At 62.1% G+C, this 230,686-nt stretch carries 202 protein-coding genes, 6 tRNA genes, 3 rRNA genes, 2 pseudogenes and 1 riboswitch (2 of these 214 only partly in view); of the genes and pseudogenes, 96 read left to right on the forward strand and 117 right to left on the reverse strand.

The window, feature by feature from the left end:
• Both mupP and KU43P_RS20170 read left to right on the forward strand, forming a co-directional pair.
• Positions 1–485: the 3' portion of an N-acetylmuramic acid 6-phosphate phosphatase MupP gene (mupP, locus tag KU43P_RS20165; protein WP_317659201.1), read on the forward strand. Its footprint begins 187 nt before the window's first position; 485 of the gene's 672 nt are visible here — the last part of the coding sequence; its start codon lies off the left edge, out of view; its stop codon occupies positions 483–485.
• A 43-nt stretch (positions 486–528) separates the two neighbouring features.
• Positions 529–1,269, forward strand: coding sequence for a YciK family oxidoreductase (locus KU43P_RS20170; RefSeq protein WP_176514228.1), 741 nt, complete (start codon positions 529–531; stop codon positions 1,267–1,269).
• A 358-nt stretch (positions 1,270–1,627) separates the two neighbouring features.
• Here the strand turns inward: KU43P_RS20170 and KU43P_RS20175 are convergent, their stop codons facing one another.
• From KU43P_RS20175 to KU43P_RS20205, 7 genes are all read right to left on the reverse strand, one after another.
• A complete protein-coding gene (locus tag KU43P_RS20175) occupies positions 1,628–2,413 on the reverse strand; it encodes a TenA family transcriptional regulator (protein ID WP_317659202.1) in 786 nt (261 codons plus the stop codon).
• A gap of 40 nt (positions 2,414–2,453) precedes the next feature.
• The gene (locus tag KU43P_RS20180) at positions 2,454–4,910 is read right to left on the reverse strand and encodes an EAL domain-containing protein (RefSeq protein WP_317659203.1); all 2,457 of its coding nucleotides are present in this window, start codon (positions 4,908–4,910) and stop codon (positions 2,454–2,456) included.
• A gap of 192 nt (positions 4,911–5,102) precedes the next feature.
• The gene (locus KU43P_RS20185; RefSeq protein ID WP_317659204.1) at positions 5,103–6,935 is read right to left on the reverse strand and encodes an ABC transporter ATP-binding protein; all 1,833 of its coding nucleotides are present in this window, start codon (positions 6,933–6,935) and stop codon (positions 5,103–5,105) included.
• Complete coding sequence (locus KU43P_RS20190; RefSeq protein WP_317659205.1) at positions 6,928–7,560, reverse strand: DsbA family protein; 633 nt, start codon at positions 7,558–7,560, stop codon at positions 6,928–6,930. Before KU43P_RS20190 ends, KU43P_RS20185 begins: the two co-directional genes overlap by 8 nt.
• A gap of 3 nt (positions 7,561–7,563) precedes the next feature.
• Positions 7,564–8,496, reverse strand: coding sequence for a rhodanese-related sulfurtransferase (locus tag KU43P_RS20195; protein ID WP_317659206.1), 933 nt, complete (start codon positions 8,494–8,496; stop codon positions 7,564–7,566).
• A gap of 192 nt (positions 8,497–8,688) precedes the next feature.
• Positions 8,689–8,985, reverse strand: a complete 297-nt coding sequence (locus KU43P_RS20200) for a BolA family protein (RefSeq protein ID WP_008096493.1) — start codon at positions 8,983–8,985, stop codon at positions 8,689–8,691.
• 10 nt (positions 8,986–8,995) lie between these two features.
• On the reverse strand, positions 8,996–9,520 hold the full coding sequence (locus tag KU43P_RS20205) for a DUF2059 domain-containing protein (protein WP_176517088.1): 525 nt from the start codon (positions 9,518–9,520) through the stop codon (positions 8,996–8,998).
• A gap of 155 nt (positions 9,521–9,675) precedes the next feature.
• Here KU43P_RS20205 and KU43P_RS20210 point away from each other — a divergent pair, with 155 nt between their 5' ends.
• Positions 9,676–11,070, forward strand: a complete 1,395-nt coding sequence (locus tag KU43P_RS20210; RefSeq protein ID WP_317659207.1) for a class II fumarate hydratase — start codon at positions 9,676–9,678, stop codon at positions 11,068–11,070.
• A gap of 108 nt (positions 11,071–11,178) precedes the next feature.
• Here KU43P_RS20210 and KU43P_RS20215 read toward each other — a convergent pair whose 3' ends face one another.
• Both KU43P_RS20215 and pap read right to left on the reverse strand, forming a co-directional pair.
• A complete protein-coding gene (locus KU43P_RS20215; protein ID WP_317659208.1) occupies positions 11,179–12,135 on the reverse strand; it encodes a DMT family transporter in 957 nt (318 codons plus the stop codon).
• 106 nt (positions 12,136–12,241) lie between these two features.
• A complete protein-coding gene (gene pap / locus KU43P_RS20220) occupies positions 12,242–13,735 on the reverse strand; it encodes a polyphosphate:AMP phosphotransferase (protein WP_317659209.1) in 1,494 nt (497 codons plus the stop codon).
• Positions 13,736–13,932: 197 nt separating this feature from the next.
• On the opposite strand from pap, the gene mnmC reads away from it, so the two are divergent.
• The 5 genes from mnmC (at position 13,933) to KU43P_RS20245 (ending at position 21,250) form a co-directional block, all read left to right on the forward strand.
• Complete coding sequence (gene mnmC, locus KU43P_RS20225) at positions 13,933–15,900, forward strand: bifunctional tRNA (5-methylaminomethyl-2-thiouridine)(34)-methyltransferase MnmD/FAD-dependent 5-carboxymethylaminomethyl-2-thiouridine(34) oxidoreductase MnmC (RefSeq protein WP_317659210.1); 1,968 nt, start codon at positions 13,933–13,935, stop codon at positions 15,898–15,900.
• A gap of 208 nt (positions 15,901–16,108) precedes the next feature.
• Complete coding sequence (locus tag KU43P_RS20230; protein ID WP_317659211.1) at positions 16,109–17,896, forward strand: N-acetylglutaminylglutamine amidotransferase; 1,788 nt, start codon at positions 16,109–16,111, stop codon at positions 17,894–17,896.
• A 3-nt stretch (positions 17,897–17,899) separates the two neighbouring features.
• Positions 17,900–19,645 (forward strand): N-acetylglutaminylglutamine synthetase, encoded by a 1,746-nt coding sequence (gene ngg / locus KU43P_RS20235; protein ID WP_317659212.1) that lies wholly within the window; start codon positions 17,900–17,902, stop codon positions 19,643–19,645.
• Positions 19,646–19,779: 134 nt separating this feature from the next.
• Complete coding sequence (locus tag KU43P_RS20240; protein ID WP_317659213.1) at positions 19,780–20,964, forward strand: osmoprotectant NAGGN system M42 family peptidase; 1,185 nt, start codon at positions 19,780–19,782, stop codon at positions 20,962–20,964.
• A 58-nt stretch (positions 20,965–21,022) separates the two neighbouring features.
• Entirely contained in the window at positions 21,023–21,250 is a 228-nt protein-coding gene (locus KU43P_RS20245) for a YheU family protein (RefSeq protein WP_003252629.1), read from the forward strand.
• A 51-nt stretch (positions 21,251–21,301) separates the two neighbouring features.
• Here KU43P_RS20245 and csrA read toward each other — a convergent pair whose 3' ends face one another.
• Together csrA and KU43P_RS20255 are read right to left on the reverse strand one after the other, a co-directional pair.
• The gene (csrA, locus tag KU43P_RS20250; RefSeq protein ID WP_317659214.1) at positions 21,302–21,484 is read right to left on the reverse strand and encodes a carbon storage regulator CsrA; all 183 of its coding nucleotides are present in this window, start codon (positions 21,482–21,484) and stop codon (positions 21,302–21,304) included.
• Between the two features lie 127 nt (positions 21,485–21,611).
• Positions 21,612–22,421, reverse strand: coding sequence for an SDR family oxidoreductase (locus KU43P_RS20255; protein WP_317659215.1), 810 nt, complete (start codon positions 22,419–22,421; stop codon positions 21,612–21,614).
• Positions 22,422–22,630: 209 nt separating this feature from the next.
• Between KU43P_RS20255 and KU43P_RS20260 the strand changes: the two genes are divergently transcribed.
• Positions 22,631–22,783: a DUF3309 family protein gene (locus KU43P_RS20260; RefSeq protein WP_012271016.1), complete on the forward strand. Its 153-nt coding sequence runs from the start codon at positions 22,631–22,633 to the stop codon at positions 22,781–22,783.
• Here the strand turns inward: KU43P_RS20260 and KU43P_RS20265 are convergent.
• The 9 genes from KU43P_RS20265 to KU43P_RS20305 form a co-directional block, all read right to left on the reverse strand.
• Entirely contained in the window at positions 22,711–25,968 is a 3,258-nt protein-coding gene (locus KU43P_RS20265; RefSeq protein WP_317659216.1) for an ATP-binding protein, read from the reverse strand. The genes KU43P_RS20260 and KU43P_RS20265 overlap by 73 nt on opposite strands.
• A 3-nt stretch (positions 25,969–25,971) precedes the next feature.
• Positions 25,972–26,598: a response regulator transcription factor gene (locus KU43P_RS20270; protein WP_317659217.1), complete on the reverse strand. Its 627-nt coding sequence runs from the start codon at positions 26,596–26,598 to the stop codon at positions 25,972–25,974.
• Between the two features lie 39 nt (positions 26,599–26,637).
• Positions 26,638–27,372, reverse strand: a complete 735-nt coding sequence (locus KU43P_RS20275; protein WP_317659218.1) for a molecular chaperone — start codon at positions 27,370–27,372, stop codon at positions 26,638–26,640.
• Between the two features lie 135 nt (positions 27,373–27,507).
• A complete protein-coding gene (locus KU43P_RS20280; protein ID WP_317659219.1) occupies positions 27,508–28,683 on the reverse strand; it encodes a hypothetical protein in 1,176 nt (391 codons plus the stop codon).
• The gene (locus KU43P_RS20285) at positions 28,680–31,169 is read right to left on the reverse strand and encodes a TcfC E-set like domain-containing protein (RefSeq protein ID WP_317659220.1); all 2,490 of its coding nucleotides are present in this window, start codon (positions 31,167–31,169) and stop codon (positions 28,680–28,682) included. Before KU43P_RS20285 ends, KU43P_RS20280 begins: the two co-directional genes overlap by 4 nt.
• Positions 31,170–31,268: 99 nt before the next feature.
• A complete protein-coding gene (locus KU43P_RS20290) occupies positions 31,269–31,745 on the reverse strand; it encodes a CS1 type fimbrial major subunit (RefSeq protein WP_317659221.1) in 477 nt (158 codons plus the stop codon).
• 292 nt (positions 31,746–32,037) lie between these two features.
• Positions 32,038–33,702, reverse strand: coding sequence for a cation acetate symporter (locus KU43P_RS20295; protein ID WP_317659222.1), 1,665 nt, complete (start codon positions 33,700–33,702; stop codon positions 32,038–32,040).
• Positions 33,699–34,010 carry a DUF485 domain-containing protein gene (locus tag KU43P_RS20300; RefSeq protein ID WP_176517221.1) on the reverse strand — a complete coding sequence of 104 codons (312 nt, stop codon included), beginning with the start codon at positions 34,008–34,010 and terminating at the stop codon, positions 33,699–33,701. The genes KU43P_RS20295 and KU43P_RS20300 overlap by 4 nt, the downstream gene beginning before the upstream one ends.
• A 222-nt stretch (positions 34,011–34,232) precedes the next feature.
• Positions 34,233–35,081: a glycine betaine ABC transporter substrate-binding protein gene (locus KU43P_RS20305; RefSeq protein ID WP_317659223.1), complete on the reverse strand. Its 849-nt coding sequence runs from the start codon at positions 35,079–35,081 to the stop codon at positions 34,233–34,235.
• A 209-nt stretch (positions 35,082–35,290) separates the two neighbouring features.
• Here KU43P_RS20305 and KU43P_RS20310 point away from each other — a divergent pair, with 209 nt between their 5' ends.
• Positions 35,291–36,844, forward strand: a complete 1,554-nt coding sequence (locus tag KU43P_RS20310) for a beta (1-6) glucans synthase (RefSeq protein ID WP_317659224.1) — start codon at positions 35,291–35,293, stop codon at positions 36,842–36,844.
• 393 nt (positions 36,845–37,237) lie between these two features.
• Here the strand turns inward: KU43P_RS20310 and KU43P_RS20315 are convergent, their stop codons facing one another.
• A complete protein-coding gene (locus KU43P_RS20315; RefSeq protein ID WP_317659225.1) occupies positions 37,238–37,606 on the reverse strand; it encodes a hypothetical protein in 369 nt (122 codons plus the stop codon).
• 189 nt (positions 37,607–37,795) lie between these two features.
• Here KU43P_RS20315 and KU43P_RS20320 point away from each other — a divergent pair, with 189 nt between their 5' ends.
• The gene (locus tag KU43P_RS20320) at positions 37,796–39,094 is read left to right on the forward strand and encodes a serine/threonine protein kinase (RefSeq protein ID WP_317659226.1); all 1,299 of its coding nucleotides are present in this window, start codon (positions 37,796–37,798) and stop codon (positions 39,092–39,094) included.
• A 43-nt stretch (positions 39,095–39,137) separates the two neighbouring features.
• Positions 39,138–39,911, forward strand: a complete 774-nt coding sequence (locus KU43P_RS20325; protein WP_317663874.1) for a VacJ family lipoprotein — start codon at positions 39,138–39,140, stop codon at positions 39,909–39,911.
• Positions 39,912–40,008: 97 nt separating this feature from the next.
• Here the strand turns inward: KU43P_RS20325 and KU43P_RS20330 are convergent, their stop codons facing one another.
• Together KU43P_RS20330 and KU43P_RS20335 are read right to left on the reverse strand one after the other, a co-directional pair.
• A complete protein-coding gene (locus tag KU43P_RS20330; RefSeq protein ID WP_317659227.1) occupies positions 40,009–41,151 on the reverse strand; it encodes a patatin-like phospholipase family protein in 1,143 nt (380 codons plus the stop codon).
• A 129-nt stretch (positions 41,152–41,280) separates the two neighbouring features.
• Positions 41,281–42,216 (reverse strand): lipid A biosynthesis lauroyl acyltransferase, encoded by a 936-nt coding sequence (locus tag KU43P_RS20335; RefSeq protein WP_317659228.1) that lies wholly within the window; start codon positions 42,214–42,216, stop codon positions 41,281–41,283.
• Positions 42,217–42,327: 111 nt separating this feature from the next.
• Between KU43P_RS20335 and minC the strand changes: the two genes are divergently transcribed.
• The 7 genes from minC (at position 42,328) to KU43P_RS20370 (ending at position 49,026) form a co-directional block, all read left to right on the forward strand.
• Entirely contained in the window at positions 42,328–43,086 is a 759-nt protein-coding gene (gene minC / locus KU43P_RS20340) for a septum site-determining protein MinC (RefSeq protein ID WP_317659229.1), read from the forward strand.
• Positions 43,087–43,185: 99 nt separating this feature from the next.
• The gene (minD, locus tag KU43P_RS20345) at positions 43,186–43,998 is read left to right on the forward strand and encodes a septum site-determining protein MinD (RefSeq protein ID WP_054893840.1); all 813 of its coding nucleotides are present in this window, start codon (positions 43,186–43,188) and stop codon (positions 43,996–43,998) included.
• Positions 43,999–44,001: 3 nt separating this feature from the next.
• Positions 44,002–44,256, forward strand: coding sequence for a cell division topological specificity factor MinE (minE, locus tag KU43P_RS20350; RefSeq protein WP_003252572.1), 255 nt, complete (start codon positions 44,002–44,004; stop codon positions 44,254–44,256).
• 143 nt (positions 44,257–44,399) lie between these two features.
• Positions 44,400–45,035 carry an RluA family pseudouridine synthase gene (locus KU43P_RS20355; RefSeq protein ID WP_317659230.1) on the forward strand — a complete coding sequence of 212 codons (636 nt, stop codon included), beginning with the start codon at positions 44,400–44,402 and terminating at the stop codon, positions 45,033–45,035.
• A gap of 158 nt (positions 45,036–45,193) precedes the next feature.
• Complete coding sequence (locus tag KU43P_RS20360) at positions 45,194–46,483, forward strand: M18 family aminopeptidase (RefSeq protein WP_317659231.1); 1,290 nt, start codon at positions 45,194–45,196, stop codon at positions 46,481–46,483.
• A 177-nt stretch (positions 46,484–46,660) separates the two neighbouring features.
• Positions 46,661–46,828 (forward strand): hypothetical protein, encoded by a 168-nt coding sequence (locus KU43P_RS20365; RefSeq protein WP_317659232.1) that lies wholly within the window; start codon positions 46,661–46,663, stop codon positions 46,826–46,828.
• A gap of 44 nt (positions 46,829–46,872) precedes the next feature.
• Positions 46,873–49,026 (forward strand): mechanosensitive ion channel family protein, encoded by a 2,154-nt coding sequence (locus KU43P_RS20370; protein ID WP_317659233.1) that lies wholly within the window; start codon positions 46,873–46,875, stop codon positions 49,024–49,026.
• A gap of 104 nt (positions 49,027–49,130) precedes the next feature.
• Here KU43P_RS20370 and KU43P_RS20375 read toward each other — a convergent pair whose 3' ends face one another.
• Positions 49,131–49,844: a UTRA domain-containing protein gene (locus tag KU43P_RS20375; RefSeq protein WP_317659234.1), complete on the reverse strand. Its 714-nt coding sequence runs from the start codon at positions 49,842–49,844 to the stop codon at positions 49,131–49,133.
• 328 nt (positions 49,845–50,172) lie between these two features.
• On the opposite strand from KU43P_RS20375, the gene KU43P_RS20380 reads away from it, so the two are divergent.
• The 6 genes from KU43P_RS20380 to KU43P_RS20405 all read left to right on the forward strand — a co-directional run bounded on the left by KU43P_RS20380 (position 50,173) and on the right by KU43P_RS20405 (position 55,460).
• Complete coding sequence (locus tag KU43P_RS20380) at positions 50,173–51,237, forward strand: ABC transporter substrate-binding protein (RefSeq protein WP_317659235.1); 1,065 nt, start codon at positions 50,173–50,175, stop codon at positions 51,235–51,237.
• A gap of 129 nt (positions 51,238–51,366) precedes the next feature.
• Positions 51,367–52,173, forward strand: a complete 807-nt coding sequence (locus KU43P_RS20385; RefSeq protein WP_317659236.1) for an alkaline phosphatase family protein — start codon at positions 51,367–51,369, stop codon at positions 52,171–52,173.
• Positions 52,170–53,018, forward strand: a complete 849-nt coding sequence (locus KU43P_RS20390; protein WP_411567224.1) for an ABC transporter permease — start codon at positions 52,170–52,172, stop codon at positions 53,016–53,018. Before KU43P_RS20385 ends, KU43P_RS20390 begins: the two co-directional genes overlap by 4 nt.
• Positions 53,008–53,802, forward strand: a complete 795-nt coding sequence (locus KU43P_RS20395) for an ABC transporter permease (RefSeq protein ID WP_317659238.1) — start codon at positions 53,008–53,010, stop codon at positions 53,800–53,802. Before KU43P_RS20390 ends, KU43P_RS20395 begins: the two co-directional genes overlap by 11 nt.
• A 1-nt stretch (position 53,803) precedes the next feature.
• Positions 53,804–54,793, forward strand: a complete 990-nt coding sequence (locus tag KU43P_RS20400; RefSeq protein WP_317659239.1) for an ABC transporter ATP-binding protein — start codon at positions 53,804–53,806, stop codon at positions 54,791–54,793.
• A 13-nt stretch (positions 54,794–54,806) separates the two neighbouring features.
• Positions 54,807–55,460, forward strand: a complete 654-nt coding sequence (locus tag KU43P_RS20405) for an HAD family hydrolase (RefSeq protein WP_317659240.1) — start codon at positions 54,807–54,809, stop codon at positions 55,458–55,460.
• Between the two features lie 120 nt (positions 55,461–55,580).
• Here KU43P_RS20405 and KU43P_RS20410 read toward each other — a convergent pair whose 3' ends face one another.
• A complete protein-coding gene (locus KU43P_RS20410; RefSeq protein ID WP_317659241.1) occupies positions 55,581–56,543 on the reverse strand; it encodes an NAD(P)H-quinone oxidoreductase in 963 nt (320 codons plus the stop codon).
• A gap of 140 nt (positions 56,544–56,683) precedes the next feature.
• Between KU43P_RS20410 and KU43P_RS20415 the strand changes: the two genes are divergently transcribed.
• A complete protein-coding gene (locus tag KU43P_RS20415; protein WP_317659242.1) occupies positions 56,684–58,765 on the forward strand; it encodes a carboxy terminal-processing peptidase in 2,082 nt (693 codons plus the stop codon).
• 353 nt (positions 58,766–59,118) lie between these two features.
• Here the strand turns inward: KU43P_RS20415 and KU43P_RS20420 are convergent, their stop codons facing one another.
• The 6 genes from KU43P_RS20420 to KU43P_RS20445 form a co-directional block, all read right to left on the reverse strand.
• Complete coding sequence (locus tag KU43P_RS20420; RefSeq protein WP_176517922.1) at positions 59,119–59,487, reverse strand: hypothetical protein; 369 nt, start codon at positions 59,485–59,487, stop codon at positions 59,119–59,121.
• Positions 59,484–59,828: a multiprotein-bridging factor 1 family protein gene (locus KU43P_RS20425; RefSeq protein WP_317659243.1), complete on the reverse strand. Its 345-nt coding sequence runs from the start codon at positions 59,826–59,828 to the stop codon at positions 59,484–59,486. The genes KU43P_RS20420 and KU43P_RS20425 overlap by 4 nt, the downstream gene beginning before the upstream one ends.
• A gap of 100 nt (positions 59,829–59,928) precedes the next feature.
• Positions 59,929–60,369, reverse strand: coding sequence for a YkvA family protein (locus KU43P_RS20430; RefSeq protein WP_317659244.1), 441 nt, complete (start codon positions 60,367–60,369; stop codon positions 59,929–59,931).
• 281 nt (positions 60,370–60,650) lie between these two features.
• Positions 60,651–61,403 (reverse strand): FKBP-type peptidyl-prolyl cis-trans isomerase, encoded by a 753-nt coding sequence (locus KU43P_RS20435; protein WP_317659245.1) that lies wholly within the window; start codon positions 61,401–61,403, stop codon positions 60,651–60,653.
• A gap of 231 nt (positions 61,404–61,634) precedes the next feature.
• Complete coding sequence (gene pcaQ / locus KU43P_RS20440; RefSeq protein ID WP_317659246.1) at positions 61,635–62,567, reverse strand: pca operon transcription factor PcaQ; 933 nt, start codon at positions 62,565–62,567, stop codon at positions 61,635–61,637.
• 10 nt (positions 62,568–62,577) lie between these two features.
• Positions 62,578–63,507: a helix-turn-helix transcriptional regulator gene (locus KU43P_RS20445; RefSeq protein ID WP_317659247.1), complete on the reverse strand. Its 930-nt coding sequence runs from the start codon at positions 63,505–63,507 to the stop codon at positions 62,578–62,580.
• 284 nt (positions 63,508–63,791) lie between these two features.
• On the opposite strand from KU43P_RS20445, the gene KU43P_RS20450 reads away from it, so the two are divergent.
• From KU43P_RS20450 to KU43P_RS20465, 4 genes are all read left to right on the forward strand, one after another.
• The gene (locus KU43P_RS20450; RefSeq protein WP_317659248.1) at positions 63,792–65,135 is read left to right on the forward strand and encodes an MFS transporter; all 1,344 of its coding nucleotides are present in this window, start codon (positions 63,792–63,794) and stop codon (positions 65,133–65,135) included.
• Between the two features lie 90 nt (positions 65,136–65,225).
• Positions 65,226–65,936: a fumarylacetoacetate hydrolase family protein gene (locus tag KU43P_RS20455; RefSeq protein ID WP_317659249.1), complete on the forward strand. Its 711-nt coding sequence runs from the start codon at positions 65,226–65,228 to the stop codon at positions 65,934–65,936.
• A 19-nt stretch (positions 65,937–65,955) separates the two neighbouring features.
• The gene (locus tag KU43P_RS20460; RefSeq protein WP_317659250.1) at positions 65,956–66,714 is read left to right on the forward strand and encodes an SDR family oxidoreductase; all 759 of its coding nucleotides are present in this window, start codon (positions 65,956–65,958) and stop codon (positions 66,712–66,714) included.
• A gap of 23 nt (positions 66,715–66,737) precedes the next feature.
• Positions 66,738–67,688, forward strand: a complete 951-nt coding sequence (locus tag KU43P_RS20465; RefSeq protein WP_317659251.1) for a 2-hydroxyacid dehydrogenase — start codon at positions 66,738–66,740, stop codon at positions 67,686–67,688.
• Positions 67,689–67,791: 103 nt separating this feature from the next.
• Here KU43P_RS20465 and nirD read toward each other — a convergent pair whose 3' ends face one another.
• The 3 genes from nirD to KU43P_RS20480 form a co-directional block, all read right to left on the reverse strand.
• On the reverse strand, positions 67,792–68,154 hold the full coding sequence (gene nirD / locus KU43P_RS20470) for a nitrite reductase small subunit NirD (RefSeq protein ID WP_317659252.1): 363 nt from the start codon (positions 68,152–68,154) through the stop codon (positions 67,792–67,794).
• Complete coding sequence (gene nirB / locus KU43P_RS20475; RefSeq protein ID WP_317659253.1) at positions 68,154–70,703, reverse strand: nitrite reductase large subunit NirB; 2,550 nt, start codon at positions 70,701–70,703, stop codon at positions 68,154–68,156. Before nirB ends, nirD begins: the two co-directional genes overlap by 1 nt.
• A gap of 300 nt (positions 70,704–71,003) precedes the next feature.
• Positions 71,004–74,741 (reverse strand): bifunctional nitrate reductase/sulfite reductase flavoprotein subunit alpha, encoded by a 3,738-nt coding sequence (locus tag KU43P_RS20480; protein ID WP_317659254.1) that lies wholly within the window; start codon positions 74,739–74,741, stop codon positions 71,004–71,006.
• 266 nt (positions 74,742–75,007) lie between these two features.
• On the opposite strand from KU43P_RS20480, the gene map reads away from it, so the two are divergent.
• Complete coding sequence (gene map, locus KU43P_RS20485) at positions 75,008–75,856, forward strand: type I methionyl aminopeptidase (RefSeq protein WP_317659255.1); 849 nt, start codon at positions 75,008–75,010, stop codon at positions 75,854–75,856.
• 137 nt (positions 75,857–75,993) lie between these two features.
• On the opposite strand, the gene KU43P_RS20490 is transcribed toward map, so the two are convergent.
• The 4 genes from KU43P_RS20490 to KU43P_RS20505 all read right to left on the reverse strand — a co-directional run bounded on the left by KU43P_RS20490 (position 75,994) and on the right by KU43P_RS20505 (position 76,493).
• Positions 75,994–76,070, reverse strand: a tRNA-Asp gene (locus tag KU43P_RS20490).
• 13 nt (positions 76,071–76,083) lie between these two features.
• Positions 76,084–76,159 (reverse strand) — tRNA-Val (locus KU43P_RS20495).
• 168 nt (positions 76,160–76,327) lie between these two features.
• A tRNA-Asp gene (locus KU43P_RS20500) sits at positions 76,328–76,404 on the reverse strand.
• 13 nt (positions 76,405–76,417) lie between these two features.
• Positions 76,418–76,493 (reverse strand) — tRNA-Val (locus KU43P_RS20505).
• 216 nt (positions 76,494–76,709) lie between these two features.
• Between KU43P_RS20505 and rdgC the strand changes: the two genes are divergently transcribed.
• From rdgC to sugE, 3 genes are all read left to right on the forward strand, one after another.
• The gene (rdgC, locus tag KU43P_RS20510; RefSeq protein ID WP_317659256.1) at positions 76,710–77,630 is read left to right on the forward strand and encodes a recombination-associated protein RdgC; all 921 of its coding nucleotides are present in this window, start codon (positions 76,710–76,712) and stop codon (positions 77,628–77,630) included.
• Between the two features lie 151 nt (positions 77,631–77,781).
• Positions 77,782–78,747, forward strand: coding sequence for a bile acid:sodium symporter family protein (locus tag KU43P_RS20515; protein WP_317659257.1), 966 nt, complete (start codon positions 77,782–77,784; stop codon positions 78,745–78,747).
• Between the two features lie 445 nt (positions 78,748–79,192).
• Positions 79,193–79,510: a quaternary ammonium compound efflux SMR transporter SugE gene (gene sugE / locus KU43P_RS20520; protein WP_153784979.1), complete on the forward strand. Its 318-nt coding sequence runs from the start codon at positions 79,193–79,195 to the stop codon at positions 79,508–79,510.
• Between the two features lie 10 nt (positions 79,511–79,520).
• Here sugE and KU43P_RS20525 read toward each other — a convergent pair whose 3' ends face one another.
• The gene (locus KU43P_RS20525) at positions 79,521–81,398 is read right to left on the reverse strand and encodes an MFS transporter (RefSeq protein WP_317659258.1); all 1,878 of its coding nucleotides are present in this window, start codon (positions 81,396–81,398) and stop codon (positions 79,521–79,523) included.
• A 235-nt stretch (positions 81,399–81,633) separates the two neighbouring features.
• Here KU43P_RS20525 and KU43P_RS27120 point away from each other — a divergent pair.
• Together KU43P_RS27120 and KU43P_RS27125 are read left to right on the forward strand one after the other, a co-directional pair.
• Positions 81,634–82,698, forward strand: a pseudogene (locus KU43P_RS27120) (methyl-accepting chemotaxis protein); the annotation flags it as partial.
• A complete protein-coding gene (locus KU43P_RS27125; protein WP_411567264.1) occupies positions 82,690–83,553 on the forward strand; it encodes a methyl-accepting chemotaxis protein in 864 nt (287 codons plus the stop codon). The pseudogene KU43P_RS27120 and the gene KU43P_RS27125, both read left to right, overlap by 9 nt.
• 62 nt (positions 83,554–83,615) lie before the next feature.
• Here the strand turns inward: KU43P_RS27125 and KU43P_RS20535 are convergent, their stop codons facing one another.
• The 3 genes from KU43P_RS20535 to KU43P_RS20545 all read right to left on the reverse strand — a co-directional run bounded on the left by KU43P_RS20535 (position 83,616) and on the right by KU43P_RS20545 (position 86,698).
• Complete coding sequence (locus KU43P_RS20535) at positions 83,616–84,917, reverse strand: SLC13 family permease (protein ID WP_317659260.1); 1,302 nt, start codon at positions 84,915–84,917, stop codon at positions 83,616–83,618.
• A gap of 32 nt (positions 84,918–84,949) precedes the next feature.
• Positions 84,950–85,783, reverse strand: coding sequence for an amidohydrolase family protein (locus tag KU43P_RS20540; protein WP_317659261.1), 834 nt, complete (start codon positions 85,781–85,783; stop codon positions 84,950–84,952).
• Between the two features lie 183 nt (positions 85,784–85,966).
• Positions 85,967–86,698 carry a GntR family transcriptional regulator gene (locus tag KU43P_RS20545; RefSeq protein ID WP_317659262.1) on the reverse strand — a complete coding sequence of 244 codons (732 nt, stop codon included), beginning with the start codon at positions 86,696–86,698 and terminating at the stop codon, positions 85,967–85,969.
• Positions 86,699–86,852: 154 nt separating this feature from the next.
• Here KU43P_RS20545 and KU43P_RS20550 point away from each other — a divergent pair, with 154 nt between their 5' ends.
• Together KU43P_RS20550 and KU43P_RS20555 are read left to right on the forward strand one after the other, a co-directional pair.
• Entirely contained in the window at positions 86,853–88,028 is a 1,176-nt protein-coding gene (locus KU43P_RS20550) for an MFS transporter (RefSeq protein ID WP_317659263.1), read from the forward strand.
• Between the two features lie 206 nt (positions 88,029–88,234).
• Complete coding sequence (locus KU43P_RS20555) at positions 88,235–91,711, forward strand: hybrid sensor histidine kinase/response regulator (RefSeq protein WP_317659264.1); 3,477 nt, start codon at positions 88,235–88,237, stop codon at positions 91,709–91,711.
• Here KU43P_RS20555 and rmuC read toward each other — a convergent pair.
• Positions 91,683–93,056 (reverse strand): DNA recombination protein RmuC, encoded by a 1,374-nt coding sequence (gene rmuC / locus KU43P_RS20560; RefSeq protein ID WP_317663876.1) that lies wholly within the window; start codon positions 93,054–93,056, stop codon positions 91,683–91,685. The two genes, KU43P_RS20555 and rmuC, sit on opposite strands and share 29 nt — an antisense overlap.
• 172 nt (positions 93,057–93,228) lie before the next feature.
• A pseudogene (locus KU43P_RS20565) lies at positions 93,229–93,570 on the reverse strand (sel1 repeat family protein); the annotation flags it as partial.
• 954 nt (positions 93,571–94,524) lie between these two features.
• Between KU43P_RS20565 and KU43P_RS20570 the strand changes: the two are divergent.
• From KU43P_RS20570 to KU43P_RS20580, 3 genes are all read left to right on the forward strand, one after another.
• Positions 94,525–94,749, forward strand: coding sequence for a hypothetical protein (locus KU43P_RS20570; RefSeq protein ID WP_012313162.1), 225 nt, complete (start codon positions 94,525–94,527; stop codon positions 94,747–94,749).
• Between the two features lie 248 nt (positions 94,750–94,997).
• Entirely contained in the window at positions 94,998–95,480 is a 483-nt protein-coding gene (locus KU43P_RS20575; RefSeq protein WP_317659265.1) for a hypothetical protein, read from the forward strand.
• A 146-nt stretch (positions 95,481–95,626) separates the two neighbouring features.
• Complete coding sequence (locus tag KU43P_RS20580) at positions 95,627–96,907, forward strand: OmpP1/FadL family transporter (RefSeq protein WP_317659266.1); 1,281 nt, start codon at positions 95,627–95,629, stop codon at positions 96,905–96,907.
• A gap of 42 nt (positions 96,908–96,949) precedes the next feature.
• Here KU43P_RS20580 and KU43P_RS20585 read toward each other — a convergent pair whose 3' ends face one another.
• Positions 96,950–97,879: a LysR family transcriptional regulator gene (locus KU43P_RS20585; protein WP_317659267.1), complete on the reverse strand. Its 930-nt coding sequence runs from the start codon at positions 97,877–97,879 to the stop codon at positions 96,950–96,952.
• Between the two features lie 114 nt (positions 97,880–97,993).
• On the opposite strand from KU43P_RS20585, the gene KU43P_RS20590 reads away from it, so the two are divergent.
• Positions 97,994–98,254, forward strand: coding sequence for a DUF2798 domain-containing protein (locus KU43P_RS20590; protein WP_317659268.1), 261 nt, complete (start codon positions 97,994–97,996; stop codon positions 98,252–98,254).
• A gap of 565 nt (positions 98,255–98,819) precedes the next feature.
• Positions 98,820–99,995, forward strand: a complete 1,176-nt coding sequence (locus KU43P_RS20595) for an IS481 family transposase (RefSeq protein WP_317658136.1) — start codon at positions 98,820–98,822, stop codon at positions 99,993–99,995.
• 289 nt (positions 99,996–100,284) lie between these two features.
• Here the strand turns inward: KU43P_RS20595 and KU43P_RS20600 are convergent, their stop codons facing one another.
• From KU43P_RS20600 to KU43P_RS20670, 15 genes are all read right to left on the reverse strand, one after another.
• Positions 100,285–100,836 carry a glutathione peroxidase gene (locus KU43P_RS20600; RefSeq protein ID WP_317663877.1) on the reverse strand — a complete coding sequence of 184 codons (552 nt, stop codon included), beginning with the start codon at positions 100,834–100,836 and terminating at the stop codon, positions 100,285–100,287.
• Between the two features lie 46 nt (positions 100,837–100,882).
• Entirely contained in the window at positions 100,883–101,005 is a 123-nt protein-coding gene (locus KU43P_RS20605) for a hypothetical protein (protein ID WP_317659269.1), read from the reverse strand.
• The gene (locus tag KU43P_RS20610) at positions 101,002–102,204 is read right to left on the reverse strand and encodes an MFS transporter (protein WP_411567225.1); all 1,203 of its coding nucleotides are present in this window, start codon (positions 102,202–102,204) and stop codon (positions 101,002–101,004) included. The genes KU43P_RS20605 and KU43P_RS20610 overlap by 4 nt, the downstream gene beginning before the upstream one ends.
• Before the next feature lie 63 nt (positions 102,205–102,267).
• On the reverse strand, positions 102,268–102,672 hold the full coding sequence (locus KU43P_RS20615) for a MarR family winged helix-turn-helix transcriptional regulator (RefSeq protein ID WP_317659270.1): 405 nt from the start codon (positions 102,670–102,672) through the stop codon (positions 102,268–102,270).
• A gap of 42 nt (positions 102,673–102,714) precedes the next feature.
• The gene (locus KU43P_RS20620) at positions 102,715–103,443 is read right to left on the reverse strand and encodes an adenosylcobinamide-GDP ribazoletransferase (protein WP_317659271.1); all 729 of its coding nucleotides are present in this window, start codon (positions 103,441–103,443) and stop codon (positions 102,715–102,717) included.
• 1 nt (position 103,444) lies between these two features.
• Positions 103,445–104,011, reverse strand: a complete 567-nt coding sequence (cobC, locus tag KU43P_RS20625; protein ID WP_317659272.1) for an alpha-ribazole phosphatase family protein — start codon at positions 104,009–104,011, stop codon at positions 103,445–103,447.
• Positions 104,008–105,063, reverse strand: coding sequence for a nicotinate-nucleotide--dimethylbenzimidazole phosphoribosyltransferase (gene cobT, locus KU43P_RS20630; protein ID WP_317659273.1), 1,056 nt, complete (start codon positions 105,061–105,063; stop codon positions 104,008–104,010). The genes cobC and cobT overlap by 4 nt, the downstream gene beginning before the upstream one ends.
• Positions 105,060–105,581: a bifunctional adenosylcobinamide kinase/adenosylcobinamide-phosphate guanylyltransferase gene (cobU, locus tag KU43P_RS20635; RefSeq protein WP_317659274.1), complete on the reverse strand. Its 522-nt coding sequence runs from the start codon at positions 105,579–105,581 to the stop codon at positions 105,060–105,062. The genes cobT and cobU overlap by 4 nt, the downstream gene beginning before the upstream one ends.
• 1 nt (position 105,582) lies before the next feature.
• Positions 105,583–107,037, reverse strand: a complete 1,455-nt coding sequence (locus KU43P_RS20640) for a cobyric acid synthase (RefSeq protein ID WP_317659275.1) — start codon at positions 107,035–107,037, stop codon at positions 105,583–105,585.
• Positions 107,034–108,026 (reverse strand): threonine-phosphate decarboxylase CobD, encoded by a 993-nt coding sequence (cobD, locus tag KU43P_RS20645; RefSeq protein ID WP_317659276.1) that lies wholly within the window; start codon positions 108,024–108,026, stop codon positions 107,034–107,036. The genes KU43P_RS20640 and cobD overlap by 4 nt, the downstream gene beginning before the upstream one ends.
• Complete coding sequence (gene cbiB / locus KU43P_RS20650; RefSeq protein WP_317659277.1) at positions 108,019–108,927, reverse strand: adenosylcobinamide-phosphate synthase CbiB; 909 nt, start codon at positions 108,925–108,927, stop codon at positions 108,019–108,021. Before cbiB ends, cobD begins: the two co-directional genes overlap by 8 nt.
• A complete protein-coding gene (gene bluB, locus KU43P_RS20655; protein WP_317659278.1) occupies positions 108,924–109,574 on the reverse strand; it encodes a 5,6-dimethylbenzimidazole synthase in 651 nt (216 codons plus the stop codon). Before bluB ends, cbiB begins: the two co-directional genes overlap by 4 nt.
• Positions 109,571–110,866 carry a cobyrinate a,c-diamide synthase gene (locus KU43P_RS20660; protein WP_317659279.1) on the reverse strand — a complete coding sequence of 432 codons (1,296 nt, stop codon included), beginning with the start codon at positions 110,864–110,866 and terminating at the stop codon, positions 109,571–109,573. The genes bluB and KU43P_RS20660 overlap by 4 nt, the downstream gene beginning before the upstream one ends.
• Complete coding sequence (gene cobO, locus KU43P_RS20665; protein ID WP_008092160.1) at positions 110,863–111,474, reverse strand: cob(I)yrinic acid a,c-diamide adenosyltransferase; 612 nt, start codon at positions 111,472–111,474, stop codon at positions 110,863–110,865. The genes KU43P_RS20660 and cobO overlap by 4 nt, the downstream gene beginning before the upstream one ends.
• Before the next feature lie 118 nt (positions 111,475–111,592).
• A riboswitch (cobalamin riboswitch) is annotated at positions 111,593–111,814 on the reverse strand.
• 185 nt (positions 111,815–111,999) lie between these two features.
• Positions 112,000–114,546 carry a dermonecrotic toxin domain-containing protein gene (locus KU43P_RS20670; protein ID WP_317659280.1) on the reverse strand — a complete coding sequence of 849 codons (2,547 nt, stop codon included), beginning with the start codon at positions 114,544–114,546 and terminating at the stop codon, positions 112,000–112,002.
• 148 nt (positions 114,547–114,694) lie between these two features.
• Between KU43P_RS20670 and KU43P_RS20675 the strand changes: the two genes are divergently transcribed.
• Positions 114,695–116,011, forward strand: coding sequence for a PQQ-dependent sugar dehydrogenase (locus tag KU43P_RS20675; RefSeq protein ID WP_317659281.1), 1,317 nt, complete (start codon positions 114,695–114,697; stop codon positions 116,009–116,011).
• Positions 116,012–116,042: 31 nt separating this feature from the next.
• Here KU43P_RS20675 and KU43P_RS20680 read toward each other — a convergent pair whose 3' ends face one another.
• The 5 genes from KU43P_RS20680 to KU43P_RS20700 all read right to left on the reverse strand — a co-directional run bounded on the left by KU43P_RS20680 (position 116,043) and on the right by KU43P_RS20700 (position 120,488).
• Positions 116,043–116,576 carry a C40 family peptidase gene (locus KU43P_RS20680; protein WP_317659282.1) on the reverse strand — a complete coding sequence of 178 codons (534 nt, stop codon included), beginning with the start codon at positions 116,574–116,576 and terminating at the stop codon, positions 116,043–116,045.
• A 135-nt stretch (positions 116,577–116,711) separates the two neighbouring features.
• Positions 116,712–117,347 carry a C40 family peptidase gene (locus tag KU43P_RS20685; protein ID WP_317659283.1) on the reverse strand — a complete coding sequence of 212 codons (636 nt, stop codon included), beginning with the start codon at positions 117,345–117,347 and terminating at the stop codon, positions 116,712–116,714.
• 127 nt (positions 117,348–117,474) lie between these two features.
• Positions 117,475–118,182 (reverse strand): DnaA regulatory inactivator Hda, encoded by a 708-nt coding sequence (gene hda / locus KU43P_RS20690; RefSeq protein WP_008092169.1) that lies wholly within the window; start codon positions 118,180–118,182, stop codon positions 117,475–117,477.
• Positions 118,183–118,334: 152 nt separating this feature from the next.
• The gene (locus tag KU43P_RS20695) at positions 118,335–119,408 is read right to left on the reverse strand and encodes an AI-2E family transporter (protein WP_317659284.1); all 1,074 of its coding nucleotides are present in this window, start codon (positions 119,406–119,408) and stop codon (positions 118,335–118,337) included.
• A 12-nt stretch (positions 119,409–119,420) separates the two neighbouring features.
• Positions 119,421–120,488, reverse strand: a complete 1,068-nt coding sequence (locus tag KU43P_RS20700) for a DUF2066 domain-containing protein (protein ID WP_317659285.1) — start codon at positions 120,486–120,488, stop codon at positions 119,421–119,423.
• Between the two features lie 403 nt (positions 120,489–120,891).
• Here KU43P_RS20700 and purM point away from each other — a divergent pair, with 403 nt between their 5' ends.
• From purM to KU43P_RS20720, 4 genes are all read left to right on the forward strand, one after another.
• Complete coding sequence (purM, locus tag KU43P_RS20705) at positions 120,892–121,950, forward strand: phosphoribosylformylglycinamidine cyclo-ligase (RefSeq protein WP_317659286.1); 1,059 nt, start codon at positions 120,892–120,894, stop codon at positions 121,948–121,950.
• Positions 121,950–122,603 (forward strand): phosphoribosylglycinamide formyltransferase, encoded by a 654-nt coding sequence (gene purN, locus KU43P_RS20710; protein ID WP_317659287.1) that lies wholly within the window; start codon positions 121,950–121,952, stop codon positions 122,601–122,603. The genes purM and purN overlap by 1 nt, the downstream gene beginning before the upstream one ends.
• An 8-nt stretch (positions 122,604–122,611) precedes the next feature.
• The gene (locus KU43P_RS20715; RefSeq protein ID WP_317659288.1) at positions 122,612–123,322 is read left to right on the forward strand and encodes a DUF3108 domain-containing protein; all 711 of its coding nucleotides are present in this window, start codon (positions 122,612–122,614) and stop codon (positions 123,320–123,322) included.
• Positions 123,323–123,498: 176 nt separating this feature from the next.
• Complete coding sequence (locus KU43P_RS20720) at positions 123,499–123,681, forward strand: hypothetical protein (protein WP_317659289.1); 183 nt, start codon at positions 123,499–123,501, stop codon at positions 123,679–123,681.
• A gap of 46 nt (positions 123,682–123,727) precedes the next feature.
• On the opposite strand, the gene KU43P_RS20725 is transcribed toward KU43P_RS20720, so the two are convergent.
• The 7 genes from KU43P_RS20725 to KU43P_RS20755 form a co-directional block, all read right to left on the reverse strand.
• The gene (locus tag KU43P_RS20725) at positions 123,728–124,267 is read right to left on the reverse strand and encodes a DUF2058 domain-containing protein (protein WP_317659290.1); all 540 of its coding nucleotides are present in this window, start codon (positions 124,265–124,267) and stop codon (positions 123,728–123,730) included.
• A gap of 26 nt (positions 124,268–124,293) precedes the next feature.
• Positions 124,294–125,127 (reverse strand): nucleoside triphosphate pyrophosphohydrolase, encoded by an 834-nt coding sequence (gene mazG / locus KU43P_RS20730; RefSeq protein ID WP_317659291.1) that lies wholly within the window; start codon positions 125,125–125,127, stop codon positions 124,294–124,296.
• Positions 125,128–125,272: 145 nt separating this feature from the next.
• Positions 125,273–127,513: a GTP diphosphokinase gene (relA, locus tag KU43P_RS20735; RefSeq protein ID WP_176515703.1), complete on the reverse strand. Its 2,241-nt coding sequence runs from the start codon at positions 127,511–127,513 to the stop codon at positions 125,273–125,275.
• 101 nt (positions 127,514–127,614) lie between these two features.
• Complete coding sequence (gene rlmD, locus KU43P_RS20740) at positions 127,615–128,973, reverse strand: 23S rRNA (uracil(1939)-C(5))-methyltransferase RlmD (RefSeq protein WP_317659292.1); 1,359 nt, start codon at positions 128,971–128,973, stop codon at positions 127,615–127,617.
• Positions 128,973–129,872, reverse strand: coding sequence for a cysteine synthase CysM (cysM, locus tag KU43P_RS20745; protein WP_317659293.1), 900 nt, complete (start codon positions 129,870–129,872; stop codon positions 128,973–128,975). The genes rlmD and cysM overlap by 1 nt, the downstream gene beginning before the upstream one ends.
• 87 nt (positions 129,873–129,959) lie before the next feature.
• Positions 129,960–131,336 (reverse strand): sensor histidine kinase, encoded by a 1,377-nt coding sequence (locus tag KU43P_RS20750; protein ID WP_317659294.1) that lies wholly within the window; start codon positions 131,334–131,336, stop codon positions 129,960–129,962.
• A gap of 3 nt (positions 131,337–131,339) precedes the next feature.
• Positions 131,340–132,056, reverse strand: coding sequence for a response regulator transcription factor (locus KU43P_RS20755; RefSeq protein ID WP_317659295.1), 717 nt, complete (start codon positions 132,054–132,056; stop codon positions 131,340–131,342).
• A gap of 196 nt (positions 132,057–132,252) precedes the next feature.
• On the opposite strand from KU43P_RS20755, the gene KU43P_RS20760 reads away from it, so the two are divergent.
• The 4 genes from KU43P_RS20760 (at position 132,253) to KU43P_RS20775 (ending at position 136,959) form a co-directional block, all read left to right on the forward strand.
• The gene (locus KU43P_RS20760; RefSeq protein WP_317659296.1) at positions 132,253–135,012 is read left to right on the forward strand and encodes a response regulator; all 2,760 of its coding nucleotides are present in this window, start codon (positions 132,253–132,255) and stop codon (positions 135,010–135,012) included.
• 87 nt (positions 135,013–135,099) lie between these two features.
• Entirely contained in the window at positions 135,100–136,089 is a 990-nt protein-coding gene (locus KU43P_RS20765) for a 2-hydroxyacid dehydrogenase (protein WP_317659297.1), read from the forward strand.
• A gap of 31 nt (positions 136,090–136,120) precedes the next feature.
• A complete protein-coding gene (locus KU43P_RS20770; RefSeq protein ID WP_317659298.1) occupies positions 136,121–136,558 on the forward strand; it encodes a hypothetical protein in 438 nt (145 codons plus the stop codon).
• On the forward strand, positions 136,555–136,959 hold the full coding sequence (locus tag KU43P_RS20775; RefSeq protein WP_317659299.1) for an META domain-containing protein: 405 nt from the start codon (positions 136,555–136,557) through the stop codon (positions 136,957–136,959). Before KU43P_RS20770 ends, KU43P_RS20775 begins: the two co-directional genes overlap by 4 nt.
• Positions 136,960–137,085: 126 nt before the next feature.
• Here KU43P_RS20775 and KU43P_RS20780 read toward each other — a convergent pair whose 3' ends face one another.
• A complete protein-coding gene (locus KU43P_RS20780; protein WP_317659300.1) occupies positions 137,086–137,550 on the reverse strand; it encodes a TlpA disulfide reductase family protein in 465 nt (154 codons plus the stop codon).
• 85 nt (positions 137,551–137,635) lie between these two features.
• Here KU43P_RS20780 and arsC point away from each other — a divergent pair, with 85 nt between their 5' ends.
• The 3 genes from arsC to KU43P_RS20795 are packed head-to-tail and all read left to right on the forward strand — an operon-like array spanning position 137,636 to position 138,997.
• Complete coding sequence (gene arsC / locus KU43P_RS20785; protein ID WP_317659301.1) at positions 137,636–137,989, forward strand: arsenate reductase (glutaredoxin); 354 nt, start codon at positions 137,636–137,638, stop codon at positions 137,987–137,989.
• Positions 137,986–138,582 carry an NAD(P)H:quinone oxidoreductase gene (gene wrbA, locus KU43P_RS20790; protein WP_317659302.1) on the forward strand — a complete coding sequence of 199 codons (597 nt, stop codon included), beginning with the start codon at positions 137,986–137,988 and terminating at the stop codon, positions 138,580–138,582. The genes arsC and wrbA overlap by 4 nt, the downstream gene beginning before the upstream one ends.
• Position 138,583: 1 nt before the next feature.
• A complete protein-coding gene (locus KU43P_RS20795) occupies positions 138,584–138,997 on the forward strand; it encodes a DUF2069 domain-containing protein (RefSeq protein ID WP_317659303.1) in 414 nt (137 codons plus the stop codon).
• A 132-nt stretch (positions 138,998–139,129) separates the two neighbouring features.
• On the opposite strand, the gene KU43P_RS20800 is transcribed toward KU43P_RS20795, so the two are convergent.
• Together KU43P_RS20800 and ttcA are read right to left on the reverse strand one after the other, a co-directional pair.
• Positions 139,130–139,801: a DNA-3-methyladenine glycosylase I gene (locus KU43P_RS20800; protein WP_317659304.1), complete on the reverse strand. Its 672-nt coding sequence runs from the start codon at positions 139,799–139,801 to the stop codon at positions 139,130–139,132.
• A 4-nt stretch (positions 139,802–139,805) separates the two neighbouring features.
• Positions 139,806–140,630, reverse strand: a complete 825-nt coding sequence (gene ttcA, locus KU43P_RS20805) for a tRNA 2-thiocytidine(32) synthetase TtcA (RefSeq protein WP_317659305.1) — start codon at positions 140,628–140,630, stop codon at positions 139,806–139,808.
• Positions 140,631–140,894: 264 nt separating this feature from the next.
• Between ttcA and KU43P_RS20810 the strand changes: the two genes are divergently transcribed.
• Complete coding sequence (locus tag KU43P_RS20810) at positions 140,895–141,494, forward strand: Yip1 family protein (protein ID WP_317659306.1); 600 nt, start codon at positions 140,895–140,897, stop codon at positions 141,492–141,494.
• A gap of 129 nt (positions 141,495–141,623) precedes the next feature.
• Positions 141,624–142,118, forward strand: a complete 495-nt coding sequence (locus KU43P_RS20815; RefSeq protein WP_317659307.1) for a SprT family zinc-dependent metalloprotease — start codon at positions 141,624–141,626, stop codon at positions 142,116–142,118.
• A 152-nt stretch (positions 142,119–142,270) separates the two neighbouring features.
• Here KU43P_RS20815 and KU43P_RS20820 read toward each other — a convergent pair whose 3' ends face one another.
• The 4 genes from KU43P_RS20820 to KU43P_RS20835 all read right to left on the reverse strand — a co-directional run bounded on the left by KU43P_RS20820 (position 142,271) and on the right by KU43P_RS20835 (position 146,698).
• The gene (locus KU43P_RS20820; protein ID WP_317659308.1) at positions 142,271–143,593 is read right to left on the reverse strand and encodes a dicarboxylate/amino acid:cation symporter; all 1,323 of its coding nucleotides are present in this window, start codon (positions 143,591–143,593) and stop codon (positions 142,271–142,273) included.
• 381 nt (positions 143,594–143,974) lie between these two features.
• The gene (locus KU43P_RS20825) at positions 143,975–145,321 is read right to left on the reverse strand and encodes an ATP-binding protein (RefSeq protein WP_317659309.1); all 1,347 of its coding nucleotides are present in this window, start codon (positions 145,319–145,321) and stop codon (positions 143,975–143,977) included.
• Positions 145,318–145,995: a response regulator transcription factor gene (locus KU43P_RS20830; protein WP_317659310.1), complete on the reverse strand. Its 678-nt coding sequence runs from the start codon at positions 145,993–145,995 to the stop codon at positions 145,318–145,320. Before KU43P_RS20830 ends, KU43P_RS20825 begins: the two co-directional genes overlap by 4 nt.
• A 100-nt stretch (positions 145,996–146,095) precedes the next feature.
• Entirely contained in the window at positions 146,096–146,698 is a 603-nt protein-coding gene (locus KU43P_RS20835) for an outer membrane beta-barrel protein (RefSeq protein WP_317659311.1), read from the reverse strand.
• Positions 146,699–146,828: 130 nt separating this feature from the next.
• Between KU43P_RS20835 and KU43P_RS20840 the strand changes: the two genes are divergently transcribed.
• Complete coding sequence (locus KU43P_RS20840; protein ID WP_317659312.1) at positions 146,829–147,632, forward strand: dienelactone hydrolase family protein; 804 nt, start codon at positions 146,829–146,831, stop codon at positions 147,630–147,632.
• A gap of 146 nt (positions 147,633–147,778) precedes the next feature.
• Positions 147,779–148,480: a 4'-phosphopantetheinyl transferase gene (locus KU43P_RS20845; RefSeq protein WP_317659313.1), complete on the forward strand. Its 702-nt coding sequence runs from the start codon at positions 147,779–147,781 to the stop codon at positions 148,478–148,480.
• Between the two features lie 3 nt (positions 148,481–148,483).
• Here the strand turns inward: KU43P_RS20845 and KU43P_RS20850 are convergent, their stop codons facing one another.
• The gene (locus KU43P_RS20850; RefSeq protein WP_317659314.1) at positions 148,484–150,091 is read right to left on the reverse strand and encodes an ATP-binding protein; all 1,608 of its coding nucleotides are present in this window, start codon (positions 150,089–150,091) and stop codon (positions 148,484–148,486) included.
• Positions 150,088–150,786, reverse strand: coding sequence for a response regulator transcription factor (locus tag KU43P_RS20855; protein ID WP_317659315.1), 699 nt, complete (start codon positions 150,784–150,786; stop codon positions 150,088–150,090). Before KU43P_RS20855 ends, KU43P_RS20850 begins: the two co-directional genes overlap by 4 nt.
• 765 nt (positions 150,787–151,551) lie before the next feature.
• On the opposite strand from KU43P_RS20855, the gene KU43P_RS20860 reads away from it, so the two are divergent.
• Together KU43P_RS20860 and KU43P_RS20865 are read left to right on the forward strand one after the other, a co-directional pair.
• On the forward strand, positions 151,552–154,431 hold the full coding sequence (locus KU43P_RS20860) for a ribonucleoside-diphosphate reductase subunit alpha (protein ID WP_317659316.1): 2,880 nt from the start codon (positions 151,552–151,554) through the stop codon (positions 154,429–154,431).
• A gap of 681 nt (positions 154,432–155,112) precedes the next feature.
• Positions 155,113–156,363, forward strand: coding sequence for a ribonucleotide-diphosphate reductase subunit beta (locus KU43P_RS20865; RefSeq protein WP_317663881.1), 1,251 nt, complete (start codon positions 155,113–155,115; stop codon positions 156,361–156,363).
• Between the two features lie 174 nt (positions 156,364–156,537).
• Here KU43P_RS20865 and KU43P_RS20870 read toward each other — a convergent pair whose 3' ends face one another.
• Complete coding sequence (locus KU43P_RS20870; protein WP_317659317.1) at positions 156,538–156,816, reverse strand: helix-turn-helix transcriptional regulator; 279 nt, start codon at positions 156,814–156,816, stop codon at positions 156,538–156,540.
• Between the two features lie 143 nt (positions 156,817–156,959).
• Here KU43P_RS20870 and KU43P_RS20875 point away from each other — a divergent pair, with 143 nt between their 5' ends.
• The 4 genes from KU43P_RS20875 (at position 156,960) to KU43P_RS20890 (ending at position 161,605) form a co-directional block, all read left to right on the forward strand.
• Positions 156,960–157,436 (forward strand): hypothetical protein, encoded by a 477-nt coding sequence (locus tag KU43P_RS20875; RefSeq protein ID WP_317659318.1) that lies wholly within the window; start codon positions 156,960–156,962, stop codon positions 157,434–157,436.
• 641 nt (positions 157,437–158,077) lie between these two features.
• Entirely contained in the window at positions 158,078–159,343 is a 1,266-nt protein-coding gene (locus tag KU43P_RS20880) for a nucleotidyltransferase (RefSeq protein ID WP_317659319.1), read from the forward strand.
• Complete coding sequence (locus KU43P_RS20885) at positions 159,327–161,114, forward strand: ThiF family adenylyltransferase (protein WP_317659320.1); 1,788 nt, start codon at positions 159,327–159,329, stop codon at positions 161,112–161,114. The genes KU43P_RS20880 and KU43P_RS20885 overlap by 17 nt, the downstream gene beginning before the upstream one ends.
• Positions 161,111–161,605: a Mov34/MPN/PAD-1 family protein gene (locus tag KU43P_RS20890; RefSeq protein ID WP_317659321.1), complete on the forward strand. Its 495-nt coding sequence runs from the start codon at positions 161,111–161,113 to the stop codon at positions 161,603–161,605. The genes KU43P_RS20885 and KU43P_RS20890 overlap by 4 nt, the downstream gene beginning before the upstream one ends.
• Here KU43P_RS20890 and KU43P_RS20895 read toward each other — a convergent pair.
• The 4 genes from KU43P_RS20895 to KU43P_RS20910 all read right to left on the reverse strand — a co-directional run bounded on the left by KU43P_RS20895 (position 161,596) and on the right by KU43P_RS20910 (position 164,094).
• On the reverse strand, positions 161,596–162,147 hold the full coding sequence (locus KU43P_RS20895; protein WP_317659322.1) for a 3'-5' exonuclease: 552 nt from the start codon (positions 162,145–162,147) through the stop codon (positions 161,596–161,598). The two genes, KU43P_RS20890 and KU43P_RS20895, sit on opposite strands and share 10 nt — an antisense overlap.
• Before the next feature lie 181 nt (positions 162,148–162,328).
• Positions 162,329–163,090 (reverse strand): hypothetical protein, encoded by a 762-nt coding sequence (locus KU43P_RS20900; protein ID WP_317659323.1) that lies wholly within the window; start codon positions 163,088–163,090, stop codon positions 162,329–162,331.
• An 85-nt stretch (positions 163,091–163,175) separates the two neighbouring features.
• Positions 163,176–163,379: an AbrB/MazE/SpoVT family DNA-binding domain-containing protein gene (locus tag KU43P_RS20905; protein ID WP_317663883.1), complete on the reverse strand. Its 204-nt coding sequence runs from the start codon at positions 163,377–163,379 to the stop codon at positions 163,176–163,178.
• 355 nt (positions 163,380–163,734) lie between these two features.
• Positions 163,735–164,094 (reverse strand): histone-like nucleoid-structuring protein, MvaT/MvaU family, encoded by a 360-nt coding sequence (locus KU43P_RS20910; RefSeq protein WP_317659324.1) that lies wholly within the window; start codon positions 164,092–164,094, stop codon positions 163,735–163,737.
• A gap of 274 nt (positions 164,095–164,368) precedes the next feature.
• Here KU43P_RS20910 and KU43P_RS20915 point away from each other — a divergent pair, with 274 nt between their 5' ends.
• Positions 164,369–165,472: an SAVED domain-containing protein gene (locus KU43P_RS20915; protein ID WP_317659325.1), complete on the forward strand. Its 1,104-nt coding sequence runs from the start codon at positions 164,369–164,371 to the stop codon at positions 165,470–165,472.
• A 218-nt stretch (positions 165,473–165,690) separates the two neighbouring features.
• On the opposite strand, the gene KU43P_RS20920 is transcribed toward KU43P_RS20915, so the two are convergent.
• On the reverse strand, positions 165,691–166,599 hold the full coding sequence (locus KU43P_RS20920; protein ID WP_317659326.1) for a hypothetical protein: 909 nt from the start codon (positions 166,597–166,599) through the stop codon (positions 165,691–165,693).
• Positions 166,600–166,885: 286 nt separating this feature from the next.
• Here KU43P_RS20920 and KU43P_RS20925 point away from each other — a divergent pair, with 286 nt between their 5' ends.
• From KU43P_RS20925 to KU43P_RS20940, 4 genes are read left to right on the forward strand one after another with little or no spacing between them, the layout of a single operon-like run.
• Positions 166,886–168,199 carry an HNH endonuclease gene (locus tag KU43P_RS20925; RefSeq protein ID WP_317659327.1) on the forward strand — a complete coding sequence of 438 codons (1,314 nt, stop codon included), beginning with the start codon at positions 166,886–166,888 and terminating at the stop codon, positions 168,197–168,199.
• A 2-nt stretch (positions 168,200–168,201) separates the two neighbouring features.
• Positions 168,202–169,761, forward strand: coding sequence for a nucleotidyltransferase (locus KU43P_RS20930; protein ID WP_317659328.1), 1,560 nt, complete (start codon positions 168,202–168,204; stop codon positions 169,759–169,761).
• A gap of 60 nt (positions 169,762–169,821) precedes the next feature.
• The gene (locus tag KU43P_RS20935) at positions 169,822–171,258 is read left to right on the forward strand and encodes an AAA family ATPase (RefSeq protein WP_317659329.1); all 1,437 of its coding nucleotides are present in this window, start codon (positions 169,822–169,824) and stop codon (positions 171,256–171,258) included.
• Entirely contained in the window at positions 171,245–171,874 is a 630-nt protein-coding gene (locus KU43P_RS20940; protein ID WP_317659330.1) for an HNH endonuclease, read from the forward strand. The genes KU43P_RS20935 and KU43P_RS20940 overlap by 14 nt, the downstream gene beginning before the upstream one ends.
• A gap of 355 nt (positions 171,875–172,229) precedes the next feature.
• On the opposite strand, the gene KU43P_RS20945 is transcribed toward KU43P_RS20940, so the two are convergent.
• The gene (locus tag KU43P_RS20945) at positions 172,230–173,396 is read right to left on the reverse strand and encodes a hypothetical protein (protein ID WP_317659331.1); all 1,167 of its coding nucleotides are present in this window, start codon (positions 173,394–173,396) and stop codon (positions 172,230–172,232) included.
• Between the two features lie 378 nt (positions 173,397–173,774).
• Here KU43P_RS20945 and KU43P_RS20950 point away from each other — a divergent pair, with 378 nt between their 5' ends.
• Positions 173,775–174,488 carry a TIGR02391 family protein gene (locus tag KU43P_RS20950; RefSeq protein WP_317659332.1) on the forward strand — a complete coding sequence of 238 codons (714 nt, stop codon included), beginning with the start codon at positions 173,775–173,777 and terminating at the stop codon, positions 174,486–174,488.
• Positions 174,489–174,545: 57 nt separating this feature from the next.
• Here KU43P_RS20950 and KU43P_RS20955 read toward each other — a convergent pair whose 3' ends face one another.
• A complete protein-coding gene (locus KU43P_RS20955; RefSeq protein ID WP_317663885.1) occupies positions 174,546–174,728 on the reverse strand; it encodes a tyrosine-type recombinase/integrase in 183 nt (60 codons plus the stop codon).
• 402 nt (positions 174,729–175,130) lie between these two features.
• On the opposite strand from KU43P_RS20955, the gene KU43P_RS20960 reads away from it, so the two are divergent.
• From KU43P_RS20960 to KU43P_RS20970, 3 genes are all read left to right on the forward strand, one after another.
• A complete protein-coding gene (locus KU43P_RS20960) occupies positions 175,131–175,667 on the forward strand; it encodes a Bro-N domain-containing protein (protein ID WP_317659333.1) in 537 nt (178 codons plus the stop codon).
• Positions 175,668–175,778: 111 nt separating this feature from the next.
• Positions 175,779–176,138, forward strand: a complete 360-nt coding sequence (locus KU43P_RS20965; RefSeq protein WP_317658071.1) for a transposase — start codon at positions 175,779–175,781, stop codon at positions 176,136–176,138.
• A gap of 8 nt (positions 176,139–176,146) precedes the next feature.
• Positions 176,147–176,980, forward strand: coding sequence for an IS3 family transposase (locus tag KU43P_RS20970; protein WP_317663719.1), 834 nt, complete (start codon positions 176,147–176,149; stop codon positions 176,978–176,980).
• Between the two features lie 200 nt (positions 176,981–177,180).
• Here the strand turns inward: KU43P_RS20970 and KU43P_RS20975 are convergent, their stop codons facing one another.
• A complete protein-coding gene (locus KU43P_RS20975) occupies positions 177,181–177,468 on the reverse strand; it encodes a type II toxin-antitoxin system RelE family toxin (RefSeq protein WP_317659334.1) in 288 nt (95 codons plus the stop codon).
• Positions 177,458–177,697, reverse strand: coding sequence for a type II toxin-antitoxin system RelB/DinJ family antitoxin (locus KU43P_RS20980; RefSeq protein WP_085272389.1), 240 nt, complete (start codon positions 177,695–177,697; stop codon positions 177,458–177,460). The genes KU43P_RS20975 and KU43P_RS20980 overlap by 11 nt, the downstream gene beginning before the upstream one ends.
• Before the next feature lie 592 nt (positions 177,698–178,289).
• Here KU43P_RS20980 and KU43P_RS20985 point away from each other — a divergent pair.
• The 8 genes from KU43P_RS20985 to KU43P_RS21020 all read left to right on the forward strand — a co-directional run bounded on the left by KU43P_RS20985 (position 178,290) and on the right by KU43P_RS21020 (position 186,135).
• A complete protein-coding gene (locus KU43P_RS20985; protein WP_317659335.1) occupies positions 178,290–179,528 on the forward strand; it encodes an OprD family porin in 1,239 nt (412 codons plus the stop codon).
• 119 nt (positions 179,529–179,647) lie between these two features.
• Positions 179,648–180,454: an NAD-dependent epimerase/dehydratase family protein gene (locus tag KU43P_RS20990; protein WP_317659336.1), complete on the forward strand. Its 807-nt coding sequence runs from the start codon at positions 179,648–179,650 to the stop codon at positions 180,452–180,454.
• 26 nt (positions 180,455–180,480) lie between these two features.
• Positions 180,481–181,356, forward strand: a complete 876-nt coding sequence (locus KU43P_RS20995; protein ID WP_317659337.1) for a glucurono-1,5-lactonase — start codon at positions 180,481–180,483, stop codon at positions 181,354–181,356.
• A gap of 67 nt (positions 181,357–181,423) precedes the next feature.
• Entirely contained in the window at positions 181,424–182,395 is a 972-nt protein-coding gene (locus tag KU43P_RS21000; protein ID WP_317659338.1) for a TRAP transporter substrate-binding protein, read from the forward strand.
• Positions 182,396–182,461: 66 nt separating this feature from the next.
• Positions 182,462–182,989 carry a TRAP transporter small permease gene (locus tag KU43P_RS21005; RefSeq protein ID WP_317659339.1) on the forward strand — a complete coding sequence of 176 codons (528 nt, stop codon included), beginning with the start codon at positions 182,462–182,464 and terminating at the stop codon, positions 182,987–182,989.
• On the forward strand, positions 182,990–184,270 hold the full coding sequence (locus tag KU43P_RS21010; RefSeq protein ID WP_317659340.1) for a TRAP transporter large permease: 1,281 nt from the start codon (positions 182,990–182,992) through the stop codon (positions 184,268–184,270). It begins immediately after the preceding gene.
• A 57-nt stretch (positions 184,271–184,327) separates the two neighbouring features.
• On the forward strand, positions 184,328–185,242 hold the full coding sequence (locus tag KU43P_RS21015; protein WP_317659341.1) for an EamA family transporter: 915 nt from the start codon (positions 184,328–184,330) through the stop codon (positions 185,240–185,242).
• 23 nt (positions 185,243–185,265) lie between these two features.
• The gene (locus KU43P_RS21020) at positions 185,266–186,135 is read left to right on the forward strand and encodes an aldose 1-epimerase (protein ID WP_317659342.1); all 870 of its coding nucleotides are present in this window, start codon (positions 185,266–185,268) and stop codon (positions 186,133–186,135) included.
• A 46-nt stretch (positions 186,136–186,181) separates the two neighbouring features.
• On the opposite strand, the gene KU43P_RS21025 is transcribed toward KU43P_RS21020, so the two are convergent.
• From KU43P_RS21025 to KU43P_RS21075, 11 genes are all read right to left on the reverse strand, one after another.
• A complete protein-coding gene (locus tag KU43P_RS21025) occupies positions 186,182–187,477 on the reverse strand; it encodes an MFS transporter (protein ID WP_317659343.1) in 1,296 nt (431 codons plus the stop codon).
• Between the two features lie 190 nt (positions 187,478–187,667).
• The gene (locus KU43P_RS21030) at positions 187,668–188,564 is read right to left on the reverse strand and encodes a LysR family transcriptional regulator (protein WP_317659344.1); all 897 of its coding nucleotides are present in this window, start codon (positions 188,562–188,564) and stop codon (positions 187,668–187,670) included.
• A 163-nt stretch (positions 188,565–188,727) separates the two neighbouring features.
• Entirely contained in the window at positions 188,728–190,758 is a 2,031-nt protein-coding gene (locus KU43P_RS21035; protein ID WP_317659345.1) for a pyridoxamine 5'-phosphate oxidase family protein, read from the reverse strand.
• Positions 190,759–190,785: 27 nt separating this feature from the next.
• Entirely contained in the window at positions 190,786–191,409 is a 624-nt protein-coding gene (locus KU43P_RS21040; protein WP_317659346.1) for a glutathione S-transferase family protein, read from the reverse strand.
• Between the two features lie 149 nt (positions 191,410–191,558).
• Positions 191,559–192,113, reverse strand: coding sequence for a UPF0149 family protein (locus tag KU43P_RS21045; protein WP_317659348.1), 555 nt, complete (start codon positions 192,111–192,113; stop codon positions 191,559–191,561).
• Positions 192,114–192,294: 181 nt separating this feature from the next.
• Entirely contained in the window at positions 192,295–193,938 is a 1,644-nt protein-coding gene (locus tag KU43P_RS21050) for an acetolactate synthase large subunit (RefSeq protein WP_317659349.1), read from the reverse strand.
• 276 nt (positions 193,939–194,214) lie between these two features.
• Positions 194,215–194,330: ribosomal RNA gene (gene rrf, locus KU43P_RS21055) — 5S ribosomal RNA — on the reverse strand.
• A gap of 136 nt (positions 194,331–194,466) precedes the next feature.
• Positions 194,467–197,358, reverse strand: a 23S ribosomal RNA gene (locus KU43P_RS21060).
• Between the two features lie 236 nt (positions 197,359–197,594).
• A tRNA-Ala gene (locus tag KU43P_RS21065) sits at positions 197,595–197,670 on the reverse strand.
• Between the two features lie 22 nt (positions 197,671–197,692).
• Positions 197,693–197,769 (reverse strand) — tRNA-Ile (locus KU43P_RS21070).
• Between the two features lie 85 nt (positions 197,770–197,854).
• Positions 197,855–199,391 (reverse strand): 16S ribosomal RNA (locus KU43P_RS21075).
• Together the 16S, 23S and 5S rRNA genes with 2 tRNA genes alongside form the textbook arrangement of a ribosomal RNA operon.
• Before the next feature lie 457 nt (positions 199,392–199,848).
• On the opposite strand from KU43P_RS21075, the gene KU43P_RS21080 reads away from it, so the two are divergent.
• The gene (locus KU43P_RS21080; protein WP_317659350.1) at positions 199,849–200,745 is read left to right on the forward strand and encodes a formate/nitrite transporter family protein; all 897 of its coding nucleotides are present in this window, start codon (positions 199,849–199,851) and stop codon (positions 200,743–200,745) included.
• 3 nt (positions 200,746–200,748) lie between these two features.
• On the opposite strand, the gene KU43P_RS21085 is transcribed toward KU43P_RS21080, so the two are convergent.
• Positions 200,749–201,843, reverse strand: a complete 1,095-nt coding sequence (locus tag KU43P_RS21085) for an MBL fold metallo-hydrolase (RefSeq protein WP_317659351.1) — start codon at positions 201,841–201,843, stop codon at positions 200,749–200,751.
• Between the two features lie 127 nt (positions 201,844–201,970).
• Between KU43P_RS21085 and KU43P_RS21090 the strand changes: the two genes are divergently transcribed.
• Positions 201,971–203,044, forward strand: coding sequence for a diguanylate cyclase (locus tag KU43P_RS21090; protein WP_317659352.1), 1,074 nt, complete (start codon positions 201,971–201,973; stop codon positions 203,042–203,044).
• Between the two features lie 56 nt (positions 203,045–203,100).
• Positions 203,101–205,701, forward strand: a complete 2,601-nt coding sequence (locus KU43P_RS21095; RefSeq protein WP_317659353.1) for an EAL domain-containing protein — start codon at positions 203,101–203,103, stop codon at positions 205,699–205,701.
• Between the two features lie 8 nt (positions 205,702–205,709).
• On the opposite strand, the gene KU43P_RS21100 is transcribed toward KU43P_RS21095, so the two are convergent.
• Complete coding sequence (locus KU43P_RS21100) at positions 205,710–206,030, reverse strand: DUF2025 family protein (RefSeq protein ID WP_317659354.1); 321 nt, start codon at positions 206,028–206,030, stop codon at positions 205,710–205,712.
• Between the two features lie 181 nt (positions 206,031–206,211).
• On the opposite strand from KU43P_RS21100, the gene KU43P_RS21105 reads away from it, so the two are divergent.
• Positions 206,212–207,438: a GAF domain-containing sensor histidine kinase gene (locus tag KU43P_RS21105; RefSeq protein ID WP_317659355.1), complete on the forward strand. Its 1,227-nt coding sequence runs from the start codon at positions 206,212–206,214 to the stop codon at positions 207,436–207,438.
• On the opposite strand, the gene KU43P_RS21110 is transcribed toward KU43P_RS21105, so the two are convergent.
• Complete coding sequence (locus KU43P_RS21110) at positions 207,377–208,294, reverse strand: LysR family transcriptional regulator (protein WP_317659356.1); 918 nt, start codon at positions 208,292–208,294, stop codon at positions 207,377–207,379. The genes KU43P_RS21105 and KU43P_RS21110 overlap by 62 nt on opposite strands.
• A 112-nt stretch (positions 208,295–208,406) precedes the next feature.
• Here KU43P_RS21110 and KU43P_RS21115 point away from each other — a divergent pair, with 112 nt between their 5' ends.
• On the forward strand, positions 208,407–209,165 hold the full coding sequence (locus KU43P_RS21115; protein WP_317659357.1) for an SDR family NAD(P)-dependent oxidoreductase: 759 nt from the start codon (positions 208,407–208,409) through the stop codon (positions 209,163–209,165).
• Positions 209,166–209,195: 30 nt separating this feature from the next.
• On the opposite strand, the gene KU43P_RS21120 is transcribed toward KU43P_RS21115, so the two are convergent.
• From KU43P_RS21120 to KU43P_RS21150, 7 genes are all read right to left on the reverse strand, one after another.
• Positions 209,196–210,065: an HlyD family secretion protein gene (locus KU43P_RS21120; RefSeq protein ID WP_317659358.1), complete on the reverse strand. Its 870-nt coding sequence runs from the start codon at positions 210,063–210,065 to the stop codon at positions 209,196–209,198.
• A gap of 11 nt (positions 210,066–210,076) precedes the next feature.
• Complete coding sequence (locus KU43P_RS21125) at positions 210,077–210,283, reverse strand: DUF1656 domain-containing protein (RefSeq protein WP_317659359.1); 207 nt, start codon at positions 210,281–210,283, stop codon at positions 210,077–210,079.
• Positions 210,270–212,258 (reverse strand): FUSC family protein, encoded by a 1,989-nt coding sequence (locus tag KU43P_RS21130; RefSeq protein WP_317659360.1) that lies wholly within the window; start codon positions 212,256–212,258, stop codon positions 210,270–210,272. The genes KU43P_RS21125 and KU43P_RS21130 overlap by 14 nt, the downstream gene beginning before the upstream one ends.
• A 184-nt stretch (positions 212,259–212,442) precedes the next feature.
• Entirely contained in the window at positions 212,443–212,559 is a 117-nt protein-coding gene (gene ccoM, locus KU43P_RS21135; RefSeq protein ID WP_008097462.1) for a cytochrome c oxidase subunit CcoM, read from the reverse strand.
• Positions 212,560–212,697: 138 nt separating this feature from the next.
• The gene (locus KU43P_RS21140; RefSeq protein ID WP_317659361.1) at positions 212,698–212,856 is read right to left on the reverse strand and encodes a hypothetical protein; all 159 of its coding nucleotides are present in this window, start codon (positions 212,854–212,856) and stop codon (positions 212,698–212,700) included.
• A gap of 67 nt (positions 212,857–212,923) precedes the next feature.
• A complete protein-coding gene (locus tag KU43P_RS21145) occupies positions 212,924–213,256 on the reverse strand; it encodes an aspartate-semialdehyde dehydrogenase (protein WP_317659362.1) in 333 nt (110 codons plus the stop codon).
• A 108-nt stretch (positions 213,257–213,364) separates the two neighbouring features.
• Positions 213,365–214,060, reverse strand: a complete 696-nt coding sequence (locus KU43P_RS21150) for a M949_RS01915 family surface polysaccharide biosynthesis protein (RefSeq protein WP_317659363.1) — start codon at positions 214,058–214,060, stop codon at positions 213,365–213,367.
• 132 nt (positions 214,061–214,192) lie between these two features.
• Between KU43P_RS21150 and rapA the strand changes: the two genes are divergently transcribed.
• Positions 214,193–217,039 carry an RNA polymerase-associated protein RapA gene (rapA, locus tag KU43P_RS21155; protein ID WP_317659364.1) on the forward strand — a complete coding sequence of 949 codons (2,847 nt, stop codon included), beginning with the start codon at positions 214,193–214,195 and terminating at the stop codon, positions 217,037–217,039.
• 164 nt (positions 217,040–217,203) lie between these two features.
• On the forward strand, positions 217,204–219,468 hold the full coding sequence (locus tag KU43P_RS21160) for a putative bifunctional diguanylate cyclase/phosphodiesterase (protein WP_317659365.1): 2,265 nt from the start codon (positions 217,204–217,206) through the stop codon (positions 219,466–219,468).
• Here the strand turns inward: KU43P_RS21160 and KU43P_RS21165 are convergent.
• Together KU43P_RS21165 and KU43P_RS21170 are read right to left on the reverse strand one after the other, a co-directional pair.
• On the reverse strand, positions 219,371–220,255 hold the full coding sequence (locus KU43P_RS21165) for an NAD(P)-dependent oxidoreductase (RefSeq protein WP_317659366.1): 885 nt from the start codon (positions 220,253–220,255) through the stop codon (positions 219,371–219,373). The two genes, KU43P_RS21160 and KU43P_RS21165, sit on opposite strands and share 98 nt — an antisense overlap.
• A gap of 168 nt (positions 220,256–220,423) precedes the next feature.
• Positions 220,424–220,729: a DUF2288 domain-containing protein gene (locus KU43P_RS21170; protein WP_317659367.1), complete on the reverse strand. Its 306-nt coding sequence runs from the start codon at positions 220,727–220,729 to the stop codon at positions 220,424–220,426.
• Between the two features lie 359 nt (positions 220,730–221,088).
• Between KU43P_RS21170 and KU43P_RS21175 the strand changes: the two genes are divergently transcribed.
• The 7 genes from KU43P_RS21175 to KU43P_RS21205 all read left to right on the forward strand — a co-directional run bounded on the left by KU43P_RS21175 (position 221,089) and on the right by KU43P_RS21205 (position 228,640).
• Positions 221,089–222,204, forward strand: coding sequence for a branched-chain amino acid ABC transporter substrate-binding protein (locus KU43P_RS21175; RefSeq protein WP_317659368.1), 1,116 nt, complete (start codon positions 221,089–221,091; stop codon positions 222,202–222,204).
• Between the two features lie 185 nt (positions 222,205–222,389).
• A complete protein-coding gene (gene livH, locus KU43P_RS21180) occupies positions 222,390–223,313 on the forward strand; it encodes a high-affinity branched-chain amino acid ABC transporter permease LivH (RefSeq protein ID WP_201177791.1) in 924 nt (307 codons plus the stop codon).
• Entirely contained in the window at positions 223,310–224,566 is a 1,257-nt protein-coding gene (locus KU43P_RS21185) for a high-affinity branched-chain amino acid ABC transporter permease LivM (protein ID WP_317659370.1), read from the forward strand. Before livH ends, KU43P_RS21185 begins: the two co-directional genes overlap by 4 nt.
• Positions 224,563–225,330 carry a high-affinity branched-chain amino acid ABC transporter ATP-binding protein LivG gene (livG, locus tag KU43P_RS21190; RefSeq protein WP_317659372.1) on the forward strand — a complete coding sequence of 256 codons (768 nt, stop codon included), beginning with the start codon at positions 224,563–224,565 and terminating at the stop codon, positions 225,328–225,330. Before KU43P_RS21185 ends, livG begins: the two co-directional genes overlap by 4 nt.
• Positions 225,331–226,032: an ABC transporter ATP-binding protein gene (locus KU43P_RS21195; RefSeq protein WP_003254879.1), complete on the forward strand. Its 702-nt coding sequence runs from the start codon at positions 225,331–225,333 to the stop codon at positions 226,030–226,032.
• 222 nt (positions 226,033–226,254) lie between these two features.
• Entirely contained in the window at positions 226,255–226,929 is a 675-nt protein-coding gene (locus KU43P_RS21200; RefSeq protein WP_317659375.1) for a COG3650 family protein, read from the forward strand.
• A 103-nt stretch (positions 226,930–227,032) separates the two neighbouring features.
• Complete coding sequence (locus KU43P_RS21205; protein WP_317659376.1) at positions 227,033–228,640, forward strand: NAD(P)/FAD-dependent oxidoreductase; 1,608 nt, start codon at positions 227,033–227,035, stop codon at positions 228,638–228,640.
• A 150-nt stretch (positions 228,641–228,790) separates the two neighbouring features.
• Here the strand turns inward: KU43P_RS21205 and KU43P_RS21210 are convergent, their stop codons facing one another.
• The 3 genes from KU43P_RS21210 to KU43P_RS21220 all read right to left on the reverse strand — a co-directional run.
• Positions 228,791–229,255: a glycine zipper 2TM domain-containing protein gene (locus tag KU43P_RS21210; protein WP_317659377.1), complete on the reverse strand. Its 465-nt coding sequence runs from the start codon at positions 229,253–229,255 to the stop codon at positions 228,791–228,793.
• Positions 229,256–229,489: 234 nt separating this feature from the next.
• The gene (gene pdxH / locus KU43P_RS21215; protein ID WP_317659378.1) at positions 229,490–230,137 is read right to left on the reverse strand and encodes a pyridoxamine 5'-phosphate oxidase; all 648 of its coding nucleotides are present in this window, start codon (positions 230,135–230,137) and stop codon (positions 229,490–229,492) included.
• A 19-nt stretch (positions 230,138–230,156) separates the two neighbouring features.
• Positions 230,157–230,686 carry the 3' portion of an OmpA family protein gene (locus KU43P_RS21220; RefSeq protein WP_317659379.1) on the reverse strand. It continues 457 nt past the right edge of the window, so 530 of the gene's 987 nt are visible here — the last part of the coding sequence; its start codon lies beyond the right edge, outside the window; it ends in the stop codon at positions 230,157–230,159.

Consider the following 230,686-nt stretch of genomic DNA (forward strand, 5'->3'; position numbering starts at 1 on the left):
ACGACGACGGCTTCGAGCCGCTGCGCCTGGAGTTCCTCGAGCGTTACCAGCGCGACTGCGCGGTACACAGCAAGCTGTTCGACGGCATGGGCGAACTCCTGGCCGACATCGAAAAAGGCAACCTGCTGTGGGGCGTGGTCACCAACAAGCCGGTGCGTTTTGCCGAGCCGATCATGCAGCGCCTGGGCCTGGCCGAGCGCTCGGCGCTGCTGATCTGCCCGGACCACGTGAAGAACAGCAAGCCCGACCCCGAGCCGCTGATCCTGGCCTGCAAGACTCTCGACCTGGACCCGGCCAGTGTCCTGTTCGTCGGCGACGACCTGCGCGACATCGAGTCCGGCCGAGATGCCGGCACCCGCACGGCAGCGGTGCGCTACGGCTATATTCACCCGCAAGACAACCCGAACAACTGGGGCGCCGATGTGGTGGTGGACCACCCGCTGGAGTTGCGCAAGGTGATCGACGGCGCCCTGTGCGGCTGCTGATACCTGCATCGATCGCGCACCCACCCATGTGAAGGACCTGAACATGTTCGACTACACCGCCCGCCCCGACCTGCTCAAGGGCCGGGTCATCCTGGTCACCGGTGCCGGCCGCGGCATCGGCGCTGCCGCCGCCAAGGCCTACGCCGCCCTGGGCGCCACCGTGCTGCTGCTGGGCAAGACCGAAGCCAACCTCAACGAGGTCTACGACCAGATCGAGGCTGCTGGCCACCCGCAGCCGGTGGTGATCCCGTTCAACCTGGAAACCGCCCTGCCCCACCAGTACGACGAACTGGCGGTGATGATCGAAGACCAGTTCGGCCGCCTCGACGGCCTGCTCAACAATGCCTCGATCATCGGCCCGCGCACGCCGCTGGAGCAGCTTTCCGGCGACAACTTCATGCGCGTGATGCACATCAACGTCGATGCCACCTTCATGCTCACCAGCACCCTGCTGCCGCTGCTCAAGCTGTCGGAGGACGCCTCGGTGGTATTCACCTCCAGCAGCGTCGGGCGCAAGGGCCGGGCCTACTGGGGGGCCTACGGCGTGTCGAAGTTCGCCACCGAAGGGCTGATGCAGACCCTGGCCGACGAGCTTGAAGGGGTGGCGCCGGTGCGCTCCAACAGCATCAACCCGGGCGCCACGCGCACGGCGATGCGGGCCCAGGCCTATCCGAGCGAGAACCCGCAGAACAACCCGCTGCCGGAAGAGATCATGCCGGTGTATCTGTACCTGATGGGGCCAGACAGCACCGGGGTGAATGGGCAGGCTTTCAACGCTCAGTGAGCCTTGTGCTGCTTTCACTGGCCCTATCGCCGGCAAGCCGGCTCCCACAACCTGCGCTCGAGAGCGGCTTGTACCTGATGGGGCCGGACAGCACCGGGGTGAATGGGCAGGCTTTCAACGCTCAGTGAGCCTTGTGCTGCTTTCACTGGCCGTATCGCCGGCAAGCCGGCTCCCACAACCTGCGCTCGAGAGCGGCTTGTACCTGATGGGGCCGGACAGCACCGGGGTGAATAACGCTCAGTGAGCCTTGTGCTGCTTTCACTGGCCCATCGCCGGCAAGCCGGCTCCCACAACCTGCACTCGAGAGCGGCGCTGAGCCTGTGGGAGCCGGCTTGCCGGCGATAGGGCGGGTACAGTCTCAGCCAGCGGCCAGCGCTGGGCGCATACGCCCCTGCTGTCGCCCTTCCAACTGCATGCACCGCTCCAGGAATAGGTACATGCAGTCATAACTCTTGCAGATCGCCTTGCGCAGTTCGTTGCGCAGCCCCTGGGTCGGGTTCTCGCCAGCCAGGGTACAGATGATCTCCAGCGCCTCCCACGGGTGGGCGTCGTCATACTGGGCATGCATCTTCAGCCACTTCATCGCGCGCTTGCGCTGATCCTCCGGGAAACCCATGGCATAGGTATCCTCGGCGCAGACCACCGCCGACCACTCCCCGGTCGCCCCTTCGATGGCGTAGTTGGTCGCCGCCATGGCAATCGCCAGCGACTCGGTGGTGCACACCCGCCAGCACCAGTCATTGAGCCCGTTGAGCTCTGCCGGCACTTCCTGGCCCTGCAGCTCGTGCAGGTGTATACCGTGTGCGTGACACCAGTGCACCCAGTAATCGGCATGGTTGAGCTCCACCCGGATGTTGCGCATCAGCCAGCGCCGCGCCATGTCCTCGCCGGGGTGGCGGGCATAGCGGGTCTTGGTCAGGTTGTGGGCCATGTACAGCGAGAACTGCTCGACCACCGGCCAGCCACCGATCAGGTACTGGCGAATGGTCGACTGGCGCAACTGGCCGTCGCGCAGGCGCTGGTAGAACGCGTGCTCGACCACCCGGCGCTTGCTTTCCCGGCAGTCTTCGATCAGTTGCTGAGCCCATTGGGGGTAACTGGCGGGGTCCATCAACGGCCCGATACGAACGAATGCATCAATCACTTTTCAGCTCCTTGATCCCTGTGATCTTGCCGACATGTATTCAGCGAAAGGTTCCAGGCGCCCGATGCAGCAGGGGCCGTGCAGCAATCCGTTGGCGCTGCAGACTGTCGCAGGTAAATACCTGCGGTCGTTCGATCAGATAGCCCTGGGCGTAGTCCACGCCGATCTCCTGCAAGGCCTGCTCGATCAACGGTGTTTCCACGAACTCAGCGATGGTCCGCTTGCCCATGACGTGGCCAATGTGGTTAATCACCTCGACCATGGCGCGGTTAACCGGATCATCCAGCATATCTTTGACAAAACTTCCGTCGATCTTCAAGAAGTCGACAGGTAAATGTTTCAAATAGGCGAATGACGACATTCCGGCGCAGAAGTCATCCAGGGAAAACTTGCAACCCAGCCCTTTCAATTCGTTGATGAATCGGATGGCACTACCGAGGTTGGCGATGGCACTGGTTTCGGTGATTTCGAAGCAGATCAGCCGCGGCGGAATGGCATATTCGACGAACAGCCGCTGCAGGTAGTCGAGGAACATGTCATCGCCGATGCTCGACCCCGACAGATTGATCGCGCACATCGCCAGCGGCCCTTCCCGGCCTTCGTCCAGGCTCTGGCGAATGACCTGGAAGACATTGCGCACCACCCAACGGTCGAGCGCAGTCATCAGGCCATATCGCTCGGCCGCCGGTATGAAGCTGTCCGGCAGGATGGTACGGCCGCTTTCGTCGTGCAGGCGCAGCAGGATTTCGATGTGGCCCGGGCCTTCGATCGCCATGAGCGGCGCGATTTCCTGCGCATAAAGGCAGAAGCGGTTTTCCTCCAGGGCCACGTGCAGGCGCTGGATCCAGGCCATCTCGCCGAAGCGCATGGACAACTCGCTGTCGTCGGCATGGTACACCTGCACCCGGTTGCGGCCCTTCTCCTTGGCCATGTAGCAGGCCATGTCGGCCGCGCGCAGGGACGCCTCCAGGGTGGTGGGCGCCTGCGCCATGTTGACCAGGCCGATACTCACGGTGGTCACGAACGGCCGCCCCTTCCACACGAAGTGCAGGCTCTGCACCGCCTGGCGGAGGTTCTCGGCAATTTTCTCGGCCTGCTCGGGCGGGCAATTTTCCAGCAGCACACCAAACTCGTCACCGCCCAGCCGGGCCAGGGTGTCGCCTTCACGCAGCCCCGACTGCAGCACGGCGCAGATGTGCCGCAGCAACTCGTCACCGGCAGCATGGCCGCAGGTATCGTTGACCAGCTTGAACTGGTCAAGGTCGAGGAACATCAACGCGTGACGCCCGGCCTGGCGTACCAGGCCATTGAGGGCCTGCTCCAGTCGGTATTCGAACTCGCGGCGGTTGGCCAGGCCGGTCAGCGCGTCATGAGTGGCCTGCCACGACAGGTTGGCGATGTACTGGCGCTCCTGGGTCATGTCGTGCAGCACCAGCACGACCCCGGCCACCTGCCCGTCATTGATGATCGGCGAGCCGACCAGGTTGATCGACACGGTGCTGCCGTCCAGGCGCTGGATCAGTCGAGCATGCTCGGCACCGCCCTTGAGATTGCCGCTGAGCACCTCATCGAGCAGCGTGCCGCCTTCGTTCTCGGGGTGTTCTTCGACCAGGCTGAACAGCGCCGTCAACGGCAGGCCCAGGGCCTGGCCGGCCTGCCAATGGGTCAGGTGCTCGGCGGCGGGGTTCATGTAGCCGATGCAGCCGTCGACATCGGTGGTGATCACCGCATCGCCAATCGCTTGCAAGGTGATCTGGGCCCGCTCTTTTTCTTCCTGCAGGGCGCTGGCGAAGGCCTGACGCTGAGCCAGCAGCTTGCTGGAACGGCGCCAGGCGATGGTGATGAGGAACAAAGCGGTCAACAGGTTGGTGATCAGCAGCACCCGCAACAGCATGCGCGAGCCTTCGCCCAGGGCATCGCTGAAGGCTTTGGCCGCCGGGGTCACGCCTTCATTGATGAACACGATGCGAGCGCGCCAGTCACTGACGCGAGCGGGCGTGGCCTGGCCGCTGGCAAAACCATCGCGCATTTCGTTGGCCAGCACGTCGAGCTTGTTCAGGTAGTCGTCGCCAATGTTCCAGTAGGCGATGGCCGTCTGCATGTAGCTGACCTGGCGGAAGTTGCGGTAGAACCAGATGATCCGATCGACGTCGTCGGGGTGGTTGCCACCCTGCAGCACGGCCCGGCGCGCAGCTTCAAGGTCAGGGTTGGCCTGGTCCAGCACTTCGCGCAGCACGTGGTCGCCCTGGGGGACGGCGATAACCTGGCGGTAACGCTCATAGGTGCGCTCGTCGCCGCTGTCGGCATACAGGTTCAGGTAGTAGATGGCGTCTTTCTGGGCCTTGGACCACAGGCTCTCGCCCGCGACATAGGCACGCACGGCAGACAATGCGTAAAGGCTGAGGCTGCCCAGCAGGACCTGGAAGACTACAACGGCGATGAAGGGCCAGATGATACCCAGCAACCTTGGCGCCTCTAGCGTGCGATTTCCCTTCATGAAGTCCCTGTCACAGAGCAGATAAGGCTCGATTCAACCCAGACAAGCACAGCGTAGGCCATTTGCCATCCGCGTGGCGGGGAATTTTATGACGAGAGATCGGTGCTGGATTCATCGCAGATGAATCCGCCCCTACAAAAACGGGGAGGCGCGGATTTATCCGTGAAAGGCAGAATCAAGCCCCACAAATCATCAGGTCTGCTGCAAATGCCCATACAACTTGGCATACAAGCCACCATCGGCAATCAGCTGCTGATGATCACCGTCCTCGGCCACATGCCCGCCATCGAACACCAGCACGCGGTCTGCCTGCTTCACCGCCGACAAGCGGTGAGCGATGATCAGCGTCGTGCGGCCACTGAGGAAACGCGCCAGGGCTTGGTGCAGGTTGTATTCGGTGGCGGCGTCCAGCGCCGAGGTGGCCTCATCGAGGATCACCACCTTGGGCTCGGCCAGGACCATGCGGGCAATCGCCAGGCGCTGACGCTGGCCGCCGGACAGACGCACCCCGGAGCGCCCCACCACACTGTCCAGGCCCAGCGGCAAGGCTGCGATGGTGGCGTCCAGTTGGGCGATGCGTAGCGCCTGCCAGCAGGCTTCATCCGTGCATTCGCGGCCCATGGTCAAATTGGCGCGCACGGTGTCGTTGAACAGTGATGGGTGCTGCAGCACCACCGCGACATTCTCGCGCAAGGTTTCCAGGCCGATTTCCTGCAGGCTCGCTCCGCCAAAGCGGACGGTCCCGGCCTGGGCGCTGTACAGACCAAGCAGCAACTGCACCAGAGTGCTCTTGCCGCCACCGCTGGCACCGACGATGGCCACCTTCTCGCCCGGCGCGATGGACAGGTCGAGGTGGTCGAGCACCGGTTCGTCAGCATAGGCGAAGCGCAGGTCGCGCACCTCGATGCCAACGGTTTCGCGGCCGGCAAACGGGTCGCTGGCTGCCGGGTATTGAGGCTCGTCATCCCGCGCCAGCAGTTCGTTGAGGCGGCTCAGTGCCCCACCTGCGGCGTAGTAGGCGTACTGCAGGTTGAGCAGTTGCTCGACCGGGCCGATCATGAACCAGAGGTAACTGAACACCGCCAGCATCTGGCCGATCGACAGGTCGGAGAACAGCACCGTGAGCATGGCCGCAGCGCGGAAGATATCGATGCCGAACTGGAACAGCAGGCCACTGGCGCGGCCGCTGGCATCGCTTTTCCATTGCGAATCCACGGCGTAGTCGCGCACTTCGCGGGCACGCAGGCCAAGGCGGCCAAGGAAGTAGCCCTGACGGTTGCTGGCACGGATTTCCTGGATGGCATCGAGGGTTTCCGCCAGCGCCTGGGTAAAGCGCGAGGTGCTGTCGTTCTCGAGCTTTTTCAGGTGCTTGACGCGTTTGCCCAGCTGTACGGTGAAATAGATCACCAGGGGGTTGAACAAGAGGATCAACAGCGCCAGCTTCCAGTGCATCCAGATCAGGATCGCCGCGGTACCGGTCAGCGTCAGCATGGCCACCAAAAAGCGGCTGAGGGTTTCGCCGACGAACTTGTCGAGGGTATCCAGGTCGGTGACCAGGTGGGTGGTCACGGTGCCGCTGCCCAGGCTTTCATATTCCTTGAGCGAGATGCGCTTGAGCCGCTCGATCAGGCGGATGCGCAGGCGGTAGACGATGTCCTTGGCCAGGCCCGCGAACAGCTTGGCCTGCACCACGTTGAATGCCAGCGCGGACAGGCGCAGGCCCAGTGTCACCACCAGCATCAGGCCGATGTAGCCAGCTGCCACCTGCCAACCGTCGGGCAGCAGGCGGTTCATGAACTTCAGGGCGGCATCGCCGTGGCCTAGCAACACCTCATCGACCAGCAATGGCAACAGCAGCGGGATCGGCACACTGCAGCAGGCCGCCAGAACGGCGACCAAGTTGGCGGTCCAGAGGTTTTTCTTGTGATGCAGGGCCAGGCGGCGGATTTCCGCCCAGCTCAGGCGATCGGGCACAGCAGCGGGCTTCCCTGGCACAGGGTCGGGCGACCCTGGCAGATCAAGCACAGACGGCCTGCTGTAGCCAGCGGCCGAGGAGAGGCTGCAGGCTCTGCAGTGGCTGGTAGCCGTTGGTCACCAGCGCCAATTGGCCATTGCGCTCGGCCAGCAGCGTCGGGAAACCGGCAATCCCCAGGTCTTGCACCCAACTGAAGTCGGCTGCGGTGGCAGCGCGCATGTCGGCACGGGTGAACACCTCAGCGAACGCGACGCGATCGAAGCCGGCCTGCTCGGCCAGCTCAACCAGCTGTGGCGCGGTGGTCACGTCCAAGCCCTGCTCATAGAACGACGCCTGGATAAGCGCCAACAGCGACCAAACCCGCTCGGCGTCCAGCTCGCGGGCGGTGACCAGGGCTCGGCAGGCCGGCTCGGTGTCGTAGACGAAGCCATCGGGCATGGCGCCCTCGAAACGGAACGGCTGCCCGGTGGCCTCGGCCACCGCCTGCCAATGCTCGAGGATGTAGCGCCGGGTCGACGCATCCAGGGCACTGCCACCGGTGCGCAGGCCACCCAGCACCAGCCGCGTCTGCACGCCTGCCTCACGCGCCTGGGCGATCAGGGCCGCAGCCACCGGCGCGAAACCCCAGCACCAGGAGCACATCGGGTCCATCACATAGAGCAGGCGTGCAGTCATGCATCAGGCCTCGGCTTTGTAGTTGTAACCGATCGGGTGTGGCAGGTTGCGGGCCTTGGCCAGCTCGATCTGCTTCTGCCGGTCGATGGCGCTGCGCCGGGTCTTTTCGCTCAGGCTGTCCCAGCAGTGCGGGCAGCTCACGCCTGGCGAATAGTGCTCCGACGCGCGATCGTCCACATTGATCGGATGGCGGCAGGCATGGCACTGGTCGTACTCGCCTTCGCTCAGGTCATGACGCACCGTGACGCGGTTGTCGAAGACGAAGCAGTCGCCGTCCCAGAGGCTTTCTTCCTGAGGCACCTCCTCGAAGTATTTCAGGATGCCGCCCTTAAGATGATAGACCGCCTCGAAGCCTTCACCGAGCATGTAGCTGGAGGCTTTTTCGCAACGGATGCCGCCGGTGCAGAACATCGCCACTTTCTTGTGCTTGCTCGGGTCGAAGTTGGCCTTGATGTACTCGGGGAACTCGCGGAAGGTCTCGGTCTTCGGGTCGATGGCGCCCTTGAAGGTGCCGATGGCCACTTCGTAGTCGTTGCGGGTGTCGATCAGCAGCACTTCCGGGTCGCTGATGAGCGCGTTCCAGTCCTTGGGCTCGACATAGGTGCCGACGGCCTGGTTCGGGTCGACGCCCGGCACACCCAGGGTGACGATCTCTTTCTTGAGCTTGACCTTGGTGCGGTAGAACGGCTGCTCGTCGCAGTAGGATTCCTTGTGGTCGACATCCACCAGGCGCGCGTCGTTGCGCAGCCAGGCGAGCAGCCCGTCGATGCCTTCACGGGTGGCCGAAACGGTGCCGTTGATGCCTTCATGGGCCAGCAACAGGGTGCCTTTGACGCCGTTGTCGGCCATGGCCTTGAGCAGCGGCTCGCGCAGTTCGACGTAGTCTTCCAGGGTGACGAACTTGTACAGCGCCGCCACGACGATCGGTTGGGACATTTGCGGTGTATCTCCAGGTAGGTGCCCTCGTAAGGGGCGGACCGGGTTTGACAAAAAACAGGGGGCTGCTGTGCAGCCCATCGCCGGCAAGCCGGCTCCCACGGGTAGTTGTGGGAGCTGGCTTGCCAGCGATGGGCCGCCTAGCGGCCCCCTTTGGGATGTTGCGGATTGTACCAGAACGACGGAAAGGATTCAGTGCCCGCCGCCTGCACACACCGGCGAGGCCGGTGCAGCGCCCACCTGGGCCCACTCCTCGGCGGTGTAGGTGTGGATCGCCAGGGCGTGAATCTCGCCCATCAGCTCACCCATGGTCGCGTAGACCTTCTGGTGGCGCTTGACGCTGTTGAGCCCGGCGAACTGCTCGCTGACGATAACCGCCTTGTAGTGAGTCTCCTGGCCACGGCTGTGCATGTGGCTTTCGTTGAGCACTTCAAGGTGTTGCGGGGCCAGCGCGGCCAGCTGCTGCTCGATGCGTTGCTGCATGCTCATCGCGTGCTACTCACTTCTTGGCCGGGGCGGCGGCCTTGCCAGCGTTGGGGTCCAGTTCCTTGGTCATGTCCTCCAGCAGCTTGTTCACTACCGGTACCGCAGGCTCCAGGCTCTGCTGGGTCAGCTGGGCCGACTGCTGGGTAACTTTGGGCATTTCACGCAACACTTTCTTGCCCAGCGGCGATTCGTAGAACTTGACCAGGTCCTTGAGCTCTTGCTCGGTGAAGGTCTGGGTGTACAGGTCGACCATCTTCGGCTTGAGCTTGTTCCAGCCGATGGCGTTGTCCAGCGCGGCGTTGGCCTTGGCCTGGTAGCTCTCCAGCACCGGTTGCTTGGAGGACGGCGCCTTGGTCTGGGCGAAACGTTGGGCAAACATCTGCTGGACCTGCATGTACACCGGGGTGCCCAGCTTGTCGGCGTTGGCCAGGGTCAGGAATTTCTCGGCGGCAGCGTTGTGGCTGGCGGTGGCAGCGAGTACCTGGCCGCTGGCACAGGCCAGGGCGACGGCAGCACAGAGGACACGAAGACGGGTCATTGCATTTCCTTCAGGGAGGGGGAGGCGATACCTCAGAGTAGAGCATTCTGCTCCCGCGAGGGCGCAGCGCTCAAGTGGCACGACGAGCGATTGAACCGCACGTTCGCATGAGGGCCTAAACTGCTGATTCTGACTGACAAAGGAGTGAACGCAGCATGAGCCGTATCGAGACAGACAGCCTGGGCCCGGTCGAAGTTCCGGAGGACGCCTACTGGGGCGCACAGACCCAGCGCTCGCTGATCAACTTTGCCATTGGCAAGGAACGCATGCCGCTCGCGGTGCTGCACGCCCTGGCATTGATCAAGAAAGCCGCGGCGCGGGTCAACGATCGCAATGGTGACCTGCCGGCCGAAATCGCCCGGTTGATCGAGCAGGCCGCCGACGAAGTGCTCGACGGCGAGCACAACGACCAGTTCCCGCTGGTGGTGTGGCAGACCGGCAGCGGCACTCAGAGCAACATGAACGTCAACGAGGTGATCGCCGGGCGCGCCAACGAGCTTGCCGGCAAGGGCCGCGGCGGCAAGGCGCCAGTGCACCCGAACGATCACGTAAACCGCTCGCAGAGTTCCAACGACTGCTTCCCCACCGCCATGCACATCGCGGCAGCGCAAGCGGTGCATGAGCAACTGCTGCCGGCGGTTGCTGAGCTGTCTTCCGGCCTGGCCGAGCTATCGGCCCGCCACCACAAGCTGGTAAAGACCGGCCGCACGCACATGATGGACGCAACGCCGATCACCTTCGGCCAGGAAGTGTCCGCGTTCGTCGCCCAGCTCGACTATGCCCAGCGCGCCATCCGCGCCACCTTGCCGGCGGTCTGCGAGCTGGCACAGGGTGGCACTGCGGTAGGTACCGGGCTGAATGCCCCGCACGGCTTCGCCGAAGCCATCGCTGCCGAGCTGGCCGCCCTCTCCGGCTTGCCGTTCGTCACCGCGCCGAACAAGTTCGCGGCCCTCGCCGGCCATGAACCGCTGACCAGCCTGGCAGGAGCCTTGAAGACCCTGGCGGTGGCCCTGATGAAGATCGCCAACGACCTGCGTCTGCTTGGCTCCGGCCCCCGCGCAGGGCTGGCTGAAGTGCGCCTGCCGGCCAACGAGCCGGGCAGTTCGATCATGCCCGGCAAGGTCAACCCCACCCAGTGCGAGGCACTGTCGATGCTGGCCTGCCAAGTGCTGGGCAACGACGCGGCGATCGGCTTTGCCGCCAGCCAGGGGCACCTGCAGTTGAACGTGTTCAAGCCGGTGATCATTCACAATCTGCTGCAGTCGATCGAACTGCTGGCCGATGGTTGCCGCAACTTCCAACTGCATTGCGTGGCAGGGATCGAGCCGGATGCCGAGCAGATGGCAGCGCACCTGGAGCGGGGGTTGATGCTGGTGACGGCGCTGAACCCGCATATCGGATATGACAAGGCAGCGGAAATTGCCAAGAAGGCCTACGCCGAAGGCAAGACTTTGCGCGAAGCGGCGCTGGAGTTGAAGTACCTCACCAATGAGCAGTTCGATCAGTGGGTACGGCCGGAGAACATGCTGGCGCCCGGCGGCAAGGGCTGATCTGTACTGGCCCTATCGCCGGCAAGCCGGCTCCCACAGGCACCCCACACTATTCAAGGTTGTGGAGATCCTGTGGGAGCCGGCTTGCCGGCGACAGGGCCAGTAGCGTCACCCCGCAACCCTGGCCACGCGCGCCCGCCACCCGGCCACCAGCGAAGGCCCCACCGCCACCAGCGTCGACCCCATCACCACGGTCACCGCCCCCACATACCCCAGGGCATTGATGTCCTCGGCATGCACATAGTCAGGCCAGACCCAGGCCGCCAGCGCCACCGCAACGAATGTCACCAGCGGCGTCATTGCCAACGTGGCGCTCACCCGCGACGCCTCCCAGTGCGCCAGCGCCTCGGCGAACGCACCATAGGCCACCAGGGTATTGAGGCAGCAGGCCAGCAACAGCCAACCCTGCACCGGCGTCAACTGCAACGCCTGCAGCGGATGCGCCCAGGGTGTCAGCAGCGCGGCGCAGCCCAGGTAGATCACCACCATCACCTGTTGCGAATGCCATACCGTCAGTAACTGCTTCTGGCTCAACGCGTAGAACACCCAGACGCTGGTAGCCAGCAGAACCGTCAGCACGCCGGTGGTATAGGTGCCAAGCGATGTCAGCAGCTCCTCGAGACGCTGGTTGAAGAACAGGCCGAAACCGCCCAGCAGAATCAGCAGTCCAAGCCCCTGCCCCAGGCTGAACCGCTCCCTGAACACGAACACGCTGGCCACCAGCAACAGCACCGGCCCCATCTGCACTACCAACTGCGTGGTACCAGGGCTGAGCATTTTCAAACCGATGAGGTACAGCACATAGTTGCCCAGCAAGCCGAACACGGCGACCACCAGCAGGCCTTTGCCTTTGCGCGGCAGCTTGCCCACGGCCGGCAGGCGCCGTTTCATCGCCAACCAGCAGAACAGCAGGCCACCGGATACCAGCAGGCGGTACCAGGTGACGGTCACCGGGTCCATCACCTGCAACACCTGCTTTAGTTTGATGGGCAGAATGCCCCAGAGCAGCGCGGTGAGCAGTGCCAGGAACAGGCCGTAGACCCAGCGGCCGGAAGTTGTGTGCATAAAGTCCTCAGTCGAGGCCGTGGTGGGGGTAGGCTGGATTCTAAGGGCTTCAGGGAAAACTGCCGGGAAAAGATTTCATCTGTTCATTCCCCGGCGGCATGCACGGTTACTTCTTGTGCTTGGCGAACGCCCTTTCCAGCGCTTCGTTGATGGTGCGAAGCACCTTCACCCGCGCCCAGCGCTTGTCATTGGCTTCCACCAGGGTCCACGGCGCGATCTCGCTGCTGGTACGGTCGACCATGTCGCCCACGGCATCGACGTACAGGTCCCACTTGTCGCGGTTGCGCCAGTCGTCCTCGGTGATCTTGTAGCGTTTGAAAGGGATCTGCTCGCGTTCCTCGAAACGTTCGAGCTGGGTCTGCTGGTCGATTGCCAGCCAGAACTTGACCACTACCACGCCGGCGTTGACCAACTGCTCCTCGAAGTCGTTGATCTCGCTGTAGGCACGCATCCAGTCGCTGGGGGTACAGAAGCCTTCAACCCGCTCCACCAGCACTCGCCCGTACCAGGAGCGGTCGAAGATGGTGAACTTGCCGCGGGCTGGAATATGCCGCCAGAAGCGCCACAGGTATGGCTGAGCACGTTCTTCTTCAGTGGGTGCGGCAATCGGCACGATACGGTACTGGCGCGGGTCGAGCGCGGCCGCCACGCGGCGGATCGCTCCGCCCTTGCCGGCAGCATCGTTGCCTTCGAAGGCGGCCACCAGGGCGTGCCGGCGCATGTGCTTGTGGCGCAACAGGCCGGCCAGGCGCGCCTGTTCGGTCACCAGTTGTTCCTGGTAGTCCTGCTTGTCCAGGCGCAGGGTCATGTCCAGTGCACCGAGCAGGTTGCGCTGGTCGATGCTGCGGCCCAGCGGGGCGATATTGCCCTGGTGCTTGCCTTTGGGGTTCACCGCTAGCGCCGCCTGCAGGCTCTCCAGCAGGATGCGCCCGACCGCCAGGCTGCGGTAGTGAGGGTCGGCGCCTTCGACGATGTGCCACGGCGCGTAGTCGCGGCTGGTACGGCGCAGCACGCGCTCACCGAAGCGCACGAAACGGTCGTAGGTTTCCGATTGCTGCCAGTCCAGCGGGCTGATCCGCCAACTGTGCAGCGGGTCGTCCTTGAGCGCCTTGAGGCGGGCCTTCATCTGCTTCTTGGACAGGTGGAACCAGAACTTGATGATCAACGCGCCTTCGTCGCAGAGCATCTGCTCCAGGCGCTCGGCACCGGCGATGGCCTGGTCGAGCACGGCGTCCTTGAACACTCCATGCACCCGGCCCTGGATCATCTGGCTGTACCAGTTGCCGAAGAACACGCCCATCCGCCCTTTCGGCGGCAGTGCCCGCCAGTAGCGCCAGGCCGGGGGGCGAGCCAGTTCTTCGTCGGTCTGCTGGTCGAAGGTGAGCACGTCGATCATGCGCGGGTCCATCCACTCGTTCAGCAGCTTGACCGTCTCGCCCTTGCCGGCGCCCTCGATGCCGTTGATCAGCACGATCACCGGAAAACGCGCCTGCTGCTTGAGTTCGTACTGGGCTTCGAGCAGCGCCTCGCGCAGGGCGGGCTCTTCGGCCTCGTAGGTTTCCTTGTCGATGCTGTGACCGATTTCCGCGGATTCGAACATGCTGGGCTCCTTCATTGGATAAGAAAGACTAGCGGATTTTTGTGCAGGCCTGAATGGCCCTATCGCCGGCAAGCCGGCTCCTACAGGGTTCGGAGGGGTAGCCGTGGGCGCTGGTTTGCCAGCGATAGGGCCTTTGCAACCAGCGCAAATCCGGCGGATGGCATAAAATCCGCACATCCGCTGCAACCGAGCCAACCATGTCCACCCTTCTCCAGCACGCCCAGATCGACTGGGACGACCAGGGCCGCCCCCATTCGCGGCAGTACGACGACGTCTACTTCTCGAAAAACGAAGGCACCGACGAAACCCGCTACGTGTTCCTCGAACAGACCCGACTGCACCAGCGCATTGTCGAGCTGGCGCCACATGCCTGCCTGGTGATCGGCGAAACCGGTTTTGGCACCGGCATGAACTTCTTCTGTGCCTGGCAGCTGTTCGCCGAACACGCGCCAAGCGATACCCGCCTGCATTTCGTCAGCGTCGAAAAATACCCCCTGGACGCCGCTGACATGGCCCGCGCCGTGCGCCTGTGGCCGGAACTGGCTGCCTTCACCGAGCCTTTCCTGGCGCAATATGCGGCGGTGCACTCAGGCTTCCAGCAGTTCACCTTCGACCAGGGCCGGGTCACTCTGACGCTGCTGATCGGCGATGTACTGGCGCAACTGCCGCAACTCGATGCCCGCATCGACGTGTGGTTCCTCGACGGCTTCGCCCCCGCGAAAAACCCCGACATGTGGACGCCTGCGCTGTTCGCGCAACTGGCGCGGCTGTCCCATGCCGGCACCGTGCTGGGCACCTTCACCACCACCGGCTGGGTCAGGCGCGGTCTGATCGAGGCCGGCTTCACCATGAAGAAGGTGCCCGGCATCGGCAAGAAATGGGAGGTGATGAGCGGCCAATACACCGGCCAGGCTTCGGCCGCCCTGGCCGCGCCCTGGTACGCCCGCCCTGCCCCGATACACGGCTCGCGCCAGGCCCTGGTGATCGGCGCCGGGCTGGCCGGCAGCGCCAGCGCCGCCAGCCTGGCCGCCCGCGGCTGGCAGGTGACGGTGCTGGAACGTCACGACGCGCCCGCCCGGGAGGCTTCGGGCAATCCCCAAGGCGTGCTGTACCTTAAACTGTCCGCCCACGGCACGGCGCTGTCGCAGATGATCCTGTCGGGTTTCGGCTACACGCGTCGCCAGCTCGAACGGTTGCACAAAGGCCAGGACTGGAGCGATTGCGGCGTGCTGCAACTGGCCTTCGACAGCAAGGAGGCCGAGCGCCAGGCCAAGCTTGCCGAAGCCTTCGACAGCAGCCTGCTGCGCAGGCTTGAACGGCCCGAAGCCGAGGCGCTTGCCGGCGTGGCGCTGCCTGCGGGAGGCCTGTTCTATCCGGAAGGTGGCTGGGTACACCCGCCCGCCTTGTGCCAGGCACAGTTGCAGCACCCGAACATTCAGGTACGGCTCCATCAGAACGTGGTCGAACTGCGCCAGGCCGATGGCCTATGGCAGGCTTGGGATGGCGAGCAGCTGCTGGCCAGTGCGCCGCTGGTGGTACTGGCCGGTGCCGCAGACGTACGTCGTTTCGAGCCTTGCGCACAATTGCCGCTCAAGCGCATCCGCGGGCAGATCACTCGCCTGCCCGCCACCGAGACAAGCCGTGAACTGCGCACCGTGGTCTGCGCCGAGGGCTACGTGGCACCGCTACGGGGCGATGAACACACCCTGGGGGCCAGTTTCGACTTCCATAGCGATGACCTGGCGCCGACCGTGGCCGAGCACCAGGGCAACCTGGCGCTGCTAGACGAGATCTCCCCTGATCTGGCTGGGCGCCTGGGCACTGCGGCGCTCGACCCTGAACAACTCCAGGGGCGTGCGGCGTTCCGCTGCACCAGCCCGGATTACCTGCCGATCGTTGGCCCGATGGCTGACCCTGCTGCCTTCGCCGAGGCCTATGCCGTGCTGGGCAAGGATGCGCGGCAGCTGCCCGAAGTGCCCTGTCCTTGGCTGCCAGGGTTGTATGTGAACAGCGGCCATGGCTCGCGGGGGCTGATCACGGCACCGCTGTCTGGCGAGCTGATCGCGGCGTGGGCCAGTGGTGAACCCTTGCCGTTGCCGCGAGCGGTGGCCGAAGCGTGCCATCCGAACCGGTTTGGCTTGCGCAAGCTGATTCGCGGGAAGTGATGCCTAATCGCCGGCAAGCCCGCTGCCACAAGGGCCTTAGAACGCCGCCGAACCCTGTAGGAGCCGGCTTGCCGGCGATTGGGCCGCAGCGCGGCCCCATTCGTTATAACAGATCGATCTAAAACTCTCGCAATTCACTCAGGTCAGTTCCTTACAGGTGCCCTAATCCGGGGCACTGATTCCCCAACGGAAAAACCGGTAAGGACCTATGTGCGGATTAGCAGGAGAGTTGCGTTTCACCCCCATCGACCAAGCCCCTCGCCCGGCGGACCTCGCCGCGGTAGAGCGCATCACCCATCACCTGGCGCCTCGTGGCCCCGACGCCTGGGGCTTCCATAGCCAAGGCCCGATCGCCCTCGGCCATCGGCGGCTGAAGATCATGGACCTGTCCGACGGCTCGGCCCAGCCCATGGTCGATAACCCCCTCGGCCTGGCGTTGGCCTTCAACGGCGCCATCTACAACTTCCCGGAACTGCGCCAGGAGCTGCAGGAACTGGGCTACACCTTCTGTTCCGACGGCGACACCGAGGTACTGCTCAAGGGCTACCACGCCTGGGGCGCGGCCTTGCTGCCCAAGCTCAACGGCATGTTCGCCCTGGCCATCTGGGAGCGCGACAACCAGCGCCTGTTCCTGGCCCGCGACCGCCTCGGCGTCAAGCCTTTGTACCTGTCGCGCAACGGTGAACGGCTGCGCTTTGCCTCGACCCTGCCCGCCTTGCTCAAGGGCGGTGACATCGACCCGATGATCGACCCGGTGGCACTCAACCACTACCTCAACTTCCACGCCGTGGTACCCGCGCCACGCACGTTGCTGGCCAATGTGCAGAAGCTTGAACCCGGCACCTGGATGCGCATCGACCGCCACGGTGAAGTCGAGCGCCAGACCTGGTGGCAGCTTCATTACGGCCCCAACCCAGACGAGCGCGACCTCGACCTGGAAGGCTGGACCACCCGCGTGCTCGACGCCACTCGCGATGCCGTAGCCATTCGCCAGCGGGCGGCCGTGGACGTCGGTGTGCTGCTGTCCGGTGGTGTCGATTCGAGCCTGCTGGTCGGCCTGCTGCGCGAGGTTGGCGTGGATGACCTGTCGACCTTCTCCATCGGCTTCGAAGACGCCGGCGGCGAGCGCGGCGACGAGTTCCAGTATTCCGACCTGATCGCTCGCCACTACGGCACCCGCCACCACAAGCTGCGTATCGCCGAAAGCGAAATCATCGAGCAGCTCCCGGCCGCCTTCCGCGCCATGAGCGAGCCGATGGTCAGCCACGACTGCATCGCCTTCTACCTGCTGTCGCGAGAAGTGGCCAAGCACTGCAAGGGCGTGCAGAGCGGCCAGGGCGCCGACGAGCTGTTCGCCGGCTATCACTGGTACCCGCAGGTGGATGGCGCCGAGGACGCTTTTGGCGCCTACCGCGCGGCGTTCTTCGACCGCAGCCACGACGAGTACCGCGACACGGTGCAAGCGCCCTGGTTGCTGGAAACCGACGCAGCCGGCGACTTCGTCCGCGAGCACTTCGCCCGCCCCGGCGCGCCGGACGCGGTGGACAAGGCCTTGCGCCTGGACAGCACGGTGATGCTGGTCGACGACCCGGTCAAACGGGTCGACAACATGACCATGGCCTGGGGCCTTGAGGCGCGCACGCCGTTCCTCGACTACCGCCTGGTCGAGCTGTCGGCGCGCATTCCGGCACGCTTCAAGCTGCCCGATGGCGGCAAGCAAGTGCTCAAACAGGCCGCACGGCGAGTGATCCCCCACGAGGTGATCGACCGCAAGAAAGGCTACTTCCCGGTCCCCGGCCTCAAGCACCTGCAAGGCGCCACGCTGGACTGGGTGCGCGAGCTGCTGACCGACCCGAGCCAGGATCGCGGGCTGTTCAACCCGGCCATGCTCGACCGCCTGCTGAGCAACCCGCACGGCCAACTCACCCCACTGCGCGGCTCCAAGCTGTGGCAGCTGGCGGCGCTGAACCTGTGGCTCAGCGAACAAGGAATCTGACCGATGAAAGCCCACGAAATCGCTTACGGCCAGCGCCTGCTGCGTGGCCAGGCGCCGTCCTACGAGCGTCTGCAGGCCCGCCTGGCCGGCGACGGCAGCGAGCCCCACGACCAGCCGCGTGCCCTGCACTGCGGCTGGGGCCGCCTACTGATCGGCCACACCTACCCGGATGCGGCAAGCCTCGCCGAGGCCCTGCAGCAGGAGCAGCCTGGCGAACGCGACATTGCCCTGTACGTGGCCGCTCCCCAGCAACTGCTGGCCCAGGCACCCCATCAACTGTTCCTCGACCCGTCCGACACCTTGCGCCTGTGGTTCACCGACTACCGCCAGGCGCAGCGGGTGTTTCGCGGCTTTCGCATCCGCCGGGCACAGACCGACGGCGACTGGCAGGCCATCAACACCCTGTACCAAGCGCGCGGGATGCTGCCGGTGCAACCCGAACTGCTCACCCCGCGCCACCTTGGTGGCCCGGTGTATTGGCTGGCCGAAGATGAAGACAGCGGTGCAGTGATCGGAAGCGTCATGGGCCTGAACCACAGCAAGGCGTTCGACGACCCGGAACACGGCAGCAGCCTGTGGTGCCTGGCCGTGGACCCGCAGTGCACGCGCCCCGGCGTCGGTGAAGTGCTGGTGCGTCACCTGATCGAACACTTCATGAGCCGGGGCTTGGCCTACCTCGACCTGTCGGTGCTGCACGACAACCGCCAGGCCAAGCGCCTGTACAAGAAGTTGGGGTTTCGCAACCTGCCGACCTTCGCGGTCAAGCGCAAGAACGGCATCAACCAGCAACTGTTCCTGGGCCCCGGCCCGGAGGCTGGGCTCAACCCCTATGCGCGGATCATCGTCGACGAAGCCTACCGGCGCGGCATTGAGGTGCAGGTCGACGATGCCGCAGGCGGGCTGTTCACACTCAGCCTCGGCGGGCGTCGGGTGCGCTGCCGCGAATCCTTGAGTGACCTGACCAGCGCGGTCAGCATGACCCTCTGCCAGGACAAGCGCCTGACCCAGCAAGCCCTGCATGCGGCAGGCCTGCAGGTGCCGGTGCAGCAGCTGGCCGGCAATGCCGACGACAACCTGGCGTTTCTCGATGAACACGGCGCAGTGGTGGTCAAGCCGGTGGATGGCGAGCAAGGCCAGGGCGTGGCGGTGAACCTGACCACTTATGAGGAAGTCAGCCAGGCCATCGACCAGGCCCGGCGCTTCGACAGCCGGGTGCTGCTGGAAAGCTTCCACCCAGGCCATGACTTGCGCATCGTGGTGATCGGCCATGAAGTGGTGGCCGCCGCCATCCGCCACCCGGCCCAGGTGGTGGGCGATGGCAAGCACAGCGTCAAGGCGCTGATCGAGGCCCAGAGCCGCCGTCGCCAGGCCGCTACCGGGGGTGAAAGCCGCATCCCACTGGACGACGAGACCGAGCGCACTTTGCGTGATGCAGGCCTCGACTACACCAGCGTGCTGCCGGCCGGCCAGCGCCTGGCCGTGCGCCGCACCGCCAACCTGCACACCGGCGGCACCCTGGAAGACGTGACCGAGCGCCTGCACCCGGTGCTGGCCGATGCTGCGGTACGGGCTGCGCGGGCGCTGGATATTCCGGTGGTGGGGCTCGACCTGATGGTGCGCGATGCCGAAAGCCCGGAATACGTGATCATCGAAGCCAATGAACGGGCCGGCCTGGCCAACCATGAACCGCAGCCGACCGCCGAGCGATTCATCGACTTGCTGTTTCCGCATAGCCGGCCGCTGGCGTGATTTTCACTGGCCCTATCGCTGGCAAGCCAGCGCCCACAGGTTCCCCAAAGGCCTCAAGTACTGTGGGTAACCTGTGGGAGCTGGCTTGCCAGCGATAGGGCCGGCGAGGACACAGCCACAACCAAGGAGTCCCCATGTCCAAACACTACCCCGAACCCGACCTCGACTACCTCAAGCGCGTCCTCCTGGAAATGCTCGCGATCCCCAGCCCCACCGGCTTCACCGACACCATCGTGCGCTACGTAGCCGAACGCCTGGACGAACTGGGCATCCCCTTCGAATTGACTCGCCGCGGCACCATCCGCGCCACCCTCAAGGGCCGGCAGAGCTCCCCCGACCGCGCTGTCTCGGCCCACCTCGACACCATCGGCGCCAGCGTGCGCCAGGTGCAGGACAACGGCCGCCTGGCCCTGGCCGCGGTCGGCTGCTGGTCGAGCCGCTTCGCCGAAGGCAGCCGCGTCAGCGTGTTCACCGACACCGGCGTGTACCGCGGCAGCGTGCTGCCGCTGATGGCCAGCGGGCACGCCTTCAACACCGCCATCGACCAGATGCCGGTCAGCTGGGAACACGTGGAGGTGCGCCTGGATGCCTACTGCACCACCCGTGCCGACTGCGAAGCCCTCGGCATAGCCGTCGGCGACTTCGTGGCCTTCGACCCGTTGCCGGAGTTCACCGAAAGCGGCCATATCAGCGCCCGCCACCTGGACGACAAGGCCGGCGTCGCGGCCTTGCTGGCCGCGCTCAAGGCCGTGGTGGAAAGCGGCCGCCAGCCGCTGATCGATTGCCACCCGCTGTTCACCATCACCGAGGAAACCGGCTCCGGCGCCGCAGCCGCCCTCCCCTGGGACGTCAGCGAGTTCGTCGGCATCGATATCGCCCCGGTGGCCCCCGGCCAGGCTTCCAGCGAACATGCCGTCAGCGTGGCGATGCAGGATTCTTCAGGCCCCTACGACTACCACCTGTCGCGCCACCTGCTGAAGCTGGCCGGCGACCAAGACCTGCCGGTGCGCCGCGACGTGTTCCGCTACTACTTCAGCGACGCCCATTCAGCGGTTACCGCCGGGCACGACATCCGCACCGCACTGGTGGCATTCGGCTGCGATGCCACCCACGGCTACGAGCGTACCCACATCGACAGCCTGGCCGCGCTCAGCCGCCTGCTATCGGGTTACCTGCTGAGCCCGCCGGTGTTCGCCAGCGATTCGAACCCGGCCAATGCCTCGCTCGAGCGCTTCAGCCATCAGCTTGAGCACGATGCGCAGATGGAGAGCGACACGCGGGTGCCGGCGGTGGACAGCCTAGTGGGGAACAAGGGATGAGCAAGGGGCATCGGGTTTGGCGTAGCATTGGCCGATTCTTCCATGAAGCCGAACTGCCATGCTGATTCCCTATGACCAATTGCAAGCCGAAACCCTGACCCGCCTGATCGAGGACTTCGTGACCCGTGACGGCACCGACAACGGCGACGACACACCGCTGGAAACCCGCGTGCTGCGGGTGCGGCAGGCATTGGCCAAGGGGCAGGCGTTCATCTTGTTCGACCTGGAGAGCCAGCAGTGCCAGTTGCTGGCCAAGCATGATGTACCGCGCGAGTTGCTCGACTGATATCACGGGCCCATCGCCGCCAAGCCGGTGCCAGGGCCCGCAATGACGAGTCTAGGCCGGCTTGCGCGCCTCCCCCGCCTTGATGCGCTTGTACACCTCGGCCCGATGCACCGGCACCTCCCGCGGCGCACTCACGCCAAAACGCACCGTGCCATCTCGCGTCTCGACGACCTTGATCTGAATATCATCACCGATGGTGATGACCTCTCCCACTTCGCGCCCGATGACCAACATGTTCCGCTCTCCGACAACAGGAAAAAACCGGAGATTGCATGGGGATATTCAGCAACTCAACGCTTGCACCAAAAAACAGAACATCCCTACACGAACAGGTAAAAATCCCTACATACCGTTCCTACAATCAGCGCGTCTGCGCCTTAGCGCGCATCTTTACGGCCATGTCCGCCATCTCGTCATACAGCCGCTCCGGCGCCTGCTGCTTGAGCTGCCAAGCCTGACGCCCAGCCTCGTGCGGCAGGATCAGGAACTCGCCGGCAGCCACTTGCTGGTAGATGTAATCGGCGATATCCGCTGCGCTGATGGGCGAGCCTTCGAGCAACTTGCCGACCTGGGCCTTCATCGCCGGGTTCGGGCCACGGAACGAGTCGAGCAGGTTGGTCTGGAAGAACGACGGGCACACCACATGCACCGCCACCTCGACCTGGCGCAGTTCCACCAGCAGGCTTTCAGACAGTGCCAGCACACCAGCCTTGGCCACGTTGTAGTTGCTCATGCCCGGCCCCTGCATCAGCGCGGCCATGGAGGCCACGTTGATGATGCGCCCCTTGCTGCGTTCGAGCGCCGGCAGGAAGGCCTTGCAGCCCTTGACCACGCCCATCAGGTTGATCGCGATCTGCCAGTCCCAGTCTTCCAGCGACAGCTCGGCGAAGAAACCACCGGAAGCGACCCCGGCGTTGTTGACGATCACATCGACGCCGCCGAACTTTTCCTCGCAGGCCTGGGCCAGGGCCGTGAGCTGGCTGTAGTCGCGCACGTCGCAGCGCTGCACGAAGCCCTCACCGCCTGCGGCCCGCACCAGGTCGAGGGTTTCCCGCAGGCCAGCTTCGTTGACATCGGCCAGCGCCAGGCGCCAGCCCTCGCGCGCCCAGCGCAGGGCGATCTCGCGGCCGAGGCCGGATCCGGCGCCGGTGATCATGATGCGGTTATGCATGGTGCAGGCCTTGTTCTGATGGGGTTCAGCGAAGTCTAAACAAGGCAGCGCGGGCTGGCAGGGTCGATCAGGTTAGTGAATGGGGGAGCATGACTCTGTTCCAGAACAGGCCACATGCCAATGGAATCTTTCACAAGCGGCGCCGGTCCCATTTAACAAGAGGCCAGCAGTCCGAGGCCCTTGACCCCTAACCACGCAAGGACTCCGTCATGACCACGATCCTCATCATCATCCTGATCCTGCTGTTGATTGGTGGCTTACCGGTCTTCCCTCACTCGCGCAGCTGGGGCTACGGCCCTTCCGGTATCGTCGGCGTGGTGCTGGTGATTCTGTTGGTGCTGTTGTTGCTCGGCATGATATGAGCTGACGCGTTCTGCCCGGCCTGGCGCTCCAGCTGCCGTTCCAGGCGACGCATGCCGTCGCCCATGGCACGGACGGCCAGGCCGAGCGCCAGCCGCTCCAGCGGCTCGGCGCGGCAGCAACGCTCGACCTGCTCGCACAAGGCAACCAGCGCTTCGGCACGGGCGATGCGCGCACCGCCTTTTACTCGGTGCGCCAGCTCGGCAATGGAGGTAGGGTCATCCCCTACCCCTTCCAGACGCTGCAGGTCTTCACGATTGCTGGCGCGCAGGTCGGCCAGCAAGGCCTTGAGTGCGGCTTCGTCATTGCCCACCAGATGCCTGAGGTGCGCCAGGCAAAGCATCGCCCCGTCTTCTTCCTGCGTCAGGGTGGGCTGGGCACTCATCAGCGCCCGGATCAGACTGTCGAGGTCCAACGGCTTGAACAGGCAGTCATCCATGCCTGCCTCGCAACTGCGCAGGCGCTCGCTTTCCTGGGCACTGGCGGTAAGCCCGATCAGTCGGCAGCGAGGGCGTGCGCTGCGGCGTTCGTGCTCACGGATGGCGCGGGCCAGGCCGTGGCCGTCGAGGCGCGGCATGTTGCAATCGCTGATGACCACATCGAAGTGTTCCTTGAGCCAAAGGCGCAAGGCCTGGGCGCCATCCTCCGCTACCCGCGCCTGATGCCCCAGGTAGTCCAGTTGCTGCGCCAGCAACAACCGGTTGGCCGGATAATCATCGACTACCAGCACCCGCAACCGCGGCCCGCCTTGAGCTGGCAGCAAGGGGAGCGATTCAGGTGCAGCTACCTCGGACGGCAGCAACGGCAACTTGAGCTGCACATGCGCTTCGGTGCCCTGCCCCAACGTACTGCGCAGACGCAGCTCGCCACCCATCAGTTGGCACAGGCTGCGGCTGATGCTCAGGCCCAGCCCGGCACTGGCCCGGGGTGACTGCCTGTGGTTGCTGGCCTGGCGAAACCTTTGGCCGAGGCTGGCCAGTTCGCTGGCGGCGATGCCCACGCCGCTGTCCTTGACCTGCAGCGCAACGTTCATCAAACCCTCGTCGGGCATGGCCTGCAGGCTGACCACGATCTGCCCGCGCGCGGTGAACTTGATGGCATTGCTCAGCAGGTTGGCCAGCACCTGTTTGAAGCGCAACGGGTCGAGCATTACCTCAGTATCCACCACGCCGCTCATCTGCATCTGCAGATCGAGCCCTTTGCCACGGGCCTGCTGCTCGAACAGCTGGACCACCCGCGACACCAGTTCGCGCAGGCGTACGCGCTGCGGCGCCAGCTGCAGGTGCCCGGTCTCGATGCGGGTGATGTCGAGGATGTCGCCGATCAGCTCTTTCAGCCCGCGCGCGGCATCGGTGGCCACTTCGAGGGCCAGCCGGTCGAGGATGCCCTGGGCGGCCTTGCGCTGAGCCAGTTCCAGCATGCCTAGCACGGCGTGCAACGGCGTGCGGATTTCGTGGCTGATGGTAGCGAGGAACTCGGTCTTGGCCTGGTTGGCTGCATCCGCCGCCCGCTTGGCCCGCCGCAATCGCACCTGCCGCCGGCGCAGGTAGCGGATCCACTGGAAGGCCAGCAGCAGCAAGCCGAACACGATGCCGAAGCCGAACAGGATCTTGCTCCGGTGACGCGACCAGACGCCGTCGGGGACGATCATCGGGTTGCGCCAGCGGCGCACCAGGGCGTCGGTCTCGCGTGGGGTCAGGCTCAGTAACACACTGTCGATGATGCCCAGCAGCTCACTAGCACCGCGGACGCCGGCCAAGGCGAAGTGCGCCGGCGGCAAGGCCAGGCTGGCACTGATCTGCAGCGTCCCGGGATACCACCGCGCGACCAGTGGCCGTGCATCGTCGAGGGTCAGCAGGGCAGCATCCACCTTGCCATCGGCGACCGCACGCAAGGCGTGCAGCGGACCGGGCAACAGAAGCTGGCGCACCTGCGGATAACGCTGTTGCAGCACCTCGACCATGGCGCTGCCCCAGACCAGCGCCACCCACCGTCCGTCCAGTTGTTCAAGGCTGTCCGGTGCCTTGGCGCCCTTGCGGCTGACCAACACCCGCGACGCGCTCAGGTAGGCTCGGCTGAAGCCCAGACGTTGCTCCAGCCGGGCGCTGTAGGGCAAGCCTGCGATCAATTGCGCCTTGCCATGGGTGACCTGTTCGATCATCTGCTCGACGCCCGCGCCAGCCTGCACATCGAATTCCAACCCCGTGCGCCGGGTAATCAGTTGCAGCACATCCAGTGTCAGGCCACGCAGTTCGCCCTTGCTGTCTCGGTAGCTCAAGGGCAGCACCTGGTCATCCACCAACACCCGCACACGGGGGTTGTCGTTCAGCCAGCGCTGCTGGGCATCGCTCAACTGCACCGATTGCGTCGCGCGCGCGCTACCTGCCAGTGGGCGCCAGCGCTCGCTGATGCGGGTGCGCTCGACGTCGCGGATGCCATCGAGAGCCGCGTCTACCAGCCGCGGCAGCGGCGAGCCGTTGTCGAGCATGGCAAAACCGATGCCCTGGCGCGGCAAGGCCGCGTGGCCGATCTCTTCCACCCCGCCCAGCTGGCTGCGCCCTTGTACGTAGCGCGCGACCAGCGCGTTGCCCAAGTACAGGTCGGCCTTGCCCAGGGTCAGGGCGGCCAGGGCGCTGAATGGCGTCGGGTGCACTTGTAACTGGGCCTGCGGATAGAACTGGCTGACCTGATCCACAGGGCGATAGCCATCGACCATCACCAGGCGCAACGATGTGCCACGCTGGATGCTGCTTTTCAGGTCCTGGGCGAGTAGCAGCGGGTGGTCCTCGGCGTACGCCGACGACAAGCGCAAGCCTGCTTGCAGCGCTTGCTGGGTGGTCACCGAACCGAGCAGGTCGATCGTCCCTTCACGCAATGCCGCAACCGCCGTTTCGAAGCCGTTGAACACCTGAACCTGCATGTCCAGATTCAGGTATTCGGCCACCAGGCCTGCATAGTCGGCGGTGATGCCTTCGTAGGCGCGGCCGGTACCGAGAATATCGAGCGGCGGCTGGTCATTGCCGAGCACACCCAGGCGCAGCACACGATGGCGCCACAGCCAGCGCAGATCGACGAGGCCAGGCTCGGCACGCGGCCCTTCGAACGCCGCACGGCCGTGGAACGTGGGCGTCGCCAGGCCCGGCAAGGGAAGCAGACAGCACAGCAACATCAGCCAGAGTGCACGCACGGGTCAGATCAGTTGGTTGCGACGAGCGAAATCCGCCATGTCGATGAGCGAATTGAGTCGCAGCTTCTCCAGCAGGCGCCCTTTGTAAGTGCTGACGGTCTTGTTGCTCAGCAACATGGCCTCGCCGATGGCCTTGTTGCTCAAGCCCCGGGACAGGTGTTGCAGGATCATCAGCTCACGGTGGCTCAGGCTGGCAATGCGCTGTGCGTCGGTGGCATGCAGCTCTTGGCTGTACACCGAGCTCAGCGCCACATCGGGGAAGTAGGTGAACCCCGACAGCACTGCGCGCACCGCCTTGTTCAGCTCGCTCAGGTCGTTGGTCTTGGACACGAAGCCGGCCGCCCCTGCCTGCATGCAGCGCAAGGAATACGCCTCGGCCAGGTGCGACGTCAGCACCAGGGTCTTGCTTGGGGGGTCATGTCGCTTGACCCGCGCGATCACCTCCATGCCGTCCATCCCGGGCAGGCTGATGTCGAGGATGATGATGTCCGGCGTCTGTTCGCGCGCCATGCGTACTGCATCGATGCCGTTGTCGGCCTCGCCGACGATCTGCAAGTGCTCCTGGCGCAGCAGCATGCACACCGTGGAACGGATGAAAGGGTGGTCGTCGACCACCAGTGCTCTATTCATGGTTGCCCTCGTTTGGCAGATCACCGGACGCCACAGGGCTCATCCTTCCAGTACCATGGCCTTGCGTTCGGCACCTTCATGCAACTCGAACTGGTGCACCTTGGCAGCATGCCCATCGAACTGCCGGGTGCGCCCAGGCAGCAAGTGGTGCTTGGTAGCCGGATCGCAGACCTGGTCCTGGGCCTGGCACTGGCGGAAATGGTCGAGCACCACGGTGGCGTTGCCCTGGTTGGTCACGGTCAGCGCGCCGGCCTGACGGCGAATCGGGGTCTGGTAGCGGGTTGCGTTCGGGCGCACAAACAACAGCGTGCCATAGCCGGCAAGCAGGTTGACGCCTGCCTTGAGGCTGTCACGGTATTGCTCGGCTTCTGTCTCGCTGACGGCAAAACCATCGCCCTGCTCCGGCAGCACCGGGATGAAACGCAAGCGGTAGTAACGCTCCTTGTCACGGCTACCGCGGTACAGCAGGCGTACCGCCTGCATGCCGCGCGCCGGCACGATCAGCCGCGCCGGGCTGACCACCAGCCCGCGCTGTTCGAGGGCCAGGCCTTCGAGGGCAACTTCACGGGGCGCACCGCTGCCTTCGTACACCAGTTCGACCACGCTGACCTTGACGAAGGCCGTGGAGTCGCCGCCATTTCGCACACGCTTGAGCAAGGTGCTCTTGCCTTCCTCCAAGTAATCGTAGAGCCCGCCGACATTCAGTTCGGGTGCCGCCTGGGCTGCGCAAGGCAGCATCGCCAGGGTCAGGCAGACATATCGAAACAGCCTCATGAATAACTCCTCATAGCAAAAACCGCTGATAGCGAATCAGTATCACTCCAGCCATAGTGGTCTTCTGCGCGCCCGCAAAATGCAGGAAATTTCCCTGCGGCTTGAGGAAATTTCCTAAAGACAGCTTTTTGCTTTTTACAACTGCGCCTCGAATACCACGGTCACCAACCCTTCATAGCGGCTACCCGGGTGGGCCAGCATGCTCGGCACATCACTGCCAGCCACCTCGAAATGCAGTTGGCCAGGCTGATTCCATACCGTGCTGATGGGTTCGACCTGAAGCGCTGCGGCCTCGTGGGTGGGGATCGCCACGCGGTTGATGGGTTTGCCGCCATGCTGCATGCCGGCGGGCAACGTCACCGCCACCTGCACCGGCACCATGTGGCCGCTGCTTTCGCGCAATCCACAGATACCGGCCAATTCGTACTGGCAACGTTTGTAGAGTTTGATCGGCCCGGTGCTCCAGATGCGCAGGGGTATGTCACGGAACAGTCGTGGAGGCGTACTCCGCCCGCTCAGCCAGGCCATCCAGCCGCCCGGCGGCTCCAGCACGGCGCGGTCGGAGCCAGGAGGAAACTGCAAATACAAGTCGTGCTGCACATCCAGTTCGAAGTTCACCGTGAGCCGGGTGCCGTTGAGGTTCGAAACCGCGTTGCCGAAATCGAAATCACCACCTGGTCCAATGGTGTAATCCACAGAACCTCGGTAGATGCCCTGGGGCATGCCGATCGGGCGCGGCATGATCAACTCGTAGCCGACGCCGAACTGCGTCACTTGTACGTCGGTGCGCAGGCCAACGTTGGTATTGCTAGCGTCATGGCAAGGTTGTGGGGCCGGTGGATTGAGAATGCCCCAACGGAAACGCACCGCGCTCCTGTTGCTGATCGCCGTGAAAAGCTCGCAGCCACCCCGGCCGTCCCCTTCCACCCTGTTAGGTTGCAGTAGCTTCAGGTGCTGGCTGAGCGAGCGAAACCTGAACGTCAGCTCATAGCTGCGACCGGTTTCACTGATGACTTGCACCCTTCGCTCTGCGGGCATCTGTATGTAGTGCCGATCACGCTGCTCGGACGCCTGGTTGACAATGGTCTTGTCGTAGGTGATGGGCAGGTCGGCGACGAAATTGAAGTTGTTCACCCGACATGACTCTGGCCACACCGCGCAGAATGCTGCCGGCGGGGTAATGTTTTCGAACCTCCCGGAAGCCTCCCCGCGGTAGCGCAAGCGCAGGTCCATCTCCAAGCCCATGCTCGGGTTTGGCACGAAACCGCCCAGCAAGGCGAGCACCAGTGCAAATAGACAAATCCGGCTCAACTCTTGTTCTCCATCGGTACGCCCTCGGCCTGGGCCATGCGCCCTGGCACACACTGCAGATCGCCCGCCAGCAGTACGTCCCCCTCGCGCTCCAGGCGATTGAAGTCCAGCTGCAGCAGGCACAACGACTCGCCGCCCTGGCGTACCTCCAGGGTCGGGGTCGACTCGCTCATTTCCACCGCGAAATGACCGCCCGGTTCACTGACACTGCGGCTGGCATGGTTGACCACCTGCACACCCTGCATCGGCTGCCCCTGGCGGTTCAGCAGGCGTCCAAGCACGGTGACCGTGCGCATCACCCGCAACTTGCGGTAGCCCACACCACCCCGGTTGAGGTGGTAGTCGAAGCTGGTGGGCTGGATCACTGCCGCCTCGTCGTCGCCTTCCAGGTCGAACTGCACATAGCCTGACTTGTAGGCCCCTACCGGAATCACGTTGCGCCCCGGCTGCAAGGAGGCGCTCAGGCCGTGCTGGTCATCGGCGCGCAGTACCAGGCCTTCGATGTCGCTTTCCACATCGACGATCAGCCCGGCGTCGTGGGGCAGGTACTGACCGGTCATGGCCAGCTTGCCCTCGCCCACGGCCACGATGCTCTGCAGGTTCAGGCCGGCACTGACTTCACCGTTGTAGGACGAACTCTGGGCGTAGGCATCGCCATGCAGCACCTGGTTCTGGAACTGGGCATTGCCGCCCAGGCCTGCGCCATAACGGTCGACCGTGGCGGTGGCGCCGAGGCTGCGTACCACGCCGAGATCGACATCGCGCTGGTACGACAGCGACGCGTTGTGGTCACGCCCGCCATCATGCGAAGTGCGGCTGCCGATGCTGGCGGCAATGCGCTCGCCGGGGCCACCGAGGCTCATGCTCACGGCCAGGTTGACGCCACGGCTACGGGCGTCGCCGCTGCTGCGGGTGCCTGGGCGATCGAACAGGGTCAGGCGCCAGTTGGCGTCGGAGCCGAGGAACTTGCCATAGTGCGACCAACCCAGGTCGATGCCCATGCCATCGGCGGCACCGGAGCTGTGGGCCAGGCGGATGGTCGCCGTGCTGCGGTTATCCAGGCGATGGGTGAGCAACAGCGAACTCTGGCTCTGCTCTTCGTAGCGTACGTATTGGCTGTGCGTCGAGCGGCTGGTGGTTTCCAGCCATGCGCGGCTGTGGCTGAGCACCAGTGAACCGAGGTCGTGGCTGTGGATCATCTGCAGGTCATAGCCATTGCCCTGGTCTTCGGTGCGATAGACGTTGCCATAGAGCTTCAGCCGGTCCAGCGCGTCCCAGTCCAGCGAGGTGCCGTACTGCATGGCTTCATCGACCTGCTGCACAGAAAGGCCCAGTACCGCCCGTGGGTGCAGCAGGTAGTTGGCGAGCACCCCGGCACTGAGGCTGTCGTCGTGCTGCTCATCCCAGTTGCTCAGCAGGCTGGTCTGCTGGCCCAGGTACAGGTTGTAGCGCCAGCGGCTGTCGGGGTTGCGCCAACTGCTGGGCTTGTAGACGAATTCGTCGGTGCGTGAGGTTTCCTGGCCGTCTTCGAGCAGGCGCACTTCGACCTGATAGATGCCGCCCGGCAGCACTCGGGTGTCCAGTGCTTGCAGGCCGGGCTGCACCGGCTGACTGTTGATCAGCACGCCGTTGCGGTAGATCTCCACCACGCCGGGGCGGTTGGGGGTGACATAGATCGGTGTGGAACTGGGCTGGCCGTTGTCGATCAGCAGGCTGTCGCTGCTGCCGAACATCAGGCCCAAGGTGGTGTCGGGGCTCTGGCCGAGCAGCCGGGGCTGGCGGGTCAGGCCCTGGGCGCCAGGGGTGAAGTAGCCCAGGCGGTAGAAATGTTCATCGTGCAGGCGCTCGGCATACAGCTGACTGACCCGGTGGCGGGTGTCCTGACCACTGATGCCGCCACGGTCGACCTGGGCATTGGCCAGTGTCGTCCAGTTGTCGAGACTGCCTTGACCCTGCAGCGAATACAGCCCGCTGGTCTCGCGCCCGTCACTGACCAGGTTGAGCTGGTTGCGCAGCAACAGACCGCTGCCGTGTTCGGGCAGCGTGTGAAAACGCGGGGCATCGCCGGCCAGCTCGGCAGCGTGGGTGAGCAGCGATAGCTGCGAGTTGACCAGGCTGTAGTGGATCGCACGCAGGCCGTCCGGGCAGTCCTTCTGGCAGTCACCGAGCGGCCGGCCGCTGGCCAGGCGCTCCTGCCAGCGGCGGCGCAGGCTTTCCGGCTCGCGGCTTTCCAGGTGGTCGGTGAATTCCAGCAACTGCACCCGCTCGTCGCGACTGAGCACGACCATGGCATCGCCCAGGTAGCGGCCATCCAGGTCGACCCGAACCGCCAACGGCACATCGAAGAAGTGCTCCTCGAATTCCCGTGGCAGGCCCTGGGCCTGGCTGACCACGCCCAGGGCGTTGCCTGTGGCAGTTGCAGTGGCTGGAAGCACGGCAAGGCATGCCGTGAGCAGCAAAGTCTTTGTAGTTAAGGAAAAGGCCATGACCCTGTCTGCGAGCAAACGTCGCCCTCACCCCCGGCGCGAACCAGGGGGCGAAGGAGAGCAACAACGGATGAAGGGAAAATGTGCGAGCAGGTCAGATCACGGTGCGGCAGTTTCGAACATCATGCTGACCAGGCCTTGGTAGTTGCCTGGCTGGTAGCCACCGGCCGGTACCTGCGGCGCGACTTCGAAGTCGACGATGGCGCCCGGTGCAGCCTGGGCTTCGGTGAGGATTTCGCTCGCGCTGGTGGTGAGCACGGTGTCGCCGATCTTGACATTCAGATCGATGGCATTCAGGCCGCTGCTGACCACCGCCGGCGACAGCAGATGGGCAGTGATCGGGCCGATGGTGCTCTTGGCCTGCAGTTGTTTGCGAACCGGGGTCAGGGTGCCTTGAAACGAGTTCCAGGCCATGTCTTGCGGGTCGTTCATCCAGTTGCCGCCAACCGGCTCGACGTAGAAGTTGGCAGTGGGCACGGTGGCGGTGATCAGCACCTGTTTCTCGATCGGATCCTCGGCCATGGCCGGGCCCGCAGCCAGAACTGCGAAGGGGAGCGCCAGAAGCAATGCTTTCACGAGTGTATCTCCTTGAAACCTGTAGTTAACATCTTCGAATGATTGCCAATCAGGCAAAGCGCCGTTGACAGGTGGATTATTCGGATTTGTCTGCAGGGGAAATACGGGATCGCTCCGAGCGATCTGTTGAAATTTCCGAAAGCCCAATCGCCGGCAAGCCGGCTCCCACAGAGGTCCCCATTGTTCTCAGGTTCAAGGGCGTACCTGTGGGAGCCGGCTTGCCGGCGATGGGCCCGCGGAAACGACAACGCCCCGACAGGCGGGGCGTTGTGTTCAAGCTACGGATGCAAGGTTAGTGCGAAACCGCCCCGCTGGCACCGAGGCCAGTCTGCGAACGGACGAACTGCGGGTAGAACAGCGCACGCTCGTCATCGGCCGCCTTGGACTTGTCGGTGACCGAGAAGAACCAGATACCGGCGAAGGCAATGATCATCGAGAACAGTGCCGGGTACTCGTACGGGTAGATGGCCTTCTCATGACCCAGGATCTGCACCCAGATGGTCGGGCCGAGGATCATCAGCGTCACCGCACTGATCAGGCCCAACCAGCCGCCAATCATGGCGCCGCGGGTGGTCAGCTTCTTCCAGTACATCGAAAGCAGCAGCACCGGGAAGTTGCAGCTGGCGGCGATGGAGAACGCCAGGCCGACCATGAAGGCGATGTTCTGCTTCTCGAACAGAATACCCAGGCCGATCGCCAGCACGCCCAGAGCGACGGTGGTGATCTTCGATACGCGAATCTCGTCCTTGTCGTTGGCCTTGCCCTTACGCCATACGCTGGCGTACAGGTCATGGGACACCGCCGAGGCACCGGCCAGGGTCAGGCCGGCGACCACCGCCAGGATGGTGGCGAAGGCCACCGCCGAGATGAAGCCGAGGAAGATGCTGCCACCCACAGCATCGGCCAGGTGCACCGCTGCCATGTTGTTGCCGCCCAGCAAGGCGCCGGCGGCATCCTTGAAGTCCGGGTTGGTGCTGACCAGCAGGATCGCGCCGAAGCCGATGATGAAGGTCAGGATGTAGAAGTAGCCGATGAAGCCGGTGGCGTAGAGCACGCTCTTGCGTGCTTCCTTGGCGTCACTGACGGTGAAGAAGCGCATCAGGATGTGCGGCAGGCCAGCGGTACCGAACATCAACGCCAGGCCCAGGGAGAACGCCGAGATCGGGTCCTTGACCAGGCCGCCCGGGCTCATGATCGCCTCGCCCTTGGCGTGTACCTTGATCGCCTCGGAGAACAGGGTGTTGAAGTCGAAGCCCACGTGCTTCATCACCATCAGTGCCATGAAGCTGGCACCGGAGAGCAGCAGCACGGCCTTGATGATCTGCACCCAGGTGGTGGCCAGCATGCCGCCGAACAGCACGTACAGGCACATCAGGATGCCCACCAGGATCACCGCGACGTGGTAGTCCAGGCCGAACAGCAGCTCGATGAGCTTGCCGGCACCGACCATCTGCGCGATCAGGTAGAAGGCCACCACCACCAGCGAGCCGGAGGCCGACAGGGTACGGATTTCCTTTTGCCCGAGGCGGTACGAGGCAACGTCGGCGAAGGTGTACTTGCCCAGGTTGCGCAGGCGTTCGGCGATCAGGAAGAGGATGATCGGCCAGCCGACCAGGAAGCCGATGGAGTAGATCAGGCCATCGTAACCGGAGGTGAACACCAGCGCGGAAATCCCCAGGAAAGACGCTGCCGACATGTAGTCGCCGGCAATCGCCAGGCCGTTCTGGAAACCGGTGATCTTGCCGCCGGCCGCGTAGTAGTCGGCCGCCGACTTGTTGCGCTTGGAGGCCCAGTAGGTGATGCCGAGGGTGAAGGCGACGAAGGCCACGAACATGGCGATCGCGGCGACGTTCAGCGGCTGTTTCTGCACCTCACCGGTGATGGCATCGGCGGCCCACACGGCGGGTGCGAAAACGCCGCAGGCCAGAACGGCCAGGGCTTTGGCGTGGCGAATCATTGTTGCGCCTCCTTCAGGATGGCCTTGTTCAGCTCATCGAACTCGCCGTTGGCGCGGCGCACGTAGATGGCGGTCAGGACGAATGCCGAAACGATCAGGCCGACGCCCAGGGGAATGCCCCAGGTAATCGACGACTCGGGGCTGAGCTTGGCGCCCAGCAGATGAGGACCGTAGGCGATCAGGAGGATGAAGGCGCAGTAGAGGCCGAGCATGATCGCCGAGAGCACCCAGGCGAACCGTTCGCGTTTGCTGACCAGCTCCTTGAAGCGGGGGCTGTTTTGAATCGAGAGGTAAATGCTGTCATTCATTGTTTTTGTCCTAGCAGCACAGATAGGGGATGGAACCCACACCGTCACTTTATGCTGCCGTTGGACGCCAACCAGACGACCTTAGTCTTAGATGCAACACTGTTTTGCAGGATCAGTAACAAAGTAGCGGCCAATGTGGCCTTATCGCCGGCAAGCCGGCTCCCACTCAGGTACTCCACTGAACCTGTGTGGGAGCCGGCTTGCCGGCGATTGGGCTATCAATTACTTGCCGGTCCACTCCTTGACCCGCTCCGGGTGCTTGGCCACCCAGTCTTTCGCCGCTGCTTCAGGCTTGGCCCCATCCTGAATCGCCAGCATCACCTCGCCGATCTCATCCTTGGACTGCCACTGGAACTTCTTCAGGAACTCGGCCACTTCCGGCGCCTTCTTGTCCAGTTCCTTGCTGCCGATGTTGTTGACCGTTTCCGCCGCGCCATACACCCCTTTCGGGTCATCCAGGAACCTGAGTTTCCACTTGGCGAACATCCAGTGCGGCACCCAGCCGGTCACGGCAATCGATTGCTGCTTGGGATAGGCACGCTGCAGTTCTGCCGTCATGCCCGCACCGGAGCTTGCCTGCAACTTGTAGCCGGTCAGGTCGTAATCCTTGATCGCCTGGTCGGTCTTGATCATCACACCCGAGCCTGCATCGATGCCGACGATCTTCTGCTTGAAGCTGTTGTCAGTCTTGAGGTCTTCAATGCTTTTTGCCTTGACGTATTCGGGGACGATCAGGCCAATCTTGGCGTCCTTGAAGTTGGGACCATAGTCGACCACCTTGTCCTTGTTCTTGGCCCAGTACTCACCGTGGGTGACCGGCAGCCACGCCGAAAGCATGGCATCGAGCTTGCCGGTGGCCACGCCCTGCCACATGATCCCTGCGGCAACCGCCTGCAGCTTCACGTCGTAGCCGAGCTTCTGCTTGATCACTTCGGCGGCCACGTTGGTGGTCGCCACACTGTCGGCCCAACCATCCACGTAGCCGATGCTTACCTCTTTAGCCATTGCCTGCGCAGCACTCATGGCCAATACCAGAGCGGTACCCACTCCCAGGAAACGTCGCATCTTCATCAAAGCATCCCCTCGTCAGGTCTTGGAGATTGCATCATGTGCCTGCAACCACTGTCGACCTGCTCCATCTGCGACCTGTACCCGAACCCATTGCGACAGCACTGTGCCATTAGCGGCAATGGCCCCTGCAGTTCTGCGCGATCCTTGCATGCCAAAGGTTTGGCGCCGGGCTACTATCTATCGTTTTGTGCCTGACGACGGACCGCCCGATGCCCAACCCTGCTCGCCTGCTGTTGCCGCTCTACCTGCTCGCCTGCCTGTTAGCCCTGCTTGGGCTCGGCGCGCTCTGGTATGGGCTGGGCAAGCCGCTGCAACTTCCCGATGCCGCCAGCCCCACGCACAAGTTGCAGTGCGCGTCGTACACCCCGTTCGACAAGGACCAGTCACCCTACGACCAGCCCTTCCGCCTGCGCCCGGCCCGCATGGATGCTGACCTGGCACTGCTGGCCGAGCGATTTCAGTGCATCCGCACCTATTCCATGACCGGCCTTGAAGCAATCCCGGCGCTGGCGCGCAAGCACGGCCTGAAGGTGATGCTCGGAGCCTGGGTGAACGCCAACCCGGTCGATACCGACAAGGAAGTGCAGTTGCTGATCGACGCTGCCAACGCCAACCCGGACGTGGTCAGCGCGGTGATCGTCGGCAACGAGGCGTTGCTGCGCAAGGAAGTCACCGGCGAGCGCCTGGCCGCGCTGATCGACCGGGTCAAGCGCCAGGTCAAGGTGCCGGTCACCTACGCCGATGTCTGGGAGTTCTGGCTGCAACATCCGCAGGTGGCGCCAGCGGTGGACTTCCTGACCATTCACCTGCTGCCCTATTGGGAAGACGACCCGCGCGGCATCGAAGATGCCCTGGCCCATGTCGCCGACGTGCACCAGGTGTTCGCCAACCGTTTCGCGCCCAAGGACATCTTCATCGGCGAAACCGGCTGGCCCAGCGAAGGCCGCCAGCGCGAAACCGCCCTGCCCAGCCGGGCCAACGAGGCGCGTTTCGTGCGCGGTTTCGTCGCCATGGCCGAGGCCAATGGCTGGCACTACAACCTGATCGAAGCCTTCGACCAGCCCTGGAAGCGCGCCAACGAAGGCGCGGTGGGCGGTTATTGGGGGCTGTACGATGCCGACCGACAAGACAAGGGCGTGCTCGAAGGCCCGGTGAGCAACCTGCACCTGTGGCCGCAGTGGTTGCTGGCCGGCGTGGTGCTGATGGCGGCCATGCTGGTGTTCGCCGGGCGCCCCGCCACCGCCGCCGGCGCCTTGCTGCTGCCGCTGCTGGTAGCGTTCGGTGCGGGTTGCCTGGGGTTATGGGGCGAGCTGATGCGCACCCATGCGCGGTTTGCCGGGGAATGGCTGTGGGCGGTGTTGCTGGCGGGGCTCAACCTGCTGGTGCTGGCCCACGCGGTGCTGGCACTGGGGCGCAGGGCCGGCTGGCGTGAGCGGGTATTCGCCTGGTTCGAGGCGCGGGCGGGGTGGTTGTTGCTGGCGGCAGGGTTTGCTGCGGCGGTGAGCATGCTGGCGATGGTATTCGACCCGCGGTATCGCAGCTTCCCGACGGCGGCGCTGGCCTTGCCGGCGGTGGTGTACCTGCTGCGACCGGTGGCGGCGGCGCGGGCTGAGGTGGCGTTGCTGGCATTTATCGTCGGGGCTGGGGTAATGCCGCAGCTTTACCGTGAAGGGCTGGGGAACCAGCAAGCTTGGGGCTGGGCGGTGGTTAGTGTGCTGATGACAGCCGCCTTGTGGCGCAGTTTGCGACTGCGCAGGGCTTAACCTCGCAGGCGAGGACTGCGTCCTCGATCGCCGGCAAGCCGGCTCCTACAGGGTATGCGGGGGCGCAGCTTGCGCCTGCGCAGGGCTTGATCTCGCAGGCGAGGACTGCGTCCTCGATCGCCGGCAAGCCGGCTCCAACGGGGTATGCGGGGGCGCAGTTTGCGCCTGCGCAGGGCTTGATCTTGCAGGCGAGGACTGCGTCCTCGATCGCCGGCAAGCCAACTCCTACAGGGTATGCGGGGGCGCAGTTTGCGCCTTCGCAGGGCTTGATCTTACAGGCGAGGACTGCGTCCTCGATCGCCGGCAAGCCGGCTCCTACGGGGTATGAGGGGGCGCAACTCAGATTCCTGTGGGAGCCGGCTTGCCGGCGATTGGGCTGCACAGCAGCCCCTGTCAGCAACCACGCGGTTGCCGCACCAAACGCAACCCCGCCAGCACCACCGCAAATACCGCAATACTGGCGGTATAAAGCACCAGCGCCGGCACGCTGAACACCAGCCCCAGCACCGCGAGCCACCACCCCGCTCGCCCGGCAACCACCTGCGCGACCAAGGCCGACCCCAACCCAGCCCAGGCCAGCACCTGGAAGTGAATGCCCAACCCGAGCACCGAACGCACTTGGCATTGCCAATACTCACCCGGCACCGTACACAGCCCGACCCACCGGGCATCTTCCATCAACCCATAGCGCACGCCATAACTGGCAGCGAGCCAAAGCGCCAGAAACAACAGCAGCAACGCGGCCGGCAGCGAACGAGACATCCAGTTCTCCCATTGCGGTCATCGAAAACAGGCATCATCGCCCAAGGCCTGAAGTAAGGCAAAATCGCCGCCGTGCAGCTATGTTGCAAATAACAAGCACACCAAAGGCCAGCACACCTGGCAACTTTGATGGCACACCCGTGGTCCTAGCCTGCGTATTGCACGACCTTGTTCCTTCTGGGGGATTACATGCTTCGATCTTGGCGCCTTGCCGCCCTTCTTGGCGGCCTGTTAATGGCTGCAACCGCATCGGCGCGGGACATCGATGCCGCAAGCTACGGCTTCCCCTTGACCAACCCGTTCGAGGCGACCATCGCTACCACGCCGCCCGACCAGCGCCCGACGCTGCCCAGCGACGATGAAATCGACCAGTCCGACTACAGCCTCAATCTGCGCCCGGAGCGTGAGTTCACCCTGCCCGACAACTTCTGGTCGGTGAAAAAACTCAAGTACCGCCTGGCCCGCCAGGACCACGAGGCGCCGCTGATCTTCCTCATCGCCGGCACCGGCGCACCCTATTCCAGCAGCATCAACGAATACCTGAAAAAGCTCTTCTACCAGGCCGGCTTCCACGTGGTGCAGCTGTCGTCACCGACCAGCTGGGACTTCATGAGCGCCGCCTCGCGTTTCGCCACCCCAGGGGTGAGCAAGGAAGACGCCGAAGACATGTACCGAGTGATGCAGGCCGTGCGTGCCCAGCACCCGCGCCTGCCGATCAGCGAGTTCTACCTCACCGGCTACAGCCTCGGCGCGCTGGATGCAGCGTTCGTCAGCCACCTGGACGAAACCCGCCGCAGCTTCAACTTCAAGCGTGTGCTGCTGCTCAACCCGCCGGTCAACCTGTACACCTCGATCAACAATCTCGACAAGCTGGTGCAGACCCAGGTCAAGGGCATCGACCGCAGCACCACCTTCTACGAGCTGATGCTCGACAAACTCACCCGCTACTTCCAGGACAAGGGCTACATCGACCTCAACGACGCCCTGCTGTACGACTTCCAGCAGTCGCGCCAGCACTTGTCCAATGAACAGATGGCCATGCTCATCGGCACTTCGTTCCGCTTCTCGGCGGCCGATATCGCCTTCACCTCCGACCTGATCAACCGACGCGGCCTGATCATTCCGCCGAAGTTTCCGATCACCGAAGGCAGTAGCCTGACACCGTTCTTCAAGCGTGCCCTGCAGTGCGACTTCGACTGCTACATGACCGAGCAAGTGATCCCGATGTGGCGCGCGCGCACCGACGGCAACAGCATCCTGCAACTGGTCAACCAGGTGAGCCTCTACGCGCTGGAAGACTACCTGCGCAACAGCCCGAAGATCGCGGTGATGCACAACGCCGATGACGTCATCCTCGGCCCCGGCGATATCGGCTTCCTGCGCAAGGTGTTCGGCGATCGCCTGACCCTCTACCCCCATGGCGGCCATTGCGGCAACCTCAACTATCGCGTCAACAGCGACGCCATGCTGGAGTTCTTCCGTGGTTAACAAATACTTCCTCGCCACCGCCCTGCTGGTTGCCGGCAATGCCATGGCCGCGGAAACCGCGCCACGCGCCAGTGTGATCGAAGCCGACCCACAAGTGACCGCGCAGCCCCTGGCACCGGAGGCCGATGGCTTCATCGACCCGCTGCGCGAACTGAAATTCAACCCCGGGCTCGACCAGCGCGAGTTCGAGCGCTCGACCCTGGAAGCCTTGAACGTGTATGACCCACTGGAGTCGATGAACCGGCGGATCTACCATTTCAACTACCGCCTCGACCAGTGGGTGCTGCTGCCGCTGGTAAGTGGCTATCAGTACGTCACCCCAAGCTTCGTGCGCACAGGCGTGAGCAACTTCTTCAACAACCTGGGCGACGTGCCGAACCTGTTCAACAGCGTGCTTCAGCTCAAGGCCAAGCGCTCGGCGGAAATCACCGCACGGCTGATGTTCAACACCATCATCGGTGTGGGCGGCTTGTGGGATCCGGCGACCAAGATGGGCCTGCCGCGCCAGAGCGAAGACTTTGGCCAGACGCTTGGCTTCTATGGCGTGCCGGAAGGGCCATACATCATGCTGCCGGTGTTGGGGCCGTCGAACCTGCGCGACACCACCGGGGTGGTGGTGGATTATGCCGGGGAGCAGGCGGTCAACTTCCTCAACGTGGCAGAGGTCAGTACCGATCACCCCGAGATCTTCCTGCTGCGGGCGGTGGACAAGCGCTATACCACCAAATTCCGCTATGGCCAGCTCAACTCGCCGTTCGAGTATGAGAAGGTGCGGTATGTGTATACCCAGGCGCGCAAGTTGCAGATTGCGGAGTGATGGCTGGCGGCCCTATCGCCGGCAAGCCGGCTTCCACAGGTACTGCATCGGATTCAAGTTCGACGACTTGTCAGCGATGGGGCCAGCCTGAACATCCTCATATTCCCAGAAACTGCTCCAGCTCCCGCCGCTTGGCCAACGCATCCCTGCGCCCCAGGTCGATCAGCTCGCTGCAATAACTGGCCTCGAACAGCAGATAACTCAACACCCCCGCCCCGCTGGTCCGCGTCGCCCCCGGCCCACGCAGGAACAACCGCAGCGCCGCCGGCAGCTCTCGCCGGTGCCGCGCAGCGATCTCGTCCAGCGGCTGGCTGGGCGCCACTACCAACACCTCGATCGGCGCCAGGCCCAGGCGCCGTGCATCCAGGTGCGCGGGCAGCAGGTGGCTGAGGTGGTTGAGCCGCTGCAGCAGCTCGATGTCATCCTCCAGGCTGTCGATGAAGGTGCTGTTGAGCATATGCCCGCCAATCTGCGCCAGGCTCGGCTGCTGGCCACTGAACACGCGCTGGGTAGGCGACGGTGGCGCGGGCCGCTGCGGGTTGCCGCTGACCCCGACCACCAGCACCCGGCTGGCCCCCAGATGCAGGGCCGGGCTGATCGGTGCCGACTGGCGCACCGCGCCGTCACCGTAATATTCATCGCCTAGCCGTACCGGCGCGAACAGCAGCGGAATCGCCGCGCTGGCAAGCAGGTGGTCGATGGTCAGCGGCGTAGGCACGCCGATGCGCCGGTGGCGCAGCCAGGCATCGATGGTGCCGCGCCCCTGGTAAAAGGTCACCGCCTGGCCGGACTCGTAGCCGAACGCAGTCACCGCCACTGCACGCAAATGCTCCGCGGCCAGGGCGTGGTCGATACCGTTCAGGTCGAGGTGCGATTCCAGCAACTGGCGCAACGGGCTGCTGTCGAGCAAGGCCACCGGTGCATGGCTGCCCAGGCCCAGCAGGCTGTGGCCGACGAAGCGACTGGCCTGGCGGATCACACCTGGCCAGTCGCTGCGCAGCACCAGGTGGCTGCGAAAGTTCTGCCAGAACTGGGTGAGCGCCTGCACCGATTCGCTGAAGCGCGTGGCGCCGCTGGCCAGGGCCACGGCGTTGATGGCGCCGGCCGAGGTGCCGACGATGACCGGGAACGGGTTGCTTGCGCCGGGGGGCAGCAGCTCGGCGATGCCGGCCAACACGCCGACCTGGTAGGCGGCGCGAGCACCGCCGCCGGAGAGGATCAGGCCGGTGGTTGGGGTCATCGAGCCCTTCCTGGATTTGATGGGTTGTCGGCATCGGCCCTATCGCCAGCAAACCGGCTCCCACAGGTACCCCACTGAACCTGTGGGAGCCGGCTTGCCGGCGATAGGGCCAGGCCTGAAAAAACAGAGTCAGCGTTTTTTCTTGTCATACAGCCGCGGCTCGCCCTCAGGCCGCGACTTGAAGCGCCGGTGCGCCCACAGGTACTGCTCGGGACACTCGCGCAACACACTTTCGATCCACTGATTGATACGCAGGCAGTCGGCCTCTTCGCTTTCACCAGGGAAGCCCTCCAGCGGCGGATGGATTACCAGACGATAGCCGCTGCCATCCTCCAGGCGCTTCTGGGTGAAGGGAATGACCTGTGCCTTGCCCAGGCGGGCGAATTTGGTGGTGGCGGTGACCGTCGCCGCCGGGATGCCGAACAACGGCACGAACAGGCTCTGCTTGGCGCCGTAGTCCTGGTCCGGCGCGTACCAGATCGCCCGGCCTGCTCGCAGCAGCTTGAGCATGCCACGCACATCCTCGCGCTCCACCGCCAGCGAGTCGAGGTTGTGCCGCTCGCGGCCGCTGCGCTGGATGAAGTCGAACAGCGGGTTGCCGTGCTCACGATACATGCCGTCGATGGTGTGGGCTTGGCCCAGCAGCGCGGCGCCGATCTCCAGGGTGGTGAAGTGCACCGCCATGAGGATCGCGCCCTGCCCGGCCTGTTGCGCCGCCTGCAGGTGCTCGAGGCCTTCGATGTGCGCCAGGCGTGCCAGCCTGGCCTTGGGCCACCACCAGCTCATGGCCATTTCGAAGAAGGCGATGCCAGTGGAGGCGAAATTCGCCTTCAACAACCGGCGCCGTTCGTCGTCGGACAGTTCAGGGAAGCACAGCTCCAGATTGCGCGCGGCGATGCGCCGACGTTCACCGGCCAGGCGGTACATCACTGCGCCCAGGGCACCGCCGAGCCACAGCAGGGCTCGGTACGGCAGCTGCACCACCAGCCACAGCAGGCCGAGGCCAAGCCACAGGCCCCAGAACCGTGGGTGCAGGAAATAGGGACGAAAACGCGGGCGTTCCATTGAAGCTTCCGTTGGGACAAAGGCCGAGCATTCTACATCGGATCTGCGCCGGTTGCGGCCAACCGGTCTTATCGTTATAAGTCAGGGCACTTTTTTCGCAACTTGCCGTCTATGCAGACCATGAGCCCAAACCACACACCCGACACCGCCTCCGTGTTCCAGCTCAAGGGCAGCATGCTCGCCATCACTGTGCTGGAACTGGGGCGCAACGACCTGCAAGCCCTTGATCGCCAACTGGCGGCGAAAGTGGCCCAGGCGCCGAACTTCTTCAGCAACACGCCGCTGGTGCTGGCCTTGGACAAGTTGCCGGCCGACGAAGGCGCCATCGACCTGCCCGGGCTGATGCGCATCTGCCGCCACCACGGCCTGCGCACCTTGGCCATCCGCGCCAACCGTATCGAGGACATCGCCGCGGCGATCGCCATCGACCTGCCGGTGCTGCCACCTTCGGGCGCCCGCGAGCGGCCGCTGGAACCCGAGCCTGAAGTGAAGAAACCCGAGCCGGCACCGGCTCCGGCGCCAGTTGCAGAACCAGAAATCCGCCCGACCCGAATCATCACCTCGCCGGTGCGCGGTGGCCAACAGATCTACGCTCAGGGTGGTGATCTGGTGGTCACAGGCTCCGTCAGCCCAGGTGCGGAACTTCTCGCCGATGGCAACATCCATGTGTACGGCGCCATGCGCGGCCGCGCCCTGGCCGGCATCAAGGGCAATACCAAGGCACGTATCTTCTGCCAGCAGATGACCGCCGAAATGGTCTCGATCGCTGGCCAGTACAAGGTCTGCGAAGACCTGCGCCGCGACCCGCTGTGGGGCTCCGGCGTGCAAGTCAGCCTGTCCGGTGACGTGTTGAACATCACCCGTCTTTAACGGATACTTGCCGTCATTTTTAGAGCAACTTTTTTACCTGTTGCCGTTTTTTGCATTTTGCTGGGACACGTGTCCCGACTTATTTAGGGGTGAAACACCTTGGCCAAGATTCTCGTCGTTACTTCCGGCAAGGGGGGTGTGGGCAAGACCACCACCAGCGCCGCCATCGGCACCGGCCTCGCACTGCGCGGCCACAAGACAGTCATCGTCGACTTCGACGTGGGCCTGCGTAACCTCGACCTGATCATGGGCTGCGAACGCCGCGTGGTGTACGACTTCGTCAACGTGGTCAACGGCGAAGCCAACCTGCAACAGGCCCTGATCAAGGACAAGCGCCTCGAGAACCTGTTCGTGCTGGCCGCCAGCCAGACCCGTGACAAGGACGCGCTGACCCAGGAAGGCGTGGAAAAGGTGCTGATGGAGCTGAAAGAACAGTTCGATTACGTCATCTGCGACTCGCCGGCCGGTATCGAAAAAGGCGCGCACCTGGCGATGTACTTCGCCGACGAAGCCATTGTCGTCACCAACCCTGAAGTGTCTTCGGTACGTGACTCCGACCGCATGCTGGGCATCCTGTCGAGCAAGTCGCGCCGCTCCGAGAACGGCGAAGAGCCGATCAAGGAACACCTGCTGATCACCCGTTACCACCCCGAGCGCGTCGAAAAGGGCGAAATGCTCAGCATCGCCGACGTCGAAGAGATCCTGGCGATCAAACTCAAGGGTGTGATCCCCGAGTCCCAGGCCGTGCTCAAGGCTTCCAACCAGGGTATCCCGGTCATCCTCGACGACCAGAGCGATGCTGGCCAGGCGTACAGCGACACCGTCGACCGCCTCCTGGGCAAAGAGAAACCCCTGCGTTTCATCGAAGTGCCGAAGCAAGGATTCTTCGCGCGCCTGTTTGGAGGCAAGTAAACCATGAACCTTTTTGACTTCTTTCGTGGCAGACAGAAACAGACCAGCGCGTCGGTAGCGAAAGAGCGTCTACAGATCATCGTGGCGCATGAGCGCGGCCAGCGCAGCGAACCGGACTACCTGCCGGCGCTGCAGAAAGAACTGCTCGAAGTGATCCGCAAGTATGTGAACATCGGCAACGATGACGTGCACATCGAGCTGGAAAACCAGGGTAGCTGCTCGATTCTGGAACTGAACATCACCTTGCCGGATCGCTGATTCAGCGACCTGGCCTTGATCATTGGGGCTGCTTCGCAGCCCATCGCTGGCAAGCCAGCTCCTACAGGTGTGGGAGCCGGCTTGCCGGCGATGGGGCGCGAAGCGGCCCCAATGGTTTTCCCCGATTTGACCGAGAACCCGCAATGCCGCTGTCGAACGTGCAGATCCTCCATGAAGACGCCGCCATCCTGGTGGTCAACAAGCCGACCCTGCTGCTGTCGGTGCCAGGCCGTGCCGACGACAACAAGGACTGCCTGATCACCCGCCTGCAGGAAAACGGCTACCCGGACGCACTGATCGTTCACCGCCTGGACTGGGAAACCTCCGGCATCATCCTGCTGGCCCGCGATGCCGACAGCCACCGTGAACTGTCGCGCCAGTTCCACGACCGCGAGACCGAGAAGGCCTACACCGCCCTGTGCTGGGGGCAACCGGCGCTGGACAGCGGCAGCATCGACCTGCCGCTGCGCTACGACCCGCCCACCAAGCCGCGCCATGTGGTGGACCATGAACTGGGCAAGCATGCCTTGACCTTCTGGCGCATCGTCGAACGCTGTGGCGACTACTGCCGCGTCGAACTGACGCCCATCACCGGGCGCTCGCACCAGTTGCGCGTGCACATGCTGTCGATCGGGCATCCGCTGCTGGGTGACCGGCTGTATGCCAACGCCGAGGCGCTGGCGGCCCATGACCGGTTGTGCCTGCATGCTTCGATGCTGAGCTTCACCCACCCGGTTTCCGGGGAACGGCTGAAGTTCGAGTGCCCGGCTCCGTTCTGACTGTTCGTCGGCTGTTCTGGCCTCATCGCCAGCAAGCTGGCTCCCACAGAGTCCTGAGGCGTCTCGGTTACTGTGGGGGACGGCTTGCCGGCGCTTGGGCCGACACAATTTGTGATCTATCTGCGCTAAACTCGCGCCACTGCTGTCTGGAGTGAGTTATGCGCGAAGCACTGAATACCGGCCTGATCGATTTCCTCAAGGCCTCCCCGACGCCCTTCCACGCCACCGCCAGCCTGGCCCAGCGCCTCGAAGCTGCCGGCTACCAGCGCCTGGACGAGCGTGACAGCTGGGCCACAGTGCCTGGCGGCCGCTACTACGTCACCCGCAACGATTCCTCGATCATCGCCATCAAGCTGGGCAAGCAAGCGCCACTGCTCGGCGGCATCCGCATGGTCGGCGCACACACCGACAGCCCGTGCCTGCGGGTCAAGCCGCAGCCCGAGCTGCAGCGCCAGGGCTTCCTGCAACTGGGCGTGGAAGTGTACGGCGGCGCCCTGCTGGCACCGTGGTTCGACCGCGATCTGTCGCTGGCCGGGCGAGTTACCTTCCGCCGTGACGGCAAGGTCGAAAGCCAGCTGATCGACTTCAAGCTACCGATCGCGATCATCCCCAACCTGGCGATCCACCTGAACCGCACCGCCAACGAAGGCTGGCAGATCAACCCGCAGAACGAACTGCCGCCGATCCTCGCCCAGGTCGCCGGCGACGAGCGCATCGACTTCCGCGCCTTGCTCACCGAGCAACTGGCCCGCGAGCACGAGCTCAACGCTGATGTGGTGCTGGACTACGAACTGAGCTTCTACGACACCCAGGATGCCGCGCTGATCGGCCTGAACGGCGACTTCATCGCCGGTGCCCGCCTGGATAACCTGCTGTCGTGCTATGCCGGCCTGCAGGCGCTGCTGGCAGCCGACAGCGACGAAACCTGCGTGCTGGTATGCAACGACCACGAAGAGGTCGGCAGCTGCTCGGCCTGTGGCGCCGACGGCCCGATGCTGGAACAGACCCTGCAGCGCCTGCTGCCGGACGGCGATGCCTATGTGCGGACCATCCAGCGCTCGCTGATGGTTTCGGCCGACAACGCCCACGGCGTGCACCCCAACTACGCCGACAGGCATGACGGCAACCACGGGCCCAAGCTCAACGCCGGGCCGGTGATCAAGGTCAACAACAACCAGCGTTACGCCACCAACAGCGAAACGGCCGGTTTCTTCCGCCACCTGTGCATGGCCGAGGAAGTACCGGTGCAAAGCTTCGTAGTGCGCAGCGACATGGGCTGTGGCTCGACCATCGGCCCAATCACCGCCAGCCACCTAGGCGTGCGCACCGTGGACATCGGCCTGCCGACCTTTGCCATGCACTCGATTCGCGAGCTGTGTGGCAGCCACGACCTGGCGCATCTGGTGAAGGTGCTGACCGCGTTCTATCGCAGCCGCGAATTGCCTTGAGCCTGTAGCGGCCCTGTCGCCGGCAAGCCGGCTCCCACAGGCACAGCACTGCCCTGTAGAACAGTGGGGTACCTGTGGGAGCCGGCTTGCCGGCGATAGAGCTGCCGCGGATCAATCCCGCTTCGCTTGCCACCCGCTATGCTTAAGACATGCCCCCACGCAAAAGGATTGCAGTCCATGTCCCCCTTCCTGTCCCTGTTCATACCGGTGTTCCTGTTCCTGATGCTGCTGACCATCGGCTTCAGCATGCGTGAGCGCAACATCGGCGTGCTGATGATGTGGATCGGCACCCTGGGCATCTTCGGCCTGACCTGCTGGAAGATCCTTGAGAAACTCCCCACATAAACCTCTACACTCGGTCAATCGTTTGACCTGAGGTAGATTTCCCGGTGCCTGCACTTCTGCGTTGCCTTGCCCTGCTGCTGTTCATCGCCTTTTCTCCGGCCCAGGCGGCGGGCCTGCCGAGCCTGCTCGGCTCCAGTACTCCCGCCCAGCCCGAGGCCACCGAGCCTCTGGGCAAATCGCTGGACGAAGTGATCAAGAACCTGGAAAACGACCAGCAACGGGCCAAGCTGCTGGCCGACCTGAAGAAGCTGCGCGACGCCACCAAGCAGTCACAACCGGCCGCTGAACAAGGCGTGCTGGGCCTGATCGGCGGCGCACTGCATGACCTTGAGAAGCAATTCAGCGGCGAGGCCAGCCCGTTCAATCGCTGGGCGCTGGAAATCGACCAGGCCCAGGCCGAACTCACCGATCTGATCGTGCCGGTGCACCAGTGGCCGGCGATCCTCTTCGGCTTTGCCGCCATCATCGCCGTCTGGAGCCTGCTGGCCTACGCCTTCAACTGGATCGGCCACCGCGTGCGGGTGCGTTTCGGCCTGACCGAGGAGCTGCCCCAGCACCCGCGCACCTGGGACTTGGTGCGCTTCGCTCTGCGCAAGCTCGGGCCGTGGCTGGTGGCACTGGTGTTCACCGTGTACCTGAGCTTTGCCCTGCCCTCCTCGCTGGGCAAGTCGATGGCCATGGTGCTGGCCTATGCGCTGGTGGTGGGCACCTGCTTCTCTGCCATCTGCGTGATCGCCTTCTCCCTGCTCGATGGCCCTCACCGCCACCGTGCCTTGTACATCCTTCGCCACCAGGCGTTCCGCCCGCTGTGGCTGATCGGCAGCTTCGCCGCCTTTGGCGAGGCGATGAGCGACCCGCGCATGACCGTCGCCCTGGGCACCCACCTGGCACATGCCCTGGCCACGCTGGCCAACGTCATCGCCGCGGTGTGCACGGGGCTGTTCATCCTGCGCTTTCGCCGCCCGATCGCCCACTTGATCCGCAACCAGCCCCTGGACCGGCGCCTGACCCGGCGTACCCTGAGCGACACGATCGAACTGCTCGGCAGCTTCTGGTTCGTGCCGCCACTGATCCTGGTGGCGATTTCACTTATCGCCACATTCATTTCCGCCGGCGACACCAGCACCGCCCTGCGCCAGTCGCTGATGTGCACGGTACTGGTGGTGGTGTGCATGGTGCTCAACGGCCTGGTACGCCGCCACGCCGCCAACCCCAAGCGCGCCAACAAGCGCCAGGCGGTGTATACCGAACGCCTGCGCAACTTCGCCTATGCCCTGGTTCACCTGGGCATCTGGCTGCTGTTCATCGAGCTGGGGCTGCGGGTGTGGGGCTTGTCGATGGTCGGCTTTGCCGAAGGCGACGGCCATGAAGTGAGCATGCGCCTGGCAGGCCTGGCCGGCACGCTGATTGTCGCCTGGCTGGTGTGGATCCTGGCCGACACGGCGGTGCACCATGCACTGGTGCGTTCACGCCGCGGCCTGGCCAACGCCCGTGCGCAAACCATGATGCCGCTGATTCGCAACGTGATGTTCGTGGCCATCTTCATCATCGCGGTGATCGTCGCCCTGGCCAACATGGGCATGAACGTCACGCCACTGCTGGCCGGTGCCGGTGTGATCGGCCTGGCCATTGGCTTCGGCGCGCAATCGCTGGTAGCCGACCTGATCACTGGCCTGTTCATCATCATCGAGGACTCGCTGGCCATCGACGACTACGTCGATGTCGGCGGCCACCTGGGCACGGTCGAGGGCCTGACCATCCGCACCGTGCGCCTGCGCGATATCGACGGCATCGTGCACACCATCCCGTTCAGCGAAATCAAGAGCATCAAGAACTACTCGCGCGAGTTCGGCTATGCGATCTTCCGCGTGGCGATCCCGCACAGCATGAACATCGATCAGGCCATCACGCTGATCCGTGAAGTGGGGCAGAAACTGCGCACCGATCCGCTGATGCGCCGCAATATCTGGTCGCCCTTGGAATTGCAGGGGGTGGAGAGTTTCGAGTCGGGGTCGGCGATCTTGCGAGCGCGGTTCAAGACCGCGCCGATCAAGCAGTGGGAAGTGTCGCGGGCGTTCAACCTGGCGCTGAAGCGCCAGCTCGACGAGGCTGGGCTCGATCTGGCGACGCCGCGGTTGTCGGTGCAGGTCGTGACGGCCGGGGGTGGGGGGATGAGCGAAGCCGGTACTTCCAGTTAGGGCCCTATCGCCGGCAAGCCGGCTCCCACAGGTAAAGCACAGGCCCTCAGAACGGTGGTGTACCTGTGGAGTGGGTTTGCCGGCGATAGGGCTGCAACGCAGCCCTACCCCGCCTGGGCACGAATACGAATCGCATCGTGCCGCCAGTACTCCAGGTCACAGTCGATCAGGTGCCCATGCTGGTCACTGTTGACCCGGGTGATATGCAGCCCAGGGCTGCCCGCAGACACCTTCAAGGCGGCTGCCGCGTCCACCGGCAAGGCCGTGGGCAGGATCTCGAAGCACACCTGCCCATACCGGATGCCATACACCCGCCCATAGATCTCGGTCAGAGACTGCGCCAGGTCCTGGTCAAGAATGCCCGGGAAGTAGCGCGGGTTGAGATAGTGCTCGGCATACAGCACCGCCCGCCCATCGATCCTGCGCAAGCGGCAGATCCTCACCACGCTGGACAACCCCGGCAGGCACAAACGCGCGCAGATGGCCGCCGGGGCGGGCTGCAGGCGCGCCGACAGCAGTTCGGTGGTGGGCTGACGGCCCTGGTCGCGCACCATCGCATGAAAGTGGCTGCGCTCGATCAAGTCGTAGGTCAGCCGCTGGGGCGCGACAAACCAGCCGCGCCGCTCCTCTCGATAGATCAGGCCCTGGGCCTCGAGCTGCACCAGCGCCTCGCGCAAGGTGATACGGGTGGTGTCGAACACCTCACTGAGCCTGCGCTCGGCCGGCAGCTTGCCTCCTGGCGCCAGCAAGCCGTGCTCGATCTGCTCCTGCAGGGCATGGCAGATGGCTGTTACCGCACGCGGTGGCGTCGACTGCATCAAAGGTTACCTATCTGGACTAGTCCAGCCCCAAAGCAGGGCATCTGGAGAATAGTGCAAGCCTAGGCACGGCTGATGAACATCCTGTGACAAAGGCCTTAGCCGAGCCCTGCCAGAAACGCGCCAAGCCCGCAAAATCAAGGATGCGAACTGGTCTACGCTGTACTTTCAGGTGATTGCGGCCAGCCGTTCAGGCCTTCCCCTACATCAAATTGTCACGCAAGCAGCCTACCTTGGCGCAAGGTTTGCTGACCTAGACCAACCATTTCCAAGCAACGCTTACATGCATGACAACGATCGCTAAAGGCACCCACCCAAGGAGCTTCGGATGAAAAAGTTCTTCATGGCGTCACTGCTCGGTTCCGCTATCGCTCTGTGCACCTCGGCCATGGCCGCAGGCACCGACCTCAAGGCCCTGGAAGACGCTGCCCGCAAGGAAGGCGCAGTCAACAGCGTAGGTATGCCAGACGCCTGGGCCAACTGGAAAGGCACCTGGGAAGACCTGGCCAGCAAGTACGGCCTCAAGCACACCGACACCGACATGAGCTCGGCACAGGAAATCGCCAAGTTCGAAGCAGAGAAGGACAACGCCAGTGCCGACATCGGCGACGTTGGCGCGGCTTTCGGCCCGATTGCCGTGACCAAGAGTGTGAGCCAGCCGTACAAGCCGAGCACCTGGGACCAGGTACCAGAGTGGGCCAAAGACAAGGATGGCCACTGGGCGCTGGCCTATACCGGCACCATCGCCTTCATCATCAACAAGGACCTGGTGAAGGAAGGTGACCGCCCCACCAGCTGGCATGATCTGGAAAAGGGCAAATACAAGGTCGCCATCGGTGACGTAGGCACTGCTGCCCAAGCCGCCAATGGTGTGCTGGCTGCCGCCATTGCCTACAAGGGCGACGAGAAGAACATCGAACCCGGCCTGCAGCTGTTCACCAAACTGGCCCAGCAAAAGCGCCTGTCGTTGGCCAACCCGACCATCCAGACCCTGGAAAAAGGTGAAGTGGAAGTCGGCGTGGTGTGGGACTTCAATGGCCTGAGCTACCGTGAACAGATCGACCCCAAGCGCTTCGAGGTGCTGATCCCGTCCGACGGCACGGTGATTTCCGGCTATACCACCATCATCAACAAGTACGCCAAACATCCGAATGCGGCCAAGCTGGCGCGTGAGTACATCTTCAGCGACGCCGGGCAGATCAACCTGGCCAAGGGGCATGCCCGGCCGATTCGCGCCGAGCACCTGAAGCTGCCGCAGGAGGTACAGGCCATGCTGCTGCCCAACGAGCAGTACAAGGCCGCGCAACCGATCAAGGATGCCGCAGCCTGGGAAGCGACGTCCAAGGCGCTGCCGCAGAAGTGGCAGGAGCAAGTGATCATCGAGATGGAATGAGGGCCTGGAATTTCTAGTGCCCGAACCGACCTCATCGCCGGCAAGCCGGCTCCCACGGGGTCATCACAGAACACCGTGGGAGCCGGCTTGCCGGCGATGAAGGCAACACGGTTATTGACTGGAGCCACCATGCAACACAACGTCATCCTGGTCCTGCTCGACGGCCTCAACCACCAAGTAGCCCACCACGCCATGGGCCACCTGCATGCCTATGTCGAAGCCGACCGCGCTGCACTGTATCGCGTGGAGTGCGAGCTGCCTTCCCTTTCGCGGCCACTCTACGAATGCATCCTCACCGGCGTGCCGCCGATCGACAGCGGCATCGTGCACAACAACGTCAACCGCCTGTCCAACCAGCGCAGCGTGTTCCACTACGCCCGCGAGGCCGGCCTGGGCACGGCGGCAGCGGCCTATCACTGGATGAGCGAGCTGTACAACCGCTCGCCCTTCGACCCGCTGCGCGACCGCCATACCCACGCGCCGAAGCTGCCGATCCAGCACGGGTTGTTCTACTGGGCCGACCACTACCCTGACTCGCACCTGCTGGCCGACGCAGAATACCTGCGCCGGCGCCATGCGCCGAACTTCCTGCTGGTGCACCCGATGAATATCGACGACGCCGGCCACCGCCACGGCCTGGACAGCAGCCAGTACCGCAACGCTGCACGCAGCGCCGACATTCTCCTGGCCGACTACCTGCCACGCTGGCTCGAAGAGGGTTACCAGGTGCTGGTGACCGCCGACCACGGCATGAACAACGACCGTTCGCACAACGGCCTGCTGGCCGAGGAGCGCGAAGTGCCGCTGTTCGTGTTCGGCGATGCCTTCAGCCTGGACCCGGCTGCCAAGCCGCTGCAGACCGAACTGTGCGGCACGATCTGCGAACTGCTCGGCGCAGCCCATGACAAGACCGTATGCCGGGAGCTGCTCAAGTGACCAGCCCTAACAGCAGCCACCGTGGCCGCTACCTGGCCCTGCTCTGCCTGCTGCCGTTCGCCGTGTTCTTCGTCATCTTCCAGATCGCCCCGCTGGCCTGGGTGGCGATCAACAGCGTGCAGTCGGACGCCGGTTGGGGGCTGGACAACTTCAGCAAGGTATTCGCCTCCAAATTCTACCTGCAGGCACTGCAGCGCAGCCTGGAGATCAGCTTCTGGTCGAGCCTGTTCGGCATCGTCATCGCCACCCTGGGCGCCTATTCGCTGCGCCAGGTGGATTCGCGACTACGCGACTTCGTCAGCGCCTTCGCCAACATGACCAGCAACTTCGCCGGCGTACCGCTGGCCTTCGCCTTCATCATTCTGCTCGGTTTCAACGGCGCGCTGACCCTGTTGCTCAAGCAGGCAGGCTTGCTGGAAGACTTCAGCATCTATTCCAAGAGCGGGCTGATCCTGGTGTACACCTATTTCCAGATCCCGCTGGGCGTGCTGCTGCTCTACCCGGCCTTCGACGCCCTGCGCGAAGACTGGCGCGAGTCCGCTGCGCTGCTCGGCGCCAGCCACTGGCAGTACTGGCGGCACATCGGCCTGCCGGTGCTGACCCCGGCATTGCTCGGCACCTTCGTCATCCTGCTGGCCAATGCCCTCGGCGCCTACGCCACGGTGTATGCGCTGACCACCGGTAACTTCAACGTGCTGCCGATCCGCATCGCCGGCCTGGTGGCTGGTGACATCAGCCTCGACCCAAACCTGGCCAGCGCCCTGGCCATGGTGCTGGTGGGATTGATGACGCTGGTCACGGTGGTCCATCAATGGCTGCTCAAGAGGAGCTACCATGCGCGCTGAAAACACTGCTGCCGGCCTCTACCATCGCGTGGTGGTGTACCTGCTGTTCATCATCCTGCTGCTGCCACTGGCCGGCACCCTGCTCTACTCGCTGGCCACCAGCTGGTCCGCGACCCTGCTGCCCAGCGGCCTGACCCTGAAGTGGTACCTGGCGCTATGGAGCGAGCCGCGCTTCCTCGCCGCCTTCGGCCAGTCGCTGCTGGTGTGCGTCGGTGCCCTGGTGCTGTCGGTAGTGCTGATCCTGCCGCTGCTGTTCGTGGTGCATTACCACTTCCCCAGGCTCGACGCGCTGATGAACATCCTCATCCTGCTGCCCTTCGCGGTGCCGCCGGTGGTGTCGTCGGTGGGCCTGCTGCAGCTCTATGGCAGTGGGCCGATGGCCATGGTCGGCACGCCATGGATCCTCATCGGCTGCTACTTCACCATCGCCCTGCCCTTCATGTACCGGGCGATCACCAACAACCTGCAGGCGATCAACCTGCGCGACCTGATGGACGCCGCCCAGTTACTGGGGGCCAGCACCTGGCAGGCGGCGTTGCTGGTGGTACTGCCGAACCTGCGCAAGGGCCTGATGGTCGCCCTGCTGCTGTCGTTCTCGTTCCTGTTCGGCGAATTCGTGTTCGCCAACCTGCTGGTGGGCACTCGCTACGAGACCCTGCAGGTGTACCTGAACAACATGCGCAACAGCAGCGGCCACTTCAACAGCGCCCTGGTGATCTCGTACTTCGCCTTCGTGCTGGTGCTGACCTGGGTCGCCAACCGCTTGAACAAGGACAAGACCTGACATGAGCTTCGTCAGCGTACAGAAACTGCACAAGAGCTATGGCGGCACGCCGGTATTCGAGAACATCGACTGCCAGATCGAACGCGGCGAATTCGTCACCCTGCTCGGCCCCTCCGGCTGCGGCAAATCCACCCTGCTGCGCTGCATCGCCGGCCTGACCCCGGTGGACGGCGGGCAGATCCTGCTCGACGGCCAGGACATCGTGCCGCTGACCCCGCAGAAGCGCGGGATCGGCATGGTGTTCCAGAGCTATGCGCTATTCCCCAACATGACCGTCGAGCAGAACGTCGCCTTCGGCCTGCGCATGCAGAAGGTCAAGGCCGACGAGAGCCAGGCGCGTGTGCGCGACGTGCTGGAGCTGGTGGAGTTGGGCAGTTTCGCCGGGCGCTACCCGCACCAGTTGTCGGGCGGCCAGTGCCAGCGCGTGGCCCTGGCCCGCTCGCTGGTCACAAGGCCGCGCCTGCTGCTGCTCGACGAGCCGCTGTCGGCGCTGGATGCACGTATCCGCAAGCACCTGCGCGAGCAGATTCGCGCGATCCAGCGCGAGCTGGGGCTGACCACTATCTTCGTCACCCACGACCAGGAAGAGGCGCTGACGATGTCGGACCGCATCTTCCTGATGAACCAGGGGCGCATCGTCCAGAGCGGCGATGCCGAAACCCTCTACACCGCCCCCGTCGACCTGTTCGCCGCGGGCTTCATCGGCAATTACAACCTGCTCGACGCCGACAGTGCCAGCCGACTCCTGCAGCGCCCGGTGGCCAGCCGCCTGGCGATCCGCCCGGAGTCGATCACCCTGGGCCTGAACGGTGAACTGGACGCCCAGGTGCACAGTCACAGCCTGCTCGGCAACGTGATTCGCTACCGCGTACGGGTGCGCGAGGTAGAGCTGGTGGTCGATGTGCTCAACCGCTCACCGGCTGACCTGCACGCCGACGGCCAGCGGGTATCCCTGTCGATCGACCCCACGGCGCTACGGGAAGTGGCCTAAGGAGACTCACTACATGGCACTGGCAATTTTCGATCTCGACGAAACCTTGATCCATGGCGACTGCGCGTCGTTGTGGAGCGAACAGATGGCCCGCCTGGGCTGGGTGGATGGTAAGGAATTCTTGCGCCGTGACCATGCGCTGATGGAGGCCTACGGCAAGGGCCACCTGCAGATGGAAGACTACATGGCCTTCAGCCTCGAACCGATTGCCGGGCGTACCCTGGAAGAGGTGGAACACCTGGTCGAGCCGTGGGTCGAGGAGGTGATCGAACCGATCATCTATGGCGACGCCTGCCGCTGCATCGCCGAGCACCGCGATCGGGGCGACCGCATCCTGATCATTTCCGCTTCGGGCACGCACCTGGTCGGGCCGATAGCGGCGCGCCTGGGGGTGGACGAGTACCTGGCGATCGAGCTGGAGGCGGTGAACGGGGTGTATACCGGCAAGACCCATGGGGTGCTGACCTACCGTGAAGGCAAGATCACCCGCTTGCTGGAGTGGCTGGACCAAGAGCAGGAGAACCTTGAGGGGGCAAGTTTCTATTCCGACTCGCGCAATGACCTGCCGCTGTTGCTTAAGGTGGATTTTCCGCATGTGGTGAACCCGGATGCGGTGCTGCGCGAACATGCCAAGCGCAATGGGTGGCCGATTTTGAGCTGGTCCTGAAGCATTGCACAGGCAGTTCCGGACCTATCGCCGGCAAGCCGGCTCCCACAGGCATGGCAGCGCTCGTAAGGCCTGCACCCTACCTGTGGAAGCCGGCTTGCCGGCGATGGGCTCTCAGGGCTACACCAGCGTCGGGTCGATGACCATCACCAGCTTGCCCGACACCTGGTTGCTCTCAAGCTCGGCATACGCCGCCTGGGCGAACTCGACCGGGTAGGTGTCCACCAGCTGCGGCGACAGGCGCCCTTCAGCGAACAGCGGCCACACCTGCTGCTGCAGCTCGCGCAGCAACTCGGCCTTGAACCCATCGTCACGGTTGCGTAACGTCGAGCCAGTGATCTCCAGGCGCTTGCCCAGCACCTGCGCCAGGTCCAGCTCGAACTTGCGCCCGCCCATCAGACCGATGATGACCCAACGCCCATCACGGCCCAGCAGCTTGAGGTTCAGCTGGCCATAGCTGGCGCCCACCGGGTCGAGAATCACATCGAACGGGCCGAGACCTTCGAGCGCGTCGAGATTCTCGTTGCGCACCACGCCACCGGCCGCACCCAGGGCCTGGCAGTAGGCCAGCCGATCCTGCGAGCCGACGCTGGCATACACCGGGTTGCCAAACGCCTTGCACAGCTGGATCGCAGCCGAACCCACGCCACTGGCACCGGCGTGCACCAGCACCTTCTCGCCCGCCTTCACCGCACCTAGCTGGAAGATGTTCAACCAGGCCGTGGCATACACCTCGGGCAGCGCCGCCGCTTCCTGCAAGCTCAGGCCCTCGGGCACCGGCAGCACATGGCGGGCATCGACCACCACTTCCTCGGCCATGGCACCGCTGGCCAACAGGGCGCACACCCGGTCGCCCACGCGCCAGTCGGCGCCCGCCCCCACTTCCTCGATAATGCCGGCGCACTCCAGGCCCATGTATGGGCTGGCGCCCGGAGGTGGCGGATAGAGGCCCTTCATTTGCAGCAGGTCGGCGCGGTTCAGGCCCGCAGCGGCCACTCGAATGCGTACTTGGCCGGCGTCACAAACCGGGCGTTCTGCCTCGACCCAGGCCACATGTCCGTCTTCGCCTTGCAATGCTTTCACAGTGCCTCCATAGTTGAATCATGACTGAGCCTGGGGAACGCTTGCCCCAGGCTTTTTGCAGTATTTGTCCGGCTCCATGGAACCGGCAACGGAAAAGACGGCCTACTATGCGTGATCAATTGCCTCCACGTCGAATCAGCATGAAGCATTTCCTACCAAGCACTGCCCTGGCCATGATGATCGGCCTGGGCAGCCTCACGCTCGGCGGCAATGCGGCGGCCGCCAACAAGTGGGACAGCCTGCAGCCCGACCGTGACGAAATCGTCGCCAGCCTCAATGTGGTGGAGCTGCTCAAGCGCCACCATTACAGCAAGCCACCGCTCGATGACGCCCGCTCGGCGATCATCTACGACAGCTACATCAAGCTGCTCGACCCTGCGCGCAGCTACTTCACCGCGACCGACATCGCCGAGTTCGACAAGTGGAAGACGCAGTTCGACGACTTCCTCAAGAGCGGCAACCTCGACCCCGGTTTCACCATCTACAAGCGCTACCTGGACCGCGTGAAGCAGCGCCTGGACTTTGCCCTGGCCGAGCTGAACAAAGGCGTCGACAAGATCGACTTCACCACCAAGGAAACCTTGCTGATCGACCGCAAGGACGCGCCGTGGCTGACCAGCCAAGCCGAACTCGACGACCTGTGGCGCAAGCGCGTGAAAGACGAAGTGCTGCGTCAGAAGATCGCTGGCAAAGAGCCCAAGCAGATCCAGGAGACCCTGACCAAGCGCTACAAGAACCAGCTTGCGCGCCTGGACCAGACCCGTGCCGAGGACATCTTCCAGGCTTACATCAATACCTTCGCGCAGTCCTACGACCCGCATACCAACTACCTGTCGCCGGATAACGCCGAGAACTTCGACATCAACATGAGCCTGTCGCTCGAAGGCATCGGCGCAGTGCTGCAGAGCGACAACGACCAGGTGAAGATCGTGCGCCTGGTGCCGGCTGGCCCTGCGGCCAAGACCAAGCAGGTGGCCCCGGCCGACAAGATCATCGGTGTTGCCCAGGGCAACAAGGAAATGGTCGACGTGGTGGGCTGGCGCCTGGATGAAGTGGTCAAGCTGATCCGCGGCCCGAAAGGCTCGGTGGTGCGCCTGGAGATCATCCCGGCAAGCAATGCGCCAAGCGACCAGACCAGCAAGATCGTTTCCATCACCCGCGAAGCGGTCAAGCTCGAAGAGCAGGCGGCGAAGAAGTCGGTACTCAAGCTCAAACAGGATGGCCGCGACTACAAGCTGGGCATCATCGAGATCCCGGCCTTCTACCTGGACTTCAAGGCCTACCGTGCCGGCGACCCCGAGTACAAGAGCACCACGCGTGACGTGAAGAAGCTGCTCACCGAGCTGCAGAAGGAAAAAGTCGACGGCGTGGTCATCGACCTGCGCAACAACGGCGGCGGCTCCCTGCAGGAAGCCACCGAGCTGACCAGCCTGTTCATCGAGAAAGGCCCGACCGTGCTGGTACGCAACAGCGACGGCCGTGTCGACGTGCTCGAAGACGAGAACCCCGGCGCCTTCTACAAAGGCCCGCTGGCATTGTTGGTCAACCGCCTCTCGGCCTCGGCTTCGGAGATCTTCGCCGGTGCCATGCAGGACTACCACCGCGCCCTGATCATCGGCGGCCAGACCTTCGGCAAAGGCACCGTGCAGACCATCCAGCCGCTCAACCATGGCGAGCTGAAGCTGACCCTGGCGAAGTTCTACCGGGTTTCCGGGCAGAGCACCCAGCATCAGGGCGTGCTGCCGGATATCGACTACCCGTCGATCATCGACACCAAGGAAATCGGCGAAAGCGCCCTGCCCGAAGCCATGCCGTGGGACACCATCCGCCCGGTGGTCAAGCCGGCGGCCGACCCGTTCAAGCCGTTCCTGGCCCAGCTCAAGGCGCAGCATGAGGCACGCAGCGACAAGGATGCGGAATTTACCTACATCCGTGACCGCCTGGCGCTGACCCAGAAGCTGATGAACGAGAAGACCGTCAGCCTTAACGAGCAGGAGCGCCGTGCCCGCCACGACGACATCGAGGCCAAGCAGCTGGCGCTGGAAAACACCCGCCGCAAGGCCAAGGGCGAGGAGCCGCTCAAGGAGCTGAAGAAAGAAGACGAAGACGCCCTGCCGGTCGAGGATGAGAACACCAAGCCGGAGGACGATGCGTACCTGTCGGAGACCGGTCGCATTTTGATCGACTACCTCAGCGCCAGCACCAAGGTGGCCAAGAAGTAAGGGTTGGTCATGAAACAAAGGCCAGGTATGCAGATGCCTGGCCTTTTTTTTTTGCGGGACGAGGGTGCTCGCCTTGGGTCTTGTAGCGCCGCGGACATCGAGCGCCGCCCGCGCGGCGCATCGCGGATAAATCCGCTCCTACATTTGTTGCAACGTGCCTATGCCTGATAGGCCATGGTTGTCAGCCTTGTTTGTACGACGTGGTTTTTCGGCGGGCGCTAAAAACGGCCAACTATGGCCTTACAGACTATGGCACGTTGCAACAAATGTAGGAGCGGATTCATCCGCGATGCGCCGCGCGGGCGGCGCTCGATCTCATGAGCGATAGAAAACCAAAGCCGGGCTCCAGGCCCTCAGGCAATTTCTGGATAACAGTATTCGAACACCCTGACCACCTCAGAGGCATGCCAGGACGCCGCCTCCATGCCATCCACCGGCCCGGAGAAGCGCCCCAGGCGCTCCACGCACTCGAAGAAGCCAGTGCGCGGCAGGCGGCTGGCGCCCTGGCTGATGACCAGCGAACTGCGCAGCGGCTGCTCGGCGCGAGCATCGAGCACGGCCAGGTACTCCAGCGCGGCGGTCAGCGTCTGCATGGCAGGGCTGGGCAACTGCAGGCGCTCGATGAGCGCTCGGTAGGTCAGCAAGTGGCGTTGTCGGCGGGCCAGGTCGAGCTCGTCCAGCAGGCTTTGCCAGTGCTGGCGGCTGATCCTGACCTGGCTCATGACGGCTCGCTCCAGCCGGCGACGCCCAGGTGCCAGGCCAGGGCCCGGCGAATCGCCGCATCCGGCTGGCGCTCGCCGGATTCGATCATGGCCAGGTAGGCCGGGCTGACGCCCACATTGCGCGCCAACTGTTCAGCGGCAATGCCTTTGGCCTGGCGTATCTGCGCCACCTCGCCGAACGCAGGCAAGCTGACACTCGGCGCAGGCTGCTCTTGCTCTGATGTTGCGCTAACCGCTTCGGCAGGTGCCTGACCAGCTGCCTTGAGCAGCGCCTGATACTGTTCCCAGGGAACGACGGCGTACTCGGGCTGACCGTCCCGGCTAATGACCTGAATACCCATTACAACCCCCTTACATAGGATTACGGCATGTAATCCGTAGGCATAACCCTTATGCCAATTATATTACCAAGTGCGGGAGTCTGTGGGGATCGGCGCGCTTTCAGTGGGTTTTGCGCTCCAGGCGCAACGCTTCGGGGGTGTCGGGAAGGCGCTCGACCACGCGCAGACGCTCCGGCGCCTGGCTGTCGCGCCATGCCTTGAAACGCGCCAGCTCATCGGCCACGGTCTTCAGCACCCAGCCGAGCACCGCGATGTCATCGAGAAACCCTACCCCGAGAATCCAGTCGGGGATGGCGTCGATGGGGCTGACGAAATAAAGCAGGCCCGCAACGATGGTCACCAGCGCCTTGGGGCTGATCGCTCGGTACTCGCCGCGCCACCACGCCAGGCACAACGCCTGCAACAACTTGACGTCGTCACGTAGCTGACCCAGGCGCGGCCCCTTGCGGGCCACGGCGAACAACAGGGCCGGCAAACGACCACGGCTGAGCAATCGCTCGGCCAGGGGCAGGAAGCGGGCGAAATTCCAGGGTGCGCTCATGAGGCCTCCAGCGGGGAAGAGGTTATCCACATTTATTGTGGATAACCTTGTGAACAGGGCGAAGTTTCTGACGTCAGGTGCCCATAAGGCAAGGGCCCCGGTCAGATCGGGCGTTTTTTACACAGCGGTTTCAGGCGCGCAAACGATTTGCGTCTTACGCCTGATGCTGCCTCACACTGTCCTTGCTCGGACAATAACTCTGCCCCGGGGTTCGTTCGATGCTACCTGCACAAACAAGAACGCCCCGTCGAGACGGGGCGTTCCTGTAATAGCTGCCGTGCTTACTTGGCAGGCTCTTCAGCCGGGGCTTCGCCTTCAGGCGCGTCGCCTTGCAGCTGGCTCGGGTCCTTGATGGCGATCAGTTCCAGATCGAACACCAGCACCGAGTTGGCCGGAATCTGCGGGCTCGGGCTCTGAGCACCGTAGGCCAGATCAGCCGGGATGAACAGCTTGTACTTCTCGCCCACGTGCATCAGTTGCAGGCCTTCGACCCAACCAGGGATCACGCCGCTGACCGGCAGATCGATCGGGCTGCCGCGCTCGACGGAGCTGTCGAACACCTTGCCATCGATCAGCTTGCCTTCGTAGTGGACAGTGACCACGTCGGTCGGCTTGGGCTGCGGGCCGTCTGCCTTCTTGACCACTTCGTATTGCAGGCCCGAGGCAGTGGTGACCACGCCTGGCTTCTTGGCGTTTTCTTCGAGGAATTTCTTGCCAGCAGTGGCCGCTTCTTCGCTGGCCTTGACCTGACGCTCTTCGGCGCGCTTCTGCAGCGCGGTGAAGGCTTCTACCAGCTCTTCATCCTTGATGCGCTGGTCTTTCTTGCCAACGGCGTCTTCGATGCCGAGGGCTACGGCTTTGGAATCAAGGTCTTCCATGCCTTCCTGGGCCATGCTCTTGCCGATGTTCAGGCCGATACCGTAGGAGGCTTTCTGTGCCGGAGTTTTCAGCTCGGGGCTGCTGGCTTGTTGGTCGCAGCCAGCCAGTACCAGGCCTACCAGGGCAACCGCAGCCGCCAAACGATGCTGTTTCATGCTATTTCCTTGTTCATGCGCCATGTGGGCAATCAGGGTAAAGCCGCGAGCTTATCAGGCGGCCATTACCCATGGCTACCGGCATAAGAGCGGGTTCTGGTGAGGAAGTTCAGTACTTAAAAGGTTATTCATCCATACACCGCAGCCAATGGCCAGTATTGACCCTTGATCGCGGTTTTGCTCGAAATTTATGGCGATTTATGTCTGCCAGTTCTGAGCCCCGGCAAGTGCTCAGGGATAGCGCCCGTCGCGATACAGTTCAGCCACTTCGCGCAGCACGTCGCACACCCACTGCCCTGGCACGCTCTGCGGCAACGCGGCATTGCGGCAGATACCCACCGAACCGCCAGGTTCGCGAACGCCCAGGTCGAGTTCGGCCAGTTCACTGCGGCGCAGGTCGAGCAATACCGCATCACGCGGTGCCACCCACACGCCATCGCTGCCTAACAGGTAACGCCGGCTCAACGCCAGCGACAAGGTCTCAAGGCGCTGCGCCGGCATCTGGATACCGCACTGCACGAACAGGCTGTCGGCGTGCTGGCGAATGGTGGTGCCCGAGGGTGGCAGCACCAGGGGATAGCGGCTGACCTGCGCCCGCTCCATCGGCACCTTTGCCAGCAAGGGATGCCCGGGGCGTACCACCAGGGCCATCGATTCGCTGTACAGGTGCTCGAACGACAAGCCCTGAATCTGCGGACTGTCGGTCATGCGCCCGACTACCAGCTCCAGCTCCCCCAGGTGCAACTGCCCCAGCAGCTGTGCGCTGACGCCGGTCACCACGCTGATCACCAGCGTTTCATGGCGTTGATGCAACCGGCACAGCACTTCGGGCATCAGCAGCCCTTCGACCGTCGACAGCACGCCAATGCGCACCTGCGACGGTACGCGCGCTTCGCCCCGCAGGCTGCTCACGCCATCGCGCAAGGCCTGCACACTGGGCCCGGCATAACGCATGAAGCGGCTACCGGCGGGGGTCAGCACTACTCCCTGGCGGCCGCGCTCGAACAGGCGCGCCTCGAGCAGGTCTTCGAGTTCCTTAAGGGTCTTGGAAATCGCCGGCTGGCTGATCGCCAGGATGTCGGCGGCCCTGGCCAGGCTGCCCTGCCGGGCAATCTCCAGGAAGCACAGCAGGTGGCGGTACTTGATGCGGGTGTCGAGGTTCATGCCGGCAAGCTTAACGCATCGCCACCTGCGGCGTATCCGGGTCGCGCTGCTGGCGGCGGAACTGCCCTGGCGGCAGTCCGTGGATCTGGCGAAAACGCCGGGAGAAGTAAGCTTCATCCGCAAAACCACACAGCCGCGCCACCTCCCCCACCGGCCGACTGCCGTTGAGCAGGTAGTTGCGCGCAGCATGCATACGCCGCTCCAGCACCAGCTCGCTGAAGGTCTTGCCGATTTCTTTGCGCAGCCAGTGGGTCAGGTAGGTGGGCGACAGGTAGGTAGCCGCCGCTACCTTGTGCAGGCTGAGGTCGGGGTCATCGATATGCCGGCGCAGGTAGTCGCTCATTCGCCCCAGCGCGGCACGGCGGCTGAGCTGGGCGGCATTGCTGTCGGCCAATTCGCGCAGCGGCTCGGCATACAAGCCGCAGACCTGGCCGATCAGCTGCAACAACAGGCCCTTGAGCATCTCGCGGCTGCCGAAGCGGCGGTTGGCATCGAGTGCACGCATTTGCCCAAGGATGCGCTGCACCTCGGCGAACTCGGTGTCATCCAGGCAGAAATCGAGGTGCTCCTGAAAGCGGAACGGAGACAGCTCGGGCGCCTGCAGGATCGATACCTCTTCCAGGTCCATCGGGTCGCAGGTCAGGTGCGGCAAAAGAAACGTCTGGGAGAAGTTGATCACCACGAAATCGCTGTCGGCCGGGTGCGGGATCACATGCACCCGGTGCGGCAGGATGAAGGCCAGGGTGTTGCGCCGAAAGGGGCGCTGCACGCTGCCGATGTGCTGCACGGTGTCGCCGCCGAGATTGACCTGGATCTGGAAGTACTCGTGGCGATGCGGCGCTGTTTCCGCGGGGCGCCCGCGCTGGTCGCGAATGTAGAAATCCATCAGCTCGCTGCGCTGCTGCATGAGGTAGGTGGGGACCTCGCGCTTAGGGGGCATGGGCAATCTCCGGTGTGCGGCCATAAGTTGTACGACATCATCGATTAAACCCCGTGTGCAAAAACCGACGCAACAGCAAATCGCTACACCCCTCTAAAAATGGGATTACAGGCACAAATCGAGATAAAACCCCGGGCTTTGATTTTTTTGGACAGCATGGCCGCGCCACGGCTTGTGTGAAAAAAACAGTCTAAAACCCCCGTTGCATTCAAGATGTTGTACGACCACTTTAGAAAAGGGACTGCAGCCCAACCTCTACCAACAACAACAAACGAGGTCGACTCATGTCGAGCACGCCTACCTCCCGCACCGCGGCGCCGTCGTTCGCGCTGGACGCGGCCACATCGCAACGCCTGCCCTCTCGTCGCCGCTGGTTCATGCTCTCGCTGCTACTGGTGGCGACCATCATCAACTACGTCGACCGGGTCAACATCTCCATCGCCGCGCCCTTCATGGCCAAGGACCTTGGCCTGGACAAGGTCGAGATGGGCCTGATCTTCTCCGCCTTCGCCTGGACCTATGCCTTGGCCCTGGTGCCCGCGGGTTTCATCGCCGACCGTTTCGGCTCGCGCCTGACCTATGGCGTGTCGCTGATCAGTTGGTCGGCAGTCACCGTGGCCCAGGGCCTGGCCAGCGGCTTTGCCTCGCTGTTCGGCTTGCGCCTGGCGGTCGGGGCCATGGAAGCGCCGGCCTTCCCCGCCAACAGCCGCGCGGTGACGGTGTGGTTCCCGGCCCGCGAGCGCGGCATGGCCAGCAGCATCTATGTCTGTGGCCAGTACCTGGGCACGGCACTGTTCACCGGAGCCTTGCTGTGGCTGGCCACCACCTATGACTGGCGCCATGTGTTCTACAGCACCGGCCTGGTCGGCATCCTGTTCGGCGCGGTGTGGCTGTGGCTGTACCGCGATCCGCTGAACTGCAAGAAGGTCAGCCCTGAAGAACTGGCCTATATCGAGCAAGGCGGCGGGCTGGTTAAAAGCAGCCAGGAGCGCACTCGTTTCGACTGGCGCCAGGTCGCCGAGTTGTTCCGCTACCGCCAGGTGTGGGCGATCTGCCTAGGCAAGTTCGCCAGTACCTCCGCGTTGTATTTCTTCCTCACCTGGTTCCCCACCTACCTGATCGAAGAGCGCCAACTGACCTTGATCAAGGTCGGCATCTTCGCCGTGATGCCGTTCATTGGCGCCACGGTCGGCATCCTGCTGGCGGGTATCGTCTCGGACCTGATGATCCGCCGGGGCTATTCGCTTTCGTTTGCACGCAAGCTGCCGCTGGTGGTGGGCTCGATGCTGGGCATGTCGATCGTGCTGGTGAACTTCACCGACTCCAACGTGCTGTGCATCGCGGTGCTGACCCTGGCGTTCTTCGCCCAGGGCATCGCCTCGTCATCGTGGGCGGCAGTGTCGGAGGTGGCCCCCAAGGAATTGATCGGCCTGACCGGCGGGATCACCAGCCTGGCGGCGAACATCGGCGGCATCGTCACGCCGATCGTGATTGGCGCCATCGTGCACGCCAGCGGCTCGTTCGCCATGGCTTTCTGGTTCATCGGCGCAGTGGCATTGATGGGCACCCTGTCGTACTCGCTGCTGCTCGGAAAGCTGTACCGGATCGAACTGAAGACCGCCGCATGACCCGGATAAGTCCAAGCCGACCCCGCTTTAGTCCAACTTTGCCCGCCAGCCGCTAGCTAGTCTGGCCACTCCCGTACGGAGGATCCACCCATGACCTACTTGTTCAACCCGCAGGCTACCGTCAGCCTGCCGATCCAGGGCAGCACCGCACGCTTTCCGGTCGGCCGGGTATTCTGCCTGGGCCGCAATTACCCCTGGCCCGAGGCCGCCGGCCCGGCGCCACGCGAGCCCGTGTTCTTCATGAAGCCCGCCAGCAACGTGGTCGAGGCGCAGGGCGAGCTGCCCTTCCCGCCGCAGACCGACGAGTTCTGCCACGAAATCGAGCTGGTGGCAGCAATTGCCAAAGGCGGTGTCGATATCGCTCCGGAACAGGCACTGGAGCATGTGTACGGGTTTGCCGTCGGCCTCGACATGACGCGCCGAGACCGTCAGCGCCAGGCCAAGAGCGAGGGCTTGCCCTGGGAAGGCGCCAAGGTCTTCGAAGCCTCGGCGCCGATGACCGCCATCACGCCCACCAGCCAGTTGCCCTGGCCGCTGGACGCATCGCTGTGGCTACAGGTCAACGGCCAGGAGCGCCAGCGCGCCCACCTGAGCACACAGACCTGGCCCCTGGCTGAAGTGATCAGCCGCCTGTCCCGCCAACTGCCGCTGCTGCCCGGCGATCTGATCATGACCGGCAGCCCACCCGGCGTAGCGCCATTGAGCCCGGGAGACCTCATCCACGCCGGCATCGATGGCATCGGCGAACTGCACCTGCGGGTCGGCCCGCGCCCCGCCGGGCAAACCGCGAATGCCGCCTGAACTTCACTGGAGCCTTGCCATGAACCCACACAAGAAAATCGCCCTGGTCACTGGCGCGGGCAGCGGGATAGGCCGCGCCGTTGCACTCGCCCTGTTGGAAGAGGGTTTCAGCCTGGTACTCGCCGGGCGCCGCGCCGAGCCGCTGCAGACACTGGTTGAACAGGTGCATGCAGCCGGCGGGGAAGCCCTGGCCGTGCCCACCGATGTGCGCAATGAACAGAGCGTCGCGCACCTGTTCGCTACCGTAGAGGAAGTCCATGGCCGCCTCGACGTGATCTTCAACAACGCCGGCATCAACGCCCCGGCCGTGCCGATCGACGAGCTGCCGCTGGAGAACTGGCGCAACGTCATCGCCACCAATGTCGACGGCGTATTCCTCTGCGCCCGCGCAGCCTTCGGGCTGATGCGCCGCCAGCAGCCGCAGGGAGGGCGAATCATCAACAACGGCTCGATCTCGGCCCACAGCCCACGCCCTTTCACCGCACCGTACACCGCCAGCAAGCACGCCGTGCTTGGCCTGACCAAGGCTCTGGCGCTGGATGGGCGCCCCTACGGCATCGTGTGCAGCCAGGTGGATATCGGCAATGCCCTGACCGAGCTTTCCGAACGCATGACCCGTGGCGTGCGCCAGGCCAATGGCGAGATCGCCGCCGAACCGATGCTCGACGTGCGTCATGTGGCCGAAGCGGTGCGCTATATCGCCGCCCTGCCGCTGCAGGCCAACGTGCTGAACATGACCGTGATGGCCAGCAACATGCCCTTTGTCGGCCGTGGCTGACCCCTGCTTTGATGGAGTGACCGATGAAACCTGAAGTTCTGCAACTGAGCCCGATCCTCATCCCGCACATTCGCGAGCGACTCGAAGCACTGTTCACCGTGCACCGTTACTACGAACAGGCCGACAAGGACGCCTGCCTCAACACGCATGGCGGCAACATCCGTGGCGTTATCACCGGCGGCCACACCGGCATCAGCCGGGCACTGATGGCGCGCCTGCCGAAACTGGAAGTGGTGGCCGTCAACGGCGTCGGCACCGATGCGGTGGACCTGGCCTATGCCCGCGATCGCGGCATCCAGGTTACCGCCACCCTCGGCGCCCTCACCGAGGACGTCGCCGACCTCGCCATCGGCCTGTTGATCGGCGTTTGCCGTGGGCTGTGCACGGGCGACCGTTTCGTCCGCGCCGGCCACTGGGCCACCAGCGCCACGCCATTGGCCCCGCTACCACTGGCGCGCCAGGTATCGGGCATGCGCGTGGGTATTGTCGGCATGGGCCGGGTCGGACGCGCAGTGGCACAGCGTGCGGCGGCATTCGGTTGCCCGATTCGCTACACCGACCTGCAGGCACTGGATGTGCCTTACGGGTTCGAGGCAGATCTTGCGCAACTGGCCCGCGATAGCGATGCGTTGATCCTGGCCGCTGCGGCAGACAAGGGGGAGGCGCTGGTCAATCGAGAGATCCTGCGGGCACTGGGGCCAGAGGGTTACCTGATCAACATTGCACGCGGCAAGCTGGTGGATGAACCGGCATTGATCGCCGCACTGCAAGCAGGCGAAATCGCAGGCGCTGCGCTGGATGTGTTTGCCGATGAACCGCGGGCGCCGCAAGCGCTATTCGAGCGTGAAGATGTGGTGCTGCAACCGCACCGTGCCAGTGCCACGGTACAGACCCGCACACGCATGGGGGAAATGGTGGTAGCCAGCCTGGTGGATGTCTTTGCCGGGCGCGAACCGCAAGGCCTGGTGATCTAGGTAGTCTGCGCGGGCCCTGTCGCCGGCAAGCCGGCTCCCACAGTGAAGCGGTCAAGATCTCTGTGGGAGCCGGCTTGCCGGCGATCAAGCCACCGCAGTCGCATCACCCCAGCGCCACTTCCACTGCCTCCCCATTCATCCGCACCGGCCACACCCGCAACCTTTGCCCGGCATCCTCCAGGCACACTCCGCTCTGCAAGCTGAAATGCTGCTTGTACAGCGGCGCCGCCACCACCAGTTCACCCTGCAGGCTGCCCACCAATCCGCGACCGATGATGTTGGCCCCTGAGCATGGGTCGCGGTTGTCCACCGCGTACAGGCGCTGCTCCAGACCCGGCAGGTAGAACACCGCCACCTGGGTACCGGCCAGCCACACCACCACGCCAGAGTCGGCTACCAGGTCATCGGCCAGGCACACCGCTTGCCAGTTTTCCTGAGTTTTCACTGCAGCATTGGACAGGTTCATCACACAGCCTCCTCGGTGGTTGGAATCAAGTGCAGGGGCGCAGCAGGCCGGCGCTGTTCGCGTTCGCGCACGAAGTGCACGTCCGGGTCGGCGCGCCGGTCGTTGACGAAGGTACGGAAGCGCTTGAGCTTCTCGGGGTCGTTGAGGGCGTTGGCCCACTCGCATTCGTACTGGTCGACCACATGCTGCATCTGCGACTCCAGCTCGGCGCCCAGGCCCAGGCTGTCCTCGAGGATCACCTGCTTGAGGTACTCCAGGCCACCGTCCAGGCTTTCGCGCCACACCGAAGTGCGCTGCAGTTTGTCGGCAGTGCGGATGTAGAACATCAGCACGCGGTCGATCAGGCGCACCAGGGTCTCGTCATCCAGGTCGGTGGCGAACAGCTCGGCGTGGCGCGGGCGCATGCCGCCGTTACCGCAGATGTACAGGTTCCAGCCCTTGTCGGTGGCGATCACGCCGATGTCCTTGCTCTGCGCCTCGGCGCATTCGCGGGTGCAGCCGGACACCGCGAACTTGAGCTTGTGCGGGCTGCGCAGGCCTTTGTAGCGGTCCTCCAGGCGCAGGGCCATGCCGACACTGTCCTGCACGCCGTAGCGGCACCAGGTGCTGCCCACACAGGATTTCACCGTGCGCGTCGACTTGCCATAGGCGTGGCCGGTCTCGAAGCCGGCTTCGATCAGCTCGCCCCAGATCAGCGGCAATTCGTGCAACTGGGCGCCGAACAGATCGATGCGCTGGCCGCCGGTGATCTTGGTGTAGAGATCGTACTTCTTCGCCACCTGGCCGATCACGATCAGCTTGTCCGGGGTGATTTCACCACCGGGGATGCGCGGCACCACCGAGTAAGTGCCGTTCTTCTGCATGTTGGCCATGAAGGTGTCGTTGGTGTCCTGCAGCGGCACCAGCGCCGGGTCCATGATCGGCTGGTTCCAGCACGAGGCGAGGATCGAGCCCACGGCCGGCTTGCAGATGTCGCAACCCACGTGCCCTTTGCCGTGGCGTTCGAGCAGGTCGTTGAAGGTGCGAATGCCCTCGACCCTTACCAGCCCGTAGAGCTCCTGGCGGGTGTAGGCGAAGTGCTCGCACAGGCTTTTGTCCACGGTCACGCCGCGGGCCGTCAGTTCATGCTCGAAGACCTGCTTGAGCAACGCTGCGCAACCACCGCAGCCGGTAGCCGCCTTGGTGCAGCCCTTGACCGCGGCGAGGTCGCCGCACCCCCCGTCGATGGCGGCGCACACTGCCCCTTTGCTGACGTTGTGGCACGAGCAGATGGTCGCGCTGTCGGGCAGCGCGTCGGCGCCCAGGGCCGGCGCACCGCCACTTTGCGGGAGAATCAAGGCGGCCGGGTCGGCCGGCAGGGCGATGCCGTTCTGGGCGTATTGCAGCAAGGTGTCGTAGTAGCTGTTGTCGCCGACCAGCACCGCGCCAAGCACACGCTTGCCGCTGGCATCCACCACCAAGCGGCGGTAGGCGCTGTTGGCCTCGTCGATGAAGCGATAGCTGCGTGCGCCCGGCGTGGCGCCGTGGGCGTCGCCGATGGAGCCGACGTCCACGCCCAGCAGCTTGAGCTTGGTCGACATGTCGGCGCCGTTGAATTCCCCGCAGGCCTCGCCCAGCAGCAGCGCCGCCAGGTTGCGCGCCATGCTGTAGCCAGGGGCGACCAAGCCGAACACGCTGCCGTTCCACGAGGCGCATTCGCCGATGGCGAAGATGCGCGGGTCGCTGGTGCGGCATTGGTCGTCGATCACCACGCCACCGCGCGCCGCGATTTCCAGGCCGCTGGCGCGCCCCAGTGCGTCCTGCGGGCGAATGCCGGCAGAGAACACGATCAGGTCGGTTTCCAGGTGTTCACCACCGTCGAAGTTCATGCGGTAGCGGTGCTGTTCGCCGGCGCTGATCGACTGCGTGGCCCGCGACAGGTGCACGCCTACGCCAAGGGCTTCGATCTGCGCCTTGAGCGCCGCCCCGCCCTCGCCATCGAGCTGCACCGGCATCAGCCGTGGGGCGAACTCCACCACATGGGCTTCCAGGCCCAGCGACTTGAGCGCGTTGGCCGCCTCCAGGCCCAGCAGGCCACCACCCACCACCACGCCACGGCGGGCAGCGCTGGCAGCGGCACGGATGGCGTCAAGGTCGTCGAGGGTGCGGTAGACCAGGCGGGCATTGCCGCTGGAGCCTTCGAACGGTGGTACGAACGGGTATGAGCCGGTGGCCAGGATCAGCTGGTCGTAGCCGTAGCGGCCTTCGGCGGTGATCACCTGGCAACGCTCGCGGTCGATTTCCAGCACCGCTTCACCCAGGTGCAGGTGTACGCCGCTGTCGCCGTAGAAGTCCGGCCCGCACAGGGCCAGGGTTTCGGCACAGCTGCCGCCGAAGTATTCGGACAGGTGCACACGGTCGTAGGCGCGCTGGCGCTCTTCGCCGAACACGCGCACTTCGAAGCGCGCCAGCGCGCTGCGTTCGACCAGTTGCTCGACGCAATGGTGGCCGACCATGCCGTTGCCGACGATGATCAGTCGCTCTCGTTGCCTGCTCGCTGTTGCCTTCATATGCCGATCCTCGATCAAAAAAAAAGCGCCTGGAGCCGAAGCTCCAGGCGCCTTTGCCTGTATTCATCACGGTGTGCCCGGGTTGATCGCCATTGACCAGGGGGCTAGTTGTAGGGGAGATGTAGCAGGGACTGTGCCAAATGGGTTGTCGGGGCTGGCCCTATCGCCGGCAAGCCGGCTCCCACAGGGGCGGCAGCGTTATCGGGGCCGGTGGTGTACCTGTGGGAGCCGCCTTGCCAGCGATGGGGCCAGCCCACCCAACGCACATTCAAGGTGCAACGCTCCCCATCCTGGGGCAGCTCAGTACACATCCCGCCGATAACGCTTGGCCTTGCCCAGCGCGTCCATGTAGGCATCGACATCCACGCCCCCATGCTCGGCAATGATCCCGCGCAGCGCCGCATCCACATCCTTGGCCATGCGCTCGGCATCACCACAGACATAGAAGCAGGCCCCCGCCTCCAGCCATTGCCACACCTGCGCCCCCTGCTCGCGCAGGCGCTGTTGCACATAGATCTTCTCGGCCTGGTCACGTGAAAATGCCGTGTCCAGGCGCAAGTGCCCGGTTGCCTGCCAGGCCTGCAACTGTTCTTGATAATAGAAATCGGTGGCTGCGTGCTGCTCGCCGAAGAACAACCAGTTGCCCCCCGTGCCTCCGCGCGCCTCGCGCTCTTCGAGGAAGGCCCGGAACGGCGCGATACCGGTACCGGGGCCGACCATGATCACCGGCACGCTGTCGTCCTCTGGCAAGCGAAAGTGCTTCGACACCTGCGGGAAGATCGCCACCTCCAGCGCCCGGTCGGCCAAGAATGTCGAACACACCCCTTTGCGCTCGCCGTAGCGCACCGTGGAAACGGTCAGGTGCACCTGCTGCGGGTGAGCCAATGGGCTGGAGCTGATCGAGTACAGACGCGGCTGCAACGGCTTGAGCAAGGCGAGCCAATCGGCCAATGGCCGTTGCTGGGGGAATGCGCGCAGGACATCGACCAGTTGCCGACCCCATAGCCACTGCTGCAGCTCTGCCTTGCATTCCGGTTGCAGCAGGCGTTGCAGGTCGGCGGACTGCGCGCCGAAGGCCTGCAGTTGCTGCGGTGTCACCTTGGCGATCTCCAGGTGCGCTTGCAGGGCGATCGCCAGGGGCATGGGCGGCTCGCCCTTGAGCTCGACCAGGGTCTGGCCGTCAAGCTGCATCAGGGTCAGCAGCTCCTCAACCAACGCCGGGCAGTTGCGCGGCCACACGCCAAGGGCGTCGCCGGCGGCATAGGTGAAATCGCTGCCGGACAAGTCGAACACCAGTTGCCGGGTTTCCTTGCTGGCGCCCGGCCCGTTGAGCAGACGGTTTTCCAGCAAGCGGGCCGTAAAGGGTTGCTGCCTGCTGTAGCCGGCGGTGGGCTCACTGACAGGCTGCGACGTAGCCTCCGCGCCCAGTGCGGGCAGCAAGGCGTCGAGCCAGCTGGCGAATGCGGCGTCGTAATCCGGCTCGCAGTCGACCCGTGGCAGCAGGCGCTGCCCGCCCAGTTCGGCCAGGCGCTGGTCGAGCTTGCGGCCGAAGCCGCAGAACTGGTCGTAGCTGGAGTCACCCAGGGCCAGCACGGCATAAGGCAAAGCCGTGCAAACGTCATCCTGCTCACTTTGCAGTGCCTGCCAGAACTTCGCGGCGCTGTCCGGTGCATCGCCGTCGCCAAAGGTACTGGCGATCAGCAACACGCTAGCGGCACCTTGCAGCTGTCGCGGACTGACCGCTTCCAGGCAACCGAGCTGGACCTCCAGGCCTGCGCCATGCAAACGTTCGGCACAGCGTTCGGCCAAGGCCTCGCCATTGCCGGTCTGCGAGGCCCACAGCACCTGGTGAGCAGCCGCCATGGCTGGCGTGGCAGGTGCCGTGGCGGCGCTCAGGTCGAGGGCGTCGATGCGCTCACCGGCAACGCGTTCCAGGGCCACGGCGCAGTGTTTGAACGCCGGCTGCAGCGATAACGGGTCGACCGCATCGCAGGTCACGGCATTGATTGCCAACTGCTCGCCGATCACATCGTTCCAGTGGAACGGCGCGAAGCAGTTGCCGGGCATGACTCGATCGCTGACCCGCGCGGGCAGCACTGCCTGGCCCCGGCGCGAACGGATGGCCACCTGGTCCTTGTCGTGGATGCCCAGGCGTTGGGCATCCTCGGGATGCAGTTCGACGAAAGGGCCGGGCTCCAGCCTGTTCAGCGCCGGCACCTTGCCAGTCTTGGTCAGGGTGTGCCATTGGTGCTGCACGCGGCCGGTGTTGAGCACCAGCGGGAAGTCGGCATCGGGCAGTTCGGGCGCAGGCAGCCAGGGCCGAGCGAAGAAGCGCGCCTTGCCACTGGGCGTGGGAAACGCCAGCCTTGAAGGCTGGTTTTCGCTGCGGTAGCGAACCGGACTGCGGGCGTCGAGCCGGCCGGGGCCGCTAGGCCACTGACGAGGCTGGTGGCGCAGCTGGGTGTAGCTGATACCGCGCAGGTCGTAGCCAGTCTGCGGGTTGTCGAAGCGACGGATTTCGTCGAACACCGCCTCGGCATCGGGGTAATCGAAGGCATCGGCATAACCCATGGCGCACGCCACCCTGGCGATGATCTGCCAGTCCGCCAGGCTCTGCCCGGGGGCCTGAACGGCCTGCGGCATCAGCGTCAGGTTGCGCTCGCTGTTGATCATCACACCCTCGCCTTCGGCCCACAGCGCCGCGGGCAGGAGGATATCGGCGAAGCGGTTGGTTTCAGTGTCGAGGAAGGCGTCCTGGGTAATCACCAGCTCGGCCTGGCGCAGGCCGTCGATCACCTGCCGGCGGTTGGCGACACTGGCCACCGGGTTGCTGCAGATGATCCAGCAGGCTTTCACTTCGCCGGTTTTCATCTGCTCGAACAACGCCACCGTGCCTTCGCCACCCTCGCCGCGCAGGCTGTCGGGCGCCAGGCCCCACTGCGCCTCGACGAAGCGACGGTCGGCCTCGACCAGGGCCGAGCGCTGGCCCGGCAAGCCTGGGCCCATGTAGCCCATTTCGCGACCGCCCATGGCATTGGGCTGGCCGGTCAACGAGAACGGGCCGCTGCCTGGGCGGCAAATGGCGCCGGTGGCCAGGTGCAGGTTGCAGATCGCATTGCTGAGCCAGGTGCCATGAACGCTCTGGTTCAGCCCCATGGTCCAGCAGCTCATCCATTCGCCTGCGGTGCCGATCCACTCGGCGGCCTGGCGGATGTCGGCTTCGCTCAGCCCGGTGATGGCGGCCACGCGCTCTGGGGCGTAGTCGTCGAGAAAGGCTGGCAGCTCACCCCACCCTTCAGTGTGCCGGGCGATGAAGTCGGGGGCAGTCTGGCCATTACGGTGCAACAGGTGCAGCAGACCGTTGAGCAGCGCCAGGTCGCTGCCAGGGCGCACCTGCAGGAAAAGGTCGGCCTTGTCGGCGGTGGCGGTGCGTCGCGGGTCGACGACGATCAGCTTCGCGCCGGCCTTTACCCGGTCGAGCAGACGCAGGAACAGGATCGGGTGACAGTCGGCCATGTTGGCGCCGATCACCAGAAACACGTCGGCGCGCTCGAAATCCTGGTAGCTGCCGGGTGGCCCATCGGCACCGAGCGACAGCTTGTAGCCGGCGCCGGCGCTGGCCATGCACAGGCGGGAGTTGCTTTCGATGTGGCGCGTGCGGATGAACCCTTTGGCCAGCTTGTTGGCCAGGTATTGCGCTTCCAGCGACATTTGCCCGGACACGTAGAGGGCCACGGCGTCAGGGCCGTGCTGGTCGATGATGCCGCGCAGGCGCTCGGCGGTCTGGGCGATGGCCTGGTCGAGGCTGCTGCGCACGGGTTCTTGGCCACGCTGCTGGCGGACGAACGCGGTTTCCATGCGGCCGGCTGCGGTCAACGGCACGTGGGCGGTGAGGCCTTTGGTGCACAGGCGGCCGAAGTTGCTCGGGTGCTGTTTGTCGCCGCTGATCTTGCTGACCTTGCCGTCGGCCACGTGCATGACGATGCCGCAACCGACGCCGCAATAGGGACAGACGCTGCGTACTTCGCTGGTGGCCATGGGGTGTCCTCTTCAGGCATGCAAAAAGGCGCCGGCTGCACCCGGCTTGCTGATGGCAAGCGGGGCAACACGGCGCCTTTGTCGTGAGATGTGCGGGCGATCGACGTTGACGGCCCAGATGGGAGTCATTCAGCAAATAATGGGCCATCTGCACGGGCCCTATCGCCGGCAAGCCGGCTCCCACAGCAATATCACGGTGTTTGAGGTTTGCGTTGTACCTGTGGGAGCCGGCTTGCCGGCGACAGGGCCACAAGCCTCTGCGCACCATGCGGTGGCAGGCCCGGTGCCCATGGCGCTATGCTGGAGCAATTTCCAGCAAGAGCCATTACCCCCACCCCATGTCCCAGGTGATCCTCAAGACCCCCGCCCAACTCGACCTCATGCGCAATGCCGGCCGGCTACTGGCCCAGGTATTCGCCGACCTCGACAGCTTCATCCGCCCCGGCGTGACCACGATGCAGATCAACGACCGCGCCGAGGCGTTCATCGTTGATACGCTCAAGGCCCGCCCGGCCAGCAAGGGCCAGTATGGCTTCCCGTATTCGCTCAACACCTCGGTAGACCATGTGGTGTGTCACGGCATGCCCAAGGTGGACGAAGTGCTGCAGGAAGGTTCGATCATCAACGTCGACATTACCCTGGAACAGGGCGGCTACATTGCCGACTCGTCGAAGATGTACAGCATTGGGCAGATCAGCGACGAGGCTCGGCGCCTGGTCGACACCACCTATGAAGCCTTGTGGAAAGGCATCGCCCAAGTACGCCCAGGCGCGACGCTGGGCGACATCGGCCACGCCATCCAGACCCATGCCGAAACGGCAGGCTACAGCGTGGTACGCGAATATTGCGGGCACGGCATCGGCCAGCAGATGCATGAAGGCCCCGAGGTGCTGCATTTCGGCCAGCGTGGGATGGGCATGAAGTTGAAACCAGGAATGGTCTTCACCATCGAGCCGATGATCAACCAGGGTGGCCGTGGGACGCGGGAGCTGCGCGATGGCTGGACGGTGATTACCCGCGACCACAGCCTGTCGGCGCAGTGGGAGCATACGGTGGCGGTGACCGAGGATGGGGTCGAAGTGCTGACCTTGCGCGAAGAAGAGCGTAACCGCTGAGATGGGCGGGGCTGCTTTGCAGCCCAATCGCCGGCAAGCCGACTCCTACAGGTACGCAGTGCAGAAACAAAAAAAGCGACCTTAGGGTCGCTTTCTTTGTTGCTTCCGGGTGTTCAGTGGGCCCTGGAAGCGGAATATGGCGCAGCGGACGGGACTCGAACCCGCGACCCCCGGCGTGACAGGCCGGTATTCTAACCGACTGAACTACCGCTGCGCTAATCAACGAGTGGTGGGTGATGACGGGATCGAACCGCCGACCCTCTGCTTGTAAGGCAGATGCTCTCCCGGCTGAGCTAATCACCCTTCGTCTCGGTGAGGCGCGCATTCTACGGAGGATTCAACATTCCCGCAAGCAGTCTGCGTAACTTTTTTCACGCTCGACGGACTTCAAAATGCAGAAACAAAAAAAGCGACCCTAAGGTCGCTTTCTCTGTTACTTCCGGGTGTTCAGTGGGCCCTGGAAGTGGAATATGGCGCAGCGGACGGGACTCGAACCCGCGACCCCCGGCGTGACAGGCCGGTATTCTAACCGACTGAACTACCGCTGCGCTATACATCGAGTGGTGGGTGATGACGGGATCGAACCGCCGACCCTCTGCTTGTAAGGCAGATGCTCTCCCGGCTGAGCTAATCACCCTTCGTCTCGGTGTGGCGCGCATTCTACGGAGGGCCCATTACCCTGGCAAGCACTTTTTTCAAATTTTTAAAAAAAAATCTTAGGCCTTTCAATAACCTAGCTTCGCCGTCGATTTCATTCCCTCTATTAAAGCTACTGGCCCTATGACAGGGCTGGCCTGGAGCGGCTGCTCGGAGAATAATGCCCGCCTTATGCCTTAAGGAGAGATTGCCCCCCATGTGGTTCAAGAACCTGCTGACCTACCGCCTGACCCAGGATGTCCCCTTCGAGGCTGAAGCACTGGAAGCCGCCCTGGCCAGCAAGCCGGCCCGCCCATGCGCCAGCCAGGAGCTGACCACCTACGGCTTCATCGCACCGTTCGGCAAGGGCGAAGACGCGCCCCTGGTGCACGTTAGCGGCGAGTTCCTGCTGATTGCAGCACGCAAGGAAGAACGCATCCTGCCCAGCAGCGTGGTCAACGACGCGGTGAAGGAAAAGGTCGAAGAGATCGAGACCGAGCAGATGCGCAAGGTCTACAAGAAGGAACGCGACCAGATCAAGGACGAGATCATCCAGGCCTTCCTGCCGCGTGCGTTCATCCGCCGCTCGATGATCTTCGCCGCCATCGCCCCGCGCCTGGGCATGATCCTGGTCAACTCGGCCAGCGCCAAGCGCGCCGAAGACCTGCTGTCGACCCTGCGCGAAGTCATGGGCTCGCTGCCGGTGCGCCCGGCCACCGTGAAGATCGCCCCGACCGCGACCATGACCGATTGGGTCAAGTCGCAACAGGCTGCCGAAGGCTTCTATGTACTGGACGAGTGCGAACTGCGTGACACCGCCGAAGACGGCGGCATCGTGCGTTGCAAGCGCCAGGACCTGACCGGCGAGGAAATCCAGCTGCACCTGAGCACCGGCAAGGTGGTCACCCAGCTGGCCTTGGCCTGGCAGGACAAGCTGTCGTTCGTGCTCGACGACAAGATGGTGATCAAGCGCCTGAAGTTCGAAGAGCTGCTGCAGGAGCAGGCCGAGCAGGATGGCGGCGATGAGGCCGCACAGCAGTTCGATGCCAGCTTCCTGCTGATGATGATGACCTTCAGCGAGTTCCTGCCGGTGCTGTTCGAGGCGCTGGGCGGCGAGGAGATTCCGCAAGGGGTCTGAAGCAATAGCTGATACAGGCCCTGTCGCCGGCAAGCCGGTTCCCACAGGGATAGCACTGCCCTTGAGGCTTGCACTTTACCTGTGGGAGCCGGCTTGCCGGCGACAGGGCCGCTGAAAGCCCCAGAGAAACAACTATAAAAGGACATTCTCCATGCGCGCCCTTGCCGCCCTCAGCCGCTTCGTCGGCAACACCTTCGCCCTCTGGGTGCTGGTGTTCGCCTGCCTGGCCTTCCTGCAACCGCAATGGTTCATCGCCCTCAAGGTGGCGATCGTGCCGCTGCTGGGCCTGGTGATGTTCGGCATGGGCCTGACCCTCAAGCTCGACGACTTCGCCGCCCTCGCCCGCCAACCCTGGCGCGTGGCGCTGGGGGTGGTGGCGCACTTCGTGATCATGCCAGGCGTGGCCTGGCTGCTCTGCCAGCTGTTCCACCTGCCGGCGGAAATCGCCGTGGGCGTGATCCTGGTCGGCTGCTGCCCGAGCGGTACGGCGTCGAACGTGATGGTCTGGTTGTCCAAGGGCGACCTGGCGCTGGCGGTGGCGATCGCTGCAGTGACCACCCTGCTGGCGCCACTGCTGACGCCGGCGCTGATCTGGTTCCTGGCTTCGGCCTGGTTGCCAGTGTCCTTCATGGACATGTTCTGGTCGATCCTGCAGTTGGTGATGCTGCCGATCGTGCTCGGCGTCGTGGCCCAGCGCCTGCTCGGCGCGCGGGTGCAGACGGCGGTGCAGGTGCTGCCGCTGGTGTCGGTGGTGAGCATCGTCATGATCGTCTGCGCGGTGGTGGCGGCCAGTCAGGCGAAGATCGCCGAATCGGGGTTGCTGATCATGGCCGTCGTGGTGCTGCACAACAGTTTCGGTTTCCTGCTGGGCTACCTCACCGGTAAGTTCTGCAAGCTGCCCCTGGCCCAGCGCAAGTCGCTGGCGCTGGAGGTGGGGATGCAGAATTCGGGGCTCGGGGCTGCCTTGGCTGCGGCGCATTTCTCGCCGCTGGCGGCGGTGCCCAGTGCGCTGTTCAGCGTTTGGCACAACATTTCCGGGGCACTGCTTTCGACCTGCTTCCGGCGGATGGAAGCGCCTTCGTCCGAGGCTGAGATCGGCGAAGTAGCTCGTCATTGAGTTGGCTGTTCGGGCCCTATCGCCGGCAAGCCGGCTCCCACAGGTAGCGTACAGGAGTCAGTGGCTGCGATGAGCCTGTGGGAGCCGGCTCCCGCAGGTAGCGCACAGGAGTCAATGGCTGCGATGAGCCTGTGGGAGCCGGCTCCCGCAGGTAGCGCACAGGAGTCAATGGCTGCGATGAGCCTGTGGGAGCCGGCTCCCGCAGGTAGCGCACAGGAGTCAATGGCTGCGATGAGCCTGTGGGAGCCGGCTCCCGCAGGTAGCGCACAGGAGTCAATGGCTGCGATGAGCCTGTGGGAGCCGGCTTGCCGGCGATGGGGCCGCTGAAACTTGCCGCAAAACCGGTAAATGTGCACTATAACGCCCACTGTGAGGACGACCTCACGACGCACCGCGTGACCATTTCCGGGGACGGCCCCATCATTCAAACGATGGAGACTCACACATGTCCTGGATCATCCTGTTCTTCGCCGGCCTGTTCGAGGTCGGTTGGGCGGTCGGCCTCAAGTACACCGACGGCTTCACCCGCCCGCTCCCGACTGTCCTCACCGTTGGCGCCATGGTCATCAGCTTGGGCCTGCTGGGGCTGGCCATGAAAGAGCTGCCGCTGGGCACCGCCTACGCCATCTGGACCGGTGTCGGTGCCGTCGGCACAGTAATCGCCGGCATCATCCTGTTCGGCGAATCCATGGCCCTGATACGCCTGGCCAGCGTGGCGCTGATCGTCACCGGCCTGGTCGGCCTGAAGGTCAGCGCCAGCTGACGGCCCTCGCTTAACGCAGGTCGCCGCGCAGGCGGCTGACCTGCTCACGCAACACCTCCGGTTGCGCCGCCTCAACCGCAATGGCGGTGCCTGCGACGATGGTCACCCGCGACCACAGCCGCTTGAAAAAGCCCTTGCCTGGGTCACGGCTGAAGAAGCTGCCCCACAGCCCCTGCAACGCCAGCGGAATCACCGGCACCGGGGTTTCTTCGAGAATGCGGCTCACGCCTCCCTTGAACACATCGATCTCACCGTCACCGGTCAGCTTGCCTTCCGGGAAGATACACACCACCTCCCCCGCCGCCAGGTACTCGGCGATGCGGGCGAAGGCACGCTCGTAGGTGGCCTGGTCTTCGTTGCGCCCGGCAATCGGGATGGCGCCAGCCGTACGGAACACGAAGTTGAGCACCGGCAGGTTGTAGATCTTGTAGTACATGACGAAACGGATCGGCCGACGAATCGCCCCACCCAGCAACAGCGCATCGACGAACGACACGTGGTTGCACACCAGCAACGCCGCGCCTTCGTCGGGGATGCGCTCCAGGTCGCGATGCTCCACGCGGTACATCGAATGGCTGAGCAGCCAGATCAGGAAGCGCATGGTGAATTCAGGCACGATCCTGAAGATGTAGGCGTTGACCAGCACATTGAGCAGCGACACCACCAGGAACAACTGCGGAATGCTCAACTCGGCCACACCCAGCAGGACGATGGTGATGATGGCGGAAACCACCATGAACAAGGCATTGAGGATGTTGTTGGCGGCGATTACGCGGGCACGCTCGTTTTCGGCCGTGCGTGCCTGGATCAGGGCGTACAGCGGCACGATATAGAAGCCGCCGAACACGCCCAGGCCAACGATCGACAGCAGAATCCACCAGGCGTGGCTCATGCCCAGCAGCGTCAGCCAGTCATGCGGGGTTGCAGCCGCCGGCACGTCGCCCGAGTGCCACCACCACAGCAGGCCGAACAGGGTCAGGCCGAACGAGCCGAACGGCACCAGGCCGATCTCCACCTTGCGCCCGCTCAAGCGTTCGCACAGCAGCGAACCCAGCGCGATACCCACCGAGAACAGGGTCAGCACCAGCGTCACCACGGTGCTGTCACCGTGCAACCAGTCCTTGGCGTAGGCCGGTATCTGGGTGAGGTAGATGGCACCGACGAACCAGAACCACGAGTTGCCGACGATCGAACGCGACACCGCAGGCGTCTGCCCCAGGCCCATGCGCAGGATGGTCCAGGACTGGGTGAAGATGTTCCAGTCCAGGCGCATCTCCGGCGACGCCGCCGCCGCACGCGGGATCCAGCGGCTGGCCAGGTAACCCAGCACCGCAGTACCGACCACGCCGCCGGCCACCACCGTGGCGTAGCTGCTGCTTGCCATCATCACCCCGGCACCAATGGTGCCGGCCAGGATGGCGAGGAAGGTGCCCATCTCCACCAGGCCGTTGCCGCCGACCAGCTCGTCTTCACGCAAGGCCTGGGGCAGGATCGAATACTTTACCGGGCCGAACAGCGCCGAATGGGTACCCATGCCGAACAGCGCCACCAGCATCAGCGCCAGGTGACCGGTGACGAAACCCAGCGCACCGACGGCCATGATGGCGATTTCGGCCAGCTTGATCACACGGATCAGCGCGTCCTTGGCGTATTTCTCGCCAAACTGCCCGCCCAGTGCCGAGAACAGGAAGAACGGCAGGATGAACAACAAGGCGCAGAGGTTGACCCAGATCGAACGGTCACCGTCGCCCAGGCTCAGCTTGAACAGGATCGCCAGGATCAGCGACTGCTTGAACAGGTTGTCGTTGAAGGCACCCAGCAACTGGGTGATGAAGAACGGCAGGAACCGCCGCTTGCCGAGCAAGGTGAATTGCGAGGGGTGACTCATCGTCCTTGTTCCTGAGTGACTTTTGTAATTGGAGGCGCGCAGGCCGCAACAAGCCACAAATCTGCATGGGAACGTCCAGCCTTGGCAAGTCGCAAACCCCCAGCCCTCAACCTCGTAGCGATTCTTCGTTCAGTTTTTCATGCCCCTGCCGATAATTCATATAGATGACTATATCTAATAAAAGGAACAGACCTTCGGTCTCCTCCAACGCACAAGAAAAGGAGCTCTGCAGTTTATGTCTACCTGGTTCGGCGACCTCAGGATCGCCCACAAGCTTTTCCTCGGTTTCGGCCTTGTGCTGGGCCTGACGCTGGCCCAATCGCTGATCGGCTGGAACGGGCTGGGCAGCCTGGTGCGGCGCAGCGAGGTGGTCAGCGAGGTGTCGCGCCTCAACGACGCCCTCGGCGACCTGCGCGAGGCGCGCTTGCGCCATGCCATGGCCAATGGCGGGGAGACCGAGGCCTCGGCGCTGCAGGTTGCCCTGGAAGCATTCCAGGCGCCGCTGGCCAGGCTGCGTGGTGTGCTGGTCAAGCCGCAGAGCCAGGCCCTGGTCGGCCAGGCCGAGCAGACCCTGCAGGCCTATGCCGGCAACCAGGCGCAGAGCTTCCAGGCCTATCAGAAGATGCGCACGGCACAAAAGGAAATGGGGATTCTGGCCACAAGGTCGTTCGCCAGCATCGACGAGATCCGCAAGCAGGTACGCGCCCTGCCCGATGCCGAGCAACGTTTCGTGCGCAGCGAAGCCATCAATCAGGTCCGCGAGAACCTCATCCTGCTGCGTTACCACGTGCGTGGCTACACCGGCAACACCAACGCCGACACCGAACAGCTGATGAACGCGCAGATCGCCACCACCGTGAACGACCTGCCTGCCCTGGTGGCCAGGTTCAATGGCAGCCACAGCGCACAGTTCGACGTCCTTGAACACCAGATTCGTGCCTACGCCGAGGCGGTCGAGACTTTCCGTCGCGAGGTCAGCAAGCTGGTGGGTTACCGCAATGCCATGGCCGGGGATATCGCTACCCTCAACGGCCTGATCGGCCAACTGCTCGATGCCCAGGCCGTGTCGGTGACCAACGACAGCCAGTTCGCCAGGAACCTGCAGATCATCACCACCTTGCTGGCATTGTTGCTGGGCATCCTTGCGGCCACCCTCATCGCCCGGCAGATCAGCGGCCCGCTGCACCAGGCCCTACGTGCCATGCAGCAGGTCGCCGATGGCGACCTCGGCGAACAACCCGCCAGCCCCCGCCGCGACGAAGTGGGCCAGTTGCAGAACGCCCTGCAAGGCATGACCCGAAACCTGCGTGAACTGATCGCCCAGGTGCGCGACGGCATTGCGCAGATTGCCAGCGCCACGGAGGAGCTGTCGGCGATTACCGAACAGACCAGCGCCGGTGCCAACAATCAGAAAGTGGAAACCGACCAGGTGGCCACCGCCATGCAGGAAATGGCCGCCACCGTGCATGAAGTGGCGCGCAATGCCGTTGAAGCCTCGCAAGCCGCCAGCGCCACCGACGATGAAGCCCGCGCAGGCGACAGCGTGGTCAACCGCGCCGTGGCGCAGATCGGCCGGCTGGCCAGCCAGGTGGACGCCACCGGTGAGGCGATGGACGCCCTGCGCAGCGAGAGCCAGCGCATCGGTAAGGTCATGGACGTGATCAAGGCGGTGGCCGAGCAGACCAACCTGCTGGCACTCAATGCCGCGATCGAAGCAGCCCGCGCCGGCGAAGCCGGGCGTGGTTTTGCCGTGGTGGCGGATGAAGTGCGCAGCCTGGCGCAACGTACCCAGGCATCGACGCTGGAAATCGAATCGGCGATTGGCAGCCTGGAGGACGGTACGCGTTCGGTGAGCGAACTGATGGAAGAAAGCCAGAGCCTGACCCAGAGCAGCGTGGCCCTGGTGCGAGAGGCGGGGGTCGCCCTGGAAGGCATTACTCAGCGTGTGTCGGCGATCGAATTGATGAACCAGCAGATTGCCGCGGCCTCGGAACAACAGAGCGCCGTGGCCGAGGAGATCAGCCGCAGCGTGGTGGCGGTGCGGGACATTTCCGAACAGACGGCCGAGGCCAGCCAGCAGACTTCGGCGTCCAGCGTTGAGCTGGCTCGACTGGGCGGGCAGTTGCAGCAGATGATCAGCCGGTTCCGCGTTTAACGGATAACGGGAACACAAAAAAACCGCAGCCAGGCTGCGGTTTTTTTGTGTTCAGCTCAGGTTCAGAGTACGAACGTCAGCACCACATTGAACGCCAGCGCCGCGACGAAGCCGATGGGCGCCGCCTTGAACAGCAACTGCGGGAACAGTGAAACCCGATGCTGTTCATTGCTGCAGGATCCCAGGATCAGGCTGCCTCCCGAGGAGAATGGCGAGATCGAGGTGGCTTGGGCACCAGCAACGATGGCAATGAACAGGATCATCGGTTCGATGCCCATGCTGTTGGCAATCGGCAACACCATCGGGAACAGTGCCGGCGTCACCACACCGAGGGTGCTGGAGAAGATCGACATGAACGCCGCAACGGCGCCGAACACCACGGGCACCAGGATGGGCGGAATGCTGCTGCCGATCCACGACGCGAGAATGTCGATGGTACCGGCCTTGATCGCCACGGAAATCAGCATGCCCACGCCGCAGATCATGATCAGCGTGCCCCAGGGCACGGTGGCCATGGCCTTGCGCTCGTCACCCAGCTTCAGCAGCAAGGCGATGACCGAGAAAATGCTGGCGATCAACCCGATGTCCATCTTCGCGTTGATGAATGCCGCAGTGGCGTTGCCCGGCAGGAGGATGCTCGCCACCGGTGCGGCCAACACGATGAGCATCATCGCCAAGGTCAGCCACAAGGTCGTTTTCTGCTGGCTGTTGAGCGGTGCCGGAGCGCTGGCGCTGAAAGCCGAGGCTTTCAGCGCACGGCCATGGCCGGTGAGGAAGACGAACACAGAAATCACCAGCAGCGGGATCAACAAGGTACTGACGAAGATGCCAGTGGCGTTGATGAAGGCCTGGTTGTCAGTCACGCCGGCATTGGTCATCAAACCACGGAAGATGATGCCGCTTTGGCTGGACATGAAGTTGGCGCCGCTCAGTGCGCCGTAGTTCACCGCCATGCCGCCGACGATCAGGCTCATGCCGGTACGCTCGCACAGCAGCAGGGTGATGGGCGCCATGAAGGCCAGCACGGTGTAGTAGCCCGCCCCCATGGCTGCGATGACAGTGGCCGCGAAGAACACCGCGAATGGCAGCAGTTGCGGTACCGCACGGCAACGGTAGATCAGGTGCTCTGCCAGTTTCTCCAAGGTGCCGTTGACGGTGGCGAAGCTGTAGAACAGGCAGACCGAGAAGATCACGAAGAAGATCTTCAAGGGCCACATGCCAACGACTTCCGACGGGCTCAGGCCCATGCCGAAACAGCCGATCAGGTAGGCAAAGGCAATGGCGAACAGGCCGATGTTGACCTTGGTCTTGTAGCCGAGGGCCACGGCGGCAACGATGGCCGCGACGACGAGCATGCTCATCATGGTGAAAGTGTCCTGTTGTTGTTATCGGATTATCAGCGGGAACGGTCGAAGCCGAACAGCTTTGCAGGGTTGTCGCGCAGCACCTGGGCGCGCTCGCCGGGGTCAGGCAGCAATGCCTCGAAGAAGGCGTACTGCTCGGCGTAGCCGGTCTGCTGCTCGTACTGGGTATGAGGCCAATCGCTGCCCCACAGGAAACGTTCGAGCCCACCGGCTGCCTCACGCAGCTGGGCCAGCAGCACTGAGCCCTTGGCCAGATCGGACTGGCTGCGATAGGCCGCGGACAACTTCAGCCACAGCTTTGGCTCGGCAAGCAAGTGAAGGAAGGTGCGGTGGCTGTCATTGCGTGGGTCGATGCCGCCGGCAGGTAGGCCGAAGTGGTCGACCACCACATCCACACCGCAAGCAAGAATGGCCGGTACGATCAGGGCCAGATCGTCGAAACCGCGTTGAATCTCCACCTGCCAACCGCGCACGGCCAGGCGTTTGAACAGTGCCGTCCACTCAGGGCCGGCATAGTCGGCAAGCTGCTTGCCCACCAGGTTCAGGCGAATGCCGACCACGCCGGCTTCGGCCAGCGCGTCCAGCGCCTGGTCGCTGATGCTGGCATCCACCACCACCACGGCGCGCAAGCGCTCGGGATGGCGGCGCAGGGCCTGGAGCATGTAGCGGTTGTCGGTACCCAGGAAGCTGGGCTGGATAAGCACGCCATGGGACAGCCCGAAACGGTCCAGATGAGCCAGGTACTGCTCGATCAGACCGTCATAGGCCGGACTGTAACGGCGGTTCGGGACCATCGGCAGGTCCTGGCGAAAGATATGGGCATGGGTATCGATGCCGGTAATGGCTGGCAGATGGGGGCTGGTCATGAAACGATCACCCTGGTCGATTGTTATGGCGGCGTCGTGCGTCGCGGTTTTTATCAAGACATTTAGTCATATATATGAATATATGACCTTATATTCAGCCGACCAGGGCTGTCAATCCACTGTTGATGAGGGGTACGAGATCACATGCGCCCCGTTCAACAGGGCGCACGCTGTCGGGAGGGGTTAGCGGATGTCGACGCGGTAGCGAAAGTGCTGGGCATGGCCGCGCGAACGACGCCATTCCAGCGGCTTGCCCGCGTAGTCGCGGGCCAGGCGCTCGATGACGACCACGGGGCTGTCGACAGGCAGTTGCAAGAGCTGCGCATGGGCTTCATCCGCCGCTTCGGCGGTAAGGACCTCTTCGGCAAAGGCAACTACCTGGCCGCACAGTTCTTCGTAGATGGGGTAAAGCAGCGGCCCTTTCTGGTTCAGCTCCACTTCCAGCAATGGCTGGAACAGGTGGCGCGGCAGCCAGATTTCTTCAGCCAACACTGGCTGCGCGCCGAGCAGGCGAATGCGCAGGATGCGGATGGCATCAGCGCCCACCGGCACGCCCAGCGCGTGGGCGGCTGCCGAGGGTGCAGGCACCGGCTCGACGCAGAGAATGCGGCTGTCGGGCATTACCCGCTCACCATTGGCGGTCTCGAAGCGGAAGAAACGGAACAACGAGGAATGGAACTGCGGCCGCCGAATGAACGTACCACGGCCCTGCTGACGCTCCAGCACGCCTTCGGCAACCAGCGCATCGACGGCCTTGCGGACAGTGCCGACGGACATTTCGAATTCGCTGGCCAGGGCGGCCTCGGTGGCGATGGCCTCGCCCGGGCGCCAGCGGTTGTTGGCGATCTGGGCGAGCAGGTGATCACGCAGCAATTGGTAGCGTGGAAGTCTGGCGTCACCGGACAGTTGGGGCATGGGCCGCTCTCGAGTTGTCATGCAAACATCTATATGTGAAGGTGCCCGAAAGCATTCCCGCTGGATCGCAGGCTGTCAATGCTGCACAGGCGACACCTGGCGCCGACTCTCCTATGCTTGCCCCCTGGCAACCGCCCATGACAAGGACGTGGCAATGCTCGCCGCCCTCAAGCACTACCCTGGCCCCGTGCGCCTACTGCTGCTGGCCACCTTCATCCTGACCCTCGCCCGCGCCCTCACCCTGCCCTACCTGGTGGTCTATCTGGCCGACAACTTCCAGCTCTCGGTCGGCCACATCGGCTTGCTGATCGGTGGCGCGCTGATCGTCGCCTCGCTGCTCAGCCTCTATGGCGGGCACCTGGTCGATACCTTGCACAACCACACCTTGATCAGCGCCAGTACGCTGCTGTTCGCCCTGGCTTTCATCGCCGCCATCGCCAGCCGTTCGGCGCTGCTGTTCTTCCTGTGCCTGGTACTGATCAACCTGACCCTGGCCGTGGTCGACATCGCCGCCAAGGCCGGCTTCTGTGCCCTGCTGCCGGTGGAGCGGCGCGCCGAGGTGTTCGCCATCAAGTACACCTTGAGCAATGTCGGCTATGCCGTTGGCCCGCTGCTGGGCGTTGCCATGCTGGAGCTGGACGACCACCTGCCCTTCGTCGCCTCCGCACTGATCGGCCTGGGCATGTGCCTGGCCTACTGGCGCCTGGGCGATCGCGCGTTACAGACTCTGCCAGCGCAAACGGGCGCGGGATTCGTCCAGGTGGCGCTGGGCCTGGCAGGCGACCGGCGGCTGGTGTGCTTCACCCTGGGCGGCGTGCTCAGCGCCGTGGTGTTCGGCCAGTTCACTGCCTACCTGTCGCAGTACCTGGTGGTGACCACCAGCGCCAGCGAGGCGGCGCGGCTGGTAGGCTACCTGGTGACCACCAATGCCGTGACGGTGATCGCCCTGCAGTACATGATCGGCAGGCGCATCAGTCGTCAGCGGCTGATGCCCTGGCTGCTGGCTGGCATGGCCCTGTTCATTGCCGGGTTGCTGGGCTTTTCGCTGGCGGGGTCGGTGCTGGCCTGGTGCCTGGCCATGCTGGTGTTCACCCTGGGCGAGATCATCGTGATCCCAGCGGAGTACATGTTCATCGACCTGATTGCGCCGGAACACCTGCGCGGGGTGTATTACGGGGCGCAGAACCTGTCCAACCTGGGCGCGGCGCTGGGGCCGGTGATGGTCGGGTTCGCCCTCGGGCAGTGGTGGCCGGGGGTGATCTTCTACCTGCTGGTGATGTCGGTGATCCTGGCGGGGGTGTTCTATTGGCTGGGTACCCGCAAGGACTGATGTCGACTGCACCGGCCCTATCGCCGGCAAGCCGGCTCCCACATTGAGTTGGAGTGGGGTACCTGTGGGAGCCGGCTTGCCGGCGATGAGGCCGGTACAGACTGCGACGACTCGCCACTGCTACCATCGTCGGCACTGACGAACCGGCGCCCGCGTGCCAGACTGACTGATCGGGACCGCGTTACCTTTTTTGCTCCGGAGTTTTCATGTCGTTGTCCAGCGGGCTGATCGCCGTGGTCGCCCTGGCCTATATGGCCATCATGTTCGCCATCGCCTTCTACGGCGACCGCCGCAGCACACCGTTGCCGCCGCGCCTGCGTGCGTGGGTGTACAGCCTGTCACTGGCGGTGTACTGCACCAGCTGGACCTTTTTCGGCGCGGTCGGCCAGGCCGCCGAACAGCTCTGGGCGTTCCTGCCGATCTACCTGGGCCCGATCCTGCTGCTGATCTTCGCGCCCTGGGTGCTGCAGAAGATGGTGCTGATCAGCAAGCAGCAGAACATCACCTCGATCGCCGACTTCATCGCCGCACGCTACGGCAAGTCGCAGACTCTGGCCGTGGTGGTGGCACTGATCTGCCTGGTCGGGGTACTGCCCTACATCGCCCTGCAGCTCAAAGGCATCGTGCTGGGCGTCAATCTGCTGATCGGCGCCAATGCCGATGCCACCGGCACCCGAGTACAGGACACCGCGCTGGTGGTGTCGCTGGTGCTGGCACTGTTCGCCATCGTCTTCGGTACGCGCAGCCTGGACGTCACCGAACACCACCGGGGCATGGTCCTGGCGATTGCCTTCGAATCGATGATCAAGCTGCTGGCGTTCCTCGCCGTCGGCGTGTTCGTGGTGTTCAACCTGTACGACGGCTTTGACGACCTGTTCACCCAGGCCCGCCAGTCGGTACAGCTCGACAGCTACTGGCAGGAGACCATCAACTGGCCGTCGATGGTGGTGCAGACCGCCGTGGCCATGATGGCGATCATCTGCTTGCCGCGGCAGTTCCACGTCACCGTGGTGGAGAACATCGAACCCCAGGACATGCGCCTGGCGCGCTGGGTATTCCCGATGTACCTGGCGCTGGCCGCGCTGTTCGTGGTGCCCATCGCCCTGGCCGGGCAGATGCTGCTGCCCGGCACGGTGATTTCCGACTCCTTCGTGATCAGCCTGCCGCTGGCCGAAGCGCACCCGAGCCTGGCGCTACTGGCCTTCATTGGCGGTGCCTCGGCTGCCACCGGCATGGTCATCGTCGAGGCCGTGGCGCTGTCGACCATGGTGTCCAACGACATGCTGTTGCCGTGGCTGCTGCGCCGCAACAATGCCGAACGACCGTTCGAGGCCTTCCGCCACTGGATGCTGTCGGTGCGCCGGGTGACCATCGTGGTCATCCTGCTACTGGCCTACGTCAGCTATCGCCTGCTCGGCTCCACGGCGAGCCTGGCGACCATCGGCCAGATCGCCTTCGCCGCCGTCACCCAGCTCACTCCGGCCATGCTCGGGGCGCTGTACTGGAAGCAAGCCAACCGCCGTGGCGTGTTCGCAGGCCTCGCGGCAGGCATCTTCCTCTGGTTCTATACACTGGTGCTGCCAATCACCGCGCACAGCCTGGGCTGGTCACTGCAGCTGTTCCCCGGCCTGGCCTGGCTGCACGGCAACCCGCTGAACCTGCCCATCACGCCCCTTACCCAAGGTGTGGTGCTGTCGCTGGCCGGCAACTTCACGCTGTTCGCCTGGGTTTCGATGCTGTCGCGCACCCGCGTGTCGGAGCACTGGCAGGCCGGCCGCTTCATTGGCCAGCAGACCAGCGCCCGGCCGAGCAGCAAACCGCTGCTGGCGGTGCAGATCGACGACCTGCTGACCCTCGCCTCGCGCTTCGTCGGTGAAGAGCGCGCACGCCAGAGCTTCATCCGCTTCGCCTACCGCCAGGGCAAGGGCTTCAACCCCAACCAGAACGCCGACGGCGACTGGATCGAGCACACCGAGCGGCTACTCGCCGGCGTGCTGGGCACCTCCTCGACCCGCGCCGTGGTCAAGGCGGCGATCGAAGGCCGCGACATGCAGCTTGAAGATGTGGTGCGCATCGCCGACGAGGCCAGCGAGGTGCTGCAGTTCAACCGCGCACTGCTGCAAGGGGCCATCGAGAACATCAACCAGGGCATCAGCGTGGTCGACCAGAACCTGCACCTGGTGGCCTGGAACCGCCGTTACCTGGAGCTGTTCAACTACCCTGACGGGCTGATCAGCGTCGGCCGGCCGATCGCTGACATCATCCGCTACAACGCCGAACGCGGCCTGTGCGGCCCAGGCGAAGCCCAGGTGCACGTGGCCCGGCGCCTGCATTGGATGCGTCAGGGCCGGGCGCACTCCTCGGAGCGGCTATTCCCCAATGGCCGGGTGATCGAGCTGATCGGCAACCCGATGCCCGGTGGCGGTTTCGTCATGAGCTTCACCGACATCACCCCGTTCCGCGAGGCCGAACAGGCCCTGCGCGATTCCAACGAAGGCTTGGAGCAGCGCGTGGCCGAACGTACCCACGAGCTGTCGCAGCTCAATCAGGCACTGTCGGAGGCCAAGAGCCAGGCCGAGGCTGTCAGCAAGTCCAAGACGCGCTTCCTGGCGGCGGTCAGCCACGACTTGATGCAACCGCTCAATGCCGCACGGCTGTTCTCCGCCGCCCTCTCGCAGCAGGCCGAAGGCATGAACGAAGAAGCCCAGCAACTGGTCCAGCACATGGACAGCTCGCTGCGCTCGGCCGAAGAGCTGATCAGCGACCTGCTCGATATCTCGCGCCTGGAAAACGGCAAGATCACTCCGGATGCCAAGCCATTCGCCCTCAACGACCTGTTCGACACGCTGGGCGCCGAGTTCAAAGTGCTGGCGGCGGAGAAAGGCCTGGAATTCCGCCTGCGTGGCAGCCGCCTGCGCATCGACAGCGACATGAAACTGCTGCGCCGAGTGCTGCAGAACTTCCTCACCAACGCCTTGCGCTACGGCAAGAGCCCGATCCTGCTGGGCGTGCGCCGCCAGGGCGAGCACCTGTGGCTGGAAGTCTGGGACCGTGGCCCGGGTATCGCCGACGACAAGCTGCAAGTGATCTTTCAGGAGTTCAAACGCCTGGACAGCCACCAGACCCGCGCCGAAAAGGGCCTGGGCCTGGGCCTGGCGATCGCCGACGGCTTGTGCCGGGTGCTGGGCCATCGTCTCGAAGTACGCTCATGGCCGGGCAAGGGTACGGTGTTTCGCGTCAACGTGCCGATCGCCCGCCAGGCCGCCGCGGTGCCAAGCGCGCCGGTCGAACAGGCCAGCCAGCCGCTGGCCGGCCTGCAGGTGCTGTGCATCGACAACGAAGACAGCATCCTGATCGGCATGAACAGCCTGCTCAGCCGCTGGGGTTGCCAGGTATGGACGGCGCGCAACCGCGCCGAATGCGAAGCGCTGCTGGCCAAGGGCATGCGCCCGCACCTGGCGCTGGTGGACTACCACCTGGATGACGGCGAAACCGGCACCGAGCTGATGGGCTGGCTACGGGCACGCCTGGGTGAACCGGTACCCGGCGTTGTGATCAGTGCCGACGGCAGCAAGGAAACCCTGGCCACAGTGCATGCCGCGGGCCTGGATTACCTGGCCAAGCCAGTCAAGCCGGCGGCCCTGCGCGCCCTGCTCAATCGCCATCTGAGCCTGGTGCAGTAAGCACTGCATCCGCCAGTGCGTCGTCGGACAACGCCCGCTCCAGCAAGTCGGCCGGCAGGCTCTTGCTGGCCCGGGCGCCGAGCAGCTTGAGCTGCTCGCTGCGGCTGACCAGGTTGCCACGCCCTTCGCACAACTTGTTGCGCGCTGCGGCGTAGGCCTTGTCGACCTGCTGCAGGCGGCTGCCCAGCTCGTCCAGGTCCTGGATGAACAGCACGAACTTGTCGTACAGCCAGCCGGCGCGCTCGGCGATCTCGCGGGCGTTCTGGCCCTGGCGCTCCTGCTTCCACAGGCTGTCGATCACCCGCAAGGTGGCCAGCAAGGTGGTCGGGCTGACGATGACGATCTGCCGGTCGAAGGCTTCCTGGAACAGGTTCGGCTCGGCCTGCAGGGCCGCCGAAAATGCTGCCTCGATGGGCACGAACAGCAGCACGAAATCCAGGCTGTGCAGGCCTTCGAGGCGGTTGTAGTCCTTGCTCGACAAGCCTTTGACGTGGCTGCGCAGCGACTGAACGTGCTGTTTGAGGGCATTCTCGTCATTGCTGCTGACAAATTGCTGGTAGGCGGTAAGGCTGACCTTGGCATCGACCACCACCTGCTTGTCGCCGGGCAGCATGATCAGCACGTCGGGCTGGAAACGCTCGCCGTCGGCGCTCTTCAGGCTGACCTGGGTCTGGTACTCGCGGCCCTTCTCAAGGCCCGCATGTTCCAGCACCCGCTCAAGGATCAGTTCGCCCCAGTTGCCCTGGGTCTTCTGGCCCTTGAGTGCCTGGGTGAGGTTGGTGGCTTCGTCGGACAGGCGCAGGTTGAGCTGCTGCAGGCGTTCCAGCTCCTTGCCCAGGGAGAACCGCTCGCGGGCCTCTTGCTGGTAGCTTTCCTCGACGCGCTTTTCAAAGGCCTGGATGCGTTCCTTGAGCGGGTCAAGCAACTGGCCAAGATGCTGCTGGCTGGTCTGGGCGAAACGCTGCTCGCGCTCATCGAAGATTTTCGTGGCCAGATCGGCGAACTGTGCGCGCAGGGTATCGCGGGCTTCCTGCAGGTCTTCCAGACGCTGCTGGTGGCTGTCTTGCTGCTCGCGCAGTTCGGCTTCCAGGCGCGCGGTCTGGGCCTCCAGGCGGCGCAGTTCGGTTTCGCGGCTGGCACGTTCCAGGTGCCAGGCGTGGGCGGCATCGCGGGCGTTGTCGCGGTCGATCTGCAGCAGTTCCAGCTCACGCCCCTGGGCGGCGAGCTGGGTCTGCTTGACGGTATTGGCTTCGCTCAGGTCGCTGACCTCGTCGCGGCATGCCTCAAGCTGCGCCTGCAGGCCTGCCTGGGCCAACAGGGCGCCATTGAGGCGCTCTTCGAGCAAGGCGCGTTCGCCTTGCCGGGTGCCCTGGCGGCGTTGCACATGCATGACCCACCCCAAGCACGGCAAGGCGCCTGCTACCAAGCCCAGCAGAATGCTGGTCAGATCCACTGCCATGCTTACCCCGATCGATCTGTTGCAAATTGAGTGCAGCTTATCAGCCTGCCTGGTCGGGTGCCTGCTCCGGCGCACTGGCCTGGCACAATCGTGCGTACTCCAGCTGCGCCCGACGGTCCCCGGCCCGCGCCGCCTGGCGCAGCAGGTCATGGCCGATGCGCCGGTCGCGGGCATTGCCGCAGTCTCGACACAGCATCTGCCCCAACCGGCTCTGAGCCTCCACCACACCCTGACGCGCCGGTTGCTTTAGCAAGCGGCCGGCCAGGTGCTTGACCTGAGGCTTGTCGCCCAGGCGCGGGCTGTCGAGCAGCCAAAGGGCCACTTTCAATGAAAAGCGTTTGGTCGTGAGAGCAGACGTCGAAACGTCAGGGCTGGCGAGGTGTTTACCGCGAAACTTCATGAGCAACAGAGAGGGCAACTCGAAAGGCGCGCCACTCTACCCTTTTTTTGGGTGCATGACCTTCCGATTTCTGGAGTATTGAAAAAAAAATTCACCGATCATTTCTTGACGTTTTCAAACAGCTGACTGAGGAGTCGACAGGTGCCCGACGATTGTCAGACAGTTCCCTGATTTGCTGGCACGCCCGTCCTAGAGCAAGCGCTCGGGACAATCCACAGTTCCTGTGGATAACTCGGTGGACAACCCCCTAAAGGACCCTGCAAACCCCTATGAAATGGGGCTTGCGCTCAAACTGACGATTTTTTCACCAGTAAAAATTAGTGTTTTTTTTCATTGACTTAAGTGGCCAGTCAAGGCATTGGCGAGTGTCTTCAGGGCTGTTGCCAGGCTGTTACAAGTCATGCCTCGAATGTGCACAAGTGCACCAAAAACCCGCAATCGGATGCACGAAATCGGCACATCAGGCCATTTGCGGGCGATTTTCCCCTCTTCCCACGACGCCAAAGAAGCGCCATACTGCGCGGCTCGCCTGAAGAAACCTGGAAAGGCTTGCAAAGCCCCAAACGTTCCGGTAAGGTGCGCCTCGTTAGTACCAAGCTGAAAGTCAATTCTGGCCAGAAGCGTCCTTGCAGCCCTTGCTCCCCCCAAGAGCATCACTGCTGAAACCAGGACCGGCCCTTTCGATGATTCACTCGCCAGCCCAGCGCTGTTCAAGCACGAATCACGTGACAGATTGATCAGGATTCCATTCCGAACGGCCTAGAACCTTGGCCCCGGAATGCTGCCTGCCCTCTGAAGTACCTACCAGTCAGCCCAAGCGCCCACATTTGATTGCGCTCTCTCTGGCTGCCCTGTTCCAGTCAGGTTCGTTCGTCCCTTAATAAAGGCGTCACTGGAACGTTTCTATCATGCACGGATCATAAGCCCGTGTTTAAAGCAGGAACCTCCAACAATATGCAAACTCATCATCAGATTCAGGCTGCCATTGGCACCCTCTCCCAGGCCTTCTCCCCGTTGAAGTGCCTTATCACTGCCCCACGCAAGGGCAACTTCAGCTTCACCTTGGTAGACGAACACGGCGTCGCCTGCCACACCGAACGCCTGTACCCCGAGCAGTACAGCCGTTCGGAGCCACTGCAAGCGGTGATCGCCCGGACGCGCCAGTCGCTCACCGCGTGAGCGGCGAATACGCTGGCATTCATGAGCTGAATGCCGCGCCAGGCAAGCTGCCTGATCGTTCTTGGCCTAATTGCCGCAAGGCATATGGGTTAGAACCTCAGGCAGCAATCGATTTAAAAACAGCTCTTTACATCACGCTTATCACACTACACTTCAACTCGAGCGGTCCGAACCGCTTCCGGCGGGCCTGATCATTCACCAGCTGCCAAGCTCCAGCGCCCGTCGGCCCTTTACTGCTCGAGGGCATCATGGGTATCGCGGCGAATGAATTGTGTCAGTATGTGATCCGACCAACCCTGGTCTACCTGAATCGTCATTGCGCCAGTGCCGAAGCCCTTTTATTGGGCATTGCGGCCAGCCAGTCGGCGCTCGGCTCGGCCTTGCACGACCGCCGCGGCCACGGCCTTTATCGCATTGGCGAAAGCCGACACCAGGCGGTATGGGACGATTTCCTCGCCCGTGACCCCGAGCTGGCAAGCCTGGTACGCGGCCTGGCCAGCCAGCACGCCTTCCTCGGGGGCCCGCACCTGGAACTCACGGTCAACCTGCGCTACTCCACCGCTATTGCCTGGATGCTCATCGAAGCCCAGGCTACCGAGCTGCCTGCCGCCGATGACCTCTTGGGCCAGGCGCGCATCTGGCGTCAGATCTTTCATCCGCAAGGTCGCCTACGCGACTTCACCCAGGCCTGGCATATGTGCATTACTCGGAAATTGCCAGAGGCATCTTGAGACGTGTCCTACAGTTTTACCGGAAAAAAAGGAATTTTGGTCGGATTGTCCTACAAAACCGCTCTATCTCCTGTGATTCAGGCTATAGCGCGGCGCGTGATTTGTTGGTAGCTTTTCGCCCCGGAGATCCCAAGGAGTTTCTAATAATGAAAAAAGCAATGCTCAAAACCTCCCTCGGCGTAGCCGTTGCCCTCGCTTCCAGCCAACTGTTCGCTGCCGGCTTTGCCCTCAACGAACAGAGCATCAGCGGCATGGGTACCGGTTTTGCGGGTCGTTCATCTTCTGCCGAAGACGCCAGCACCGTGTATGGCAACCCTGCCGGCATGTCGCGCCTGAAGCGCGAACAGGTCACCGTGGGTGGCGCAGCCGTCATCGCGAAAACCGATATCTCGGGTCCCGGTAGCAATTTCGGGGGGGAAACCGACGGAGATATGGTGCCGAACGTTGGCGTGCCGATGGGCTACTACGTGAAGCCGATCGACGACCACTGGAGTGTAGGTTTCGGCGTTTACGTGCCATACGGCCTGATTACCGACTACGGCAGCGATGACGCCGCACGCTACTGGGGCAAGAAGAGCAAGGTCGAGGTTGTGACCTTCCAGCCAACCATCAGCTACGCATTCAACGACAAGGTATCGATCGGTTTCGGCCCCACCATCAACCGTATCAAGGGTGAACTGGGCTCGAACCTGGCCAGCAAGGCCTTCCTGGGCCCTAACGGCCCGGATGGTGAAGTCAAGATCAAAGGCGACGACACTGCTATCGGTTACAACATCGGTGTTCTGGTTCAAGCCACCGACCGTACCCGCCTTGGTCTGACTTACCACTCCATGGTCGACTACAAGCTCGAAGGCGATACACGAGTTTCCTACCCGATTCCGGCGCTCGGCCTGAGCGGCAAATTTGACGCCAGCCTGAAGATCAAGACGCCGGAGTCCGTGGACCTCTCGGTCACTCACGAGCTCGATGACAACTGGACGCTGTATGCGGGTAGCACCTGGACCCGTTGGAGCCGCCTGGAAAACATCACCGTCAAGAACGATGCGCCGGCAGGTTACCCGCTGCAGACCATCACCGAAGAGCAGAACTGGCATGACACCTGGGCTCACGCCATTGGTGCCGCCTATAAGGTGAACAAGGAGTGGACACTGCGCGCAGGCTTCTCCGTCGACCAGTCGCCTACCAACAACCACGACCGTTCGCCGCGCATTCCTACCGGCGACCGCAAAGCGGTCAGCTTTGGTGCCGGCTGGAGCCCGAACGACGACATGACCATTGATGTTGCCTATTCCTACCTGTGGGAAGAAGACACCAAGGTCAACAACCAGCCAAGCTCGCCGACCGAAGGTGCCTTGAAAGGCAGCTACCAGGCCAAGTACGAGAACAGCGCTCACGGTATTGGTGCTTCCCTCACCTACCGCTTCTGATTCGTACCAGCTTCGTGAAAAACCGCCCTCGTGGCGGTTTTTTCACGCCTGGACCTGCCAGGTGTCGCCCAGTGCGTCACGCAGGTAGTCCATGAAGGCGCGGACCTTTGGTGTCAGGGCAAAACGGTCTGCCAGGCACAGGTAGATATCCATCGGTTCGGTCTGGGCGTAGGCCTGCCCATGCTCGCTGTACTCGAACAAGGGTACCAATGCGCCTGTAGCCAAGTGGGGCTTCACCACGAACTCGGCAAGGCGGGTGATGCCGCCATCGTTGAGCGCCATCTGGGTCAGGGCATCGATGTCGTCGCTGATCAGTACCGTGCCGAATTCCGCATCGAATCGCAGGCCATCACGCATGAAGCCCCAGCGCAGGAATCGACCATCCACCGGGTAGCGGAACACCAGGCAGCGGTGCTCGCGCAATGCCTCGGGGGTGGCTGGCAGGCCCGCCTGTGCGAGGTAGCCTGGGGATGCGCAGCAGATGAACGGGATGCGTGCGATGTGTCGCGCCAGCAGGTGATCTTCGAGTTGCGGGGTGATACGCAGGCTGATGTCGACGTCTTCACGGGCGTGATTGACGCGTCGATCAGTCGTTACCAATTCTATCGAAACCAATGGGTAGCGGGCGCTGAAGGCCGGTATCAATGGCGCCAGCACGTGGCGGCCGAAGGCGGAGGTCGAGGCGATGCACAAGCGGCCTTGTGGTTCGCTGTCAGGCGTGGTGATGGCTTGCTCGGCGTGGAGCAGGTCACGTTCTACATGCCGGACACGTTCGTAGTACAGCGCACCGGCTGGGGTCAGGGCCATGCTTCGGGTGGTGCGGCTGAGCAGGCGTACCTGCAGGTGGCTTTCGAGCCGTGCGAGGTTCTGGCTGACTGCTGCCGGGCTGAGGCCGAGGTTACGGGCTCCTGCGGCGATGCTGCCGGCTTCTACCACCTTGATGAAGCTGCGAATGGCGTTGAGCAGGTCCATGGCGAGGCCTTCGATTCGTAAGAATCTCTTTATAAAGAACTCACCTTTACCGGTCTACAGGCATCGGCCATTGCGTTGCTAACCTGCGCCTCCGGTCATTTTTCAGGAGTTCGCATGAGCAACCTCTCCCACTCGCCTAGCCGGCGCAAGTTACGGCACAGCGCCACGCCTTACGTTTTTGCGTTCTACATGTCGTCGATCATGGCATTGCTGATGTGCTTCGTGATCACAGCCGCCAATGCTGGCGTGGACGCACACTATTTGAGCAATGTGATCAAGGCGTACCAATTGGCGATGCCCGTGGCGTTCGTTTGTGTGCTGATGGTCAGGCCCGTCGTGGTTCGACTGGTGGCGTTAACAGTGCACCCTCACTAAAAAACCAACTCCCACTTTCGACTGTTGCCTTTGCCTTTGCTTTTGATCTTAGTGCGCGCAAGTTCAGACACCACAGATCGCGACTTCAGGAGGCCAAGCGGAGGCCTTGCGGAGGGAGGCGACGGGCATGGATGCCCGTCGAGCGCTGAGGCCCCATGGATGGGGCCTGCAGCGCGTACTCCCGGGAGCAAGGCCGTAACGAGGGAACCCCGGAGCGAAGCGCAGGGGCCGGATGATGGGAGCAGGCCCATGGTTACTTTTTGCCAAGACAAAAAGTAACCCGCCGTAAGGGCGGAAAGGTGAGTATGAGTCGCTATTGATTTCGGATATGTACGCGTACATCAGAACCACCGCGCGAAGCTTTTGGCTTTTAAAACGAGTGAATATCCATTTGCCAAGGTGGCGCACAATCACCCTTCCGCCCTTACGGCGGCTTACTTTTTGTCTTGGCAAAAAGTAAGCAAAAACCGCCCGCTGGTATGACTCACCCACATGGGTTACAAATCAGTTCACTCACATAGGTGACAGTTTTTAACTGGCAAGGTCGGTTTTCGAGGATCTGACCATGCCTTGGCGAGAGCTAACACCTATGGACCTGAAATTGCTTTTCATCGCTGACTATCTCAAGGGGCCGCCCAGCTTCAGCGCCCTGTGCCAGGCTTATGAAATAAGCCGGAAGACCGGCTACAAGTGGATCGAGCGGTATGAAAAGGAAGGCCCGGCAGGGCTGGAGGAGCACAGCCGTCGCCGATTGACTCAAGACGGCGGCATCCCTCATACCGTCCGTGAGGCAATCATTGAGCTGCGTGGCCGGGGTGAGACAGAACCTGGGCCCAAGAAAATCCAGGCTGCTTTACAGGTACGATTTCCAGATCAGGTGCCCCCGTCGAAGACGACGATCTACAACGTCCTGAAGCAAGCAGAACTCGTAAAGCCGCGCCGCCTGCGTCAGCGAGTGGCGGTTTACCCCAAGCCCCTTGAGAAAGCAGAGACGCCCAACCAGCTCTTTAGCGCCGACTACAAGGGGCAATATCTGACGGGTGCTGGAGTGTGGTGCTATCCGCTGACGATCATGGACCACGCCAGCCGCTTCTTGCTCGCGTGCCACAGCATGCCCAACACCAACTTTCAGGAAACTCAGGCGGTATTTACCAAGGTGTTCCGTGAAAATGGCTTACCCGAGCGTATTCGAACCGACAATGGCGTACCGTTTGCCAGCAAAGGGCGTGCAGGCCTTTCCCAGTTATCTATCTGGTGGCTGCGCCTAGGCATCATTCCTGAACGAATCGCACCCGGCAGGCCTGAGCAAAATGGTCGGCATGAACGTATGCATCGAACTCTTAAGAGCACTCTTCCAGCGCCACCAGCGGTAGCATGGGAAGCTCAACAGCAGCACTTTGATCGATTCGTGCAGCATTACAATCACGAGCGTTTGCACGAAGCGCTGAAACAGAAAACGCCTGCATCCTGCTATATGCCCTCACCGCGCCCGTATCCTGAAAAATTGCCTGAAATGGCCTATCCAAGTCACATTGAATGCTACCCAGCGGACAGCTGTGGCATCTTGAATCGGCGGGGTTTGAGGATTTATGTTGGCTATGTGCTCAAGCATCAGCTCATTGGGCTGGAGCTGATCGGCGATGGGGCGTGGGATGTCATTTTCGGTCCAATCATCCTCGGTCGTATCGATGAGCGAGATGCTATCGACGGCTATGTGACACTCAAGGTGTTACCTATGTGAGTGTACTTTTCTGTAACCCATGAGGGTGACCCGTACACGCTCCCATCATCCGGCCCCTACGCTTCGCTTCGGGGTCCCCTCTCTCCGGTCATGCTCCCGGGAGTACGCGCTGCAGGCCCCATCCATGGGGCCTCAGCGCTCGACGGGCATCCATGCCCGTCGCCTCCCTCCGCATGACCTCCGTTCGGCCTCCTGAAGTCGCAATCTGCTGCGTCTGAACTTGCGCGCACTAGGAGCAAGAGCAAGAGCCAAGAGCCAAGAGCAAAAACAGCAAAAGCCGCCTGGGGGCTCAAGGGTGGGAGGCGATGGCCTTTTCGATGGCTGACCGGAAAGCCGGATCATCAGGCTTTGTGAGGCTGGAGAAGTTGCCGATCACCTTGCCCTTGCGATCGACCACATACTTGTAGAAGTTCCACTTCGGCGCGCTGCTCTGATGTGCCAGCTCCACGAACAGCGGAATAGCATCCTTGCCCCGCACAGCCTGTGCCTTGGTCATCGTGAAGGTCACACCATAATTGGCGTAGCAGACCTTCGCAGTCTTCTGCGCGTCGGCATCTTCCTGCTTGAAATCATTCGAAGGCACCCCAAGCATTTCCAGCCCCTGCGCGTGATATTCCTTATAGGTCGCCTCAAGCCCCTCGAACTGCGGCGCAAAACCGCAATAGCTGGCCGTGTTGACCACCACCAACGGCTTGCCCGCAAAGCGCTGGCACAGGTCGACCTGCTCCTTGCCACGCAACTCGGGCAAGCTACCCTCCAACAGCGCCGGGCACTCGGCAGCCCAACTCGAAGAGGCCGCCAGCAACGCCAGCAACGGTATCGTCAACCAATGTGCACGCATCGTCAGTTTCTCCCGCAAGACAATCCTTGAACTTGCAGGGTAGCGCTTAACAAACACCCATGCCCAGTTGCATCAACGCCAACCCACCCCGGTGCCAACCCCACCACACCAGCGCCAGGGCCAACCCCCCGGCCACCAGCAGCAGGCTGCGGGCCAGGTAACGGTTCATGCGGCTTGCACCTGCAGGCGCGCTACCGGGCGTTCACGTACCGTCCAGTTGAGTGCAGCCGCCAGCAAGCTGAGCAGAATCGAGATCTGCCAGACCAGGTCATAGTTCCCGGTCTGATCGTACACCACACCACCCAGCCAGCCGCCCAGGAACGCGCCCAACTGGTGGAAAAGAAACACGATGCCACCGAGCATCGACAAGTTGCGCACACCGAATACCGTGGCCACGGTACCGTTGGTCAACGGCACGGTAGACAGCCACAGCAGCCCCATGGCGATACCGAACAGGTAAGCACTCACCGTACTCACCGGCATCCACAGGAACAAGCCGATCACCACCGCCCGCAGCAAGTACAAGGCAGTCAGCAGGCGTGGTTTCGACATGCGCCCCCCAAGCCAGCCAGCCGTGTAGGTGCCCACGATATTGAACAGCCCAACCAGCGCCAGCACCGTGGTGCCAGTGGTCGCCGGCAGATGCTGGTCGACCAGGTAGGCCGGCAGGTGCACGCCAATGAATACCACCTGGAAACCACAGACGAAAAAGCCCAGCGCCAGCAGCCAGAAGCCCGAATGCGAGCACGCCTCGCGCAGGGCCTGCCCCAGCGTCTGTTCCCCACCGTGGCTGGGCAGTGGACGGTCTCGCAACAGGCCAACGAAGGGCACGATCAATGCGACCAGCAGGCCCAGCACCAGCAACGCGGCCGACCAACCCAACCATTCGATCAGGCCGAGGGTGCCAGGCAGCATGGCGAACTGGCCAAACGAGCCGGCAGCGCTGGCGATCCCCATGGCCATGCTGCGTTTCTCTGGCGGGACGGCGCGGCCGACCACACCCAGAATCACCGAGAACGAGGTGCCCGACAGGCCGATACCAATCAACAGGCCGGCGCTGAGCGACAGCGACCAGGCCGAATCGGCCGTGCTCATCAACAACAGGCCCGCGGCATAGAGGATGCCGCCGATGACCACCACCCGCGCAGCACCCAGGCGATCAGCCAGGGCACCGGCAAAGGGTTGGGCCAGGCCCCAGATCAGGTTCTGCAGGGCAATGGCGAAAGCGAATACCTCGCGCCCCCAGCCAAAATCGGCACTCATCGGCGCCAGGAACAGGCCGAAGCCGTGCCGGACACCCAGTGACAGCGCGAGGATCAATGCCGCCCCCGCCAGAACCCACCCGCTGGTTCGCCACACCGAAGTCATTGTCGTTATCTCCAGCACATCGCAAGTTTGTACGGGTATATACCCGCGTTTGATCAAGGTTGATCAGGCCAACCGCTCCAGCAAGCGCACCAGTTCATCACGTTGCCCTTCGCCCAATTGCTCCACCAGCGTCTGTTGCGCATGCTCCCACGCCGGATGGGCAAGCCGAAGGCGCGCCTCCCCTGCTCCGGTCAACAGGACCACGCGGTTGCGCTGGTCGTCACCGTCGGCCAAGGCCACCAGGCCATCAGCCTCCAGCACCCGCAAATTACGGCCCAGGGTGCTGCGCTCCAGGCCCATGGCTTCAGCCAGGGTGGTAATGCTGGGTCGATCGAGCCGCTGCAGATGGCGCAGCAAGGAAAACTGGGCGACATTGATGCCGAAGCCGGCAAGGGCCTCGTCGTAATGCCGGCTCACCCCGCGGGCGGCACGACGCAGATGGGTACAGATGCATTCACTGGTCAACATGGATACGTGTATATACCCGCAATGTGGATGTTGCAAGAAGTTTCAGATCGCGAGCCCCAGCAGTACCGTCAGTTCCAGCAACTCCAGCAACGCTCCAGCCGTGTCGCCGGTGGTACCGCCCAGGCGCTGGCACATCAGCCGTCGCAACCCGCAGAACGCGCCAAGCGCCGCCAGCATTGCCCAGCCTGCGCCCCAACCACCCAGCATCAGGCACCCCGCCAGGCTGGCCAGCAGCACCCAAGCCGCGGCTTGCCGTGGGAGGTGCTCGGACAAGGCTTGCCCCAGGCCACCCTTGCGCACGTAGGGGGTGCTCAGGAACAACCCAAGCATCGCCGCTCGCCCCACCACCGGCGCCAGCACCAGCCATGCACCTGCGCCACGCTCGACCAGTGCCCACAAGGCGCAGAACTTCAGCAACAACACCAACACCAAGGTCACCACAGCAATCGGCCCGCTGCGCGGGTCTTTCATGATCTGCAGCGTGCGCTCGCGGTCGCCGAACCCGCCCAGCCAGGCATCGGCGCTGTCTGCCAGGCCGTCCAGGTGCAAGGCGCCACTGAGCAGGACCCACAGCGACAGCAGCAAGGCTGCGTGCAAAGGCGCCGGTGTGCCCTGCAGCAGATTGCTGGCGAGCCACAACAGTAAGCCGAACAGCAACCCCACCAAGGGGTAAAAGAGCAACGAGCACCCCATCTCCCGAGGCGCGGGCATGCCCGGCAAACGTACCGGCAGGCTGCTCAGGAACTGCAAGGCGATCCAGAAGGGCAACATCTCAGCGCACCTCCTGCAGCAGCTCGCCGCTTAAATCCAATTGCACCAACGCGCCATGGCCCACTTCGACCTGGAGCAACTGCTCCCTGGGCAAACCACGGGCCCGTGCCAGCAGCAGACGCATGACGCCGCCATGGGTGACCAGCAACACTCGCTTGCCTGCATGTTGCACGCGCAAGCGCTCGATGCCGGCCAGGACGCGTTCGGCAAAGGTACTGACGGGCTCGCCAGCAGGCGGCGTATAGGCATAAGGGTCAGCCCAGAAGCGCCCGAGCTCGTCTGCCTGGGTTTCCATGATCTGCAGGGCACTGCGCCCTTCCCACTCGCCGAAATGCAGCTCCTGCAAGTCAGCTTCACGCTGCACCGGCAGGCCAAGGTGCGCCCCCAGTTCGTCGGCAAACCGCGCGCAGCGCTGCAATGGCGAGCTGACCAGCACCTGCCAAGGCCCGCCAGCGAACACGGCTTCGCGCATCTGCGCCCAGCCTTTTTCGGTCAGGGCGTCGTCGAGGCTGCCACGCAGGCCACCGCCGTGCTCGGTTTCACCGTGGCGCAGCAGGTCCAGGATCATGCCGGGCGGTCCGCCACCGCCGCTTCAGCGAAGGTCGCCATCTGCCCGTGCAGGGCACAAGCCAGCCGCAGCAACGGCACGGCCAGCGCCGCCCCGCTACCCTCACCCAGGCGCAGGCCCAGTGCCAACAGCGGTTCGGCGTCAAGGGCAGCCAGCAAGGCATTGTGGCCAGGCTCTGCGCCCTGATGGGCGAACAGCAGCCAGTCACGGCATTGCGGGTTGAGGCGCACGGCTACCAGCGCAGCGACAGTGCAGATGAAGCCGTCCACCAGCACAGCGATGCCCTGCTGTGCACAGGCCAGGTAGGCACCCGCCAATGCCGCGATCTCGAACCCACCCACGCAAGCCAGTGCCTGTTCGGGCTGGTCGGCACGCAGGCCGTGCAGCACCAGAGCACGCTCGATCACCTCAGCCTTGTGCCGTACTCCCGCCGCGTCCAGGCCAGTGCCAGGGCCACTGAGGTCGCGGGCCGGGCAGCCCAGCAAGGTGCTGGCCAGGGCTGCGGCAGCCGTGGTGTTGCCAATGCCCATCTCGCCACCGATAAACAGTTGCGCACCGCGTTGCGCTGCACGCAATACGCTGTCTCGGCCCGCTTGCAGAGCCGCCTGCAGCTGCTCACCGGTCATCGCTGGCTGGCGGGCGAAGTTGGCCGTGCCGGCGCCCAGGCGCAAGTGGCGCACGCCTGCCAATTGCAAATGCGGGTCGACAGTACCGAGGTCGACCACTTCGAGGCTGGCTTGCAGCTGACGCGCCAGCACGCTGATCGCCGCACCGCCACTCACAAAGTTGCGCAGCATCTGCCCGGTCACCGACTGCGGGTAGGCCGAGATGCCCTCCTCGACCACCCCATGGTCACCGGCAAAAATGGTGATGGCGACCTGGTCCAAGGCCGGCCGTTCACACCCTTGCAGCCCGGCCAGTGTCACCGCCAGGCTCTCGAGCTGACCGAGCGAACCGGCGGGTTTGGTCAGCTGCTGCTGACGGGCGCGGGCCTGGTCCATGGCGGCGTTGTCGAGCGGTTGGCAGGCGTCACGCCACCAGGGTTGGTTCATAGTGCAGGTCCTTTGAGCATGAGAGGCAGGCCAGCGACGGTCAGGACCACGCGCTGGCAACGTTCGGCCACGGCCTGGTGCAGCCAGCCGGCCAGGTCGACGTAACGGCGGGTAAGTTCGCCCATGGGCACCACGCCCAGGCCGGTTTCGTTGCTGACCAGGATGACCGTGCCGGGCAACTGCGCCAGGCAGTCCAGCAGCGCATCGCGCTCTTCGGCCAGGCGCTGCGCGTCTTCGAGCATCAGCAGGTTGGTCAGCCACAGGGTCAGGCAATCCACCAGCAGGCAGCGGCCTTCGGCGGCTTCGGCGCGCAGCACGGCGGCCAGCGCCAGGGGCTCTTCGATCAGCCCCCAGTCGGCCGGCCGGCGTTGCCGGTGCAGGCGCACGCGATCGCTCATTTCACCGTCCAGGGGCTGGCTGGTGGCGACGTAGGTGACCGGCAGGCCGCTGTCGCTGGCCAGTTTTTCGGCCAGACGGCTCTTGCCCGAACGAGCGCCGCCGAGAATCAGGTTGAGCATGTCAGGCGACTCCACACAGTCGGCGCAGGAGGTCGGTATCCAGGTGTTGCTCCACCAGATCGGCCAGGCGTTCGATGTCTCGCTCGCGCAGGGCTTCGTAATCGACGGCCTGCACGTCTTCCAGGCCTGCCCAGCGCAGCAGCGCGGCGCATGATTGGCTGCCTTCGAACAGGCCGTGCAGGTAGGTGGCGAGGATCTGGCCATCAGCGCTGATCGCGCCGTCGGCGCGGCCGTCGGCAAGTTGCACGGCAGGATGCTCCAGTGCGGCGCCAGTGGTGACGCCGGCATGAATTTCATAGCCGGCCACGGGCGAACGCTCCAGGCTCAGGGTGCCGGTGACATTGCGCAGTTGCTTGTCGGCTTCGAGCACCGTGGCGTAATCGAGCAGCCCCAGCCCCGGGCTGGAGCCGGCCGGACCTTCCAGGCCGAGCGGGTCGTGCACGTCGCGGCCAAGCATCTGCAGCCCCCCGCAGATGCCGATCAGTTTGCCGCCGTAGCGCAGGTGCCGGGCAATGGCCGTGTCCCAACCACGCTCGCGCAGTTGCGCCAGATCGCCGCGCACGCTCTTGGAACCGGGCAGGATGATCAGGTCGGCCGGCGGAATCGGCTGGCCGGGGCCGATGAACTGCAGGTCCACCTGCGGGTGCAGGCGCAGGGGGTCGAAATCGGTGTGGTTGCTGATACGTGGCAGCACGGGGACGATCACCTTGAGCACGCGTGCATGTTTGCTGCCTTGGCGCACGTCGATGCCGTCTTCGGCCTCCAGATGCAGGTCGGTGACATAGGGCAACACACCGAGCACCGGTTTGCCGGTGCGCGCCTCCAGCCAGTCCAGGCCGGGCTGCAACAGGGCGATGTCGCCGCGAAAGCGATTGATGACGAAGCCCTTGACCCGCGCCTGCTCGCTCGGCGACAGCAGCTCCAGGGTGCCGACCAGGTGAGCGAACACGCCACCACGGTTGATATCGGCAACCAGGATCACCGGGCAGTCGACCGCCTCGGCAAAGCCCATGTTGGCGATATCGCCTGCGCGCAGGTTGATCTCGGCCGGCGAGCCCGCCCCTTCGACCATCACCACTGGGTAGGCAGCACACAGCCGCTGGTGCGAGGCCAGCACCGCCTGCATGGCGATCACCTTGTAGTCGTGATAAGCCACCGCATTCATGCTGGTGACCGCGCGGCCATGGATGATCACCTGGGCACCAGTGTCACTGTTGGGTTTGAGCAGCACCGGGTTCATGTCGGTATGGGGCGCCAGCCGGCAAGCCTGGGCCTGCACCGCCTGGGCCCGGCCGATTTCACCCCCGTCGGCGGTCACCGCGCTGTTGAGCGCCATGTTCTGAGGTTTGAACGGCACCACGCCGATACGCTGGCGCAGCAGCCAGCGGCACAGGGCGGTGACCAGCGTGCTCTTGCCGGCATCGGAGGTGGTGCCTTGCACCATGAGGGTGGTCATGCCGTTTCCTTGTGATAAGCAGCCAGAGCGTCAGCCAGGCGCTGTTCGCCTGCTTCGCAGGCAGGCAGGCCCAGGCGCACGGCAGCAGGCTGCTCGAACAGGCGGACCAGGATGCCGCGACGGGCGAGAAAGTCGTGCAGGTGCGCAGCCTGTTCGCTACGCACGTACTGGAACAGGTCGCAACCGCCGCTGAGCGCCAGGCCGTTGTCGACCAACAGCGAGGCCAAGCGTTGGCTGGCCTGGGCGCAGCGGGCGATCTGCGCCCGATGGGCGGGCTCATCGGCGAAGCACGCCTGGGCCACAGCCCGCGCAGGGCCACTGACAGTCCACGGCCCGAGCCTGTCGGCCAGGCGCTGCAACAGCGGCAGCTCCGCTGCCACGCAGCCCAGCCGCACACCGGCCAGGCCAAAGAACTTGCCGAACGAGCGCAGCACGATCAGGCCGGGGCGATCGGCGCAGTCGACCACGCTGTGTTCGGGGGTGTTGTCCACGAACGCTTCGTCGACCAACAGCCAGCCGCCCCGTGCAGCCAGGCGAGCATGCCAGTGCAGCAGCTGCTCGCGGGATATGCGCAGGCCCGTGGGATTGTTGGGGTTGACCAGAACCAGTACGTCGAGGCTGTCGAGGGCGGCCTCCACGTCGGTGTCCTGCAGTTCGATCAGGCTGTGTCCTGCGCGTCGCCAGGCTTGCGGATGCTCGGCATAGCACGGAGACAGCACGCCGACCCGCCCGCTCGGGCGCAAGTGCGGCAAGGCCTGAATCGCCGCCTGGGAGCCGGCCACCGCCAGCACCTGGTGGGCGCCGTAATAACGGCATGCCGCAGCTTCCAGGCCGTCGTCCGTTTCTGGCAACCGCGCCCAGGCGTCGACGGGAATTGCAGGGATCTGGAAGGGCCAGGGCGCGATGCCACTGGACAGGTCGAGCCAGTCTTCACGGGCAATGCCGTATTGCCGTATCGCCCGCAGCAGGCGGCCACCGTGTTCAAGCATTGAGGTACGCTCCTAGGCAAATCAGCAGCAGCCAAAGCCACACGCCGCGCTGCACCAGGCTCCAGCCGCGCTCGATGGCATCGGCATCGGCCATCGGGCCTTCGCCCAGGCGCGGCCGCTCGTGCAGCTCGCCGTGGTACACCGCCGGGCCACCGAGTTCGACCGCCAGCGCACCGGCGCCTGCTGCCATGACCGGGCCGGCATTGGGGCTGTCCCACAAGGGCGCCTGTTTGCGCCAGCAGGCCAGCGCCAGGCGGGTCTTGCCGAGCAGTGCATAGGTCAGGGCCACCAGCCTGGCAGGCATATAGTTGAGCACATCATCGATGCGTGCCGCGCACCAGCCAAAGCGCTCGAAACGCTCGTTGCGGTAACCCCACATGGCATCCAGCGTATTGCTCAGGCGATACAGCACCACGCCAGGCGCGCCGGCGACAATGAACCAGAACAAAGCGGCGAACACCGCATCGCTGCCGTTCTCCAGCACCGATTCCGTGGCCGCCCTGGCCACGGCAGGCTCATCCAGCTCACGGGTTTCGCGGCTGACCAGGTAGCCGACTCGCCGCCGAGCTTCTTCCAGGTCGCCCTGACGCAAGGCGGTGGCCACTGGCAGCACGTGTTCGCCGAGGCTGCGCAGGCCCAGCGCGCAATACAGCGCCAGCACGTCCACCAGCCAGCCGATATAGGGCAGCCAGGACAGGATCAAGGCCACCAGGGTCAAGGGCACCACGGCCAGGAACCAGGCGCTCACGCCATGGCTGCGCCAGCCGCGGCCGCCGGCATTCAACCGCCGCTCCAGGCTCGATGCCAGGTTACCGAAAGCCACCAGCGGGTGGCGCCGTTGCGGCTCGCCCAGCAAGGCATCCAGGGCCACTCCGGCTGCGGTCAGCAAAGCCACGCTCATGGGCGATCCCCCCATTGGTTTTCGTACAGCATTTCACTCAGGGGTCGCTCTTCGGCCCAGTGTTCCAACGCCAGCATGGGCGCTGGGTAGAACGCGGTCACCGGCCCCAGGCACAGCACCGCCACCGGCTTGGCCCCGGCAGGCATGCCGAGCAGTTCGGCCAGCGCCAGGGGGTCGAACAGCGATACCCAGCCCATGCCCAACCCTTCGGCCCGCGCTGCCAGCCACAGGTTCTGGATGGCGCAGGCGAGTGAAGCGAGGTCCATCTCGGGCAGGGTGCGGCGGCCGAAAATGTGCGGCTCGCGGTTGTCCATCAAAGCCGCCACCAGCACTTCGGCGCAGTCGTTAATGCCTTCGACTTTGAGTTTCATGAAGTCGTCGGAGCGCTCGCCGAGGGCTTGGGCCGTGCGCGCCCGCTCCTGCTCGACCAGCGCCTGGATGCGCTGGCGCAGGTCACGCTGGGTGATTCGGATGAAGCGCCAGGGCTGCATCAGGCCGACACTGGGCGCCTGGTGTGCAGCGGCGAGCAAGCGGCCCAGCAACTCGGGGGCTACCGTGCCGCCGGCGAAGTGGCGCATGTCGCGGCGCTCGCCGATCGCCCTGTAGATCGCGGCGCGCTCGGCGGCGCTGAAAGCGTGTTCGCTCATGGTTGCAGCAGCGCCGCCGTCGCATCGGGGTTGGAAGGGAAATAGAAGTGCACATAGGACGCCGTCAGCCGACCCAGGCGATACACCGCCTCGTTGCCACGCCCACCGTTGGGGCTCAGGCCACGGGCGATCGGCTCCAGTTCGGTGCTGGTCAAGGAGTGATGGTAGGTGTGGCCACGCAGGGTCCCTTCCGGCAACTCCACCGCTTGCAGGGCGAGGGCCGCCAGGCGCTTCTGCATGGTCGCCTCCCCTTTCAGCAAGCCAAGCAGTTCGGCGCGTTCGCCGGCCACATCGGTCAACCCATCGAGCAGGTAAAGCATGCCGCCACATTCGGCGAGCAAGGGTTTGCCGGCGTCATGGTGGGCACGAATCGCCTCGCACATCGGCAGGTTGGCGGCCAGCGCATGGTGGTGCAGCTCCGGGTAACCGCCAGGCAGATACAGGCTGTCCACCTGCGGCAGTGCCCGATCATGAATGGGCGAGAAGAACTCAAGCTGCGCGCCGAGCTTGCGCAGCAGGTCGAGGTTGGCGCCATAGGTGAAGGCGAACGCTTCGTCTCGCGCCACGCCGATGCGCACACCGGCCAGCGATACAGCGCCGGCTTGCGGCTCGGGTTCGGCAAAGCTCACCGGCGGTGGCAAGGCCGCGTCGCAACTGGCGCCCAAGGCATCGGCCGCAGCGTCCAGGCGCGCATCCAGGTCATTCAGCTCGCTGGCCTGCACCAGGCCCAGATGGCGGCTGGGCAACTCGATGCCGCGCTCGCGGGACAGGCCGCCATACCAGCGCAGGCCCTCGGTCAGGCTGCCTTCCAGCAGTTGCGCATGACGCAAGCTGCCAACACGATTGGCCAGCACGCCGGCGAACGGCAGGTCAGCCTGGTAGCGCGCCAGGCCCAGGGCCAGGGCGCCAAAGGTCTGGGCCATGGCCGTGCCATCGATTACCGCCAGCACAGGAACGCCGAAGTGGCGTGCCAGGTCGGCGCTCGAGGGCGTACCGTCGAACAGGCCCATCACCCCTTCGATGAGGATCAGGTCGGCCTCGCCTGCCGCTTCCCACAGCAGGCGCCGGCTTTCCTGCGCGCCGATCATCCACAGGTCAAGCTGATACACCGGCGCACCGCTGGCCCGCTCGAGGATCATGGGGTCGAGAAAGTCAGGCCCGCACTTGAACACCCGCACCTTGCGCCCGAGGTTGCGGTGCAGCCGCGCGAGGGCTGCGGTGACGGTGGTCTTGCCCTGGCCGGAGGCTGGCGCCGCGATCAATACGGCCGGGCATTGGCGGGGCTGGCTCACAGTTCCACGCCTTTCTGAGCGCGGATACCGGCCTGGAAGGCATGCTTGAGCATGCCCATCTCGGTGACGGTATCGGCCAGCTCGATCATCTCGGGCTTGGCCGCGCGGCCTGTGACGATCACATGCTGCATCGGCGGCCGAGCCTGGATGTCACCTAGCACCTGATCGAGATCCAGGTAGCCATGCTTGAGGGCGATGTTCAGTTCATCGAGCACCACGAACTGCACCGACGGGTCCTGCAGCAACTGGCGCGAGACGGCCCAGGCCGCTTCGGCGGCAGCGATGTCGCGCTGGCGGTCCTGGGTTTCCCAAGTGAAGCCCTCGCCCATCACGTGGTAGCGCACCTGCTCGGGGAAACGCCGGAAGAACAGCTCCTCGCCGGTGCTGTTGCGGCCCTTGATGAACTGCACCACGCCGCACTGCATGCCATGGCCCAGGGCGCGGGCGAGCATACCGAAAGCCGAGCTGCTCTTGCCCTTGCCATTGCCGGTCAGTACCAGCAGCAGGCCGCATTCGTTGGGGGAGTTGGCAATGCGCTCGTCGATGATCGCCTTCTTGCGCTGCATGCGCGCCAGGTGGCGTTCGTCGCGGTCGGTGGGTTCGCTCATGGGGTTCTCCGCAGGCTGACGCCACGCGAGCGGCGGCGACAGGTCGATAGGCGGGCAGACGGAGAACGCGCAGGGGCCATGGCCGGACGCCACGGTGCACCGCGCATCACCCTCCGTGATGCCGTTGGCAGTATCAGGCCGGTCTCCGGGCTTGTGAGCGGGCCTTGGCCCAGGCCTGCGCGCCTTCCCGGATGCTGGCATCCAGTGGCCCTGCGCGGCCTTCTACTCACCTACCGTTGCGGGGGCAGCGCCGGATTCGCGCCTTGCTGGCGCCCACCGGCTTCCCAGTTTCACCCTGCCCAGACTGGGCTGGCAGGGCACCTGAAACACGCCGCGAAGGTTAGAGGGTTGCACCGGGAGCGTCAATCGACGCGGGGCGAATTGGCGTTGCGCCCACTCACCCCGCGCGCTTACGGCACGCTATTCGGGAAAGAAGCGCTCGACCAGTGCCGGCGTCCTGGAGCGTGCGCGGTAGTGTTCGCCGTAGACCTGCTCCAGCTTGTCGATACTCGCTCTCGCATCAGTTCAAGGGAAAAAACGCGCTACCAGCTTCTCGCTCTGCACACGCGCCAGGTATTGCGCCCGGTCGAACAGCTCACCGGTACGCAGGTCATAGACGGGGCCGGTTGCAGGTTTGCTGGTCTGGCTGAGCGACACATGGACAAAACGGAAGTCGTCACCCTCGACCTGCACGAGCTTGTCGATGCGAAAGTAATGCCCGGGCTGGAACAGCGTCTCGGCTTCATCGGATGTCACCGACAACGGCGCGATAGGCGTGCCACCCATGTAGCTCCCGGCCGGCAGCTCGAACACCACCGAGGTGTCATCGAACACGCCCTCCCGGCCGAGGGCCGATGCCTGGTCCTTGTTTGCCGCGAACTCCCGGATGATGTAGGGGTTCTCGGTGAAAGATGACATGTCCGTGTTGACCAGCACGTCGCCAACCTTCAGCGTCTGATTGCGAAAGTGCGCGCCGCTGGTGCCGCGCCCGCCGTAGCCGCCACGGTAGAGCGCCACCTCATTGCCCTCCGGCAGCTCGTCGAGCGTATCGGCCAGCAATAGCAGATAGTCGTCGTCATCCATGAAACCGATAACGCGCTCGCCCCGGCGCAGCAGTGAATTGGCCTGGGTCCCCTCCTCGGTGTAGAGCCTGACGACATGGCATTTGTAATCACCTTCGTGCCGGTAGATATAGGCCCGTTTGCCGTCTTCATCGACATACTCGAATGAGTTCTCGTCCAGGAGAGCTTCTTGCTCATCCGGCAGAACAGGAAATTCCGCACCGTCCAGCAGCGCGCATTGTCGTTCCAGTGCATGGTTGGACAATGACTGTTTGCGTACCGGATCGGTGTTCATGTATTCGTCCCAGAACGGCGAACGCTCGGTGCTCATCACCGCACCGGGCTCGGGTGGAGTGCCACCTTTGAGCCCAAGAGGCTCGAGCAACTCCCAGTCGCCACCAGCCCCCAGCCGAACCGGGCGCAGCGGGGCGAAGGCGAACGGGTTATCGGGCGGCACGATCAGCCAGCAGGAAAGTTCGGTGCTGTAGCGCACCCGGTAGGGCATGCCTTGGAGGTCAATCCAACAGGCGCCTTGGGTGTCGACCCTGATTCCCTGGAGCGCTCCACTGCCCGGCTGCATGGCATCGAGCACCACATTGGCCTGGACCGGCTGCAATTCCGGCATCGCCTCGGTGGAGGCCTGCCACTGCTGCAGCGGCGCCTCAAGCTCATGGAACGGTGTGCGGTAGGCCAATAGCGCGAAGCTCGATTGGAAGGCCAGATCCACCATGTTCAGCGCAGCGAAGAGCGAATCCAGCATGGCTTCGCGCAGAGCTGCCTTGCGCCGCCCGGCACTGGTCGCCCGCACCGCCTCGTCGATATCCAGGCCGACCCGCGCCAGGCTAGCCCCCAGCACCAGCAGCGACACAGGCCAGCCGAGCGGTATCATGGGGCTGAACACTTTGAGGAACGCACCCAGGTAACCTTTGAACATGGCCTTGCGTAGATCGGCGTTGTCCACCAGTGTCGCGGCATCCTGCTGCATCTGGCGCTTCGAGATGTCCGCGAAATGCTCGAACACGTCTCCACGGACGGAGTATCGCAGAGGTTTCAGCAATGCCAGGGCAGCATGGCCGTTGGCGCTTTGGGCCACCTGGTGCAACAGGGTGCGCATTTGCTCCTGTTCGCTTGATTCCGCCGTGGCGGCTGTAACGTAGGGCGCAAGGCCTTGCGGGTGTTGCAGATCATCGCGCAGCCATTGCCCCAACGCTTCGACCGAACTGAATCCACGCATAGCATCGTCAGCCCATGGCCTGTAGAGCACGGCACGGCCATCGCTGGCGCCTAGCACATACATAAATGCGGCTTGCTGCTCTCGCCACGCCAGCCGTCTCACTCTTAGCGTATTGGCACCACTCCCTTGGCGCAGCAGGTCAAGCGTCGGCAAGCACTCAGGCGCTCGAAGTTCGGCGCACACCATGGTCCGCAGCCCTGTTGCATCGGCCTGGGTGATATACCCGGCCTGCAGGGCTTTGGCACACTGGCCCAGCCAGTTGACCTTGGCGACCACACGAAAATCATCGCCGCGAGCTTCCCAGAAGGCATTGACCTTGCTGCGGTAGACCGCGGAAAAATCCAATGCCCAGAAGTCCTGCTGCACATCGCGAGCAAGCATGGGCACTTCGTTGTGCTCGTCATAGAAGGCCGCCTTCGGCCCCTGTCGATAGAAGCCCCCGTAAACATCCAGCTCGTCGCTGGCGACCTGAAAACCCAGGTCGAAACGGCTCAGCATCAGTTCGGGCAAGCGCATCGACTTGCCTGGCGGCCCGCTGTGCTGCCAGCCATTGAAACTACGGTTGCTGCTAGCGCCCCCATTGAACTGATGCCACCAGACCTGCTGCGGGTCCCAATGCCGCCGAGTATGTTTGAACAGAATCTGGCGGGCCTGGTCGAGCGCCAAGGTGTACGGGTCCGGGTACGCGTCCAGTACCTGATCCACCAGCTGGGCAAGCGGGCGTCCGGCCTTGAGCATTTGTAGCGTGCGCTGCATGAGCAGGTTGTAGTCGTTCATGATCGTTCCTGGGTGTTTTGAGGAACGGCCATGATCGCGATGCCAACGGCTGCCAGGTGGTACAGGGATATGCCTGGGTTCTGGCCTGAACCTCCTTCGTGGATTGGGTTCACAATACTCAAGGACCATTGCCGGAGGCCTGCGCACTATGAACCGCAAAGGGGTTGTCCTACCGTGGGTATTGGGCGCCTGCCTTGCAGGTTGTGGCGACACCGCCCACCTGGAGGTCATCGATGGCACAGGCCCTGCCCCGCAGTTGCCGCCACCCGCCAGCTCACTGATCCCCACCGTGAACATCGCCCCTGCCACAGGCTGGGCGCAAGGCGGTAAACCCATCGCCGCCAAAGGCACTCAGGTAATGCCCTTTGCCACAGGCCTGGATCACCCGCGCTGGCTCTATGTGCTGCCCAATGGCGATGTCCTGGTGGCCGAAACCAACGCCCCGCCCAAGCCGGAGGATGGCAAGGGCATCCGTGGCTGGGCCATGGGCATGGCGATGAAGCGTGCAGGTGCCGCCGTGCCCAGCCCCAATCGCATCACCCTGCTGCGCGATGCCGACCACGACGGTGTTGCGGAAATACGCAGCACCTTCATCGAGGGCCTCAATTCGCCGTTCGGCATGGTGCTGGTGGGCAAGGACTTCTATGTCGCCGATACCGACCAGTTGCTGCGCTTTCACTACGAATCAGGCGCGATGCAGATTCGCGAACAGGGCCATAAGGTCGTCGATTTGCCAGGGGGGCCACTCAATCACCACTGGACCAAGAACGTGATCGCCAACCCCGCCGGCAACAAGCTGTACGTCACCGTGGGGTCGAACAGCAATGTGGGTGAAAACGGCATGGACCAGGAGCAGGGCCGCGCAGCGATCTGGGAAGTGGACCCGGCCAGCGGCCAGCACCGGATCTATGCCTCAGGGCTGCGCAACCCCAACGGTTTGGCCTGGGAACCCCACAGCGGCGCGTTGTGGACGGCCGTCAACGAGCGCGACGAGATCGGCAGCGACCTGGTCCCCGACTACATCACCTCGGTCAGGGACGGTGGTTTCTATGGCTGGCCCTATAGCTACTACGGGCAGCACGTGGACGAACGCGTAACACCTCAGAACCCGCAGAAAGTCGCTCAGGCGCTGGTGCCAGACTATGCAGTTGGCCCGCACACCGCGTCGCTGGGGTTGATGTTCACCGAGCAAGGCGCTCTGCCAGCGCCCTTCCAGCATGGTGCGATCATAGGCCAGCACGGTTCGTGGAACCGCAAGCCGCACAGTGGCTACAAGGTGATCTTCGTGCCATTCGATGACAGCGGCAAGCCAACGGGCAAACCCGTGGACTTGCTCACCGGTTTTCTCGATGAGCAAGGCAACGCCAAGGGGCGCCCGGTGGGCGTAGCCAGCGATCAGCACGGCGCCGTGCTGGTGGCCGATGATGTGGGGAATGTGGTGTGGCGAGTGAGCAAGGCGCGGTAGCGGCCCGCCGCGCCTTCAGTCTGCCCAGCGGTCAGGGGTTCTGAGCCAGGTGTTCAGGCGGCAGTACACGCTTGGCTTGCAAGTAGGCCTTGGCCCAGTAGCTGTTGGACAGGTAGTCCAGGCGTACCGTGCCGCCAGCCGACGGCGCATGCACGAAACGCCCCTCGCCCACGTAGATGCCGGCATGGCTGACCTGCGAGCCACCGCTGGTGGCGAAGAACACCAGGTCACCGGATTGCAGCGCATTGACGGCCACGGTCGGTGCGCGCATGACGATCATCTCGCGGGTAGAGCGCGGCAGGCTGATGCCGGCGGCATCACGGTAGACGTAACCGATCAGGCCACTGCAATCGAAACCTGAATCCGGGGTATTACCGCCCCAGCGATAAGGCGTGCCTACCAGGCCGATCGCGCGGATCAGGACATCGTCGGCAACCGGCGAAGCCGTGGTCGAGGCGTAGGAGGTTTGTGGCTGAACCACAGGGGCCGGTGCGGGCGCACGGCTGGAACAGGCGGCCAGCAATGCCACCAGAGAAAAGAATGCGAAACGCGCCATTATCGCCATGGCCAGAACATCCTGTCTGAGACCGTACGGCCGCAGCCGAAAGAGTTGAGAATTTAGATTAGACGCTTTCTGTAAACGCGCACGGCGGCGAGCTTTTCAAGCATCGCCGCCGTGGCAGGATATAGCATTTTGATATCAGTTGCGCGCGATATTGCTGGTCGGCGCCATGGCCAAGGCACGCTTGGCTTCGATGAAGGTCTTGCTCCAGTAGCGGTCACCGAGGCTGTCGATGCGCACGCCACCGCTGCGGCGGCTGCTGGAATGAATGAACTGGTTGTCACCCAGGTAGATGCCAGCATGGCTGACACGGCCACGACCGTTGGTGCTGAAGAACAGCAGGTCACCTGGCTTGAGCTTGTTGCGGGCTACCTTGGGCGCGTCGACGTTGATCATTTCGCGGGTCGAACGCGGCAGGTTCATACCGGCCTCTTCGCGGAACAGGTAGCCGATGAAACCACTGCAATCAAAGCCAGCCTCGGTGGTGCCGCCAAAGCGGTAGCGGGTGCCGATCAACGACATGCCGCGCTCGAGGATACTGTCGGCCAGAACCGGCAGTTGGTATGGCTTGCTGCTGGAGAAGGCCTCCAGGTCATCTTCGGTAGCCTGCTCTTCTTCACCGAACACCGACGAAGGGGAAGCCTTGGCCTTGATCGCCATCTGGCTGGCGACTGGGGTGTGATCCTGGGGCTGGGAAACCGGGCCTTGGGCCGCGCAGCCAATCAACAGGGTCACGAGTGCGAGTGGCACGAGGGGTGCGAAGCGCTTGAGCATGGGCACGACCGTGTCTGTAATCCTTTAGAAGGGGGAAACTATGCCTTCTATCGGGACCATTTGCAAATTTTATCGAAAAAGATGTGACTTTTTCGTTTTGCCACTCAAAGCCCAGTAAACACGGGGCTTACCAGCCGAGCGTTTCCTTCAGGAACGGGATCGTCAGCTTGCGTTGTGCTTGCAAGGAAGCCTGATCAAGGCGCTCGAGCAGGTCGAACAGCGCGCTCATGCTGCGGGTGCCGCGGGTGAGGATGAAATGGCCGACCTCATCGGTCAGGTGCAGGCCACGGCGCGAGGCACGCAGCTGCAGGGCGCGCAGCTTGTCTTCATCGGACAGCCCACGCATCTGGAATACCAGCGCCAGGGTCAGGCGCGACTTGAGGTCAGGCAGCTTGATCGGCAGTTCACGCGGCGAGGCTGAGGCCGCCAGCAACAGGCGCCGGCCGCTGTCGCGCAGGCGGTTGAACAGGTGGAACATGGCTTCCTCCCAGTCCGCCTTGCCGGCGATTACGTGCAGGTCGTCGATGCACACCAGTTCGTACTGCGCCAAGTAGTCGAGCAGTTCCACGCCACGGTCGAGCAGTTGTGCCAGCGGCAGGTACACGGCGGGTTCGCCGCGCTGCTGGAACCGGTGGGTGGCGGCCTGCAACAGGTGGCTGCGGCCGACCCCCTGCTTGCCCCACAGGTAGATGAGGCTTTCGGTCCAGCCGGCGTCGGCTTCGCAAAGCCGCTCGACATAGCCCAATGCCGCGGCATTGGCGCCCGGGTAGTAGTTGATGAAGGTGGCGTCATCGCGCAGACGCACACCCAAGGGCAACTGGATCGGTGGTTTCATGCTGGCGGGCGGTCGGGAGGACCACAGGGGGCCTTAAATGAACGGTGTGCAAAGTCTATACCCGCAATGCGGGTGGGCACAATCGCGCAGGCACATAGCACAAGCAAAATCAACGAGTTGCGCTGCATGAGGCTGCTCTGCAGCCCCCGCTGTCACAACTCAGGGTCGATATCCCCGGCATACATGTCCGACTCTTTGTACAGGTCATGCACATGCCGCAGCAGCACCATGATCACCGCCGCCACCGGCAACGCCAGCAACACGCCGGTAAACCCGAACAGCTCACCGCCGGCGAGGATGGCGAAGATCACCGCCACCGGATGCAGGCCGATTCGGTCGCCCACCAGCAGCGGCGTCAGCACCATGCCTTCCAGCGCCTGCCCGACCATGAACACTGCAACGATGCCCAGCATCGGGTACAGATCGCCGCCAAACTGAAACAGCCCGGCGACCAGCGCCGCGCCGATACCGATGATGAAGCCCATGTATGGCACGATGGCGGCCAGGCCGGCGAGCATGCCGATCAGCAACCCAAGTTCCAGCCCCACCAGCATCAGGCCGGCGGAATAGATAACCCCCAGGGCCAGCATCACCATCAATTGACCACGCACGAACGCTCCCAGTACTTCGTGACATTCGCCAGCCAGGCCCACCACCTGCGACTCACGCTGTCGCGGCAGCAGGCTGCGCAGCTTGGCCATCATCACATCCCAGTCGCGCAGCAGGTAGAAGCCCACCACCGGGATCAGCACCAGGTTGGCCAGCCAGGCCATCAGCGCCAGGCTCGATGCGGTGGCCTGGGACAGTACGACGCCGACGATGTCGGTGGTCTGACCCATGTGCTCGCCGATGGCGGCCTTGATCTTGTCGAATTTCCAGAAGCCGTCAGCCAGGCCCAGACGATGCTGCACCCACGGCAGCGCCACATGCTGCAGCCAGTCGAGCATCTGCGGCGCCAGTTCATAGAGGCGCAGCAACTGCTTGGCCAACATGGGCACCAGCACCAGCAGCAAGGCCAGCAAGATGAGGGTGAAGAGGCTGAACACCACCACCACGCCCCAGGTGCGTGAAAGCCCCAGACGCTCAAGGCGGTCGACCAGTGGGTCGGCCAGGTAGGCCAGCAGGATGCCTATGAGAAACGGCGAAAGAATGTTGTGCAGGCTGTAGAGGAGCACGGCAATCAGCAGGGCCGCGCCCAACCAGATCCAACGACGGCTATCGAGCATGTTCGTCACTCCTTACCAGCGGAAGCTCAAGCCGTCGAACGGCTTGGCTACGGGCGGGGTGGCGGCGGGCTGGCCCGTCGATGGGGCAGTACCGGGGGCCGGAGTCGCCGCCGTGGTGGGTGCCTGCTCGGCCGGTACTTCCTGCAGCTTGGCCAGGCCGAGCTGGGCGCGCAGTTGTTCGCGATCGGCAGTGACGTCATAGGTCAGGGTCTTGCCATCGGCCAATTTCAGGCGCGGGCCGTAGGGTTCAAGTACGCGGCCGAGTTCGGCATAACGCTGCAGGTTCATGCCCTGCACCTGCAGCTGCAACTGACTGCTGGCGCCTGGGCGGGTCACGTAGCGCGGCGCCAAGCGGGTGCTCACGGCCAGCATGACGGCGTCGGCCAGAGCGGCCTGGTCGGCGCCTTCGGCATTACCCTGCTCGTGTTGCTTGCCCAGCCAAAGCTGCCACTTGCCTTGCCACTTGCCGTCGGCTTCCTGGGCGTGCACCGCCAACAGGGCGTCGGCACCGTATCGCTCGGCGGCCTCGCGCAGCGGCGCGGGGTCGCTGCCTTCCAGTTGCTTGGCGTTGGCCACCAATTGCTCCTGCAGGTCGGCCAATGGCAACCGCAGCGGCAGGCCACGGTGCTGGGCGGCGCGGCGCAGGGGTTGGGCGCTGGCCTGGCCATCACCGACCAGGTTGCTGCCTTCGGCATTGTCGTTGAGCCACCAGCCGAGAATCGACGGCCGGTTGCTGCCCCACAACGCCAGGCCGGCCTTGCGCAAGGCTCGCTCAGTGCTGCCCGGGTCGAACTCGACCATGACCGATTCCGGCGGGCCGGCGTCGGTACCGACCTGGTTGATGATTTGTCGCGGGTCTTTGCGCAGCTCGGCCAGCGCCGGGCTCTGCGCCGCCTTGGGGTCGCCGGTCAAGCGCAACACCAGGGTATCAAGCGCCTTGGCGGTGGCGGCGGTACGGGCTTCGGCGCCCTGCCCTTCGACGGCTTCACGCACCTGGTAGAGGCCGGAAACGTTTTCGGCTTGGGCGGCGAAGCTGGCAAGGGCAAGACAACCCGCTGCCAGATAGTTGAGAAGTCGCATGCAGGATTCCTGTCCAGATAACACGGAGCAACGTGAGCGTAGCGCAGGGTGGGACCATTGCTGAAGGCAAAGTGCTCCCTTTACCTTATATAGGCTGCTTGCGCGATCTGTGTGGGAGCCGGCTTGCCGGCGATGGGGCCGGTACAGGCACAACACTGTCGCCCTGGGCAGCCTGTTCGGGCCCTATCGCCGGCAAGCCGGCTCCCACAGGCCGCTCGGCTTTGCCATGATTTTCACCTTTTCCTGCCCTGCCCGTCGGCCTGAGGATGGCCGCTGCCCGGCAACCCTGATAAAATCGCGCGCCTTCACAGACCTCTGACGTTTCAGGCAGCCGCCGCTTCCCAGCCGGCCTTGGCCGTCACGGTCGTTTTTACGAATCCCTCCCTCTTAAAGGCCTGGATCAATGAGCAAGCAACCCTCCCTGAGCTACAAGGACGCCGGTGTAGACATCGACGCCGGCGAAGCACTGGTCGAACGCATCAAGGGCGTGGCAAAACGCACCGCACGCCCTGAAGTCATGGGTGGCCTGGGCGGCTTCGGCGCCCTCTGCGAGATCCCGGCCGGCTACAAACAGCCAGTGCTGGTCTCCGGCACCGACGGCGTCGGCACCAAGCTGCGCCTGGCGCTGAACCTGAACAAGCACGACAGCATCGGCCAGGACCTGGTCGCCATGTGCGTCAACGACCTGGTGGTCTGCGGCGCCGAACCGCTGTTCTTCCTCGACTACTACGCCACCGGCAAGCTGAACGTCGACGTTGCTGCCACCGTGGTCACCGGCATCGGCGCCGGCTGTGAACTGGCTGGCTGCTCCCTGGTCGGCGGCGAAACCGCCGAAATGCCTGGCATGTACGAAGGCGAAGACTACGACCTGGCCGGCTTCTGCGTCGGCGTGGTGGAAAAGGCCGAAATCATCGACGGCTCCAAGGTTGCCACCGGCGACGCGCTGATCGCTCTGCCGTCCTCCGGCCCGCACTCCAACGGCTACTCGCTGATCCGCAAGATCCTCGAAGTATCCGGCACCGACATCGAGAATACCCAGCTCGGCGGCAAGCCGCTGGCCGACCTGCTGATGGCGCCGACCCGCATCTACGTCAAGCCACTGCTGCAACTGATCAAGCAGACCGGCGCGGTCAAGGCCATGGCCCACATCACCGGTGGCGGCCTGCTGGACAACATCCCGCGCGTACTGCCGGACAATGCCCAGGCCGTGATCGACGTGGCCAGCTGGCAGCGCCCGGCGGTATTCGACTTCCTGCAGGAAAAAGGCAACGTCGATGAGCACGAAATGCACCGCGTGCTGAACTGCGGCGTCGGCATGGTCATCTGCGTAGCCCAGGACCAGGTAGAAGCCGCCCTCAACGTCTTGCGCGCCGAAGGCGAACAACCGTGGGTCATCGGCCGCATCGAACAGGCCGCCGAAGGCGCTGCTCAGGTCGAGCTGCAGAACCTCAAGGCACACTGATGCCGAGCTCGCCCTGCAATGTCGTGGTACTGCTGTCGGGTTCCGGCAGCAACCTGCAAGCCCTGATCGACAGTTGCCATGGTGACGCCAGCCCAGTACGCATCGCCGCGGTGATTTCCAACCGCGCCGATGCCTACGGCCTGCAACGGGCTGCCGAGGCCGGCATCGCCACTGCAGTGCTGGACCACACAGGCTTCGACGGCCGGGAAGCCTTCGACACCGCGCTGATGGCGCGCATCGACGGCTTCGATCCCGACCTTGTGGTACTGGCCGGCTTCATGCGTATCCTCAGTGGCGGTTTCGTGCGCCACTACCAAGGCCGCCTGCTCAACATCCACCCGTCGCTGCTGCCCAAGTACAAAGGGCTGCATACCCATCGACGGGCGCTGGAAGCGGGCGACGCCGAGCATGGCTGCAGCGTACACTTCGTCACCGAGGAACTCGATGGCGGGCCTCTGGTCGTACAGGCTGTGGTACCGGTAGTGTCAGGCGATAACGCCGAAAGCCTGGCGCAGCGGGTACACCATCAGGAACACCAGATCTACCCGCTGGCGGTGCACTGGTTTGCCGAGGGGCGCTTGCGCCTGGGTGAACAGGGTGCGTTACTGGATGGCCAGCCCTTGCCGGCCAGTGGTCATTTGATCCGACCCTAGGAGAATTTATGCGTCGTGCCCTGCTTTTGGCTCTCGCCGTGCTCGCCCTGCCCCTCCAGGCAGCCGACCTGAAGCCGTTCTCGGCCAGCTACACCGCCGACTGGAAGCAACTGCCCATGAGTGGTACTGCCGAACGCAGCCTGGTAAAAAATGCCAATGGCACGTGGGACCTTAACTTCAAGGCTTCCATGATGATTGCCAGCCTCACCGAGCAAAGCAACCTGCGCCTGGACAACGACACCCTGCTGCCGCAGAAGTACCACTTCGAGCGCGGTGGCCTGGGCAAGGCCAAGAAGGTCGACCTGACCTTCGACTGGAATGCCAAGAAAGTGACCGGCAGCGACCGTGGCGACGCGATCAGCCTGCCGCTCAACCGTGGCGTGCTGGACAAATCGTCCTACCAGCTGGCCCTGCAACATGACGTGGCCGCCGGCAAGAAAAGCATGACCTACCAGGTGGTCGACGGTGACGAGATCGACACCTACGACTTCCGCGTGCTGGGCACCGAGAAAGTCACCACCAAGACCGGCCAGGTCGATGCCGTGAAGGTCGAGCGCGTGCGCGACCCGAGCCAGAGCAAACGCATCACCGAGCTGTGGTTCGCCAAGGACTGGGACTACCTGCTGGTGCAATTGCGCCAGGTCGAGACCGATGGCAAGGAATACGTGATCGTGCTGCAGGATGGCACGGTCGATGGCAAGACGGTGAAGGGTAACTGAGCCGCATCTGCCTGCTTCATCTGAAACCCCGCCTTGTGCGGGGTTTCTTTTTAATGGGCCCCGGCTCTACATGAAACTTGTTTCATCGCTGTTTTATTTACTTAGCCTGCTAACAAACTCTATAAAAGGGGTGTGCGACACAGTGTCGCAACCAACCCTAGCAGTGGAGTTTACCGATGACTGTTCAAGTAACCGAACGTGACGAATCGAAAATGTCCCACGAAGGCCTGGCCGCTGGCGTGCGGATCTGGGATGTGCATCAGCAGGGCCTGCTGGTCGGCATGTTCCACAATGAACACGAAGCTCACCAGTACCGCGTAGAGCTCGAAGAGCTGGAATCCCAGCGCGCCACGCAATGACCCGTCTTCCATGAAAAAGCCCCGCCTAGGCGGGGCTTTCCAGTACTTACCACATCAGATCGTCCGGGATCTTGTAGGCCGCATACGGATCGTCCTCATCCGCTTCCTCGACGTGGGTATTGAGCAGCAGGATACGGCTGGGGTCGCGCTCCTGGATCTTTACCGCCGCTTCGCGCGGGATCACCTCGTAACCGCCGCCATGAGCGACGATCGCCAGCGCACCGTTGCTCAGCTTGCTGCGCATCAAGGCGTTGACGGCGATGCGCTTGACCTTCTTGTCATCGACGAAGTTGTAGTAGTCCTCGGTGTTCAGCTTGGGCAGGCGGGTCGCCTCGATCAACTGCTTGACCTGCGCGGCACGGGCTTTCTGCTCGGCCTTTTCCTGCTGCTGGCGGTTCAGCTCCTGGTCACGCTTGGCCTTCTCGGCCATGGCTTCCTTGGCCAAGCGTTGCTGGCTGTCGTCGACTTCGACCTGGCCTTTGTGCTCCAGGCGTTTCTGTTTCTTCTCGGCCTTGTTGGCCTGGGAGACCTGTTTCTGGTTGACCAGACCGGCCTTGAGCAATTGATCGCGAAGGGAAAGACTCATGGATGTTCACTCACTTATGCAGCCGCTCAGCCGCAGCTGGGCAGGTTCTTTTCCTGACGTTTGGCTTCCCCCCAGAGGGCGTCCAGTTCGTCAAGGTTACATTCTTCAATGGGCCGACCGCTGTCGCGCAATGCCTGTTCGATGAAGCGGAAACGCCGCTCGAACTTGCGGTTGGCGCGGCGCAGGGCGTTTTCCGGGTCCTGCTTGAGGTGGCGAGCCAGGTTCACAGCAGCGAACAGCAGGTCGCCGACTTCATCCTCGAGGGCTTGCGCATCGCCGTCGGCCATGGCCTGCAGTACTTCGTCGAGTTCCTCGCGGACCTTGTCGAGCACCGGCAGTGCCTCGGGCCAGTCGAAACCCACGGTAGCCGCACGCTTCTGCAGTTTGGCTGCCCGCGACAAGGCCGGCAAGGTTGCAGGCACATCATCGAGCAGCGACAGCTGATCTGGCCCGCTCTTTTCGGCACGCTCCTCGGCCTTGATCTCTTCCCAGCGCGACTTGACCTCAGCCTCGCTCAGGCTGGGGGTATCCAGTGGCGCGTACAGCTCACCGGTGGGGAATACGTGCGGGTGGCGGCGGATGAGCTTGCGGGTGATGGCATCGACCACGCCATCGAACTCGAACCGCCCCTCCTCCCGCGCCAACTGGCTGTAGTAGACCACCTGGAACAGCAGATCGCCGAGCTCGCCCTGCAGGTGCTCGAAATCACCGCGCTCGATGGTGTCGGCGACTTCGTAGGCTTCCTCGAGGGTGTGCGGGACGATGCTGGCGTAGTTCTGCTTGAGATCCCATGGGCAACCGTATTGCGGGTCGCGCAGGCGGGCCATGAGGTGCAGCAGGTCTTCGAGGGTGTAGGTCATTGGCATTTGTTCCTAGGCGGTGGCTTTGCCCCCGATCGCCGGCAAGCCGGCTCCCACGGGGACTTCACTGTGCATGAGTCCAGTGCAGTACCTGTGGGAGCCGGCTTGCCGGCGATGGGCCGCCCAGCGGCCCCAGTGCAGATGTTCAAGGGGTACGATTACGCCGCGTCTCGATGATGTTCGGCAACTGCGAGATCCTGCCCAGCAGGCGCCCCAGCGCATCCAGGCCTGGAATCTCGATGGTCAGCGACATCAGCGCGGTGTTGTCTTCCTTGTTCGAGCGGGTGTTCACCGCCAGCACGTTGATCTTCTCGTTGAGCAGCACCTGCGACACGTCACGCAGCAAGCCTGGGCGGTCGTAGGCACGGATGACGATATCGACCGGGTAGGTCTGCACCGGTATCGGCCCCCAGCTCACCTGGATCATCCGCTCCGGCTCGCGCCCCGCCAGCTGCAGCACCGAGGCGCAGTCCTGGCGATGAATGCTCACGCCACGGCCCTGGGTGATGTAGCCGACGATGGCATCGCCCGGCAGCGGCTGGCAGCAACCGGCCATCTGCGTCAGCAGGTTGCCCACCCCCTGGATCTGGATATCGCCACGCTTGCCGGTACGCGGACCGGTCGGCTTGCGCGGCACCAGCTCGATCTGCTCGATGCGCTCGGGTTCGAGCAACTGCTGGGCGGCGTTGACCAAGTGCGCCAGGCGCAGATCGCCGGCACCGAGCGAGGCGAACATGTCCTCGGCGGTCTTGACGTTGGTCTTCTCGGCCAGTCGCTCGAAGTCCACCTGGGGCAGGCCCAGGCGGCTGAGCTCGCGCTCGAGCAAGGTCTTGCCGGCGGCGACGTTCTGGTCGCGAGCCTGCAGCTTGAACCAGTGGACAATCTTGGCCCGCGCCCGCGAGGTGGTGACGTAGCCGAGGTTGGAGTTCAGCCAGTCGCGGCTCGGGTTGCCGTGCTTGCTGGTGATGATCTCCACCTGCTCGCCGGTCTGCAGGCTGTAGTTGAGCGGTACGATGCGCCCGTTGATCTTGGCGCCACGGCAGTTGTGGCCGATCTCCGTGTGCACGCGGTAAGCGAAGTCCAGCGGCGTGGCGCCCTTGGGCAGGTCGATGGCGTGGCCGTCCGGGGTGAACACATAGACCCGGTCAGGTTCGATATCAACCCGCAGTTGCTCGGCCAGGCCACCGATGTCGCCCAGTTCTTCGTGCCATTCGAGCACCTGGCGCAGCCAGGAGATCTTCTCTTCGTAGTGGTTGGAGCTGGGCTTGACGTCGGTGCCCTTGTAGCGCCAGTGGGCGCAGACGCCGAGCTCGGCTTCCTCGTGCATGCCGTGGGTTCGGATCTGCACTTCCAGCACCTTGCCCTCGGGGCCGATCACCGCCGTGTGCAGCGAGCGGTAGCCGTTTTCCTTGGGGTTGGCGATGTAGTCGTCGAATTCCTTGGGGATGTGCCGCCACAGGGTGTGGACGATACCCAGCGCGGTGTAGCAATCGCGTACTTCGGGCACCAGCACGCGTACCGCACGCACGTCGTAGATCTGGCTGAATTCCAGGCCCTTGCGCTGCATCTTGCGCCAGATCGAATAGATATGTTTGGCCCGGCCGCTGATGTCGGCGTTGACGCCGGTGGCCAGCAGTTCGTTCTGCAGCTGGTTCATCACGTCGCTGATGAACCGCTCACGGTCCAGCCGGCGCTCGTGCAGCAGCTTGGCGATCTGCTTGTACTGATCGGGCTCGAGGTAGCGGAAGGACAGATCCTCCAGCTCCCACTTGATATGGCCGATGCCCAGGCGGTGAGCCAACGGTGCGTAGATGTCGAACACTTCACGTGCCACGCGCAGGCGCTTTTCGTCATCGGCGGACTTCACCGCACGGATCGCGCAGGTGCGCTCGGCCAGCTTGATCAGTGCCACGCGCACGTCGTCGACCATGGCCACGAGCATCTTGCGCAGGTTCTCGACCTGCGCCTGGGAACCGAGCACCAGCGACTGGCGCGGGCTGAGGCTGGCGCTGATGGCGGCCATGCGCAGCACGCCGTCGATCAACTTGGACACCACCGGGCCGAAACGCTGGCCGACCTCGGCCAGGGTCACCTTGCCCTCACGCACCGAACGATAGATGACCGCCGCCACCAGAGAGTCCTGGTCGAGCTTGAGGTCGGCGAGGATTTCGGCGATTTCCAGGCCAGCCTGGAAACTGGAGGTACCGTCGGCCCATGAATGCTTGGCGGGGTTGCCCTTTTTCTCGATCTCCTGGGCGAACTCGCAGGCCTCCTTGAGTGCCACGCGATCCAATGCCGAATCGACGCTCACCACATGATCCAGCCATGCTTCGAGATTGATACTGCCGTCGGTGTTGACCGGCTGGTGCACTCTCACCTGTACCATCTTTGTTTTACCTTTCCATACAGCGCACTACACGGGTGCGCTGGCTATCACCGTGTGGCTTCCATTCCATGGAAACCGCACCAAGGGGCGCCAGTGTGTGGCTAGCCCGCTTCGAATAACGCCATGGCCTCGACATGCGCCGTCTGAGGAAACATGTCGAGAATCCCGGCCCTTTTTAACCGGTACCCCTGGCCGACCAGCACCTGGGCGTCTCGCGCCAGCGTGGCCGGGTTGCACGATACGTAGACCAACCGTTCGGCCTTGAGGCGTGCGATGCCTTGCACCACCTCGAACGCACCGTCGCGCGGTGGATCCAAGAGTACCGCAGAAAAGCCCTCGGCGGCCCATCCGGCGCCCGCCAAAGGCTGCGATAAATCGGCCTGAAAAAACCGTGCGTTATGCACATTGTTGTTTCTGGCATTGGCCTCGGCCCGATCGACCATGGCCTGTACACCTTCCACGGCCACCACTTCACGCGCCTGGCGAGCCAGCGGCAGAGCGAAGTTGCCCAGGCCGCAGAACAGGTCCAGCACGCGCTCGTCGGCTTGCGGTGCGAGCCAGGCCAGGGCCTGCTCGATCATCGCCGTGTTGACCTGGGCGTTGACCTGGACGAAGTCGCCAGGGCGCCAGGCCAGTTCCAGTTGCCAGGGCGCCAGGGCAAAGCCCAGTTTCGCCTCGGCATCCACCGGTGCCGGCTCGCCTTCGCCTTGCAGCCAGAGCTGCGCATCGGCTTCATGGCAGAACGCCTGCAGGCGCGCCAGGTCATCCGCTGGCAGTGGCATCACGTGGCGCACCAGCACCGCCTCGGCAGTGCCGCTGAACAACTCCACATGGCCGATCGCCTGCGGCTTGCTCAGCGAACGCAGCACGGTCGGCAAGTGGCGAAGAATAGATTGCAAGGGCTGTACCAGCACTGCGCAGTCATCGATGGAAACAATGTCCTGGCTGGCTTCGGCACGGAAGCCCACTTCCAGCTGCCGCGCTTTGACATCCCAGCGCACCGCTACCCGCGCCCGGCGCCGGTAGCCGAATTCCGGCCCGCTCAAGGGGGCGGCCCATTCCTCGGGCTGCACACCGGCAACCCGCTGCAGCTGTTCGGCCAAGGTACGTTGCTTGAGTGCCAGCTGGGCCTCGTGGGGCAAGTGCTGCAGGTTGCAGCCACCGCAGCGTTCGTAATGACGGCACGGCGCCTCGCGGCGCTCGGGGCTGGCCTGCAGGATCCGCTCCAGGCGCGCCTCGACCACCTTGCCGCGGGCGTTGAGCACGCGCGCCTCGACCGACTCGCCGGCCAGGGCTCCACTGACGAACCAGGTGCGCCCTTCGAGGAAGGCGATGCCGCGGCCGTCACCGGCCAGGCGCTCGATTTCCAGGCGCTGTTTCTTGCCCACGGGGACCTGAGGGGTGCGGTTACCGCCGGCCGGCTGAAAGCGCAGGCCGCTGTTGCTTTTCTTTCTGGACATTAGCTCGGGTCGAACAGGCCGGTGGACAGGTAACGGTCGCCGCGGTCACAGATGATCGCGACCATCACGGCGTTTTCCACTTCTCGAGACAGGCGCAGCATGGCCGCTACCGCACCACCGGAAGACACGCCGCAGAAAATGCCCTCTTCACGGGCAAGGCGACGGGTGGTGTCCTCGGCTTCTTGCTGGGACATGTCCATCACGCGGTCGACACGGGTGGCGTCGAAGATCTTCGGCAGGTATTGCTCGGGCCAGCGGCGAATGCCGGGAATCGCCGAGCCTTCCATCGGCTGCAGGCCGACGATCTGCACCGACGGATTCTGCTCCTTGAGGTACTGCGAGCAGCCCATGATGGTACCGGTGGTGCCCATGGAGCTGACGAAATGGGTGATCGTGCCCTGGGTCTGCTGCCAGATCTCCGGGCCGGTACTGTTGTAATGGGCGATCGGATTGTCGCCATTGGCGAACTGGTCGAGGACCAGGCCGCGGCCTTCGGCCTGCAGCTTCTCGGCCAAGTCACGGGCGCCTTCCATGCCCTCCTCCTTGGTCACCAGGATCAGCTCGGCGCCATAAGCGGTCATGGCAGCCTTGCGCTCGGCGGTGGAGTTGTCGGGCATGATGAGGATCATCTTGTAACCCTTGATCGCCGCCGCCATCGCCAGGGCAATGCCGGTATTGCCGGAGGTGGCTTCGATCAGGGTGTCGCCGGGCTTGATCTGGCCACGCAGTTCGGCGCGGGTGATCATCGACAGTGCCGGGCGGTCCTTCACCGAGCCGGCGGGATTGTTACCTTCGAGCTTGAGCAGGAGGGTATTGCTGGTTTCTCCAGCGATGCGCTGCAGGCGAACCAGGGGCGTATTGCCGACGCAATCGGCGATGGTTGGGTACTGCAAGGTCATGGTGTATTTCACAATCCGGACGGCAGGGGCGCCTATCATACCGGCAAACCCTTCGCCGCCATATCACGCAATCTGTGGTCGGTATAGCTACAAGCTATATAGCCTTGTATTGCTAGTACCTGCCCCATGAGCTGGCAGGCGCATGCACAGGCGCAGCCCGCGCTTGCCGTTATCGGCCCACAGGGTGCCGCCCTGGCGCTGGATCGCACTGCGGGCAATGCTCAAGCCTAAGCCGAACCCACCATCCCCCGGGCGCGAGCCATCTAGGCGGGAAAACGGCGCGAAGATCCGCTCCAGGTCTTCCTCGGCCACACCGCCACCCTCGTCCTCCAGCCACAACCGCCAATAACTCCCCTCACGCTGCCCGCCCAGGCGCACCACGCCGCTTCCCGGTGAATGGCGGATGGCATTGCGCAGCATGTTCTCCACGGCCTGGGCCAGGTGGTTGAGGTTGCCCTGTACCCAGCAGTCGACCGGCAGCTCGCAACGCAGACGCTCCGGTGGCCAGCCGCTTTCATAGCTCGCGTCTTCGACCAATAGCTCCCACAACGCCTGCAACTGAATCGGCTCAAGGTTCATCGGCGCTCGCTCGGCGTCCTGCCAGGCCAGTTGCAGGGTGTTCTCGACCAGCTGCTGCATGCAGTCGACCTCGCGGCCCAACCGTTCACGCAACCTCTGCAGATCGGTTTCACCGTCACAGGCCACGCGCAAGCGGCTCAGGGGCGTGCGCATTTCATGGGACAAATCCCGCAGCAGTTGTTGCTGCATGGCCACCGTCCCCTGCAGCCGCTCGGCCATCTGGTCGAAGGCACGGGCCAGCTCGCCCAGCTCGTCATGCCGGGCGATGGTGCGCGAGTCCAGGCGAGCCGATAGCTGGTCGGCGCGCCAGGCGTTGGCCTGCTCGCGCAACTGGTTGAGCGGCACGATCAGCATGCGGTATAGGCCGATGCACAGCAGCAAGGTGAACAGGCCAGGAATGATGCCGTTGGTAACGATGCGCCAGGCCATCTGGTATTGCCCAGGGGTGAAGCGGGTCGGCAGCTCGATGACCAGCATGCCCTGCTCCGGCGCCCCGGGAAACGGAATGCGCAACCAGGGTTGGTCGATGCTGCGCCGGCTCATGGGCCAGTCGACGCCGCGCAGGCGGGTAAGTCGCTGCATGATCTCCGGGCCCAGGGTGGCGCTGTTCAAAGGGCGCAAGTTGATATCGAGCACGCCCACCCAGCCCTGCTCGCGCTCGTGCATGTCTGCCAGCCACCGGTCCAGCCCGCCTTGCCCGCCGCTGCGCCAGGCCTGTTCGGCCTCGCTGGCATAGCCGCGCAGCACTTGGCGGGCGGGCTCGGCGAGAAAGGCATTTTGGGTTTCCATGTGACGGCCCCAGGTGTAGCTCAGGCCGATCATCAACAGGCAGAAACCCACCAGCAGGATGGTCAGTTTCCAGAACAGCGAATGGCGATCGGGCATCGCTCACTCCGCCTCGCCGACGCTGAGCACGTAGCCCTTGCCCCAGACGGTGCGGATCTGCCGCTCGTGGTAGCCGATCGCCTTGAGTTTGCGGCGGATCTGGCTGACATGCATGTCCAGGCTGCGGTCATGACGAGAATAGCCGCGCTGCAGCACCTGCTGATAAAGGAAGGGTTTGCTCATCACCTCGTCGAAATTGCGGTTGAGCGTGTCGAGCAGGCGGTACTCGCTCGGTGTGAGACCTGCATGCTGGCCGCCCAGGCTTACATCGCACAGGCTATCGTCGAAACGCAGCTCGCCGGTGGCCTGCTCCAGCGCGGGCTGATGGCGACGCTCAAGGGCGACGCGGCGCAGAATCGCCTCGATGCGCACCTGCAGCTCGGCCATGCTGAAGGGCTTGGGCAGGTAGTCATCGGCGCCGCGCTGGAAGCCACTGATCCGGTCGGCCTCGGCGCCCAGCGCCGACATCAGGATGACCGGCGTAGTACTGCACCGGCGTAACTGTGCCAGAGCATCCAGGCCGTTGAGCCCAGGCAGCAGGATATCCATCAGCACCACGTCGAAGACCTCCCGACCGGCCGTTTCCAGGCCGTCGAGCCCGTTTCGGCACCAGGTCACCTGGAAGCCGCCACGCTGCAACTCTTCATGCAGATAGGCGCCCAGCACTGGGTCGTCCTCAATGGCCAAGATGCTGGAGGAGTGAATAGCTACGGGATTCATTAGCAACTGCCATGCATTCTCAATTGCGCGCAATTATTGAGCATGCTACCGATCTAGGCAACCATCCCACGACCAATGCCATCACGCCGCAGCGAAATCGCCGGCAAAGGAGTGCAATCGAGCCGCAGGCGGAGTAACTTTCCGCTTTGGTTCGTGGCGCAAGCCACGGCGTACAGGCACAGGACAGGAGGCTGGTGTGCTCGATCGTTTGGGAATCCGCAGCCGGGTTCTACTGCTGGCACTGCTGCCAGCCTGCCTGATGGCCTTGGTGCTGGGCTGCTATTTCACCTGGTTGCAGCAAAATGAGTTGCGTACCCAGCTACTTCAGCGCGGCAAGATGATTGCCGAGCAACTGGCGCCGCTGGCCGCCCCTGCCCTTGCCCGGCAGACGCCCGCACAGCTTGAGCGGATTGCCGCGCAAACCCTGGAGCAGGCCGATGTGCGCGCCGTGGCGTTTCTCGCCCCGGACCGCAGCCGTCTGGCCCATGCCGGCCCCAGCATGATCAACCGGCCGCCCAGTGGCGGCACCGGAACCCAGCTGTTGCAACGCAGTGGCAACGACGCCACCCGCTACCTGATGCCAGTGTTCGGCCATCACCGTGACCTGGCCACCGATGCCGTGCCGGCGGAATCCGAGCGCCTGCTGGGCTGGGTCGAAATCGAACTGTCCCACGACGGTACCTTGCTGCGCGGTTACCGCAACTTGTTCACCAGCGTGCTGCTGATTCTCGTCTGCCTGGGCCTTAGCGCCCTCCTGGCAATGCGCATGAGCCGCACCATCAACGACCCGATCGCGCGCATCAAACACGCGGTCAACCAGCTCAAGGACGGCCACCTCGAAGAGCGCCTGCCGGCCATGGGCAGCCACGAACTGGACGAACTGGCGCGCGGCATCAACCGCATGGCCGAGACCCTGCACAGCGCCCACGAAGAGTTGCAGCACAGCATCGACCAGGCAACCGAGGACGTGCGCCAGAACCTGGAAACCATCGAAATCCAGAACATCGAACTGGACATGGCGCGCAAGGAAGCCCTGGAGGCCAGCCGCATCAAGTCGGAGTTCCTGGCCAACATGAGCCACGAGATCCGCACCCCGCTCAACGGCATCCTCGGATTCACCCACCTGTTGCAGAAAAGCGAGCTGACGCCGCGCCAGCTCGACTACCTCAGCACCATCGAAAAGTCTGCCGACAACCTGCTGGGGATCATCAACGAGATCCTCGACTTCTCCAAGATCGAGGCCGGCAAGCTGGTGCTAGACAGCATCCCGTTCAACCTGCGCGACCTGGTCCAAGACACCCTGACCATCCTCGCCCCCGCCGCCCATGCCAAGCAGCTCGAGCTGCTTAGCCTGATCTACCGCGACACGCCGTCGTCGCTGATCGGCGACCCGCTGCGGCTCAAGCAGATCCTCACCAACCTGGTGAGCAACGCCATCAAGTTCACCCGCGAAGGCACCATCGTCGTGCGCGCGATGCTCGAAGACGAACAGGAAGACAGCGCGCAGCTGCGCATCAGCGTGCAGGACACAGGTATCGGCCTGTCACCGCAGGATGTGCGCACGCTGTTCCAGGCCTTCAGCCAGGCCGACAACTCGCTGGCCCGGCAACCGGGGGGCACCGGCCTGGGCCTGGTCATCTCCAAGCGCCTGATCGAGCAGATGGGCGGCGAGATCGGGGTCGACAGCACGCCGGGCGAAGGCTCGCTGTTCTGGATCAGCCTGAGCCTGCCCAAGGCCCATGACGATATCGAAGAGCAGCCCCTGCAACCCCTGTTGGGCCGTCGCGCCGCCGTTGTCGACGGCCACGAGCTGGCTCGCCAGGCCCTGGAACACCAGCTCGAAGATTGTGGCCTGAGCGTGAGCCTGTTCGCCTCCTACGAACAACTGCTGCAAGGCGTGCAGGCGGGCTTCCAGGCCGGCATGCCGTTCGAGTTCGCGGTGTTTGGCGCGAACCTGGGCACCCTCTCGCCGGAGCAGTTGGGTAACTACCACCAGCAACTGGAGCGTTTCCACTGCCAATGCGTGGTGCTATGCCCGACCACCGAGCAGGCGCTGTACCACCCGTACCTGCCCAATGGCCACGGCCAGTTGCTGTCCAAGCCGACCTGCACGCGCAAGCTGCGCCGCCTGCTGCTGGAGCTGGTGCATCCGCGTCGCCCGCTTGGCGAACCTGGCCCGGGCCGTCATGGCGAGCGCCAGGCGAAGATCCTCTGCGTCGATGACAATGCCGCCAACCTGTTGCTGGTGCAGACCCTGCTCGAAGACCTGGGTGCCGACGTGCTGGCGGTCGACAACGGCCATGCCGCGCTGCAGGCCGTGCAAAGCGAGCGCTTCGACCTGGTGCTGATGGACGTGCAGATGCCAGGGATGGATGGGCGTGCCTGTACCGAACAGATCCGCCTGTGGGAAAACACCCAGAGTGGCAATCCGCTGCCGATCGTCGCCCTCACCGCCCACGCCATGGCCAACGAGAAACGCGCCTTGCTGCACAGCGGCATGGACGACTACCTGACCAAACCGATCAGTGAACGCCAGCTTGCCCAGGTGGTGATGAAGTGGACCGGGCTGAACCTGGGTGCCGCGCCTGTGGAACGCATCGAGGACCAGCAGGCCGAGGGGCACGAACTGCTGGTGCTCGACCCGGACGAGGGGCTTCGCCTGGCCGCCGGCAAGCCGGATCTGGCCGCCGACATGCTCTCCATGCTGCTGGCATCGCTGGACAGCGACCGCGAGGCGATCCGCGCCGCGCGCGAGTCAGAGGACCGCACAGTGCTGATTGAGCAGGTGCACAGGCTCAACGGTGCCTCGCGGTATTGCGGTGTGCCGCAACTGCGCGCAGCGTGCCAACGCAGCGAAACCATGCTCAAGCAGGACCATCCGCAGGCGCAACAGGCGTTGGATGAACTGGACGGGGCGATCTGCCGGCTGGCGGCCCAGGCGCGGCTCAGCGCCTGAGCTCAAGGGCCCTAACGCCGGCGCAGATCAAGATCCCTGCTCGGCGGGTGACTACAATCCCCACAACCCGGAATAGGAAGCCCGACCATGCGCGCCCTGTTGTTCAGCAGCCAGCACTACGATCAGGAAAGCTTTACCCAGGCCGCCCGCGACCTGGCCCTGGAGCTGCACTTCCAGCCCGCCCGCCTGACCCTCGACACCGCCGCCCTGGCCCAGGGCTTCGATGTGGTGTGCGCTTTCATCAATGACGAACTCGACGCTCAGGTCCTGCAGCGCCTGGCCGCCGGTGGTACGCGCCTGATCGCCCTGCGCTCGGCCGGCTACAACCACGTCGACCTGGCCGCCGCGCAACGCCTGGGCCTGGCGGTAGTAAGGGTGCCGGCCTATTCGCCGCATGCCGTGGCCGAACATGCCGTGGCGCTGATCCTGGCCCTGAACCGCCGGCTGCACCGCGCCTACAACCGCACCCGCGAGGGCGACTTCACCCTGCATGGCCTGACCGGTTTCGACCTGCATGGCAAGATCGTGGGCGTGGTCGGTACGGGCCAGATCGGCGTCGCCTTTGCTCGCATCATGGCCGGTTTCGGCTGCCAACTGCTGGCCTACGACCCCTACCCCAACCCGGAACTGCTGGCGCTGGGCGCCCGCTACCTGGACCTGCCCGAACTGCTGCGCGAGGCGTGCATCATCAGCCTGCATTGCCCGCTGACCGAGCACACCAAGCACCTGATCAATGCCCAGAGCCTGGCCGAGCTGCAGCCTGGCGCCATGCTGATCAATACGGGCCGCGGCGCGCTGGTCGACACCCCGGCGCTGATCGATGCACTGAAAAGCGGACAGCTTGGCTACCTGGGCCTGGACGTCTATGAAGAGGAAGCGCAGCTGTTCTTCGAGGACCGCTCCGACCTGCCGCTGCAGGACGATGTGCTGGCGCGCTTGCTGACCTTCCCCAACGTGATCATCACCGCGCACCAGGCGTTCCTGACCCGCGAAGCGCTGGATGCGATCGCTGCCACCACCCTGGACAACATCATCCGCTGGGCGGCGGGCAAACCGCAGAATCAGGTCTCAGGTTAATGCTAGGATACGCGGCATTTCTGGAGGACCCATGGTCGAGCACGATTTCCGCTACACCCTTTTCAACCCGCAACATACCCTGATCGAGTGCCGTGCGCTGGTGCCGGGCCGCTACCAGGTGACCGGCAACGGCGGCTCGATGCACAAAGGCGACACCCTGCTGGTGACACTCAAGGGCAGCAAGGACCTGGCCATGCGCCTGACCGTTGAAAGCGTGCGCCACCTGATCAACCCGCGCGGCCAGTGGGTAGCGGTGGCCAGCGGCCCGGTGTTCAACGAACTGGAGATCCTCACCTGGCAGGTCGAGTGCGACAGCTGCGACGCAGTGCTGGACTTCGAGTTTGCCGTGGATGCCAAGCTGGGCAAGAAAGCCCGCCAGCCTGCCGCCACTGCGCGCATCACCGAGCTGGGCTGGGCCAGCCGTGGCGACAAGCACCTGTGCCCGCAATGCCAGGAGAGCGCCGCGTGAAGAATGTGTTGTCCGGCGTGCTGGTTGCCAGCGCCCTGCTGGGTTGCGCCGCCGAACCTTCGAAGCTGCAACAGGAACGCAGCTATGTGCTGGAGTGGATCGGTGAACGTCCGCTGATCGACTACAGCCACCTGACCCTGACCTTGGCCAGCGATGGCCGCGCCTATGGCAATGCCGGCTGCAACCATTGGTTTGCGCCGTATACGCTGGACGGCGAACACCTGAGCTTCGGCAAGGTCGGCAAGACCCGCAAACTGTGCGCGCCGGCGTTGATGGAGCAGGAAAAGCGCTTCTTGCAGGCACTGGAGACAGTAGAGCGTTGGGACGTGTCGCCGGTCGAGCAGATGCGCTTCTGGCCGGCCGAGGGCAAGCCCCTGCGGTTCTGGCCTGAGGAAGGCTGATTCTCTATTGGCTGTACCGGCCCTATCGCCGGCAAGCCGGCTCCCACAGGTAAACCACTGACCTGGAGAACAGTGGAGTGCCTGTGGGAGCCGGCTTGCCGGCGATGAGGCCGGTACAGCCCTGAATCAAGCCCCTTTCAGCGCCTTGATCTTGGCGTTCAGCCCTTCCAGGGTCTGCTCGCCCAGCAACTGCTCACGCACCTTACCCTTGTCATCGATGATGTAGGTCACCGGCAGCGCCTCGCTACGCGGCAGGTCGTAGCGCTCGGCCGGGTCCTGCGCCAGCACGGTGAAGCCGATACCCAGCGTTTCGGCCGCCTGCTTCAACTCCTGCCCCTGCAGGCCGTCGAAGTTCACTCCGACGACCTTGATCCCCTCGGCCTCCCATTGCTTGGCCGCAGTGTTCAATTCTGGAATCTCGGTACGGCACGGGCCACACCACTCGGCCCAGTAGTTGAGCACCAACCAGTGCCCGTCGAGCTGCTCGGCCTTTACCGTCTTACCGTGTTGGTCCACGCCGTAGTCGGCACCGCAACCACCGAGCAACAGGCTCGCGGTGATGGCCAGTACTGCTGCCAAACGCCTTGCCATGGGTCAATCCTTCTCAAGTTTTCGAGCAAATGGGTCAGTCGCTGCGGTTAGAATAGCCGCCACACCCAGCTGGATGCGACCCGACATGACTGACCTGACGCTCTATCATAACCCGCGCTGCTCGAAATCCCGCGGCGCGCTGGAACTGCTCGAACAGCGGGGCCTGACACCGACCATCGTGCGTTACCTGGAAACTCCACCCGATGCCGCCACGCTCAAGGCACTGCTCGGCAAGCTGGGCATCGCCCCGCGCCAGCTGCTGCGTACCGGCGAAGACGAATACAAGGCCCTCGAACTGGCCAACCCGGCGCTCAGCGACGCGCAACTGATCGAAGCCATGGCCAAGCACCCCAAGCTGATCGAACGACCGATCCTGGTGGCCGGTGACAAGGCGGTGATTGGCCGTCCACCGGAGAAGGTGCTGGAGATCCTGCCGTGAGCGCGCCGTACATCCTGGTGCTGTATTACAGCCGCCACGGCTCGACCAGCGAGATGGCCCGGCATATCGCCCGCGGGATCGAGCTGGCCGGCATGGAAGCACGTCTGCGCACGGTGCCGGCGATTTCCACCGAGTGCGAAGCCGTTGCCCCGGACATACCGGCAAGCGGGGCGCTTTACGCCACCCTCGACGACCTGCGCCACTGCGCCGGCCTGGTGCTGGGCAGCCCGACCCGCTTCGGCAACATGGCCGCGCCGCTCAAGTACTTCCTCGATGGCACCAGCAGCCTGTGGCTGGGCGGCGAACTGGTGGGCAAGCCCGCTGCGGTGTTCACCTCCACTGCCAGCCTGCACGGCGGTCAGGAAACCACCTTGTTGTCGATGATGCTGCCTCTGATGCACCACGGCATGCTGGTGATGGGCCTGCCGTACAGCGAGTCGGCCCTGCTCGAAACCCGCGGCGGCGGCACCCCTTACGGCGCCAGCCATCATGCCGGTGCCGACGGCAAGCGTGAGCTCGACCCGCATGAAATCGCCCTGTGCCGCGCCCTTGGCCAACGCCTGGCGACCACGGCCAAGGCCCTGGAGGCCTGACGTGGCGAGAAAACCCAAGGTGTTGCCGCCACTGGCGTGGCTTGAGCCGCGTGTGCGCCTGACACGGGCGCTGAGCCTGGCCTGCTTCTTTGGCCTGATCGTGTTGTTGGTGGTGAACAATGTGTGGTTCGCCAACCTGCACGGGGCGCGGGTCGGGGTTATCCTGGCCATCGAGCTGGTGCCGTTGCTGTTGCTGCTGCCGGGCATGCTGATGGGCAGTGCACGGGCGCATGCCTGGACCTGCTTTGTGGTGAATATCTACTTCATCAAGGGCGTACTGGCGGCTTTCGACCCGACGCGGGCCGTGTTTGGCTGGGTTGAGGTGCTGGTCAGCCTCGGGTTGTTTGTCAGTGGGCTGCTTTATGTGCGTTGGAAGTTCCAGCATGAGCGGCGCGTGGCGGGCGAAGGGAGCTGAAATCAGGGGCTGCTGCGCAGCCCAATCGCTGCGGTTCGTCGCCACGACAAGCCAGCCCCCACAGGTCCAGCGGTGCTCTCACTGTGGGAGCCGGCTTGCCGGCGATTGGGCCGCACATCGGCCCCGGCATTCTCAATGATTGACGGTATGCGCCAGCATCACCGACAACTGGCACAGCGGTCGCCCGCTCTCTTCGTGCCACTGGTTGAACGCCTGCTGCACCAAGGCCAGATCCCGCTGGCTGGTCGGCGGCTTGTCGATGATCTTCTGCGCGATCAACGCAGCCGCCATGTCATCGGTAGGGATGAAGGTATCCTTGCCCACCATGCGCAGGAAGCGCGGCGCCGACAGCCCGCCCATCTGATTGCCATGTTTGGCCAGGTACTTCCACAACCCGACGATATCGGCCACCGGCCAATCGGCGATGAACGCGCCAAAACTGCCCTTCTCCTTCGCCACGTCGAGCATCATCTGTGCATTGCGCGGCACGCTCTTGAGCTTGCCCAGGTGGCGAATGATGCGCTCATCGTGCATCAACCGCTCCAGGTGCTCGGCCCCCATCAGCACCACCTTCTCCGGGTCGAAGCCGAAGAACACCTGCTCGAATGCCGGCCACTTGGCGTCCACCAGGCTGTGCTTGAGGCCTGCGCGGAACACGCGCAGGGCCAGGGTCGACAGATAGCGGTCGTCGCTGATGTCGCGCAGCTGCGCCGGGGTGCGCGGCTGCGGCAGGAAGGCTTCCAGGGCCTGGGCCGAGCCGAAGCGGTTCAGGCAGTACTCATGCAACCACTGGTAATCGCGCATGGGCTCAGATGTTCAGCACGTCGAGGAAGCGTGGGGTGGCATTCTCGTCGATCTTCAGGCTGGTGAAGTCGAACAGGTTGCGGTCGGCCAGCTGCGACGGGGCCACGTTCTGCAGGGCGCGGAAGATGCTTTCGGTACGGCCCGGGTGCTTGCGCTCCCACTCCACCAGCATGTCCTTGACCACCTGGCGCTGCAGGTTCTCCTGCGAACCGCACAGGTTGCACGGGATGATCGGGAATTCCTTCATGTCCGAGTAGGCTTGGATGTCCTTCTCGCTGCAGTAGGCCAACGGGCGGATCACCACGTTGCGGCCGTCGTCGGCACGCAGCTTGGGCGGCATGCCCTTGAGCGCGCCGTTGAAGAACATGTTCAGGAAGAAGGTTTCGACGATGTCGTCACGGTGGTGCCCCAGGGCCATCTTGGTCGCGCCGATTTCATCGGCGAAGGTGTACAGGGTGCCACGGCGCAGGCGCGAGCACAGCGAGCAGGTGGTCTTGCCCTCCGGAACCAGCTCCTTGACCACCGAGTAGGTGTCCTTCTCGACGATGTGGTACTCGACGCCCAGTTCCTTGAGGTAGGCCGGCAGCACATGCTCGGGGAAACCTGGCTGCTTCTGGTCCATGTTCACCGCGACGATCTCGAACGAGATCGGCGCCACCTTCTGCAGGTGCAACAGAACGTCGAGCATGGTGTAGCTGTCCTTGCCGCCGGACAGGCAGACCATGACCTTGTCGCCATCCTCGATCATGTTGTAGTCGGTGATGGCTTCGCCAGCGAGACGACGCAGGCGTTTTTGCAGTTTGTTCTGGTTGACCGAGAGGGTGCCCATAGCGCTTGAATCCGCGAGGTGTGACAAAAGGCGGCTATTTTACGCACAAACCGACGGCGGCTGTAGGGCTAACCGATAAAGACTTCATTGTAATCAGCAGCGTCCCTTACAGCGCAATTTGCTCTAAAAAGCTGGTTTTATGCTGGGAACGGCTTCCTATACTGCGACATAAGGCCACATTACCGCTTTGCTTCGGTGCCATGGCCTCGGGCCGCTTGCGCTCCATCTGGGGGGCGATTGGCAACATCGAGAGGAGTGACAGGCATGATTCATCACGTTGTGGGGCTTTTTACTCATCCTGACCAGGAATGGCGGGAGATTCGCGGGGAAGAAGAAAGCATCAGCCACATGTACCTGACACACACGCTGATCCTGGCGGCGATCCCCGCCATTTCGGCCTTCATCGGCACGACCCAGGTGGGCTGGGTGATCGGTGGCCGACCGGCGGTCATGCTGACCCTGGAAAGCGCGCTATGGATGAGCATCATGTCCTACCTGGCGATGCTCGCCGGTGTCGCGGTGATGGGCGCGTTCATTCACTGGATGGCCCGCACCTACGACGCCAACCCGTCCCTGGCGCAGTGCATCGCGTTTGCCACCTACACCGCCACCCCGCTGTTCCTTGGCGGCCTGGCGGCGCTCTACCCGCACCTGTGGCTGGGCATGCTGGTGGGCACTGCGGCCATCTGCTACACCGTGTACCTGCTGTATGTCGGTCTGCCGACTTTCATGAACATTCCATCGGATGAAGGCTTCCTGTTCTCCAGCTCGGTGCTGGCGGTGGGCCTTGTGGTACTGGTGGCGATCATGGCTGCTACCGTGATCATCTGGGGCTTGGGCGTGGGGCCTGTGTATACCAACTAGATCCAACCAACACTGGGGCATCAAAGCCAGGGGCCGCCGCAAGGCGGCCTTTGGCTGCCTGCTGACCAGTGGCCTCGGCAGCCTCGCCGAGGTTGCGGCATAATGGCCGGTCAGGAGAATTGCCCCGCCATGCCAGAGCTGCTCAAACAACGCGTCGAAACCTGTTACCAGCAAGCCGAAGCCTTTTTCAAACGCCCCTTCCCGCGCCCGCAGGTGAGCTTCAAGCTACGCGGCCAGAAAGCCGGCGTCGCCCACCTGCACGAGAACCTGCTGCGCTTCAACCTGCAGCTGTACCGCGAAAACCAGGAAGACTTCCTGCGCCAGACCGTGGCCCACGAGGTTGCGCACCTGGTGGCCCATCAATTGTTTGGCGACCGCATCCAGGCCCATGGCGAGGAGTGGCAGCTGATCATGCGGGGGGTGTATGAGCTGCCGCCCAATCGGTGTCACAACTATGAGGTGCAGCGGCGCGTGATGACCCGTTACATCTACCGGTGCCCGTGCCCGGAGAGTGATTTTCCGTTTACGGCGCAGCGGCACAAGCTGGTGCATCAGGGGCGGCGGTATCTGTGCCGGCGGTGTCGGGCGATATTGGTGTATAGCGGGGAGACTCGGGTTGAATGATCCGGCCCTATCGCCGGCAAGCCGGCTCCCACAGGTACGCCGCAGGCCTTGATACAGCGGTGTACCTGTGGGAGCCGGCTTGCCGGCGATAGGGCCGCAGCAGGCACAAAAAAGGCGACCCGAAGGTCGCCTTTCTCATGACTGCATCACACTCAGCGAGCCGGGCCTTCAGCCACGCCCAGGTCGTCGGTCGGACGGGTGTCTACCAGCGGTGCACCACCGGAAGCCAGCTCCGAAGCGAGCTTGTCGTTGTCCATCTCCTTGACCCACTTGGCCACCACCACGGTGGCAACGGCGTTGCCGATCAGGTTGGTCAGGGCGCGGGCCTCGGACATGAAGCGGTCGATACCCAGGATCAGCGCCAGGCCGGCAACCGGCAGGTGGCCGACGGCGGAGAGGGTGGCAGCGAGGACGATGAAGCCCGAACCGGTCACGCCGGCAGCACCTTTGGAGGCTACCAGCAGCACCAGCAGCAGGGTGATCTGGTGAGTGATGTCCATGGTGGTGTCGGTGGCCTGGGCGATGAACACCGCGGCCATGGTCAGGTAGATCGAGGTGCCGTCCAGGTTGAACGAGTAGCCGGTCGGGATGACCAGGCCAACCACCGATTTCTTCGCACCCAGGCGCTCCATCTTGGCCAGCATGCGTGGCAGGGCCGACTCCGAGGACGAGGTGCCCAGCACGATCAGCAGCTCTTCACGGATGTAGCGGATCAGCTTGATCACGCTGAAGCCGTGAGCGCGGCAGATGCCACCCAGCACCACCAGGACGAACAGCAGGCAGGTGATGTAGAAGCAGGCCATCAGGTAGCCCAGTTGCACCAGCGAACCCACACCGTACTGGCCGATGGTGAAGGCCATGGCGCCGAAAGCACCGATCGGCGCGAGCTTCATGATCATGTTGATGATGTTGAACATCACATGGGCGAAGCGGTCGATCAGGTCCAGCACCGGCTTGCCGTAGCTGCCCAGGCGGTGCAGGGCGAAACCGAACAGTACCGAGAACATCAGCACCTGCAGGATATCGCCGTTGGCGAAGGCGCCGACGATGGTGTTGGGGATGATGTTGAGCAGGAAGCCGACAGTGGTCTGCTGTGCGCCGGCGGCGGCGTAGGCGGCCACGCTGCTGGCGTTGAGGGTGCTGACATCGACGTGCATGCCGGCGCCCGGCTTGACCACGTTGACCACGACCAGGCCGATGATCAGGGCGATGGTGGAAACGATTTCGAAGTACAACAGCGCGTAGCCGCCGGTCTTGCCGACCGACTTCATGCTCTGCATGCCAGCGATGCCGCTGACCACGGTACAGAAGATGATCGGAGCGATGACCATCTTGATCAGTTTGACGAAGCCATCACCCAAGGGCTTCAGGGCTACGCCGGTTTCCGGGTAGAAGTGGCCGAGCAGGATACCGATGGTGATCGCGACGATCACCTGGACATACAGGGATTTGTACAGCGGCTGACGTGTCGTCATGGCTCATTTTCCTCAAGTGTGCCGGCTTCACCCTTCCCAGGGTGATTGGGCACCTGAATCGCTAACCCTCCTGCACCCGGAGGGATTTGTCGTTGTGTTCGAGCTGCCTGGGCAGGCCTCTGTCAACGGAGATAGCAAGGGCGATGCCAAAATGCCCACCAAGGGTGCAAAGGCCGTATTTGCTAGAGGAAAATGCCCAACGAGGGGGCGTATTGGCGGGTAGAAGATGGCGGATTTCCGCCCGGTGGCGGAATTTGAACAGGGGGTGGTGGCGGGAATCCGCCCACCAAGGTTTCATTGGCCTCATCGCCGGCAAGCCGGCTCCCACAGGTACGCGGTGGGAGCCGGCTTGCCGGCGATGAGGCCGGTACTGCCTACCTTTCAGTCAAGATGAAAGGTAATGCAGAAGGCGGCGCCGCCCAGCGAAGAATCCCCCAGGCTGAGCTTGGCGTCATAGCTATCGACGATGTCCTTGACCACCGCCAGGCCGATCCCCTGCCCCGGGTGCTGCCGGTCCAGCCGCTCACCGCGCTCCAGAATCCGCTCTCGCTGGTCTGCCGGCACGCCGGGGCCATCATCCTCGACGCCGATCGTCAGCTGCCCCGGTGCTTCCTGCAGGCTCACCCGCACCTGGCCCAGGCTCAGCCGGTAGGCGTTCTCCAGCAGGTTGCCGAGCAGCTCCAGCAAGGCGCCCTGCTCCATCGGCACCTGCGCCTGCTCCGGCACCTCAAGCATGACTTCGACACGCTTGTCGCGGTAAACCTTGGCCAGGGTGCTGCACAGGCTTTCCAGCACCGGCCGCAGTGGCACGCTATGGCGCACCAGGCCGCTCTTGCGCAGGCTGGCACGCTGCAGCTGGTAGTCGATCTGCTGGCTCATGCGTTCGATCTGGCTTTGCAGCACCCGCGCAGGTTCACGCTCCCCAGGGCGCTGCTGCAGGCTTTCGCCTACCCCCTGCAATACCGCCAGTGGGGTTTTCAGGCTGTGTGCCAGGTCGCCCAGCGAATCGCGGTAGCGCTGGCGCTGTTCGCGTTCGCTGCGCAGCAAGCGGTTCAGCGAGCCGGTCAGGCGCAGCAGCTCGCGGGGGTGTTCTGCGCTCAGGCCATCGCGCGCACCCGACTCCACTTCGTCCAATTCGCGGCTGAGCCGGCGCAGCGAACGCAGGCCCCAGGTCAGGCCGGCCCACAGCAGCGTCAGCAAGGCCAGCAAGGCCGCGCCAAAGCCCAGGTAGAGCTTCTCGCGCAGGCCATCGAGGGTCTGCTTGTACTCACGCACCGGTTGCAGAGCGACGATGCTGTACGCCGCACTCTGGCCGCCAAGCAGCTTGATCTCGACGTCATAGACGAAGAATTCTTCGCCGTCGCTTTGGTGGATACGGGCAAATTCGTTGCCGCGCCCATCGTAGCGCGGCTGATAGTTGATGTTCTGGTCGGCGGTGGCACGCGAACGCCAGACCAGTTTGCCTTCGCGGTCGAAGATGTAGCCGAGCAACCCGGTGTACGGCAGATTGAAGCGTTCGTCCGGCAGCAGTGCCGGCATCTGCAACTGGCCATGTTCGATGCGCGCCGCCGATATCAGCGTGGTGACGTCGGAGGCCAGGCGTTGCTCGATTGATTCCTGCAAGGCCAGGCTGAAGGCCTTCTGCAGGGCCGGCAGCAGCGCCAGCATGAACAGTAGCGCCAACACCGCCGCCGCGAGCATCAGGCGCACCCGCAGCGAGCGGATCATCGGCAGCGCTCGGTAAACAGGTAGCCCAGGCCGCGCACAGTGTCGATGGGCTTGAAGCCGTTATCACCTTCAAGCTTGCGGCGCAGGCGCCCGACCAGCACCTCTATCACATTGGGGTCGCGCTCTTCGTCGCCGGGGTAGAGCTGCTCCATCAGCCGCTCCTTGGCCACCACCTGCTGGTGATGGCGCATGAGGTATTCGAGAATGCGGTACTCGTAGGCGGTCAACGCCAAGGGCTGCTCATCCAGGGTCGCCTGCTTGCGGTTGAGGTCTAACACCAGTGGGCCGGCGGCGATGGTCGACTGAGTGAAACCGCTGGAGCGGCGCAGCAAAGCATTGAGCCGGGCTTCGAGCTCTTCGAACTGGAAAGGTTTGACCAAATAGTCGTCGGCGCCGGCGGCCAGGCCTTCGACCTTGTCCTGCCAGTTGCCACGGGCGGTGAGGATGAGAATGGGAAAGACCTTGGCCTGGCTGCGCAGTCGGCCGATCAGTTCCAGGCCGCTCATGCCCGGCAGGCCGAGGTCGACGATGGCCAGGTCGAAATGGAATTGTTCGGCCTGGTACAGGGCTTCCTCGGCATTGGCCACGGCTTCGACCACATGGCCGCTTTCGCTCAGGCGGGTGTGGAGGTGGTGCCGCAACAGGGCTTCATCCTCGACCACCAGAAGTTTCATGCAGAGCTCCTTTCATCTATTGCCTGGACTGGCCTCATCGCCGGCAAGCCGGCTCCCACAGACGGGGATGAGGCCAGTGGAGGATAACGCGACTCACCCATCAGAACTTGTAGTTCGCCGACAGGTAAGTCTGGGCACTGCTGGTCAGGCGCAAGGTGCCCGCCTTCGGCCCTCCGCTGGGCGCCACTTCGGTCGACGCATTGCTTTGCAGGTAACGGTAGCCCAACTCCACCGAGGCCTTGTCGGTGAGTTCCTGGATCACACCGGCTTGCAGGCCCACCGCGTAACCGTAATCACTGTCGCGGCTCGCACCTGGCGAATCCTGGGTCAGCTTGGTCATGCCCAGGCTGCCACCGCCGAACAGCTTGGTGGTATCCCCCACCGGCAGGAACAGGTCATAGCTGCCGAGCAGGTTTTCCTGGCGCAGCTTGAGCCCGCTGTGGTCGCCGGAGACATTGTCGTAGGTCACGTAGTAGCGGCCCTGGTCGTTGATCCGGCCCAGGCGCACACCCCAGGTGTCGTCCTTGCCGATGATGCCGTCGGCGTTCAGGTGGTCGGTGTTGCTTTGCAGCAGGCCGGACTTGCGAACCTTGTCGCTGGTCTGGCCGTAGGTCAGGCTGCCAAAGTTTTCATCGGCCTGGGCAGTGGTCATGCCAGCCGCGCAAACGGCCAGGGCGGCGAGCAGGGTGTTGAAGGTTTTCATGGGTTCTTGCTCCAGTTGGAATGCGCTGTTTCGGTCTGGGGGCTAGAGTAAGCAGGGTGCCCTGAACCGCGGCTGAACCCTGGCTGAACCGCGGCTGAACGAACCGTTTGCCAAACAAGGAGTAGTCAACATGCGTGCCCTGCTGGCTTTGACCCTGATGTGCAGCGCCGCTCTTGCCCAAGCGGCAGTAGTGACCCGTGAGATCCCTTACCAGGACGAGGACGGCAAGCGCTTTGTCGGCTACTACGCCTATGACGATGCGCTGGACGACAAGCGCCCGGGGATCGTCGTGGTGCATGAATGGTGGGGCCTAAACGACTACGCCAAACGTCGCGCACGCGATCTGGCAGCGCTGGGCTACAAAGCGCTGGCCATCGACATGTACGGTGATGGCAAGCACACCGAGCATCCACAGGATGCCCAGGCCTTCATGGCCGAAGCGATGAAGGACCCGGCCGAGGCCGCCGCGCGTTTCGATGCGGGCCTGGAACTGCTGAAAAGACAGCCGAACGTCAACAAGCACCAACTGGGCGCTGTCGGCTACTGCTTTGGTGGCAAGGTGGTGCTAGACGCGGCACGGCGCGGTAAGAAGCTGGACGGCGTGGTGAGTTTCCATGGCGCGCTGGCCACCCAGACGCCGGCCAAGCCTGGGGTGGTCCGCGCCAGCATACTGGTCGAGCACGGCGCGGCCGACAGCATGGTCAACGATGAGCAGGTTGCCGCGTTCAAGGCGGAAATGGACGCGGCCAAGGTCGACTACCAGTTCGTCAGCATTCCGGGGGCCAAGCACGGCTTCACCAATCCGGATGCCGACCGCTTGAGCCATGGCGAACATGGCGGGCCGGATATCGGCTATGACAAGGCAGCCGACGAGAGCTCGTGGGCAGATATGCAGGCGTTCTTCAAGAAGGTATTCAAGAAGGACCTCAAGTAGTGGCCCAATCGCCGGCAAGCCGGCTCCCACAGGGACTGCACCGCTTTCAAGGGCGGTGGGATACCTGTGGGAGCCGGCTTGCCGGCGATTGGGCTGCACAGCAGCCCCTCTCCCACACCGCCGCAACGGCTGGCACAATACCCGACATGAACAGATTGCCTTCCTGCTGCGCCCCGCTCCAGCATCACTGGCCCCTGCCCCGCCCGCTCCCCGGCGCGTCACTGGTCAGTTGCGCCTTCGACCCAGCCCTTCTGGCCAGCGATGACTTCGAGCGCGCCGGCATCACACCCAGCGCCAGCCTGCAACGCTCGGTAGCCAAGCGCCAGGCCGAGTACCTGGCCGGCCGCGTCTGCGCCCGCGCCGCACTGCAACACCTGGATGGCCGCGACCATGTACCCGGCAGCCATGAAGACCGCTCGCCGATCTGGCCGACTGGCATCCATGGCTCGATCACCCACGGCAAAGGCTGGGCCGCTGCCGTGGTCGCTGCCGATGGCGCCTGCCGTGGCATCGGCCTGGATCAGGAAACGCTGCTCGACGACGACCGGGCTGAACGCTTGATGGGCGAAATTCTCATCCCGGCCGAGCTCGAACGCTTGGACCGCAGCCGACTGGGCCTCGCAGTCACCCTGACCTTCTCGCTCAAGGAAAGCCTGTTCAAGACCCTCTACCCGCTGACCCGCCAGCGCTTCTACTTCGAGCACGCTGAAATCCTGGAATGGTCTGACGACGGCCTGGCGCGCCTGCGCCTGCTGACCGATCTTTCAGCCCAATGGCGTCACGGCGTCGAACTGGAAGGGCAGTTCTGCATTCAGGATGGCCACCTGCTCAGCCTGGTCAGCGTCTGACCCTCAGCGCGGCGTCTGCTCGCGTGGCCAGCTCAGGCTGAAGCAGGCTCCGCCCAAGGCGTCACTGCGCCCCACGGTGGCCCGACCCGCGTGCCAGTAGATGATCCGCCGCACGATCGACAGCCCCAGCCCATGCCCGCCCGAGGCGCGGGTGCGGCTGTCGTCGAGGCGGGTGAAGGGAGTAAAGATGCGGTCCCAGAAGCCTTCGGGAATGCCCGGCCCGTCATCTTCCACATCGATCCGGCAGCGCTGCTGACCCACCTGATAGCTCAAGCGAACCTCGGAACCGGCATGGCGCAGAGCATTGCCGACCAGGTTCTGCAGAGCCCGATGCAGGTAACGTGGCTCCGCCTCTACCCAGGCACCTTCAGCGCCTTGTACCTGGCACGGGCCGCGCACCAAGCTCACTTGGGCGTTCAGGGGCGCCAGCTCCTCGATCACCCGGTCGAGCAAGGCATCCAGGTCGACCCGCTGGAACTTCAGCGCCGGCGCACCCTGCTCCAGACGCGCGTAGGTCAGCATCTCGTCGACCAGTTTGTCGAGGTCCTGGATGTCGTCGTCCATGCCCGCCAGGTGCTTGGCGCGGGCCTGCTCAGTCGGGGCGCTCTCGATCATTTCGAGGCCGAAGCGCAGGCGCGCCACGGGCGTGCGCAGTTCATGGGACACCGCACGCACCAGTTCGCGCTGCATGTTCAGCGAACGCTGCAGGTGTTCGGCCATGCCATTGAAGGCCGCCGCCAGGCGCCCCACCGAGTCGGCGCCACCTGCAGGCACGCGCGTCTCCAGGCTGCCCTGGGCAATGCGCGTGGCGGCCATTTCCAGGCCCGACACGCGTCGCTCCAGTTGGCGCACCAGCCAATAGACCACACAGCCGATCAGGCACAAGCCAAGGAAGGTAATCAGCACCAGCAACTTCGGCGGATAAGGGTTGAGCTGGTAGAGGGGGCCGATCTCCAGCACCCAGGGCGAGCCCGGCAAGCCGGCGAACACGCGGATCGAGTCGCCATCCTTGCCCAGCGCCATGACCGTGTCGCCCTCCTCCACCCGCCGCCGCTGGTCATCGTCCACGCCAACCCGCTCCAGGCGCTGCAAGGCAACGCCGAAGCCGAAGCCCTTGCTCTGCTTGAGCGCCTCCAGGCGCTGCTGCTGCTCGGTCACCGGGTAACGCACCAGCTCATCGGCCAGCAGATATAGGGTGGCGCGGGCCAGCTGTTCGCTGACCTGCTTGATCTCGGCCACCAGCAACAGGTCCTCCTGGCCAATCTTGCGCAGCACCCGCGCGGCATGTGGCCCGGACTTTTCCACCACCACCAGGCTGCGGTACAGGCGTGCACGCTGGCCACCGTCGAGCGTGCGTGCCGACATCGGCTGCAGGTCCAGCGGTACGCCCAGCAAGCGCTCCCAGATCAGCAGCGAGCGTTTGCGCTCGGTCTCGTTCTGCTGCGCCAGGTTGTCGGCCATCAGGCTGAAGGTACCCTGGGCCAGGCGCTCGCGGTACTGGGCGGCACGCACTTCATTGACCAGGTGCAGGCTGAGCACGCCGAGCAGGGCCACCAGCACCAGCACGGCCAGCATGCCGCCGTAGACCCGCAGGAAGATCGAGTTGTTCATGGTGCATCGCCGACGAACAGGTAGCCCTTGCTGCGCAGGGTCTTGATCAGCCGAGGATGGACCGGATCGTCGCCGATCTTGGGGCGGATCTTGGAAATCCGCACATCGATGGAGCGGTCCTGACCGTCATAGCCGACACCGCGCAGCGCCGTGAAGATTTGTTCGCGGGTCAGGACCCGCCCGGCGTTGCTGGCCAACAGCCAGAGCAAGTCGAACTCGGCGCCGGTCAGCTCGATCGGTTGCTCGCCAAGCCAGGCCTCACGCAGGCGCTGGTCGATGCGCAATGTGCCGAAAGCGAGGTCTTGGGGCTTGCCGTGAGGTGGTTCGCTGCGCCTGAGCAGCGCCTGGATACGCGCCAGCAACAGCCGTGGGCGCACGGGCTTGCAGACATAGTCGTCGGCGCCCAGGTCCAGGCCCTGTACCTGGTCGAGCTCGTCGCTGCGAGCGGTGAGCATGAGGATGGGGCCGGGGTATTGGCTGCGCACCCTGCGACAGATGCTCAGGCCGTCTTCGCCGGGCAGCATCAGGTCGAGGATCACCAGGTCCGGCTGGCTGTCGACGATGCGGCGCGCGGCGCGGGCGCCATCGCCTTCCACCGATACCTCAAAACCGTTGGCCTGCAGGTACTCGGCGGTGAGCTCGGCGAGGCGCTGGTCGTCTTCGACGATCAGGATGCGGGGAGCGGGTTGGTCCATGGCTTTGCCTGTCATTGTTATTCTTGATTTGCCTGTGCCGGCCTCATCGCCGGCGAGCCGGCTCCCACATGTCCGGCGGTGCTCCGAGCCTGTGGAAGTCGGCTTGCCGGCGATGAGGCCGCAACGGTTGCCGTTTAACCAAAAGGCAACATCCGCCCCGGATACTACGTCCCGCACCCAGCACTGCCAACCTCGGCCAGAATACCCCTGAACTGAACCGTTTCTTGTGCTAGGGTTCGCCCGCGAAAAATTCTGCCCTGGGGCAGCGTGGCGCAGAAAAATAGTGCAAACCTCTTGGAACAAGGCCTACAGCGAATACCCACTCTTCACCCACAAAGTACGCACACGTTATCCACAGGCGCCCGCCTTGCAAAGACCCCAAGACCGCATTATCTTGTATCCCCAATGCAGCAAACCACTAGATATTGGGTTTGAGCCAAAATCTCAAACACAACTCAGCACGGAAATTCAAGCGCTTTTTCCTACTGAACTAACAGTGGTTTCACCAGCCAAACCGCTCCAGCGGAAGATTGGAGAACAACAGCTTTCGGGCCTGCTTGCCAGCAGTGCTCATAGCCTTTGACTTCGGCCAGGGAGCGGCAAGCTTATTGCCCCCATTTCCTGAGTCTGTCCCGAAGTCGGTACGCCCGAGCGGTCGGATGCGCGCGCATGCCGCGTCCCCGCCCGGGTCATCGAGCAAGTGGACGGAACGGTGGGCGCCCAGAAGGCGCCTGAACAATATAGAAACTGTGGAGACACCCACCCATGCAAACCGACACAACTCGCGAGAACCCGCAGGCCGTGGCGCCGCAGGCCGCCGATTCCAACCAGGATCTGGCTGCCACCGCTCCGGGCCAACTGCGCGTGATCAAGCGCAACGGCACTGTCGTCCCTTACACCGACGACAAGATCACCGTGGCCATCACCAAGGCGTTCCTCGCAGTTGAAGGCGGCACCGCCGCTGCCTCGTCGCGCATCCACGACACCGTCGCGCGCCTGACCGAGCAGGTCACCGCCACGTTCAAGCGTCGCATGCCATCGGGTGGCACCATCCACATCGAAGAAATCCAGGACCAGGTCGAACTGGCCCTGATGCGTGCCGGCGAGCAGAAAGTCGCCCGCGACTACGTGATCTACCGCGACCAGCGTGCCAAAGAGCGTGCCACCCGCGCCAACACCGACGCCGTGGTCGAGCCGCACCCAAGCATCCGCATCACCCTGGCCGACGGCAGCCTGGCGCCGCTGGACATGGCGCGCCTGAACACCATCATCAGCGAAGCCTGCGAAGGCCTGGCCGAAGTCGATGGCGACCTGATCCAGCGCGAAACCCTGAAGAACCTGTACGACGGCGTGGCCATCAAGGACGTCAACACCGCCCTGGTGATGACCGCCCGTACCCTGGTCGAGCGTGAGCCGAACTACTCGTTCGTCACCGCCCGCCTGCTGATGGACACCCTGCGCGCCGAAGGCCTGGGCTTCCTGAATGTAGCCGACAGCGCCACCCACCACGAGATGGCCGACCTGTACGCCAAAGCCCTGCCGGCCTACGTCGCCAAAGGTATCGAGTTCGAACTGCTGAACCCTGCCCTGGCCGACTTCGACCTGGCAAAACTGGGCAAGGCGATCGACCACGAGCGCGACCAGCAATTCACCTACCTGGGCCTGCAGACCCTGTACGACCGCTACTTCATCCACAAGGATGGCGTGCGCTTCGAGCTGCCGCAGGTGTTCTTCATGCGTGTGGCCATGGGCCTGGCGCTGGAAGAGAAAGACAAGGAAGCCCGCGCGATCGAGTTCTACAACCTGTTGTCGTCCTTCGACTACATGGCCTCGACCCCGACGCTGTTCAACGCCGGTACCCTGCGCCCGCAGCTGTCGAGCTGCTACCTGACCACCGTGCCGGACGACCTGTCGGGCATCTACCACGCGATCCACGACAACGCCATGCTGTCGAAATTCGCCGGTGGCCTGGGCAACGACTGGACCCCTGTGCGTGCACTGGGCTCCTACATCAAGGGCACCAATGGCAAGTCCCAGGGCGTCGTGCCGTTCCTGAAAGTGGTCAACGACACCGCCGTGGCGGTCAACCAGGGTGGCAAGCGCAAGGGCGCTGTCTGTGCCTACCTGGAAACCTGGCACCTGGACATCGAAGAGTTCATCGAGCTGCGCAAGAACACCGGTGATGACCGCCGTCGTACCCACGACATGAACACCGCCAACTGGATCCCTGACCTGTTCATGAAGCGCGTCTTCGATGACGGCAAGTGGACCCTGTTCTCGCCGTCGGAAGTGCCAGACCTGCACGACCTGACCGGCAAGGCCTTCGAAGAGCGCTACGAGTACTACGAAGCCCTGACCGAGTACAACAAGATCAAGGTGTTCAAGACCATCCAGGCCAAAGACCTGTGGCGCAAGATGCTGTCGATGCTGTTCGAGACCGGCCACCCATGGCTGACCTTCAAGGACCCGTGCAACCTGCGTTCGCCGCAGCAGCACGTGGGCGTGGTCCACAGCTCGAACCTGTGCACCGAGATCACCTTGAACACCAACAAGGACGAGATCGCCGTCTGCAACCTGGGCTCGATCAACCTGCCGAACCACATCGTCGACGGCAAGCTGGACACCGCCAAGCTGCAACGCACCGTGAACACCGCCGTGCGCATGCTCGACAACGTGATCGACATCAACTACTACTCGGTGCCGCAAGCGCGCAACTCGAACTTCAAGCACCGCCCGGTCGGCCTGGGCATCATGGGCTTCCAGGACGCGCTGTACCTGCAGCACATCCCATACGGCTCCGATGCCGCCGTGGCGTTCGCCGACAAGTCGATGGAAGCCGTCAGCTACTACGCGATCCAGGCGTCCTGCGACCTGGCCGACGAGCGTGGCGCCTACGAGACCTTCCAGGGTTCGCTGTGGTCCAAAGGCATCCTGCCGCTGGATTCGCAACAGATCCTGATCGAGGCCCGTGGCCAGAAGTACATCGACGTCAACCTGGAAGAGACCCTGGACTGGGCGCCGGTCCGTGCCCGCGTACAGAAAGGCATTCGTAACTCGAACATCATGGCCATCGCGCCGACCGCGACCATCGCCAACATTACCGGCGTTTCGCAGTCCATCGAGCCGACCTACCAGAACCTGTACGTGAAATCGAACCTGTCGGGCGAGTTCACCGTGATCAACCCGTACCTGGTCCGCGACCTGAAGGCCCGCGGCCTGTGGGACTCGGTCATGATCAACGACCTGAAGTACTACGACGGTTCGGTGCAGCAGATCGAGCGTATCCCGCAAGAGCTGAAGGACCTGTACGCCACCGCGTTCGAAGTCGAGACCAAGTGGATCGTCGATGCAGCAAGCCGTCGCCAGAAGTGGATCGACCAGGCCCAGTCGCTGAACCTGTACATCGCCGGCGCTTCGGGCAAGAAGCTGGACGTGACCTACCGCATGGCCTGGTACCGTGGTCTGAAGACCACCTACTACCTCCGTGCCCTGGCCGCGACCAGCACCGAGAAGTCGACCATCAACACCGGCAAGCTCAACGCCGTGTCCAGCGGTGGCGACAGCGCCCCGGCCCAGGCCGCTGGCCCGGCTCCGGTACCGAAGGCTTGCGCCATCGACGAGCCGGATTGCGAAGCCTGCCAATAAGGCCTTCGCACCGCTGAGGTGAACATGCTGCCTCAACTGCCTTCGGGTGGTTGAGGCGGCATTTTTTTTGGGTGGCGGAAACTGGAACTCGGTGCCCCCATCGCCGGCAAGCCGGCTCCCACAAGTACTGTGCCGTTCTCACGCTTTGCCTTATACCTGTGGGAGCCGGCTTGCCGGCGATAGGGCCTGTACAGGCAACATGGGCAGCAAGCTCTGACCCGGATCAAAACACCATATGCTGTGCCAATAAAAAAAACCTACACAAGATATAGGATCAGCTCTCATTTAGAGCTAGACTCTCACCCCAGGAAAAACTACAGGCATCAGGTGAACGGACGCACGCACTGCAGGTCGAAAAATTACCTTCGCCTGGCCCCTGCGCCGCCCCGATTCATCCTGAACTCCGGTATACTTCGCCCCCCCAAAAAGGGTTGAGCTAATGATCGACTGCGAGATGCAAGCACCGCTTGCCCAGACCGCACGTTTTATCGTTGCCGTACAGTTTTCAGGCGCCTTGGCCCCTCGTTCGAGGACAGGACAAGCGCTGACCGAAACAACTTCAAATGTGACGAGAGCCCGCTCTCACTGCCCGCCGTAACGCCTGATGGCCTTGCGTAGTACCGGCATCACCTCAATATCCAACCGGTTGCCAAGCAACCCTCAAGCAGGAGCCAAATGACCATGCTGAGCTGGGACGAATTCGATAAGGAAGACGGCGAAGTCGCCGCCAAAGGCGCCACCCCTGCACAGGCCAACGCCGCAGCCACCCTCGACAAGCTCGACAGTGCCGGCGGTGCCGCCGCCCTGGAAGCTCGCGCTGCCACCGCTTCCGACTCCGACGCGGTAAAACGCGCCAAGGCTGCCTTGGACGCCCTGGACATCGCCGAAGGCCTGGCCGAGCTGGAAGGCTCCTCGGCTCGCGTCGCGGTCGACGAAAAGCGCATGATCAACTGCCGCGCCGACCTCAACCAACTGGTACCGTTCAAGTACGACTGGGCCTGGCAGAAGTACCTCGACGGCTGCGCCAACCACTGGATGCCGCAAGAGGTCAACATGACCGCCGACATCGCCCTGTGGAAGAGCCAAGATGGCCTGACCGAAGACGAGCGTCGCATCGTGATGCGCAACCTCGGCTTCTTCTCCACCGCCGACTCGCTGGTTGCCAACAACCTGGCACTGGCCGTGTACCGCCTGATCACCAACCCGGAGTGCCGCCAGTACATCCTGCGCCAGGCCTTCGAAGAGGCGATCCACACCCACGCCTACCAGTACTGCATCGAGTCGCTGGGCATGGATGAAGGCGAGATCTTCAACATGTACCACGAGATCCCGTCGGTCGCGAAGAAAGCCGCCTGGGGCCTGAAGTACACCCGCGCCATCTCCGACCCGGAATTCAACACCGGCACCGTCGAGACCGACAAAGAGCTGCTGCGCAATCTGATCGCCTACTACTGCGTACTGGAAGGCATCTTCTTCTACTGCGGCTTCACCCAGATCCTGTCCATGGGCCGCCGCAACAAGATGACCGGCGTGGCCGAGCAGTTCCAGTACATCCTGCGTGACGAGTCGATGCACCTGAACTTCGGTATCGACGTGATCAACCAGATCAAGATCGAGAACCCACACCTGTGGGACGCCGCGATGAAGGAAGAAGCGACCCAGATGATCCTGCAAGGGACCCAGCTGGAGATCGAATACGCACGTGACACCATGCCACGCGGCGTACTGGGCATGAACGCAGCGATGATGGAGGACTACCTCAAGTTCATCGCCAACCGTCGCCTGACCCAGATTGGTCTGAAGGAAGAGTATCCGGGGACTACCAACCCGTTCCCATGGATGAGCGAGATCATGGACTTGAAGAAGGAGAAGAACTTCTTCGAGACGCGGGTTATCGAGTACCAGACGGGTGGAGCTCTGAGCTGGGACTGATGGTCCGAGGCCTTATTTTTCAGCGAGAACCGAACGAATTTCAGATTTTCCGAATCCTCGCACCAAATAAGCGCATGAAATGAAAAAAGCCACCTGAGCCGCAAGGGCCAAGGTGGCTTTTTCGTATAAGGCAACGGTTGTTCGCGTTGGACACTGCCGCAGTCTGAAAGATGGCTAGACACCCACCCGCTTAAGCGCTTTGATTTCATCCCGGATTTTAGCCAGAAGCGCGTCCACATCTCCTTCCTGACCGACCTGCATCAGCACAATCAAAGTCGCAGGATTCACCCCTAGTCGCTCCGCAAATTCCTCCATTTTCTCAATCGTTGGGCTGCGAATGCCACGCTCAACTGTGGAAACGAAGGATTGGCTTGCCCCCAGCTGCTCTTGTGCGATCTCCTTTCGTACCCGCACTTCCTTGAGCGCGGAGCCAAAAGCCAACTTGCGTTCCATCTGGTTACCCACAAAAGGAACGATAAAGCCCTGATGCGGACTCAAACGCTATGCTGCATACAGCATATATGAGAAAATTTGTCGCACTCTCAATTACTCAGTATTACCCCACTCCGTATCCGTTTTAATCGAGGTTTCACGCCGTGTTTGTTTCAGATCCCCAGGAAGAGGTCATCACTCTTGTAGGCAAGGTCGACCCCAGCCACAAGAGCTGGCCTAGAGTTGATACCAGCGAAACATTCTTCCAGGTTCACACTAAGCAGAAAGGGGACCCCAAGCTAACCTTCGGCGTAATACTCCTGGCAACCCCGCGGGCACTTCTAGATTATCTGGAATGCTGCCAACGCGATGAGCAAATACGAATTCAACAAATTGTCATATCAACCCCTCCACACGCTAACCGATCCAAGCACTGGCACACTGAAGCACTCATCAAGCTCGAGGTAAGCTTCGATGACAACGGGGTGCCGAATGCGATCATCTACCACACGGCTGATGACAGCTATTATGAAGATCGCGTGTACGGGAAAGGTAAGGAACACAACCCACGTGCATTGCAGGCAATATATAAAGCACGCAGAAAAAGCCCAAGCAAAACCATTACCTTGCCAGGAGCCTGACCAAATACGTAATACCTCCGCGCCCTTATGCACCGGACGCGAGAAGTCACAAATTTAGTGACCCTATCCTGAGACCCACCCCTATCGGGTGCGACTCATTCAGTCGCGCTCAAGAAGCGGAATCCACTGTTTTACTTACGCACCGTAAAATATAGATTTCATTTCAAAAGCTAATTTAGCTGAAACGTTTAACCCCATTAAGATGCAACTTTGACTTTAACTAACGAACGTGATTCAATCGAGCCATAAGATCCTCTTCAGATAACACCTATTCAAAGACCGAGTTTATGGCTGCAAGATTTTTGACGCCCGCACAGGTCAAAAATTTGCCGCCACGTTAGCTGGGAATGGTGAACACCGAATCAACGACTGCTCACCAGCCCCTAAAAGAACTTAGTATCTACAGCGTGCTCATATCATCGCGCTGACAATTAAGCCTTACTGAAATGTTGACTAATCGCTTTAAGCGCTAAGAAAAAATTACTCAGCAAGCTTGTGCGACGCCTTCGCCCCACGGGTTTGGCTAGATGCCCTAGTGCTATACGAAACCAGAATAGGCATGCCTGTAGAAGTTGACTCAGGTCAGCATTAGGCAATATCTATTCGTCTTAACAATGGCTCCCTCTCTGACGAGACTTGAAATGACTATTCAAGATGAAAAAACCAGGCGTCTCAGCTGGGAGCACTTGCTCCTCCGTGCCGCTCGCGACATTTCACTGACTAAAAGCCAGTACGAAATTATCGATGGCCGGTACAACCAGCTGGAAAAAATTCTGTCGGCGTCGACCGATCCGTTGCTTGCTGAGGCACATATTTTCCCGCAAGGCTCGATGCGCCTAAAAACGACAATCAACCCTGTCGATGATGCGCCTGATGACCTCGGCACCATTGACGCCGACGCAATTGTCTGGCTACCCAATGCGGGTGGCGCAGATGCTACTATCGTACTTGACGCAATTGAAAAACGCTTTAGCGAAGGTACTCGAGTCACAGCGAAAATCGTCCAGCTCCGCCGTGGTATTCGTATCGTATACGCCGACGAGAATCCAGGCTTTCACATCGACGTGACCCCGGCACGCGCGATAAATGGAAATCGCGAAACCAAAGGTGAAGGCAAGCTGGAGGTGCCCGATCGGGAAATGGGGTGGAAGCCCAGCAGCCCCATTCCATACGCAAACTGGCTTAATGACGCGTCTGACAAACACATTTTGCTTAAATCGTTAGAAGGGTTGGAAGCGTTTGCCATGGACAGTCGCGACTTGGTCGTAGGTTCCGCGACCCAGGACCCACTTCCGACCTACCAAGATTACGACGACAACGACCCATTGCGCGCGACGATAAAGTTACTGAAACGGCACCGAGATGAGTGGGCGATAGAGACAAGAAATGAAAGCCACCGCCCGATCTCAGCAGTAATTACCACGCTTGCAACACATGCCTACTTGCAGGTGGTACAAGAATCCCGTTTCTCGCCGCTCCGCCCACTGGACGCGATTATCAAGATCGTGGAAAAAATGCCGGGCTTCGTTTCACAGGTGTTCGGACAGTACCAAGTCTTGAACCCCAAAGATTCAGGTGAGAATTTCGCTGAAAAATGGAACCGGCGAGACGAGGGCGCAAAGTATCGCCAAGCGTTTTATAACTGGCACGCAAGCGCGACCGTATCGATGATGCTGGGGTTGAGAACCCATGAATCTGAAGAAGCTTTCGCTCGAGCAATGAATTCAAGCTTTGGTATCGGTAAGAAACTGATCAACGAAGCGAATCGTGAGATTCCAAAAAACTGGACTCTGCCCGGACGCAAGGAAGGCATCACGCAGAACTCGGTTGCTCTGGCCGCTCTCACTGGCATTGCAGTCAGCAGCAAACCTCAAGCGAGTGTGAAGCCCGTTGAACGCCTTGGTTGATGCAACTACTCATAGTCCGGAGGTTGAGCGCGGTATTTCCGCGCTCAAGGAGCTTTTGGGAACGGAAGCTGCCGCCCTTCTAACTCCTGAAAAAACGCGAGACGGCGAAGTCGTCTGTTTTTCCTTCCCTATTCCATCTGATTACACCGGCAAACCTAGAACATTGCGTATCGCGTTTCCGCGCGATTTCCCACGCGCGTCGCTCAGACTTAATGTGGAGCCTTCCCCTTGGCTTGTATGGCCCCACGCCATGAAGTCAGGGCTGTGCCTGCATGGGTTTCGTGAAAAACCTATTACTGGTACGCCAGAGACGGTTGTGCAGGATAGCCTCTCACGCTTTAGCACCATTCTAAATTTCGTCATGGAGGGTTCAGATCCCGAAGTACGCGATGCCGAGTTTCGCAATGAAATCACCAGCTACTGGAATACGCAGCTTGGCGTATCTCCCCAGGATCTGTTGCTTTTGGAACGCCCGAAATCAGGCTCAGAGCTTTATGCGACTAGCGACCCTCGACCATCGCGACGGAATCACACTGCATGGCTCGCGACCAGCATTGAGTCACTAAGAATCCATTTCAGACGCATCGCTGGACTTAACGCAAAAATTCGGTCACCTGCGGTACCTGGTTTCTACCTAAAGCTGCAGACATTCCCTAGCGTGCGCATCCCTGACGCTGATCGTTTAATTGAATGGTTGACTCCACATCTCAGCCCAGACGACTGCAACAAGTTTCTGACTTGGTTCGCAGGCCATGGATCCTTGGCAAACCGCTGGATCGTATTGGAACTGCCAGGACCAGACGGCTCCCCGGTTTATTGCCTAGACGTTCGCTCTTACAGTAAGCAGCCAGATCACGGGCGTTGGTATGGCTTCCGATCGGCACGTCGATGGTCGGGAAAGAATCAGCCAAATCATGTTCCCGTTCTCATACGCGGTGCCATCATTAACATTCTTGACCGCAATGACATCCTGTCACGCGATCTCAGCGACACTGCCGTGGAGCTTGAAAAGACTCGCGTCGTCATGGTTGGCGTTGGATCACTTGGCAGCACCATTGCCGAACAGCTGGCAAGGTCAGGTATCGGCGAGATTGTTCTGATCGACTCTGATGTCCTTGAGTCAGCCAACCTAGGACGCCACGTACTCGGCGCTGATGACTTGGGGAAATGGAAAGCCATTGCGCTTGCCGAAAAAATTACTCGCGATCTACCGACCGTTAAGGTCTTCCCATACATCGATCTCGTGGAAAGGCTGCTTATCTCGAAGCCAGGGTTGTTCGAAAACGCCGACCTGGTCATAGTCACTACCGCCGATTGGTCATCCGAGGTTGCGTTATGGCGAAGAAAATCCGCTGGCACTCGATGGGGATTACTGCAGGCATGGAGTGAACCGCACACCCTCATTGGCCACGCTTTGCTGGCTCCTGCAGGCGAGTCTGACGGACGTCATCTCTTCGATGACAGTGGTAACTTCAACTTCAAATATACCGAATGGCCAAAAGGTGACGGCGTCATCGCTCTCCCGGCCTGTGGCCAAAGCTTCATCCCCGGAGGCGCTTCAGGCATGGCGAACGTGTCGTCCATGGTAGTGCAAACGGCTTTGAGGTCCTTGACCGCACAACTTAATGAGCAAGCATGGGTTACGACGATCTATAGGCCCCAAGATGCTGTCAATCGCGGAGGCATGTACAAAGGCCCCAAACTGGAAAATGGGGTCCAACATATTGTGCTGGAGCGAGAATGGCCGACGCCTGAAGGTGGAGAGGGATGACTGCAATTGCATGGAGCTGGTGTTGGCCTGAAATCAACAGTTATTTGTCTGTCTCCCAAAGCGTTGCCACTGTTTTTGATCAGCACCGACAGGGCTTGTGGCGCTCTGAGCGAGGTGGTCAGTTGTTCGTTGATCTTTCGAACTCAAATGGACTGATCATGACATTGGCCACACCTCCTCACCCAAGAGATAGAGCAGGAAGGATATGGTTGGAGCTCGATGGCGAACGCTGCCAACGAGAGATTGAATCTGCCAATGCCAAAGGACTGCGGCTTGTGGGCTATTGGCACACTCACCCACAGACCATCCCAGCAATTTCTCCGACGGACATGACTAGCTTCTCAAAATTCGCGAAGCGCTATTCCAATGAGCTGCCCCACCCAATTGCTGTCATCGTCGGCCAGTCAACCGCACCTGACGGCATCAAAGCCTGGTCATTCAGAAATGGGACGTGCCTCGAGGCAACAATAAGCAACGTTGATCATTCCTGAGCGGACCTCCGGCGCAGCATTAAGTCGAACAGCTCTGCCTGATAGCGGGCGTCATCCAGAGCATTATGGGTAGCAGAGCCCTGAGGCTGCAGCGTTGCCGCCATGTGCGAAGATTTCGTCTGCCCCCACTGAAGATTGAAAGCCCCCATGTAAAATGCCTTGATATCAAGCGCCGCAAAGCCAAATGGATTTTCTCCCAGGTATTTGTGAAAGTAGAAATTCACAAACGACCAGTCAAAGGGGGCGTTCAGCCCTACAAAAATCGCCTTTTGACCACCAACGCTGACTTGCGAGACCCACTCATCAAATTTTCGCATTGCATCACATGGCGGGAGCCCTGTTTTAGCTAACTCACAAAGATCGAGCCCTGTGATGCGAACGGATTCGGGATCATGCTTTAGGCTATCCGGTTTTAGCTCTATATAAATCGCCTGCTCAGCCTGCCCCACTACACAGGCACCTAGAGACAACATACTAAACTCACCAGGAATTGGGCCGGATGCCTCAATATCAACAGAGATATACAGTTCTTCACTACTCATTAGCTTCCTCCTGACGTCAAAAGTAGATATTTAGCGTGGCAAGGATAGCAGAGCATAGCTCTCGACAGTAGAAGTACAAATAGCACCGTGCCAAAACACCCAACCACCTTAACCGAAAGCTTCTCTACCATTGGAGTCAATTACTAAACGCCCGACCGACCGCCTTATAATTTCAGCGAAATCAGTCAGGAAAAAGCTTTTCGCCAGCCGATGATAACTGCCCACCAATCAAACCTTTAAAATCACTCTTAGTGCCAGGAGGGATCATTAAGCCTAGTATCTCGACACTAGCCAGATCATTTGTAAACAGCTCAATTATCTCGCCAGGCATGGCCCCTAATTCACCATTTATTGCATACCGAACATGCCCGGCGCAATGTGCTCCATGCCCCTGAAATTCAGCAATTTCTTTGAAGTGTTTCACAATATGATGATCCGGCGCACCATCTCGCCGCAACCTCAAAGGCTCCGAATAATCGACTAAAAAAAACTCTCCATTCCGTTCATATCTAACAAATGAATCTGCAGGATTAAAACTATCAGGAAACCTCAAGACTTCAAGATCACGTGACAACTTCACCTTGACCAGGAACCGTACTGCAGTAATTTCCATATCACGATAGCAGTACTCTGCAGCATAAAATGCACTCTGCGACAACCATAGGCTACCTTGCTTCGCTATAAGGGATTCCACATCCGAGCTCGAAGACCGAGAGCGCAGCCCAGAATAAAGTACTGTCCCTGCTTTTACCGTTGAAGCCACAACACCCACATCATTCCAAACTGCCGCTAACGTTTTATTGGTTTCCGAAAAGTCCTGCTTAGGTGCCGTCTTCACCTCTACTTCTTGCCTTACATTTTGTTCAACCGATTTGCTCCGCAAGGTGTCGTCAGCAACAGGCTCGCTGGACGATCGCCTCAATAACCAGTTTAAGAAACCCATCCCCACCTCACAAAACAGCCCGAGAAACCAACTAAATTAGAGCCTACCGTTGAAAGCTAGCGGTACATCACTTAAAAAATCCGGTTCAAGAACTAAAGAGCTCATCCATACGATCGGCCACCTTCGGAGTTTTAGAGAGCACCAAACAACGACTATTACCAACAAACTCTTCTATCAAGTAAAGGGAGTCACCGACGTCAAGCCCAAGCTCCTGCAAAGCAACGTCCGGAATCCGGATTGCACCGTCTCCATCCCAGTCCTCTATTACGATTCTGTATGCCGTGGTCATGGCTATTCCTGTAAATTGGCTATCTGAGGGCTTGACCCCCGACGTGTGCATTGCGATTGGCGCGGGAGCCTTGACGCTCCGCACATACGGCAGGCCGGTCAGCTGACCTGCTTGGAGCCCCCTTGCTGCCCAAAATGACAAAAGTTCCAGAAAGCCATCAGCCTCTTGAGCCAGAAAGATCGCGAGGGTGCTTTCTTTTGAGGCCACTCCCTTGCATCTTTCAGCTACTGTCACAGAGTTGCTATACGTCGTTATTGCTGCCACTTTTTGAGGCTGAGCGATACTAGGCTGATAATTTCGCCCTACCAACCAGCAGAGACAACCGAGTCATCAACTGGCGAGTAGCGTATGCTGCTTAGGAAATCCAAGCTTCCACAGTGCCCGCACCATACTTTGTTTTCCACTCTTTAAGAGTCCGATGGTTGCCACCTTTAGTCTCAACCACCTCCCCGGTATGGGGATTCTTAAACACTTTCACCTGCCGCGGCTTTCTAGCTTTACTCGTTGGGCGTGCTGTAATATCTACGCTAATGGCAGGATCCAGTATCGCAATCACATCGCGCGAGCTGTAACCATACTCCCCAAGAAGCGAACGAAGTTTACCTTCAAACTCGATTTCCTGCTTCAACGCACTGTCATTTTTCAAGCTTTCAAGCTCTGCCAACTGAGCAGCGAGCTTTTGCTCAAGCGCACGAAATTCAGCGAGTCTGGACATGGCACATACCTATATTAATGAGTTCAATACATTCAATCATTAGCTTGCTTAGCATGTCAACCTAACCTGCTCCTCACGTAACGCAGCCAGCAATGCCCCAGTAATTTGTTCACCTTACGGTAGCCGAATACTAGCATCCCACGGCCTTCCCCTTCACTGTCACGAGAAATTTTCAGATCATAGTGGCATTCTTCGGTGTCTTCCGCGATTATTCTCGACGATGCCGTGCTGCAGTATTTTCTACATCGACTAACTCAAAATTCGAGATTTCAGGATGCTTAAGGAAGAATTACTGAACTGGGGACGGAAAATTGTCGACTGGTTCGTTCGCCCCAAAAACATTGGTATCTGCCTAATCAGCTATGGCACGGTGGTTATGGGTGCCTCCCTCGCTAGTGGCCTGGTTGGGACAATCAGGTACATAAGCGCATCAACCCAACTGCAGGCAAACATCGATACCACAGGAGGACCTGCCGCCTGGATGACCGTCGCCGCCTTCGTCGTGGGTGTATTGATGGTCATTGTAGGAGTTCTACTCAACCTTCAAGACCGTAAACAGTTAGCCCGCCAACGCGTGCTTTTGCTTGAGCAAAAAGGGTTGTTCAAGATTGATAGCCCCTTGGATGCTGCGGTGAAGAGCAAAGTCGGCGGCACAGTTGACACCATCCTCGTCGATATTCGTGAGGGGATTACGGAAGGACGCATCACGCACCCAGAAATTGCCCTACAAAAGGTGGTGGATGGCAGAGGAGACCTGGTTCGACGTCTTGAGGGGCAGAATAAAAATGATATCCAAATTGCCTACGGTGGGCTTATGCCCGTGCCGTTCACATTCCTCACTGGATGCTTGGTGGATGATGAAGGGGGTGGGATAAAGGTCTTTGACTGGGACCGCTTAGGCGCAGGCCAGTGGCGCCTGATTCAAAGCGGTATTGATGATGGTCAGCGCCTGCAAACTGTGGCTGCGCTTGCTGCCCCGACCGAGGAAGCCGTGCTCGCACTTTCGATATCCTATCCGGTTGACGAACCTGCGATAGCTGCCACCTTCCCAGACTTGCCAATCATGCACATGAAAATGGGCGAACTATCGTCCAATGCTCACTGGTCAGTGGAAAAGCAAAGTGCCCTTGCTGAACAATTCCTACAAGCGCTGAAGGGGCTCGCCGGTCAAGGGGTGAAAACCATTCACTTGGTTATCGCTGCCCCGAACAGTGTGGTCTTCAATCTTGGACGCATCTACGACAGAAGACTTTTGCCCTCCGCTGTTATTTACCAGTACGAACGTTCATGCACCCCAGCCTATCCATGGGGTGTTACTCTCCCATCCCACAGTCAAAATCAGCCAGCAATCGTGCATATCCCCTGCCACGTCGATTGACTTCTGAAGCGACAACGCTACACGCACACGAAGAGTTCGACACTCAAGAAGCACGATGTATCATCAAGCTGATATTTGTCGACGCTGTGCCAACCCCATAAAGCAGTGGGGTTGGCTATGGCCGGCTTGTTATTCTCCCTAAATGAGGGGAAACACACTTCCAGCAAGAAGAAGCACCAGGCTGGTTCGCCCAGCCCTAGACAAGCCAACCCAATCAATCATTTCCGGTCCTTTTCCACGATCAAGTGGTCATTCGGCACATCCACTTGCCTCTTCGACTGACCATCTTTGAATGTGATGACAGTGCTGCTTCCAAAACCCTGGAACTCAACTACAACACCGGAAAATGCTTTGTAGCCCGCTACGGTTTTTGCGCTCACATCAAGCAAATTTGAAGGAAGCAATTCTGAATAGGGAGCCTTTAGATAAATCTGCGATTTTTCCACACGCACTTGAGCGAGGCGCATCGCGCCATCAGCAAGCTGACCGGTTACTCCACCGGTTACCAGAGGGGTAAAAATCAAGGCACAAACCAAAGCAATATAGACATTTTTCAGTCTACCAACCTTGCCCAGTCGCACTAGCTCCTCTTTTTCCTGAGTGTCGATCGGACTATTAAGTACTCGCCCTAGCCTCCGATAATCCGCCTCCACTGTCTTGACCCCAGAATAAAGGAAGTACATCAAAACTGACAAGCACGACAAACTGAGATACGCCATCGGATCCCTTCCGCCGAACACCCAAATAAAAGCAATAGCAGGCAAAGCGAAAAATAATGACATGACGTGAAAGTCAGCCAATTTTATTTTGATTGATTTCATCTCCGGACTGAAAAACGACGCAATCCAGATAAACAACTTGCATGCCTGCTTTATCGGATACGAAAAAGCCACACCCAAAGATGTTAAAGAAGCTGAAAACATCGCATAGACCATACCAAAGCAACCGGCCGTCAGCAAAAATAGCAGTCCATCACCTAGCGTTAATCCTTTTGGAAAGTGCCCAATCCGCAGCGCATAGAAAATCACGCAGACGCTGCCAATAGCGATACTACACTTTAATGCACTACCACCCAATTTCAGGACAACGTTAAAAATCGACTCAATCGTAGAAAGCAAACTATTCATTAAAACTTCCATCTAATTTAAAAACATTAGCGCTGCCTCTATTGGGTTCCTCGAACACTCCAATCATGGAAATGCGGTGAGTGAGGATCCGAGGCCTCTTTGGCTCTTTGCCAGGGTGCACGCTAGCCGCAGTAGGCCACTTCCTCGAAGTCACGGCCTCGCTCTTGCTCGTCAATGAGTACTTCGAAGCGCCGTCGCAAATCGCCAACCCGTTTTCGTCTGGTTAGCCTTGGCAGCCACGGAATGCTAGCATGCGCCATCATGTATAAAAAACCAGGTGTTACGCATGGAAGACTCATCTGCCAAAGCCCCAGAACCTGATGACAACGCCGCAGCTGATAGCGTTACGACAAGCCCAAGCAAGGGGCGCAATGGTGACCTTAAGACAGGCGACGAGCGCTTGTTGTGGGGACGGGCCGCTGGTAGATGCCAGCGCTGCAACGATGATCTGAGTCGAGATCCCGTGGCCTGGAGAGCCTACAACCTGGCCGAGAATGCCCACATCGTGGCCTCTTCAGAGGGCGGTGTCCGAGGCACCGCTGATGAGTCTGCTGCCCTTGCGGATCAGATCGAAAACCACCTTCTGCTGTGCCGACAATGCCACAAAATCATTGATGACAAGCAGAGGGGACAGAAGCTGTTCCCCACTGACCTTCTGAGGAAATTGAAACTCGATCAAGAGGCTCTGGTAAGACGCCTCATGGACTTGGCCAAGAAGCCCCAAAGTGTAGCGGTATACATCAGTGCTGCTGTTGGAGATGCACGGCTACAGCCAATCGTGATCAATGACATCAACATGGCCATTGTGAACGCTGGGCTGGTACCGGCATTGAGTCACCCTATCCACATCAATCTGCTGAGCCTCCTTGAGGTCGAAACGCTGGATAGCGATCCCGAGTTTTGGATCAGAGCGAACAGGCTGGTACGGCGCGAGCTTGAGGCAAAGGTACTGGAAAGCTCGCATAAGCGATTGTGTGAGGTCGAGCACTTCAGTCTCTTCGGCATGGCGCCGATCCCTGTGCTGGCTCTGTTGGGCAGCCTCATTCCCGATACGCGGAAAGCTATGGTTTTCGAGCCCATCTGGGAGGAAATCAATCCAGGGAGAGAAACTCTTCGCGAAACGATCGATATTGAGGTCCGTCAGTATGACCGCGACGCAGCGACGTGGTCTTGGCCCAAAGAACGTAGCCAGCCCTGGCCCTTGCTCGAATATCGTCATTTGTCGGGCCCCCAGGAGCAAGTCGGTGGAAATATTGCTGTGCTCTGCGAAATGTCCTTCCCTACCCATCCTGAACTTGTAATCGCAGCCCTTCCGGATGCCCCGCTATACATGCTCAATTCGAGCACCGTATCGCCAAATATCATCCAAGCGCCGGCAGACGTCGAGACCTTCATGCGCTCGTTCAGAGACCTGCTGAGCCACCTGGAACGTGTACATGGTCATAGCGCTCACGTTCACGTTTTCGGCACGCTTCCAGTTTCATGCGCTATCGCTCTAGGTCGTCTCCAGGTTAAAGGCAGCCTCCCCATGACTGTATACAACCTTCAAAGAAACCCGTCTCGATATGAGCCCGGCATCACCCCTACGCTTGGGGCTTAGACATGAAGCTGGAGACTTTTGCCCCTGTCGCCCCAACGAGCCAGGCAGATCAAATGCTGACAGAGTTGGTCGACGCTCTGGAAATTCCTGTGAGCCGCTATGAGGCTGCCGAGCGGAGCTACAAGTCCGTTGGTCGATGGCTCGACCGCCCCGCGTCGAGGCTAGCCGAGCATGCAACAAACATTTTCCCCCAAGGCTCATTCCGGCTTGGCACAGTGATCAAGCCTCACAGCGATGAAGAAGATTATGATCTCGACATCGTTTGTGAGATTCAGGCGTCAAAGGAAGAGTACACCCAACAGCGCTTGAAGGCCCTATTGGGACTAGAGCTGCAAGACTACGCCCGCGCTAAGAACATGTCGCCACCTGACGAGGCAAGGCGCTGCTGGACCCTAAACTACGCGGATGGCGCCCAGTTCCACATGGACGTACTGCCTGCTCTGCCGGATGGTGCACGCCAACGACGCCTCATAGAAGCTATTGGGCATGGAAATGCGTTGGCCGATGACGCGATGGCCATCACTGATCGAGAGCATCATGCTTACGCTCGCTACAGCGATGATTGGCCAGGAAGCAATCCGAAGGGCTACTCAGAGTGGTTCCGCTCACGTATGCGTGAGGTCTTCAACGCCAAGCGGCACGCGATGGCTCTCAATGAACGCGCCTCGGTAGAAGATATTCCCGAGCACCGCGTGCGTACCCCTCTTCAAGCAGCGATCAAATTGCTGAAGCGCCACCGTGATATGCGGTTCAGCGATGAACCCGACATTAAGCCAATCTCAATCATTCTGACGACATTAGCAGCCCACGCTTATAACGAAGAGGTCTCCATTAGCGGCGCTCTCCAAGGCGTTCTAGCTCGAATGCACTTGTTCATCGAGGATCGAGATGGGGTGTCTTGGATCGAAAACCCCACTGACCCGAGAGAAAACTTCGCAGACAAATGGGAGGAAACGCCTGAGAAAAGGGAGGCCTTCTACGAGTGGTTATCTGTTGCAAGAGCTGATTTTGAGATAGCGCTACGCATGACCGAGGCAGATCCGTTCGTTGACGCCCTATCTCCTCGAATGGGGCGTCAGCTTGTGGAACAGGCGGTCACCCCACCAAAAGCATCGTCTGGTTTATTTGCTTTGGCCAAAACTCAAGTCAACAGCAAGCTTCGAAAAATCCTGGATGCGCCTCACCGCAAGCCACTTGTCTGGCGAGAGCTAGCTAGAGGCGCCGTTCAGATAACTGGCATGACGATCACGCGTCATGGTTTTCAGCCTTATACCGTAGGGAGCGACGACCTACCGCTCCCCAAACAGGCGGGTCTCGTATTCCACGCGCAGACCAGCGTGGCGTACCCCTACAAGGTATATTGGCAGGTGGTGAACACCGGACAAGATGCCGTCCGCCTCCGCGGGCTCCGCGGAGGTTTTGAAGAAGGCGTTGTTCAAGGCGGGCGCCTCGAAAAACGTGAAAGCACATTGTATTCAGGCACCCATAGTATGGAATGTCTGATAGTAAAAGACGGCTACTGCGTCGCACGCAGTGGCCCTTTCATCGTCAACATTCTCTAGCTTACGTAGCAGCCTCGGACTCTCTAGCACCGTTCCCTGCACTGGCCCCTGGAGCCATTCGTGTTCAGACTAATAAAAGTAGAAAAATCACGTAGCGAATTGTTTAGCACGCGGCATAGTGGGGGTAGCCAGTCTTTCAAAAGTGTAATCGTTGGAGGAAACGCCACGGGTAAAACTCGGTTCATCGTATCGTTGATCGAGGCTTTTCGATTGCTCTCGGAACGCAAAAACCCCGACCGGAAAAGCACTTCTAGCAGAAAAAAGAAGAAGCAATTCAGCACGGATTCATTGGCATTCTCATACTACATTAACGGAGACTTTGTTCAGCTCCGCTCTGGCCCAGCAGGGCTCGACGTCACGGTAGACGGTGAAAAAGTCGCACCAGAAGACCTTCCGCTGCCCACGCGGGTGGTTGCGATCAGCTCCACCATCAACGACAAATTCCCCTTTGCAGACACCGATGAGGATGATTTTTATCGTTACTGTGGGGTAAGAGAAACTTCAAACGCCACATGGACGGCGACCCTATCACGGCGCACCATTGAAAACTTGCTTAATATCTCTCTCCGCGACCATCAAGACTCTATTGTTGAGCTGTTTCGTTACCTGGGGATTTCCACGAATATCGAAATTACATTTCGAGCGAAAAATGGCAAGGAACTTGAAGAACTCATCAACCACCCCGATTCAATGATGTCTGCTGTAAACGCGTATGCACGTGAAAACACGAGAATGCAAGTTCAGATGTTTCGTAGTTTTAGCATTGAAGACGCACAACGTGTTTGTGACGGGCTATCCATGGCCAAGTTTACGCCGCGAAAATATTTAGTGGACGTAGATCTACGAAACATCAATGCTGACTACAGTGACGTGTACTATGCAATCAACGTACTCCGGCGTATCGGGGCCATCACGGATGTGGACCTTAATGTGCAAAAGTACGACAGCACCGAGTCATACGGCTTTGCGCACTCAAGCTCCGGGGAGGCGCAGCTTCTCTACACATTTTCAAGTCTGATCCGCCATGCTAAAGACAACAGCCTAATATTCATTGACGAGCCTGAGATCAGCTTGCATCCAACGTGGCAGATCAGATATGTAGGACTATTGAAGCGCGCGCTCGTATCATTCCCAGGCTGCCACGTAATCATTGCCACACATTCTCACTTCATTATCTCAGATCTAGAGCAAGATACCAGTTCGCTTCATGTATTTGAGAAAAAAGATGATCAACTTTGCATCCGTAACGTTGAATACAGCACCTATGCCTGGAGCGCTGATCATATTCTGTATGACGTATTTGATGTGCGAAGCATTGGCAATCTTGCATTCGAGAATGACCTTGCTGAAGCTCTAAATCTAATCGCAAACAGCACAGACGATCATTTGCGGCTCGAAAACCTTAAAGCCAAATTCGAACGATTGATATTCAACGAATCAGACCCGCTAAAAAAAGTCATTGACAGCATCACGGAGTTCGTCGATGCCAATCACTGAATGGTATTTAAATATAACCCAACTCCCTAAATTCGACAAAACCACCATTGATTATCTCGATGGACTAAAGCCTCATCAAGCAATTCATTGGAACCTGCAAACAAACAAAATGAAGAACTACAAGGCCAACCTGCTTAAACAGCTGGTCGAAATTCAAGAAGATAGGTGTGCATACTGCGGCCTAAGCCTTTTACGGAATTTGGTAGACCGTGAACACTTCGTACACAAAGAGCAAGACGGTGGCTGGCCAGAATTCATGTTCACCAGCGAAAATCTTTTCGCTGCCTGCGCCTATTGCAATCGCGCATTAAAAGGTACCGCTGAGGTAATTACTCACTACAGTGCAAATTATGCCGAATGCCAGTTCAACCTTATACACCCCTACTTTGATACCCCTTCCAATGACTTAACCTTTCTTTTAAACAACCAAGGCGAGGCAATACTCGTCCAGAGCCTCACACAGAAGGGACACGATACAATGCTTTTCTTTGATCTCCACACCCCCATAATGACTGCTCGGCGGGCAGCCTATCTATTGGAGGTAGAACGTAGTACTCAGCTAGCCGCAAATGATTACGCCGAATTAAAGGCTATTTCTCACTACAAACCCGACTAATCACTATATGACTATGGCAGAGGATGATGATCTACGACCAGATTTCTTACACAAAAAAAATTGATTCAATCTGTCTCCGCCCAGCCACCATGATCAACTACGTTCATAACATGTTGACGCGCGTGCCTTTTAAAGCATCGGTGTGAAGATTCCGTTCAATTCAGCGGCAGGCCAAGATGTTGCCGATTTAGGCTAAGAAAGCACTAAAATTTCCCTGTACCTATTTTTAATGTACCCTAGGGCCGTTCGCATGGCAGCAATAGACAACAACAGCACATAACCCCGTTTTTAAAAGGGATTGTGTGCTGTCATAAATTTACTGGCAGCAGTGTCTATTGATACCGCCGGCCACGTTTTAGATAAGCGTTACATTCATCCGTACTTTCTCGGTTTCATCGCCGATAAATTTCGCAAGCCAGACAACCTGTTCGGTAGGCATCGACGGAAGGTCGTCGAACTCTGAAACAAAGCTATAGATCCTAACTGACTCATCATCCGGCGCGTCAACAAAGGCACCATAAATATCAAAGACAGGTTCGCCAGGTGGGTTAAAGAAGCTATCCGGGTCTTTTAAAATTGAATAAAGTTTTTTAACCGCGCGCCCCAGACGGCGTAAATACTTAATAGCCTGAATTCGGCCCTGATGAACAACCAAGCTATCAAGCTTTTCGAGTGCCTCGTGTCGAGCAGCCCGATCAGCACTACCTAGATTCGGAGCAATTTCTCGGAAGCTCTGCGCATACGCAACCGCATTGCGAATGTTATTCAGAAATTCATTCAGCCCATATACCGTGTACGTAGAAACTCTGTTTTCACTGCCAATTCTTTTAATATCTTCTGTTTTGAGCGGAGCCGTAATATTTAAGATGGCGGCCAGTACGCTACTGCTCTTGCCTCCACCTCCGGCCGGAATGCAGCAGCTCGTCGTCATCACGGCGCTCTCTACTTCCTTTATGTCCACCTCGTTCAGGTGTTTATAGAGGTTCCCATATGGCTGAAAGCCCCACTTCGCTGCAAGGAAAAAGTCCCGACTCAGAATGCTTTTAAGCTCCTCCCAATTTAGAACATGCAGCCTCGGCATCAAGATCGACGGTGTTGATGGCAGCACCTGCCCCAATTGCTGGAGCTTCCAGTCAAGCTCCTCATTTCTTTCAATTACCAGCTCTTGAATTTTTTTGGGTGTTTGGGTCGTAGCTAATAGAAAAAAATGATCACTTATGGGCCGTGGGAAGCCTTTGAGCTTCTCCAGATCCTCTATCAGCTCAGACGCCTGCAGACTTTGGCCACTTTTGCATTGGCCAGTAGCAAAGGACGAGTAATCAAAAACATCCACACCAAATTGGCTATCACCATTTTTTCCATATCCGGAGGAAAGCCAGTTATGGAATTGCGGTTTTTTCTCAATGCCGAAGTGTTCTTGGACCAGCGGAAAAGCATCGACACAAAACCGCTCGAACGCATAGGGTGACTCGGGAGCCCCAATATTGCGGATATTGTCAGACGCTAGGATGGGCAGTCTCACTGCAGGAACCTCAACAGGACTAGGGCGCTCCGCACATGATGGCATATCGCCTCGCCACTATCACCCTTACACAGACCTTTTGACCCTCTTGAATGATTTCGTGATTCAGGACCAGGCTGCGCGCTGATAGGTGTAGGGCGCTCGTGCAACATCAGCTCGTCGCAGGGATGCCCTTGGATTAAAGGCAATGTGGGGGACAATTGCATGGTTTTTTGGGCAGCACTGTCTGCCGCTGAGGATATGTCAGCCCGTCGATTACCACCGGAGTTCAATCTCATCACGACGGGAGGAAAAGGCAGAACTCACAATATCGCTGCCTTTATTCGTGATCTGATCTCGGCTATAGATTAGAAGTATCTACATGGTCGGAGCATGCTTGTGGCACATCTCAAAGATTTCTACCCGACACCTGAACAGCTATGCGATGCCCCGCTACTGGAATTGAGCCAGCATGTGCTTCAAGTGCTCGGAAGTAAGCTACAGCGCCCGCACGACAGCGAATGCGCCCACAATTTTTTTCTCAGCGTGCATGCCGATTATGATGGCTGTGAGCAGGCCTTGTTAGCGTGCTCGGAAGCTTGGAGCTGGCTGTACTCCAACGGTTTCATCTGCCAACACCCGAATCATGAGGCTCAGTGGATTTCCCTGACGCGCTTGGGAAAACGCCATTATGAGAAGGCGATTCCGCTCAAAAACTGGATGGCAGATCGATTACTTCCCGAGGAAATGATTCATCCCGCGCTTCATCCGACGGCCCTCCGGCTTTACAAACAGGAACTATTTGATACAGCCGTCTTCGAAGCGTTTAAATTACTTGAAGTGTCCATTCGCCAAGCGGCCGGTCTCGGTGACGAGTGCCTGGGAACCAAGCTCGCCACCCGTGCCTTCCATCCTGAGAGCGGTCCATTGACAGATACAGCCGCTGAAGCAGGTGAGCGGCAAGCATTGATGAGCCTCATGTGTGGCGCAATCGGTAGCTACAAAAATCCACAAAGTCATCGCCATGTAGGCCTGGATGCGTCGGAAGCAAGGGAAATGATAATTATGGCGTCGCATCTATTGAAAATTGTCGATAGCCGACGCCCTTCATAGATCCTGACCATGGCCGCTAACGATCGGTAACGGGTAATTGAAAGGCTACGTGAGCGATCAGCGCGCCCATTCGCCAAACGGCGCGTCACCATCGATATAACGCGTGGCCGTCTGGACATCGCGCCACCCGACATAGTCCATCAGCGCTTTACTGCTCCATTGGTTTGCACTCGCCCAGGTGGCAATTCCTCTACGCAGCGAGTGTGCCGAGTACCCTTCCGGATCGACCCCGCTGCGCAGGCTCTCTGCAAGCGGATAGCCGGCTCCTTCATTAAAGTTTCAGACATTTCCTACAAAGAAGATTTTGCGTTTTTCCACACAGGACCGTTAGCTTATGGTCGGCGCCTAAGAAACGCTTCCACACAGCGGCTCGCCCGCTCCCGACAGATGCGGCTTTTTCATGCATGTGGTCTACTGCTGCCTGCGTGAAACACTCTGTTACGTCGGGAGTGGGCTAATACAAAACCCGCAAGGGAAATATGTCCGGCCTGCTGTGTGAGGTTTCTTAGCTCCCGACACCCAGCCCTAAGAAAGCTGACAACAGACCGAGGTAAAGGAAATGCCCATAAAAGCGATCATTCGCATACCTTCCGCACATGCGCCCCGCCCGCTCAAATCCTCAAGGATCACCGGAGGCCAGCTATGACTGACCTTCACACCCCCTCCCTCTTCACCCGCCACAACCGTCCACTCCACACCCTCTGGCTTGAATCTCAGGCTTGGCTCTGCGCCCACGAACTCGGCCGGATGACGGGTCGCTTCTTCGACGCACACTGCATCCGCAAGCTTGACCCGGACCAGCACCGCACAGTGCAGTTGCTGCGCTACGGTCATTACCATATGACCACGATGATCAGCGAAACTGGGGCCTATACCTTGCTGGCACATCACCATATTCCGGAGAACCGCCATCTACGCTGGTGGCTGACCCATGAGGTGGTTGCGGTGCTACGTGATCGACAGGCTGCCAGTGAAGATGACGTGCCGAGGCTGGGGCAGATGTGCTGGCCTGGCGGCAGGACGGCGACATTGCTTTATTGGCAGAGCGAACCTTGGGTGAGGATGCGGGATATGCCTGTGGTAATGGCCGGGGAAGCGGCAGAGCCTGGGCCGATGGTTAAGCGCAAGATGAGCTGGCGAGAATGTGCGCAGCGAGCGATCCGGATGCATGGGATGTAATAAATGGTGCTAACCGCACCGACGTCGGTACGGGTAAAACAGCACGCAGATGTAGTGCATTGAACCTGAATCTAGCGGAGGGACCTGTGGGAGCCGGCTTGAACTGGCCTAATGATTTTGGACACCTTCTTAGGGCGCTATGATGGCGCCCAATTGGAGGCAAAATCAGTGCGAAAGTCATACTCGAAAGAACAGAAAGTCCGGGCTGCCGAGATGGTGCTGGACGGTGGCCAGTCAGTCCCCGAAGTCTGCGAAATGCTTGAGATTGGGCCTACAGCCCTGCGGCGTTGGGTCGAACAGGTGCGCAAGGAGCGGGAGGGCCAGGTGCCAGCTGGAGCCAAGGCCATTACCCCGGATCAACATCGAATCCAAGAGCTTGAGGCACTGGTTCGGCAGAAAGATCGAGATATCGAAATCCTAAAAAAGGCCAGTGCTCTCCTGCTTCGGGACTCCAAAGATCGTTCTCGCTGATCAACGAACTGAGTGAGCAATATGGTGTTGTCGAATGCTGTCGCGTGCTTGGGGTCAAGCGCAGCAGTTTCTATGCGTGGCGCCAGCGCCAAGCCCGAAAAAATCCTGAACGGGATCAGTTACGCTCGGCTGTGGAAGGCCACTTCAAAGCCTCTCGCGATTCGGCCGGGTCGCGGACGCTAACCCAGGAGTTACGACGCGACGGCCATAAGATTGGGCGTTACAAAGTACGTGCGCTGATGCGTGAAGCTAACCTTAAGTGCAGGCAGCGTAGGCCGCACCGGTACCGCTCATCAGGCGTGGAAGCATTGATTGCTGAGAATCAGCTGAAGCGAAATTTCAAAGTTTCGACGATCAACGAGGTTTGGTGTGGAGACGTGACGTACATCCAGGTTGGCAAGCGCTGGCTGTACTTGGCCGCTGTGATCGACCTTTATGCGCGCCGTGTAGTCGGCTGGGCATTTTCGATGATTGCGGACGCCAGGCTGGCCTGTAACGCACTGCACATGGCGGCCGAGTCCCGTGGCAAACCGACAGGCGTGATGTTTCATTCCGACCAGGGATGTCAGTACACCAGCCACAAATTCAGGGCTGCACTTGAAGAGTACAGCCTGAACCAGAGCATGAGTCATCGCGGACAGTGCTGGGACAACGCCGCCATGGAGCGTTTCTTCGGGGCCCTGAAATCAGAGTGGATCCCTGCTAAGGGCTATGAAACCGAAGAGCAAGCTCGGGCGGACATCCAGGCTTACTTGGTGCGCTACAACCTGAAGCGCCTCCACAGCTACAACGGTTACGAAACCCCGGTAGCCATGGAGAAAAAGCTGAAGGCAGCGGCATAAAACCTAAACCGGTGTCCAAAATTAGTTGACCAGTTCAGCTTGCCGGCGATAGGGCTCGAACAGGCTATTCAAGGCGAGCGTCTTTTGCCTGCTGGGGCCTCATCGCCGGCAAGCCGGCTCCCACAGGGGTCGTTCGAGGCCTTTGGATTTGAGCAAGGCTGTCGCTTTCGAAGGAAATTCGCCGCGCATGCCATGCGTGTTCAGTCCAGACGCTCTGCCGCCTTGCAGTAAACCTGATCGCGTTCGCGACGATCAACTGCCACGACGAATACGACAATCTCTTTGTCGATTACTTGGTAAACCAAACGGTAGCCGCTGCTTCGCAGCTTGATCTTGTAGCAGTCTGGCAAGGCATGAAGCCTGTTTGCCTCGACACGAGGATTGAGCAGTATTTCAGCCAGCTTTTTCTTGAACTGCTGGCGAACGGTATCACCGAGCTTTTTCCACTCTTTCAGTGCGCGTGAATCGAATTCGAGGTCATAGGTCATCCAACTTCACCTTCACGCGTTGCGGGGCGGCTAGCCGCTCGCTCACCGTCGCGATCAGGTCTTCGTCTTCCTCAGTCATCAACACGGGTCGAAAAGGCAGCTTGCCCCGCTCGGCCACATATTGCAGGGCTTGCCGCATGAGCTCGGAGGGAGTGACGCCCAAGCGCTCCAACTCTTGATAGGCGCGAGCCTTCAGCTCATCGTCGACACGAACATTGATGGAAGCCATGGGCTAAGACTCCAGGTAATGACAAATGTCATTACAGTGAACCGTTTGCCGCGACTTCGCAAGCGCATTGTTACGAATGGTATAGGTGGACAGGACCAGCTTGGTAGGCGCTGCGCAAGAAACCCCGCTCTAACCAGGCTGTATTGAAAATCCCCCAGGCGCTGCTGGCCCAGCGCAGTACCTGATCGGTCCAGGCGCGCCTAGGTCATAGTATGTCTAGGATAATGGCGTGCTGCCCGCGCTAGAGCTTCTACGGCCAGAAATGAATGATGAACCAACGAAAATTGAGGAATTCACTCCCTTCATAAGCGTTGACAGCGCTGCCAGTGCTTGATAAAAATCGCTGACGTTGTACGACAACACATAACAAAAACAACAATCAGCGGACGACCCCATGTCGACATTCATCACCATCACGCCATACCCACTTCTCTCGCCTCCCCTCCTCTTGCTACCTACGGTCACCTAACGCCGTAACCCTGTTTCACCCTTTCCGGCCCTGACCGGCCCATTACCTACCCGCCCCTGCCGCAGGCCGCTTGCGCGTGCTCGGTGGACGGGCTGCCACACCCTTTTGTGGAGCACAACAATAATGAAAATCTGCCAGACCCTTCCCTTTGCCCTGCTCGGTGCCGGCGTGATTGCCGGCCTGCCAGGCACCAGCGTCGCCGCAGGCTTCGTCGAAGACAGCAAGGCCACCCTGGGCCTGCGCAACTTCTACATCAACCGCAACTTCACCAACCCGAGCAACCCGCAGAGCAAGGCCGAGGAATGGACGCAAAGCTTCATCCTCGATGCACGTTCGGGCTTCACCCAAGGGCCGATCGGGTTTGGCGTGGATGTGCTGGGGCTGTGGTCGGTGAAGCTCGATGGCGGTGGCGGCACCTACGGCACGGCGCTGTTGCCGCGGCATGACGATGGGCGACCGGCGGATGATTACGGGCGCCTGGCAGTGGCGGGCAAGGCGCGGATCTCGAAGACCGAACTGAAGATCGGCGAGTGGATGCCGGTGCTGCCGATTCTGCGCTCGGACGATGGCCGCTCGCTGCCGCAGACTTTCCGCGGCGGCCAGGTGACCTCCAACGAAATCGCCGGGCTGACCCTGTATGGCGGCCAGTTCCGCGGCAACAGCCCGCGCAACGATGCCAGCATGGAGGACATGAGCTACGGCGGTGGAATCTCGGACCGATTCAATTTCGTCGGTGGCGAGTACAAGTTCAACCAGGACCGTACCCTGGTCGGGCTGTGGAACGCGCAGCTCAAGGACGTCTACGAGCAGCAGTACCTGCAACTGAGCCACAGCCAGCCGGTGGGCAACTGGACCTTGGGCGCCAACCTGGGTTACTTCCACGGTGGCGAAGACGGCTCGGAAAAGGCCGGCAAGCTGGACAACGATACGTACTCGGGCATGTTCTCGGCCAAGTATGGCGGCAGCACCTTCTGGGTCGGGCTGCAGAAAGTCGATGGCGACACCTGGATGCGAGTCAACGGTACCAGCGGCGGGACCTTGGCCAACGACAGCTACAACTCCAGCTTCGACAATGCCAACGAGCGCTCTTGGCAGGTGCGCCATGACTTCAACTTCGTCACCTTGGGGGTGCCGGGGCTGACCCTGATGAACCGCTACATCAGCGGCCGCGACGTACATACCGGGGCGGTGACCGATGGCAAGGAGTGGGTGCGTGAGTCGGAGCTGGCCTATGTGATTCAGAGCGGTCCCTTCAAGGACCTGAGCGTGAAGTGGCGCAACTCGTCGATTCGGCGTGATTACAGCAATAACGAATTCGATGAGAACCGGTTGATCTTCAACTATCCGTTGTCGTTGCTGTGACAGGCGCCCCGAAGTGGCCAGCAAGGTCACAGAAATACCATTGACAACCGCGGAATACGCTGTCGATAATCGACCGCAGTCATACGACAACCTACAACAATTAACAAATAGAGCCGGCCATGACCACTACTCCCCTCAATCGCCTGCTGCTCACCGGAGCCGCAGGCGGCCTGGGCAAGGTCCTTCGCGAACGCCTGCAAGGCTTCGCCGAGGTCTTGCGCCTTTCCGATATCAGCCCAATGGCGCCAGCCGCAGGCCCGCATGAAGAGGTGGTGACCTGCGACCTCGCCGACAAGGCCGCCGTGCATGCACTGGTCGAAGGTGTCGACGCCATCATCCACTTCGGCGGCGTATCGACCGAGCATGCCTTCGAAGACATCCTCGGCCCCAATATCTGCGGCGTGTTTCACGTCTACGAGGCGGCGCGCAAGCATGGGGTCAAGCGCATCATCTTCGCCAGCTCCAACCACACCATCGGCTTCTACCGCCAGGACGAACGTATCGACGCCCACTCGCCGCGCCGGCCCGACAGCTACTACGGCCTGTCCAAATGCTACGGCGAAGATGTCGCCAGCTTCTACTTCGACCGCTATGGCATAGAAACCGTCAGCATCCGCATCGGCTCGTCCTTCCCGCAGCCGCAGAACCCGCGGATGCTCTGCACCTGGCTGAGCTACGACGACCTGGTGCAACTGATCGAACGCGGGCTGTTCACGCCCGACGTCGGCCACACCATCGTCTACGGTGCCTCCGCCAACCGCACCGTATGGTGGGACAACCGCCATGCCGAACACCTGGGTTATGTGCCCAAGGACACTTCCGAGGTGTTCCGCGAAGCGGTGCAGGCCCAGCCGGCGCCTGCTGCCGATGACCCGAGCATGGTCTATCAGGGCGGCGCCTTCGCCGTGGCCGGACCGTTCAACTGACCCGTAGAGCGCCAGGAGGCACCGCCATGAACTGCGAACTGATCGTCGACGCCCGCAACGGCACCGGCGAAAGCCCCGTCTGGCACCCCATCGAACAGGCTCTGTACTGGGTCGACATTCCCGCTCGCCAGTTGCACCGCTGGCAGGATGGCGTCCACCAGAGCTGGCAAGGCGACCAGATGCTCGCCTGCATTGCCCGCACCGACGGGGGCTGGGTCGCCGGCATGGAAAGTGGCATTTTCCGCCTCGAAGCCAAGCCCGATGGTCGCCTCGACAGCCGCTTGCTCACTGCCGCCGAGCACGCCCAGGGCGGCATGCGCTTCAACGACGGGCGCTGTGACCGCCAGGGCCGCTTCTGGGCCGGCAGCATGTTGATGGACATGTCCCAAGGCGCACATGTCGGTGCGCTGTACCGGCATGACGGCGAAGGGCAACTTCACCTGCAGCAAGACGGCATGATCGTACCCAATGGCCTGGCCTTCAGCCCCGACGGCACGCGCATGTACCTGTCCGACTCGCACCCGAACGTGCAGAAGATCTGGGTGTTCGACTACGACATCGACAGCGGCACACCGCACAACAAGCGCCTGTTCGTCGACATGCGCGCCTTCCCGGGCCGCCCGGACGGTGCCGCGATCGATCAGGATGGCTGCTACTGGATCTGCGGCAACGACGCCGGGCAAATCCACCGCTTCACCCCGGACGGGCGTCTCGACCGCTCCCTGGATGTGCCGGTGAAAAAGCCTGCCATGTGCGCCTTTGGCGGCGCCAACCTGGACATCCTGTTCGTCACCTCGATCCGCCCAGACGGGATCGACCTCTCCGACCAACCCCTGGCTGGCGGAGTATTTGCCTTGGAGCCAGGCGTCAAGGGCCTGGAGGAGCCTGCCTGCCGGGGCTGATCACGACACCTGCCGTACCTGTACCAACACGACCGAAACCAGATAATAAAAACCACGGAGTTTCATCATGACGTTCAAACGCAAGCTGCTTCTTGCCGCACTCCCGTTCGCCTTCAGCCTCGCCCTGCCAGCTCACGCGCTGGACATCAAGTTCGCCGAGATCCACCCGGCCGGCTACCCCACGGTGGTCGCCGAACAGAACATGGGCAAAAAGCTCGAAGCCGCCAGCAATGGCGAAATCACGTTCAAGATGTTCCCCGGTGGCGTGCTGGGCTCGGAGAAGGAAGTGATCGAGCAGGCGCAGATCGGTGCCGTGCAGATGACCCGCGTCAGCCTCGGCATCGTTGGCCCGGTGGTGCCGGACGTCAACGTGTTCAACATGCCGTTCGTGTTCCGCGACCATGAGCACATGCGCAAGATCATCGACGGCGACATCGGTCAGGAGATCCTCGACAAGATCACCAACTCCGAATTCAACCTGGTGGCGCTGGCCTGGATGGACGGCGGCTCGCGCAGCATCTACACCAAGAAGCCGGTGCGCAGCCTGGAAGACCTCAAGGGCATGAAGATTCGCGTGCAGGGCAACCCGTTGTTCATCGACATGATGAACGCGATGGGGGGCAACGGCATCGCCATGGACACCGGCGAAATCTTCAGCGCACTGCAGACCGGCGTGATCGACGGCGCCGAGAACAACCCGCCGACCCTGCTCGAGCACAACCACTTCCAGAGTGCCAAGTACTACACCCTCACCGGCCACCTGATCCTGCCTGAGCCGGTGGTGATGTCCAAGACCACCTGGAACAGGCTCACCCCTGAACAGCAGGTGTTGGTGAAAAAGGTCGCCCGCGAAGCACAGATGGAAGAGCGTGCGCTGTGGGACGCCAAGTCCGCCGCCAGCGAAGAGAAGCTCAAGGCAGCTGGCGTTGAGTTCATCACCGTCGACAAGAAGCCCTTCTACGACGCCACCGCCTCGGTACGCGAGAAGTACGGCGCGCAGTACGCCGACCTGATGAAGCGTATCGACGCGGTCCAGTAACACCAGTCCCCTCCTAGAAGACCTCGGCAGCGCGGCTACCGTCGCGCTGCCGCTTTGGTGATGCCTATGAAAACACTTTTCCTACGCGCTAACGACAGGCTGTACAGCGCCTGCATCTGGGTCGCTGGCCTGGCGGTGCTCGCCATGTCGCTGATCATCCCCTGGGGCATCTTCGCCCGTTATGTGCTTGGCACCGGCTCCAGCTGGCCGGAGCCGGTAGCGATCCTGCTGATGGTGCTGTTCACCTTCGTCGGCGCTGCCGCCAGCTACCGCGCAGGCGCGCACATGGCCGTCGCGATGCTCACCGACCGCCTGCCTGCGCTCCTGCGCCGACTGATCGGGCTGTTGGTCCAGCTGCTGATGATCTTGGTGTGCGTGTTCATGACCTGGTATGGCGCCAAGCTGTGCATCACCACCTGGAACCAGTTCATGGCGTCGCTGCCCGGCGTGCGGGTGGGCATGAGCTACGCACCGATCCCGCTCGGTGGCGTGCTGACCCTGATCTTCGTGATCGAGAAACTCGTCCTGGGTGACCAGAGCAATCGCCCGGTGGTGCGCTTCGACCTGGTCGAAGAAAACGAAGGAGCTGCGTAAATGGATGCTGTGATTCTTCTGGGCAGTTTCATCCTGCTCATCCTGATCGGCATGCCGGTGGCCTACGCCCTGGGCCTGGCAGCGTTGATCGGCGCCTGGTGGATCGACATCCCGCTGCAGGCGATGATGATCCAGGTGGCCAGCGGGGTTAACAAATTTTCGCTGCTGGCGATACCGTTCTTCGTGCTGGCCGGAGCGATCATGGCCGAGGGTGGCATGTCGCGCCGGCTGGTGGCGTTCGCCGGGGTGCTGGTGGGCTTCGTGCGGGGCGGCCTGTCACTGGTCAATATCACCGCCTCGACCTTTTTCGGCGCCATTTCCGGCTCGTCGGTGGCCGACACCGCATCGGTCGGTTCGGTGCTGATCCCGGAGATGGAGCGCAAGGGCTACCCGCGCGAGTTCTCCACCGCCGTGACCGTCAGCGGCTCGGTACAGGCGCTGCTGACCCCGCCCAGCCACAACTCGGTGCTGTACTCGCTGGCGGCCGGAGGCACGGTATCGATCGCTTCGCTGTTCATGGCCGGGGTGATGCCCGGTCTGCTGCTGAGCGCGGTGATGATGGGGCTGTGCCTGATCTTCGCCAAACGGCGCAACTACCCCAAGGGCGAAGTAATCCCGCTGCGCCAGGCGCTGAAGATCGCCGGTGAGGCACTGTGGGGGCTGATGGCCATGGTGATCATCCTCGGCGGCATCCTGTCGGGCGTGTTCACGGCCACCGAGTCGGCGGCAGTGGCGGTCGTGTGGTCGTTCTTCGTGACCATGTTCATCTACCGCGACTACAAATGGCGCGACCTGCCCAAGCTGATGCACCGCACGGTACGCACCATCTCGATCGTGATGATCCTGATCGCCTTCGCTGCCAGCTTCGGCTACGTGATGACCCTGATGCAGATCCCGTCGAAGATCACCACGGCGTTCCTGACCCTGTCGGACAACCGCTACGTGATCCTGATGTGCATCAACTTCATGCTCCTGCTGCTGGGCACGGTGATGGACATGGCGCCGCTGATTCTGATCCTCACACCGATCCTGCTGCCGGTGATCACCGGCATCGGCGTGGACCCGGTGCACTTCGGCATGATCATGCTGGTCAACCTGGGTATCGGGCTGGTCACGCCGCCGGTAGGTGCCGTGCTGTTCGTGGGGGCGGCAATCGGCAAGGTGAGCATCGAGGCCACGGTAAAGGCACTGCTGCCGTTTTATATGGCGCTGCTCCTGGTCCTGATGGCCGTGACCTACATCCCGGCGATTTCGCTGTGGCTGCCAAGCGTCGTGCTGTAACCCCCTCATCCGGCGGGCCCCGGAGGCCCGCCCTTCCTTGCAAAATGGACGCTGCACATGGCTGTCGCTGCTTCTGATTCTCTCTTTCCGCGCAGGCTGGCAGTCGCGCTGCTGGCGCTGCTGGCGTGCTCGTTCGCCGGCAACCACATTGCCGCGCGCATTGCCTTCGATGACGACACCGGCGTGCTGCTGGCCATCCTCTGCCGCTCCGGCATCACCTTTTTGGTGCTGGCCAGCCTGGTGCTGTGGCAGCGTCAGCCGCTGAGCCTGCCGGCCGGCACGCGGCGCTGGCAGTTGCTGCTCGGGCTGCTGATCGCCACCCAGAGCCTGTGCCTCTATTCGGCGGTGGCGCGCATCCCGGTAGCGCTGGCGCTGCTGGTGGGCAACACCTTCCCGATGCTGTTGGCCCTACTGACCTGGGTGCTCGGTGGCCCCCGCCCGAATGGCCGTACCGTGCTGTTCATGGGCCTGATCCTGTGCGGCCTGGTACTGGCGCTGGACGTGCCGGCACACCTGGCCGGCGAGGCCAACCCGCACTGGCTGCTGGGCGTGAGCCTGGCGTTCTGCGCCGCCTGCGTGTTCGCCTGCGCGCTGTGGATCACCGACCATAAACTGGCCGCCGTGCGCGGCCCGGTGCGCAGCTTGCTGACCTTGCTGATCGTGTTCGCCAGCATGCTGGTGGCTGGGGCCAGCGGGGTGATGCCCGCCGGCCTGGCGCTGCCTGCCAGCAGCATTGGCTGGATAGCCTTGGCCAGCCTGGTGGTGCTGTACGGCGTGGCGTTCACATTGCTGTTCGTCTGTGTGCCGCGACTGAACATGGCACAGAATGCACCGGTGATGAACGTCGAACCGATCGCCACCTTGCTGCTGGGCTGGGCGTTACTGGACCAGCGCCTGTCGACCTGGCAACTGGTCGGTGGCGCCGTGGTGGTATGCGGCATCGTGTTGCTCACCTACCGCAGGGCGAGCTGATTCCATTCTCCGAGGAGCCGTTGATGGCTGTCACCGAACTGCATCTGCAAGACCGCCTGACCCACCTGAGCATCGCGCCTGAACTGGGCGCCAGCCTGATCAACTGGGTTGTGAAAGCGACCGGTCAACCGCTGCTGCGCCATGCCGATCAGGCTGCCTTGGCCAGTGGTACACCGCGGCAGTTGGGGTGCTACCCCTTGGCGCCCTGGTCCAACCGCGTTGCCGAGGGAGGTTTCGCCCGGCCCGAAGGGTGGCTGCCCTTGGCGCCGAACACCGCACACGACCCCTACCCTATTCATGGCACCGCCTGGCAGCAGGCATGGAAGGTAGACGACCACAGCGAGCGACGTGCGCGGCTGACGCTGCACAGTACGGTGCCGTTTGCCTATCGGGCAGTACTGGATGTGCACTTGCACGAAGGGTGCCTGCAACTGGATCTGCATGTGACGCACATGGATGAAGCCGCTACCTGGTACGGGCTGGGCTTTCATCCTTACTTCCCGCGTTATCCCGACACGCTGCTGCGAGCGGCGGCTCGGCAAGTGTGGCTGGCCGAAGAGGGACAGTTGCCATCGTACTCGGCAGACGTTCCCCAAGACTGGTGCTTCGAGGCGCCAGGCCCTTTGCCGGCGCACGTGGTCGACCATGCGTTCGGCGGGTGGCCTGGAGACTGTGTGATCGAGCAGCCCAGTGCGGGTTATCAACTGAAATGCAGCGCCAGCGGCACTGACCATTTCCTGTTGTTCTGCCCTGAGGGCAAGCCGTTCTTCTGTTTCGAGCCTGTGAGCCACCCGATCAATGCCCATCATCTGCCTGGGCGGCCGGGTTTGCGTTTGCTGCAGCAGGGTCAGGAGATGAGCCTGGGTTTCAGCATGGCGTATCACGCGCTGTAAGGGCTTGCCGGTAGGGGGCCGCTACGCGGCCCCACCGTCCCATGGGTCAAACCAGCACGCCACCGGTGGCCTCGGCCTGGCGCTGCTGCGGCGCCCCGCACACCGCTCGCGCCACCTTCCACACCAGCACTGCCGCAACGATATCGAACGCCGCCAGCACGACGAACAGCGGGCTGTAACCGACCTGCGTCACCAGGATCCCGAACACCAGGGTGAACACCGCCGCGCCCAGGTACCCACACATGCCACCCATGCCGGTGGCTGTCGCCACCTGATCCTTGCTGAACGAATCCGAGGTAATCGAGTACAGCGCGCCCGACAGTGTCTGGTGCGCGAAGCCGCCGATGCACAGCAACAGGATCGCGGTATACGGGCTTTCCACAAGGCCGATGCAGGCCGGGCCGATCATGCAACTGGCGCCGAACACCAGCACCATCTTGCGCGAGGTGAACAACGACACCTTGAAGTAACGGTGGAACAGCGGGCTCAAGTAACCGCCGAGCACGCAACCAATGTCGGCCGCGAGAAACGGCAGCCAGGCGAACATCGCCACTTCCTTGATGTTCATGTGCCGCTCGGTCATCAGGTACAGCGGGATCCAGGCGTTGAAGGTCTGCCAGGCAGGCTCTGACAAGATGCGTGCCGAAGCGATGGCGTAGAAGTTGCGGGTCTTGAAGATGCGCTTCCAGGCACCTTTCTCGCGTTTCTCTTGCTTGAAGTGCGCTTCCTGGCCGCCAAGGATGTAGTCGCGCTCTTCGCCACTCAGGTGTTTCTGGTCACGCGGGTGCTTGTAGAACAGCATCCAGAGCAGCGTCCAGACGATGCCGGAAACCCCGACAATCACAAAGGCCAGTTGCCAGCCGCTGTGCAGGATTGCCCAGACCACCAGCGGCGGCGCCAGCAAGGCACCCAGCGAAGAGCCGATGTTGAACCAGCCAATGGCCACCGAGCGCTCCTTGGCCGGGAACCACTCGGTGGTGGCCTTGACCCCTGCCGGCAAACCGGCCGCCTCGGTCATGCCCAGCAGACCGCGCATGAACGCCATGCTCTGCCAGCCGGTAGCCAAAGCCGCACCCGCGCAAGCCACCGACCAGGCCATGGCGAAAACGGCAAAACCCAGCTTGGTGCCGATGAAGTCGATGAACCAGCCAGCGATCGGCTGCATGAGGGCGTAGCACACCTGCCAGGCTGCGACGATCTTCGCGTATTGCTCGGTACTGATGGACAGGTCGGTCATCAAGGTGGGGGCAGCCACCGAAAGGGTGTTGCGGGCGAGGTAGTTGACGACCAGCCCAGCCGTGACAAGGCTGACCATCCACCAACGGATGCCTTTCATCTTCATGGTTCACCTGAATATTGTTTTTAGAGGTGCGGGTGATTGCCTCGACGCCGGCAGGGCGAATTGAGACAAATTATTTCAGGCGAAAGAGTGCCATGTCATAGGTCGTCGTACAACAAAATTGTTTTTGCTCAGTAACGCTGGCTAACCGACAAAAAACACTAGGTTCAGCCAACCTTGTTGTAGTACGACATCAATCCAATCCTTGAGCCCGAAGGGTGGCGACCAGCAGATCGACAAACGATCGCACCTTGGCAGAGCCGTACTTGCTCTCACGATGCAGCACATGAATAGGCCACGGCGCTTCTTCATATTCGGCAAGGATCACCTGCAGCTGCCCGCTGGCGATCTCGTCGACCACTTGATAGGACAACAGCCGGGCAATCCCCAACCCGCCCACCGCCGCTGCGATCGCGCCGTCATTGCTGGTCACGGTTAGCCTCGGTTTCATGCGCACCAGGGTGGGTTCGTCGGTCACGCCGAAGCGCCAGCCAGCGCGTGGCGACAGGTTGGTGGTGGCGATCACTGCATGCTCCGGCAAGTCCGAAGGATGCTGCGGTATGCCATACCGCGCCAGGTAATCGGGTGAAGCGCAAAGCATGCGCCGTACCCTGCCCACGCGCAGGGCCTTGAGGCCTGAATCGGGCAGCGGGCCGATGCGCACGGCCACGTCCATGCCCTCCTCCACCATGTTGACGATACGGTCGAGGAAGTAGGCCGACACGTCCACCTCGGGAAACTGCTGCAGATAACGCACGATGCAGGGCATGACGAACTTCTTGCCGAACAGGATCGGCGCGGTGACTGCCAGCTCGCCCTTGGGTGTGGCGTTGATGCCGGCGGCGGCTTCGTTGGCCTCGTTGATGCTGGCGAGGATGTGCCGGGTATCTTCCAGGTAGCGGCTGCCAGCCTCGGTCACGCGTACGCTGCGGGTAGTGCGCAGCAGCAGTTTGACCCCGAGCTGCTCTTCGAGGGCGCTGACGGCACGGGTGACAGCGGCGGGCGAGATGTCCAGGCGGCGGGCGGCGGCGGCGAAGCTTTCAAGCTCGCCGACGGCGACGAATACCTTCATCAGGTGGATCTGGTCCATGCCGGCTCCTGGGCATCTTGGGTGACGGGGATTATCGGCGATCTGCGAGGTTTGTGCTGTCTTTACCGGCCCTATCGCCGGCAAGCCGGCTCCCACAACGACCGCATCGACCTCGCTTTTTGTGGGAGCCGGCTTGCCGGCGATAGGGCCGGTACAGACAGCATCAGAGCTCCAGCACCAGCGCTTGCACCCCCTCCTCCATCTCGGCAGGCACGGCGCAGCAGATCAGTACCGTGCCGCTTTCCGGCAACTCGGCAGGCGGGATCGGATAATGCACCTGCCCGCTCACCAGCCTGGTCTTGCAGGTGCCGCATGACCCACCCCGGCAACTGAAATCCGGTGACAAACCACGCGCTTCGGCCAGCTCCAGCAAAGTGCCACTCGCTGGCGCCCATCGCGCCTCCTTGGCCGAACTGGCGAAGTACACCGGCACTGGTTCGCTGGCTGCGGGCGGCTGTTGCATCACGGGCTGGTTGTTGTCGCCATGGCGCTTGAGGGTCGACGGGCCGAACGCTTCGGCATGGATGCGGGCATCCGGAACGTGTACGGCGCGCAAGCCTTCGTACAGGTCCTGGGTGAAGCTGGCCGGGCCACACAGGTAGAAATCGTAATCGCCCAGCGGCAGCGCTGCCTTGACCTGCTCGATACCAAGGCGTCCGCTGTGTTCGTAGTCACGCTGAAGCACCGCTTCGGCTTCCGGCTGGCTCAGTGAGCGATGCACGCTCAGCAAGACACCGGCCTGCTGCCGCAATTCGGCAAGCTCGTGCTGGAATGGCAGCTCGGCAAGGCTACGGGCGCCTTGGAACAGATGGACACGCCTTGCGCTGTGCATGGCCAATTGTTCACGCAGCATGGCCATCAGCGGGGTAATGCCTACTCCCGCGGCAATCAGCACCAGGGGCCGATCGCTGTCACCCTTCAGGGTGAAACTGCCCATGGGGAGGCGCACCTGCAACGGGTCGCCGACGGCAACCTGCTCATGCAGGTAACGCGATGCCGGGCCCTGGGCCTTGACGCTGATGCGCAGGTAACCGTCAGACGGCGCGCTGGACAAACTGTAGGTTCGGATCAGCGGAGTATCACCCGCCAGGGGAATACGCACTGGAATATGCTGCCCTGGAGCGAAGGCCACCGGCCCATCGGCAGCAAGGTAGAACGAACGGATATCGCGGCTTTCCTGCTCCACCCGCTGTACCCGCCACGTCAGCCACTGGTGTTGCCGCAGTTGCTGCTGCAGGCGATGCTCGGCTTCGGCCCAAGTACCGGTCATCACGCTGGTCGGCGAGTATTCCTGGAAGGCCCAGCGCAGCGAAACGGCAGCGCGGCGCAGCACCACGTGTTCGACGGTCAGCGTCCACAGCCGCTCGGCACCCTCGAAGGCCTTGATCGATGGGCTGTCGAGGATCACCTCGGTGCGGCCGGTCAGCTGCAGCACGTTGCCGTTGCTGAAGTCGACGAACAACAGCCCCGCCCGGGGGTTCTCCAGCAGGTTACCCAGGGTATTGAAATGCAGGTTGCCGGCGTAGTCGGGAATGGTCAGGCGATTGCCTTCGACTTTGACGAACCCTGGGCGCCCACCGCGATGGGAAACGTCCACCGAGCGGTGGCCGTCGGGATGATCGATGTAACTGGCGACAAAGAAGGTGTCGGCGTTCTCGATCATCGCCACCGCCTCGGCATCCAGTACGGTTGAATCAAGCCGCCCCTGCGCCGGCTCGTCGACGCGGCGGTAGGTCCGCAACTGGATGTACTGCGGGCAGTTGCCGAAAGACTGCTCCACCGCGACCGCCAACTGGCCGTTGGAGGCCCGGTCAATCAGGCCATTCATACGGTTGCGCCGGCGGGTGTGCAGTTCGATACCGAGCAAGCCGATGGCCTCGCCTGCCGCCAGGCCTGGTGTTGCCGGGTCGTCGTTGGCACCGGGCGTTTCTATCAGCAAATGCCGAGGGTCCGGTGAGCTGACGAAGCCTTCCGGGCCTTCGAGCAACGTCGCCCACGGTTGGCCGCCTGCATCCACGGCACCGGTAATGATGAACGGCAGTTGGTGGTAGAACTGGCGGTGCTGGTCGGGCATGTGGTCACGAATGACCTTCTGCCCAAACGCCTCCATGCGCTGCGCCACACCGACCTGCTCCTGCAGGCGTTTCTCACCGGCGTGCCAAGGTGAGTTGTGTTGCTCGGGACGTTGCGACATGGTGGCATTCCTCGCTTTATTTGCAGCTCATGCGGTGGTTTGCAGGCCCACGACCGTACGCGGCATGGCAACGAAACCAGGCAGCGCTTCGACACGCTCCAGCCAGGCACGTACATGCGGGTATGGCTCCAGCGATACGTTGCCCTCCGGGGCATGGGCGATGTACGAGTAGTTGGCGACATCGGCGATGGTGGCTTGGTTGCCGACCAGGAACGGTGACTTGGCCAATTCGGCATCCATGATTTTGAGCAGGGTATGGGCGCGGCCAATCACTTCGTCGGTGTTGAACGAGGCACCGAAGACCGTGACCAGCCGTGCAGCGGCAGGCCCGAAGGCGACTGGCCCGGCGGCGACCGACAGCCAGCGTTGCACGCGGGCGGCGCTGACTGGGTCATGGGGCAGCCAGCGGCCTTGCTTGTCATAGGTGCTGGCGAGGTAGACCAGAATGGCGTTTGAATCAGCGATGACGGTGCCGTTGTCATCGATCACCGGCACCTGGCCGAATGGATTGAGCGCGAGGAATTCCGGCTGCTTGTGCGCGCCTTTGGCCAGGTCGACGAAGACCAGCTCGGCAGGCAGGTTGAGCAGAGAGAGCATCAGTTCGATGCGATGGGCGTGGCCAGACTTGGGGAAGTTGTAGAGTTTGATCATGGACTGTGCTCCAGGGTCGGCACCGGCGTGGTGCGGCTGGAGCACATGCTGCGCCGATTCGGCGAGCAACAGAATCAGTGCCGTGGGGAAACCATAATTTCGCTTGGCGAAATAATCATGGGCAATGGCGACGGCACTGGCGGGTCAGCTCAATGACGCTGCTGGCGCTGATACCGGTACAAGCCTTTCGCCGCCGCGACCACTTGCGGAACACAGGCTTGCAGCTCGCTGAAGCTCATGGCATCAAGCACTTCGAAATTGTCTTCCAGACCATGCAGCGAGATGGCCTTGAGCAGCGCGTCCTGGTCGGCTGGCAGCTCACCCCAGGCTGCGACTTGGGTGCCGCGCATGTAACCGAAGCACCATTCTTCCATGATGATCGCGGGGCCTTCCTCGGCTTCGCTCTCTTCGAAGACCGGCTCGAAGCCTTCGAGGTCATCGGCCAACTGCTCTGCTACCTGGTGGGCGTAGCGCAGCATCAGTGCCGTGTAGGCCTCTTCATGGGCGGGTTTCTTGAATTTCGGTACCTTGCCGCCTGCCACTGCTGGCAGCCATTGCTCGGGGATGACGTGGGTCGGGGAACTGGCCAGGGCAGTGAAGAAACCATTGAGTTCGGCCAGGTTGAGCACCGAATAATCGTTGCCGTAAGTAATCAGCAGGTCTTCGAGACGGTCGAGTTCTTTTTCGCTGAGTGCGGGGAGCATGTGTGGGCGTCCTGGGGTGGCGTTTTGCGTGCACCGTAGCACATGGGAGGTCGGGGGGCGGAATTTGACTCGCGCACAAAAGCAATCGCCGGCAAGCCGGCTCCCACTGGTACGTCACTGCTTCTGATTACAGTGGAGTGCTTGTAGGAGCCGGCTTGCCGGCGATTAGGACCTTCAGCTATTACACCGCCAGCGCGCGCTCACGCAGTTCGCTGTTGAGGATGCGGTCGTTCTCGCTGTAGTCCACCGGGCAGTCGATCACGTGCACGCCTGGGGTCTTGATGCAGTGCTCGAGCAGCGGCAGCAAGCCTTCGGCGCTTTCCACGCGGTGGCCATTGGCACCGTAGGCTTCGGCGTATTTGACGAAGTCCGGGTTGCCGTAGTCCAGGCCGTAATCGGTGAAGCCCATGTTGGCCTGCTTCCAGCGGATCATGCCGTAGCCGTCGTCACGCAGTATCACCACGGTAATGTGCATGCCCAGACGTACCGCAGTTTCCAGCTCCTGGCTGTTCATCATGAAGCCGCCATCACCACACACCGAGATCACCGGGCGGTCCGGATACACCAGGTGCGCGGCCATGGCCGATGGCAGGCCGGCGCCCATGGTCGCCAGGGCGTTGTCCAGCAGCACGGTGTTGGGCTTGTGCGCCTTGTAGTTGCGGGCAAACCAGATCTTGTAGATGCCGTTGTCGAGAGCGACGATGCCTTCGGACGGCAGGGCGCGGCGCACGTCGGCGACCAGGCGCTGTGGGTAGACCGGGAAGCGGTCGTCGTCCTTGCCCTCTGCGATTTGCGCTTCGTTGGCTTCGCGGATAGCCATCAGGCGGGTGAAGTCCCAGTGCGAGGTATCGCCCAGGCCTTCGCCGATCTGCCAGACAGCGTTGGCGATGTCGCCGATCACTTCGATCTGCGGGAAGTACACGGCATCGACTTCGGCAGAGCGGAAGTTGATGTGGATGACTTCGGTGCCGCCACGGACCATGAAGAACGGCGGCTTCTCGATCACGTCGTGGCCGATGTTGACGATCAGGTCGGCCGCTTCGACGGCGCGGTGCACGAAGTCACCGGAGGACAGCGCCGCGTTGCCGAGGAAGCGCGGGCTGCGCTCATCAACCACGCCTTTGCCAAGCTGGGTGGTGACGAACGGGATACCGGTCTGGTCGATCAGCTGCTTGAGAACCTTGGCGGTCATCTTGCGGTTGGCGCCGGCGCCGATCACCAGGATCGGGCTGCGGGCGTTGCGCAGTTTCTCGATGGCGGCGTCGATAGCCACGTGCTCAGCCAGCGGGCGGCGGTGCAGGCTTGGCGGGATCGGCATGGCGTCGGTCTGCTCGGCGGCGATGTCTTCCGGCAGTTCCAGATGGACAGCACCCGGCTTCTCTTCTTCGGCCAGGCGGAAGGCTTCACGCATGCGCGACGGAATGTTGTCGGCCGAAGCGAACTGGTGGGTGTACTTGGTGATGGGGTCCATCATGCCGCACACGTCGATGATCTGGAAGCGGCCTTGCTTGGACTTCTTGATCGGCTTCTGGCCGGTGATCATCATCATCGGCATGCCGCCGAGATAGGCGTAGGCACTGGCGGTAACCAGGTTGGTCGCACCAGGGCCGAGGGTCGACAGGCTGACGCCGGTCTTGCCGGTGAGGCGGCCGTAGGTGGCGGCCATGAAGCCTGCGGACTGCTCGTGGCGAGTCAGTACCAGCTTGATCTTCGATTTGCGCAGGGATTCCAGCAGGTCGAGGTTTTCCTCGCCAGGAATGCCGAATACATACTCGACACCTTCGTTTTCCAGGCATTGCACAACGACATCGGCGGCCTTGGCCATCTTGCTTCTTACCTCAGTTGTATAGGACGGTGGAGGTCCAGAAATGCGCAGCACGGTACGCTGGCATCGCTATGTCCGGGCGCGAGGATGCCCCGAACCTAAGCCTTGACGCAGGCCAGGCAGGGAAAAGTCACGTTTACGAACGGGATTAATTGTCGCACCGTTTAGGACATTTGCGCAGGTGCCAGAGGGGCAAAACAGCTTTGCCTGGGAATATAAAGGCTGGAAAGACAAAACCCCTACCTGCTCGCGCAGATAGGGGTTTTGCGAAATGAATCTTGACGATGACCTACTCTCACATGGGGAAACCCCACACTACCATCGGCGATGCATCGTTTCACTGCTGAGTTCGGGATGGGATCAGGTGGTTCCAATGCTCTATGGTCGTCAAGAAATTCTGTTGCCAGAATGTCCAGATGGACAGCCCAGCGAATTCGGATATGCGATATTTGTGATGTTTCTTGCGAACTTTCGGTTCGTTTCGTCTTCACCACCGCAATCTGCGTCAGCAAATTGCTTGGGTGTTATATGGTCAAGCCTCACGGGCAATTAGTATTGGTTAGCTCAACGCCTCACAGCGCTTACACACCCAACCTATCAACGTCGTAGTCTTCGACGGCCCTTTAGGGGATTCAAGATCCCAGTGAGATCTCATCTTGAGGCAAGTTTCCCGCTTAGATGCTTTCAGCGGTTATCTCTTCCGAACATAGCTACCCGGCAATGCCACTGGCGTGACAACCGGAACACCAGAGGTTCGTCCACTCCGGTCCTCTCGTACTAGGAGCAGCCCCTCTCAAATCTCAAACGTCCACGGCAGATAGGGACCGAACTGTCTCACGACGTTCTAAACCCAGCTCGCGTACCACTTTAAATGGCGAACAGCCATACCCTTGGGACCGGCTTCAGCCCCAGGATGTGATGAGCCGACATCGAGGTGCCAAACACCGCCGTCGATATGAACTCTTGGGCGGTATCAGCCTGTTATCCCCGGAGTACCTTTTATCCGTTGAGCGATGGCCCTTCCATACAGAACCACCGGATCACTAAGACCTACTTTCGTACCTGCTCGACGTGTTTGTCTCGCAGTCAAGCGCGCTTTTGCCTTTATACTCTACGACCGATTTCCGACCGGTCTGAGCGCACCTTCGTACTCCTCCGTTACTCTTTGGGAGGAGACCGCCCCAGTCAAACTACCCACCATACACTGTCCTCGATCCGGATAACGGACCTGAGTTAGAACCTCAAAGTTGCCAGGGTGGTATTTCAAGGATGGCTCCATGAGAACTGGCGTCCCCACTTCAAAGCCTCCCACCTATCCTACACAAGCAAATTCAAAGTCCAGTGCAAAGCTATAGTAAAGGTTCACGGGGTCTTTCCGTCTAGCCGCGGATACACTGCATCTTCACAGCGATTTCAATTTCACTGAGTCTCGGGTGGAGACAGCGCCGCCATCGTTACGCCATTCGTGCAGGTCGGAACTTACCCGACAAGGAATTTCGCTACCTTAGGACCGTTATAGTTACGGCCGCCGTTTACCGGGGCTTCGATCAAGAGCTTCGCTTGCGCTAACCCCATCAATTAACCTTCCGGCACCGGGCAGGCGTCACACCCTATACGTCCACTTTCGTGTTTGCAGAGTGCTGTGTTTTTAATAAACAGTCGCAGCGGCCTGGTATCTTCGACCGGCGTGGGCTTACGCAGCAAGTGCTTCACCCTCACCGGCGCACCTTCTCCCGAAGTTACGGTGCCATTTTGCCTAGTTCCTTCACCCGAGTTCTCTCAAGCGCCTTGGTATTCTCTACCTAACCACCTGTGTCGGTTTGGGGTACGGTTCCCAGTTATCTGAAGCTTAGGAGCTTTTCTTGGAAGCATGGCATCAACCACTTCGTCGCCTAATGGCAACTCGTCATCAGCTCTCGGCCTTGAAATCCCGGATTTGCCTAAGATTTCAGCCTACCACCTTAAACTTGGACAACCAACGCCAAGCTGGCCTAGCCTTCTCCGTCCCTCCATCGCAATAACTGGAAGTACAGGAATATTAACCTGTTTTCCATCGACTACGCTTTTCAGCCTCGCCTTAGGGACCGACTAACCCTGCGTCGATTAACGTTGCGCAGGAAACCTTGGTCTTTCGGCGTGCGAGTTTTTCACTCGCATTGTCGTTACTCATGTCAGCATTCGCACTTCTGATACCTCCAGCAAGCTTCTCAACTCACCTTCACAGGCTTACAGAACGCTCCTCTACCGCGTCATCAAAGATGACACCCGTAGCTTCGGTGCATGGTTTGAGCCCCGTTACATCTTCCGCGCAGGCCGACTCGACTAGTGAGCTATTACGCTTTCTTTAAAGGGTGGCTGCTTCTAAGCCAACCTCCTAGCTGTCTAAGCCTTCCCACATCGTTTCCCACTTAACCATGACTTTGGGACCTTAGCTGACGGTCTGGGTTGTTTCCCTTTTCACGACGGACGTTAGCACCCGCCGTGTGTCTCCCATGCTCGGCACTTGTAGGTATTCGGAGTTTGCATCGGTTTGGTAAGTCGGGATGACCCCCTAGCCGAAACAGTGCTCTACCCCCTACAGTGATACATGAGGCGCTACCTAAATAGCTTTCGAGGAGAACCAGCTATCTCCGAGCTTGATTAGCCTTTCACTCCGATCCACAGGTCATCCGCTAACTTTTCAACGGTAGTCGGTTCGGTCCTCCAGTCAGTGTTACCTAACCTTCAACCTGCCCATGGATAGATCGCCCGGTTTCGGGTCTATACCCAGCGACTAAACGCCCTATTAAGACTCGCTTTCGCTACGCCTCCCCTATTCGGTTAAGCTCGCCACTGAATATAAGTCGCTGACCCATTATACAAAAGGTACGCAGTCACCTAACAAAGTAGGCTCCCACTGCTTGTACGCATACGGTTTCAGGTTCTATTTCACTCCCCTCTCCGGGGTTCTTTTCGCCTTTCCCTCACGGTACTGGTTCACTATCGGTCAGTCAGTAGTATTTAGCCTTGGAGGATGGTCCCCCCATATTCAGACAAAGTTTCTCGTGCTCCGTCCTACTCGATTTCATTGATAAGAGATTTTCGTGTACGGGGCTATCACCCACTATGGCCGCACTTTCCAGAGCGTTCCACTAATCTCAAACCAACTTAAGGGCTGGTCCCCGTTCGCTCGCCACTACTAAGGGAATCTCGGTTGATTTCTTTTCCTCAGGGTACTTAGATGTTTCAGTTCCCCTGGTTCGCCTCTTGCACCTATGTATTCAGTACAAGATAACCAGCTTATGCTGGCTGGGTTCCCCCATTCAGAGATCTCTGGATCACAGTCTGTTTGCCGACTCCCCAAAGCTTATCGCAGGCTACCACGTCTTTCATCGCCTCTGACTGCCAAGGCATCCACCGTATGCGCTTCTTCACTTGACCATATAACCCCAAGCAATCTGGTTATACTGTGAAGACGACATTCGCCGAAAATTCGCATGTTGCGCTTTCGCGCAGAACTCACAAATTTTACCTTAGCCTGATCACACACCAGTGAAAGTGCGTGTCAGTCTATATCTATCACATATCCGAATTTTTAAAGAACGATCTGACAAAAGTCAGAAATCAACATTCAAACTGAATGTTCATTTCTAAGTTCTGATCAGGTACTGCGAAAGTGGTGGAGCCAAGCGGGATCGAACCGCTGACCTCCTGCGTGCAAGGCAGGCGCTCTCCCAGCTGAGCTATGGCCCCGTATTACGGCTGAACCATGTAATGGTAGGTCTGGGCAGATTTGAACTGCCGACCTCACCCTTATCAGGGGTGCGCTCTAACCAACTGAGCTACAGACCTATAACAGGGTCGCGTTACAGCATCGTCTTTTACAATGAATCAAGCAATTCGTGTGGGAGCTCATCAGCAGGCTGATGTCGTCGATTAAGGAGGTGATCCAGCCGCAGGTTCCCCTACGGCTACCTTGTTACGACTTCACCCCAGTCATGAATCACACCGTGGTAACCGTCCTCCCGAAGGTTAGACTAGCTACTTCTGGTGCAACCCACTCCCATGGTGTGACGGGCGGTGTGTACAAGGCCCGGGAACGTATTCACCGCGACATTCTGATTCGCGATTACTAGCGATTCCGACTTCACGCAGTCGAGTTGCAGACTGCGATCCGGACTACGATCGGTTTTGTGAGATTAGCTCCACCTCGCGGCTTGGCAACCCTCTGTACCGACCATTGTAGCACGTGTGTAGCCCAGGCCGTAAGGGCCATGATGACTTGACGTCATCCCCACCTTCCTCCGGTTTGTCACCGGCAGTCTCCTTAGAGTGCCCACCATAACGTGCTGGTAACTAAGGACAAGGGTTGCGCTCGTTACGGGACTTAACCCAACATCTCACGACACGAGCTGACGACAGCCATGCAGCACCTGTGTCAGAGTTCCCGAAGGCACCAATCCATCTCTGGAAAGTTCTCTGCATGTCAAGGCCTGGTAAGGTTCTTCGCGTTGCTTCGAATTAAACCACATGCTCCACCGCTTGTGCGGGCCCCCGTCAATTCATTTGAGTTTTAACCTTGCGGCCGTACTCCCCAGGCGGTCAACTTAATGCGTTAGCTGCGCCACTAAAATCTCAAGGATTCCAACGGCTAGTTGACATCGTTTACGGCGTGGACTACCAGGGTATCTAATCCTGTTTGCTCCCCACGCTTTCGCACCTCAGTGTCAGTATCAGTCCAGGTGGTCGCCTTCGCCACTGGTGTTCCTTCCTATATCTACGCATTTCACCGCTACACAGGAAATTCCACCACCCTCTACCGTACTCTAGCTTGCCAGTTTTGGATGCAGTTCCCAGGTTGAGCCCGGGGCTTTCACATCCAACTTAACAAACCACCTACGCGCGCTTTACGCCCAGTAATTCCGATTAACGCTTGCACCCTCTGTATTACCGCGGCTGCTGGCACAGAGTTAGCCGGTGCTTATTCTGTCGGTAACGTCAAAACAGCAAGGTATTAGCTTACTGCCCTTCCTCCCAACTTAAAGTGCTTTACAATCCGAAGACCTTCTTCACACACGCGGCATGGCTGGATCAGGCTTTCGCCCATTGTCCAATATTCCCCACTGCTGCCTCCCGTAGGAGTCTGGACCGTGTCTCAGTTCCAGTGTGACTGATCATCCTCTCAGACCAGTTACGGATCGTCGCCTTGGTGAGCCATTACCTCACCAACTAGCTAATCCGACCTAGGCTCATCTGATAGCGCAAGGCCCGAAGGTCCCCTGCTTTCTCCCGTAGGACGTATGCGGTATTAGCGTTCCTTTCGAAACGTTGTCCCCCACTACCAGGCAGATTCCTAGGCATTACTCACCCGTCCGCCGCTGAATCCAGGAGCAAGCTCCCATCATCCGCTCGACTTGCATGTGTTAGGCCTGCCGCCAGCGTTCAATCTGAGCCATGATCAAACTCTTCAGTTCAATACTGCTTGGGTTTTTAAGAAACCCTAAACTTGGCTCAGCAATCTCAAATGACTATGTGATTTCTCGCATGGTCACTTGTGATGCTGATAATCTTTTTGACTATCAGTCCGTACTCACAAGCACCCACACGAATTGCTTGATTCGATTTGTTAAAGAGCGTTTGGTTAAGAGCTTTTCGCCTCAACCGAGGCGCGCATTCTACGCTTTCCTCATTTACTGTCAAGCGTTTATTTTGAAGTTTTTTGAAGAGACTTTCTTTCAAAAGTCTTTTCACCTCAACAACTTACCGCTTGCCTCGTCGCGTTCAACGCTGCGAGGAGGCGAATAATACGCGCTTTGAAATCAGAGTCAACACCTTGATCTGAAAAAACTTTCAATCTTCATTTGCTGCCCTCAGGCAACTAAATGCACATGGCATCGCTCTGTAGAGAAATACCCCTGGAGCGTAACGGCCATGAGCGATGCGCAAAGCGACAAGACCCCCGGCCTGTCGCCGGATGAGGAACAAGAGGTCAGCCATAACCAACCCCCCCGGGCCGCCGTGCTGCACGAGATCATCCGCGCCCAAGGCGATCAGGAGCTGGAACGCACGCTGGCCGCGCTGTGGTGGTCGGCTCTGGCCGCAGGCTTGACCATGGGCCTGTCCTTCATGGCCATGGGGCTTTTCTATTCGCGGCTGCCGGAAGGAGAAACAGCCCAGGTTATCGCCAGCCTCGGCTACAGCGCAGGGTTTCTTGCCGTGATCCTGGCGCGCCAGCAACTGTTCACCGAAAACACCCTGACAGCCGTGCTACCAGTCATGACTACACCAACCTTGGCCAATCTCGGGCGGTTGCTGAGGCTGTGGGGCGTGGTGCTTCTGGGTAACCTGGCAGGCACCCTGCTGGTCGCCTGGGTCATGCTCGAACTGCCGATCTTCGACGGCAAGACTGATGTGGCATTCCTCGAAGTTGGCCGCAAAGTGATGAAGAACGACATTAGCCAGATGTTCGCCAAAGGCATCGTCTCAGGCTGGATGATCGCCACCATGGTCTGGATGATCCCTTCCATGGAACAGGCCAAGATCTGGATCATCCTGATGATCACGTACCTGATGGCACTCGGCGACTTCACCCACATCGTCGTCGGCTCGGTGGAAGTGTCCTATCTGGTCTGGGCCGGCGAGCAGACCTGGCACACGTTCTGGCTGCAATTCGCGCTGCCGACCCTGGTTGGCAACATCATCGGTGGCAGTTTCATATTCGCGTTGATCAGCCACGCTCAAGTACGTAGCGACAGCGGCAAACCACCTTCGCAGCTATTAAAGGATGAACAACCCGCTTCACCCACCCAGAGCAAGGCCCGGGAATGACCCTCACTGCCCCGCCAGTGCGCGTTCGCCGCCCCTGCCCCGCTCTCGCGCCGGGCGTGGCAGCCACCAGTTCTGGCCTTCATGGGGTGAATCGAGGCTCACCCGTTCGCCCATCTGGGGCGTGCTCAGGCGCACCTGCGCTGCACTGGCCAGCGCGACGATACGCTCGAACGGCTCCTGCCAGCCATGGATCGAAAGGTCGAAAGTGCCATTGTGAATCGGCAGCATCCAGCGCCCACGCAGGTCCAGATGCGCTTGCAGGCTCTGCTCCGGCTGCATGTGCACGTTGGGCCAGGCCAGGTTGTAGGCGCCGGTTTCGACCAGGGTCAGGTCGAACGGCCCGAAGCGCTCACCAATCTGGCGAAAACCGTCGAAGTAACCTGTGTCGCCGCTGAAGAACACGCGCAGCTGCTCATCGATCACCACCCACGACGCCCACAGTGTCCGGTTGCTGTCGAACAACCCCCGCCCTGAAAAATGCTGGGCGGGTGTGGCAATGAAGCGCACACCTTCTACCTGCGTCTCCTGCCACCAGTCCAGCTGCGTGACCTTATTCGCCGGCACCCCCCATTCGACCAGCAGGTCGCCCACGCCAAGTGGCGTCAGGAAATGCTCGGCACGCAATGCCAGGCGGCGGATAGCCTGCTCATCGAGGTGATCGAAATGGTCATGGGAGAGAATGACCGCCGTCAGCGGCGGCAAGTCGTCCAATGCCAACGGCGGCGCATGGAAACGCAGGGGCCCGGCCCATTGCACCGGCGAGGCGCGTTCGGCGAACACCGGGTCGGTAATGAAGTAGCGCCCCCGCAGCTTGAGCAATACCGTGGAGTGGCCCAGGCGCCAAAGACTATGGTCCGGCGCGTCGAGGACCTGTTGGCGCGTCATCGGCTGCACGCTGATGGCCGTCGCCGGCCGCGTTTCGGGCGGTTTGCGCAGGAACAGATACTTGAGGCCGATGCGCAACTTCTTCAGTACCCCATCCTGGGGTAGGCTGGCCTGATTGTGAAAACGTCCGTCCCGCTGAGGCGCCGACTCACCAGCGGGGTTAGCCATGGGCATCATGAGCAGCAGCACTCCGAGCAAGAGGAAAGCCTTCATGTTACTCCACAGTGATCGCACTAACCGTGAATTGGCTTGTAAGGTCATTTTTCAACGATGAAACACTGTTCAACAATATTCACGCGACTTATGCGATAAACGGTGTGTCAGAAGAAGAACGAAAACCATGAAGGACAACCAGAGCGGCAAGGGACTTTCTTTCGTCAAGCGCATCTACCTGCCGCGCATCGTCGGCTTGGGTATGGGCTTGCTAAGCGTGGCCGCCGCCATCGCGCCGCTGTCGCCACCGATGTGGGCCTGGCTATTATTGCTGTTCAACGGCCTTCTCTGGCCGCATGTCGCCTACCAATGGGCTCGACGCTCGGCGGCGCCTTACCAGGCCGAGCAGCGCAACCTGCTGCTGGACTCGCTGATGGGCGGCTTCTGGACCGTAGCCATGCAGTTCAACCCGCTGCCCACGGTCACCGTGTTGTCGATGATGACCATGAACAACGTGGCCGCCGGGGGTAAACGCCTGGTCGTACACGGCGCACTGGCCCAACTGACGGGCATGTTGCTGGCCTGCGCGCTGCTGGGCACCGGCCTGCAATTGAACGCTACGCCACTGCAGGTCTACGCCTGCCTGCCAATGCTGACCTTATACCCGCTGGCCCTGGGGTGGGTCTGCTACCGCCTGGCGATCAAATTGGCCGAACACAAGCGCCGTCTCAGCGCCTTGAGCCTCACCGACAGCCTGACCGGGCTGCTCAACCACGGTGCCTGGAAAGACCTGCTGCTGGTCCGCTTCCAGGCCTGCCAGCAGCAACCGCTGGCGGTGATTGCCCTGATCGACATCGACCACTTCAAGACCATCAACGACACCTTTGGCCATGTGGTCGGCGACTGTGTCCTGCGCCAGGTGAGCGAGGAGCTCAGGCACAACCTGCGCGAAGGCGACCAGGCCGGGCGCTATGGCGGTGACGAATTCTGTGTGATCCTGCCGGGCGCCAGCGAGGCCCAGGCCTGCCAAGCCATGGAGCGCCTGCGCGAGCGCGTTGCCAGCTACCGTAACCCGCAGTTGCCTCACCTGAAGATCAGCCTAAGTATTGGCCTGGCGGCATACCAGGCTGAAGTAGCGTCCGCCGATCACTGGCTTGAGCGGGCTGACCAGGCCCTCTACAGCGCGAAACGCCATGGCCGCGACCAGGTCAATTTCGCCACGCGCGAAGGCACACCGCTCAGGCTGGCCTATCCTGACTGAACCCCCTCGCCGATTGACCGACGCGGGGCAGCAGCTCAAGAAGGAGTCGCTCGCGTATGGCCAGGATCGCCGACCTCACGCCCGCCAGCCCTACCCCACGTGTTCAAGTCCGGCGCCTGATCGGCGGTTTTTGCGCCGTCTTCGGCCTCGCGTGTCTGGTCACCCTTGGTGCCCTATTCAACATCGCTGCCACCCTCAATGACCAGGAACAGGCACGCAGCGCCTTTCATGCAACTCAGGCGCTTGATCAGCGCCTTCTCGCCTCACGGCAGTTCCTGTCCAGTTACGCCGTTTGGGACGCCGCGTACCAACACCTGACACCCCAAGTGGATTGGCAGTGGGCTTACGAGCAGAAGAACGTCGGTGAGTCGCTGTACAGTGCCAGCGGCTATGAAGGCGTGTTCGTCGTGGACGATCAGCACACGACCTACGCGCTATTCAAGGGCAAACCCACCCAAGCGCCTGCCGGCAGTTTCATCGACAGCCCACTGCCCGCGATCATCGCCCAAGCTCGCGCAGCCGCCAGCGCACGTGAGCAAGTCACCCGCTTCGTGCTGTTCAATGGCTGGCCTGCAGTGCTCAGCGCCGCCGCCGTGCGCCCTGATCGGGACGTGACCGACGCCGAAGTGAGCCAGGCGCCGGTGATGCTGTTCGTCGATCAGCTCACCGAAGAAAAGCTTGGCCAACTGGGCGCCGGCGCGGGCCTTGCGCACATGCACATCGAAAAGAATCGCAGCGGCATCAACGAGATTCAGCAGATCGCTCTCGGCGATACCGCTTACCACCTGACCTGGACCAGCCCCCTGCCAGGCCGGCAACTGCTCTGGGCGGTGTTGCCGCCCTTGCTCGGCGCGCTGCTGGTATTGGGCCTGGTGATGCTCTACCTGTTCCGCCATGCCTTGCGCAGCTCACGGGCCATCGACTTGAACCTGGAGCGTCTGCAACAGAGCAACCATGCGCTGGAAGCCAGTGAACAACGCTTTCGCGCAGTGGCCGAGGCCGCTTCCGACTGGATCTGGGAAACCGATCGGCAACAGCGGTTGACGTATCTGTCGCAGCGTTTCGTGAAGGTGACAGGCGATCCGGCGGAGGTCTGGCTGGGTCAACCACTCAACCAATTGCTCAGTTGCGATACCACGCCCTTGTCACCGTGGCTGGACGCTCAGGTAGGGGTCGACACGGAACAACCGGCCAACCTGCGCTGTGCCTATCGGGACCACAACGGCCAGAACCGCTTTTGCCGGCTATCGGCGCGGGCGATCGTTTACGACGGCAAACTGGCCGGTTTCCGCGGCACCGCCAGCGACATCACCGACGAAGTCGCGGCCCACGCGCGCATCCAGCATCTGTCTCTGCACGACCCGCTCACAGGCCTTGCCAACCGCAACAAGCTCGCCCGGCACCTGGAGCAGGCGCTGCTGCGCGGCAGCGACTCGGCACCCTTGACCTTGCTGCTGCTCGACCTGGACAACTTCAAACCGATCAACGATTCCCTCGGGCATCCCGCGGGCGATGCGGTGCTGCAGGAAGTCGCCGCTCGCCTGCGCGACACCACCCGCGATGTCGACCTGGTCGCGCGCCTGGGAGGCGACGAGTTCGTGCTGGTGCTGGCCGCAGTGGACAACCGTAGCGAGGTCGATCGGCTGTGCAAGCGGCTGATCGAACTACTACGACAACCCATTTCCTTCGAGGATCAGGCGCTGCATGTAGGCGCCAGCATCGGCATCGCCCAAACCCGCACGCAGGGTTTCGACGCCGGTGAACTGATCCGTTGCGCCGATATCGCCTTGTACCAGGCCAAAGCCGATGGCAAGAATACCTGGCGCTACTTCGCCGCCGAGATGAACCAGCAGATCCAGTACCGCCGTCAACTGGAAAACGACCTGCGACGGGCCCTTCGCAACAACGAGTTCGTGCTGCACTACCAGCCACGCTACCGCCTGGGCGACCTGCGCATCGTGTCTGTCGAAGCCTTGCTGCGCTGGCAGCACCCGCAAGAGGGCCTGCTCGGCCCGGACACCTTCATTGCACTGGCCGAGCAGAGCGACCTGATCGTCAGCCTGGGCCGCTGGGTGCTACGGGAGGCCTGCCGCAACGCCCATGACTGGCCCGAGCCGCTACTGGTTTCGGTAAACCTGTCGCCGGCGCAGTTCCTGCGCAGCGACGTGGTGGCCGATGTGCGCGACATTCTCATGGAAACCGCCTTTCCCGCCCAACGGCTTGAGCTGGAAATCACCGAGAACGTAATGCTCAACGACATCGAGGGCGCTTTGGCGACCATGCAGGCACTTAAGGAACTGGGGGTGCGGCTGAACATGGATGATTTCGGCACCGGCTATTCATCGCTGGGTTACCTGCGCACCTACCCGTTCGACAGTATCAAGATCGACAAGCGCTTCATTGCCGGGCTGGGAAACGCCAGCAGCAGCGACCGGGCGGTGGTGCAGGCGATCATCAACCTGGGAGAGGCCATGGGTTTGACGGTGACCGCCGAAGGGGTAGAGACCGAGCAGCAGTTACGCGCCCTGGAAGGCGACAATTGCCATGAGGTACAGGGTTATTACCTGAGCCGACCGCTGGACAAGGCTGGGTTCGAGCAGTTGCTGCAGCAATTGCCAGAGCAACCTGCTGACACATCTGCAGGCCGGCGCAGATAACCTGACACTCAACGCAAGGCGCGTTCGGCAATGATCTCCGGCATGTCACTGCGCCGCAGGTAGATGCGCAGGGGTTCGGCGATGTTCAGACGTTCATCCACATGCTGCTGGAGCAACAACGCCAGCCGCTCTCGGCACAGCGCCATGCGCTGCCCCTGTTCGGGCCGCCAGACGAATTCACTGCATGGAGTGATGCTGTCATCCGCCACGTCCATGCCGAACGCGTCCTCGGAAAACCGCACGATATGAACCCGGCGCTTGCCATGAAAACCGACGAAGCCTTTGAGCTGGTCGGCGGCACTGCAGATGTCCAGGGAAGTGATGGCCATGTCGTAACCTCGCAAATCAACGGAAGTGACGCACGCCAGGCGGGTAGCGGCTGCCTCTGCTGGGCAGCGCGCCCGCCCAGCCTAGCGCAGCAGGCCGCCGTTGCGCCAAGGTTTTTCGTCATGTGCCTGAAGGCCCGCTAGAATGTGTCTTGCCCCTCCGTCGCCAATACCGGGACTGTTCATGACCGATGCCATCAGCGTCGATATCAGCGCCGATATCGCCACAATTGCCCGCATCAACGCGGTGCCCGCCATTCTCCAGGTCATCTGTGAAACCACCGGCATGCGCTTCGCCGCCGTGGCACGGGTCACCGAACGCCAGTGGGTTGCCTGCGCGGTGCTCGATACCCTCAGCTTCGGCCTGCAAGCCGGCGGCGAACTCGACGTGGCCACCACCTTGTGCCACGAGATCCACAGCACTCTCCAGACCATCGTGATCGACAAGGCCAGCGAGGACGAACAGTACTGCAGCCACCACACACCCAAGCTGTATCGCTTCGAAAGCTACATCTCGGTGCCGGTGTTCCGTACCGATGGCAGTTTTTTTGGCACCATTTGTGCGCTCGACCCCAACCCGGCCCCACTCAAGGGCAGCGCCATCCAGCCCATGATGGAGTCATTCGCCCGCTTGCTCGCCATCCAGATCGAAAGCGAGGAAAACGCCCAGCGCACAGAACAGGCCCTGCTCCAGGAGCGGTCCATGGCCGAAGTGCGCGAACAGTTCATCGCCGTGCTGGGTCACGACCTGCGCAACCCCCTGTTCGCCATTACTGCGGGGGCCGAACTGCTGGCCCAGCGCCTTGAAGATGACAAGAGCCGCGCCATCGCTCGCCACATCCACACCTGTGGTCGGCGTGCCTCGCAGCTGGTACGTGACGTGCTGGACTTCGCCCGCGGCAGGCTAGGCACAGGTATTCCCCTGAATATGCAACCCTGCCCTGACCTGGCCGAGGGCATGAGGCATGTCGCCTCGGAACTGCAAGGTGTCCATCCACAGCGCCAGATCGTGCTCGACATCGGCGTGCTTGGCGATCTGCGCTGCGACCGTGAACGAGTCACCCAGCTACTGTCCAACCTCATTGCCAATGCCTTGGTGCATGGCGATCCGGACGGCCCGGTAATGGTGAAAGCTGCCATCGCTGACGATGAATTCGTGCTCAGCGTGCACAACCGGGGGCGTCCGATCGCAGCGCAGACCCTGGGCCAACTGTTCCAACCCTTCACCCGACCTTTGGCCGACGAGCCGCAGCAAGGGCTGGGGCTTGGCCTGTACATCGCCAACCAGATAGCCATGGCCCATGGCGGGCGCATGGAGGTGGTGTCCGACGCTCAGCGAGGCACCCTGTTCAGCTTTCATCTACCGCTGGATCGACCTGAGACGCGAGCAGGCCAGCCAACCAGTTCATGAAGGCCTGCACCCTGCGCGGTACGTGGCGCTGCCGCGCATACAGCAGGGATACCGGCATGGCCTGGGCCTGCCAGCCCGGCAATACCGCCACCAATTCGCCGCGTTGCAGATGTTCCGCCACGCCTACCGCAGGTACCTGGATCAGCCCCAGCCCGGCCAGGCACGCCGCCGAATAGGCCTCGGCATTGTTCACCGTCACGCTGCCGGCCATGGCCTGGTAATGCACCTGGCCAGCCTGCTGATACTCGAAGCCGGTACTGCGTGCGCCAAGGTTGCGCACGTAATGCACCAGCCTATGCCGAGCAAGGTCTGCCAGGCTCTGCGGCACGCCATGGTGGGCCAGGTAGGCGGGGCTGGCGCAATTGCACATGCTCAACTGCCCGATCGGCCGCGCCACCACGTCCAGGTCACTGAGCGCACCAATGCGCATCACACAGTCGAAACCTTCGCGCAAAAGGTCGACCTGGCGGTCGGTGCAACTGATCTCCACTTCCAGCCGAGGAAATCGCGCAAGAAATAGCGGCAAGGCAGGAATGATGATGCGCCGCGCCATCATGGTCGGCATGTCGACCCGAAGGCAGCCGGCCAGGTCGGCATCATCGGCGCGGAACAGGTTCTCGATCTCGTCCATGCCCGATAGCAGGTCTTTGCTGCGCTCGTACAGCAACGCGCCGTCCTGCGTTGCCTGCACACGCCGCGTGGTGCGGTTGAACAAGCGTGTACCGAGCATCTGCTCAAGGGCTCTTACCTGCTCCGACACGGTCGAGCGTGGCAGGCCCAGGCTTTCGGCAGCCAGGGTAAAACTGCTCATCTCACTGACCCGAACGAATGTGCGCAACAACTCGAGCTTGTTCATACCCGGCTTCCTACTGTTCGGTTTGAACGAACAGTATTTCCAGGTTTGCGGGATTTAACAGCCCCTGCCCGACCAATAACCTGAAGCCCATCCACCCCGAGAGGAAATCGCCATGCCCCGCAAGATCGTTCTAATCACCGGCGCCAGCCGCGGCTTGGGCCGCAACACCGCCGAACACCTGGCCGCGCGCGGTATCGATATCATCGGCACCTACCACAGCAAGGCCGATGAAGCTCAGGCTGTGCTAGAGCGCCTGCAACAAGCCGGGGCGAACGCTGCCATGCTTCAGCTCGACGTCAGTGACAGCAGCAGCTTCGCAGGTTTCGCCGAACGCCTGGGCGAAACCTTGCGCAGCCAGTTTGGCCGCGAGCGCTTCGATTTCCTGGTGAACAATGCCGGCATCGGCCTCAACGTGCCATTCATCGAGACTAGCGAAGCGCAGTTCGACCAGTTGCTGAACATTCAACTCAAGGGCCCATTCTTCCTGACCCAGCGCATGCTGCCCCTGCTGGTCGATGGTGGGCGGATTGTCAACATTTCCTCCGGCCTGGCGCGATTCTCGCTGCCAGGCTATGCCGCCTATGCGGCGATGAAGGGCGCGATGGAGGTATTGACCCGTTACCAGGCCAAGGAACTGGGGGCCCGTGGCATCCGCGTCAACATTCTTGCACCCGGGGCTATCGAGACCGACTTTGGTGGCGGCGTGGTGCGCGACAACCCTCAGGTCAACGATTTTATCGCCGGTAACACGGCGCTTGGCCGGGTGGGGCTACCGGATGACATCGGCGCGGCAATCGCCTTGCTGCTGGAAGAAGGCAACGGCTGGATCACCGGACAGCGGCTGGAGGTCTCTGGCGGGATGTTTCTTTGATTGCCAGGGCCGCACTGCGGCCCCTTGCCTTCAGTCGTCGGTCTGGTCTTCATGCACCTGGACACTGGCTGTCATGCCTGCGCTGAGGTTCACGCCCTGGGGTATCTGGCCCAGCTTGATGCGCACAGGTATCCGCTGCGCCAGCCGCACCCAGTTGAAGGTCGGCTCGACCTCCGGCAACAACTGGCTGTCCGGGTTGCTGTTGCGGTCGGTGATGCCGCGGCTGATGCTCTCCACATGCCCTTGCATCGCATCACCCGCGCCCATCAACCACACCTTCACCGAATCGCCCACACGAATGCGCGGGAGCTTGGTTTCCTCGAAATAGGCCTGGATATAGAAGGTCGAGTCATCCACCAGCGCCATCACCGCTTCACCGGTGTTTACATAGTTGCCTTGGGCCAGGCGCAGGTTGGTGATGTGCCCATCGCGTGGCGCGCGCACTTCGCTGCGGGCCAGGTTGATCTTCGCCACTTGCAACTGAGCCTGGGCCTCATGCAGCTCGCCACGGGCGATGGCTGCATTGATCTGGGCGTTCTCGCGCAGTTCGGCACTGATCGCCTCTGGGCCCAGCGCCGTGCGCCGCGCCGCTTCGCGCTCGCGCAGGTGCAACTGCTGGTTGCGCGTTTCGGCCACGGCACTGGCCTGGTCGAAGGCTGCCTGAAAGCGCTCACGGTCAATCGTCATCAGCAGGTCGCCGGCCTTCACCTGCTGGTTGTCCTGCACCTTGAGTTCGCGCACCCAGCCAGACACGTCCGGCGCGATCACCACCACATCAGCGCGCACCCGGGCATCACGTGTCCACGGGGTCAGCATGTAGTACTGCCAGAGTTTGTAGCCGGCCAGAACGGCGATGGCGACCACGCAGAGGGTCACCAGGGTACGGACGACAGCACGCATCGAATCACTCCTTACAAAGGCCCCAGCAGGCGGACTACCAGGTACAACACACAGACGAACAGGGCCGCATCGAACAAAGCTTCGTGCCAAATCCAGCGCGCCAAGGGCGTGGCCTGCACGACCAGGCGCAGGCCACCGGTAAGCACCAGAGCCATCAATACATAGATCAGAAAAGGGCTGAGCAGCACGCCACCCAAGGCCCATTCACGCAAGCCCATGGGCTTCCTCCTGCCAACGGCACCATTTGCGCCAACTCTTCTGCAACTGCAACACCGCCCCTTCGGCCAGGCGCAACGGGTCGCTGGATGGCTGGCGCTGCAAGGCGGCGATGAACTGTTCGCTGGCAGCGTCCAGGCGCTCGCCGCGCCCGGCGGCCGGCCCTTGGGCCAGTACCGCCTGAAGCTGCTCCAGGTACTGCCGCTCGGCGGCACCCAGCGAGGCCTGGGCCACCGCCAGACACATGCGCAAGTGCACCAGTTCATCGCCAATATCCAGCCCATGCAGGCCATCATCCCAGCGCTTGCGGTCGGCCTCTGGCAACTCGCCGGCCTGCCGTGCAAGCTGCATCAGGCGGTCGGCCATACGCCCACCGAACCAGGTGTCGGCACCGCGCAGGTCGCGCCGGGTGAGGCGCACCAGGTCACTCTGCGTTGCCGCCCGCAGCCGGCGGCCGAGCCAGGCCGGGTGACGGAACACCAGCAACCGGAACGCCAGCACGGCTGCGCTCACACCCATGAGCATGGCCAGGGCGCTGTTGAGCATGGTCGCCACGCCAAACTGCATGGCATTGAGCGGCGCCACCAGCACGATGCAGTGCAAGCAGTAGGAAGTCGCCGTGGCACCGGTACGCGGGTGCGCCATGCCCAGCGCGCCAAAAAACAGCGGCACGCCCAGGCCCAGGCAGAGCATGGCGAAACTGCTCCATTGCGGCAGGATGATCTGCCCGACCAGAAACGCCACCGGAATCGCCAGGAAGATACCGCGCAAGAAACTCAGGCCGATCTGCGCACCGTTTTCACGGCTGGCGAACAAGCTGCAGACCACGCAGGTCAACACCAGGCCACCGGGTGCCGAAGGCCAGGCGGTGGCCAGCCAGAAACAGCTCATCACCAGGAACGCCAACGCGCTGCGCGAGCCGAACAGCAACGCCAGCGACCAGTCGCGGTGCGCAGCCAGGCCCCGGCCATCATCCTTGGGCGCCCTGCCCGCTTCGACATCATCGAGTGCCAGGGTAGCGGCCATGGCATAGTCAAGCAGCAAGGCCATGCGGGCCAGACAGAAATGCTCGACAGAACTGATGTGCTCGGCGTGTGCTGCATCCCAGATGCGCTGGCGCAACAGCAGCAGGCTGGGCTGGTCGGGGTTGGCCAGGCCAGCGCGCACCTCTTCCATCCATGGACCGAGCGCGATGACCTGCTGCTCATCGAGCTGCCGCCATTGCCGGCGCACCGAGCGGGAAATGCGCAGCAACACCATCAGCTTCTGGCTCAACCCGCGAATCGCCCTGGCCCGCTGGCGCCCGCGGGGCCCTTCGAACCAGGCATGCTCGCGCTGAGCATCGATGGCGACGATACGCCCGAGGATCTCCAGCAACCCTTTGCGTGCTTCATCTTCGCCGCCGAGCATGGCGCTGGCCGCCTGCAGGCCGTTCTGCCAGGCCTGGCGTGCCTGCCCGGCAAGTTGCTGTTCGACTCGCATCGGCCAGAGCAGAGCGCTGGTGGCGGTGGCGCAGAAAATGCCCAGGCAGATTTCCGTGCAGCGCGCCACGGCCTGATCGAACACCTGCAGTGGGTGGTCGATTGCCGGCAGGGCGATGATCGCCGCGGTGTAGCCGGCCAGCACGAAGGCATAGGCCCAGGCACTGCGCAGTTGCGTGGAGGCGGCGGTGCACAGTGCCAGCCATAGCGCCAGGGTAATCAGGAACAGCCAGGGGGTCTGGGCGAACAGGCCGATGAACACCACCGACATGAAGGTACCCACCAGGGTCCCGGCCAACCGCGCGAGGCCTTTCTGCACCACCATGCCCGACAATGGCTGGGCCACTATGAAGGCTGTCATCAAGGCCCAGGCGGGCTGCTCCAGCCCCCAGCGCATCGCCAGCCACAACGCCAGGCCACCGCCAAGCAGGGTCTTGATGGCAAACTTCAGGGCGAGGCTGCTGGGTGCGAACAGGGCCTGGAGGGTGATGGGCACGAATCGGACCTTGCGGGGGGATGGTTAAGGTAAAAGATAGACAACGCAGAGGAGGATAATGCTGAAACGAATAATTAGCTAGCTAATCATCTTTGTGAGGCTTTGCGTGCCGCACGAAATCACAGACAAAAAATAGGCGACCGAAGTCGCCCTAAATGCCTTGCGTGCTCGTGAACCTGGAAGGTCAGCGCGGCTTGCGCTTGTTCGAATCCTTCCAGATGAAAATGCCCAGACCGGCGAAGAAGGCGAACATCAACCCGACCGTTACCACACCCGCGATAACCACATTGTCGAAGAACATGTCGCCGGCCTCCTGATTCGTTTGCCGTTGCCCGATGTGTGCAAGGTAACGAATATGGAGGGGAGGAAAATTGATCAGGGTCAATGCTGCCCGGGACCGGGCAGGCGAGGCGAGCACAGGTTTGACCTGCGTCAAGTTTCAGCGCTTCTTGGGCTTGCCCTTGGGCTTCTTCTTCGCCTTGCCCAGCGGCATGGCTTGCTCGAACGCCTGGCGCACTTCGTTCAGGCGTTTTTCCTTGAGGTCATGAATGCGCTTGGCGCGTTCGGCATCGAAGTCGATGAGGTTGTCTTGGCTCATGGGCAGGCTCGACGGTCAACAGAGACATGCATGATGAAGCCAGGCGCTGGCCATGGCCAGCCCTGGTTCAGACTTCGATGTCGACCAGCAGCCCCTGGCGCGGGTGCTCGCCCATCAGCGGCGCAACGGGCACGGTGTTGTCGGCGTTGACTTCGTCACCCGGCAGCGCGCTGTAGCGTTCCTCGTCGCCCTTGTTGTTGCGGCGTTGTTGCTGCCGGCGCTGTTCGTCACGCAACAGCAGCGCCTGCTCCTGCGGGTCGCGCTGGTGCTTGAGGTCGATGGCACTTTCGCCGGAAGACGGCTGGGCGGGGACCACCGGCTTGATATCGGGGGTCGGCTTGACCGGGTCCTGTTGCGAGGTCACGGGCGCAGCACTGAGCGGAATGATCGGCGGCAACATGAATGTTCTCCTGTGCCCACTGTATCGGCCAGCCGACAGCCACCTTGAGCAACGCCGGGCGAGAATGTGCGGCCGGTCACAGCCGCACCCCGCGCATGTATTCAGCGACTACTCGGCTTCGTCGTCGGGGTCGTCGTCCACGGGCGGGCTGGCTTCGCTCCAGGGCCGCTTGTAGACCTGCTGCCAGACGGCATCCATATGGTCGCGCAGAACCTGCGAGGCATTTTTCAGCGACGCGCTGTCTTCACGCTCGCCGCCGACTGGCTCTTCGCCTGCAGGGGTGATCAACGATTGGCCGGTGATGGTGTAGCTGGCCTGGCCTTCGCGCATCTCAATGGCGATATCGTGAGGATCGATGCCGCCCCCGCAGAACGAATGGCTGGCCACCGTCACTTCAGCGACACCGTCCTTGTTCAAGTCGCCGACATCACTGACATCGGTATAGAAGTCGACATCCAGGTCCAGCCCGGAACAGGTGGTTTCCTGCTCGATCTGCCAACGCGGCTTGAACACGTCGCTGGCGGCGCCACGCCCGTACAGGGTGGCCTTGAGTACAACCTTGTCCACTTCCTGCTCGGACTCGGCGTCGACCGCCTGGCCATCGCTGCGGCTTAGCACCAGCAGGCCTTCGCCGTCTCGGTCGCGAAAATGCACGCTCTTGATCGGTGTCTGCACGCCCAGTACTTCGAGCTGCTCGACCGGAATCGGCGGCAAGGTTTCGAAATTTCTCTGATCGCAGGCGCTGAGCAACAGCAAGCTGCCCATGGCCAGGGAGGCGTTCAACCAGCGGTGCTTGAGCGGCATGTGAGTACGAAGCCCTCGTCAGCAAGACGGTTTTCTGTGATGAAACAGCTAGACTGATGGTCTTTCTAGTCTATGGTCAGCCCGGCCTATCCGTTAACATAGCCGGCTTTTCATCGCGGGAGTTCAGGCAGTATGGCGCAGCAGTATCAACCGGGGCAACGCTGGATCAGCGACAGCGAAGCAGAGCTCGGCCTGGGGACCATCCTGGCACAGGATGGCCGCCTGTTGACCGTGCTCTACCCGGCCACTGGCGACACCCGCCAGTATTCCCTGCGCAATGCGCCGCTGACCCGCGTGCGCTTCTCGCCAGGTGACCAGATCACCCATTTCGAAGGCTGGAAGCTGACCGTACGCGAGGTCGAGGACATCGACGGGCTGATGGTCTATCACGGCCTCGATGGCCAGAACCAGGCGCGTACCCTGCCGGAAACCCAGCTGTCGAACTTCATCCAGTTCCGCCTCGCCAGCGACCGGCTGTTCGCCGGCCAGATCGACCCACTGTCGTGGTTCAGCCTGCGCTACAACACCCTGCAGCACACCAGCAAACAGATGCAGTCGTCGCTCTGGGGCCTGGGTGGCTGCCGCGCGCAGCCGATCGCCCACCAGTTGCACATTGCCCGAGAAGTGGCTGATCGCAGCGCACCACGCGTTCTGCTGGCCGACGAAGTAGGCCTAGGCAAGACCATCGAGGCGGGCCTGGTGATCCATCGCCAGTTGCTGTCTGGCCGCGCCAGCCGCGTGCTGATCCTGGTGCCGGAAAACCTTCAGCATCAGTGGCTGGTGGAGATGCGCCGGCGCTTCAACCTGCAGGTGGCGCTGTTCGACGCCGAGCGATTCATCGAGAGCGATGCCAGCAACCCGTTCGAAGATGCCCAGTTGGCGCTGGTCGCCCTGGAATGGCTGGTCGACGACGAAAAGGCCCAGGATGCCTTGTTCGCCGCAGGCTGGGATCTGATGGTGGTCGACGAGGCCCATCACCTGGTCTGGCACGAAGAACAGGCCAGCACCGAGTACAGCCTGGTCGAGCAACTGGCTCAGGTCATCCCTGGCGTGCTGCTGCTCACCGCCACACCCGAGCAACTGGGCCAGGACAGCCACTTCGCGCGCCTGCGTCTGCTCGACCCCAACCGTTTCCATGACCTGGCCGCGTTCCGCGCCGAGAGCGAGCACTATCGCCCGGTGGCCGAAGCGGTACAGGAGTTGCTCGATGAAGGCCGCCTGTCGCCCAAGGCCCACGCCACCATCCAGGGTTTCCTGGGTGCCGAAGGTGAAGCCCTGCTGGCTGCGGTCAGCGACGGCGACAGCCAGGCCAGCGCGCGCCTGATCCGCGAACTGCTCGACCGCCACGGCACCGGCCGCGTGCTGTTCCGCAACACCCGCGCGGCCATCCAGGGCTTCCCCGAGCGCCAGCTGCATCCCTACCCGCTGGCCAACCCGGAGCAGTACCGTGATCTGCCAGCCGGCGAGCATGCCGAGCTGTACCCGGAAGTCGCCTTCCAGGCCCAGGGCGAGGCCAGCGATGAAGAGCGCTGGTGGCGTTTCGACCCACGGGTCGACTGGCTGATCGACACCCTGAAGATGCTCAAGCGCACCAAAGTCCTGGTGATCTGCGCCCATGCCGAAACCGCCATGGACCTGGAAGATGCCCTGCGCGTGCGTTCCGGTATCCCAGCCACGGTGTTCCACGAAGGCATGAGCATCCTCGAACGTGACCGTGCGGCGGCGTACTTCGCCGACGAGGAGTTCGGCGCCCAGGTGCTGATCTGCTCCGAGATCGGCAGCGAAGGCCGCAACTTCCAGTTCGCCCATCACCTGGTGATGTTCGACCTGCCGGCCCACCCCGACCTGCTCGAACAGCGCATCGGCCGCCTTGACCGTATCGGCCAGAAGCACACCATCGAATTGCACATCCCGTACCTGCAGGACAGCCCGCAAGAACGGCTGTTCCAGTGGTACCACGACGGCCTCAACGCCTTCCTCAATACCTGCCCGACCGGCAACGCCCTGCAACATCGGTTCGGCCCTCGCCTGCTGCCGATGCTCGAAGGTGGCGACGGCAAGGCATGGACCGCACTGGTGGCCGAAGCCCGTGGCGAACGCGAGCGTCTGGAAGCCGAACTGCACAGCGGTCGCGACCGCCTGCTGGAGCTCAACTCCGGCGGCGCGGGTGAAGGCCAGGCCCTGGTTGAAGCGATCCTCGAACAGGACGACCAGTTCGCCCTGCCGATCTACATGGAAACCTTGTTCGACGCCTTTGGCATCGACAGCGAAGACCACTCGGAAAACGCACTGATCCTCAAGCCGAGCGAGAAGATGCTCGACGCCAGCTTCCCGCTGGGTGACGACGAAGGCGTGACCATCACCTACGACCGCGCCCAGGCGCTGTCTCGCGAAGACATGCAGTTCCTCACCTGGGAACACCCCATGGTGCAGGGCGGCATGGACCTGGTGCTGTCTGGTTCGATGGGCAACACCGCTGTCGCCCTGATCAAGAACAAGGCGCTGAAACCGGGCACCGTGCTGCTGGAGCTGCTGTTCGTCAGTGAGGTGGTGGCGCCACGCAGCCTGCAGCTTGGCCGCTACCTGCCACCAGCGGCGCTGCGCTGCCTGCTCGATGCCAACGGCAACGACCTGGCCTCGCGCGTAGCCTTCGAAACGCTCAACGACCAGCTTGAAAGCGTGCCACGGGCAAGCGCCAACAAGTTCGTGCAGGCCCAGCGTGACGTGCTGGCCAAGCGCATCAGTGGCGGTGAAGAGAAGATCCTGCCGACCCACGTCGAACGCGTGGCCGAGGCGCAACGCCGCCTGGCCGCCGAAGCCGATGAGGAACTGGCGCGCCTGACGGCGTTGAAAGCCGTCAACCCGAGCGTGCGCGACAGCGAAATCGACACCCTGCGCAAGCAGCGTGAAGATGGCCTGGCGATGCTGGAAAAGGCGGCGCTGCGCCTGGAAGCGATCCGCGTGCTGGTTGCAGGTTAAAAGCCGCAATTCACAGGGGGTGCACAGCACCCCCTCCTTCGCTTTATTTCCCTACGCTATTGATCCGATAACCAAATCGTAGAGATCAATATGCCATTATTCCGGAAGGCTTAATCACCCCTTTCTATACTCCCTCGAGTGCCCACTCGCAGATGAGGCAAGTAATGGAATGGTTGGGTCTGCAATTTTTCGCCGAACTGCCCGCTTCGGGCCGCATCGTCATCGACTGCCGGCATGAACCTCTGCTGATCCTGATCGCGTTCGCGGTGGCCAGCGCAGCCTGCTTCGCGACCTTGGACATGGCCGAGCGCCAGTCCCACAGCGAACACCCCACCGCACAACGGCAATGGCGCATGCTCGGTGCCTGCTGCCTGGCCGGTGGCATCTGGGCCATGCACTTCATCAGCATGCTGGCGTTCCAGGCACCTGTGGAAATGCACTACGACGTGTCGTTGACCGGCCTCTCGCTGCTGATTGCGCTGGTGGTGGCGTGGATGGCGATGACCAGCCTCGACCGCCCCCACATGCACCTGCACCACTACCTGCAGAGCGCCTTGCTGATCGGCCTGGGCATCATCCTCATGCATTTCGTAGGCATGGCGGCATTGCAGACGGGCGCTCAACAGTACTACCAGACTGGCCTGCTGCTGGGCAGCGCGGCCATCGCCCTGCTCACCAGCCTCGCCTCCCTGCTGCTGGCCCGTTACTTTCGCAACGGCAGCGGCCGCCTGCACCAGAGCATGAAGTACGGCGCAGCCCTGCTGATGGCCAGCGGCATCGTCGCCACCCACTTCACGGCCATGGCGGCCATGACCCTGGTCATTGCGCAAGACACCGCCCTGCACCTGCCTTCGGGTGACAACAGCCTGCAGTTGGGCATGACTGTCGCTTTCATCACCCTGCTGATCAGCGGCAGCAGCATCGGCGCCGCGCTCGCCGACAAGAAGCTGCAGAGCAAGGAACACGACCTGCGCCGGGTCAACATGCTGCTCAGCCAGCTCGACCAGGCACGGGCGTCGCTGCAGCAGGCCGCCCACTACGACGCACTGACCAACCTCGTCAACCGCCGCGGTTTCAATCAGCTATTCGCCGAACGGCTGGCGGAACACACCGCCAGTAGCAGCCACCTGGCTGTAATGTTCCTCGACATTGACCATTTCAAACGCATCAACGACAGCCTGGGTCATGCCGCTGGCGACGAGCTGCTCAAGGGGATTGCCAGCCACATTAAGGCCGCCACCCGCAGCCAGGATCTGGTCGCACGGTTTGGCGGCGACGAATTCTGTGTGGTTACCAGCCTCACCAGCCGCGACGAAGCCCGCCACCTGGCACAGCGCATCATGCAGCGAATGAAAGAGCCGATCGAACTGGGTGGGCGACGCATGGTGATGACCACGAGCATCGGCATCAGCATCTTCCCCGACGACGGTCACACGGTCGAAGAACTGCTCAAGCATGCAGACCTGGCGCTTTATCAATCCAAGGGCTGCGGACGCAACAGTCTCAATTTTTTCAACAACAGCCTCAAGAGCCGTGCCACCCTCGAGCTGCAACTGGAAGAGGAGTTGCGCGTCGCCCTGCTCGAAGAGCGCGGACTGTGCGTGCACTACCAGCCGATCTTCGACCTGCACGATGGCCAGGTAGCCAAGCTCGAGGCCCTGGTGCGCTGGCAACACCCGCAACATGGCCTGCTCGGGCCGGACCGTTTCATTGGCATGGCCGAGGCCAATGGCCTGATCGTCGACCTGGACCTGTGGGTGCTGCGTCACGCTTGCGCGGACCTGGCCCAGCTTCAGCGTCATGGTTACAGCAGCCTGCAGGTGACGGTCAATTGCTCAGCGGTCACCCTTGGCCACGAGGCGCTGGCCCATGAAGTCGAAATGGCCCTGTTCCAGGCGGGGCTTGCACCTCGTCACCTGGAACTGGAAGTCACCGAGAACGCGCTGATGGGCGACATCCAGCGCACCGTCAACCTCCTCAAGCGCATTCGCAGCCAAGGGGTCAGCCTGTCGATTGACGATTTCGGCACCGGTTATTCATCGCTGGCCTACCTCAAGCGCCTGCCGCTGGATGTGCTGAAGATCGACCGTTCCTTCCTGCAGGAGGTGCCGGGCACCCTGAAAGATCGCGAGATCGTCCAGGCCATCATCGCCATGGCCCATACCCTGCACCTGCAAGTGGTCAGCGAAGGCGTGGAAACCGTCGACCAGTTCGAGTTCCTGGCCAACAACGACTGCGACTATCTGCAGGGCTACCTGCTCAGCCGCCCCGTCCCCTTGGCGGAGTTGCGGCCGATCCTCGACCGCCTCGACCGCCAGGAAATCGCCCCCATCACTTATTGCGATACAGCTCAACCAGGGTCGCCGGATCTTTTTGCAGATACCCCTGGCTACCGTGCAAGCGCATCAACTGTGCGGCAAGGCCACTGAGCGGAGTCGCGGTGCCCTGCTCGCGGGACAACTTGACCGCGCCGTCGAGATCCTTGAGCAGCGTGCGCACATGCCACTTGATCGGTTCGTAGCTGCTGGCGGCCATCTGCGGCGCAAGGATCTGCAACGGCTTCGAGTCGGCGAACCCACCGGCCAAGGCTTCGGCGATCAGGCTTGCATCGACCCCTGACTGTTCGGCCAGGGCCACCACCTCGGCAATCACCAGGGCGTTGCAGGCGACGATCATCTGGTTGCAGGCCTTGGTCACCTGACCTGCCCCCACGCCGCCCATGTGCGTCACCCGCTGGCCGAGCACCTGCAGCACCGGGCGCGCCCGCTCAAGGTCAGCGCCATCGCCGCCAACCATGATCGCCAGCGTGCCCGCTTCGGCCCCAGGGGTACCACCGGACACCGGCGTATCCAGCCAGGCCATACCGCACAGCGCCGCCAGTTCGGCGGCCATCTCCCGGGTGGCAGTGGGCTCAAGGCTGGAGAAATCAACCAGCAGCTGCCCCCGGCGGCCACCGCTGGAAATACCGTGCTCACCAAACACGACCTCGCGCACCACGGCGGTGTCGGCCAGGCACAGCAGCACCATGTCACTGTCGCGGCACAGTTCAGCGGGAGTTGCCGCCAGGCGTGCACCGGCTGCAACCAGCTCGGCGCACTTTTCCGGGCTGCGGTTCCAGACCGTCAGCGGGAACCCCGCGGCCAGCAGGCGCCGGCACATGGGCAGGCCCATCAAGCCAATTCCGGCAAATCCAAGTGAAGGAAGTTCTGAACGCATCGACCACTCCTGGCAAATTGGAAATTCACTGGGCCGCACACCGACCCATTACGCATTCCGTAAACTGTTACCGCCACGCCAAATTGTTACCTACCTCCACCCGGCTGAACGCCTACAAGCACCAAGTCGAGGCGACTGTGCATTTTCACGCACCAAAACAGAGCGCGCTCAGGCGGGCTGCTTCACCTGAATCACGATGAACGGCGAGACGACAACTGCCCATATCTCTGGATCGCGGCTTTGCAGCTCCATCGCCTGCTCCATGGTCACCGGTCCGACAGTGCCATCACTGCGCCACTTGGCGAAGATCTCGCTGCGATTCTCGGCCATCGCCTCGGCAACGGCGATTAGGTCAAGGCTGGGGTCGACCCAAATCAGGTCACCCTTGGCCCAGAAACGCTCCAAGGCTTTCCACTCGATGGTCGCAGTCTCGCCAAGCAATTTGGCATAGAGGGTGCTTGTTTGATCAGTCATGGGTTTGTACCCGCAAAAACGGCCAATAAAAAAGGCCTGCATTTTTGCAGAAAAACCCGGTTTCAAAACAGTAATTTGGTCGATTGGCCCCGAACGTGTGGGGTTGGGCCGTAGGTACAGGCAATTTGATGGCGCCTTTTTGTATCTTTGTGTCGACCATGCGACAACCCTCGAAATAGGCACTTTTCGCCCGCTTTTCAAGCGCTCGGACAGCGCTCTACACTGTACCGGTACAGTTCCGGGACATGTTCCGGGGGAAGGTGGGCATGCAGCGTGGCGTGGCCATGCCGCAAATCCCGCCCGGTCTGTAGCCCTGGCCGCCAGGACTATAAGAATTACAACAGAATGAGTGGAGCACTATGATCAAGATTTCCAAGCTGTTCGCTGCAATGGTACTGGCCGGGGTAGCCAGCCATTCGTTTGCCGCCGATACCATCAAGATCGGTATCGCAGGTCCCAAGACCGGCCCTGTGACCCAGTACGGCGACATGCAGTTCATCGGCGCGAAACAGGCCATCAAGGACATCAACGCCAAGGGCGGCGTCGATGGCAAGATGCTCGAAGCCAAGGAATACGACGACGCGTGCGACCCTAAACAGGCCGTGGCAGTCGCCAACAAAGTGGTCAACGACGGCGTCAAGTTCGTCATCGGCCACCTGTGCTCCAGCTCCACCCAACCAGCTTCGGACATCTACGAAGACGAAGGCGTGATCATGATCACCCCGGCTGCCACCAGCCCGGAAATCACCGCCCGTGGCTACAAGCTGATCTTCCGCACCATCGGCCTGGACAGCGCCCAGGGTCCGGCCGCCGGCAACTACATCGCCGACCACGTCAAGCCGAAGGTCGTAGCCGTGCTGCACGACAAGCAGCAATACGGTGAAGGCATCGCCACCGCGGTCAAGCAGACCCTTGAGAAGAAGGGCACCAAGGTTGCCGTGTTCGAAGGCCTCAACGCTGGTGACAAGGATTTCTCCTCGATCATCCAGAAGCTCAAGCAGAACAACGTCGACTTCGTCTACTACGGCGGCTACCACCCGGAGCTGGGCCTGATCCTGCGCCAGGCTCAGGAAAAAGGCCTGAAAGCCAAGTTCATGGGCCCGGAAGGCGTGGGTAACGACTCCATCTCGCAGATCGCCCAGGGCGCCTCCGAAGGCCTGCTGGTCACCCTGCCGAAATCCTTCGACGCCGACCCGGAAAACAAGGCCATCGTCGACGCCATCAAGGCTGACGGCAAGGATCCGAGCGGCCCGTTCGTATTCCCGGCCTACTCCGCCGTGGAGCTGATCGCCAAGGGTATCGAAGCGGCCAAGTCCGAAGACACCGACAAGGTGGCAGCCGCCATCCACGCCGGTTCCTTCAAGACCCCGACCGGCACCCTGTCGTATGACCAGAAAGGCGACCTGAAAGACTTCAAGTTCGTGGTCTACGAATGGCACTTCGGCAAGCCGAAGACTGAAGTCTCCCCTCAGTAACTGCGTGACTAAATAGCTGACCTACGAGCCCACTGTGCGAGCAGTGGGCTTTGTTTTATGAGGTTCATGGGCCTGGTTGCCGCGATCCGGCAGCGGGCTCACCTGAAAATCTTAAAACCGTCACCCGCGGTTTCCTGGCCGTCACCCGGCTGGGAAATGCAAATCAGGTTTTTAGGAGCGCTGTAATGCCTGAGATCTACCATTTCTTCCAACAACTGGTTAATGGATTGACCATCGGCAGCACCTATGCCTTGATCGCCATCGGCTACACGATGGTGTACGGCATCATTGGCATGATCAACTTCGCCCATGGCGAGGTATACATGATTGGTTCCTACGTGGCCTTCATCGCCCTGGCGGGCCTGGCCATGATGGGTATCCATTCGCTGCCGATCCTGATGACCGTTGCCTTCGTCGCGACGATCTTCGTCACCAGTGCCTATGGCTACAGCATCGAACGGGTTGCCTACCGCCCCCTGCGCAACAGCAACCGTCTGATCCCGCTGATTTCCGCCATCGGCATGTCGATCTTCCTGCAGAACACTGTCTTGCTGTCGCAGGATTCCAAGGATAAATCCATCCCCAACCTGATCCCAGGGAGCTTCTCCTTCGGGCCGGGAGGCGCGGAAGAGGTCCTGGTGTCCTACATGCAGATTCTGGTGTTCGTGGTCACCCTGGTGGCCATGACCCTGCTCACCCTGTTCATCTCCCGTTCCCGCCTGGGGCGCGCCTGCCGTGCCTGCGCCGAGGACATCAAGATGGCCAACCTGCTGGGCATCAACACCAACAACATCATTGCCCTGACTTTCGTCATCGGTGCCGCACTGGCGGCCGTGGCGGCCGTGCTGCTGAGCATGCAGTACGGGGTCATCAACCCCAACGCCGGTTTCCTGGTGGGCCTGAAGGCCTTCACTGCGGCGGTACTGGGTGGCATCGGCAGCATTCCGGGCGCGATGCTCGGCGGGCTGGTGCTGGGTGTGGCCGAAGCCTTCGGCGCCGACATCTTCGGCGACCAGTACAAGGACGTGGTTGCATTCGGTCTGTTGGTTCTTGTCCTGCTGTTCCGGCCGACCGGCATCCTCGGCCGCCCGGAGGTTGAAAAAGTATGAACAGAAATCTCAAACAGGCGTTCTTCGCCGCCTTGCTGGTGTGGGCCGTGGCCTTCCCGGTACTGGGCCTGAAACTGAGCATCGACGGCATCAGCCTGGTCGTGCATAGCCAGGGCTCGTTCACCATCAGCATCATTGCCGTGTGCTCGGTGCTGATGTTCCTGCGCGTGCTGTTCGACAAGCAGTGGAGCTCGGTGATGGCCCGCCGCTCGGATCGCAAGCTGATCCCCCCAGCGGTGAGCAATTACCTGACCCTGCCCAAGACCCAGCGCTACATCATCATGGGCCTGATCGTCGCCGCACTGGTGTGGCCGTTCTTCGGCTCGCGCGGGGCGGTCGACATCGCCACGCTGATCCTGATCTACGTGCTGCTTGGACTGGGCCTGAACATCGTGGTTGGCCTCGCCGGCCTGCTCGACCTGGGTTATGTGGGCTTCTACGCCGTCGGCGCCTACAGCTATGCGATGCTGTCGCACTACTTGGGCTGGAGTTTCTGGGTCTGCCTGCCGATCGCCGGCCTGATGGCGGCCACCTTCGGGTTCCTGCTCGGTTTCCCGGTGCTGCGTTTGCGTGGTGACTACCTGGCGATCGTCACGCTCGGCTTCGGCGAGATCATCCGCCTGTTCCTGCGTAACCTCACCGACTGGACCGGCGGCCCGAACGGTATCAGCAACATCCCCAAGCCGGAGTTCTTCGGCCTGACCTTCGAACGCCGTGCGGCCGAGGGGATGCAGACCTTCCACGAGTTTTTCGGGCTGGAATACAACTCGATCAACAAGGTCATCTTCCTCTACCTGGTGGCTCTGCTGCTGGCCCTGCTGGCCCTGTTCGTCATCAACCGCCTGCTGCGCATGCCGATCGGCCGCGCCTGGGAAGCGTTGCGTGAAGACGAGATCGCCTGCCGAGCACTGGGCCTGAACCCCACCGTGATCAAGCTCTCGGCGTTCACCCTGGGTGCCTGCTTCGCGGGCTTTGCCGGCAGCTTCTTCGCCGCCCGCCAGGGCCTGGTGACACCGGAGTCGTTCACCTTCATCGAGTCGGCGATCATCCTCGCCATCGTCGTGCTCGGCGGCATGGGCTCACAACTGGGCGTGATCCTTGCGGCCATCGTGATGATCCTGCTGCCCGAGCTGATGCGTGAGTTCAGCGAATACCGGATGCTGATGTTCGGTGCGCTGATGGTGTTGATGATGATCTGGCGTCCGCAAGGCCTGCTGCCTATGCAACGTCCACACATGGAGCTGCGTCGATGAGCCGCGAAATTCTGCAAGTCAGCGGCCTGAGCATGCGCTTCGGCGGCTTGTTGGCGGTCAACGGCGTGGCCCTGACCGTCAAGGAAAAACAGGTGGTGGCGCTGATCGGCCCGAACGGCGCCGGCAAGACCACCGTGTTCAACTGCCTGACCGGCTTCTACAAGCCCAGCGGCGGCACCATCCTGCTCGACGGCCAGCCCATCCAGGGCCTGGCCGGCCATCAGATCGCCCGCAAAGGTGTGGTGCGGACCTTCCAGAACGTGCGCCTGTTCAAGGAAATGACCGCGCTGGAGAACCTGCTGATCGCCCAGCACCGCCACCTGAATACCAACTTCTTCGCCGGCCTGTTCAAGACCCCAAGCTTCCGCCGCAGCGAGAAGGAGGCCATGGAACGCGCGCAGTACTGGCTGGAGAAGGTCAACCTGACCGAGTTCGCCAACCGCACCGCCGGCACCCTCGCCTACGGCCAGCAGCGTCGCCTGGAAATCGCCCGCTGCATGATGACCCAGCCACGCATCATCATGCTCGACGAACCGGCAGCCGGCCTGAACCCCAAGGAAACCGAAGACCTCAAGGCGCTGATCGCCTACCTGCGCGAGTCGCACGACGTCACCGTGCTGTTGATCGAACACGATATGAAGCTGGTGATGAGCATCTCCGACCATATCGTCGTGATCAACCAGGGCACGCCCCTGGCCCACGGCACGCCGGAGGAGATCCGCGACAACCCTGACGTGATCAAAGCCTACCTGGGGGAAGCGTAAATGCTGAAGTTCGAGAACGTTTCCACCTTCTACGGCAAGATCCAGGCGCTGCACAGCGTCAACGTGGAGATCAACCAGGGCGAGATCGTCACCCTGATCGGCGCCAACGGTGCCGGCAAGTCGACCTTGCTGATGACCTTGTGCGGCTCGCCGCAGGCGCACAGTGGCAGCATCAAGTACCTGGGTGAAGAACTGGTCGGCCAGCCCTCCTCGCACATCATGCGCAAGAGCATCGCAGTCGTGCCGGAAGGCCGCCGCGTGTTCGCACGCCTGACTGTCGAGGAAAACCTGGCCATGGGTGGTTTCTTCACCGACAAGGGTGACTACCAGGAGCAGCTGGACAAAGTCCTGCAACTGTTCCCGCGCCTGAAGGAGCGTTACATCCAGCGTGGCGGCACCATGTCCGGCGGCGAGCAGCAGATGCTGGCCATCGGCCGGGCGCTGATGAGCAAGCCCAAGCTGTTGCTGCTCGACGAGCCTTCACTTGGCTTGGCGCCGATCATCATCCAGCAGATCTTCGACATCATCGAGCAACTGCGCCGCGATGGCGTGACGGTGTTCCTGGTGGAGCAGAACGCCAATCAGGCTCTGAAGATCGCTGACCGGGCCTATGTACTGGAGAATGGCCGGGTGGTGATGCAAGGTACGGGTGAAGCCTTGCTGACCGATCCGAAAGTGCGGGATGCCTACCTGGGTGGGTGATCGGGAAAAGGGCCTTCGGGCCCTTTTTTCTGGCTGGAAGGCACCTGTCGCCTGTACCGGCCTCATCGCTGGCAAGCCAGCTACCACAGGTCCGGCGCAAGCCTCCTGTGGGAGCTTGCTTGCCAGCGATAGGGCCAGTACAGGCACTACGCAGCTCTTGTTAACCTCGCCCAGTCTGCGTACCGTGGCCAGCTCTCTTGAAATGTTCTCGGAGCCCGCCCGATGCGCCTCACCCCTACCCTGCTGCTCACCGCCCTGCTGCCCCTGTTCGGCGGCTGCCAGATGCTGGCCGAGCAACCTCGCGACCCGAACATCGGCACCACGCGCATGCAGGGCGAACTCAGCGCAGGCGGCGGCCAGCTGCTGTTCAAGCCGTGCGGTGAGGCCCGTCACTTCGTGATCCGCGACGCCGGCGCCACCGCCATCCTGCAGGAAGCCGCCAACCTGGCCCATGACGCCAACGACAAGCTGTTCGCCGATGTGCGCGGCCGCCTCACCGGCAGCAAGCAGGCCACCAACGATGGCCAGCTGGAAGTCAGCCGCCTGTACCGCCTGGAACCATCCACCCGCGCCTGTGAAGACCCCAACTTCAAGCAGCTGACCCTGCGCGCCAGCGGCCACGAGCCGGAGTGGGACATCAAGGCCAGCGGCAAAGGCATGGTGCTCAACCGCGTTGGCAAAGAACCGCTGCCGCTGCCCTTCCTTGAAGAAGAAGTTCCCGGCGGCGGCCTGACCCTGACCAGCGAAGCCAACGGCCAGCACGTGGAACTGTGGGTCGCACCACAGCGTTGCGCCGACAGCGCCACCGGTGCCGTGCGCCACCTGCGCGCAGAATTGCACATCGATGGCCAGACCCTCAAAGGCTGCGGGTACTATGGCGGCGCGCGCGACAACTGATCGCCGGGCGCTTTTATCCTGCCAGTCAGGGCGGCGAACAGCTTATACTTGGCGGTTTGTGTAAAGCCGCCGGCCGCCCATGGCCGGGATACTGGACCCTGCCATGCTACGAATCACCGAACTGAAGCTGCCCCTGGACCATCCCGACGAAGCGCTGCGTGAAGCCATCGTCCAGCGCCTGGGCATCCGCGACGAGCAACTGCTCAGCTTCAACCTGTTCAAGCGCAGCTACGATGCGCGCAAGAAGAACAGCGAACTGCTGTTCATCTACACCATCGACCTTGAGGCCAGCAACGAAGCCGAGCTGCTGCACACGTTCGCCGACGATCGCAACATCGGGCCGGCCCCGGACGTGACCTACAAATTCGTCGGCCAGGCCCCGGCCGGCCTGCAGGAACGCCCGATCGTGGTCGGCTTCGGCCCCTGCGGCATCTTCGCCGGCCTGTTGCTGGCGCAGATGGGCTTCAAGCCGATCATCCTCGAGCGCGGCAAGGAAGTGCGCCAGCGCACCAAGGACACCTGGGGCCTGTGGCGCAAGAGCGTGCTCAACCCCGAGTCCAACGTGCAGTTCGGCGAAGGCGGCGCAGGCACCTTCTCCGACGGCAAGCTGTACAGCCAGATCAAGGACCCGCAGCATCATGGCCGCAAGGTTCTGGAAGAGTTCGTCAAGGCTGGCGCACCGGAAGAGATCCTGTACATCAACAAACCCCACATCGGTACCTTCCGCCTGACCGGCATGGTCGAGCAGATGCGTCAGGACATGATCGCCCTGGGTGCCGAAGTGCGATTCCAGGAGAAGGTCACCGACCTGTTGCTGGAAGATGGCCAACTGACCGGTGTGGTGCTGGAGAGCGGCGAACAGCTGCACTCGCGCCATGTGGTCCTGGCCCTGGGCCACAGCGCCCGCGACACGTTCCGCATGCTCCACGCCAAGGGCGTGTACATGGAGGCCAAGCCGTTCTCCGTCGGTTTCCGTATCGAACACCCGCAAACGCTGATCGACAAGGCACGTCTGGGCAAATATGCCGGCCACCCGAAACTCGGTGCGGCCGACTACAAGCTGGTTTACCACGCCAAGAACGGCCGCTCGGTCTACAGCTTCTGCATGTGCCCAGGCGGCACCGTGGTCGCTGCCACCAGCGAGCCGGGCCGGGTTGTGACCAATGGCATGAGCCAGTACTCGCGCAACGAGCGCAACGCCAACTCCGGCATCGTGGTGGGCATCGACCCCGAGCGCGACTACCCGGGTGGCCCGCTGGCGGGTATCGAGCTGCAGGAACGCCTGGAGGCCCACGCTTATGTCATGGGCGGCAGCAACTACCAGGCACCGGCCCAGTTGGTCGGTGATTTCGTCGCAGGCAAACCGTCCACGGCCCTGGGCAGTGTCGAACCGTCGTACAAGCCGGGCGTGACCCTGGGCGACCTGGCCCCCAGCCTGCCAGACTTCGCCATCGAGGCAATTCGCGAAGCGCTGCCGGCGTTCGATCGGCAGATCAAGGGCTACAACCTGCATGACGCGGTACTGACCGGTATCGAGACGCGCACTTCTTCACCGCTGCGCATTACCCGTGGCGAGGATTACCAGAGCCTGAACCTCAAGGGGCTGTTCCCGGCGGGTGAAGGTGCGGGGTATGCCGGGGGAATTCTTTCGGCCGGTGTCGATGGTATTCGCATTGCCGAAGCGGTCGCGCGGGATATGCTCGGGCTGTAACACCTGCACGGGCCTCATCGCCGGCCCCCACAAGCGCTGTGCTGCGGCGATCAGCTTGTGGGAGCCGGCTTGCCGGCGATGAGGCCACGACAGACAAAACAAAACCCCGAACGGCCCAGGCCTGCTCGGGGTTTTGTTTGTCGGCAGCTATCAGTGAGTGACGCGACTGGTACCGTCGACAGTCATGATGCGCACGCGCTCGCCCACACGGAACACTTCGTTCTCTTGTACAGCCTGCACATAGGCACGCATGCTGCCGTCGTCTTCGCGCACGGTGATTTCCACACCCTGGGTGCGGGTGATGCCTTCCTCGGCGGCGGAGCCCGCCAGGCCACCGGCCACGGCACCAATTACCGCAGCGACAATGCTGCCACGGCCGCCACCTACGGCGCTGCCGGCTACACCACCGACAATGGCGCCAGCACCACCGCCGATCGGCGTCTTGGTGCCCTCGATCTTGACTGGGCGCAGGGCCTCGATGGTACCCATGCGCACGGTCTGCACGCGGCGGGCCTCATCACGGGAGTAGCTGTCGCCCGTCAGGCTCGAGGCACAGCCTCCCAGCAACAACGACATGGCGGTGAAGGTCGCCACCAGCAAAGCGGATTTACGCATGGGTAAAGTCTCCATAAATTCAGGTGTCCATTAGACGCCGCCCCCAGGCAACTGTCACGGCACAGACGTAACAAATTTGTATTCATTCAGCGCCGGTACAGCTAGCACAGGCTATCCCCCAGGCCTTGAACATCAGACCAAGGATAGCCATGGATTACTGCATCGTCGTGCTGGACGGTCGCAAGGCCTTGGCCAGGCAACGGAAGAAAGGGCCGCGATGCGGCCCAGGTAGGTTCAGGGAGCCAGCCGCTCGCGCAGCCACTGCCCATCGACCAGTCGGTAGTTCAGGCGGTCGTGCAGGCGGCTGGTGCGCCCCTGCCAGAACTCGACGCGCTCGGGCAGCAGGCGATAACCGCCCCAATGCTCGGGGCAATGTGGCTGCGTATCGGAGAAGCGCGCTTCAGTCGCCTTGACCAGCCCTTCAAGCTCCTCACGGCCCGCGATCACCCGGCTCTGTGGCGAAGCCCAGGCGCCCAGGCGGCTACCCAGCGGTCGCACCTGGTAATAATCGTCCGATTCCTTGGCCGTGACCTTTTCCACCCGTCCTTCGATCCGCACCTGGCGCTCCAGTGCCGGCCAGAAGAAGGTCATGGCAGCGAAAGGGTTCGCCAGCAATTGCTGACCCTTGGCACTGTCGTAGTTGGTGAAGAAGGTGAAACCACGGTCGTCGAGCCCCTTGAGCAGCAGTACGCGGCAATGGGGGCGGCCTTCGCCATCGACAGTGGCGATGGTCATGGCATTGGCCTCGACCGGTGGCTGCTCGGTTTTCACCGCGTCGGCGAACCACTGGTGGAACAGAGCGAACGGCTCCCCCGGAGCCTGGGCTTCGGCCAGGCCATCACGGGTGTAATCGCGCCGCATATCGGCCAGGGATTGGGTCATGGCTGCGTTTCCTTGACGATCAGTTGGTCTTCGCAGGGCTGTTGGCGGCTACCTTCTTGTCAGCAGTGGCAGCTTTCTTGGCCGCAGGCTTGGCAGGCGCGGCTTTCTTCTTGGCAGTGGCCTTGGCTGCCGGCTTGGCGGCGGTTTTCTTCGCGGCTGGCTTGGCTGGGGCCTTGGCAGCTGGCTTGGCGTCGGCAGCCTTGGCGGCGGGCGCCTTGGCATCCTGGACGGCTACCATGGCCGCCGGGGTCGGGGCCGGAGCGGCCTGCTGGTACTTGGCCAGCAGTGCAACCATAGTGTTCTGCGGGGTCAGCAGCATTTCAACGCGACGGTTGAGGGCGCGGCCTTCGGCACTGTCATTGGCAGCGCGCGGCATTTCCGCGCCCATGCCCTTGAGGGTCAAACGGTCACGTTGCAAGCCGCTCAGGCGGAAAATCGCAGAAACCGATGCGGCCCGCTCCAGGCTCAGCTTCTGGTTGGCTGCCGCCACGCCACTGCTGTCGGCATGGCCGAGCACCAGTACGGCAGTCTTGGGGTCGCCCTCGACGG

It is taken from the genome of Pseudomonas sp. KU43P, from assembly GCF_033095865.1.
Taxonomy (GTDB): domain Bacteria; phylum Pseudomonadota; class Gammaproteobacteria; order Pseudomonadales; family Pseudomonadaceae; genus Aquipseudomonas.

Bases quoted from the DNA above. Each gene is read 5' to 3' on its own strand.
- KU43P_RS20335 (WP_317659228.1), bottom strand. From the start codon at position 42,216: ATGGAACGCCCGCGTTTTCGTCCCTATTTCCTGCACCCACGGTTCTGG.
- KU43P_RS21195 (WP_003254879.1), top strand. From the start codon at position 225,331: ATGCTGAAGTTCGAGAACGTTTCCACCTTCTACGGCAAGATCCAGGCG.
- KU43P_RS20700 (WP_317659285.1), bottom strand. From the start codon at position 120,488: ATGCGACTTCTCAACTATCTGGCAGCGGGTTGTCTTGCCCTTGCCAGC.
- KU43P_RS21175 (WP_317659368.1), top strand. From the start codon at position 221,089: ATGATCAAGATTTCCAAGCTGTTCGCTGCAATGGTACTGGCCGGGGTA.
- KU43P_RS20890 (WP_317659321.1), top strand. From the start codon at position 161,111: ATGACTGCAATTGCATGGAGCTGGTGTTGGCCTGAAATCAACAGTTAT.
- KU43P_RS21165 (WP_317659366.1), bottom strand. From the start codon at position 220,255: ATGCGTTCAGAACTTCCTTCACTTGGATTTGCCGGAATTGGCTTGATG.
- KU43P_RS20540 (WP_317659261.1), bottom strand. From the start codon at position 85,783: ATGACCAGCCCCCATCTGCCAGCCATTACCGGCATCGATACCCATGCC.
- KU43P_RS20870 (WP_317659317.1), bottom strand. From the start codon at position 156,816: ATGGAACGCAAGTTGGCTTTTGGCTCCGCGCTCAAGGAAGTGCGGGTA.
- KU43P_RS20480 (WP_317659254.1), bottom strand. From the start codon at position 74,741: ATGGCCACCAGCGAAGTACGCAGCGTCTGTCCCTATTGCGGCGTCGGT.
- KU43P_RS20975 (WP_317659334.1), bottom strand. From the start codon at position 177,468: ATGACCTATGACCTCGAATTCGATTCACGCGCACTGAAAGAGTGGAAA.
- KU43P_RS21020 (WP_317659342.1), top strand. From the start codon at position 185,266: ATGGCTGTCACCGAACTGCATCTGCAAGACCGCCTGACCCACCTGAGC.
- KU43P_RS20960 (WP_317659333.1), top strand. From the start codon at position 175,131: ATGACTGACCTTCACACCCCCTCCCTCTTCACCCGCCACAACCGTCCA.
- KU43P_RS20715 (WP_317659288.1), top strand. From the start codon at position 122,612: ATGCGTCGTGCCCTGCTTTTGGCTCTCGCCGTGCTCGCCCTGCCCCTC.
- livH (WP_201177791.1), top strand. From the start codon at position 222,390: ATGCCTGAGATCTACCATTTCTTCCAACAACTGGTTAATGGATTGACC.
- KU43P_RS21085 (WP_317659351.1), bottom strand. From the start codon at position 201,843: ATGAAGGCTTTCCTCTTGCTCGGAGTGCTGCTGCTCATGATGCCCATG.
- arsC (WP_317659301.1), top strand. From the start codon at position 137,636: ATGACTGACCTGACGCTCTATCATAACCCGCGCTGCTCGAAATCCCGC.
- KU43P_RS21110 (WP_317659356.1), bottom strand. From the start codon at position 208,294: ATGAACAAGCTCGAGTTGTTGCGCACATTCGTTCGGGTCAGTGAGATG.
- KU43P_RS20615 (WP_317659270.1), bottom strand. From the start codon at position 102,672: ATGTTGACCAGTGAATGCATCTGTACCCATCTGCGTCGTGCCGCCCGC.
- KU43P_RS20380 (WP_317659235.1), top strand. From the start codon at position 50,173: ATGAAAAAGTTCTTCATGGCGTCACTGCTCGGTTCCGCTATCGCTCTG.
- KU43P_RS21120 (WP_317659358.1), bottom strand. From the start codon at position 210,065: ATGCGTGCTGTCGTCCGTACCCTGGTGACCCTCTGCGTGGTCGCCATC.
- KU43P_RS20765 (WP_317659297.1), top strand. From the start codon at position 135,100: ATGCGCGCCCTGTTGTTCAGCAGCCAGCACTACGATCAGGAAAGCTTT.
- KU43P_RS20895 (WP_317659322.1), bottom strand. From the start codon at position 162,147: ATGAGTAGTGAAGAACTGTATATCTCTGTTGATATTGAGGCATCCGGC.
- KU43P_RS20385 (WP_317659236.1), top strand. From the start codon at position 51,367: ATGCAACACAACGTCATCCTGGTCCTGCTCGACGGCCTCAACCACCAA.
- KU43P_RS20585 (WP_317659267.1), bottom strand. From the start codon at position 97,879: ATGGACCTGCTCAACGCCATTCGCAGCTTCATCAAGGTGGTAGAAGCC.
- KU43P_RS20850 (WP_317659314.1), bottom strand. From the start codon at position 150,091: ATGAACAACTCGATCTTCCTGCGGGTCTACGGCGGCATGCTGGCCGTG.
- nirD (WP_317659252.1), bottom strand. From the start codon at position 68,154: ATGAACCTGTCCAATGCTGCAGTGAAAACTCAGGAAAACTGGCAAGCG.
- cbiB (WP_317659277.1), bottom strand. From the start codon at position 108,927: ATGAGCGTGGCTTTGCTGACCGCAGCCGGAGTGGCCCTGGATGCCTTG.
- KU43P_RS20575 (WP_317659265.1), top strand. From the start codon at position 94,998: ATGGGTATCGCGGCGAATGAATTGTGTCAGTATGTGATCCGACCAACC.
- KU43P_RS21105 (WP_317659355.1), top strand. From the start codon at position 206,212: ATGACCGATGCCATCAGCGTCGATATCAGCGCCGATATCGCCACAATT.
- KU43P_RS21210 (WP_317659377.1), bottom strand. From the start codon at position 229,255: ATGCGTAAATCCGCTTTGCTGGTGGCGACCTTCACCGCCATGTCGTTG.
- KU43P_RS21050 (WP_317659349.1), bottom strand. From the start codon at position 193,938: ATGGCCAAGGCCGCCGATGTCGTTGTGCAATGCCTGGAAAACGAAGGT.
- KU43P_RS21005 (WP_317659339.1), top strand. From the start codon at position 182,462: ATGAAAACACTTTTCCTACGCGCTAACGACAGGCTGTACAGCGCCTGC.
- cobD (WP_317659276.1), bottom strand. From the start codon at position 108,026: ATGCTTGAACACGGTGGCCGCCTGCTGCGGGCGATACGGCAATACGGC.
- KU43P_RS21140 (WP_317659361.1), bottom strand. From the start codon at position 212,856: ATGAGCCAAGACAACCTCATCGACTTCGATGCCGAACGCGCCAAGCGC.
- KU43P_RS20255 (WP_317659215.1), bottom strand. From the start codon at position 22,421: ATGCATAACCGCATCATGATCACCGGCGCCGGATCCGGCCTCGGCCGC.
- KU43P_RS20430 (WP_317659244.1), bottom strand. From the start codon at position 60,369: ATGAGCGCACCCTGGAATTTCGCCCGCTTCCTGCCCCTGGCCGAGCGA.
- KU43P_RS21100 (WP_317659354.1), bottom strand. From the start codon at position 206,030: ATGGCCATCACTTCCCTGGACATCTGCAGTGCCGCCGACCAGCTCAAA.
- cobU (WP_317659274.1), bottom strand. From the start codon at position 105,581: ATGCTCAACCTGATTCTCGGCGGCGCTCGTTCGGGCAAGAGCCGTCTG.
- KU43P_RS20580 (WP_317659266.1), top strand. From the start codon at position 95,627: ATGAAAAAAGCAATGCTCAAAACCTCCCTCGGCGTAGCCGTTGCCCTC.
- hda (WP_008092169.1), bottom strand. From the start codon at position 118,182: ATGAAACCACCGATCCAGTTGCCCTTGGGTGTGCGTCTGCGCGATGAC.
- ttcA (WP_317659305.1), bottom strand. From the start codon at position 140,630: ATGGGCACCCTCTCGGTCAACCAGAACAAACTGCAAAAACGCCTGCGT.
- KU43P_RS20460 (WP_317659250.1), top strand. From the start codon at position 65,956: ATGAACCCACACAAGAAAATCGCCCTGGTCACTGGCGCGGGCAGCGGG.
- KU43P_RS20425 (WP_317659243.1), bottom strand. From the start codon at position 59,828: ATGGGTATTCAGGTCATTAGCCGGGACGGTCAGCCCGAGTACGCCGTC.
- KU43P_RS21090 (WP_317659352.1), top strand. From the start codon at position 201,971: ATGAAGGACAACCAGAGCGGCAAGGGACTTTCTTTCGTCAAGCGCATC.
- KU43P_RS21170 (WP_317659367.1), bottom strand. From the start codon at position 220,729: ATGACTGATCAAACAAGCACCCTCTATGCCAAATTGCTTGGCGAGACT.
- KU43P_RS20205 (WP_176517088.1), bottom strand. From the start codon at position 9,520: ATGACCCGTCTTCGTGTCCTCTGTGCTGCCGTCGCCCTGGCCTGTGCC.
- KU43P_RS20880 (WP_317659319.1), top strand. From the start codon at position 158,078: ATGACTATTCAAGATGAAAAAACCAGGCGTCTCAGCTGGGAGCACTTG.
- cobO (WP_008092160.1), bottom strand. From the start codon at position 111,474: ATGAGCGAACCCACCGACCGCGACGAACGCCACCTGGCGCGCATGCAG.
- KU43P_RS20810 (WP_317659306.1), top strand. From the start codon at position 140,895: ATGATTCATCACGTTGTGGGGCTTTTTACTCATCCTGACCAGGAATGG.
- KU43P_RS21035 (WP_317659345.1), bottom strand. From the start codon at position 190,758: ATGTCGCAACGTCCCGAGCAACACAACTCACCTTGGCACGCCGGTGAG.
- KU43P_RS21045 (WP_317659348.1), bottom strand. From the start codon at position 192,113: ATGCTCCCCGCACTCAGCGAAAAAGAACTCGACCGTCTCGAAGACCTG.
- purM (WP_317659286.1), top strand. From the start codon at position 120,892: ATGAGCAAGCAACCCTCCCTGAGCTACAAGGACGCCGGTGTAGACATC.
- KU43P_RS20305 (WP_317659223.1), bottom strand. From the start codon at position 35,081: ATGAAGATGCGACGTTTCCTGGGAGTGGGTACCGCTCTGGTATTGGCC.
- KU43P_RS20725 (WP_317659290.1), bottom strand. From the start codon at position 124,267: ATGAGTCTTTCCCTTCGCGATCAATTGCTCAAGGCCGGTCTGGTCAAC.
- KU43P_RS21150 (WP_317659363.1), bottom strand. From the start codon at position 214,060: ATGCCGCTCAAGCACCGCTGGTTGAACGCCTCCCTGGCCATGGGCAGC.
- nirB (WP_317659253.1), bottom strand. From the start codon at position 70,703: ATGAAGGCAACAGCGAGCAGGCAACGAGAGCGACTGATCATCGTCGGC.
- KU43P_RS20995 (WP_317659337.1), top strand. From the start codon at position 180,481: ATGAACTGCGAACTGATCGTCGACGCCCGCAACGGCACCGGCGAAAGC.
- KU43P_RS20840 (WP_317659312.1), top strand. From the start codon at position 146,829: ATGCGTGCCCTGCTGGCTTTGACCCTGATGTGCAGCGCCGCTCTTGCC.
- KU43P_RS20965 (WP_317658071.1), top strand. From the start codon at position 175,779: ATGATTTTGGACACCTTCTTAGGGCGCTATGATGGCGCCCAATTGGAG.
- KU43P_RS20845 (WP_317659313.1), top strand. From the start codon at position 147,779: ATGAACAGATTGCCTTCCTGCTGCGCCCCGCTCCAGCATCACTGGCCC.
- mnmC (WP_317659210.1), top strand. From the start codon at position 13,933: ATGTCCACCCTTCTCCAGCACGCCCAGATCGACTGGGACGACCAGGGC.
- KU43P_RS20195 (WP_317659206.1), bottom strand. From the start codon at position 8,496: ATGTCCCAACCGATCGTCGTGGCGGCGCTGTACAAGTTCGTCACCCTG.
- KU43P_RS20445 (WP_317659247.1), bottom strand. From the start codon at position 63,507: ATGCCCCCTAAGCGCGAGGTCCCCACCTACCTCATGCAGCAGCGCAGC.
- KU43P_RS20905 (WP_317663883.1), bottom strand. From the start codon at position 163,379: ATGACCACGGCATACAGAATCGTAATAGAGGACTGGGATGGAGACGGT.
- KU43P_RS21030 (WP_317659344.1), bottom strand. From the start codon at position 188,564: ATGGACCAGATCCACCTGATGAAGGTATTCGTCGCCGTCGGCGAGCTT.
- KU43P_RS20670 (WP_317659280.1), bottom strand. From the start codon at position 114,546: ATGAACGACTACAACCTGCTCATGCAGCGCACGCTACAAATGCTCAAG.
- KU43P_RS20825 (WP_317659309.1), bottom strand. From the start codon at position 145,321: ATGATCCGCTCGCTGCGGGTGCGCCTGATGCTCGCGGCGGCGGTGTTG.
- KU43P_RS20515 (WP_317659257.1), top strand. From the start codon at position 77,782: ATGCGCGCCCTTGCCGCCCTCAGCCGCTTCGTCGGCAACACCTTCGCC.
- KU43P_RS20355 (WP_317659230.1), top strand. From the start codon at position 44,400: ATGCCGCTGTCGAACGTGCAGATCCTCCATGAAGACGCCGCCATCCTG.
- KU43P_RS20285 (WP_317659220.1), bottom strand. From the start codon at position 31,169: ATGGCCTTTTCCTTAACTACAAAGACTTTGCTGCTCACGGCATGCCTT.
- KU43P_RS20260 (WP_012271016.1), top strand. From the start codon at position 22,631: ATGACCACGATCCTCATCATCATCCTGATCCTGCTGTTGATTGGTGGC.
- KU43P_RS21145 (WP_317659362.1), bottom strand. From the start codon at position 213,256: ATGTTGCCGCCGATCATTCCGCTCAGTGCTGCGCCCGTGACCTCGCAA.
- KU43P_RS20900 (WP_317659323.1), bottom strand. From the start codon at position 163,090: ATGGGTTTCTTAAACTGGTTATTGAGGCGATCGTCCAGCGAGCCTGTT.
- KU43P_RS20535 (WP_317659260.1), bottom strand. From the start codon at position 84,917: ATGATGAGCATGCTCGTCGTCGCGGCCATCGTTGCCGCCGTGGCCCTC.
- KU43P_RS21185 (WP_317659370.1), top strand. From the start codon at position 223,310: ATGAACAGAAATCTCAAACAGGCGTTCTTCGCCGCCTTGCTGGTGTGG.
- KU43P_RS20925 (WP_317659327.1), top strand. From the start codon at position 166,886: ATGGAAGACTCATCTGCCAAAGCCCCAGAACCTGATGACAACGCCGCA.
- relA (WP_176515703.1), bottom strand. From the start codon at position 127,513: ATGGTACAGGTGAGAGTGCACCAGCCGGTCAACACCGACGGCAGTATC.
- KU43P_RS20990 (WP_317659336.1), top strand. From the start codon at position 179,648: ATGACCACTACTCCCCTCAATCGCCTGCTGCTCACCGGAGCCGCAGGC.
- map (WP_317659255.1), top strand. From the start codon at position 75,008: ATGCGGTGGCAGGCCCGGTGCCCATGGCGCTATGCTGGAGCAATTTCC.
- KU43P_RS20815 (WP_317659307.1), top strand. From the start codon at position 141,624: ATGCCAGAGCTGCTCAAACAACGCGTCGAAACCTGTTACCAGCAAGCC.
- KU43P_RS20200 (WP_008096493.1), bottom strand. From the start codon at position 8,985: ATGAGCATGCAGCAACGCATCGAGCAGCAGCTGGCCGCGCTGGCCCCG.
- KU43P_RS20245 (WP_003252629.1), top strand. From the start codon at position 21,023: ATGCTGATTCCCTATGACCAATTGCAAGCCGAAACCCTGACCCGCCTG.
- KU43P_RS21125 (WP_317659359.1), bottom strand. From the start codon at position 210,283: ATGGGCTTGCGTGAATGGGCCTTGGGTGGCGTGCTGCTCAGCCCTTTT.
- KU43P_RS20755 (WP_317659295.1), bottom strand. From the start codon at position 132,056: ATGAATCCCGTAGCTATTCACTCCTCCAGCATCTTGGCCATTGAGGAC.
- KU43P_RS20590 (WP_317659268.1), top strand. From the start codon at position 97,994: ATGAGCAACCTCTCCCACTCGCCTAGCCGGCGCAAGTTACGGCACAGC.
- KU43P_RS20910 (WP_317659324.1), bottom strand. From the start codon at position 164,094: ATGTCCAGACTCGCTGAATTTCGTGCGCTTGAGCAAAAGCTCGCTGCT.
- purN (WP_317659287.1), top strand. From the start codon at position 121,950: ATGCCGAGCTCGCCCTGCAATGTCGTGGTACTGCTGTCGGGTTCCGGC.
- KU43P_RS21040 (WP_317659346.1), bottom strand. From the start codon at position 191,409: ATGATCAAACTCTACAACTTCCCCAAGTCTGGCCACGCCCATCGCATC.
- KU43P_RS20720 (WP_317659289.1), top strand. From the start codon at position 123,499: ATGACTGTTCAAGTAACCGAACGTGACGAATCGAAAATGTCCCACGAA.
- KU43P_RS21115 (WP_317659357.1), top strand. From the start codon at position 208,407: ATGCCCCGCAAGATCGTTCTAATCACCGGCGCCAGCCGCGGCTTGGGC.
- KU43P_RS20545 (WP_317659262.1), bottom strand. From the start codon at position 86,698: ATGCCCCAACTGTCCGGTGACGCCAGACTTCCACGCTACCAATTGCTG.
- KU43P_RS20920 (WP_317659326.1), bottom strand. From the start codon at position 166,599: ATGAATAGTTTGCTTTCTACGATTGAGTCGATTTTTAACGTTGTCCTG.
- KU43P_RS20930 (WP_317659328.1), top strand. From the start codon at position 168,202: ATGAAGCTGGAGACTTTTGCCCCTGTCGCCCCAACGAGCCAGGCAGAT.
- KU43P_RS20465 (WP_317659251.1), top strand. From the start codon at position 66,738: ATGAAACCTGAAGTTCTGCAACTGAGCCCGATCCTCATCCCGCACATT.
- KU43P_RS20940 (WP_317659330.1), top strand. From the start codon at position 171,245: ATGCCAATCACTGAATGGTATTTAAATATAACCCAACTCCCTAAATTC.
- KU43P_RS20835 (WP_317659311.1), bottom strand. From the start codon at position 146,698: ATGAAAACCTTCAACACCCTGCTCGCCGCCCTGGCCGTTTGCGCGGCT.
- csrA (WP_317659214.1), bottom strand. From the start codon at position 21,484: ATGTTGGTCATCGGGCGCGAAGTGGGAGAGGTCATCACCATCGGTGAT.
- KU43P_RS21095 (WP_317659353.1), top strand. From the start codon at position 203,101: ATGGCCAGGATCGCCGACCTCACGCCCGCCAGCCCTACCCCACGTGTT.
- KU43P_RS20675 (WP_317659281.1), top strand. From the start codon at position 114,695: ATGAACCGCAAAGGGGTTGTCCTACCGTGGGTATTGGGCGCCTGCCTT.
- KU43P_RS20300 (WP_176517221.1), bottom strand. From the start codon at position 34,010: ATGAATGACAGCATTTACCTCTCGATTCAAAACAGCCCCCGCTTCAAG.
- KU43P_RS20640 (WP_317659275.1), bottom strand. From the start codon at position 107,037: ATGACCACCCTCATGGTGCAAGGCACCACCTCCGATGCCGGCAAGAGC.
- KU43P_RS20770 (WP_317659298.1), top strand. From the start codon at position 136,121: ATGGTCGAGCACGATTTCCGCTACACCCTTTTCAACCCGCAACATACC.
- KU43P_RS20215 (WP_317659208.1), bottom strand. From the start codon at position 12,135: ATGCACACAACTTCCGGCCGCTGGGTCTACGGCCTGTTCCTGGCACTG.
- cobT (WP_317659273.1), bottom strand. From the start codon at position 105,063: ATGAACCAACCCTGGTGGCGTGACGCCTGCCAACCGCTCGACAACGCC.
- KU43P_RS20315 (WP_317659225.1), bottom strand. From the start codon at position 37,606: ATGTCTCGTTCGCTGCCGGCCGCGTTGCTGCTGTTGTTTCTGGCGCTT.
- KU43P_RS20980 (WP_085272389.1), bottom strand. From the start codon at position 177,697: ATGGCTTCCATCAATGTTCGTGTCGACGATGAGCTGAAGGCTCGCGCC.
- rlmD (WP_317659292.1), bottom strand. From the start codon at position 128,973: ATGTCCAGAAAGAAAAGCAACAGCGGCCTGCGCTTTCAGCCGGCCGGC.
- KU43P_RS20830 (WP_317659310.1), bottom strand. From the start codon at position 145,995: ATGAAACTTCTGGTGGTCGAGGATGAAGCCCTGTTGCGGCACCACCTC.
- KU43P_RS20860 (WP_317659316.1), top strand. From the start codon at position 151,552: ATGCAAACCGACACAACTCGCGAGAACCCGCAGGCCGTGGCGCCGCAG.
- KU43P_RS20270 (WP_317659217.1), bottom strand. From the start codon at position 26,598: ATGAATAGAGCACTGGTGGTCGACGACCACCCTTTCATCCGTTCCACG.
- KU43P_RS20680 (WP_317659282.1), bottom strand. From the start codon at position 116,576: ATGGCGATAATGGCGCGTTTCGCATTCTTTTCTCTGGTGGCATTGCTG.
- minC (WP_317659229.1), top strand. From the start codon at position 42,328: ATGCAGACCATGAGCCCAAACCACACACCCGACACCGCCTCCGTGTTC.
- rdgC (WP_317659256.1), top strand. From the start codon at position 76,710: ATGTGGTTCAAGAACCTGCTGACCTACCGCCTGACCCAGGATGTCCCC.
- minE (WP_003252572.1), top strand. From the start codon at position 44,002: ATGAACCTTTTTGACTTCTTTCGTGGCAGACAGAAACAGACCAGCGCG.
- KU43P_RS20310 (WP_317659224.1), top strand. From the start codon at position 35,291: ATGCCCAACCCTGCTCGCCTGCTGTTGCCGCTCTACCTGCTCGCCTGC.
- KU43P_RS21200 (WP_317659375.1), top strand. From the start codon at position 226,255: ATGCGCCTCACCCCTACCCTGCTGCTCACCGCCCTGCTGCCCCTGTTC.
- KU43P_RS20420 (WP_176517922.1), bottom strand. From the start codon at position 59,487: ATGAGCCAGGTCAGGATCAGCCGCCAGCACTGGCAAAGCCTGCTGGAC.
- KU43P_RS20605 (WP_317659269.1), bottom strand. From the start codon at position 101,005: ATGAACCGTTACCTGGCCCGCAGCCTGCTGCTGGTGGCCGGGGGGTTG.
- KU43P_RS20230 (WP_317659211.1), top strand. From the start codon at position 16,109: ATGTGCGGATTAGCAGGAGAGTTGCGTTTCACCCCCATCGACCAAGCC.
- KU43P_RS21025 (WP_317659343.1), bottom strand. From the start codon at position 187,477: ATGAAGATGAAAGGCATCCGTTGGTGGATGGTCAGCCTTGTCACGGCT.
- KU43P_RS20325 (WP_317663874.1), top strand. From the start codon at position 39,138: ATGGCCGCGGAAACCGCGCCACGCGCCAGTGTGATCGAAGCCGACCCA.
- KU43P_RS27125 (WP_411567264.1), top strand. From the start codon at position 82,690: ATGACCCGAAACCTGCGTGAACTGATCGCCCAGGTGCGCGACGGCATT.
- sugE (WP_153784979.1), top strand. From the start codon at position 79,193: ATGTCCTGGATCATCCTGTTCTTCGCCGGCCTGTTCGAGGTCGGTTGG.
- livG (WP_317659372.1), top strand. From the start codon at position 224,563: ATGAGCCGCGAAATTCTGCAAGTCAGCGGCCTGAGCATGCGCTTCGGC.
- KU43P_RS20275 (WP_317659218.1), bottom strand. From the start codon at position 27,372: ATGAGGCTGTTTCGATATGTCTGCCTGACCCTGGCGATGCTGCCTTGC.
- KU43P_RS20865 (WP_317663881.1), top strand. From the start codon at position 155,113: ATGCTGAGCTGGGACGAATTCGATAAGGAAGACGGCGAAGTCGCCGCC.
- KU43P_RS20450 (WP_317659248.1), top strand. From the start codon at position 63,792: ATGTCGAGCACGCCTACCTCCCGCACCGCGGCGCCGTCGTTCGCGCTG.
- KU43P_RS20780 (WP_317659300.1), bottom strand. From the start codon at position 137,550: ATGGCAAGGCGTTTGGCAGCAGTACTGGCCATCACCGCGAGCCTGTTG.
- KU43P_RS20170 (WP_176514228.1), top strand. From the start codon at position 529: ATGTTCGACTACACCGCCCGCCCCGACCTGCTCAAGGGCCGGGTCATC.
- KU43P_RS21000 (WP_317659338.1), top strand. From the start codon at position 181,424: ATGACGTTCAAACGCAAGCTGCTTCTTGCCGCACTCCCGTTCGCCTTC.
- KU43P_RS20695 (WP_317659284.1), bottom strand. From the start codon at position 119,408: ATGCTCGATAGCCGTCGTTGGATCTGGTTGGGCGCGGCCCTGCTGATT.
- KU43P_RS20915 (WP_317659325.1), top strand. From the start codon at position 164,369: ATGCTTAAGGAAGAATTACTGAACTGGGGACGGAAAATTGTCGACTGG.
- KU43P_RS20820 (WP_317659308.1), bottom strand. From the start codon at position 143,593: ATGACGACACGTCAGCCGCTGTACAAATCCCTGTATGTCCAGGTGATC.
- KU43P_RS20855 (WP_317659315.1), bottom strand. From the start codon at position 150,786: ATGGACCAACCCGCTCCCCGCATCCTGATCGTCGAAGACGACCAGCGC.
- KU43P_RS20555 (WP_317659264.1), top strand. From the start codon at position 88,235: ATGTCGTTGTCCAGCGGGCTGATCGCCGTGGTCGCCCTGGCCTATATG.
- KU43P_RS20375 (WP_317659234.1), bottom strand. From the start codon at position 49,844: ATGCAGTCGACGCCACCGCGTGCGGTAACAGCCATCTGCCATGCCCTG.
- cysM (WP_317659293.1), bottom strand. From the start codon at position 129,872: ATGACCTTGCAGTACCCAACCATCGCCGATTGCGTCGGCAATACGCCC.
- KU43P_RS20600 (WP_317663877.1), bottom strand. From the start codon at position 100,836: ATGCGTGCACATTGGTTGACGATACCGTTGCTGGCGTTGCTGGCGGCC.
- bluB (WP_317659278.1), bottom strand. From the start codon at position 109,574: ATGAGCGAACACGCTTTCAGCGCCGCCGAGCGCGCCGCGATCTACAGG.
- KU43P_RS21205 (WP_317659376.1), top strand. From the start codon at position 227,033: ATGCTACGAATCACCGAACTGAAGCTGCCCCTGGACCATCCCGACGAA.
- KU43P_RS20525 (WP_317659258.1), bottom strand. From the start codon at position 81,398: ATGAGTCACCCCTCGCAATTCACCTTGCTCGGCAAGCGGCGGTTCCTG.
- cobC (WP_317659272.1), bottom strand. From the start codon at position 104,011: ATGATCCTGGACCTGCTGCGCCACGGTGAAACCGAGCACGGCGGTGGC.
- KU43P_RS20240 (WP_317659213.1), top strand. From the start codon at position 19,780: ATGTCCAAACACTACCCCGAACCCGACCTCGACTACCTCAAGCGCGTC.
- pap (WP_317659209.1), bottom strand. From the start codon at position 13,735: ATGTTCGAATCCGCGGAAATCGGTCACAGCATCGACAAGGAAACCTAC.
- KU43P_RS20210 (WP_317659207.1), top strand. From the start codon at position 9,676: ATGAGCCGTATCGAGACAGACAGCCTGGGCCCGGTCGAAGTTCCGGAG.
- KU43P_RS20415 (WP_317659242.1), top strand. From the start codon at position 56,684: ATGAAGCATTTCCTACCAAGCACTGCCCTGGCCATGATGATCGGCCTG.
- mazG (WP_317659291.1), bottom strand. From the start codon at position 125,127: ATGACCTACACCCTCGAAGACCTGCTGCACCTCATGGCCCGCCTGCGC.
- pcaQ (WP_317659246.1), bottom strand. From the start codon at position 62,567: ATGAACCTCGACACCCGCATCAAGTACCGCCACCTGCTGTGCTTCCTG.
- KU43P_RS20330 (WP_317659227.1), bottom strand. From the start codon at position 41,151: ATGACCCCAACCACCGGCCTGATCCTCTCCGGCGGCGGTGCTCGCGCC.
- KU43P_RS20435 (WP_317659245.1), bottom strand. From the start codon at position 61,403: ATGAAACAGCATCGTTTGGCGGCTGCGGTTGCCCTGGTAGGCCTGGTA.
- KU43P_RS21010 (WP_317659340.1), top strand. From the start codon at position 182,990: ATGGATGCTGTGATTCTTCTGGGCAGTTTCATCCTGCTCATCCTGATC.
- KU43P_RS20985 (WP_317659335.1), top strand. From the start codon at position 178,290: ATGAAAATCTGCCAGACCCTTCCCTTTGCCCTGCTCGGTGCCGGCGTG.
- KU43P_RS21015 (WP_317659341.1), top strand. From the start codon at position 184,328: ATGGCTGTCGCTGCTTCTGATTCTCTCTTTCCGCGCAGGCTGGCAGTC.
- KU43P_RS20180 (WP_317659203.1), bottom strand. From the start codon at position 4,910: ATGAAGGGAAATCGCACGCTAGAGGCGCCAAGGTTGCTGGGTATCATC.
- KU43P_RS20800 (WP_317659304.1), bottom strand. From the start codon at position 139,801: ATGCGCGATTACCAGTGGTTGCATGAGTACTGCCTGAACCGCTTCGGC.
- KU43P_RS21160 (WP_317659365.1), top strand. From the start codon at position 217,204: ATGGAATGGTTGGGTCTGCAATTTTTCGCCGAACTGCCCGCTTCGGGC.
- KU43P_RS20400 (WP_317659239.1), top strand. From the start codon at position 53,804: ATGAGCTTCGTCAGCGTACAGAAACTGCACAAGAGCTATGGCGGCACG.
- KU43P_RS21080 (WP_317659350.1), top strand. From the start codon at position 199,849: ATGAGCGATGCGCAAAGCGACAAGACCCCCGGCCTGTCGCCGGATGAG.
- KU43P_RS20685 (WP_317659283.1), bottom strand. From the start codon at position 117,347: ATGCTCAAGCGCTTCGCACCCCTCGTGCCACTCGCACTCGTGACCCTG.
- KU43P_RS20365 (WP_317659232.1), top strand. From the start codon at position 46,661: ATGTCCCCCTTCCTGTCCCTGTTCATACCGGTGTTCCTGTTCCTGATG.
- KU43P_RS20750 (WP_317659294.1), bottom strand. From the start codon at position 131,336: ATGCCCGATCGCCATTCGCTGTTCTGGAAACTGACCATCCTGCTGGTG.
- pdxH (WP_317659378.1), bottom strand. From the start codon at position 230,137: ATGACCCAATCCCTGGCCGATATGCGGCGCGATTACACCCGTGATGGC.
- KU43P_RS20360 (WP_317659231.1), top strand. From the start codon at position 45,194: ATGCGCGAAGCACTGAATACCGGCCTGATCGATTTCCTCAAGGCCTCC.
- KU43P_RS20550 (WP_317659263.1), top strand. From the start codon at position 86,853: ATGCTCGCCGCCCTCAAGCACTACCCTGGCCCCGTGCGCCTACTGCTG.
- KU43P_RS20320 (WP_317659226.1), top strand. From the start codon at position 37,796: ATGCTTCGATCTTGGCGCCTTGCCGCCCTTCTTGGCGGCCTGTTAATG.
- KU43P_RS20620 (WP_317659271.1), bottom strand. From the start codon at position 103,443: ATGTTGCCCTTCTGGATCGCCTTGCAGTTCCTGAGCAGCCTGCCGGTA.
- KU43P_RS20595 (WP_317658136.1), top strand. From the start codon at position 98,820: ATGCCTTGGCGAGAGCTAACACCTATGGACCTGAAATTGCTTTTCATC.
- KU43P_RS20455 (WP_317659249.1), top strand. From the start codon at position 65,226: ATGACCTACTTGTTCAACCCGCAGGCTACCGTCAGCCTGCCGATCCAG.
- KU43P_RS20190 (WP_317659205.1), bottom strand. From the start codon at position 7,560: ATGACTGCACGCCTGCTCTATGTGATGGACCCGATGTGCTCCTGGTGC.
- KU43P_RS20405 (WP_317659240.1), top strand. From the start codon at position 54,807: ATGGCACTGGCAATTTTCGATCTCGACGAAACCTTGATCCATGGCGAC.
- rapA (WP_317659364.1), top strand. From the start codon at position 214,193: ATGGCGCAGCAGTATCAACCGGGGCAACGCTGGATCAGCGACAGCGAA.
- ngg (WP_317659212.1), top strand. From the start codon at position 17,900: ATGAAAGCCCACGAAATCGCTTACGGCCAGCGCCTGCTGCGTGGCCAG.
- KU43P_RS20295 (WP_317659222.1), bottom strand. From the start codon at position 33,702: ATGATTCGCCACGCCAAAGCCCTGGCCGTTCTGGCCTGCGGCGTTTTC.
- KU43P_RS20395 (WP_317659238.1), top strand. From the start codon at position 53,008: ATGCGCGCTGAAAACACTGCTGCCGGCCTCTACCATCGCGTGGTGGTG.
- KU43P_RS20570 (WP_012313162.1), top strand. From the start codon at position 94,525: ATGCAAACTCATCATCAGATTCAGGCTGCCATTGGCACCCTCTCCCAG.
- KU43P_RS20610 (WP_411567225.1), bottom strand. From the start codon at position 102,204: ATGACTTCGGTGTGGCGAACCAGCGGGTGGGTTCTGGCGGGGGCGGCA.
- ccoM (WP_008097462.1), bottom strand. From the start codon at position 212,559: ATGTTCTTCGACAATGTGGTTATCGCGGGTGTGGTAACGGTCGGGTTG.